The 226478-nt window shown below is 71.1% G+C and carries 209 protein-coding genes, 6 tRNA genes and 1 pseudogene (2 of these 216 cut by a window edge); 105 read left to right on the forward strand and 111 right to left on the reverse strand.

Annotated elements, in window-relative coordinates:
* The 6 genes from ACGFNN_RS02370 to ACGFNN_RS02395 form a co-directional block, all read left to right on the forward strand.
* Window positions 1-1301: the 3' portion of an LCP family protein gene (locus tag ACGFNN_RS02370; protein ID WP_393552063.1), read on the forward strand. The gene continues 451 nt to the left of window position 1, outside the view; 1301 of the gene's 1752 nt are visible here — the last part of the coding sequence; the start codon falls outside the window, past its left edge; it ends in the stop codon at window positions 1299-1301.
* A gap of 61 nt (window positions 1302-1362) precedes the next feature.
* Window positions 1363-1794 carry a ribosome silencing factor gene (gene rsfS, locus ACGFNN_RS02375; protein WP_393552065.1) on the forward strand — a complete coding sequence of 144 codons (432 nt, stop codon included), beginning with the start codon at window positions 1363-1365 and terminating at the stop codon, window positions 1792-1794.
* Window positions 1791-2444, forward strand: a complete 654-nt coding sequence (locus tag ACGFNN_RS02380; protein WP_393552893.1) for a histidine phosphatase family protein — start codon at window positions 1791-1793, stop codon at window positions 2442-2444. The genes rsfS and ACGFNN_RS02380 overlap by 4 nt, the downstream gene beginning before the upstream one ends.
* Before the next feature lie 181 nt (window positions 2445-2625).
* A tRNA-Ala gene (locus tag ACGFNN_RS02385) sits at window positions 2626-2698 on the forward strand.
* Window positions 2699-3116: 418 nt separating this feature from the next.
* Entirely contained in the window at window positions 3117-3350 is a 234-nt protein-coding gene (locus tag ACGFNN_RS02390; RefSeq protein ID WP_033305681.1) for a hypothetical protein, read from the forward strand.
* 144 nt (window positions 3351-3494) lie between these two features.
* A tRNA-Ala gene (locus tag ACGFNN_RS02395) sits at window positions 3495-3567 on the forward strand.
* A gap of 88 nt (window positions 3568-3655) precedes the next feature.
* Here ACGFNN_RS02395 and ACGFNN_RS02400 read toward each other — a convergent pair.
* Together ACGFNN_RS02400 and ACGFNN_RS02405 are read right to left on the reverse strand one after the other, a co-directional pair.
* Window positions 3656-5230, reverse strand: coding sequence for an NADH-ubiquinone oxidoreductase-F iron-sulfur binding region domain-containing protein (locus tag ACGFNN_RS02400; RefSeq protein WP_393552067.1), 1575 nt, complete (start codon window positions 5228-5230; stop codon window positions 3656-3658).
* Window positions 5227-6459 (reverse strand): hypothetical protein, encoded by a 1233-nt coding sequence (locus ACGFNN_RS02405; RefSeq protein ID WP_393552069.1) that lies wholly within the window; start codon window positions 6457-6459, stop codon window positions 5227-5229. Before ACGFNN_RS02405 ends, ACGFNN_RS02400 begins: the two co-directional genes overlap by 4 nt.
* Window positions 6460-6941: 482 nt before the next feature.
* Between ACGFNN_RS02405 and leuS the strand changes: the two genes are divergently transcribed.
* From leuS to ACGFNN_RS02430, 5 genes are all read left to right on the forward strand, one after another.
* Window positions 6942-9815 carry a leucine--tRNA ligase gene (gene leuS / locus ACGFNN_RS02410; RefSeq protein WP_393552071.1) on the forward strand — a complete coding sequence of 958 codons (2874 nt, stop codon included), beginning with the start codon at window positions 6942-6944 and terminating at the stop codon, window positions 9813-9815.
* Between the two features lie 232 nt (window positions 9816-10047).
* Window positions 10048-10740, forward strand: a complete 693-nt coding sequence (locus tag ACGFNN_RS02415) for a hypothetical protein (RefSeq protein WP_393552073.1) — start codon at window positions 10048-10050, stop codon at window positions 10738-10740.
* A gap of 257 nt (window positions 10741-10997) precedes the next feature.
* Complete coding sequence (locus tag ACGFNN_RS02420; protein ID WP_393552075.1) at window positions 10998-11843, forward strand: DegV family protein; 846 nt, start codon at window positions 10998-11000, stop codon at window positions 11841-11843.
* Window positions 11844-12670: 827 nt separating this feature from the next.
* Entirely contained in the window at window positions 12671-13390 is a 720-nt protein-coding gene (locus ACGFNN_RS02425) for a helix-hairpin-helix domain-containing protein (protein WP_393552077.1), read from the forward strand.
* A complete protein-coding gene (locus ACGFNN_RS02430; RefSeq protein WP_393552078.1) occupies window positions 13387-15948 on the forward strand; it encodes a ComEC/Rec2 family competence protein in 2562 nt (853 codons plus the stop codon). Before ACGFNN_RS02425 ends, ACGFNN_RS02430 begins: the two co-directional genes overlap by 4 nt.
* Window positions 15949-16189: 241 nt before the next feature.
* Here ACGFNN_RS02430 and ACGFNN_RS02435 read toward each other — a convergent pair whose 3' ends face one another.
* Window positions 16190-16645 carry a pyridoxamine 5'-phosphate oxidase family protein gene (locus tag ACGFNN_RS02435; protein ID WP_393552080.1) on the reverse strand — a complete coding sequence of 152 codons (456 nt, stop codon included), beginning with the start codon at window positions 16643-16645 and terminating at the stop codon, window positions 16190-16192.
* Window positions 16646-16745: 100 nt separating this feature from the next.
* On the opposite strand from ACGFNN_RS02435, the gene ACGFNN_RS02440 reads away from it, so the two are divergent.
* Window positions 16746-17630, forward strand: coding sequence for an arylamine N-acetyltransferase (locus ACGFNN_RS02440; RefSeq protein WP_393552082.1), 885 nt, complete (start codon window positions 16746-16748; stop codon window positions 17628-17630).
* Between the two features lie 167 nt (window positions 17631-17797).
* Here the strand turns inward: ACGFNN_RS02440 and ACGFNN_RS02445 are convergent, their stop codons facing one another.
* Window positions 17798-18043, reverse strand: coding sequence for a hypothetical protein (locus ACGFNN_RS02445; RefSeq protein ID WP_362549347.1), 246 nt, complete (start codon window positions 18041-18043; stop codon window positions 17798-17800).
* 91 nt (window positions 18044-18134) lie between these two features.
* Here ACGFNN_RS02445 and holA point away from each other — a divergent pair, with 91 nt between their 5' ends.
* Window positions 18135-19124: a DNA polymerase III subunit delta gene (holA, locus tag ACGFNN_RS02450; protein WP_393552084.1), complete on the forward strand. Its 990-nt coding sequence runs from the start codon at window positions 18135-18137 to the stop codon at window positions 19122-19124.
* Window positions 19125-19497: 373 nt separating this feature from the next.
* Here holA and rpsT read toward each other — a convergent pair whose 3' ends face one another.
* Window positions 19498-19764, reverse strand: a complete 267-nt coding sequence (rpsT, locus tag ACGFNN_RS02455) for a 30S ribosomal protein S20 (RefSeq protein WP_362549353.1) — start codon at window positions 19762-19764, stop codon at window positions 19498-19500.
* A gap of 214 nt (window positions 19765-19978) precedes the next feature.
* Between rpsT and lepA the strand changes: the two genes are divergently transcribed.
* The 6 genes from lepA to ACGFNN_RS02485 all read left to right on the forward strand — a co-directional run bounded on the left by lepA (window position 19979) and on the right by ACGFNN_RS02485 (window position 29341).
* Window positions 19979-21853, forward strand: a complete 1875-nt coding sequence (gene lepA, locus ACGFNN_RS02460) for a translation elongation factor 4 (RefSeq protein WP_393552085.1) — start codon at window positions 19979-19981, stop codon at window positions 21851-21853.
* Between the two features lie 326 nt (window positions 21854-22179).
* Entirely contained in the window at window positions 22180-24069 is a 1890-nt protein-coding gene (locus ACGFNN_RS02465) for an AMP-dependent synthetase/ligase (protein WP_393552087.1), read from the forward strand.
* A gap of 239 nt (window positions 24070-24308) precedes the next feature.
* Window positions 24309-26276: a SpoIIE family protein phosphatase gene (locus tag ACGFNN_RS02470; RefSeq protein ID WP_393552088.1), complete on the forward strand. Its 1968-nt coding sequence runs from the start codon at window positions 24309-24311 to the stop codon at window positions 26274-26276.
* Window positions 26277-26278: 2 nt separating this feature from the next.
* Window positions 26279-27520 carry a radical SAM family heme chaperone HemW gene (hemW, locus tag ACGFNN_RS02475; protein ID WP_393552089.1) on the forward strand — a complete coding sequence of 414 codons (1242 nt, stop codon included), beginning with the start codon at window positions 26279-26281 and terminating at the stop codon, window positions 27518-27520.
* Window positions 27521-27624: 104 nt separating this feature from the next.
* A complete protein-coding gene (locus ACGFNN_RS02480; protein WP_393552090.1) occupies window positions 27625-28281 on the forward strand; it encodes a maleylpyruvate isomerase family mycothiol-dependent enzyme in 657 nt (218 codons plus the stop codon).
* A gap of 193 nt (window positions 28282-28474) precedes the next feature.
* Window positions 28475-29341 carry an alpha/beta fold hydrolase gene (locus tag ACGFNN_RS02485; protein ID WP_393552091.1) on the forward strand — a complete coding sequence of 289 codons (867 nt, stop codon included), beginning with the start codon at window positions 28475-28477 and terminating at the stop codon, window positions 29339-29341.
* Between the two features lie 66 nt (window positions 29342-29407).
* On the opposite strand, the gene ACGFNN_RS02490 is transcribed toward ACGFNN_RS02485, so the two are convergent.
* The 3 genes from ACGFNN_RS02490 to ACGFNN_RS02500 all read right to left on the reverse strand — a co-directional run bounded on the left by ACGFNN_RS02490 (window position 29408) and on the right by ACGFNN_RS02500 (window position 33977).
* Complete coding sequence (locus ACGFNN_RS02490; RefSeq protein WP_393552092.1) at window positions 29408-32293, reverse strand: ABC transporter substrate-binding protein; 2886 nt, start codon at window positions 32291-32293, stop codon at window positions 29408-29410.
* 117 nt (window positions 32294-32410) lie between these two features.
* Window positions 32411-33229 carry a DUF3097 domain-containing protein gene (locus ACGFNN_RS02495; RefSeq protein WP_362549374.1) on the reverse strand — a complete coding sequence of 273 codons (819 nt, stop codon included), beginning with the start codon at window positions 33227-33229 and terminating at the stop codon, window positions 32411-32413.
* A gap of 25 nt (window positions 33230-33254) precedes the next feature.
* Window positions 33255-33977 carry an MBL fold metallo-hydrolase gene (locus ACGFNN_RS02500; RefSeq protein ID WP_393552093.1) on the reverse strand — a complete coding sequence of 241 codons (723 nt, stop codon included), beginning with the start codon at window positions 33975-33977 and terminating at the stop codon, window positions 33255-33257.
* A 164-nt stretch (window positions 33978-34141) separates the two neighbouring features.
* Between ACGFNN_RS02500 and hrcA the strand changes: the two genes are divergently transcribed.
* The 8 genes from hrcA to ACGFNN_RS02540 all read left to right on the forward strand — a co-directional run bounded on the left by hrcA (window position 34142) and on the right by ACGFNN_RS02540 (window position 44060).
* Complete coding sequence (gene hrcA / locus ACGFNN_RS02505) at window positions 34142-35158, forward strand: heat-inducible transcriptional repressor HrcA (RefSeq protein WP_362549380.1); 1017 nt, start codon at window positions 34142-34144, stop codon at window positions 35156-35158.
* Window positions 35159-36298 carry a molecular chaperone DnaJ gene (gene dnaJ / locus ACGFNN_RS02510; protein ID WP_393552094.1) on the forward strand — a complete coding sequence of 380 codons (1140 nt, stop codon included), beginning with the start codon at window positions 35159-35161 and terminating at the stop codon, window positions 36296-36298.
* A gap of 156 nt (window positions 36299-36454) precedes the next feature.
* Window positions 36455-37528: a nitronate monooxygenase gene (locus tag ACGFNN_RS02515; RefSeq protein ID WP_393552095.1), complete on the forward strand. Its 1074-nt coding sequence runs from the start codon at window positions 36455-36457 to the stop codon at window positions 37526-37528.
* A complete protein-coding gene (locus tag ACGFNN_RS02520; protein ID WP_393552096.1) occupies window positions 37525-38268 on the forward strand; it encodes a 16S rRNA (uracil(1498)-N(3))-methyltransferase in 744 nt (247 codons plus the stop codon). Before ACGFNN_RS02515 ends, ACGFNN_RS02520 begins: the two co-directional genes overlap by 4 nt.
* 75 nt (window positions 38269-38343) lie before the next feature.
* A complete protein-coding gene (locus tag ACGFNN_RS02525; RefSeq protein WP_393552097.1) occupies window positions 38344-41577 on the forward strand; it encodes a S41 family peptidase in 3234 nt (1077 codons plus the stop codon).
* 190 nt (window positions 41578-41767) lie between these two features.
* The gene (locus tag ACGFNN_RS02530) at window positions 41768-42127 is read left to right on the forward strand and encodes a histidine triad nucleotide-binding protein (protein WP_393552098.1); all 360 of its coding nucleotides are present in this window, start codon (window positions 41768-41770) and stop codon (window positions 42125-42127) included.
* 13 nt (window positions 42128-42140) lie between these two features.
* Window positions 42141-43052: a ribonuclease Z gene (locus ACGFNN_RS02535; protein WP_393552099.1), complete on the forward strand. Its 912-nt coding sequence runs from the start codon at window positions 42141-42143 to the stop codon at window positions 43050-43052.
* Between the two features lie 15 nt (window positions 43053-43067).
* Window positions 43068-44060, forward strand: coding sequence for an adenosine deaminase (locus ACGFNN_RS02540; protein WP_393552101.1), 993 nt, complete (start codon window positions 43068-43070; stop codon window positions 44058-44060).
* On the opposite strand, the gene ACGFNN_RS02545 is transcribed toward ACGFNN_RS02540, so the two are convergent.
* A complete protein-coding gene (locus ACGFNN_RS02545; protein WP_393552102.1) occupies window positions 44024-45382 on the reverse strand; it encodes an MFS transporter in 1359 nt (452 codons plus the stop codon). The two genes, ACGFNN_RS02540 and ACGFNN_RS02545, sit on opposite strands and share 37 nt — an antisense overlap.
* A gap of 377 nt (window positions 45383-45759) precedes the next feature.
* On the opposite strand from ACGFNN_RS02545, the gene ACGFNN_RS02550 reads away from it, so the two are divergent.
* The 5 genes from ACGFNN_RS02550 (at window position 45760) to ACGFNN_RS02570 (ending at window position 50205) form a co-directional block, all read left to right on the forward strand.
* Window positions 45760-46863, forward strand: a complete 1104-nt coding sequence (locus ACGFNN_RS02550; RefSeq protein ID WP_393552103.1) for a carbohydrate kinase family protein — start codon at window positions 45760-45762, stop codon at window positions 46861-46863.
* 140 nt (window positions 46864-47003) lie between these two features.
* Entirely contained in the window at window positions 47004-48065 is a 1062-nt protein-coding gene (locus ACGFNN_RS02555; RefSeq protein WP_362549410.1) for a PhoH family protein, read from the forward strand.
* Between the two features lie 12 nt (window positions 48066-48077).
* On the forward strand, window positions 48078-48575 hold the full coding sequence (gene ybeY, locus ACGFNN_RS02560; protein ID WP_362549417.1) for an rRNA maturation RNase YbeY: 498 nt from the start codon (window positions 48078-48080) through the stop codon (window positions 48573-48575).
* Window positions 48572-49855 (forward strand): hemolysin family protein, encoded by a 1284-nt coding sequence (locus ACGFNN_RS02565; protein ID WP_362664646.1) that lies wholly within the window; start codon window positions 48572-48574, stop codon window positions 49853-49855. The genes ybeY and ACGFNN_RS02565 overlap by 4 nt, the downstream gene beginning before the upstream one ends.
* The gene (locus ACGFNN_RS02570; RefSeq protein ID WP_393552104.1) at window positions 49852-50205 is read left to right on the forward strand and encodes an MmcQ/YjbR family DNA-binding protein; all 354 of its coding nucleotides are present in this window, start codon (window positions 49852-49854) and stop codon (window positions 50203-50205) included. Before ACGFNN_RS02565 ends, ACGFNN_RS02570 begins: the two co-directional genes overlap by 4 nt.
* Before the next feature lie 43 nt (window positions 50206-50248).
* Here ACGFNN_RS02570 and ACGFNN_RS02575 read toward each other — a convergent pair whose 3' ends face one another.
* The gene (locus ACGFNN_RS02575; RefSeq protein WP_393552106.1) at window positions 50249-51691 is read right to left on the reverse strand and encodes an MFS transporter; all 1443 of its coding nucleotides are present in this window, start codon (window positions 51689-51691) and stop codon (window positions 50249-50251) included.
* Between the two features lie 101 nt (window positions 51692-51792).
* Between ACGFNN_RS02575 and ACGFNN_RS02580 the strand changes: the two genes are divergently transcribed.
* From ACGFNN_RS02580 to era, 3 genes are read left to right on the forward strand one after another with little or no spacing between them, the layout of a single operon-like run.
* Window positions 51793-52713 carry a helix-turn-helix transcriptional regulator gene (locus ACGFNN_RS02580; RefSeq protein WP_393552107.1) on the forward strand — a complete coding sequence of 307 codons (921 nt, stop codon included), beginning with the start codon at window positions 51793-51795 and terminating at the stop codon, window positions 52711-52713.
* Window positions 52714-52760: 47 nt separating this feature from the next.
* Complete coding sequence (locus tag ACGFNN_RS02585; RefSeq protein WP_393552108.1) at window positions 52761-53114, forward strand: cytidine deaminase; 354 nt, start codon at window positions 52761-52763, stop codon at window positions 53112-53114.
* A 51-nt stretch (window positions 53115-53165) separates the two neighbouring features.
* Window positions 53166-54140: a GTPase Era gene (gene era, locus ACGFNN_RS02590; RefSeq protein WP_393552109.1), complete on the forward strand. Its 975-nt coding sequence runs from the start codon at window positions 53166-53168 to the stop codon at window positions 54138-54140.
* 231 nt (window positions 54141-54371) lie between these two features.
* Here the strand turns inward: era and ACGFNN_RS02595 are convergent, their stop codons facing one another.
* Both ACGFNN_RS02595 and ACGFNN_RS02600 read right to left on the reverse strand, forming a co-directional pair.
* Window positions 54372-54638 carry a protealysin inhibitor emfourin gene (locus ACGFNN_RS02595; protein WP_393552110.1) on the reverse strand — a complete coding sequence of 89 codons (267 nt, stop codon included), beginning with the start codon at window positions 54636-54638 and terminating at the stop codon, window positions 54372-54374.
* 51 nt (window positions 54639-54689) lie between these two features.
* Window positions 54690-55766 (reverse strand): M4 family metallopeptidase, encoded by a 1077-nt coding sequence (locus ACGFNN_RS02600; RefSeq protein WP_393552111.1) that lies wholly within the window; start codon window positions 55764-55766, stop codon window positions 54690-54692.
* 292 nt (window positions 55767-56058) lie between these two features.
* Between ACGFNN_RS02600 and leuA the strand changes: the two genes are divergently transcribed.
* The 4 genes from leuA (at window position 56059) to ACGFNN_RS02620 (ending at window position 60472) form a co-directional block, all read left to right on the forward strand.
* A complete protein-coding gene (gene leuA / locus ACGFNN_RS02605) occupies window positions 56059-57849 on the forward strand; it encodes a 2-isopropylmalate synthase (protein WP_393552112.1) in 1791 nt (596 codons plus the stop codon).
* Between the two features lie 235 nt (window positions 57850-58084).
* A complete protein-coding gene (locus ACGFNN_RS02610; RefSeq protein WP_393552113.1) occupies window positions 58085-58786 on the forward strand; it encodes a TerB family tellurite resistance protein in 702 nt (233 codons plus the stop codon).
* Between the two features lie 104 nt (window positions 58787-58890).
* A complete protein-coding gene (gene recO, locus ACGFNN_RS02615) occupies window positions 58891-59637 on the forward strand; it encodes a DNA repair protein RecO (RefSeq protein WP_362549450.1) in 747 nt (248 codons plus the stop codon).
* Window positions 59638-59659: 22 nt separating this feature from the next.
* Window positions 59660-60472: an isoprenyl transferase gene (locus ACGFNN_RS02620; protein WP_393552114.1), complete on the forward strand. Its 813-nt coding sequence runs from the start codon at window positions 59660-59662 to the stop codon at window positions 60470-60472.
* A 58-nt stretch (window positions 60473-60530) separates the two neighbouring features.
* On the opposite strand, the gene ACGFNN_RS02625 is transcribed toward ACGFNN_RS02620, so the two are convergent.
* The 4 genes from ACGFNN_RS02625 to ACGFNN_RS02640 form a co-directional block, all read right to left on the reverse strand.
* Window positions 60531-60965: a transcriptional repressor gene (locus ACGFNN_RS02625; RefSeq protein WP_362549456.1), complete on the reverse strand. Its 435-nt coding sequence runs from the start codon at window positions 60963-60965 to the stop codon at window positions 60531-60533.
* 73 nt (window positions 60966-61038) lie between these two features.
* On the reverse strand, window positions 61039-61947 hold the full coding sequence (locus tag ACGFNN_RS02630) for a metal ABC transporter permease (RefSeq protein WP_393552116.1): 909 nt from the start codon (window positions 61945-61947) through the stop codon (window positions 61039-61041).
* Between the two features lies 1 nt (window position 61948).
* Window positions 61949-62725, reverse strand: a complete 777-nt coding sequence (locus tag ACGFNN_RS02635) for a metal ABC transporter ATP-binding protein (protein ID WP_393552117.1) — start codon at window positions 62723-62725, stop codon at window positions 61949-61951.
* Between the two features lie 44 nt (window positions 62726-62769).
* The gene (locus ACGFNN_RS02640) at window positions 62770-63756 is read right to left on the reverse strand and encodes a metal ABC transporter substrate-binding protein (protein ID WP_393552119.1); all 987 of its coding nucleotides are present in this window, start codon (window positions 63754-63756) and stop codon (window positions 62770-62772) included.
* Between the two features lie 217 nt (window positions 63757-63973).
* Here ACGFNN_RS02640 and ACGFNN_RS02645 point away from each other — a divergent pair, with 217 nt between their 5' ends.
* The 7 genes from ACGFNN_RS02645 to ACGFNN_RS02675 all read left to right on the forward strand — a co-directional run bounded on the left by ACGFNN_RS02645 (window position 63974) and on the right by ACGFNN_RS02675 (window position 72720).
* Window positions 63974-65356: a glycine--tRNA ligase gene (locus ACGFNN_RS02645; RefSeq protein ID WP_362549466.1), complete on the forward strand. Its 1383-nt coding sequence runs from the start codon at window positions 63974-63976 to the stop codon at window positions 65354-65356.
* Window positions 65357-65450: 94 nt separating this feature from the next.
* Window positions 65451-65654: a hypothetical protein gene (locus tag ACGFNN_RS02650; protein WP_362549469.1), complete on the forward strand. Its 204-nt coding sequence runs from the start codon at window positions 65451-65453 to the stop codon at window positions 65652-65654.
* Between the two features lie 179 nt (window positions 65655-65833).
* Window positions 65834-66034: a DUF6243 family protein gene (locus ACGFNN_RS02655; protein ID WP_393552121.1), complete on the forward strand. Its 201-nt coding sequence runs from the start codon at window positions 65834-65836 to the stop codon at window positions 66032-66034.
* A 153-nt stretch (window positions 66035-66187) separates the two neighbouring features.
* Window positions 66188-67336, forward strand: coding sequence for a tRNA dihydrouridine synthase DusB (gene dusB / locus ACGFNN_RS02660; protein WP_362664614.1), 1149 nt, complete (start codon window positions 66188-66190; stop codon window positions 67334-67336).
* Window positions 67337-67910: 574 nt separating this feature from the next.
* A complete protein-coding gene (gene ppdK, locus ACGFNN_RS02665; protein ID WP_393552122.1) occupies window positions 67911-70622 on the forward strand; it encodes a pyruvate, phosphate dikinase in 2712 nt (903 codons plus the stop codon).
* Between the two features lie 547 nt (window positions 70623-71169).
* A complete protein-coding gene (locus tag ACGFNN_RS02670) occupies window positions 71170-72171 on the forward strand; it encodes an ArsR/SmtB family transcription factor (protein WP_393552123.1) in 1002 nt (333 codons plus the stop codon).
* Between the two features lie 132 nt (window positions 72172-72303).
* Entirely contained in the window at window positions 72304-72720 is a 417-nt protein-coding gene (locus ACGFNN_RS02675) for a VOC family protein (protein ID WP_393552125.1), read from the forward strand.
* A gap of 252 nt (window positions 72721-72972) precedes the next feature.
* Here ACGFNN_RS02675 and ACGFNN_RS02680 read toward each other — a convergent pair whose 3' ends face one another.
* The 4 genes from ACGFNN_RS02680 to ACGFNN_RS02695 all read right to left on the reverse strand — a co-directional run bounded on the left by ACGFNN_RS02680 (window position 72973) and on the right by ACGFNN_RS02695 (window position 78462).
* A complete protein-coding gene (locus ACGFNN_RS02680) occupies window positions 72973-74139 on the reverse strand; it encodes an alkaline phosphatase PhoX (protein WP_393552127.1) in 1167 nt (388 codons plus the stop codon).
* A 116-nt stretch (window positions 74140-74255) separates the two neighbouring features.
* Entirely contained in the window at window positions 74256-74615 is a 360-nt protein-coding gene (nirD, locus tag ACGFNN_RS02685; protein ID WP_393552129.1) for a nitrite reductase small subunit NirD, read from the reverse strand.
* On the reverse strand, window positions 74615-77200 hold the full coding sequence (gene nirB / locus ACGFNN_RS02690) for a nitrite reductase large subunit NirB (protein WP_393552130.1): 2586 nt from the start codon (window positions 77198-77200) through the stop codon (window positions 74615-74617). The genes nirD and nirB overlap by 1 nt, the downstream gene beginning before the upstream one ends.
* Complete coding sequence (locus ACGFNN_RS02695; RefSeq protein WP_393552132.1) at window positions 77200-78462, reverse strand: NAD(P)/FAD-dependent oxidoreductase; 1263 nt, start codon at window positions 78460-78462, stop codon at window positions 77200-77202. Before ACGFNN_RS02695 ends, nirB begins: the two co-directional genes overlap by 1 nt.
* A 128-nt stretch (window positions 78463-78590) precedes the next feature.
* On the opposite strand from ACGFNN_RS02695, the gene ACGFNN_RS02700 reads away from it, so the two are divergent.
* Both ACGFNN_RS02700 and ACGFNN_RS02705 read left to right on the forward strand, forming a co-directional pair.
* Window positions 78591-79382 (forward strand): TSUP family transporter, encoded by a 792-nt coding sequence (locus ACGFNN_RS02700; RefSeq protein WP_362664599.1) that lies wholly within the window; start codon window positions 78591-78593, stop codon window positions 79380-79382.
* A 58-nt stretch (window positions 79383-79440) separates the two neighbouring features.
* Window positions 79441-79863, forward strand: coding sequence for a GNAT family N-acetyltransferase (locus ACGFNN_RS02705; protein WP_393552134.1), 423 nt, complete (start codon window positions 79441-79443; stop codon window positions 79861-79863).
* 26 nt (window positions 79864-79889) lie between these two features.
* On the opposite strand, the gene ACGFNN_RS02710 is transcribed toward ACGFNN_RS02705, so the two are convergent.
* The 4 genes from ACGFNN_RS02710 to ACGFNN_RS02725 form a co-directional block, all read right to left on the reverse strand.
* Window positions 79890-80522 carry a class F sortase gene (locus ACGFNN_RS02710; protein WP_393552136.1) on the reverse strand — a complete coding sequence of 211 codons (633 nt, stop codon included), beginning with the start codon at window positions 80520-80522 and terminating at the stop codon, window positions 79890-79892.
* A 19-nt stretch (window positions 80523-80541) separates the two neighbouring features.
* On the reverse strand, window positions 80542-81207 hold the full coding sequence (locus tag ACGFNN_RS02715; RefSeq protein WP_393552138.1) for a hypothetical protein: 666 nt from the start codon (window positions 81205-81207) through the stop codon (window positions 80542-80544).
* Window positions 81208-81583: 376 nt separating this feature from the next.
* Window positions 81584-82060, reverse strand: a complete 477-nt coding sequence (locus ACGFNN_RS02720; protein ID WP_393552140.1) for a DUF5990 family protein — start codon at window positions 82058-82060, stop codon at window positions 81584-81586.
* Between the two features lie 3 nt (window positions 82061-82063).
* Window positions 82064-82879 (reverse strand): aminotransferase class IV, encoded by an 816-nt coding sequence (locus ACGFNN_RS02725; RefSeq protein ID WP_393552141.1) that lies wholly within the window; start codon window positions 82877-82879, stop codon window positions 82064-82066.
* A gap of 68 nt (window positions 82880-82947) precedes the next feature.
* Between ACGFNN_RS02725 and ACGFNN_RS02730 the strand changes: the two genes are divergently transcribed.
* The 3 genes from ACGFNN_RS02730 to ACGFNN_RS02740 all read left to right on the forward strand — a co-directional run bounded on the left by ACGFNN_RS02730 (window position 82948) and on the right by ACGFNN_RS02740 (window position 84409).
* A complete protein-coding gene (locus tag ACGFNN_RS02730) occupies window positions 82948-83520 on the forward strand; it encodes an NADPH-dependent FMN reductase (protein WP_393552896.1) in 573 nt (190 codons plus the stop codon).
* 92 nt (window positions 83521-83612) lie between these two features.
* The gene (gene cutA, locus ACGFNN_RS02735; RefSeq protein ID WP_362664584.1) at window positions 83613-83951 is read left to right on the forward strand and encodes a divalent-cation tolerance protein CutA; all 339 of its coding nucleotides are present in this window, start codon (window positions 83613-83615) and stop codon (window positions 83949-83951) included.
* Window positions 83948-84409, forward strand: coding sequence for a gamma-glutamylcyclotransferase family protein (locus ACGFNN_RS02740; protein WP_393552143.1), 462 nt, complete (start codon window positions 83948-83950; stop codon window positions 84407-84409). The genes cutA and ACGFNN_RS02740 overlap by 4 nt, the downstream gene beginning before the upstream one ends.
* Here the strand turns inward: ACGFNN_RS02740 and ACGFNN_RS02745 are convergent.
* Together ACGFNN_RS02745 and ACGFNN_RS02750 are read right to left on the reverse strand one after the other, a co-directional pair.
* Window positions 84372-86447, reverse strand: coding sequence for a molybdopterin oxidoreductase family protein (locus ACGFNN_RS02745; RefSeq protein WP_393552145.1), 2076 nt, complete (start codon window positions 86445-86447; stop codon window positions 84372-84374). The two genes, ACGFNN_RS02740 and ACGFNN_RS02745, sit on opposite strands and share 38 nt — an antisense overlap.
* Window positions 86448-86514: 67 nt before the next feature.
* A complete protein-coding gene (locus ACGFNN_RS02750) occupies window positions 86515-87267 on the reverse strand; it encodes a vancomycin high temperature exclusion protein (protein WP_393552147.1) in 753 nt (250 codons plus the stop codon).
* 175 nt (window positions 87268-87442) lie between these two features.
* Between ACGFNN_RS02750 and ACGFNN_RS02755 the strand changes: the two genes are divergently transcribed.
* The 5 genes from ACGFNN_RS02755 to ACGFNN_RS02775 all read left to right on the forward strand — a co-directional run bounded on the left by ACGFNN_RS02755 (window position 87443) and on the right by ACGFNN_RS02775 (window position 94448).
* Window positions 87443-88351 carry a sirohydrochlorin chelatase gene (locus ACGFNN_RS02755; RefSeq protein ID WP_393552149.1) on the forward strand — a complete coding sequence of 303 codons (909 nt, stop codon included), beginning with the start codon at window positions 87443-87445 and terminating at the stop codon, window positions 88349-88351.
* Window positions 88352-88386: 35 nt separating this feature from the next.
* Complete coding sequence (locus ACGFNN_RS02760) at window positions 88387-89697, forward strand: deoxyguanosinetriphosphate triphosphohydrolase (RefSeq protein WP_393552150.1); 1311 nt, start codon at window positions 88387-88389, stop codon at window positions 89695-89697.
* A gap of 120 nt (window positions 89698-89817) precedes the next feature.
* A complete protein-coding gene (locus ACGFNN_RS02765) occupies window positions 89818-91077 on the forward strand; it encodes an FAD-dependent oxidoreductase (protein ID WP_362544393.1) in 1260 nt (419 codons plus the stop codon).
* Between the two features lie 95 nt (window positions 91078-91172).
* Window positions 91173-93083, forward strand: coding sequence for a DNA primase (gene dnaG / locus ACGFNN_RS02770; protein WP_393552152.1), 1911 nt, complete (start codon window positions 91173-91175; stop codon window positions 93081-93083).
* A gap of 288 nt (window positions 93084-93371) precedes the next feature.
* A complete protein-coding gene (locus ACGFNN_RS02775) occupies window positions 93372-94448 on the forward strand; it encodes an RNA polymerase sigma factor (protein WP_393552153.1) in 1077 nt (358 codons plus the stop codon).
* Between the two features lie 55 nt (window positions 94449-94503).
* Here the strand turns inward: ACGFNN_RS02775 and ACGFNN_RS02780 are convergent, their stop codons facing one another.
* The 4 genes from ACGFNN_RS02780 to ACGFNN_RS02795 all read right to left on the reverse strand — a co-directional run bounded on the left by ACGFNN_RS02780 (window position 94504) and on the right by ACGFNN_RS02795 (window position 100188).
* Window positions 94504-96426, reverse strand: a complete 1923-nt coding sequence (locus ACGFNN_RS02780; protein ID WP_393552155.1) for an ABC transporter ATP-binding protein — start codon at window positions 96424-96426, stop codon at window positions 94504-94506.
* Window positions 96426-98159, reverse strand: a complete 1734-nt coding sequence (locus ACGFNN_RS02785) for an ABC transporter ATP-binding protein (protein WP_393552157.1) — start codon at window positions 98157-98159, stop codon at window positions 96426-96428. Before ACGFNN_RS02785 ends, ACGFNN_RS02780 begins: the two co-directional genes overlap by 1 nt.
* A 135-nt stretch (window positions 98160-98294) precedes the next feature.
* Window positions 98295-99743 (reverse strand): FGGY family carbohydrate kinase, encoded by a 1449-nt coding sequence (locus ACGFNN_RS02790; protein ID WP_393552159.1) that lies wholly within the window; start codon window positions 99741-99743, stop codon window positions 98295-98297.
* A gap of 142 nt (window positions 99744-99885) precedes the next feature.
* The gene (locus tag ACGFNN_RS02795; protein ID WP_362544375.1) at window positions 99886-100188 is read right to left on the reverse strand and encodes a YtxH domain-containing protein; all 303 of its coding nucleotides are present in this window, start codon (window positions 100186-100188) and stop codon (window positions 99886-99888) included.
* 181 nt (window positions 100189-100369) lie between these two features.
* Here ACGFNN_RS02795 and ACGFNN_RS02800 point away from each other — a divergent pair.
* The 3 genes from ACGFNN_RS02800 to ACGFNN_RS02810 all read left to right on the forward strand — a co-directional run bounded on the left by ACGFNN_RS02800 (window position 100370) and on the right by ACGFNN_RS02810 (window position 100807).
* Window positions 100370-100442, forward strand: a tRNA-Asn gene (locus ACGFNN_RS02800).
* Between the two features lie 5 nt (window positions 100443-100447).
* A tRNA-Asn gene (locus tag ACGFNN_RS02805) sits at window positions 100448-100520 on the forward strand.
* 213 nt (window positions 100521-100733) lie between these two features.
* Window positions 100734-100807, forward strand: a tRNA-Ile gene (locus tag ACGFNN_RS02810).
* 864 nt (window positions 100808-101671) lie between these two features.
* Here ACGFNN_RS02810 and ACGFNN_RS02815 read toward each other — a convergent pair.
* Window positions 101672-102658, reverse strand: a complete 987-nt coding sequence (locus ACGFNN_RS02815; protein ID WP_393552161.1) for a glycosyltransferase — start codon at window positions 102656-102658, stop codon at window positions 101672-101674.
* A gap of 153 nt (window positions 102659-102811) precedes the next feature.
* On the opposite strand from ACGFNN_RS02815, the gene ACGFNN_RS02820 reads away from it, so the two are divergent.
* From ACGFNN_RS02820 to ACGFNN_RS02830, 3 genes are all read left to right on the forward strand, one after another.
* Entirely contained in the window at window positions 102812-103531 is a 720-nt protein-coding gene (locus tag ACGFNN_RS02820; protein ID WP_393552163.1) for a transposase family protein, read from the forward strand.
* A gap of 256 nt (window positions 103532-103787) precedes the next feature.
* A complete protein-coding gene (locus ACGFNN_RS02825) occupies window positions 103788-104546 on the forward strand; it encodes an ABC transporter ATP-binding protein (RefSeq protein WP_393552165.1) in 759 nt (252 codons plus the stop codon).
* The gene (locus ACGFNN_RS02830) at window positions 104543-107149 is read left to right on the forward strand and encodes an ABC transporter permease (RefSeq protein WP_393552167.1); all 2607 of its coding nucleotides are present in this window, start codon (window positions 104543-104545) and stop codon (window positions 107147-107149) included. The genes ACGFNN_RS02825 and ACGFNN_RS02830 overlap by 4 nt, the downstream gene beginning before the upstream one ends.
* A gap of 178 nt (window positions 107150-107327) precedes the next feature.
* On the opposite strand, the gene ACGFNN_RS02835 is transcribed toward ACGFNN_RS02830, so the two are convergent.
* From ACGFNN_RS02835 to ACGFNN_RS02855, 5 genes are all read right to left on the reverse strand, one after another.
* Complete coding sequence (locus ACGFNN_RS02835; protein WP_393552168.1) at window positions 107328-107888, reverse strand: hypothetical protein; 561 nt, start codon at window positions 107886-107888, stop codon at window positions 107328-107330.
* A gap of 183 nt (window positions 107889-108071) precedes the next feature.
* A complete protein-coding gene (locus ACGFNN_RS02840; RefSeq protein WP_393552170.1) occupies window positions 108072-108632 on the reverse strand; it encodes a transposase in 561 nt (186 codons plus the stop codon).
* A 1428-nt stretch (window positions 108633-110060) separates the two neighbouring features.
* Window positions 110061-110576 (reverse strand): hypothetical protein, encoded by a 516-nt coding sequence (locus ACGFNN_RS02845; RefSeq protein ID WP_393552172.1) that lies wholly within the window; start codon window positions 110574-110576, stop codon window positions 110061-110063.
* On the reverse strand, window positions 110573-110782 hold the full coding sequence (locus tag ACGFNN_RS02850; RefSeq protein WP_393552173.1) for a hypothetical protein: 210 nt from the start codon (window positions 110780-110782) through the stop codon (window positions 110573-110575). The genes ACGFNN_RS02845 and ACGFNN_RS02850 overlap by 4 nt, the downstream gene beginning before the upstream one ends.
* Window positions 110783-110797: 15 nt before the next feature.
* Complete coding sequence (locus ACGFNN_RS02855; protein ID WP_393552175.1) at window positions 110798-110983, reverse strand: hypothetical protein; 186 nt, start codon at window positions 110981-110983, stop codon at window positions 110798-110800.
* 178 nt (window positions 110984-111161) lie between these two features.
* On the opposite strand from ACGFNN_RS02855, the gene ACGFNN_RS02860 reads away from it, so the two are divergent.
* From ACGFNN_RS02860 to ACGFNN_RS02870, 3 genes are all read left to right on the forward strand, one after another.
* Window positions 111162-111923, forward strand: coding sequence for an IclR family transcriptional regulator (locus ACGFNN_RS02860; RefSeq protein ID WP_393552177.1), 762 nt, complete (start codon window positions 111162-111164; stop codon window positions 111921-111923).
* 203 nt (window positions 111924-112126) lie between these two features.
* Complete coding sequence (locus tag ACGFNN_RS02865; RefSeq protein WP_362544369.1) at window positions 112127-112642, forward strand: lytic polysaccharide monooxygenase auxiliary activity family 9 protein; 516 nt, start codon at window positions 112127-112129, stop codon at window positions 112640-112642.
* A gap of 142 nt (window positions 112643-112784) precedes the next feature.
* Window positions 112785-113558, forward strand: coding sequence for a calcium-binding protein (locus tag ACGFNN_RS02870; RefSeq protein WP_393552179.1), 774 nt, complete (start codon window positions 112785-112787; stop codon window positions 113556-113558).
* A 31-nt stretch (window positions 113559-113589) separates the two neighbouring features.
* Here ACGFNN_RS02870 and ACGFNN_RS02875 read toward each other — a convergent pair whose 3' ends face one another.
* The 9 genes from ACGFNN_RS02875 to ACGFNN_RS02915 form a co-directional block, all read right to left on the reverse strand.
* Window positions 113590-115152 carry a dipeptide ABC transporter ATP-binding protein gene (locus tag ACGFNN_RS02875; protein WP_393552181.1) on the reverse strand — a complete coding sequence of 521 codons (1563 nt, stop codon included), beginning with the start codon at window positions 115150-115152 and terminating at the stop codon, window positions 113590-113592.
* Window positions 115149-115958, reverse strand: a complete 810-nt coding sequence (locus ACGFNN_RS02880) for an ABC transporter permease (protein WP_393552183.1) — start codon at window positions 115956-115958, stop codon at window positions 115149-115151. The genes ACGFNN_RS02875 and ACGFNN_RS02880 overlap by 4 nt, the downstream gene beginning before the upstream one ends.
* Before the next feature lie 37 nt (window positions 115959-115995).
* Window positions 115996-116940: an ABC transporter permease gene (locus tag ACGFNN_RS02885; RefSeq protein WP_393552185.1), complete on the reverse strand. Its 945-nt coding sequence runs from the start codon at window positions 116938-116940 to the stop codon at window positions 115996-115998.
* Window positions 116940-118595, reverse strand: coding sequence for an ABC transporter substrate-binding protein (locus tag ACGFNN_RS02890; protein ID WP_393552186.1), 1656 nt, complete (start codon window positions 118593-118595; stop codon window positions 116940-116942). Before ACGFNN_RS02890 ends, ACGFNN_RS02885 begins: the two co-directional genes overlap by 1 nt.
* 66 nt (window positions 118596-118661) lie before the next feature.
* Window positions 118662-119474 carry a class I SAM-dependent methyltransferase gene (locus ACGFNN_RS02895; protein WP_393552188.1) on the reverse strand — a complete coding sequence of 271 codons (813 nt, stop codon included), beginning with the start codon at window positions 119472-119474 and terminating at the stop codon, window positions 118662-118664.
* A 15-nt stretch (window positions 119475-119489) separates the two neighbouring features.
* Window positions 119490-120956 (reverse strand): 4-hydroxyphenylacetate 3-hydroxylase family protein, encoded by a 1467-nt coding sequence (locus tag ACGFNN_RS02900; RefSeq protein ID WP_393552190.1) that lies wholly within the window; start codon window positions 120954-120956, stop codon window positions 119490-119492.
* Window positions 120953-121450, reverse strand: a complete 498-nt coding sequence (locus ACGFNN_RS02905; RefSeq protein WP_393552191.1) for a flavin reductase family protein — start codon at window positions 121448-121450, stop codon at window positions 120953-120955. Before ACGFNN_RS02905 ends, ACGFNN_RS02900 begins: the two co-directional genes overlap by 4 nt.
* Window positions 121447-123261, reverse strand: a complete 1815-nt coding sequence (gene asnB, locus ACGFNN_RS02910; RefSeq protein WP_393552193.1) for an asparagine synthase (glutamine-hydrolyzing) — start codon at window positions 123259-123261, stop codon at window positions 121447-121449. The genes ACGFNN_RS02905 and asnB overlap by 4 nt, the downstream gene beginning before the upstream one ends.
* Window positions 123249-123881: a hypothetical protein gene (locus tag ACGFNN_RS02915; protein ID WP_362673058.1), complete on the reverse strand. Its 633-nt coding sequence runs from the start codon at window positions 123879-123881 to the stop codon at window positions 123249-123251. The genes asnB and ACGFNN_RS02915 overlap by 13 nt, the downstream gene beginning before the upstream one ends.
* Before the next feature lie 181 nt (window positions 123882-124062).
* Between ACGFNN_RS02915 and ACGFNN_RS02920 the strand changes: the two genes are divergently transcribed.
* Complete coding sequence (locus tag ACGFNN_RS02920; RefSeq protein WP_393552195.1) at window positions 124063-124938, forward strand: alpha/beta fold hydrolase; 876 nt, start codon at window positions 124063-124065, stop codon at window positions 124936-124938.
* Here the strand turns inward: ACGFNN_RS02920 and ACGFNN_RS02925 are convergent.
* The 7 genes from ACGFNN_RS02925 to ACGFNN_RS02955 all read right to left on the reverse strand — a co-directional run bounded on the left by ACGFNN_RS02925 (window position 124896) and on the right by ACGFNN_RS02955 (window position 131533).
* Window positions 124896-125831: a helix-turn-helix domain-containing protein gene (locus ACGFNN_RS02925; protein WP_393552197.1), complete on the reverse strand. Its 936-nt coding sequence runs from the start codon at window positions 125829-125831 to the stop codon at window positions 124896-124898. The two genes, ACGFNN_RS02920 and ACGFNN_RS02925, sit on opposite strands and share 43 nt — an antisense overlap.
* Before the next feature lie 96 nt (window positions 125832-125927).
* Window positions 125928-126635 (reverse strand): alpha/beta hydrolase fold domain-containing protein, encoded by a 708-nt coding sequence (locus ACGFNN_RS02930; protein WP_393552198.1) that lies wholly within the window; start codon window positions 126633-126635, stop codon window positions 125928-125930.
* Window positions 126632-127621, reverse strand: coding sequence for an LLM class F420-dependent oxidoreductase (locus ACGFNN_RS02935; protein ID WP_393552200.1), 990 nt, complete (start codon window positions 127619-127621; stop codon window positions 126632-126634). Before ACGFNN_RS02935 ends, ACGFNN_RS02930 begins: the two co-directional genes overlap by 4 nt.
* Window positions 127618-128808 carry an acyltransferase family protein gene (locus ACGFNN_RS02940; protein ID WP_393552202.1) on the reverse strand — a complete coding sequence of 397 codons (1191 nt, stop codon included), beginning with the start codon at window positions 128806-128808 and terminating at the stop codon, window positions 127618-127620. The genes ACGFNN_RS02935 and ACGFNN_RS02940 overlap by 4 nt, the downstream gene beginning before the upstream one ends.
* Entirely contained in the window at window positions 128795-130102 is a 1308-nt protein-coding gene (locus tag ACGFNN_RS02945; protein ID WP_393552204.1) for an MFS transporter, read from the reverse strand. The genes ACGFNN_RS02940 and ACGFNN_RS02945 overlap by 14 nt, the downstream gene beginning before the upstream one ends.
* A gap of 77 nt (window positions 130103-130179) precedes the next feature.
* Entirely contained in the window at window positions 130180-131232 is a 1053-nt protein-coding gene (locus ACGFNN_RS02950) for a GDSL-type esterase/lipase family protein (protein WP_393552207.1), read from the reverse strand.
* A 118-nt stretch (window positions 131233-131350) separates the two neighbouring features.
* The gene (locus tag ACGFNN_RS02955) at window positions 131351-131533 is read right to left on the reverse strand and encodes a hypothetical protein (RefSeq protein ID WP_393552210.1); all 183 of its coding nucleotides are present in this window, start codon (window positions 131531-131533) and stop codon (window positions 131351-131353) included.
* Between the two features lie 497 nt (window positions 131534-132030).
* Here ACGFNN_RS02955 and ACGFNN_RS02960 point away from each other — a divergent pair, with 497 nt between their 5' ends.
* Both ACGFNN_RS02960 and ACGFNN_RS02965 read left to right on the forward strand, forming a co-directional pair.
* Window positions 132031-133170, forward strand: coding sequence for a cellulose binding domain-containing protein (locus ACGFNN_RS02960; RefSeq protein WP_393552213.1), 1140 nt, complete (start codon window positions 132031-132033; stop codon window positions 133168-133170).
* A 228-nt stretch (window positions 133171-133398) separates the two neighbouring features.
* The gene (locus ACGFNN_RS02965) at window positions 133399-134544 is read left to right on the forward strand and encodes a lytic polysaccharide monooxygenase (RefSeq protein WP_393552216.1); all 1146 of its coding nucleotides are present in this window, start codon (window positions 133399-133401) and stop codon (window positions 134542-134544) included.
* 503 nt (window positions 134545-135047) lie between these two features.
* On the opposite strand, the gene ACGFNN_RS02970 is transcribed toward ACGFNN_RS02965, so the two are convergent.
* Complete coding sequence (locus ACGFNN_RS02970) at window positions 135048-137174, reverse strand: glycoside hydrolase family 6 protein (protein ID WP_393552219.1); 2127 nt, start codon at window positions 137172-137174, stop codon at window positions 135048-135050.
* A 184-nt stretch (window positions 137175-137358) separates the two neighbouring features.
* On the reverse strand, window positions 137359-138903 hold the full coding sequence (locus ACGFNN_RS02975; RefSeq protein ID WP_393552222.1) for an endo-1,4-beta-xylanase: 1545 nt from the start codon (window positions 138901-138903) through the stop codon (window positions 137359-137361).
* Window positions 138904-139306: 403 nt separating this feature from the next.
* Between ACGFNN_RS02975 and ACGFNN_RS02980 the strand changes: the two genes are divergently transcribed.
* Window positions 139307-140572 (forward strand): MFS transporter, encoded by a 1266-nt coding sequence (locus tag ACGFNN_RS02980; RefSeq protein WP_393552225.1) that lies wholly within the window; start codon window positions 139307-139309, stop codon window positions 140570-140572.
* Window positions 140573-140688: 116 nt separating this feature from the next.
* Here ACGFNN_RS02980 and ACGFNN_RS02985 read toward each other — a convergent pair whose 3' ends face one another.
* Together ACGFNN_RS02985 and ACGFNN_RS02990 are read right to left on the reverse strand one after the other, a co-directional pair.
* Complete coding sequence (locus ACGFNN_RS02985) at window positions 140689-141486, reverse strand: VOC family protein (protein WP_393552228.1); 798 nt, start codon at window positions 141484-141486, stop codon at window positions 140689-140691.
* Window positions 141487-141608: 122 nt separating this feature from the next.
* Window positions 141609-142820: a nitrate/nitrite transporter gene (locus tag ACGFNN_RS02990; protein WP_393552231.1), complete on the reverse strand. Its 1212-nt coding sequence runs from the start codon at window positions 142818-142820 to the stop codon at window positions 141609-141611.
* Between the two features lie 160 nt (window positions 142821-142980).
* Here ACGFNN_RS02990 and ACGFNN_RS02995 point away from each other — a divergent pair, with 160 nt between their 5' ends.
* Window positions 142981-143412 carry an Lrp/AsnC family transcriptional regulator gene (locus ACGFNN_RS02995; RefSeq protein ID WP_014156425.1) on the forward strand — a complete coding sequence of 144 codons (432 nt, stop codon included), beginning with the start codon at window positions 142981-142983 and terminating at the stop codon, window positions 143410-143412.
* On the opposite strand, the gene ACGFNN_RS03000 is transcribed toward ACGFNN_RS02995, so the two are convergent.
* The 3 genes from ACGFNN_RS03000 to ACGFNN_RS03010 all read right to left on the reverse strand — a co-directional run bounded on the left by ACGFNN_RS03000 (window position 143390) and on the right by ACGFNN_RS03010 (window position 146649).
* Entirely contained in the window at window positions 143390-144892 is a 1503-nt protein-coding gene (locus tag ACGFNN_RS03000; protein WP_393552234.1) for a GAF domain-containing protein, read from the reverse strand. The two genes, ACGFNN_RS02995 and ACGFNN_RS03000, sit on opposite strands and share 23 nt — an antisense overlap.
* 14 nt (window positions 144893-144906) lie before the next feature.
* Complete coding sequence (locus tag ACGFNN_RS03005) at window positions 144907-145944, reverse strand: rod shape-determining protein (RefSeq protein WP_362544290.1); 1038 nt, start codon at window positions 145942-145944, stop codon at window positions 144907-144909.
* 141 nt (window positions 145945-146085) lie between these two features.
* Window positions 146086-146649 (reverse strand): hypothetical protein, encoded by a 564-nt coding sequence (locus tag ACGFNN_RS03010; protein ID WP_393552237.1) that lies wholly within the window; start codon window positions 146647-146649, stop codon window positions 146086-146088.
* 123 nt (window positions 146650-146772) lie between these two features.
* Here ACGFNN_RS03010 and ACGFNN_RS03015 point away from each other — a divergent pair, with 123 nt between their 5' ends.
* Entirely contained in the window at window positions 146773-147474 is a 702-nt protein-coding gene (locus ACGFNN_RS03015) for a hypothetical protein (RefSeq protein ID WP_393552240.1), read from the forward strand.
* A 3-nt stretch (window positions 147475-147477) separates the two neighbouring features.
* Here ACGFNN_RS03015 and ACGFNN_RS03020 read toward each other — a convergent pair whose 3' ends face one another.
* Window positions 147478-147912, reverse strand: coding sequence for a MarR family winged helix-turn-helix transcriptional regulator (locus ACGFNN_RS03020; protein WP_393552242.1), 435 nt, complete (start codon window positions 147910-147912; stop codon window positions 147478-147480).
* 129 nt (window positions 147913-148041) lie between these two features.
* Here ACGFNN_RS03020 and ACGFNN_RS03025 point away from each other — a divergent pair, with 129 nt between their 5' ends.
* The 4 genes from ACGFNN_RS03025 (at window position 148042) to ACGFNN_RS03040 (ending at window position 151924) form a co-directional block, all read left to right on the forward strand.
* Window positions 148042-149064: an NADP-dependent oxidoreductase gene (locus ACGFNN_RS03025; protein ID WP_393552244.1), complete on the forward strand. Its 1023-nt coding sequence runs from the start codon at window positions 148042-148044 to the stop codon at window positions 149062-149064.
* A 177-nt stretch (window positions 149065-149241) separates the two neighbouring features.
* Window positions 149242-149670 (forward strand): organic hydroperoxide resistance protein, encoded by a 429-nt coding sequence (locus ACGFNN_RS03030; protein ID WP_362544272.1) that lies wholly within the window; start codon window positions 149242-149244, stop codon window positions 149668-149670.
* Between the two features lie 181 nt (window positions 149671-149851).
* Window positions 149852-151369, forward strand: a complete 1518-nt coding sequence (locus tag ACGFNN_RS03035) for an alpha-N-arabinofuranosidase (RefSeq protein ID WP_393552247.1) — start codon at window positions 149852-149854, stop codon at window positions 151367-151369.
* A 78-nt stretch (window positions 151370-151447) separates the two neighbouring features.
* Window positions 151448-151924 (forward strand): hypothetical protein, encoded by a 477-nt coding sequence (locus ACGFNN_RS03040; RefSeq protein ID WP_393552249.1) that lies wholly within the window; start codon window positions 151448-151450, stop codon window positions 151922-151924.
* 111 nt (window positions 151925-152035) lie between these two features.
* Here the strand turns inward: ACGFNN_RS03040 and mmsB are convergent, their stop codons facing one another.
* The 6 genes from mmsB to ACGFNN_RS03070 all read right to left on the reverse strand — a co-directional run bounded on the left by mmsB (window position 152036) and on the right by ACGFNN_RS03070 (window position 159365).
* Window positions 152036-153280 (reverse strand): multiple monosaccharide ABC transporter permease, encoded by a 1245-nt coding sequence (gene mmsB, locus ACGFNN_RS03045; protein WP_365521533.1) that lies wholly within the window; start codon window positions 153278-153280, stop codon window positions 152036-152038.
* Window positions 153277-154827 (reverse strand): multiple monosaccharide ABC transporter ATP-binding protein, encoded by a 1551-nt coding sequence (gene mmsA / locus ACGFNN_RS03050; RefSeq protein WP_393552252.1) that lies wholly within the window; start codon window positions 154825-154827, stop codon window positions 153277-153279. The genes mmsB and mmsA overlap by 4 nt, the downstream gene beginning before the upstream one ends.
* A gap of 32 nt (window positions 154828-154859) precedes the next feature.
* A complete protein-coding gene (gene chvE, locus ACGFNN_RS03055; RefSeq protein ID WP_393552255.1) occupies window positions 154860-155969 on the reverse strand; it encodes a multiple monosaccharide ABC transporter substrate-binding protein in 1110 nt (369 codons plus the stop codon).
* Between the two features lie 129 nt (window positions 155970-156098).
* Entirely contained in the window at window positions 156099-157082 is a 984-nt protein-coding gene (locus ACGFNN_RS03060) for a hypothetical protein (RefSeq protein ID WP_393552257.1), read from the reverse strand.
* Between the two features lie 112 nt (window positions 157083-157194).
* On the reverse strand, window positions 157195-158214 hold the full coding sequence (locus ACGFNN_RS03065) for a zinc-binding dehydrogenase (protein WP_393552259.1): 1020 nt from the start codon (window positions 158212-158214) through the stop codon (window positions 157195-157197).
* Complete coding sequence (locus ACGFNN_RS03070; RefSeq protein ID WP_393552262.1) at window positions 158211-159365, reverse strand: mandelate racemase/muconate lactonizing enzyme family protein; 1155 nt, start codon at window positions 159363-159365, stop codon at window positions 158211-158213. Before ACGFNN_RS03070 ends, ACGFNN_RS03065 begins: the two co-directional genes overlap by 4 nt.
* A gap of 110 nt (window positions 159366-159475) precedes the next feature.
* On the opposite strand from ACGFNN_RS03070, the gene ACGFNN_RS03075 reads away from it, so the two are divergent.
* Window positions 159476-160264: an EI24 domain-containing protein gene (locus ACGFNN_RS03075; protein ID WP_393552265.1), complete on the forward strand. Its 789-nt coding sequence runs from the start codon at window positions 159476-159478 to the stop codon at window positions 160262-160264.
* 18 nt (window positions 160265-160282) lie between these two features.
* On the opposite strand, the gene ACGFNN_RS03080 is transcribed toward ACGFNN_RS03075, so the two are convergent.
* Both ACGFNN_RS03080 and ACGFNN_RS03085 read right to left on the reverse strand, forming a co-directional pair.
* Complete coding sequence (locus tag ACGFNN_RS03080; RefSeq protein ID WP_393552899.1) at window positions 160283-161281, reverse strand: aldose epimerase family protein; 999 nt, start codon at window positions 161279-161281, stop codon at window positions 160283-160285.
* A 5-nt stretch (window positions 161282-161286) separates the two neighbouring features.
* A complete protein-coding gene (locus ACGFNN_RS03085) occupies window positions 161287-162198 on the reverse strand; it encodes an SGNH/GDSL hydrolase family protein (protein WP_393552267.1) in 912 nt (303 codons plus the stop codon).
* 361 nt (window positions 162199-162559) lie between these two features.
* On the opposite strand from ACGFNN_RS03085, the gene ACGFNN_RS03090 reads away from it, so the two are divergent.
* A complete protein-coding gene (locus tag ACGFNN_RS03090) occupies window positions 162560-163054 on the forward strand; it encodes a DUF3145 domain-containing protein (protein WP_362544239.1) in 495 nt (164 codons plus the stop codon).
* A gap of 159 nt (window positions 163055-163213) precedes the next feature.
* On the opposite strand, the gene fabF is transcribed toward ACGFNN_RS03090, so the two are convergent.
* From fabF to ACGFNN_RS03115, 5 genes are all read right to left on the reverse strand, one after another.
* Complete coding sequence (fabF, locus tag ACGFNN_RS03095) at window positions 163214-164476, reverse strand: beta-ketoacyl-ACP synthase II (RefSeq protein ID WP_393552270.1); 1263 nt, start codon at window positions 164474-164476, stop codon at window positions 163214-163216.
* Window positions 164477-164555: 79 nt separating this feature from the next.
* The gene (locus tag ACGFNN_RS03100) at window positions 164556-164804 is read right to left on the reverse strand and encodes an acyl carrier protein (RefSeq protein ID WP_362544233.1); all 249 of its coding nucleotides are present in this window, start codon (window positions 164802-164804) and stop codon (window positions 164556-164558) included.
* Window positions 164805-164867: 63 nt separating this feature from the next.
* Window positions 164868-165899, reverse strand: a complete 1032-nt coding sequence (locus tag ACGFNN_RS03105; protein ID WP_393552273.1) for a ketoacyl-ACP synthase III — start codon at window positions 165897-165899, stop codon at window positions 164868-164870.
* A 13-nt stretch (window positions 165900-165912) separates the two neighbouring features.
* A complete protein-coding gene (locus ACGFNN_RS03110; protein WP_362544459.1) occupies window positions 165913-166827 on the reverse strand; it encodes an ACP S-malonyltransferase in 915 nt (304 codons plus the stop codon).
* Between the two features lie 89 nt (window positions 166828-166916).
* Complete coding sequence (locus ACGFNN_RS03115) at window positions 166917-168116, reverse strand: helix-turn-helix domain-containing protein (RefSeq protein WP_362544227.1); 1200 nt, start codon at window positions 168114-168116, stop codon at window positions 166917-166919.
* A gap of 81 nt (window positions 168117-168197) precedes the next feature.
* Between ACGFNN_RS03115 and ACGFNN_RS03120 the strand changes: the two genes are divergently transcribed.
* The gene (locus ACGFNN_RS03120) at window positions 168198-168866 is read left to right on the forward strand and encodes a pirin family protein (RefSeq protein ID WP_393552902.1); all 669 of its coding nucleotides are present in this window, start codon (window positions 168198-168200) and stop codon (window positions 168864-168866) included.
* A 160-nt stretch (window positions 168867-169026) separates the two neighbouring features.
* Here ACGFNN_RS03120 and ACGFNN_RS03125 read toward each other — a convergent pair whose 3' ends face one another.
* The 3 genes from ACGFNN_RS03125 to ACGFNN_RS03135 form a co-directional block, all read right to left on the reverse strand.
* A complete protein-coding gene (locus ACGFNN_RS03125; RefSeq protein WP_393552276.1) occupies window positions 169027-169698 on the reverse strand; it encodes an ABC transporter ATP-binding protein in 672 nt (223 codons plus the stop codon).
* Entirely contained in the window at window positions 169695-171773 is a 2079-nt protein-coding gene (locus ACGFNN_RS03130; RefSeq protein WP_393552279.1) for a hypothetical protein, read from the reverse strand. The genes ACGFNN_RS03125 and ACGFNN_RS03130 overlap by 4 nt, the downstream gene beginning before the upstream one ends.
* Before the next feature lie 102 nt (window positions 171774-171875).
* Window positions 171876-172163 (reverse strand): lactococcin 972 family bacteriocin, encoded by a 288-nt coding sequence (locus ACGFNN_RS03135; RefSeq protein WP_393552282.1) that lies wholly within the window; start codon window positions 172161-172163, stop codon window positions 171876-171878.
* 333 nt (window positions 172164-172496) lie between these two features.
* Between ACGFNN_RS03135 and ACGFNN_RS03140 the strand changes: the two genes are divergently transcribed.
* A complete protein-coding gene (locus tag ACGFNN_RS03140) occupies window positions 172497-173330 on the forward strand; it encodes an endonuclease/exonuclease/phosphatase family protein (RefSeq protein WP_393552285.1) in 834 nt (277 codons plus the stop codon).
* Between the two features lie 57 nt (window positions 173331-173387).
* Here the strand turns inward: ACGFNN_RS03140 and ACGFNN_RS03145 are convergent, their stop codons facing one another.
* Window positions 173388-173798: a hypothetical protein gene (locus ACGFNN_RS03145; protein ID WP_393552288.1), complete on the reverse strand. Its 411-nt coding sequence runs from the start codon at window positions 173796-173798 to the stop codon at window positions 173388-173390.
* 9 nt (window positions 173799-173807) lie between these two features.
* Window positions 173808-174227 (reverse strand): hypothetical protein, encoded by a 420-nt coding sequence (locus tag ACGFNN_RS03150; RefSeq protein ID WP_393552291.1) that lies wholly within the window; start codon window positions 174225-174227, stop codon window positions 173808-173810.
* Between the two features lie 60 nt (window positions 174228-174287).
* On the opposite strand from ACGFNN_RS03150, the gene ACGFNN_RS03155 reads away from it, so the two are divergent.
* On the forward strand, window positions 174288-174725 hold the full coding sequence (locus ACGFNN_RS03155) for a hypothetical protein (protein WP_393552294.1): 438 nt from the start codon (window positions 174288-174290) through the stop codon (window positions 174723-174725).
* A gap of 96 nt (window positions 174726-174821) precedes the next feature.
* Here ACGFNN_RS03155 and ACGFNN_RS03160 read toward each other — a convergent pair whose 3' ends face one another.
* Window positions 174822-175292: a hypothetical protein gene (locus tag ACGFNN_RS03160; RefSeq protein ID WP_393552297.1), complete on the reverse strand. Its 471-nt coding sequence runs from the start codon at window positions 175290-175292 to the stop codon at window positions 174822-174824.
* A gap of 76 nt (window positions 175293-175368) precedes the next feature.
* Here ACGFNN_RS03160 and ACGFNN_RS03165 point away from each other — a divergent pair, with 76 nt between their 5' ends.
* A complete protein-coding gene (locus ACGFNN_RS03165; RefSeq protein WP_393552300.1) occupies window positions 175369-175887 on the forward strand; it encodes a GNAT family N-acetyltransferase in 519 nt (172 codons plus the stop codon).
* 32 nt (window positions 175888-175919) lie between these two features.
* Here ACGFNN_RS03165 and ACGFNN_RS03170 read toward each other — a convergent pair whose 3' ends face one another.
* The 3 genes from ACGFNN_RS03170 to ACGFNN_RS03180 form a co-directional block, all read right to left on the reverse strand.
* On the reverse strand, window positions 175920-176444 hold the full coding sequence (locus ACGFNN_RS03170) for a hypothetical protein (protein WP_393552303.1): 525 nt from the start codon (window positions 176442-176444) through the stop codon (window positions 175920-175922).
* A gap of 77 nt (window positions 176445-176521) precedes the next feature.
* Window positions 176522-176788, reverse strand: coding sequence for a DUF397 domain-containing protein (locus ACGFNN_RS03175; RefSeq protein WP_393552306.1), 267 nt, complete (start codon window positions 176786-176788; stop codon window positions 176522-176524).
* Window positions 176772-177596: a helix-turn-helix domain-containing protein gene (locus ACGFNN_RS03180; protein ID WP_393552308.1), complete on the reverse strand. Its 825-nt coding sequence runs from the start codon at window positions 177594-177596 to the stop codon at window positions 176772-176774. Before ACGFNN_RS03180 ends, ACGFNN_RS03175 begins: the two co-directional genes overlap by 17 nt.
* Before the next feature lie 82 nt (window positions 177597-177678).
* On the opposite strand from ACGFNN_RS03180, the pseudogene ACGFNN_RS03185 reads away from it, so the two are divergent.
* Window positions 177679-178086 (forward strand): annotated as a pseudogene (locus tag ACGFNN_RS03185) (ATP-binding protein); the annotation flags it as partial.
* A 2-nt stretch (window positions 178087-178088) separates the two neighbouring features.
* Here the strand turns inward: ACGFNN_RS03185 and ACGFNN_RS03190 are convergent.
* Window positions 178089-178907 carry a serine hydrolase domain-containing protein gene (locus ACGFNN_RS03190; RefSeq protein ID WP_393552311.1) on the reverse strand — a complete coding sequence of 273 codons (819 nt, stop codon included), beginning with the start codon at window positions 178905-178907 and terminating at the stop codon, window positions 178089-178091.
* Between the two features lie 140 nt (window positions 178908-179047).
* Between ACGFNN_RS03190 and ACGFNN_RS03195 the strand changes: the two genes are divergently transcribed.
* Together ACGFNN_RS03195 and ACGFNN_RS03200 are read left to right on the forward strand one after the other, a co-directional pair.
* Entirely contained in the window at window positions 179048-179512 is a 465-nt protein-coding gene (locus tag ACGFNN_RS03195) for a MerR family transcriptional regulator (RefSeq protein ID WP_393552314.1), read from the forward strand.
* A gap of 4 nt (window positions 179513-179516) precedes the next feature.
* Window positions 179517-180533: an aldo/keto reductase gene (locus ACGFNN_RS03200; RefSeq protein WP_393552317.1), complete on the forward strand. Its 1017-nt coding sequence runs from the start codon at window positions 179517-179519 to the stop codon at window positions 180531-180533.
* Between the two features lie 10 nt (window positions 180534-180543).
* On the opposite strand, the gene ACGFNN_RS03205 is transcribed toward ACGFNN_RS03200, so the two are convergent.
* The 7 genes from ACGFNN_RS03205 to ACGFNN_RS03235 form a co-directional block, all read right to left on the reverse strand.
* Window positions 180544-181752 carry an acyltransferase gene (locus ACGFNN_RS03205; protein WP_393552320.1) on the reverse strand — a complete coding sequence of 403 codons (1209 nt, stop codon included), beginning with the start codon at window positions 181750-181752 and terminating at the stop codon, window positions 180544-180546.
* The gene (locus tag ACGFNN_RS03210; RefSeq protein ID WP_393552323.1) at window positions 181749-182792 is read right to left on the reverse strand and encodes an alpha/beta hydrolase; all 1044 of its coding nucleotides are present in this window, start codon (window positions 182790-182792) and stop codon (window positions 181749-181751) included. Before ACGFNN_RS03210 ends, ACGFNN_RS03205 begins: the two co-directional genes overlap by 4 nt.
* 258 nt (window positions 182793-183050) lie before the next feature.
* The gene (locus ACGFNN_RS03215; protein ID WP_393552326.1) at window positions 183051-183731 is read right to left on the reverse strand and encodes a response regulator; all 681 of its coding nucleotides are present in this window, start codon (window positions 183729-183731) and stop codon (window positions 183051-183053) included.
* The gene (locus ACGFNN_RS03220) at window positions 183728-185077 is read right to left on the reverse strand and encodes a sensor histidine kinase (RefSeq protein WP_393552329.1); all 1350 of its coding nucleotides are present in this window, start codon (window positions 185075-185077) and stop codon (window positions 183728-183730) included. The genes ACGFNN_RS03215 and ACGFNN_RS03220 overlap by 4 nt, the downstream gene beginning before the upstream one ends.
* A gap of 93 nt (window positions 185078-185170) precedes the next feature.
* A complete protein-coding gene (locus ACGFNN_RS03225) occupies window positions 185171-186067 on the reverse strand; it encodes a DUF4429 domain-containing protein (RefSeq protein WP_393552332.1) in 897 nt (298 codons plus the stop codon).
* 96 nt (window positions 186068-186163) lie between these two features.
* Window positions 186164-187375: an alpha/beta hydrolase gene (locus ACGFNN_RS03230; protein ID WP_393552335.1), complete on the reverse strand. Its 1212-nt coding sequence runs from the start codon at window positions 187373-187375 to the stop codon at window positions 186164-186166.
* A gap of 236 nt (window positions 187376-187611) precedes the next feature.
* A complete protein-coding gene (locus ACGFNN_RS03235) occupies window positions 187612-188280 on the reverse strand; it encodes a TetR family transcriptional regulator (RefSeq protein ID WP_393552338.1) in 669 nt (222 codons plus the stop codon).
* A 238-nt stretch (window positions 188281-188518) separates the two neighbouring features.
* On the opposite strand from ACGFNN_RS03235, the gene ACGFNN_RS03240 reads away from it, so the two are divergent.
* Window positions 188519-190006: an MFS transporter gene (locus ACGFNN_RS03240; protein WP_393552905.1), complete on the forward strand. Its 1488-nt coding sequence runs from the start codon at window positions 188519-188521 to the stop codon at window positions 190004-190006.
* A 220-nt stretch (window positions 190007-190226) separates the two neighbouring features.
* Window positions 190227-190655, forward strand: a complete 429-nt coding sequence (locus ACGFNN_RS03245; RefSeq protein ID WP_393552340.1) for a peptidase inhibitor family I36 protein — start codon at window positions 190227-190229, stop codon at window positions 190653-190655.
* Between the two features lie 103 nt (window positions 190656-190758).
* Here ACGFNN_RS03245 and aceE read toward each other — a convergent pair whose 3' ends face one another.
* The gene (gene aceE, locus ACGFNN_RS03250) at window positions 190759-193491 is read right to left on the reverse strand and encodes a pyruvate dehydrogenase (acetyl-transferring), homodimeric type (RefSeq protein ID WP_365094991.1); all 2733 of its coding nucleotides are present in this window, start codon (window positions 193489-193491) and stop codon (window positions 190759-190761) included.
* 480 nt (window positions 193492-193971) lie between these two features.
* Here aceE and ACGFNN_RS03255 point away from each other — a divergent pair, with 480 nt between their 5' ends.
* From ACGFNN_RS03255 to ACGFNN_RS03280, 6 genes are all read left to right on the forward strand, one after another.
* On the forward strand, window positions 193972-194409 hold the full coding sequence (locus ACGFNN_RS03255) for a DUF3052 domain-containing protein (protein WP_362544157.1): 438 nt from the start codon (window positions 193972-193974) through the stop codon (window positions 194407-194409).
* Window positions 194410-194576: 167 nt separating this feature from the next.
* Window positions 194577-195035, forward strand: coding sequence for a peroxiredoxin (locus ACGFNN_RS03260; protein ID WP_362664941.1), 459 nt, complete (start codon window positions 194577-194579; stop codon window positions 195033-195035).
* Between the two features lie 163 nt (window positions 195036-195198).
* The gene (locus ACGFNN_RS03265) at window positions 195199-195774 is read left to right on the forward strand and encodes a TerD family protein (RefSeq protein ID WP_362544151.1); all 576 of its coding nucleotides are present in this window, start codon (window positions 195199-195201) and stop codon (window positions 195772-195774) included.
* Between the two features lie 147 nt (window positions 195775-195921).
* Window positions 195922-196497, forward strand: a complete 576-nt coding sequence (locus ACGFNN_RS03270; protein ID WP_362544148.1) for a TerD family protein — start codon at window positions 195922-195924, stop codon at window positions 196495-196497.
* Between the two features lie 69 nt (window positions 196498-196566).
* Complete coding sequence (locus tag ACGFNN_RS03275; RefSeq protein WP_393552345.1) at window positions 196567-197715, forward strand: DUF475 domain-containing protein; 1149 nt, start codon at window positions 196567-196569, stop codon at window positions 197713-197715.
* A gap of 167 nt (window positions 197716-197882) precedes the next feature.
* Window positions 197883-198617 (forward strand): Tellurium resistance, encoded by a 735-nt coding sequence (locus tag ACGFNN_RS03280; RefSeq protein WP_362664935.1) that lies wholly within the window; start codon window positions 197883-197885, stop codon window positions 198615-198617.
* A 33-nt stretch (window positions 198618-198650) separates the two neighbouring features.
* On the opposite strand, the gene ACGFNN_RS03285 is transcribed toward ACGFNN_RS03280, so the two are convergent.
* On the reverse strand, window positions 198651-199565 hold the full coding sequence (locus ACGFNN_RS03285; RefSeq protein WP_393552348.1) for a TerD family protein: 915 nt from the start codon (window positions 199563-199565) through the stop codon (window positions 198651-198653).
* 212 nt (window positions 199566-199777) lie between these two features.
* Here ACGFNN_RS03285 and ACGFNN_RS03290 point away from each other — a divergent pair, with 212 nt between their 5' ends.
* The 4 genes from ACGFNN_RS03290 (at window position 199778) to ACGFNN_RS03305 (ending at window position 205218) form a co-directional block, all read left to right on the forward strand.
* Window positions 199778-200938, forward strand: coding sequence for an HpcH/HpaI aldolase/citrate lyase family protein (locus ACGFNN_RS03290; RefSeq protein ID WP_393552351.1), 1161 nt, complete (start codon window positions 199778-199780; stop codon window positions 200936-200938).
* A gap of 164 nt (window positions 200939-201102) precedes the next feature.
* Window positions 201103-203634 (forward strand): phosphoribosyltransferase, encoded by a 2532-nt coding sequence (locus tag ACGFNN_RS03295; protein ID WP_393552354.1) that lies wholly within the window; start codon window positions 201103-201105, stop codon window positions 203632-203634.
* Between the two features lie 8 nt (window positions 203635-203642).
* Window positions 203643-204497: an HAD family hydrolase gene (locus tag ACGFNN_RS03300; protein WP_365095133.1), complete on the forward strand. Its 855-nt coding sequence runs from the start codon at window positions 203643-203645 to the stop codon at window positions 204495-204497.
* 58 nt (window positions 204498-204555) lie between these two features.
* On the forward strand, window positions 204556-205218 hold the full coding sequence (locus ACGFNN_RS03305) for an O-methyltransferase (protein ID WP_393552357.1): 663 nt from the start codon (window positions 204556-204558) through the stop codon (window positions 205216-205218).
* A gap of 34 nt (window positions 205219-205252) precedes the next feature.
* Here the strand turns inward: ACGFNN_RS03305 and ACGFNN_RS03310 are convergent, their stop codons facing one another.
* The 4 genes from ACGFNN_RS03310 to ACGFNN_RS03325 all read right to left on the reverse strand — a co-directional run bounded on the left by ACGFNN_RS03310 (window position 205253) and on the right by ACGFNN_RS03325 (window position 208605).
* On the reverse strand, window positions 205253-205465 hold the full coding sequence (locus tag ACGFNN_RS03310; protein ID WP_393552359.1) for a zinc ribbon domain-containing protein: 213 nt from the start codon (window positions 205463-205465) through the stop codon (window positions 205253-205255).
* Window positions 205466-205474: 9 nt separating this feature from the next.
* Complete coding sequence (locus ACGFNN_RS03315) at window positions 205475-206101, reverse strand: DUF4383 domain-containing protein (RefSeq protein WP_393552362.1); 627 nt, start codon at window positions 206099-206101, stop codon at window positions 205475-205477.
* 287 nt (window positions 206102-206388) lie between these two features.
* Window positions 206389-207756 (reverse strand): hypothetical protein, encoded by a 1368-nt coding sequence (locus ACGFNN_RS03320; RefSeq protein ID WP_393552365.1) that lies wholly within the window; start codon window positions 207754-207756, stop codon window positions 206389-206391.
* A gap of 69 nt (window positions 207757-207825) precedes the next feature.
* Window positions 207826-208605 carry a DUF4097 family beta strand repeat-containing protein gene (locus ACGFNN_RS03325; protein WP_393552368.1) on the reverse strand — a complete coding sequence of 260 codons (780 nt, stop codon included), beginning with the start codon at window positions 208603-208605 and terminating at the stop codon, window positions 207826-207828.
* Window positions 208606-208835: 230 nt separating this feature from the next.
* On the opposite strand from ACGFNN_RS03325, the gene ACGFNN_RS03330 reads away from it, so the two are divergent.
* Window positions 208836-208910 (forward strand) — tRNA-Val (locus ACGFNN_RS03330).
* Window positions 208911-209320: 410 nt separating this feature from the next.
* On the opposite strand, the gene ACGFNN_RS03335 is transcribed toward ACGFNN_RS03330, so the two are convergent.
* Both ACGFNN_RS03335 and ACGFNN_RS03340 read right to left on the reverse strand, forming a co-directional pair.
* Window positions 209321-209692: an SMI1/KNR4 family protein gene (locus ACGFNN_RS03335; RefSeq protein ID WP_393552371.1), complete on the reverse strand. Its 372-nt coding sequence runs from the start codon at window positions 209690-209692 to the stop codon at window positions 209321-209323.
* Between the two features lie 466 nt (window positions 209693-210158).
* The gene (locus ACGFNN_RS03340) at window positions 210159-210590 is read right to left on the reverse strand and encodes a winged helix-turn-helix transcriptional regulator (protein WP_393552374.1); all 432 of its coding nucleotides are present in this window, start codon (window positions 210588-210590) and stop codon (window positions 210159-210161) included.
* Between the two features lie 96 nt (window positions 210591-210686).
* Between ACGFNN_RS03340 and ACGFNN_RS03345 the strand changes: the two genes are divergently transcribed.
* Entirely contained in the window at window positions 210687-211037 is a 351-nt protein-coding gene (locus ACGFNN_RS03345) for a DoxX family protein (RefSeq protein WP_393552377.1), read from the forward strand.
* A gap of 137 nt (window positions 211038-211174) precedes the next feature.
* Here the strand turns inward: ACGFNN_RS03345 and ACGFNN_RS03350 are convergent, their stop codons facing one another.
* The 3 genes from ACGFNN_RS03350 to ACGFNN_RS03360 all read right to left on the reverse strand — a co-directional run bounded on the left by ACGFNN_RS03350 (window position 211175) and on the right by ACGFNN_RS03360 (window position 212917).
* A complete protein-coding gene (locus ACGFNN_RS03350) occupies window positions 211175-211834 on the reverse strand; it encodes an IS630 family transposase (RefSeq protein WP_393552908.1) in 660 nt (219 codons plus the stop codon).
* A 69-nt stretch (window positions 211835-211903) separates the two neighbouring features.
* A complete protein-coding gene (locus tag ACGFNN_RS03355) occupies window positions 211904-212395 on the reverse strand; it encodes a helix-turn-helix domain-containing protein (protein ID WP_393552379.1) in 492 nt (163 codons plus the stop codon).
* Between the two features lie 153 nt (window positions 212396-212548).
* Window positions 212549-212917, reverse strand: a complete 369-nt coding sequence (locus ACGFNN_RS03360; RefSeq protein ID WP_393552382.1) for a VOC family protein — start codon at window positions 212915-212917, stop codon at window positions 212549-212551.
* A gap of 394 nt (window positions 212918-213311) precedes the next feature.
* Here ACGFNN_RS03360 and ACGFNN_RS03365 point away from each other — a divergent pair, with 394 nt between their 5' ends.
* On the forward strand, window positions 213312-213434 hold the full coding sequence (locus ACGFNN_RS03365; RefSeq protein ID WP_393552385.1) for a hypothetical protein: 123 nt from the start codon (window positions 213312-213314) through the stop codon (window positions 213432-213434).
* 77 nt (window positions 213435-213511) lie between these two features.
* On the opposite strand, the gene ACGFNN_RS03370 is transcribed toward ACGFNN_RS03365, so the two are convergent.
* From ACGFNN_RS03370 to ACGFNN_RS03385, 4 genes are all read right to left on the reverse strand, one after another.
* Entirely contained in the window at window positions 213512-214090 is a 579-nt protein-coding gene (locus tag ACGFNN_RS03370) for a dihydrofolate reductase family protein (protein ID WP_393552388.1), read from the reverse strand.
* A 161-nt stretch (window positions 214091-214251) separates the two neighbouring features.
* On the reverse strand, window positions 214252-214797 hold the full coding sequence (locus tag ACGFNN_RS03375) for an MOSC domain-containing protein (protein ID WP_393552391.1): 546 nt from the start codon (window positions 214795-214797) through the stop codon (window positions 214252-214254).
* A gap of 31 nt (window positions 214798-214828) precedes the next feature.
* A complete protein-coding gene (locus ACGFNN_RS03380) occupies window positions 214829-215395 on the reverse strand; it encodes a flavoprotein (RefSeq protein WP_393552393.1) in 567 nt (188 codons plus the stop codon).
* A gap of 76 nt (window positions 215396-215471) precedes the next feature.
* Window positions 215472-215984 carry a hypothetical protein gene (locus tag ACGFNN_RS03385; protein ID WP_393552396.1) on the reverse strand — a complete coding sequence of 171 codons (513 nt, stop codon included), beginning with the start codon at window positions 215982-215984 and terminating at the stop codon, window positions 215472-215474.
* A gap of 144 nt (window positions 215985-216128) precedes the next feature.
* Between ACGFNN_RS03385 and ACGFNN_RS03390 the strand changes: the two genes are divergently transcribed.
* From ACGFNN_RS03390 to ACGFNN_RS03405, 4 genes are all read left to right on the forward strand, one after another.
* Window positions 216129-216344 (forward strand): hypothetical protein, encoded by a 216-nt coding sequence (locus tag ACGFNN_RS03390; RefSeq protein ID WP_362544028.1) that lies wholly within the window; start codon window positions 216129-216131, stop codon window positions 216342-216344.
* A gap of 201 nt (window positions 216345-216545) precedes the next feature.
* Window positions 216546-216980, forward strand: coding sequence for a hypothetical protein (locus ACGFNN_RS03395; RefSeq protein ID WP_393552399.1), 435 nt, complete (start codon window positions 216546-216548; stop codon window positions 216978-216980).
* A gap of 1 nt (window position 216981) precedes the next feature.
* Window positions 216982-218349 (forward strand): DUF1254 domain-containing protein, encoded by a 1368-nt coding sequence (locus tag ACGFNN_RS03400; protein ID WP_393552402.1) that lies wholly within the window; start codon window positions 216982-216984, stop codon window positions 218347-218349.
* A gap of 110 nt (window positions 218350-218459) precedes the next feature.
* Window positions 218460-218684, forward strand: coding sequence for a DUF2277 domain-containing protein (locus tag ACGFNN_RS03405; RefSeq protein WP_362544019.1), 225 nt, complete (start codon window positions 218460-218462; stop codon window positions 218682-218684).
* 50 nt (window positions 218685-218734) lie between these two features.
* On the opposite strand, the gene ACGFNN_RS03410 is transcribed toward ACGFNN_RS03405, so the two are convergent.
* The 4 genes from ACGFNN_RS03410 to ACGFNN_RS03425 form a co-directional block, all read right to left on the reverse strand.
* On the reverse strand, window positions 218735-219430 hold the full coding sequence (locus tag ACGFNN_RS03410) for a DedA family protein (protein ID WP_393552405.1): 696 nt from the start codon (window positions 219428-219430) through the stop codon (window positions 218735-218737).
* Between the two features lie 208 nt (window positions 219431-219638).
* On the reverse strand, window positions 219639-220103 hold the full coding sequence (locus tag ACGFNN_RS03415; RefSeq protein WP_393552408.1) for a DoxX family protein: 465 nt from the start codon (window positions 220101-220103) through the stop codon (window positions 219639-219641).
* Between the two features lie 112 nt (window positions 220104-220215).
* Window positions 220216-221928 (reverse strand): alkaline phosphatase D family protein, encoded by a 1713-nt coding sequence (locus ACGFNN_RS03420; RefSeq protein ID WP_393552411.1) that lies wholly within the window; start codon window positions 221926-221928, stop codon window positions 220216-220218.
* A gap of 100 nt (window positions 221929-222028) precedes the next feature.
* The gene (locus ACGFNN_RS03425; RefSeq protein ID WP_393552414.1) at window positions 222029-222673 is read right to left on the reverse strand and encodes an HNH endonuclease family protein; all 645 of its coding nucleotides are present in this window, start codon (window positions 222671-222673) and stop codon (window positions 222029-222031) included.
* A 231-nt stretch (window positions 222674-222904) separates the two neighbouring features.
* On the opposite strand from ACGFNN_RS03425, the gene ACGFNN_RS03430 reads away from it, so the two are divergent.
* Window positions 222905-223639, forward strand: a complete 735-nt coding sequence (locus ACGFNN_RS03430) for an ABC transporter permease (RefSeq protein ID WP_393552417.1) — start codon at window positions 222905-222907, stop codon at window positions 223637-223639.
* Window positions 223640-223797: 158 nt separating this feature from the next.
* Here ACGFNN_RS03430 and ACGFNN_RS03435 read toward each other — a convergent pair whose 3' ends face one another.
* Window positions 223798-224460 carry an HAD-IA family hydrolase gene (locus ACGFNN_RS03435; protein ID WP_393552420.1) on the reverse strand — a complete coding sequence of 221 codons (663 nt, stop codon included), beginning with the start codon at window positions 224458-224460 and terminating at the stop codon, window positions 223798-223800.
* 189 nt (window positions 224461-224649) lie between these two features.
* The gene (locus ACGFNN_RS03440) at window positions 224650-225603 is read right to left on the reverse strand and encodes a peptidoglycan-binding protein (protein WP_393552423.1); all 954 of its coding nucleotides are present in this window, start codon (window positions 225601-225603) and stop codon (window positions 224650-224652) included.
* Window positions 225604-225741: 138 nt separating this feature from the next.
* Here ACGFNN_RS03440 and ACGFNN_RS03445 point away from each other — a divergent pair, with 138 nt between their 5' ends.
* Window positions 225742-226478: the start of an MFS transporter gene (locus tag ACGFNN_RS03445; protein ID WP_393552426.1), read on the forward strand. 1309 nt of this gene lie beyond the right edge of the window; the window shows 737 of its 2046 coding nt (coding positions 1-737); the start codon lies at window positions 225742-225744; its stop codon lies beyond the right edge, outside the window.

Below are 226478 nucleotides of genomic sequence, written 5' to 3' on the forward strand. Positions count from 1 at the left end.
ACCCGGCCGTCCCCGGTCAGCGCCGCGCCGACCGCGACTACCGAACCGAGCAGTTCTCCTTCATCGAGGAGCCCGACGAGGACTCCGAAGACGTCATCGACTGGCTGAAGTTCACCGAGAGTCGCAGCGAGCGCCGCGAGGAGGCGCGCCGGCGTGGGCACAACCGGATGGTCGCGCTCATAGTCGTCGTCGTTCTGGTCGTCGTGGGTGGAGCGGGATACCTCTGGTTCGCCGGGAAGATCCCCGGAGTCTCGGGTCAGGACGAGCAGAGCGCCGCCGCGGTGGGGCCGCAGAAGCGGGACGTGATCGTCGTCCACCTGCACAACACCAAGAAGGGCGGCACCTCCACGGCGCTGCTCGTCGACAACGTCACCACCAAGCAGGGCACGACCGTCCTCCTCCCGAACTCGCTGGCGGTGGCCGCGGACGACGGATCCACCACCACCCTCGGCAAGTCGGTCGACGACGACGGGTCCGCCGGTACACGCGAGTCGATCGACACGCTGCTCGGCACCAGCATCAGCGGTACCTGGCGGCTGGACACGCCCTACCTCGAGAACCTCGTCGAGCTCGTGGGCAACATCGAGGTCGACACCGACACCGACGTACCCGACTCCAAGAAGGGCGCCGCGCCTCTCGTGAACAAGGGGGAGGCGCAGACCCTGAGCGGCCCGATGGCCGTCGCCTACGCCACCTACCAGGGCGCCGGCGAACCCCAGACCAAGCAGCTGATGCGCTTCGGCCAGGTCATGCGCGGCGTACTGCGCAAGCTCTCGGAGGACCCCAAGGGCGCAACCGTCACCATCGAGACCCTCGCGCAGATCCTGGACCCGTCCCTGCCGGAGCAGGACCTGGGGGCCTCGCTCGCGAAACTCGCCGGGCACGCCAAGGTGGGGGACTACAAGACGGAACTGCTCCCGGTGCAGAGCGACGGGACGCTGACCGACCAGGCGACCGAGAGCGTCGTGAAGGACGTCCTGGGAGGCAGGGTCAAGGCCCCGGACCAGGACGCGGCGGTGCGCGTCGGCATCAGGAACGCGACCGGGAACACGAAGGGCACGGAGTACGCCAGGGTCCAGCTGGTCAACGGCGGCTACGCCTTCGTCGACAGCGGCAAGGCGGACACCGTCGCGTCGTCCCAGGTGGTCTACGCGGCCGCGGAGGACAAGGCGAAGGCGGTCGAGGTCGCCAAGACGCTCGGCCTGCCGGAGAGTGCCGTGAAGAAGGGCGATCCAGCCGCCAACGCGGACATCTCCGTCGCGCTCGGGCAGGACTACAAGATCCCCGAGCCGACGTCGTGAGGGCTGTCGGCGGTCCGTGAGACCCTAGAGGTCGAATCCGACCGCCGACGAAAGCCTGCATGTGACCGCCACCGACCGCTCCATCGAGCTCATCAGCGCCGCCGCCCAGGCGGCGGCCGACCGGCTCGCGCACGACATCATCGCCTACGACGTCAGCGAAGTGCTGTCGATCACCGACGCCTTCCTGCTGGCCTCGGCTCCCAACGACCGCCAGGTCAAGTCGATCGTCGACGAGATCGAGGAGCGGCTGCTGAAGGAGCTCGGCGCCAAGCCGGTGCGCCGTGAGGGCGACCGTGACGCCCGCTGGATCCTCCTCGACTACGTCGACATCGTCATCCACGTCCAGCACAGCGAGGAGCGTGTGTTCTACGCGCTCGAGCGCCTGTGGAAGGACTGCCCCGAGATCGCCCTCCCCGAGGACGCCGTCAGGACCCGGGGCAAGGCCGAGGAGCACGCCCAGCTCAACGGCGGTACGGAAGGTGAGCAGAGCTGAACGGCAGCAGCCGCGGCAGGGGCCGCAGGATCGTCCTCTGGCGCCACGGTCAGACGGCGTGGAATCTCGAACGCCGCTTCCAGGGCTCCACGGACATCGACCTGACGGAGACCGGTGTCGGTCAGGCGCGCCGTGCGGCACGGCTGCTCGCCTCGCTGCAGCCGGACGCCATCGTGGCGTCCGACCTGCGGCGGGCAACGGCCACGGCCGCCGAGCTCGCCTCGGTCACCGGCCTTGCCGTCTCCCACGACTCCGCACTGCGTGAGACGTACGCGGGCGCCTGGCAGGGCCTCACGCACGAGGAGATCGTCGAGCAGTACGGCGAGCAGTACGCCGCGTGGAAGCGTGGCGAACCCGTCCGACGGGGAGGTGGCGAGCTGGAGACCGAGGTCGCCGACCGTGCCGCCCCGGTCGTACTGGAGCACGCGGGGAAGCTCCCCGACGCCGGCACGCTCGTCGTCGTGAGCCACGGCGGCACCATCCGTACGACCATCGGCCGCCTGCTCGGACTCGAAGCGCACCACTGGGAGGGCCTCGGCGGCCTCTCCAACTGCTGCTGGTCCGTACTGGGCGAAGGCGCGCGTGGCTGGCGCCTTCTCGAGCACAACGCGGGGACGCTGCCCGAACCCGTGCTCGGCGACGACGACTGAGAGCTGCTCCGCTGCGGCGCGGCGGACAGCGCGGGCGCGGTGCTCCGACCGGAGGGCGCTCCCGCGAAGTCGCTGCCCAGCGGCCTGGTGAGGGCGCTGGGGGCCGGATTTCACTTTCCGGCTCGTCGCAGGCTAAAGTTCTTCTTGTTCGCAGCGCGGAAACGCGGTGAAAGTGAACAGCGGGGCTATAGCTCAGTTGGTAGAGCGCCTGCATGGCATGCAGGAGGTCAGGAGTTCAATTCTCCTTAGCTCCACAGTGAAGATCCCGTCCCCAGTAGGGGGCGGGATCTTTTTTCGGCCGATGTGGCACGCTCGTGCGCCGGCTCGCGCCGTGCGCGCCCCAACTGCCCCGGACTGCCTGGGACAAGGGCCGACAGGGCGTTCCCAGGGCTCCGTCGCAGGTCCGGCGGTCGGCCGCGCCCCCTTCATTCAGGACGGCGGCGGGCGCTGCGACGCTGATCGGGCTGACCCCCTTGCGGGCTCATGGCAGAATCGGAGCGCCGGAGGGGGCGACGGACCGATCGGGAGGGAGCGCGATGCCTGCGAGCCGCGTCAGGGCCCCGGGCCCGCCTCTTGACCCCGCCGCATCCCCTTGCCTCCGCGTCCCCCACCCTTCCGCCGCGTCTCCCTGCCCCCACGCCGCCGCCTGCCGCTGCCCGCGGAGCTGACCGGATGGGTGCACACAGGCGGAAATGCGACTGGTGCGGCAGCGGTACGCCCATCGTCCGGGACATGGACCCCGTCAACGCCGAGTTCCAGTACTGGTGCGAGGAATGCGCACGGGCGCTGATCATAAAAGGCGACCCCATCGAGACCTACCGGGAACTCGAGGGGGAGCCGATCTACGGCCGGCTCCTGGAGGAGCACTGCACCCTCAAGAGGTTCTATTCGTTCGCCACCGCGTGAGCGGCCTTCCCGGGGCCGCGGCAACCGCTGGTCAAGAGCCCGAGAAACGGACATAGCGGTGCAAAGTGGAATCGATTTTTGATGGGCCCCGGAGACCGTGTAATGTTCTCGATGTCGCCAGGGAAACCGGGCGGCAAACAGCACGGGGCTATAGCTCAGTTGGTAGAGCGCCTGCATGGCATGCAGGAGGTCAGGAGTTCAATTCTCCTTAGCTCCACAGTGAGGAAGCGGGTCATCCGAATCGGATGACCCGCTTCTTCGTGTTCCCGCCCCGTCAGGCGTGAGGTGCCGGAGTGCGGTGGGGATCAGCCGCGCCCGCTGCCGAGTGCCCGGCGTCCGGCGTCGGGCAGGGCGGGGCGCTCCGCAGGGGTCGCTTCCATGCGCAGGGCGAGAGCGGGACACCGGCGTACGGCCCGTTGGGCGCGCCCGCGCAGATGCGTCGGAACGGCGGCGTCGGCGAGCACCGGGTAGCCGTCGGGGCCGAGTCCGATCAGCTCGGGCGCGATGTCGGCGCAGAGACCGTGCCCGCGGCACAGCGTCCAGTCCACCGCCAGCCTCTCGCCGCTCGGGACGGACTCCTCCCGGTGATCGTGCCCGGGAGCGGGCAGGGGGAGGACGCCCAGCGTCTCCCGCCCGCACCCTCCGCCCAGGACGTGCGCCGCGAGGTCGTCGGTGAACGCCGAAAGGGTCGATGCGAGGAAGCGGGCGGATCCGTCCGGGTGCTTGCAGGCTCCCCGTCCTTTCACGGCCCGGGTCACTTCGCGTAGGGCTTCCAAGGCGGCGGGACCACCTCCGTGCATCACGTCCGAGAGGCCGCCGGCGGCGGCCGGCAGACCGAGTCTGCACGGCCCGCACTGGCCCGCGGTCTCCGCGGCCAGCCAGTTCGCGATCCTCAGCGACTCGCCGATCGCACAGGTCTCGGGCCCGATCGGCAGGATCGCGCCGGCACCCAGCGCGCCGCCCACCGCCGCCAGGGACGCTCTGGAGACCATGGCGTCGTGCGCGGCGTCGGAGTCGATCCAGTTGCCGTGATAGCCGCCGGTGAGCACCCCCTGGGGTGCGGGTGGGGCGCCGGCCAGCTGCAGGACGTACCGCAGCGGCACCCCTGTGGGCACCTCGATGACCATCGGACGTGCCACCGATCCCGAGACGGTCAGCAGGACCGTGCCAGGCTCGTCGGACAGCCCGCTGTGGCCGTAGCGCCCGGGGCCGAGCCGCGCCGCGACGGCGAGCTGTGCGAACGTCTCCGCGTTCGACAGCAGGGTGGGGGCGCCCGCGACGCCCGACTCCGCGGCGCGTTCGCGGCGTCCCGGAGGCAGAGCGGGCCCGCCGTTCGCCGCCCTGATGACCGCGGAGGCCTCTCCGGAGACCATGCGCTCCGGTGTGCGTACCACCCGGACGCGCAGATGCTGCCCGCGACGCTCGGAGAGCCCGCGCTCCCCGAGGGCCTCGCGGACGGAGATCTCCGTCGAATTGCGGGTGACGGCCACGACCAGCGTCCGTGCGCCGAGGGCCTCGGCGGCGAGCAGGGCGCCGTCGAGGACGAGATGGGGGGCGCGGTTGAGCAGCACGGTGTCCTTGCGGCACGCCGGTTCGCCCTCGCTGCCGTTGATCACCACCACGGGACGCACGCCGCGCCGCATCGCAGCCGTCGCGACGGCTCGCAGCTTCCTGCCGAAGGGGAAACCCGCGCCTCCCCGGCCGCGCAGCGAGACGGCCTCCGCCACTTCGGCGAGCCGCTCGCCGCTCATCGGGTCCAGCGGCCCGTGCACCTTCAGGTGCATGGCCAGGTCGAGGCGTTCCACCAGGTCGAAACCGCTGGTCAGCTGGGGGAGCCCGACGACGCGGACCTCGGGTACGTCGGGGAGGGGGACGTTCATGGCCGCTCTCCTGCCGGTGCGTTCCAGGGTTCGCCCGCCAGAGGCGGGTAGAGCGGCCCAGGAGGCCGTGAGCCCTGCCGGCCGGGGCTCCGGGAGGGCTGTGTGTGCGGGGCCCGGGCGGGGTCGAGCACCGGCGAGGGCGGTGCGGGGGCTGGGCTGGGCCGTTGTTCTCCGGTGTCCGGGGGGCGGACGGGCGGACCGGCGTGGGTGACGGCCCGGTAGGCGGCCGAGAAGCCTGTCCGCAGGTCCGTGGACGGTGGCGGGCCGGGAGGACGGGCCGGAGGGTCGAATCGGTGCGACGGCGGGCCGGGAGCTCGGGACGGCAGGTCGAATCCCTGGGGTGGCGAACCGTACGGAGGGGATCCGTTTCCCTGGGGTTCGTACGCGGCTTCCCGGGGTTCGTACGCGACGGCGGCCGGTTGTCCGGGCGCGGCCAGCGTCCGCGGCCGGACCGGGGTGCCGACGCGTACGCCGTGGTCGTCGCCCCAGCCGGGCGCCTCGGCCGGCAGGCCCTGGCGCGGCTGCGGGGCGTAGGCAGGCTCGGGGGGCACCGAGGAGCGTATGACCGGGTCGGGGGTCGCCGGGCCCGCCCGGCCACCGGCCAGGTCCGTGACGAGGCGCTTCGCCGGACCTGGGAGCAGACGTAGTACGAGCGCGGCGGCGACCGCCGCCAGGCAGAGCATGTACATCACGACGACCCAGGTCGCGGGCTGTCTGCCCGCGTACAGTCCGTGCACCAGCGCCGCGCACCACGCCGGATAGGCAAGGGCGTGCAGCGCGCGCCAGCGCCCGGCGATCCTGCCGGGCGCCGCGAAGGCGCTGCGCAGGGCGCCCGTCGCCGCTGTGACGATCATCAGGAGCCCGGCGAGCGAGCCGAAGCCGATCAGACCCGCCGCACCGCTCACGCCCGTGCCGAACGGTACGAGCGCGCCGAGCACACCGATGTGCCCCAGGGCCACCTTGACCGTGCCGTGCAGGAGGAGGAAGCCGAGCGAGGTGACGGCGGCGGCGCGGTGCACGCCCTGGCAGACCAGCCGCTGACGGGTCGAGAGGAACATCCGGTCGGTGGCCAGCAGGCCCCAGGCGACCGACGCGGTGAGCGAGACCAGGGTCAGTACACCGGTGGTGAAGTCGAGCGCGTCGCGCAGACCGTCGCTCCCGGCCACTGCGAGCAGGGGGAGGAGGATCAGCGCCGCCACGGTCAGCCCGCCTTGTGCGGAACGGCTCATTCTCTGACCGTGGTTCAGGGCGGGGGAAGAACGGATCCTGCGGTGAGGGTTCATGGGGGCGACTCCGAATGGCTCGGCAAAGCGGTCCCGTTGCCGCATGCTAGGTCGCGCTCTACCGGCCGGTACGGGGTTTGAACGGTTGCCCCGGTAGGGGCCGGTACGCGGAGTAACCTCCGGAGCGTGTGGGTCCTGTGGAACATTCGCGCGGCCCGTGTGCCCGCGGAGCCCGCGGCGGCCGGACTCGTCGGCGTCGCCCGTCGCACATCTGCCGGGCCGGGCGCCGAGGCCGTGCGGTACCCTGACGCCATGCGTGCCGTACGCCTTCTGCTTAGCGAGCCGCGCTGATCATTCCCGACCGGTGAGAATGCCTGGTCGGACTCGGCGCGGCGTCCCCTCCTGTGCGAGGGGATTTTTCGTTTCCGTGGACGTGTGTCCGTGGACGTGGGTGCCGGCAGATGACGATCGATGGAGCTTTGAGGATCATGAGCGAGACGAACACCGCGGCCGAGGTGGCCGCGCCGCACCGCTATACGGCAGCGATGGCCGCCGACATCGAGGCACGCTGGCAGGACTTCTGGGACGCCGAGGGGACCTACGAGGCGCCCAACCCGAGCGGAGACCTGGCGGACGGCACGGAGTCGGCCGCCAGGCCCAAGAAGTTCATCATGGACATGTTCCCGTACCCCTCGGGTGCCGGTCTGCACGTCGGGCACCCGCTGGGTTACATCGCCACCGACGTCTACGCCCGCCACCAGCGGATGACAGGGCACAACGTCCTGCACACCCTGGGCTTCGACGCCTTCGGCCTGCCGGCCGAGCAGTACGCCGTGCAGACGGGCACCCACCCGCGCGCCTCCACCGAGGCGAACATGGAGAACATGAAGGCCCAGCTGCGCCGCCTGGGTCTGGGGCATGACAAGCGCCGCTCCTTCGCGACGATCGACGCGGACTACTACCGGTGGACCCAGTGGATCTTCCTGCAGATCTTCAACTCCTGGTACGACTCCGAGGCCGACCGCGCCCGGCCGATCGCCGAGCTGGTGGACCAGTTCGAGAGTGGTGAGCGCCGCCTGCCCGACGGCCGCGAGTGGAGCGGGCTGAGCGCCGCGGACCGCGCCGACGTCCTGGGGGAGTACCGCCTGGCGTACGCCTCGGACGCGCCCGTCAACTGGTCGCCCGGGCTGGGCACCGTACTGGCCAACGAGGAGGTGACGGCGGACGGCCGCTCCGAGCGCGGCAACTTCCCCGTCTTCAAGGCCAAGCTGCGCCAGTGGAACATGCGGATCACCGCCTACGCGGACCGGCTGCTGAACGACCTGGACGGGCTGGACTGGCCCGAGGCGATCAAGCTGCAGCAGCGCAACTGGATCGGTCGCTCCGAAGGCGCGCGCGTCGACTTCCCCGTCGACGGAGCCGGGGACGTCACCGTCTTCACCACCCGCCAGGACACGCTGTTCGGTGCCACCTACATGGTGCTGGCGCCCGAGCACGAGCTGGTCGAGCGGATCATCCCCGCCGCCTGGCCCGACGGCACCCACCCGGTGTGGACCGGGGGCCACTCGAACCCGGCGGAAGCGGTCACCGCCTACCGCAAGCAGGCGGCCGCCAAGTCCGACGTGGAGCGCCAGGCGGAGGCCAAGGACAAGACCGGCGTCTTCACCGGCGCGTACGCGACCAACCCCGTCAGCGGCGAGAAGGTCCCCGTCTTCATCGCCGACTACGTCCTGATGGGCTACGGCACCGGCGCGATCATGGCCGTACCGGCGCATGACGCGCGCGACTTCGCCTTCGCGCGCGCCTTCGAGCTGCCGATGCGCTGTGTCGTCGAGCCGTCGGACGAGCGCGGCCTGGACCCGTCGGCGTGGGAGGACGCGTTCGCCTCGTACGAGGCGAAGCTGGTCAACTCCGCCAACGACGCGATCTCGCTGGACGGCCTGGGCGTCGTCGAGGCCAAGGCGCGGATCACCGAGTGGCTGCAGGAGCGCGGCGTCGGTGAGGGAACCGTCAACTTCCGGCTGCGCGACTGGCTGTTCAGCCGCCAGCGGTACTGGGGCGAGCCCTTCCCGATCGTGTACGACGAGGAGGGCATCGCCCACGCGCTGCCCGAGTCGATGCTGCCGCTGGAACTGCCGGAGGTCGACGACTACTCGCCGCGCACCTTCGACCCGGACGACGCCGACACCCAGCCGGAGACCCCGCTGTCCCGGAACGCCGACTGGGTGAACGTCACCCTGGACCTGGGAGACGGCTCCGGCCCGCGCAAGTACCGCCGTGAGACCAACACCATGCCCAACTGGGCCGGTTCCTGCTGGTACGAGCTGCGTTACCTGGACCCGAACAACGACCAGCGTCTGGTCGACCCGGCGGTCGAGCAGTACTGGATGGGACCGCGTGAGGGGCAGCCCACCGGCGGTGTCGACCTGTACGTCGGCGGCGCCGAGCACGCGGTGCTGCACCTGCTGTACGCCCGCTTCTGGTCGAAGGTGCTGCACGACCTGGGGCACATCTCGTCGTCGGAGCCGTTCCACAAGCTGTACAACCAGGGCATGATCCAGGCCTTCGTCTACCGGGACAGCCGCGGTATCGCGGTCCCGGCCGCCGAGGTCGAGGAGCGCGACGGTGCCTTCTACCACGGTGACGAGAAGGTCAGCCGTGTCCTGGGCAAGATGGGCAAGTCGCTGAAGAACGCGGTGACGCCCGACGAGATCTGCGGCGAGTACGGTGCGGACACCCTGCGGCTGTACGAGATGGCCATGGGGCCGCTGGACGTGTCCCGGCCGTGGGACACACGCGCGGTGGTCGGCCAGTACCGGCTGCTGCAGAGGCTGTGGCGCAACATCGTCGACGAGGAGACCGGTGAGGTCACCGTCGTGGACACGGAGCCCGGCGAGGACACGCTGAGGGCCCTGCACAAGGCCATCGACGGGGTCGGCCAGGACATGGCGGGCATGCGGTTCAACACGGCCATCGCCAAGGTCACCGAGCTGAACAACCACCTGACCAAGGCCGGCGGCCCGCTGCCGCGCTCCGTGGCCGAGCGACTGGTGCTCCTGATCGCCCCTCTGGCGCCGCACGTGGCCGAGGAGCTGTGGCGCCGGCTGGGCCACACCGAGTCCGTGGTCCACCAGGACTTCCCGGTCGCCGACCCGGCCTTCGTCGTGGACGAGACCGTGACCTGCGTGGTCCAGGTCAAGGGCAAGGTGCGGGCGCGCCTGGAGATCTCCCCGTCGATCTCGGACGAGGAACTGGAAGCACTGGCACTGGCCGACGAGAACGTCGTCGCCGCGCTGGGCGGGGCCGGAATCCGCAAGGTGATCGTGCGGGCGCCGAAGCTCGTCAACATCGTCCCGGCCTGACGCAGGCTCCCGGGGCGCCCCGAGCGGGCGCCCCGGGGATCTTCCCCCTGATCCAGGCTTCCCCCTGGTCCTGGGGCTTCCCTCCCTGATCGCAGGGCTTTCCCTCTGATCCCAGGGCTTTCCCCTACGGGCAGGTTGGGGGTTCTGATGGAACCCCCGGCCTGCCCGTTCCGTTTACGGTAGTAGGGGACGGCTGCACACCGGCCGCCGATCCGACGACCGAGGGGCGTTCATGGAAGCCGTGATCCTGATCCTGACGCTGCTGTTCGTCGCGTTCATCGCGCTCGGGGTGTACGCGGGGGTGAGGACGGTGCGCGCGGCCAAGCGCGGCGTGGACCGGACGATCACACAGGCCCGCCGTTCGGTGGAGGACACCGCCCTGCGGGCCAAGAGCTACGGCCAGCCCGGCGTCCCGGGCGAGCTCGCACATCTGAGGCTCGCACTGCGTACCTCGATGCGCGCCACCCAGGAGGCGTTGCACGCCGGGGCGGCGGAGGACGCCTCGCTCTCGGAGTCCCTGGGGCTCTTCCAGCGGCTGAGCGCCCACGCCCGGGAGCTGGACGACGACCTCAAGCGGCTGGAGCGCGAACCGGACCGCGCGACGGTGGCGACCTTGCTGCCCGGTCTCAAGGAGCGTACGGAGCGCATCACGCACTCGGCGGAATCGCTGCGCTGGGCGGCGCGTGACCGTGCCAGGCAGTTCGCCGACGACGACCTGGCCGCACTGAACGCGCAGATCGACGTGGAGGCCGGGGCTCTGCGCCACTGGACGACCGACGAGACGACGCCCTCGCGCGGCGAGCCTGCCGGGCAGCGCCGGAGCGGAGCGGACGCCGAACAGCCGCCGTCGCTCACCCCTCCCGACCCGCGACTCCACTCGGGATACCCCTGGCAGAAGTCGGCACGGCCGGAGACGACGAACTGACGACAGCGGCCAGGGCGGACGGATCCTCGCGAGGCGTGTGCGGTCCGATCCGATTCCGGAGTCCCGGTCCCGGTCCCGGTCCCGGCGTGACGAAGCAATCCGGATCCACCGGAAAGCAGGGGTGTCTGTTCGTGGATGTCCGGACAGGCTGAGGGTGTGCCCAAGTGTTTCGGCTCCGCGTCGCTGACGGACCGGAAATGATCAGTAGACCGGTCCCGGGCTGCCGTGTCCCCGCCCCGGGAGGTAACCTCCGGCTCATGTCCCGCCATGTCGCTATCGTCACCGATTCAACGGCCTACCTGCCGCCCCAGACGATGGAACGGCATGGCATCACCGCGGTGCCGTTGACCGTCGTCCTGGGGGACCAGGCCCTGGAGGAGGGCACGGAGATCTCGGCGCGGTCGCTGGCGCTCGCCCTGCAGAAGCGCCGGTCGGTGACTACTTCGCGGCCGAGCCCGGAGACCTTCGCGGCCACCTACCGGGCCGTGGCCGAGGCGGGTGCCGACGCGATCGTGTCGCTCCATCTGTCGGCCGAGATTTCCGGGACCTATGACGCCGCGGTGCTCGCCGCGAAGGACGCGCCTGTCCCGGTGAGGGTGGTCGACACCGGAATGGTCGCCATGGCCCTGGGGTTCTGCGCGCTCTCGGCGGCCGGGGCCGCCGAGGCCGGCGGAGGCATGGACGAGGCAGTGGCGGCGGCGGAGAAGCGAGCGGCGGGTACTGCCGCGTACTTCTACGTCGACACGCTGGACTATCTGCGCAGGGGAGGCCGTATCGGCGCCGCCCAGGCGCTTCTGGGTTCTGCGCTGGCGGTCAAACCGCTGCTCCAACTCGACGGCGGGCGGATCGAGATGCTGGAGAAGGTGCGCACTGCCTCGAAGGCGATCGCGCGTCTCGAGGAGATCGTCGCCGCTCGCGCGGGCACCGGCGCGGTGGACATCGCGGTTCATCACCTGGCGGCCCCGGACGGGGCCGAGCGGCTGGCGGAGCGGCTGCGGGGGCGTGTCCCGGGACTCGGCGAGCTGCACGTGAGCGAGGTGGGCGCGGTGATCGGTGCACACACCGGGCCGGGGCTGCTGGGAGCGGTGGTCTCGCCGCGCTGAATCACCCCTGAGGGTGACGAGGTTGTCCACAACTGGCCTGGTGTCCACAGAAATCGGAGCTGCTCAACGGGTTCGCGCAGATGTGTCTAGCGTCCTGAGGCATGACCTTCCCCTCGCTCCCCACATCGGGCCTCGTAGTCGTCAGGCGCGGCAGGACACCGGCTGACCGGCCGGGCGTGACAGGGCCTGCTGTGCCCTCGCAGCCCCGCCCGGTCGCTGACCCCGCCCACGGACCGGCCCGGCCCCGGTACGGTTCCGCCGGTCGCCCCGCGCACGCTGCCATGGACCCACCCGAGCCGGGGCCTGCGCACGGTGCCTCGCAGCGTGTGCGCCGCGGCAGTCCTGGTGGCGCCGCCCACTCCCGCCGACGACCGGGTGTAAGGCCCCAGGGGGCGGCCGGGACCGCGCCGGGGTCCGTCTCCAGCGCACGCCACAGGCGCGGGAGGGATGCGGGGCGCGGCGCCGCTGCCGGGATCGCGGCGGCTCAGCGGCTCCGGGCAGAGGCGCTGATGGGCGGTGAGCGGCCGGCGGCGCCCACGAAGGCCGCCACGGAGGCCGTCACGGGGGGCGCGGATGGCCGAACGGCGCCGGCTGCCCTGGCGGGTGGTTCCGCGGGCCCGGTGGCCGGGACCAGGCTCGGCCGTCCGGTGCCTTCCTGGGCCGCGTCCACAGAGACTCCGGCTCGACCGGCGACGCCCACGCTCCCTGGTGCTGGTGCTGGTGCTGGTGCGGGAGCCGTGGCTGCTCCGGCGGCTGCATCCGGGCTTCTTCCGCAAGACGACCTGCCCGATGGCGGCGCCGGACGGACGGGATGGTGGCGCGAGGCCATGTCCGCCCTCGGGGACCGCCTCCCGCTGTGGGTCCGGTTGCGGTGCGGTCTGGAGCCACGGGCGCTCGCGGCGCTCGGTGTCGTCCTGGCCGGGGGCGCGGTGCTGGCGACGGCCCATTTCTGGTCCGCCCGCCCGGAAGCCGTCCGCCCGCCGGACCGGGTCGCGGAGGCCGCTGTCGTACAGCCGGCGGATCCCGGAGCCCCGAGCGCCCAGCAGTACGGCCTCACGAACGGGCCGGGAGCGGGGCCTCGGAGCGGCACGTCTCCCGGTGGGCAGATCGTCGTGGACGTCAGCGGCAAGGTACGCCGGCCGGGTGTCCGGTATCTCCCGGCCGGGTCCCGGGTGGCCGACGCCTTGCGGGCCGCGGGAGGTGTCCGGGAGGGAACGGACGTGAGCACGCTCAACCGCGCGCGTGTGCTGACGGACGGCGAGCAGGTCGCGGTGGGGCTGCCCGCCGCACCTCCGCCCGGGGGCGGAGCGGTGCTGGCCGGCGGATCTTCGACAGGAGCGGGAGCCGGCCCGGCGGCGCCGCTGAGCCTGGGCACGGCGACGCTGGAGCAGCTGGAGACTTTGCCGGGCGTCGGGCCGGTGCTGGCCCAGCACATCATCGACTACCGCACGGAGCACGGCGGTTATCGATCGGTCGACGAGCTCCGCGAGGTCAACGGCATCGGTGACCGCAGATTCGCCGACCTGAGGCCACTGGTCCGGCTGTGAACGCTCCTGACGTACACGCGGATTCGGGCAGGCGCCTCGGGTTGGCCGAGCCTCGCCAGGATGGCCCGGCCGACCTGCGACTGGTCCCGCCGGCCCTCGCGGCGTGGGCCGCGGCCGCAGTGGCGCTGGATGCCCCCGGCAGGTGGGTGGCGACCGCGGTGGGGCTCTGTGTGTGCGCGGCGCTGTGCCTCCTCGCCCGTAGGGGCGCGGGCCGGATGGGGCGCGGACACAGGACAGCACACGGACGACGAATCGCCCGGGCGGAGCGGACGCCCACGGGGCGGGCGGACCGCCTCCCCGGCCCGGGAGCGCGCGCGACGGCTGTTGCCGGGGTGCTGCTCTGCGCTGCGGCGGGAGGGGCGGCAGCAGGGCTTCACGGCGCGGAGGTCCGCTCCGGCCCTCTCCCCGCGCTGGCCGAGACGTACGCGCGGGTCGAGGCGGATGTGACGGTCACATCCGACCCGCGTCGGACGCGGCCGGGAGTCCAGGGCGACCACAGCACGCCCGTGTCCCTGCTCGTCGGAGCCGAGGTGGACCGGTTGATCTCACCCGACGGCACGGTCACCCGGCTCCGGACCCCCGTCCTGATCATGGTCGCTCCGGGGGACGAGGCGCAGCGGTGGCAGCGGTTGCTGCCCTCGACGCGCCTGCGCGTCAGCGGCAGGCTCGCGCCACCGCGCCACGAGGGTGAGCGCAGCGCCGCCGTACTCCGTACCGGCGCGAGCGACGCCCCGTACCTCCTCGAGGGGCCCACGCCGACGCAGCGCTTCGCGGGGAGTCTGCGGTCCGGCCTGCGGGAGGCCACCGACGGGCTCGACGCGGATGCGCGGGCGCTGCTGCCGGGGCTGGTCGTGGGCGACACCTCACGGGTCCCACCCGACCTGGAGGACGCCTTCAAGGCCACCGACCTCACCCATCTGCTGGCGGTTTCGGGCGCCAACCTGTCGATCCTTCTCTTCCTCCTCATCGGGCCCCCGGGCACGGCCGGGCGCAGCGAACGCCGCGGCCTCGCGCCTCGACTGGGAATCTCCCTGCGCGCCACCGCCCTGACCGGTGGCGGGATCGCACTCGCCTTCGTGATCGTCTGCCGCCCCGAGCCGAGCGTCCTGCGCGCCGCGGCCTGCGGTCTGATCACCCTGTTGGCCATCGGGACCGGACGGCGACGGTCCCTCATCCCCGCTCTGGCCGCCGCCGTTCTACTGCTCGTGCTGTACGACCCGTGGCTGGCCCGTAGTTACGGGTTCCTGCTGTCCGTGCTCGCCACGGGGGCGCTTCTGACCCTCGCACCCAGGTGGGGCGCGGCACTCCAGAGGCACGGCGTCCCGGCCAGGCCCGCCGAGGTGCTGGCCGCGGCGGCGGCCGCCCAGGCGGTATGCGCGCCGGTGGTCGTCGTCCTCGCGTCGAGGGTGAGCCTGGTGGCGATCCCCTGCAACCTGTTCGCGGAGTTCGCGGTGGCCCCGGCCACAGTGCTGGGCTTCGCCGCGCTCGCCGTGGCGCCGGCGTCCATGCCGGTCGCGAGAGCAGTGGCCGAGGTCGCCGGAGTGCCTGTCGGGTGGATCGCCTCGGTGGCCCGTACCGGTGCAGCCCTTCCAGGAGCGGAATTGGACTGGCCGGGCGGATGGCGGGGTGCAGCGCTACTGGCCGTCCTCACGGCGGCACTGGTGCTGTCGGCCCGCCGCCTGGCCCGTCACCCCTGGATCTGCTGCGCCGCGGTCCTCCTCCTGGTCCTGGCCGTGCTGAGACCCGTGCCGCTCACCCGATTCATGTCCGGGTGGCCGCCGCCGGGTTGGACCTTCGCGCTGTGCGACGTGGGGCAGGGGGACGCCATGGTGCTGGCCGCGGGCAAGGGCACCGGGGTGGTCGTGGACACCGGGCCCGAGCCCCGTCGGGTGGACCGTTGCCTGCGTGATCTCGGCATCACCCGTGTGCCGCTTCTGCTGCTGACCCATTTCCACGCGGACCACGTGCGCGGTCTGCCGGGTGTGTTGCGTGGCCGCGAGATCGGGGTCGTGCAGACCACCAGCCTCGACGAACCGCCGGAGCAGGCCGCCTTCGTGCGGCGCACGGCCGCAGGCGCGGGCGTTCCGATGGTGCGGGCGGCGGCGGGGGAGCGGCGCAGGGCGGGGCCGCTCGACTGGGAGGTGCTGTGGCCCGTCGGTGACGCGCGAGGAGTGGCACCGGCCGGCACGACAGAGGAGCCCAACGACTCCAGCGTCACCCTGCTCGTCCGGTCCGGAGGCCTGAGCCTGCTCCTCCTCGGGGATCTCGAACCTCCGGCGCAGCAGGGGTTGCTACGCAGCCATCCCGTCCTGGCCCGGGTGGACGTACTCAAGGTGGCGCACCACGGTTCGGCCCATCAGGACGTCGCGCTCCTCAGCAGAGTCCGGCCGAGGCTCGCGCTGATCAGCTGCGGCGCGGACAACCCCTACGGGCATCCGTCGGCCCGCACGGTCGCGGCGCTCGAAGCGACGGGCGCGAAGGTTCTGCGTACAGACCTCCACGGGGCGATCGCGGTGACGGGCTCCGGTGCAGGTCTGCGTGCGACGGGCCGCTCATGATGACCGCCTGACGAGCCTCCCTGACAGCCCTTCCGGGATCCACCGGCCAGGGTGGCCGGGCAGGGCGGCCGGGCAGGGCGGCAGGGTGGAGTGCCAGGGACGCCCAGCCGCTCACTGCCCACGGGAGCCGGGAGCCGGGATCCGGGAGACAACGGGGCGAGTGGGCGTAGGGGGAGACGAGGAGCGGGGGCGTGGGGCGGGCACAGGGCAGGGGGCGGCGGCGCGCACGGCACCCTTGTCGTCAGACCAGCCAGGTGCCGTCGAGCATGAGGTCCCGCCCCGCTTGTTCGTTCACCTCGCGCCATGCCCGGACGGTTTGCGGCGTGATGCGCAGGTACACCCAGGCGGGCTGCCCGCGCGGATCCCAGGCGAGCGCCTCGAAGAACGCGTCACCTGAGTCGGCGGGAAGAGCGGCCCCTTCCACGACCTCGGCCGTGCCCTCGATCAGCACCACATCGCGGGTGTGGCCCAGCGTGATCCTCACCTGTCCGGCGGGAGTCACGTTGACCGCGGTGGGGTTGCCGCGACGGGTCGCCATCAGCAGCGTGCCCCGGTCCCACACGAACGACAACGGCACCAGACACGGCACACCGTCGGGTGAGGCGGTCGCCACCCAGGCGTCCTTGTCCTCCGCCAGACGGCGGAGGACATCCCGCTTGCGCTGTTCCGGGCCTCGCGCCGGCTCTCGATGTGTCACGGCCGTGACGCTAGCCGCCCGCACCGGACCGCACATCCGTCGGCGGTCCTAGAACCAAAGCCGCATGCCGCCGTCACCTCCGCCGGGACACACTGGCGCCATGGCCGAGAAACCTACGCCGCCACAGCCGAGGGGTGCCCTGGACACCGCACGGGTGGAGGCCTACCTCAAGCGGATCGGTGCCGCCAAGCCCCTCCCGCCTGACGTGGACACCCTGCACGAGCTGCAGCTCCGTCACCTGACGACCGTCCCCTTCGAGAACCTCTCCGTCCATCTCGGTGAGGACATCGTCCTGGAGGAACGGAGGCTCGTGGACAAGATCGTGACCGAGCACCGAGGCGGCTTCTGCTACGAGCTCAACGGTGCGTTCGCCGCCCTCCTGCGCGCACTCGGCTTCCGCGTCGCGCTCCTTCAGGCGAGGGTCTTCGGCGACGGTGGCCGACTCGGGATCCCGTACGACCATGTCGCCCTGAGCGTGGAAACCGTGGACGGTGCAGGTCCCTGGATCGTCGACGTCGGATTCGGCGACCACGCGCTGAGCCCGCTCCGTCCGGATCTGCGCACCGACCAGGACGACCCGTGCGGCACCTTCCGCTTCCGTGAGGCGCCGCAAGGGGATCTCGATCTGCTGCGTGACGGATCCAGGCAGTACCGCCTGGATCTACGACCGCGTGCGCTGACGGACTTCCGGGCCGGGGCCTGGTACCACCGGACCTCACCGGATTCTCCGTTCACCCGGTCCCTCATCTGCTCCCGGCGCACCGAGGAGGGCCGGGTGACGCTGAGCGGCCGCACCCTCATCACCACGGTGCGGGGAGAGCGGCGGGAGAAGGAACTTGCAGAGGACGCCGAAGTGCTCGCGGCCTACCGCGACCACTTCGGGTTGGCACTCGAAAGCCTGCCAGTGGCACGCCCTCCGATGCCATGGCCGAAGCCCGGCGGCACGGACACCAGGCGAGACACCAGGCGAGTCCCCGAGAACTGACCCCCCCGGCCGGAGCAGCGGCAGGCACCAGCCCCGTACGGAGTCGCAGCGGCGACCATGGGCTGCCCGCCCTGCCCCGGAGGCCGGTACACGGGGTGGAAGGCCTTACGCAGGCCCCCGGCCTGGGGCCCCTACGCCACCAGGCCCCAGGCCCGGGGCCCGGGGCCCTACGGAGCCTCCAGCCACCCCTCGTACTCGGCCGCGAACGCGTCCAGAGCCGCGGAGTCCAGGCGCGCCGCCGGGTCCTCCACCACGACGAGCCACTGGGCGTCCTCGGCGTCGTCCTCCCCCGCCAGGGCGTCCCGGACCAACTGCGGTTCCTCGACGACACCGAACCGGTCGTGGAGCTCCCCGGCGACCTCCTCGGCCGAGTCCCGGTCTGGCAGCACCAGCACATGTCTCACATCGCTCACCCGGTCATTCTCCGGCACCCGTGCACCCCGGAGGTACGGCGGGGCGGCTGCCGGGCGGCGTTGTCACAGCGGCGTGGGATGCTGGACCGCGATGGCCACCAGACGCAATCCCACCGACGACCCGCTCGCCCCCGTCACGCTCGCCGTGGGCCAGGAGGACCTGCTCCTGGACCGTGCCGTGCAGCAGGTCGTGGCCGCCGCCCGCGCCTCGGACGCCGACACGGACGTCCGCGACCTCACCGCGGACCAGTTGCAGCCCGGTACCCTCGCGGAGCTCACCAGCCCTTCGCTCTTCGCCGAGCGCAAGGTGGTGATCGTGCGCAACGCGCAGGATCTCTCCGCCGACACGATCAAGGACGTCAAGGGGTACCTCTCAGCCCCCGCCGAAGAGATCACCCTGGTGCTCCTCCACCCCGGTGGTGCGAAGGGCAAGGGGCTGCTCGACGCGGTGCGCAAGGCCGGAGCACGTGAGGTGGCCTGCCCGAAGACCACCAAGCCCGCCGAGCGGTTGTCCTTCGTACGGGCGGAATTCCGCACCCTGGGACGCTCGGCCACACCGGAAGCCTGCCAGGCGCTGGTGGACGCCATCGGAAGCGATCTGCGGGAGCTGGCCTCCGCGGTCTCGCAGCTGGCCGCCGATGTCGAAGGCACCATCGACGAAGCGGTGGTCGGCCGCTACTACACGGGCCGGGCGGAGGCTTCCTCCTTCACCGTCGCCGACCGGGCGGTCGAGGGCAGGGCGGCGGAGGCGCTGGAGGCGCTCCGCTGGTCCTTGTCCACCGGCGTCGCACCCGTCCTGATCACGAGCGCGCTCGCGCAGGGCGTCCGGGCCATCGGCAAGCTCTCGTCGGCCCGGGGCGGGCGGCCCGCGGACCTGGCCCGTGAGCTCGGGATGCCGCCCTGGAAGATCGACCGGGTCCGCCAGCAGATGCGCGGATGGACCCCCGACGGGGTGTCGGCCGCGCTCACCGCCGTGGCGGCGGCGGACGCGGGCGTCAAAGGCGGCGGGGACGACCCCGAGTACGCCCTGGAGAAGGCCGTCGTGGCCGTTGCCCGCGCGGCGCGCAGCGGCAGGCACTGAAGCCGGCAGGCACTGAAGCCCGGTCCCGGCACGAGCCGGTACGGGCCGACACGGTCCCGGCACGAGCCGGTACGGGTCGGGCACGGCCGGAGGCCCTGCGCGAGCGCGTTCGTGATCAGGACGTCCGCCCCGTGGTGTACCCGTCCGGCCTGCGGCGGACCGACTCGCTCGCCCCCGTCCCACCCCCGAGGTCGGCGTAACACGCGACGAAGGCCCCGGCCGAGTCCTGGGGAGGACGTCGGCCGGGGCCTTCGGTTCACGCTTTGTGCGCCGCACCCGCGTGGCGAACGCAGGTTCGGTGTGCGGCGCGGGGTGCCGGTCAGGAGCGGGAGAGAGGGCCCGCTGAGTCCCTTCCGGCGATCACATCAGTAGCTCAGCCCTGGAGGGCGGCAACCTTGAGCGCCAGCGCCGACTTCTTGTTGGCGGCGGCGTTCTTGTGGATGACACCCTTCGAGACAGCCTTGTCGAGCTGACGCGACGCGTCGCGGACGGCCTGGGTGGCCTTCTCGACGTCACCGGCAGCGGCAGCCTCACGGGCCTTGCGGATCGAGGTCTTGAGCGAGGACTTGACGGCCTTGTTGCGCAGGCGCGCCTTCTCGTTCGTCTTGTTCCGCTTGATCTGGGACTTGATGTTCGCCACGAAAGAGCCTTTTCAGGTTCGTTGGATCTTCTTTGTGCGCCACGCCGCCTCAGAGGCCACGAGGCACAGCTGTCCACGGTAGCAGTCACCCTCGCACCGGCCCAAACCGGTCCCGGCCCCCCAGGCGTGGGACCATGGAGGCTACGTATCGATCCGTCCGACCCGACATCGACCCGAGACACGGCGTCCGGCGTCTCAAGAATCAGGACCCTGCGTGCCCGCGACTCCTACCAACGTGCCCGAGCCGAGCCGTACCGACCCGGCGCTGATCCGCAATTTCTGCATCATCGCGCACATCGACCACGGCAAGTCGACCCTTGCCGACCGGATGCTCCAGCTGACGGGAGTGGTCGACCAGCGGCAGATGCGCGCCCAGTATCTCGACCGGATGGACATCGAGCGCGAGCGCGGCATCACCATCAAGTCCCAGGCGGTCCGTCTGCCGTGGGCACCCACCGAGGGTGAGACCAAGGGCTCGACCCACATCCTCAACATGATCGACACCCCCGGCCACGTGGACTTCACCTACGAGGTCTCCCGCTCCCTGGCCGCCTGCGAGGGCACCGTCCTCCTGGTCGACGCCGCGCAGGGCATCGAGGCGCAGACGCTGGCCAACCTCTACCTGGCGATGGAGAACGACCTCACCATCGTCCCCGTGCTCAACAAGATCGACCTGCCGGCCGCGCAGCCCGAGAAGTTCTCCGAGGAGCTGGCCAACCTCATCGGCTGCCAGCCCGAGGACGTGCTCAAGGTCTCCGCGAAGACCGGCGTCGGTGTGGACGCCCTGCTCGACAGGGTCGTACGCGACGTCCCCGCCCCCGTCGGCCAGGCCGACGCCCCGGCGCGCGCGATGATCTTCGACTCCGTCTACGACGCGTACCGCGGTGTCGTCACGTACGTCAGGGTGGTCGACGGCCAGCTCAACAAGCGTGAGCGCATCAAGATGATGTCGACCGGCGCTACCCACGAGCTGCTGGAGATCGGTGTCTCCTCCCCGGAGATGACGCCGGCCGACGGCATCGGTGTGGGTGAGGTCGGCTACATCATCACCGGCGTGAAGGACGTCCGGCAGTCCAAGGTGGGTGACACCATCACCTCCCTGAACAAGGGCGCCACCGAGCCGCTGGGCGGCTACAAGGACCCCAAGCCGATGGTGTTCTCGGGGCTCTACCCCCTGGACGGATCCGACTACCCGGACCTGCGTGAGGCCCTGGACAAGCTCCAGCTCAACGACGCGGCCCTGGTGTACGAGCCGGAGACCTCCGCCGCGCTCGGCTTCGGCTTCCGGGTGGGCTTCCTCGGCCTGCTCCACCTCGACGTGATCCGTGAGCGCCTCGAGCGGGAGTTCGGCCTCGAACTCATCGCCACCGCCCCCAACGTGGTCTACCGCGTCGAGATGGAGGACGGCTCGGAGCACACGGTCACCAACCCGAGCGAGTTCCCCGAAGGCAAGATCGACAAGGTGCACGAGCCGGTCGTCAGGGCCACCGTCCTGGCGCCCAGCGAGTTCATCGGCGCGATCATGGAGCTCTGCCAGAACCGGCGCGGCACGCTGATCGGCATGGACTACCTCTCCGAGGACCGTGTCGAGATCCGCTACACCCTGCCGCTCGCGGAGATCGTCTTCGACTTCTTCGACCAGCTGAAGTCCAAGACCCGCGGCTACGCCTCGCTCGACTACGAACCCACCGGTGAGCAGTCCGCCCAGCTCGTCAAGGTCGACATCCTGCTGCACGGCGACAAGGTCGACGCCTTCTCCGCCGTCACGCACAAGGACAAGGCGTACGCGTACGGCGTCCGGCTCGTCGCCAAGCTGCAGAAGCTCATCCCGCGGCAGAACTTCGAGGTGCCGATCCAGGCGGCCATCGGCTCCCGGGTCATCGCCCGCGAGACCGTCCGCGCCATCCGCAAGGACGTCCTCGCCAAGTGCTACGGCGGTGACATCTCCCGTAAGCGGAAGCTGCTGGAGAAGCAGAAGGAAGGCAAGAAGCGGATGAAGATGGTCGGCAACGTGGAGGTGCCGCAGGACGCGTTCATCTCCGTCCTGTCGACCGACGAGTCGGCCGGCGAGGGCAAGGCGAAGAAGTAGCGCCGCGTGGCCGGGCCGGTCCGGTCCGGTCACCGCGTCGTCCGTGCCCGACCCGCTCGGACGGTGCCGTGAGTACGTTTTCCGGCGTACCCCGGAGTAGCCCAACTGGCCCCTGTGCCGCGGACATCCGCGACGCAGGGGCCGGCTTCGTTATCAAGCGGCGGCCGGTTGCCCCTTACGTCTCGGACGCACGCGCTCTACTCTGATCACCACCCGTAGTTACTCGCCAGTTAAACAAGCAGGCCGAGCGGGAACGAGAAGCAGGACATCAAGCAGCAGCACCCCCATGAACCGGTCGTAGCAATGCCGCAGGCCCGGAGGACGTCGTGAGCGACACACAGACCCTGATCGATAGCCGACCGCCCTCCGTGGCGACCCTCTTCATCGAACGCGTGGCGGCCACCCCGGACGGTGAGGCCTACCGCTATCCCGTGCCGGCCGCCTCGGGCCAGGGGCCGGACGAATGGAAGTCGCTGACCTGGGCCCAGGCCGCCGACCGGGTCAACGCCATCGCGGCAGGTCTGATCAGCCTCGGGGTGCTCCCGGAGGAGCGTGTGGCGCTGGCCTCCGCCACCCGTGTCGAATGGATCCTCGCCGACCTCGGCGTGATGTGCGCGGGCGCGGCGACGACGACGGTCTACCCGTCGACGAACACCGAGGAGTCCGCCTTCATCCTGGCCGACTCCGACAGCCGGGTCCTCATCGCGGAGGACGCCGCGCAGCTCGCCAAGGCCAGGAAGAGCAGGGACTCGCTGCCCGCGCTCGCCCATGTCGTGGTCATCGACCCGGCGGGTGCCGGGCCGGCCGAGGGCGACCCGGAGGGCTGGGTGCTCACCCTGGCCGAGCTCGAGGCGCGAGGGGCCGAGCACCTGGCCCAGAACCCGGCCGCGATCACCGACCGGGTCGCCGCCATCACGGCCGACCAGCTGGCCACGCTGATCTACACCTCCGGCACCACGGGCCGACCCAAGGGCGTGCGGCTGCCGCACGACAACTGGTCGTACATGGCCAAGGCGACCGTCTCCACCGGGATGATCAACTCCGACGACGTCCAGTACCTCTGGCTGCCGCTCGCGCACGTCTTCGGCAAGGTGCTCACCTCCGGCCAGATCGAGGTCGGTCACGTCACGGCGGTCGACGGCCGCGTCGACAAGATCATCGAGAACCTGCCGGTGGTCCGGCCGACCTACATGGCGGCCGTCCCCCGCATCTTCGAGAAGGTCTACAACGGCGTCGCCGCCAAGGCACGCGCGGGCGGCGGAGCCAAGTACAAGATCTTCCAGTGGGCCGCAGGGGTCGGGCGCGAGTACGCGAAGGTGTCGCAGGACAACTTCCGCCGGACCGGCAAGGCCTCCGTCCCCTTCGGGCTCGCGGCCAAGCACAAGGTCGCCGATACCCTGGTCTTCGCGAAGATCCGCGAGGCCTTCGGCGGCCGTCTCCGCGCCTGCATCTCCGGCTCCGCCGCCCTCGCACCCGACATCGGGCTGTTCTTCTCCGGCGCCGGGATCCACATCCTCGAGGGCTACGGCCTCACCGAGTCCAGCGCCGCCTCCTTCGTCAACCCGGGCGAGGCCTACCGCACCGGCACCGTCGGCAAGCCGCTCCCCGGCACCGAGGTCCGGATCGCGGACGACGGCGAGATCCTGCTGCGCGGTCCCGGCCTCATGGAGGGCTACCACCAGCTGCCCGAGAAGACCGCCGAGGTGCTGGAGTCCGACGGCTGGTTCCACACCGGCGACATCGGCGAGCTCTCGCAGGACGGGTACCTGAGGATCACCGACCGCAAGAAGGACCTGATCAAGACGTCGGGCGGCAAGTACATCGCCCCGGCGGAGGTCGAGGGCCAGTTCAAGGCGGTGTGCCCGTTCGTCTCCAACATCCTGGTGCACGGAGCGGACCGTAACTTCTGCACCGCCCTGATCGCGCTGGACGAGCCGACCATCCTCGGCTGGGCCGAGGAGAACGGCCTGGGAGGCAGGCCGTACGCCGAGGTGGTCGCGTCGCCGCAGACCGTGGAGCTCGTCGAGGGCTATGTGAACCGGCTCAACGAGGGCCTCCAGCGCTGGCAGACCATCAAGAAGTTCCGGCTGCTGCCTCGCGACCTGGACATCGAGCACGGTGAGCTGACACCCAGCCTCAAGCTGAAGCGCCCGGTCGTCGAGCGCGAGTACAAGGACCTCATCGAGGACATGTACGCGGGCTCCCGCGAGGCCTGACGGCAAGGGGCACGGACGGCGGGGCCGCGAGACGCGCAAGTATCTCGCGGCCCCGCCGCCGTTCCCGGCCCGCCGGGTGCCCCGTCCCCGCCGCCCGCTCGCTCGCGCCCGTCCGCCCCGGTGCCGTTTTCCAGCCCTCCCGTCGCGACTTCCGTCACTCGCCGCTTATGGACGCGCCCGGTCTGTCACTCTGTCCGGGTACGTCAGCGGTGTTCAGTGAGACCGTCAGGAGCCGCACCGTGGGGTCCATTCCCTTGCAGCGGGACATCCTTCAGCGTCCCGGCAGTGTCGTCGCAGGTCAGGGCGGGGACGTTCGTCCCGTCGCGTGTACGAGCCTGCCCGGGATCCCCCAGGCCTCGGCCGCCGCGCGCCGATTCGTCCGGGCGGCGCTCGGCGACTGGTCGGACCTGGGACTCCCCTCCGACGGTGAGTTCGGCGACCGGCTCACGGACGACGCGCTGACCGTGGCCAGCGAGCTGGTGACCAACGCCGTGGTGCACGCCGGCACGGCGGTCGACCTGCTGCTGAGGCTGGAGGACTCTGTCGGGCCCGAGCCCGCCGCCTTGGTGCTGGAGATCACCGACCACCACCCCGCCCGGTCGGTGCGTGACACCGGGGCCGAGCGACCCGACCCCGCAGAGTACGGCCGTGGGCTGCAGCTCGTCGCGACCCTCGCCGAATCCTGGGGCATCACCTACCGAGCGGGCCTCAAGACCGTATGGGCCCGTCTCCTGGGCGACGACCGCTACGGACTGCCCGATGCCGCCGCGGACACGGACGGCCTCCGTGGGAGCGTCCCGCGCACCGCGGGCGCGCCCGCCCTCAGCTCCGGACGTACCGCGCGCGACGACGCGGGCTGGGCCGGACGCGGCGGCCTCTCCTTCCTCGCGGAGGCCTCGGGCCTGCTGGCCGGCCAGCTCGACGAGAACCTGGTGGCATCGACGGCGGGGTCGCTCCTGGTTCCGCGGCTCGCCGACTGGTGCGCGATCTGGCTGGAGAGCGAAGGCGCGGGGCCGGCGGCCGAACCCCGGCTCGCCGGCGTCTGGCACACCGACGAGGCCAGGGCGGGGATGCTGCGCGCCGCACTCGAGAAGGAGCCGCTCCGCCTCCCCGGAGGCGTCGGCGCCGGCCCCGTGCCCATCCCCTGGCGGGGAGGCACCGGCTCGGGCACCGACCGCGGTGAGGGCACGGGGGTCGCGCTCGCCCACCGCATCACCTCGGGCGGGCGGACCCTGGGCGCGGTCCTGGTGGGCCGCGAGGGAGCCGGCGACATCCCCGAGCAGGTCGTCGCCCTCCTCGCGGACTTCGTTCGCAGGGTGGGGCTCGCGGTGGGCGCCGCCCGCGCCTACACCCGCCAGGCCACGATCAGCCGCATCCTGCAGCGCGGACTGCTCCCCAGCAAGGTCGCCGAGATACCGGGCGTCACCAGCGCGCTGGTGTACGAGCCTGGGGACGACGGCGTGGTCGGCGGCGATTTCTACGACCTGTTCCCCTGCCCCGGCGGCCGCTGGTGCTTCGTGCTCGGGGATGTGCAGGGCAGCGGTCCCGAGGCCGCCGTCGTCACGGGCCTGGCCCGTCCCTGGCTGCGGCTGCTGTCCCGTGAGGGCTTCGGCGTGGGCGAGGTGCTCGACCGCCTCAACCGGCTCCTCCTGGACGACGCCATGGAGGCGGCGGAGGCCGCAGCCCTCATGGTGGCCGCGGCGGGAGGCCAGCAGATCCAGGACGGCGAGCAGATCCAGGACGGCTCCCAGTCCCGCTTCCTCTCGCTGCTCTACGGCGACCTCGTACCGCTTCCCGGCGGCGGTGTGCGCTGCACCGTGGCCAGCGCCGGCCATCCCCTCCCGCTGCTGCTGCGCCCCGACGGAACCGTCCTCCCGGCCGCCGAACCCCAGGTGCTGCTCGGCGTCGTCGAGGACGTCGCCTACGACAGCCGGAGCTTCGACCTGGAGCCCGGCGACAGCCTGCTCTGCGTCACCGACGGGGTCACCGAGCGGCGCTCGGGCCGGCGGATGTTCGACGACGGCGACGGTCTCGCCCGGGTCCTCGCCGAATGCGCGGGGCTCCCGGCCTCCGCCGTGGCCGACCGGATCAAACAGGCCGTCCACGCGTTCGCCGAGCGCCCGCCCGACGACGACCTCGCCCTGCTCGTGATCCAGGTCGACGAGGCCCGGCGCACGGATGTACGGAGCGGCTCCGCCGACGAGTGACAATGGACGGTATGCCTTCCGTACTGCCCGATGGTGAGCCCGTGCCCGACGACGGGGCACTGCCCCGCCACGCCCTGGAAGGCGCCGCCGACCGGCCGCTCGGCTTCTACCTGCACGTGCCCTACTGCGCCACCCGCTGCGGCTACTGCGACTTCAACACCTACACCGCCACCGAGCTGCGCGGCTCCGGCGGAGCCCTGGCGTCCAGGGACAACTACGCGGCCCACCTGGTCGAGGAGATCCGCCAGGCCCGCAAGGTGCTCGGTGACGACCCCCGCCCGGTCCGCACCGTCTTCGTCGGGGGCGGCACCCCGACCCTGCTGCCCGCGGCCGATCTCGTCCGGATGCTGGCGGCGGTCCGGGACGAGTTCGGGCTGGCCGAGGACGCCGAGATCACCACGGAGGCCAACCCGGAATCCGTCGATCCGGCCTATCTGGCGGCGCTCCGGGAGGGCGGTTTCAACCGGGTGTCCTTCGGTATGCAGAGCGCACGGCAGCATGTGCTGAAGGTCCTGGACCGCACCCACACCCCCGGCCGGCCCGAGGCGTGCGTCGCCGAGGCCCGTGAGGCCGGGTTCGAGCACGTCAACCTCGACCTGATCTACGGCACCCCCGGCGAGTCCGACGACGACTGGCGCGCCTCCCTCGACGCGGCGATCGGCGCCGGCCCCGACCACGTGTCCGCGTACGCGCTGATCGTCGAGGAGGGCACGGGGCTCGCCCGGCGCATCCGGCGCGGCGAGGTCCCGATGACCGACGACGACGTCCACGCGGACCGCTACCTGATCGCCGACGAGGCCATGTCGGCGGCCGGCTTCTCCTGGTACGAGGTGTCGAACTGGGCGCGCACCCCGGAGGGCCGTTGCCTGCACAACGAGCTGTACTGGCGCGGGGCCGACTGGTGGGGCGCGGGCCCCGGGGCGCACAGCCACGTCGGCGGAGTGCGCTGGTGGAACGTCAAGCACCCCGGGGCGTACGCGCAGGCCCTCGCCGAGGGCCGCTCACCCGGCGCCGGCCGGGAGGTGCTCGGCGACGAGGACCGGCGCGTCGAGCGCATCCTGCTGGAGCTCCGGCTCGTCGAGGGCTGCCCCCTGTCGCTGCTCGCCCCCCAGGGGCTCGCCGCCGCGGGACGCGCGGTCCGGGACGGGCTGCTGGAGCCGGCCCCCTACGAGGAGGGCCGCGCGGTACTCACCCTGCGCGGCCGCCTGCTCGCCGACGCCGTCGTCCGCGACCTGGTGGACTGAGGCTGCCCCGCGGGCCCGCGCACCGCAGGCCGCGCTCCCGGCCCGATGAGTTCGGACGGCTGCAGGAGTCTGATGCGGGACACCCGATTTCTGGAGGCTGCCCCATGGATGAACCACACGTCCCGGAGACTCGGAAAACCCTGGAGCGGGCGATTCACGTCGAGCGGTCGGCGCTCGCCCAAGACCTGGCCGAGCTCAGCCAGGCCCAATGGGCGCAAGCGTCACTGTGTGAACGCTGGACCGTGGAGCAGGTCGTAGCCCACCTGACGGCAGGTGCCGAAACGCGGATGTGGCGCTGGCTGCTGAGCATGCTGGCCGCACGGTTCGACCCCGATCTGCACAACGACCGACGGCTGGCACAGCACCGTGGTGCCACACCTGAAGAGACATTCCGACGCTTTCGCGCAGTTGTCGCCGGTCCCGCCGGGCCGACAGGACACACTGCGGCCTGGCTGGGCGAGATCGTCGTCCACAGCGAGGACATCCGTCGGCCGTTGGGTCTTGTGCGGACACCCCCGGTGGCCAGCACGACCGCCGTGGCCCGGTTCTTCGCCGGCCGTGATTTCACCGTGGCAAGCAGGACCGTGACCGCGGGCCTGCGGCTCGAGGCCACGGACGGGCCGTTCACCGCCGGCTCGGGGGATCTGCTCCGGGGGCCGACCCTCTCCCTGGTGATGGGGATGGCGGGCCGCGTAGCGGCGTGCGAGGACCTGGAAGGGGACGGTGTGGCAGTCCTGCGTGCCCGATTGCGCTCAGGCTGAAGACGAGCGAACGGCCCCGGGAGCGATTGGCATCGGGACGTGCCGGGCCGGCGGGTGATCAGCGGGGCGGCCTGCCGGACGGGTGAGGACAGGATGGGACCAGGCGCGCATGGCCCAGGTGAGCCTCACAACTCACCCAACCCGTGCGGTCGTTCAAACGTCATGGCCCGGGACGAAGCGCGATACTCGACCGGTGGACTCGATCTACCGCAGCGTGCCGGGCGAGGAGCTCATCCGACGTTGGTGCCTCGAGCAGCTGGCCGCATGGCCGGTGCCGCACGAACGGAGGACGGTGACGGCCAACGGCGCGCGGACCCACGTGGTGCTCGCCGGATCCGGCGCGACGACGGTCGTATTCGTCCCGGGCACCAACTTCAACGCTGCCGCATCGCTGCCGCTGGCCACGGCCCTGGTCGCTGCCGACTACAAGGTCGTGCTGGTGGACGTCCCCGGCCAGCCCGGTCTCAGCTCTGGCGAACGTGACCTCTCCGGCGGCCGGTTGTCCTGGTACGGGGCGTGGCTGAGCGAGGTGATCGAGACGCTCTCGACCGAGTCGGTGGCGGTGATGGGCCACTCCTTCGGTGCCGCCATCGCCATGTCCAGCGACTCTCCCCTGATCAACCGGCTCGTCCTGGTCTCCCCCGGCGGACTGACCAGGCTGAGGTTGACTCCCGCGGTGCTGGCAGCCTCGGCCGCCTGGTTCCTGCGGCCCGCGCCCTCCCACAGCGCCCGGCTCCTGCGCGCCATGCTCGCGCCCGGCCACCCACCGCGCGACGAACTGGTGGACTGGATGACACTGGTCGCCCGGCACTCGCGCTCCAGCGGGGCGCCCGGCGCCGCCACCTTGTCCGCGCGGTCGATTCCCCGTCTGGTCGTCACCGGGGAGCGCGACGTCTTCCTCCCTTCACGGAGGCTCGGCCAGGCAGTGCGCCGCACGCTCGGAACCGGGCTGGGTGTGATCTCCGAAGCCGGACACCTCGTGGTCGAGGAGTGCCCCGAACACGTGGCCGGCCTGCTGGACGGTCCGGGCCGGCCCGCCTCCGACATCCCCGTGGCGTAGTCGACCTCCCGGTGCCGTGTCTGCCGGCCGTCCAGGACCCGCCCCTTGTACAACGAGCACTCCTGGTCAGGGCACCTTGCAGTCCGCCGCGGTCAGAGGTGTGCGGTCACCGGCGGCCCGCCCGCACACGACACGGGTGCGCGCGTCCGGTCCGGGACGGGTGACCTCGACGATGTTCAGGCCGTGGACACGCTGGTCGGCGTACGGGATCGTCCCCCGGAAGGTGATGGTCCCCGTCGGCATCGAGTGCAGGGCCACGGAGTACAGCGTCGCCCAGGTCTCGGCCGCGCTCTGCTGGGTGTCGCCCCTGGACGCCGCTGCATAGAGGGCCGCCGTGGCCTGGTAGGACATGACCGTCTGACCGCTGGCGAACATCTTGTCCTCGTACGGGCGCTCCTTCGGCAGCGCGGGCAGCTGAGTCCCTTCGGGGAGCAGGGCCTGCAGGGATTTGCGCGAGTCCTCGTAGAACCCGCGCCCGCCGCCCTGGCTCATCGGAGCGAGCGCCCCGTAGTAGAGGGTGACCCGGTCCGCGAGCTTGGTCGAGTCGTCGAAGCGCGCCTTGGTCAGGTCGTCCCCGGTGAACACGGTGATGGCCTTGTCCGAGCATCCCGCGGACTGCCCCAGCCCGGACATCAGCGTGTTGACGTCCTCGACCCGGCCGGCGAAGTAGAAGGCGTCGGGCACCCGCTCCCGTCCGCAGATCGTGTGGAGAGGGCCGTCGAGATTGGCCGATCCGCCGTCCTCGGACAGGGAGTAGCGAGTGTCGGCGACCACCTCGAAGCCGGATCGCCTCAGCATCTCCAGACCCACCCGGCGCTGCTCGGTGGTGTACCGGTCCTTGTCCTCGTTGCCGACCTTCCGGGACAGGACGACGGCCTGCGGGGCCTTCAGCCGGCCGGCCAGGGCGCCGGCGACCAGCCCGAGGGCGTCCGCCTGCTCCTCGTCGGTGGCGGCGAGTCCGAAGTAGTTGGGGAACTCGCGGGCCAGGTCGCTGCCCGAGTTCGTGGTGTCCACCAGGGGCAGCCCCGCGCGCTGGAGGATCTCGGTTGCCTCCGCGCTCTCCGTGGTGTTGCGCCCCAGGCCCACGACCCCGACGACGGAGGGGTCCCGCCGCGCCACCTCGACGATCTTCCTGACGGCGGTGGTCTGCCGCAGCATGTCCTGGCCGCCGTTGGCCGTCAGGACCCTCAGCTTGACCGAGCGGTTCGCCGTGTCGTTGACGAACCGCTGGTGGAGATAGACACCGGTCAGCTCCTCCAGACCCTTGCGGGTGTCCTCCCTGTTCGCGTCGGTGCCGGTGAGCGGGCCCGCGTAGACGATCGTGACGTGCGGGGTGCCGACGCCGATGCCGGCGTTCTGATCCCGTATCGCCTCCTCGATCCGTTCGAAGGTGACCCCCTTCCCTGCACCGTTCAGCTGCAGCGTGTTGCCCTCGGCGAAGCGGACGGCCGGGACCGTCGCCACCCCTATGCACTCGACGGCGCCGCCGGGGCCGGCCAGCCTGACCGAGTCGGTACTGCGTCCGGTGAGCGGGCCGTGGCAGTAGGTCTCCTTCCACCGCTCGCTCCACAGGAACGTCCCGAGCAGGGCGCAGACCAGCAGGACGGCGACGGTCCTCCCCGACATCACCCACCACGTCCAGGTGCGCCGCACCTGGTGGGTGACGAGCTGCGCGTGGGCGTGTTCGTGGGTCAGCTGACCGGTGGACAGCGGCAGCCACAGCACCCAGGCCAGCGCCACGGCCGCCGCGGGCGCCTGGCCGACGCTCAGGGCGTCGACCCAGGTCTCGTAGCGTGCGCGGGCACCGGACCGGGAGGCGGCGTTGGCCGGCGGGTCCGGCGGGAGCGGCGGGGTGTGCCGCATGACCGCCCCGGCGGGCAGCGACGCGAGGAGCAGCAGCGGATCCACCTCGCTGCGGCGCGAACGCACGTTGTTGATGGCGTTGATGAGCAGCATGCCGCCGTTCGCCTCGGTGGCGCGCGGCAGGAACACCACCGGCGGGACGGTGCGCTTGCTGCGCCGCCAGTCCAGGGCGTGCGGCCGGTAGCTGTCCAGCAGGTCCTCCAGCAGCGCCTGGACCCGCAGCTCCAGATGGAACTGGCGCGCGTGCTGGTCGCCCGTCCCCGCGTCGGCCACCCGCTCGGCGACCGCGGCCGCCCGCGCCCGGATCACCTGCCACGAGCGGCCGGGGGAGAGGCGCGACCAGCCGTCGGACGGATACTCCGTGCTCGACGCGGCCAGCGACGACGTGGTCGCGAGCCATCGGCTCGCCGGGCGCAGCCAGAGCAGCGGCGGAGCCGCCCTGGTCAGCAGGCGCACGACCGTCAGACCGGCCACGGCCGCCGCCGCCACCAGCACCGTGAGCAGCCAGCCGATCTCGCCCAGCAGCACGCTGAGCACGGCGATGAAGACCGCCCCCAGGAAGGTCTCCGGCCGGACCGCGGCGCGCAGCGAGTCCCAGGCGTTGTCCCGCCCCGACCGGCTGGCCCGCCAGCGCAGGTCGCTCAGCTCCTCCAGGATGCGTTCGTCGCGTCCGAGGGCGGTGGGACGGTCCGGCTCCGCCACGACGGCGGCGGTGGCCTGCTCGATGGCGGCCAGCAGCCGGGAGCGCGGAAAGGCGAAGGGCTTGTACTGCGAGGAACCGCGGGTCTCCCAGGGCCGCTCGGTGAGCACGCGGACCGTGGAGAGCGCCGCCTCGTACGGGCTGTCGCCGCGGCCCTGGACCAGCTTCACGGGGACCCGGCGCCCCAGGTTCGCGCGGTGGACCTGGTGGACGATCTGCTCGACCCGGTGGTCGATCTCCGGGGCCGCGTCCGCGTCCTCGGCCTGCGCCACCACCAGGGGCATCACCGGCCGGTTGTCCCGGTACTGGTCGATCAGCTGCTGCATGAGGTGGAAGACCGCGGAGGCCGCCTCGTTCTCCGCGCTTTCCCGCCAGTTGTTCCGCGCCATCCCCCCGTGCCTTCCCTCCGGCCGGTCCTTCGATCACCTCTCAATAACGGATGACACGAGGGCAGCGCAGGTGTTCGAGGGGATCGGTACCGGATCCTCCCCGAACGCGACGGGACATCAGCCTGGAAGCGTGACGAAGTCGATCAATTCCTCCACGCGGCCGAGCAGTTGAGGCTCCAGGTCCTTGTACGAGCTGACCTTGGACAGAATGTGCTGCCAGGCGGCTCCGGTGTTCTCCGGCCAGCCCAGCGACCTGCACACCCCCGTCTTCCAGTCCTGGCCGCGCGGCACGGCCGGCCAGCCGGGGATGCCCACGGACGACGGCTTCACCGCCTCCCAGACGTCGATGAAGGGGTGGCCCACCACCAGGACGTTCCCGTCGGTGACCTGGGCGGCGATCCGGGACTCCTTCGAACCCGGCACCAAGTGGTCGACCAGCACACCCAGCCGGGCGTCCGGGCCCGGCGCGAACTCCCGGACGATCGCCGGCAGGTCGTCGATCCCCTCCAGGTACTCCACCACCACGCCCTCGATGCGCAGGTCGTCGCCCCAGACCCGCTCGACGAGCTCGGCGTCGTGCCGCCCCTCCACGTAGATCCGCCCCGCCCGGGCCACCCGCGCCCGCGCCCCGGGCACCGCCACCGAACCGGACGCGGTGCGGGAGGGCCGGACCGGACCCCCCGCCGACGGGCGGACGAGGGTGACGACCCTGCCCTCCAGCAGGAAGCCACGCGGCTCCATCGGGAACACCCGCAGCTTGCCGAACCGGTCCTCCAGTGTCACCGTCGGCCCCTGGGCCGTCTTCTCGCACCGGATCACCGCCCCGCAGAAGCCGGTGCCGGCCTCCTCCACGACCAGATCGGGTTCGGCGGGGACCTCGGGGACGGGGGCGGACCGCTTCCACGGCGGGGTCAGGTCCGGCTGGTAGCTGCGCATGGCACGACGATAAGCGGACGCCCTTTCACGACACGCCGAACCGGGCGGCCAGCCGGTCGCGCTGGGCCCGCACGAACGCCGCGTCGACCACCGCCCCGTGCCCCGGTACGTACAGCGCGTCCTCGCCGCCCAGCTCCAGCAGACGGTCCAGGGCGGCGGGCCAGTGCGAAGGCACCGCGTCCGGACCCGCCTGCGGCTCGCCGGACTCCTCCACCAGGTCGCCGCAGAGCACCACGACCGGGGAGCCCGGCACCAGCACCGCGAGATCGTGTCCGCTGTGGCCGGGGCCCACATTCGCGAGCAGCACCTGGAGTCCGCCGCCGAGATCCAGGGTCGACTCCCCGCTCACCTGGTGCCGGGGTGCCACCAGGGCGTCCGTGGCCGCCGTGGCGTCCGCCGCACTCATCCCGTGCCTCACCGCGTCCGCCCGCAGCTCCTCCGCGCTCCGCACCAGCAGGTCCGCGGTGCCGACGGCTCCGTGGACGGCCGCTCCGGAGAAGGCCGCGGTGCCGAGCACATGGTCGAAGTGCGGATGACTCAGTGCGATATGTGTCACCCTCCGGCCCAGCAGCGCCTCCGCCTGGGTCCTCAGCTCGACACCCTCCCGGAGCGTCGAACCGGTGTCGTAGAGCAGCGCTCCGTCCTGCCCCGCCACCAGCGCGACGGTGGCGTCCCAGACGGGAAGGCGCCGCCGGCCCGCACTGTGGCCCAACCGCTCCCAGCCGAACTCTTCCCAAGAGACATGCATACGGCGACGCTATCGGCAACGACCTGCACAGTCCCCCGACGGCATGGCCGGTCGCCCTTGCCCCGGGGCCACCCCGCCCCCGTACACTGACCGGGGGATTGCTGGCACTCGAACGCACAGAGTGCCAGGCAGAAGCCGAAGAACCACAGCTGGAGGTGTGCGCGGTGCTCAGTGAACGCAGACTCGAAGTGCTGCGCGCCATCGTCCAGGACTATGTCGGCACCGAGGAGCCCGTCGGCTCCAAGGCGCTCACCGAGCGGCACAGCCTCGGGGTCTCCCCTGCGACCGTGCGCAACGACATGGCCGTGCTGGAGGACGAGGGTTTCATCGCCCAGCCGCACACGAGTGCCGGGCGTATTCCGACGGACAAGGGCTACCGTCTCTTCGTCGACAAGCTCGCGGGCGTCAAGCCCCTGTCGTCGCCGGAGCGCCGGGCCATCCAGAACTTCCTCGACGGCGCGGTCGACCTCGACGACGTCGTGGGCCGCACGGTCAGGTTGCTCGCGCAGCTGACCCGGCAGGTCGCCGTCGTGCAGTACCCCTCGCTGACGCGCTCGACCGTCCGGCACGTGGAGCTGCTGTCGCTGGCCCCGGCCAGGCTGATGCTCGTGCTGATCACGGACACGGGCCGTGTCGAACAGCGTATGATCGACTGTCCCGCACCGTTCGGTGACACCTCGCTCGCCGATCTGAGGGCCCGGCTCAACAGCCGGGTCGTCGGACGACGTTTCGCGGACGTCCCGCGTCTGGTGCAGGATCTGCCGGAGTCCTTCGAGACCGAGGACCGGGGCACCGTGTCGACGGTGCTCTCCGTCCTCCTCGAGACCCTGGTCGAAGAGACGGAGGAGCGGCTGATCATCGGCGGCACCTCCAACCTCACCCGCTTCGGGCACGACTTCCCTGTGATGATCCGGCCGGTGCTGGAGGCACTGGAGGAGCAGGTCGTGCTTCTGAAGCTGCTCGGTGAGGCGACGGATTCAGGCATGACCGTACGGATCGGGCACGAGAACGCCCACGAGGGCCTCAACTCCACGTCCGTCGTCGCGGTCGGCTACGGTTCGGGCGACGAGGCAGTCGCCAAACTCGGCGTGGTCGGACCGACCCGCATGGACTACCCCGGAACGATGGGAGCGGTACGCGCAGTGGCACGTTACGTCGGACAGATCCTGGCGGAGTCGTAAGTGGCCACGGACTACTACGCCGTACTCGGCGTGCGCCGCGACGCATCTCAGGACGAGATCAAGAAGGCATTCCGTCGGCTCGCCCGCGAGCTGCACCCGGATGTCAACCCTGATCCGAAGACCCAGGAGCGGTTCAAGGAGATCAACGCCGCTTACGAGGTGCTCTCGGACCCGCAGAAGAAGCAGGTCTACGACCTCGGCGGCGACCCGCTGTCCGCCTCGGGCGGTGGCGGTGGCGCGGGAGGCTTCGGGGCCGGCGGCTTCGGGAACTTCAGCGACATCATGGACGCGTTCTTCGGCACGGCGTCGCAGCGGGGCCCCCGTTCGCGCACCCGGCGCGGCCAGGACGCGATGATCCGCCTGGAGATCGACCTCTCGGAAGCCGCCTTCGGCACGACCAAGGACATCCAGGTCGACACCGCCGTCGTCTGCAACACCTGCAGCGGCGAGGGCGCGGCCCCCGGCACCTCCGCGCAGACCTGTGACATGTGCCGCGGCCGCGGTGAGGTCTCCCAGGTCACCAGGTCGTTCCTCGGCCAGGTCATGACCTCGCGTCCCTGCCCGCAGTGCCAGGGCTTCGGCACGGTCGTGCCGACCCCGTGTCCCGAGTGCGCCGGCGACGGACGCATCCGCTCGCGGCGCACCCTCACCGTGAAGATCCCGGCCGGTGTCGACAACGGCACCCGGATCCAGCTCGCGGGCGAGGGCGAGGTCGGTCCCGGCGGCGGGCCCGCCGGTGATCTCTACGTGGAGATCCACGAGCTCCCGCACGCCGTGTTCCAGCGGCGCGGTGACGACCTGCACTGCACGGTCACCATCCCGATGACGGCGGCGGCGCTCGGCACCCAGGTGCCACTGGAGACACTCGACGGCCTCGAGGAGATCGACATCCGGCCGGGCACCCAGTCGGGGCAGTCGGTCCCGCTGCACGGGCGCGGCATCACGCACCTGCGCGGCAACGGACGCGGTGACCTCATCGTGCACGTCGAGGTCACGACCCCGACGAAGCTCGACCCCGAACAGGAGCGCCTTCTGCGGGAGCTGGCCCAGATGCGCGGGGAGGAGCGGCCCACCGGGCAGTTCCAGCCCGGTCAGCAGGGGCTGTTCTCCCGTCTGAAGGACGCCTTCAACGGCCGCTGAACCCCGTCACGACGCCGCCCGCCGGTCCCTTACCGGCGGGCGGCGCTCTGCGTCCACCGGTCCTCCCCGGCAGGTGGCGCGGGTGTGCGGGCGGGTCCGTCCACCGTGTGAAACGGCAGATTCGGCACGATCCGCCGGACGTGGCACGATGCGCTCATGTCCTTGGCGCTGACCGGTCTCTGCCGGTACCCGATCGTGCAGGCCCCCATGGCCGGCGGGGTCTCCGGGCCGGAGCTGGCCGCCGCCGTGACCGAGGCCGGCGGGATCGGCTTCCTCGCCGCCGGCTACAAGACGGCCGACGGGATGTACGACGAGGTGGAACGCCTCAGGAGGGCGACCGGCGGCCCCTTCGGCGTCAACCTGTTCATGCCGCAGCCCCTGGTCGCCGACCCGGGCGCCGTCGAGATCTACCGCGACCAGCTCGCCGGTGAGGCGGCCTGGTACGAGACCCCGCTCGGGGTACCGGACGAGCGGGGCGACGACGGCTACGAGGCCAAGGTCGCGATCCTGCTCGAAGAACCCGTACCCGTGGTGTCCTTCACCTTCGGCTGCCCCGCCCGTGAGGTCCTCGACGCCTTCGCCGCCGCCGGGACCCTCACCGTCGTCACCGTCACCACGCCCCAGGAGGCGCGGAACGCCAGCTGGGCCGGGGCCGGCGCGCTCTGCGTGCAGGGCACCGAGGCGGGCGGCCACCAGTCCACGCACCGCGACGACCCGCAGGGCGGGCTCGCCGGCACGGGGCTGCTCTCCCTGATCGCCGAGGTCCGCGCCTCGGTGGACCTCCCGCTGATCGCGGCCGGAGGGCTGATGCGCGGCTCGCAGATCACCGCGGTCCTGGCGTCCGGCGCCGACGCCGCGCAGCTCGGTACGGCGTTCCTGCCGTGCCCGGAGTCCGGCGCGCACCCGCTGCACAAGCGGGCGCTGACCGACCCGCTGTTCGTGACCACCGCGCTGACCCGGGCGTTCTCCGGCCGGCCCGCGCGCGGGCTCGTCAACCGCTTCGTCCGGGAGCACGGTCCGTACGCCCCCGCCGCCTACCCGCAGGTCCACCAGATCACCGGCGGACTGCGCAGGGCCGCCGCCGCGGCCGGTGACGCCCAGGGCATGGCGCTCTGGGCCGGTCAGGGGCACCGCCTGGCACGGGAGCTGCCCGCCGGTGAACTCGTCGGTCTGCTCGCCGCAGAGATGGAAGCCGCGCGCGCGGCCGTGAGCGTGAGGAGTGCCCAGTGACGGCACCGGTCTTCGTCGTCGAACAGCTGCCCGTCGGGCCGGAGTTCGTCCTGGAGGGTCCCGAGGGGCGGCACGCCGTGTCGGTGAAACGGCTGAACCCGGGAGAGGACGTCGTCCTCACCGACGGCCGGGGCCACTGGGCGGAAGCCGTCGTAAGGGCCGCCGAGGGCAAGGACCGGCTCGTCGTCGGTCTGGGGGAGCTCCGCGAGGAACCGGCGCCCGCCCCCTTCATCACCGTCCTCCAGGCGCTGCCCAAGGGCGACCGCGGTGAACTTGCCGTGGAGACCATGACCGAGACGGGCGTCGACGCGATCGTGCCCTGGCAGGCCTCGCGCTGCATCACCCAGTGGAAGGGCGATCGCGGCCTCAAGTCCCTGGCCAAGTGGCGGAACACGGCCCGTGAGGCGGGGAAGCAGTCGCGCCGGGTGCGCTTCCCCGAGGTGGCCGACGCGATGACGACCAAACAGGCCGCCAGGCTGCTGGCGACGGCCGACCTCGCCGTGGTCCTGCACGAGGACCGCGACCACGACAGCGAGCCACTGGCCACCGTGCCCCTGCCGGAGGCCGGCACCATCGTGCTCGTCGTCGGCCCGGAAGGCGGTGTGTCGCCGGATGAACTCGCCACCTTCGCCGCCGCCGGCGCCCGGACCTGCCGACTGGGGCCGACCGTACTGCGCACCTCCACCGCGGGCACGGCGGCGACGGCCCTGCTGCTGGGGCGCACCGGCCGCTGGTCCTGAGGGCAGGGCTTCTCCGTACGGCGAACTCCGGCCAACTCACGCCCCTGCCGCGGGGCGCGGGCCTAGGCTGATCACGTGACACAGCCTTCCTACCTCCGGTATCCCCATGTCCAGGGCGACTTGATCGCCTTCACCGCAGAGGACGATGTCTGGCTGGCGCCGCTCGACGGCGGCCGGGCATGGCGCGTGAGCGCCGACAACCGACCCGTCACCCAGCCACGGATATCGCCGGACGGCAGCCTCGTCGCCTGGACGTCCAGGCGGGACGGCGCCCCCGAGGTGCATCTCGCGCCCGTCGACGGCGGGCCTTCCAGGAAGCTGACCCACTGGGGGGACGCGCGCACCTCCGTACGCGGCTGGACACCCGAGGGCGAGGTGCTGGTGATCAGCACCCAGGGGCAGGTCTCGCTGCGGCGGAGCTGGGCCCGCGCCGTCCCCGTCGACGGCGGGCCCGCCCGCACCCTGCCCTACGGGCCCGTCGGCTCCCTCGCGTACGGACCAGGCCGGCGGGTGCTGCTGCTCTCGGCCGGCATGGGACGTGAGGCCGCGGCGTGGAAGCGCTACCGCGGCGGAACCGCGGGCAAGCTCTGGATCGCCGCGACGGACCGTCCGGACGGCGCCCCGGAGGAGTTCAGCCGCGTCCACGAGGATCTCGACGGCAACATCGAATGCCCCATGTGGGCCGGTGAGCGCATCGCCTTCCTCAGCGACCACGAAGGCGTCGGCGCCGTCTACTCCTCCCTCCCCGACGGCACGGACCTGCGCCGCCACACCGGCACCGACGGCTTCTACGCCCGGCACGCCACCACCGACGGAACACGGATCTGCTACGCCCAGGCAGGCGAACTGTGGGTCCTGGACAGCCTGGAGAGCGACCGGCCCCGGCGGCTGGACGTCCGCCTCGGAGGCCAGCGCACCGACCTGCAGCCGTACTCCGTGCACGCGAGCGGTCACTCCTGCAGCGCCTCGCCCGACCGCACCGGCCGCGGCAGCGCGATCGGGTCCCGGGGCGCCGTCCACTGGGTCACCCACCGCGAGGGACCCGCGCGGACGCTCGCCGCCGAACCCGGCGTACGGGCCAGGCTCCCGCGGGCCTTCCAGGCCGGCGGTGACCAGCACGTCGTCTGGGTCACCGACGCCGAGGGCGAGGACGCCCTGGAGTGCGCCCCCGCCACCGGCACCGCGCCCGGCGCCGTGCCCCGGCGCCTCGCGGCCGGCAGGATCGGCCGGGTCCTCGATCTGGCCCCCGCCCCCGACGGCAGCCGCTTCGCCGTCGCCGCCCACGACGGGCGGGTACTCGTCGTCGAGCGGGAGAGCGGAGAGGTGCACGAGCTGGACCGCAGCGAGGACGGCGACGCCTCCGGGCTGGTCTTCTCGCCCGACTCCGCCTGGCTCGCCTGGTCCCACCCCGGGCCCGCCTCGCTCAGCCAGATCAAGCTGGCCCACCTGGCGGACCTGGGGGTCACCGAGGCGACCCCGCTGCGCTTCCGGGACTTCGCCCCCGCGTTCACCACCGACGGCAAGCACCTGGCCTTCCTCTCCGAGCGCGCCTTCGACCCGGTCTACGACTCGCACGTCTTCGACCTGGCGTTCGTCGGGACCTGCCGGCCTCATCTGCTGACCCTCGCCGCCACCACCCCCTCCCCGTTCGGGCCGCAGCTCCACGGCCGTCCCGCCGAGAAGGAGAAGGACGGCGACTCCGACGACAACCCCACCGCGCTCCCCGTCACCCGCGTCGACCTCGACTCGCTCGCCGACCGGATCGTGCCGGTGCCCGTCGAGGCCGCCCGCTACTCCTCGCTGCGGGCCGCGAAGGGCGTACTGCTGTGGCTGCGGCATCCGGTGAGCGGTGTGCTCGGCACCGGCGCGGCCACGCCCGGGGCCCGCAATCCCGGGCCCGTCCTGGAGCGGTACGACCTGGAGAAGCCGCACCGCGACGAAGTGGCACACGACATCAGCCGGTTCGCGGTCAGCGGCGACGGCAAGCGGCTGGTCCTGCACAGCGACGGCGATCTGAAGGTGATCCCCTCCGACGGCCGCCTCTCCGGGGACTCCGGCGACGACGGCGACAACCAGCTCACCGTCGATCTCTCCCGAGTCCGGCGCACCCTCGACCCGGGTGCCGAGTGGCGCCAGATGTACGAGGAGACCGGCCGTGTCATGCGGGACAACTTCTGGCGCCCGGACATGGGCGGCGTCGACTGGGACGGCGTCCTGGACCGCTACCGGCCCGTCCTCGGGCGGGTCGCCACCTACGACGACCTCATGGACCTCCTCTGGGAGGTGCAGGGCGAACTCGGCACCTCCCACGCCTACGTGAACCCGCCCGCCTGGGGCGGCGGCGCCGCACAGGGACTGCTGGGCGCCGACCTCTCCCGGGCGGAGGACGGCAGCTGGCGCATCGACCGGATCCTGCCCACGGAGTCCTCGGACCCCGACGCCTGGTCCCCGCTCACCGCGCCGGGCGTCGCCGTTCGCCCGGGGGACACCGTCCTGGCGGTCGACGGCCTTCCCGTCGACAGCCTCACCGGACCCGCCCCGCTGCTCGACGGCGCCGCCGGCAAACCCGTCGAGCTGACGGTCCAGCCGGTCGACGGCGGCGACCCCCGCCATGTCGTCGTCGTACCCGTCGCCGACGAGGAGGCCCTGCGCTACCACGCGTGGGTCGCCGACCGGCGCGCGTACGTGCACGAGAGGTCGGGGGGCCGCCTCGGCTACCTCCACGTCCCCGACATGGTCGGCTCAGGCTGGGCCCAGATCCACCGGGACCTGCGGGTCGAGGTGGCCCGGGAGGGACTGGTGGTGGACGTACGGGAGAACCGCGGCGGCCACACCTCGCAGCTGGTGGTCGAGAAGCTGGCCCGGCGCATCGTCGGATGGGACCTGCCGCGCGGTATGCGGCCGGTCAGCTATCCGGGGGACGCACCGCGCGGACCGGTCGTGCTCGTGGCCAACGAGTTCTCCGGCTCCGACGGCGACATCGTCAACGCGGCGGTCAAGGCGCTCGGCATCGGGCCGGTGATCGGGACACGCACCTGGGGCGGGGTCATCGGCATCGACAGCCGCTACCGCCTCGTCGACGGCACGCTCGTCACCCAGCCGAAGTACGCCTTCTGGCTCGAGGGGTACGGCTGGGGCGTCGAGAACCACGGCGTCGACCCGGACGTCGAGGTCGTGACGACCCCGCAGGACCACGCCGCGGGCAGGGACCCCCAGCTGGACGAGGCGATCCGGACCGCGCTGGAGTCGCTCACGCGGACGCCGGCGAAGACGGCCCCGCCGCTTCCCCCGCCGGCCCCGGCGGAGTAGGACCCCACCGGGCGGGAACGCGGGAACGCGGGACCCAGGGGGCTGCGCTCCCGCCCAGGTGATCGCCGAGGAGCCGAGTCGGCCGCTTCCCGCCGGGTGACGCCCGCTAGGCTGCCCTTTCGGGCACGCCCCGGGCCCTACGGCCCATTCCAGGCACGCCCCGGCCGATCACCACGACCCAGGAGCACCCATGGCGGGAGAGCCGCAGACCGACTGTCTGTTCTGCAAGATCGTCACCGGGGACATCCCGGCGACCATCGTCCGCGAGAGCCCGACGACCGTCGCCTTCCGCGACATAAACCCCCAGGCCCCGACCCACGTCCTGGTCATCCCCAAGGCGCACTACCCGGACGCCGCCTCCCTCGCCGCCGCCGAACCGGAGACCGCCGCCGACGTGCTGCGCGAGGCCGGTCTCGTCGCCGCAGACGAGAAGCTCACCGAGACCGGGTACCGGATCGTCCTGAACACGGGTGCGGGCGCCGGGCAGACCGTCTTCCACGCGCACGCCCACGTCCTGGGCGGCCGTGGCATGCAGTGGCCCCCCGGCTAGGCGGACCCCACCCGTGTCCGTACGCGAACTCGTGGTCCTCGGCACCGCCAGCCAGGTGCCGACCCGGCACCGCAACCACAACGGCTACCTCCTGCGCTGGGACGGCGAGGGCATCCTCTTCGATCCCGGCGAGGGGACCCAGCGCCAGATGCTGCGGGCGGGGGTCGCCGCCCACGACATCGACCGCATCTGCGTCACCCACTTCCACGGCGACCACTCGCTGGGCCTCGCGGGCGTGATCCAGCGGATCAACCTGGACCAGGTCCCGCACCCGGTCACCGCCCACTTCCCGGCGAGCGGGCAGCACTTCTTCGACCGGCTGCGCCACGCGACCGCCTACCGCGAGTCCGTCGAACTGACCGAGGCCCCGGTCACCGGGAACGGCGGCGTCCTCGCCGCCACCGGCTCGTACACCCTCGACAGCCACCGGCTCTCCCATCCGGTCGAGTCCTACGGCTACCGCCTGACCGAACCCGACCGGTCACGCATGCTGCCCGCGGAACTCGCCCGGCACGGCATCACGGGACCCGACGTCGGCCGGATCCAGCGGGAAGGATCGCTGCGCGGCGTCACCCTCGAAGAGGTCTCCGAACCCCGCCGCGGCCAGCGTTTCGCGTTCGTCATGGACACCAGGCTCTGCGACGGCGCGTTCGCCCTCGCCGAAGGATGCGACATGCTGGTCATCGAGTCGACCTTCCTCGACGAGGACGGCCGGCTCGCCGCCGACCACGGCCACCTCACCGCCGGCCAGGCGGCCCGGGTGGCGAAGGAGTCGGGCGTACGGCACCTCGTGCTGACGCACTTCTCCCAGCGCTACTCCGACCCCGGAGCCTTCGAGGAGCAGGCCAGGGCCGCCGGCTTCGAAGGCGAACTGACCATCGCCCAGGACCTCATCACGGTCCCCGTACCCACCCGCCACACGTAACGTAACGAGAACCCCGTGCACCTCCCCAAAGCCGAACTCCACCTCCACATCGAGGGGACCCTCGAACCCGAGCTGGCCTTCGCCCTCGCCGCGCGCAACGGCGTGGAACTCACCTACGCGGACACCGAAGCACTGCGCGAGGCCTACCTCTTCGAGGACCTCCAGAGCTTCCTCGACCTGTACTACGCGCTGATGGCCGTGCTGCGTACCGAGGAGGACTTCGCCGAACTGGCCGACGCCTACCTCGCCCGCGCCGCCGCCCAGGGCGTCCGGCACGCGGAGATCTTCTTCGACCCGCAGGCACACACCGACCGCGGTGTCCCGATCGGCACGGTCATCGAGGGGCTCGGCCGGGCGCTGGACCGCAGCGAGGAGACCCACGGCATCTCCACCCAGCTGATCATGTGCTTCCTGCGCGACAAGTCCGCGGAGTCGGCCCTGGAGACGCTGGAGGCCGCGAAGCCGTACATCGGGCGCATCAGCGCCGTCGGCCTGGACTCCGCCGAGGTCGGCAACCCGCCCGCGAAGTTCCGCGAGGTGTACGCGGCGGCCACCGCCCTCGGCCTGCGCAAGGTCGCCCACGCCGGCGAGGAGGGACCGCCGGAGTACATCCGCGAGGCCCTGGACGTCCTCGGCGTCGAACGGATCGACCACGGCCTGCGCTGCATGGAGGACGGCGAGCTGGTGGACCGACTGGTCTCCGAGCGGATCCCGCTGACGCTGTGTCCGCTGTCCAACGTACGGCTGCGCGCCGTCGACATCCTGGAGGAGCACCCGCTGCGCGCCATGATGGACGCGGGCCTGCTCTGCACGGTGAACTCCGACGACCCGGCCTACTTCGGCGGATACGTCGGAGACACCTTCCACGCGGTCCACGAGGCGCTCGGCCTGGACCGTGAGCAGCTGCGGACACTGGCCCGCAACTCCTTCGAGGCGGCCTTCCTCGACCACGACGAGGAGCGCCGGGCGCGCTACCTCTCCGAGGTCGAGGCGTACGCGTTCGACTGACCGGCCCCACCGGACGGCCCCGCCGTCCGGAAGGCGCTGCGCACCAGACGCCTGCGCCGCAGCGCGGGCACGCTGATCTCCGCCACCGCCTGCTCCGGCGCGCCCAGCTTGGGCACGGCGCCGGACAGGCTGTTGGTGGTGGCGGCGAGCAGGGCGGCGGGGGCGCCACCCCTGCGACGGACGGAACCGGGCACCAGCGGACGTCCACCGGCGTGCAGGGCCACGGCCGTCACGGGTGCCACGACCAGCAGGGTGGCCGTGCCGAGGATCAGGCCCATCACCGCGTAACCGGCCTGCTCGGAGAGCACGCTGCCGAGCAGGGGGCCGCAGGCCGTGCCGACGGACGAAGCCGAGCCGGCGAGGACGGCCCAGCGGCCGCGCACGTCCAGCGAGGCCGCCAGACCGATCAGGTAGGACAGGACCACCGGGTAGAAGGTGTTCCACGCGATCTCACCGGTGGCGAACGACCCCAGGTCCTCGGCCGAGGAGCTGAGCACGATGCTTCCGGCGATGATCATCGTCCCGACGCCGATCGGCACGGCCCGTCCGAGGCGGGACCCCAGCATCCCGGCGCCCATGACGCCGATCAGTCCCGCACCCAGGGCGACGGCGAACACCGCGCCGATCGTCACCTCGGAGAGGCCGACCTGGACGGCGCCGATGCGGCTGCTCACCCCCCACAGGGCGTTCTGCGCCATGGACCAGACGAGCATCCCGCCCGCCAGCACCAGCCCCGACCGCCGGTGCGGCAGCCGCGACCGGACCGACGAGGTCCCGCCGGCGGCGGTGGGGCCGCCCAGCCGGGCGGTGGCGGGCCAGACCAGCAGGGCGACCAGTGCGATGGACGCGAAGGGCAGCCGGTGCCCGCCGCCCAGGTGAGGAACCGTCAGGTAGAGGGCGCCCGCGGTGGCCGAGACACTCAGCAGCCCGAGCGACGAGGTCCGGTGCGGGTCACTCTGCTCCGCGATGCCGGAGGCCGCCACGGCGGTCGCGGTGCCGGAGCCGAAGCCGCCGATCACGACACCGGCGACGACCAGCGGGATCGAGCTGGTCAGCGCCGCGCAGCCGTAACCGGCCACGGCGAGCAGCAGCCCCATGCGGGCAGGTCTGCGCGCACCCAGTCTGTCGACGCGTCCCGCCAGGGTGAAGCCGGCCGATGCCGAGCTGAGCAGGAGGGCACTCCCGACCAGACCGGCCTGGGCCGAACTCAGGCCCAGGTAGGTGCTGAGACGGCCGACGATGGTGGGGAGCAGATACGCGGCGAGGTAACCGGCGGTGAACACGGCGACCAGGGGCCACGCGGCGCGCGGGCGCGAGGACATGGGCGTTCCTGAAGACATGCCAGAGGAGGCAGAAGAAGGCAGGGGAGGGCGGAGCGGGGTAAAGCTGTGGAGCCCTGGACCAGGGCAGAGGAGGGTAAGGCGAGGAACTGCGGGAGAAGCGGCACTCGTCGTCAACCGTCCCGATCGGTGCTCGCGGGCAATTTGTATCAAGCGTGCCCAGCCCTCGGAAAGTCGGCTCGATGTGATCCGGCTCACAATGAGGTTTATGCACTCCGGAGCCGGGTATTCGCGCATGTTTATGCAGGTGAGGGACGGGCTGCGCGCCACGGCGAGAACCCTGGGGATACGGCGGCCGATCCGGCACACTGGCCGGTAACCCGCATTGATCCAGAACCGCCACGGCCGGGGAGCGCACGGTGAGCACAGCAGATCCAGGCATCGACCCGCTGCTGGGGCTGCGTGCCCCGCAGGACCCGGCCTGCGACGTCTTCCTGACCGGCACGGTCTTCCTGGACATCATCTTCACCGGCCTGGACAGCGCGCCGGTGCGCGGGACGGAGTCCTGGGCCCGGGGCATGGGCTCCAGCCCCGGCGGCGTCGCCAACATGGCCACCGCGCTCGCCCGCCTCGGCCTGCGCACCTCCCTCGCCGCCGCGTTCGGTGACGACCACTACGGGGAGTACTGCTGGGACGCTCTCGAACAGGGTGAGGGCATCGACCTGTCCATGTCCCGCACGGTCCCGGGCTGGCACTCGCCGGTCACCGTCTCGATGGCGTACGAGGGGGAGCGCACCATGGTCTCCCACGGCCACGAGGCGCCCGCCCCCACCGCGTCCCCCGTGCCCGGCCGCACCCTGCCGCACTGCCCGCCGCGCGCCCGCGCCGCAGTGGCCTCGCTGGTCCCCGGCCGCGGCGAGCCCTGGGTGGCCGGAGCCGCCCGGAACGGCGCGACGGTCTTCGCCGACGTCGGCTGGGACGAGACCGGCCGGTGGGACCTGGACGCCCTGCCCGACCTGGAGCACTGCGCGGCCTTCCTCCCCAACGCCGAGGAGGCCATGCGGTACACCCGCACCGACTGCCCGCGCGCGGCGGCCCACGCCCTCGCCGAACGGGTGCCGCTGGCCGTCGTCACCCTGGGCGCGGAAGGCGCCTACGCGGTGGAACGCGAGACCGGGACCGCGGCGGACGTGCCCGCCATCGAGGTGGAGGCCCTCGACCCCACCGGCGCCGGCGACGTCTTCGTCGCCGGGTTCGTCACCGGGACCCTGGCCGGCTGGCCGCTCGCCGACCGCCTCGCCTTCGCCGGGCTGACGGCCGCCCTGTCCGTGCAGGAGTTCGGCGGATCGCTGTCCGCGCCGGGATGGGCGGAGGTCGCGGGCTGGTGGCAGCAGGTCCGCACCACTCCCGGTCAGGACCCGGCGGCCCTGGAGCGCTACGCCTTCCTCGAGGAGCTGCTGCCCGCGACGGACAGGCCATGGCCGCTGCGCAGGGCCGTGCCGACCATCGGTTTCCGGAGCTGAGGTACCGGCGGTGAAGTGCTGATGATCACCGGGGAAAACCCCTCGGTGTTGTCGGTGGGGAGTCGTAGGCTGGTAGTCCAGAGGCCGTCGAGCAGCGACGACCCTGAACGGGAGGTATGCGCAGGCCCGAGGGCCGGCCCATGACGCAGTCACCTACACAGCCGCAGGCGACGGCCCGGATCAGGATTCCGGCCGCACACCCCATGGTGATGCTCCTGGGGTCGGGCGATTCGCTGCTGCGCGTGATCGAAACGGCGTTCCCGGCCGTCGACATCCATGTCCGGGGCAATGAGATCAACGCGACTGGAATCGCGGCGGACGTCGCCCTGGTCCAGCGCCTTTTCGACGAGATGGTGCTGGTGCTCCGCACCGGGCTGCCGATGACGGAGGACGCCGTGGAACGCTCGATCGCGATGCTCAAGGCGAGCGGGAATGGCGAGGCGGACGGCCAGGAGACCCCCGCCGAGGTCCTCACCCAGAACATCCTCTCCAGCCGCGGCCGCACGATCCGTCCCAAGACGCTCAACCAGAAGCGGTACGTCGACGCGATCGACAAGCACACCATCGTCTTCGGCATCGGCCCCGCGGGTACCGGCAAGACCTACCTCGCCATGGCCAAGGCGGTCCAGGCCCTGCAGTCCAAGCAGGTCAGCCGGATCATCCTGACCAGGCCCGCCGTCGAGGCGGGGGAGCGGCTCGGCTTCCTGCCCGGCACGCTCTTCGACAAGATCGACCCGTATCTGCGCCCGCTCTACGACGCCCTGCACGACATGCTCGACCCGGACTCGATCCCCCGGCTCATGGCCGCGGGCACGATCGAGGTCGCGCCGCTGGCGTATATGAGGGGCCGGACCTTGAATGATGCTTTCATCATCCTGGACGAGGCGCAGAACACCAGCACCGAGCAGATGAAGATGTTCCTCACCCGCCTCGGCTTCGACTCCAAGATCGTCATCACCGGTGACGTCACCCAGGTCGACCTCCCCGGCGGCACGAAGAGCGGGCTGCGCCAGGTCCAGGACATCCTCGACGGCGTCGAGGACGTCCACTTCTCCCGGCTCACCTCCCAGGATGTCGTCCGGCACAAGCTCGTCGGCCGTATCGTCGACGCGTACGAGAAGTACGACAACCGAGCCGGTCAGCGAGACGGACACCCGGAAGGCCGCGAAGACGGCCGACGTGACCGCCGAAAAGGGAAGTAGTCGCAGCGCACCATGTCGATCGACGTCAACAACGAGTCCGGAACCGAGGTCGACGAGCAGGCGATCCTCGACATCGCCCGCTACGCGCTCGCCCGGATGCGGATCCACCCGCTGTCCGAACTCTCGGTGATCGTGGTGGACACCGCCGCCATGGAGCAGCTCCACATCCAGTGGATGGACCTCCCGGGCCCGACCGATGTCATGTCCTTCCCGATGGACGAGCTGCGTCCGCCGGCCAAGGACGACGAGGAGCCCCCGCAGGGGCTCCTCGGCGACATCGTGCTCTGCCCGGAGGTCGCCGAGCAGCAGGGCAAGGACGCCGAGACGCAGCACTCGATGGACGAGGAGCTCCAGCTCCTCACCGTCCACGGGGTCCTGCACCTCCTGGGGTACGACCACGAGGAGCCGGACGAGAAGGCCGAGATGTTCGGGCTCCAGGCGGCCATCGTCGACGGCTGGCGCGGTGAGCGCGGCCTGACCGGACCGTCGCCCGCCCCCACGGTCTCGTGAGCGTCCCCCTCGTCTCCGGAGCCGTCCTGCTCATCGTCGTGGGATGGCTCGCGGCCTGCGCCGAGGCCGGTATCGCGCGTACGTCGAGCTTCCGCGCGGCGGAGGCGGTGCGGGCCGGGCGCCGTGGCAGCGCGAAACTGGAACAGGTCGCCGCCGACCCCACCCGCTACCTCAACGTCGCGCTGCTCGTCAGGGTGGCCTGCGAGATGTCGGCCGGGGTCCTCGTCACCTACGCCTGCCTCAAGGAGTTCCCGGAGACCTGGCAGGCCCTCGCCCTCGCCATGGGCGTCATGGTGCTCGTCAGCTACGTCGCCATCGGGGTCTCCCCGCGCACCATCGGCCGCCAGCACCCGCTGAACACCGCCACGGCCGCGGCGTACGTCCTGCTGCCGCTCGCCAGGATCATGGGCCCGATCCCCCAGTTGCTGATCCTCCTCGGGAACGCGCTCACCCCGGGCAAGGGCTTCCGTAAGGGCCCCTTCGCCAGCGAGGCCGAACTCCGCGCGATGGTCGACCTCGCAGAGCAGGAGTCGCTCATCGAGGACGACGAACGCCGCATGGTGCACTCGGTCTTCGAGCTCGGCGACACCCTGGTGCGCGAGGTCATGGTGCCCCGCACCGACCTGGTCTGCATCGAGCGCTACAAGACGGTCCGGCAGGCGCTGACCCTCGCGCTGCGCTCCGGGTTCTCCCGCATCCCGGTCACCGGGGAGAACGAGGACGACATCGTCGGGATCGTCTACCTCAAGGACCTGGTCCGCAAGACGCACATCAACCGGGAGGCGGAGTCCGACCTGGTCTCCACCGCGATGCGTCCCGCCGCCTTCGTGCCCGACACCAAGAACGCCGGGGACCTGCTGCGCGAGATGCAGCAGGACCGCAGCCATGTGGCCGTCGTCATCGACGAGTACGGCGGCACCGCCGGCATCGTCACCATCGAGGACATCCTCGAGGAGATCGTCGGCGAGATCACCGACGAGTACGACCGCGAGCTCCCTCCGGTCCAGGAGCTGGAAAACGGCAGCTTCCGGGTGACCGCCCGGCTCGACATCGGCGACCTCGGGGAGCTCTTCGGCCTCGACGCCTACGACGACGAGGACGTGGAGACCGTCGGAGGTCTGCTGGCGAAGGCGCTCGGGCGGGTCCCGATCTCCGGGGCCTCCTCGATCGTCGATCTTCCCGACGGGCGCAAGCTCCGGCTCACCGCGGAGTCCTCGGCGGGCCGCAGGAACAAGATCGTCACCGTGCTGGCCGAACCGGAGGGAAGCGAGGCGGCATGACCCCCGAGGAACTGCGTACGTTCTGCCTGGAGTTCAACGCCAGTGCGGAGGAGTTCCCGTTCGGACCGGAGGCATCGGTCTTCAAGGTCGTCGGGAAGATGTTCGCCCTGAGCGTCCTCGACGCCGAGCCTCTGAAGGTCAGCCTCAAGTGCGACCCGGACGAGGCGCTGCGGCTCCGCAAGGACCACCCCGCGATCGTCCCGGGCTGGCACCTCAACAAGCGCCACTGGAACACCGTGACGGTCTCCGAGCTCCCGGACCGGATGGTCCGGGAGCTCGTGGAGGACAGCTACGACCTGGTGGTCGCGGGGCTGCCGAAGGCGGAACGCCTCCGCCTCGACCGGCCGTAGTCCGGGCACCAGGGCCGGTCCGGCGGATCAGGGGCGGCCCCGGTCATGATCCGCCGGACGGGCTCTGGCCCTTCCCGGCGGCCCGTCGCAGGCCCACGCCCACCACGAGGCCGGTCGCGACCAGGATCACCGCCGCGGCCGTCACCACCAGCCGTACGCCGTCGAACAGCGAGCCCTGCGTGGTCGCCAGGACCCCCAGCAGCGGGATACCGACCGTGATGCCCACCTGCTGGGTCGTGGTGACCAGGCCGGTCGCCAGCCCCTGCTCCTCGTCCGGGACACCGGATGTCACCGTCAGGCCGTACGCGATGATCGCGCCCAGGTGGAAGCCGCTCGCCAGCGACACCGCCACCACCGCCAGCAGGACACCCGAGTCCTCTCCCAGGCCCAGCAGCGCCCCGATGAACAGGCCCTGGCCGATCAGTGAGAGGACCAGCGTCCGGCGCGCGCCGAACCGGCCGATCACCTTCGGGGCCCAGACGCCGGCCCCGACCGAGACGAGGCCCTGGATCCCGAAGACGAGCCCTGTGCCGAAGGCCGAGAGGCCCAGCAGGTCCTGAAGGTAGAGGGTCAGGACGAAGACGATGGTGCTCATCATCGAGAAGGTGACCAGGCCGCCCAGATTGCCGAACGCGACGGTACGGCGCCGCAGCATGGGCAGCGAGACCAGCGGGGCCGCCGACCGGGACTCCACGACGGCGAACGCGGCCAGCAGGACCACCCCCAGGACCAGCGCGACCCGCACGTCCGTACCGCCGAAGCCGTGCTCGGCAGCCGTCGACAGCGAGTAGATCAGCGCGAGCAGACCGCCGGTCACCGTGACCGCGCCCGGCACGTCCAGCTTCGGCCTGTCCGGCGTACGCGACTCGGACAGCAGCTTCGGCGCCAGGAACAGGACGACCACCGCGGCAGCGCTCAGCAGCCCCATCGTGGACCGCCAGCCCAGCGTGTCGGTGAGCACGCCGCCCGCCACCATCCCGGTGGTGAAGCCCAGCGAGAGCAGCGTCCCGCTGATGCCGAGCGCCCGGTCCCGCAACGGGCCCTCGGGGAAGGTCGTGGTCAGCAGCGACATACCGGTCGGCACGATCACCGCCGCCCCGAGCCCCTGGAGCGCCCGCCCGGCAAGGAAGGACGCGGGGTCCCACGCCATCGTGGCCAGCAGCGAGGACGCCCCGAACACCACGAGCCCGGCGAGGAACATCCGCCGCCTGCCGTAGAGATCGGCGATCCGGCCGAACAGCAGCAGGAAGCCTCCGGACGGCAGAGCGAACGCGGTCACGGCCCACTGGAGCCCGGACCTGCTCAGGCCCAGGTCCTCACCGAGGGCCGGCAGGGCGACGTTCAGCACGGAGAAGTCGAGCGCCACCATGAACTGGGCGGCGCAGAGCACGAAGAGGACCAGCCGGGCACGGCCGGAGAGGACGGGCGGAGCGGGGACGGCACCGGCGGTGCCGGCGGACACGGGATTCGGGGTTTCGATCGCCATGTCGCACAGCCTGGGCGCGCCGGAATATCCGTGGGGAGCGGGTACTTATCCTGTTGGCCGCACCACCAGGCAGGCGCGCGCACGGACACCAGGGGGAGTACGTGGCTTCACCGGCCCAGCACACCGACCCGGACCGGACCACGGTCCCGGGCGGCACCGACGAGAAGTCCCACCGACTCGCGGAGCTGCGGGAGTTCCTGATGAGCCGCAGGGCCAGGGTCAGCCCGGCCGATGCCGGCCTGCCGGACGGCGGGGCGCGCCGTCGCACACCCGGGCTGCGCCGCGAGGAGGTCGCCGTCCTCGCCGGGGTGGGCGTCTCCTGGTACCAGTGGCTGGAACAGGGCCGTGACATCACCGTCTCGCCCCAGGTCCTGGACTCGGTGGCCCGCGTGCTGCGCCTCAGCAGCGCGGAACGCCGCCACCTCTACGTCCTGGCCGGGCTCAATCCACCGGCCCTGGAGGTCGATCCGGCGCACCGCGACATGTGCGAGGGGCTGACCAGGCTCATCGACGCCTGGATGCCCTTTCCGGCCCACATCATGGACCGTTACTGGAACACGGTGCTCTACAACGACGCGGCCTCGGCCGTGCTCGGCATGCGTCCGGGCATCGTCCAGAACTGCATGATCGCCTTCTTCACCGACCCGGTCTACCGGGCGAGGTCGAAGCACTGGGAGACCATCGCCTCCCAGGTCGTCGCCCAGTACCGGGCCGCCTGCTCGGAGTCCCCCGAGGACGAGGGATTCCGCGCCGTGGTCGCCGAGGCCAGGGAGCTCAGCCCCGAGTTCGCGGACCTCTGGGACCGTCGGGACGTCGTCCCCGGAGGGCAGGTCCGCAAGGAACTCCAGCACCCCCTCGTCGGCACCCTCATGGTGGAGTCCACCCAGCTGCGCGTCCCCGCCCGCCCGGACCTGGTGATCGTGCTGCACACCCCGCTGCCCGACACCGGCACCGAGGCGAAGCTCCAGTGGCTCGACTCGCCCGAGGGCAGACGCGGCTCGATGTACCCGGTCGCGGGGTGAGACCCCCGTCGTGGGGAGCGAACCCCCTCACTCCGTATGCTCGGGCCATGACTGAGAGCACCGACCTCGGCCCCGAGGACCGCAAGATCGTCACCCTGGCGCGCAGCGTCCGCGCCCGTAACTCAGTGCCCGAGGGCGCGGCGGTACGGGACGAGACCGGACGCACCTACGCAGCCGGGACGGTGGCCCTGGAGTCGCTGAAGCTCAGCGCGCTGCAGACCGCCGTCGCGATGGCCGTCGCCAGCGGCGCCACCTCCCTGGAGGCGGCCGCCGTCGTCACCGAGTCCGGGAGCGCCTCGGACGCCGACCGGGCGGCCGTACGCGACCTGGGCGGGCCGGACACTCCCGTGCTGCTCGCCGGCCCCGACGGGACCCTCCGGTCCTCGGTCACCGCCGGCTGATTCGGGGCGGTGGCGCCCTGCTGTGCACCGCCACCGCCCGGATCGGGGAGAATGGGCGCCATGAGCGCTCGACCGAACACAGAAGCCGCTGCGCGGCAGGCTGAGAACACCGCCGCCCACCGGGCCGGCTTCGCCTGCTTCGTGGGCCGCCCCAACGCGGGCAAGTCCACCCTCACGAACGCTCTGGTCGGTCAGAAGGTGGCGATCACCTCCAACCGCCCCCAGACCACCCGGCACACCGTGCGGGGCATCGTGCACCGTGACGACGCCCAGCTGATCCTGGTGGACACGCCCGGCCTCCACAAGCCGCGCACCCTGCTCGGGGAGCGGCTGAACGACGTCGTGCGCACCACCTGGGCGGAGGTCGACGTCATCGGGTTCTGCCTGCCCGCCGACCAGAAGCTCGGCCCCGGTGACAAGTTCATCGTCAAGGAGCTCGCGGGGATCAAGAAGACCCCGAAGATCGCGATCATCACCAAGACCGACCTGGTCGAGTCCAAGGCCCTGGCCGAGCAGCTGCTCGCCGTCTCCGCGCTGGCGGACGAACTGGGCTTCGAGTGGGCCGAGATCGTGCCGGTCTCGGCGGTCAAGGACCAGCAGGTGAGCCTGCTCTCGGACCTGATCGCCCCGCTCCTGCCCGAGAGCCCGCCGCTCTACCCGGAGGGTGACCTCACCGACGAGCCCGAGATGGTCATGGTCGCCGAGCTCATCCGCGAGGCCGCGCTGGAAGGCGTACGCGACGAGCTTCCGCACTCCATCGCGGTCGTCGTCGAGGAGATGCTGCCGCGCGAGGACCGGCCGGCGGACAAGCCGCTGCTGGACATCCACGCGAACGTCTACATCGAGAGGCCCAGCCAGAAGGGCATCATCATCGGCCCGAAGGGCAAGCGCCTCAAGGACGTCGGCACGAAGTCGCGCAAGCACATCGAGGCCCTGCTGGGCACGCCGGTCTTCCTCGACCTGCACGTGAAGGTCGCCAAGGACTGGCAGCGCGACCCGAAGCAGCTGCGCAAGCTGGGGTTCTGAACGGGTCCCCGAGCAGGCGGCCGGAGGCCGGCGCAGCCGTGCGAAGCCGCTGAGGCCCTTGGGCCGAGGGGTGCGAGTGCGGCGTGGGGAGTGGGTCCCGAAGCAGCTGCGCAAGCTGGGGTTCTGAACGCTGCGCAAGCTGGGGTTCTGAACGCTGCGCAAGCTGGGGTTCCGAGAGCACGCCGGGGCAGCGGTATCACCGGGCGGACCGGCGGCGTACTCGCCGCCGGTCTACGCGCCCTCCTGGAGGACCCGGGAGATCAGCGTCCGCTGGGCCGGGGTCAGCCGGGGGTCCGCGCACTCGACCGTCCGCCCGCCCACCGTGATCCGGTAACGGAAGCCGTCCGGTACCGGAGCGGACGGGCCGCCGGGGCCGGCCGAGATCACCGAGTCGGCCAGGGCCTCCCACTCGGCCGCGTCGGACCGCCCCGAGGTCTCGATCTCACCCTCGCGTGCGATACCCGCGAACCCGCCGGTCCGGCTGACCCGAATGCGCATCCTGGCTCCTGACTGCCCCGCCCCACGGTGGTCCCGCGTCTTCCTACCCGGTCACCTGGTCGGCACGCCCACCTCCGACCAGGCCTTCAGCACCGCCTCCGCCTCGTCGCCCTCCCCGAACCTGTGCCGCGCGGCGGCGACGGTCAGCTTCGCGAACTCGGTGAACGACGCGTCCTGGGTCAGCTCGCCGCCGGTCAGCACGTCGAACCAGATCTGTCCGGCCCGCTCCCAGGCGTTGCCCCCCAGGGCGGTGGCGAGCAGGTAGAAGGCGCGGTTGGGGATGCCCGAGTTGATGTGGACCCCGCCGTTGTCCTCGTCCGTCTCGACGTAGTCGTCCATCGAGGCGGGCTGCGGGTCCTTTCCGAGTACGTCGTCGTCGTACGCCGTGCCCGGCGCCTTCATCGAGCGCAGGGCGACACCGCTGACCCGGGGGGCGAGCAGCCCCGCTCCGATCAGCCAGTCGCCCTGGTCCGCGCTCTGGCCCAGGGAGTACTGCTTGACGAGGGAGCCGAAGACGTCGGAGACGGACTCGTTGAGCGCGCCCGACTGGCCCTCGTACGCGAGGTTCGCCGTGTACTGGGTCAGCCCGTGCGCGAGTTCGTGGGCGATCACGTCGATGGCGACCGTGAAGTCGAGGAAGATCTCCCCGTCCCCGTCCCCGAAGACCATCTGCTCGCCGTCGAAGAAGGCGTTGTTGTACTTCTCGTCGTAGTGCACGGAGCCGACGAGGGGGAGCCCCTTGCCGTCGATCGAGCTGCGGCCGTACTCGCTGAGCAGCAGTTCGAAGGTGGCGCCGAGGCCCGCGTAGGCGCGGTTCACGCTCGCGTCGTCGGTGGGGTCGTCGCCCTCGTCACGGACCTTCACACCCGGCAGGTCAGTGCCGTTGCGGCAGTCGTACAGGGTGCGGTGCGGCTTGGCCGGGACCGGGGCCGAGGTGCTCGCTGGAAGGGGCGAGCGGGCGAGTGCGGTGACCTGGCGGTGGCGCCGCCGGGCCCCGTCGGCCTCCAGGGTGCGGCGGGCCGGTTCGGCCAGTCGCGGGTCGTCGGCCTGGGACAGCTTGTCGAGGACGTGGGGCGGCACGATGGTGCAGAAGACGGGCTGGAACCCGTTGTTCGGTCGAGGCTGCATGCAAATGACTGTGGCACTCCGTCACCGCTCTGTCACTGGTTGCGATCGCGATTGACGAAATAGAGTGATGTATCACTGTTCAGCCTTTACATGGCCCGGATCCCGCATACTGATACGGACCGACGCACCAGGCGCCCCTCGGTTAGTGTTGCCGCATCATGCGTTTCGGGCTGCTCCTTCTTAGCTGCCGCGGCGAGGGCCTGTAGTCGTAGGCCGGCTCCCTCCCCGCGGAGTTCGCTGGTGCAGTGACACAGTCGGCCGCCCCTGCTGGACCTCAGAGGAGCCGTACGCCATGAACGCAGTGAATTCCCCCGTGCACACCGATGCCGCCACCCCCGTCGGTGGGCCTACGCCGGTGACCAACGCCGGGCAGCTGCAGAAGCCTTCCGGGATGCCGGTCCACAAGTACCGCGGCTACGAGGCCGTGGACATCGCCGACCGCACCTGGCCGGACAACCGCATCACGGTGGCGCCCCGCTGGCTCTCCACCGACCTGCGCGACGGCAACCAGGCCCTGATCGACCCGATGTCGCCCGCGCGCAAGCGCGAGATGTTCGACCTGCTGGTACGCATGGGCTACAAGGAGATCGAGGTCGGCTTCCCGTCGTCCGGCGAGACCGACTTCGCCTTCGTGCGCTCCATCATCGAAGAGGGCGCGATCCCCGAGGACGTGACGATCTCCGTCCTGACGCAGGCCCGCGAGGAACTGATCGAGCGCACCGTCGAGTCCCTGCGCGGGGCCCACCGCGCCACCGTCCACCTGTACAACGCCACCGCCCCCACCTTCCGCCGCGTGGTCTTCCGCGGCACGAAGGAGCAGGTAAAGCAGATCGCGGTGGACGGCACCCGTCTGGTGATGGAGTACGCCGACAAGATCCTGGGCGACGAGACGATCTTCGGCTACCAGTACAGCCCCGAGATCTTCACCGACACCGAGCTGGACTTCGCCCTGGAGGTCTGCGAGGCCGTCTGTGACGTCTGGCAGCCGGAGGAGGGGCGCGAGATCATCCTCAACCTGCCCGCCACGGTGGAGCGTTCGACCCCGTCCACCCACGCGGACCGGTTCGAGTGGATGTCACGCAACCTGAGCCGCCGCGAGCACGTCTGCCTGTCGGTCCACCCGCACAACGACCGCGGAACCGCCGTCGCCGCCGCCGAGCTGGCGATCATGGCCGGCGCCGACCGCATCGAGGGCTGCCTGTTCGGCCAGGGCGAGCGGACCGGCAACGTCGACCTGGTCACTCTGGGCATGAACCTCTTCTCCCAGGGCGTCGACCCGCAGATCGACTTCTCGCAGATCGACGAGATCCGCCGCACCAGCGAGTACTGCAACCAGATGGAGGTCCACCCGCGCCACCCCTACGCGGGCGACCTGGTCTACACCGCCTTCTCCGGCTCCCACCAGGACGCCATCAAGAAGGGCTTCGACGCGATGGAGGCCGACGCCGCCGCGCAGGGCAGGACCGTCGACGAGATCGAGTGGGCGGTGCCCTACCTGCCCATCGACCCGAAGGACGTCGGACGCTCCTACGAGGCCGTCATCCGGGTCAACTCGCAGTCCGGCAAGGGCGGGATCTCCTACGTCCTGAAGAACGACCACAAGCTGGACCTGCCGCGCCGGATGCAGATCGAGTTCTCCCGGATCATTCAGGCCAAGACCGACGCCGAGGGCGGCGAGGTCACCCCGGCCCAGATCTGGTCCACCTTCCGGGACGAGTACCTGCCGAACCCCGAGAACGCCTGGGGGCGCGTACAGATCCGGACCGGCCAGACGACGACCGGGACCGACGGACAGGACACGATCACCGTCGAGGCCACCGTCGACGGCTCGGACACGGTGCTGAGCGGCACGGGCAACGGACCGATCTCCGCGTTCTTCGAGGCGCTGCAGGGCATCGGCATCGACGCCCGTCTGCTGGACTACACCGAGCACACCATGAGCGAGGGCGCGAGCGCGCAGGCGGCCTCCTACATCGAGTGCGCGATCGACGGCAAGGTCCTGTGGGGCATCGGTATCGACGCCAACACCACGCGCGCCTCGCTCAAGGCCGTCGTCTCGGCGGTCAACCGCGCCGCACGCTGACCCGGTCGGCCCGCGCGCCGGAGACGAGTCCGGAACGCCGCCGAACTGTCCGGCGCGAGAGCCCCGTTCACCCTTTCCGGGTGGGCGGGGTTCGGCCATCTCCGGCGGTTGTGACGTCCGGGATGCTGACGCCACCTCATGTGTGTGGCTAACATCACGTCCAACGCGGCAATGTTGCCGCGGGGGTACCCCCCGACGTCCGAAGGGCCACGGGGGAGTTACGGAGGTGTGCGACGTGCGGGCAGCCAAAGGACGACGCGCCGTGAGACTGCGCATCTACGGGATCCGCACCGCCTGGGACACCGTCGGGGACGGCGAGTTCTTCTGCCCCCGCTGCGGAGGAGACCGCAACTACCGGCGTCTGACGGGCCGCGAGCGCCTCACCGTCCTCGGAGTGCCGCTGCTGACCCGCGGCAGCGCCGGTCCCGTCGTCGAATGCGCCGCCTGCTCGACGCACTTCGCCCCGGACGCGCTGGACCGTCCCACCACGACGCGCTTCTCCGCGATGCTGCGGGAGGCCGTGCACACCGTCACCCTCGCCGTGCTCGCCGCCGGCGGCACCACCTCCCGCTCGGTGCTGGAGACCGCCGCGGCGGTCGTCCGGGACGCCGGGCTCGACGACTGCTCCCAGGAACAGCTCTTCACCATCGTCGAGGTGCTCGCCGCGGAGACCGGCGCGGCCCGTGGGGGCGAGGCGGCGGCCGAGGCGTGCGGCGCCGCACTCGCCATCGAGCTCCACGAGGTCCTGGAACCGCTCGCGCCGCACCTGGCGGTCGCGGGCCGCGAGGCGGTGCTGCTGCGAGGGGCCAGGATCGCCCTCGCCGACGGCCCGTACACCCAGGCGGAGCGCGAGGTGCTCACGACGGTGGGCAGCGCGCTCCAGCTCTGCCCCTCCGACACCGCGAAGCTGCTCGAGGCCGCCCGTACGCCCTCGTAGCCGCCCTGGAACCCTCGCGGCACGCTCCAGAGGGCGCACGGGGCGGTACGGGACTTCAAGCGGCCCCTGCCCGGCCCCGGGCCGCGGTGGGCGACAATGGGGCCATGAGCTTGTTCCGGGACGACGGCGTCGTGCTGCGTACGCAGAAGCTGGGCGAGGCCGACCGGATCATCACGATCCTGACCCGCGGCCACGGGCGGGTGCGTGCCGTGGCGCGCGGGGTGCGCCGCACCAAGTCGAAGTTCGGGGCGCGGCTGGAGCCCTTCTCCCACGTGGACGTGCAGTTCTTCGCCCGGGGCAGCGAGCTCGTCGGCCGCGGGCTCCCGCTCTGCACCCAGAGCGAGACGATCGCCCCGTACGGCGGCGGCATCGTCTCCGACTACGCCCGCTACACCGCCGGCACCGCGATGCTGGAGACCGCCGAGCGCTTCACCGACCACGAGGGCGAGCCCGCGGTCCAGCAGTACCTGTTGCTCGTCGGCGGGCTCCGCACGCTGGCCCGCGCCGAGCACGCGCCGAACCTCATCCTGGACGCGTTCCTGCTGCGCTCCCTCGCCGTCAACGGCTACGCGCCGAGCTTCGACGACTGCGCCAAGTGCGGGATGCCGGGACCGAACCGGTTCTTCTCCGTGGCGGCCGGCGGGAGCATATGCGGCGACTGCCGGGTACCGGGCAGCGTCGTACCCTCGGCGGAGGCCGTCGAACTGCTGAGCGCCTTGCTCACCGGTGACTGGGAGACGGCCGACGCGTCCGAGGCGCGTCATGTCAGGGAGGGCAGCGGACTCGTGTCCGCCTATCTGCACTGGCATCTGGAGCGCGGCCTGCGCTCGCTGCGGTACGTAGAGAAGTGACACAGGGAGACGATCTAAACCGATGGCAGTACGCGGGATGCTCGGCGGCCGTAACCGGCGTGAGTACAAGACCCCCGAGCCGCACCCCTCCGGCGCCACCCCGCCGAAGATCCCCGGCGAGCTGGTGCCCAAGCACGTCGCCGTGGTGATGGACGGCAACGGCCGGTGGGCCAAGGAGCGGGGTCTTCCGCGCACCGAGGGCCACAAGGTCGGCGAGGGCGTCGTCATGGACGTCCTCAAGGGCTGCATCGAGATGGGCGTCAAGAACCTCTCGCTGTACGCCTTCTCCACCGAGAACTGGAAGCGTTCTCCGGAGGAGGTGAAGTTCCTGATGAACTTCAACCGGGACGTCATCCGCCGCCGGCGCGACGAGATGGACGAGCTCGGCATCCGCATCCGCTGGGTCGGCCGTATGCCGAAGCTGTGGAAGTCCGTCGTCCAGGAGCTCCAGGTCGCCCAGGAGCAGACCAAGGACAACGACAGGATGACGCTGTACTTCTGCGTCAACTACGGCGGACGGGCCGAGATCGCCGACGCCGCCCAGCGCATCGCCGAGGACGTCGCCGCCGGGAAGCTCGACCCCGCGAAGGTCAACGAGAAGACCTTCGCGAAGTACATCTACTACCCGGACATGCCGGACGTGGACCTCTTCGTGCGTCCCAGCGGTGAGCAGCGCACGTCCAACTACCTGATCTGGCAGAGCGCGTACGCGGAGATGGTCTTCCAGGACGTCCTGTGGCCGGACTTCGACCGCCGCGACCTGTGGAACGCGTGCCTGGAGTTCGCCCGGCGCGACCGGCGCTTCGGTGGCGCCGAGGACATCACCAAGGCCTGACACGCGACGGAGGGGGCCCTTCGCGGGCCCCCTCCGTGCGTATACGCTCCCGGGCCGGTCAGCCCTTGGCGCCCGCGCAGTCCGCGCAGGTGCCGAAGATCTCCACCGTGTGGGCGACGTTCACATAGCCGTGCTGCGCGGCGATGGACTCGGCCCACTGTTCCACCGCGGGGCCCTCCACCTCGACGGCCTTGCCGCACGTCCGGCAGACCAGGTGGTGGTGGTGGTCGTCGGTCGAGCACCGCCGGTAGACGGCCTCGCCGTCGCCGGTGCGCAGGACGTCGACCTCACCGGCGTCGGCGAGCGACTGGAGGGTGCGGTAGACGGTGGTCAGCCCCACGGAGTCACCGCGATGCTTCAGCACGTCGTGCAGCTCCTGGGCACTGCGGAACTCGTCGACCTCGTCGAGGGCCGCCGCGACCGCCGCCCGCTGCCGGGTGGACCGCCCGCGTACCGTAGCCGCGCCCGTGCCACTGCTCGGCGCCGTCGTCACAGCTGCCTCCTTGTGTCGCTGTCGCCCGTACGTCTGTCGGGGCCCATTGTGCCAGCCGGCACCGGCCCCGAGGTCACACCCGTACGTCGTCCGAGGCGCTCCGGGCACTCGGTACCTCCAGGGTGCACCCGTCCGCGTCGGTCCCGGCCCCGGGCTCCCGGCGCCCGGCCCGTACACGGGCCAGCGGCGCGGCCAGCGCAGTCAGCAGGACGAACGCGGCGATGGCCAGCAGCACGATCGTCGCCCCGGGCGGCACGTCCTGGTAGTACGAGGTCACGGTGCCGGTCAGGGTCACGACCGTGCCGATCGCCACGGCGAGGACGAAGGTCACCTTGAAGGACTTCGCGATCTGCTGCGCGGCGGCCACCGGTACCACCATGAGCGCGCTGACCAGCAGCAGGCCGACCACGCGCATCGCCACGGTCACGGTGACCGCCGCGGTGACCGCGACCAGCAGGTTGAGCAGGCGTACCGGCAGTCCGGTGACGCGTGCGAACTCCTCGTCCTGGCTGACCGCGAACAGCTGCCGTCGCAGGCCGACCGTGACCAGCACCACGAAGGCGGCCAGTACGGAGATGGTGGTGATGTCCTCCTCGGAGACCGTCGAGAGGGAGCCGAAGAGGAACGAGGTCAGATTGGCGTTGGAGCCGGTGTCGGAGAGGTTGATCAGCATCACACCGCCCGCCATGCCCCCGTAGAACAGCATGGCGAGGGCGACGTCGCCGCGGGTGCGGCCGTACCAGCGGATCAGCTCCATCACGACGGAACCCGCCACCGCGACCAGCGTGGCCATCCAGACGGGGTTGGTGGAGAGCAGGAAGCCCAGGCCGACGCCGGTCATCGCCACATGCCCGATGCCGTCGCCCATCAGGGCCTGACGGCGCTGGACCAGATAGATACCGATGGCGGGAGCGGTGATCCCGACCAGGACGGCCGCGATCAGGGCCCGCTGCATGAATGCGGGGTTCAGGAATTCGAACATGTCAGGTCAGCAGTCCCGTCCGGACGGGCTCGGAGGCCGCGTGGGGGTGTACGTGGTCGTGGCCGGGCAGGGCGTGCTGGCCCACGGCCTCGGGCGGCGGCCCGTCGTGCAGGACACAGCCGTCACGCAGGACGACCGCCCGGTCGATCAGCGGCTCCAGCGGGCCGAGCTCGTGCAGGACGAGCAGCACCGTCGCCCCGTCGGCGACCTGCCAGCGCAGGGTGGAGGCGAGGACGTCCTGGCTCGCCAGGTCGACGCCGGCCATCGGTTCGTCCATGATCAGCACCTCGGGCTCGGCGGCGAGCGCGCGGGCGATCAGGACCCGCTGGTGCTGGCCGCCGGAGAGGGCGTTCACCGAGTCCTTGGCGCGGTCCGCGAGGCCGACGAGCTCGATGGCCCGGTCCACGGCCGCCCGGTCGGCCTTACGTGGCAGCCTGAGCCCGCTGCGGGAGAGCCGGCCGGATTCGACGATCTCACGGACCGTGGCGGGCACACCGGCCGCCGCCGTGGTGCGCTGGGGCACGTACCCGACGCGGGACCACCTGCGGAACCGCCGCAGCGGGGTGCCGAACAGTTCGACGGTTCCGCCGGTCAGCGGCACCTGGCCGATGACCGAGCGCACCGCGGTGGACTTGCCGGAGCCGTTGGCTCCGAGCAGAGCCACGACCTCGCCGCGGCGCACGGTCAGGTCGACGCCTCGCAGCACCGGCCGTGAGCCGAGGGTCGCCGTGGCCCCGCGCATGTCGATCACGGGTTCCGGCGTACTGGACTCGGGCATGGTCGCCTCCGGTGCTGGGGTGCGTGTAGCGGGTACTGCCTCGGTCACTTGGAGCCGAGCGCCTTCTGCAAGGCGGTGAGGTTGGACTTCATGACCTCGATGTAGTCATCGCCCGCGGACTTGTCGGTGATTCCCTCCAGCGGGTCCAGGACGGCCGTCTTCAGGCCGAGGTCCTTCGCCAGGGTCCTGGCGGTCCGGTCGCTGGCCAGGGTCTCGAAGAAGACGGTGGTGGCGCCGCTCTCCTCGGCCGCGTGGTGGATCTCCTCGATCCGGGCGGGGCTGGGCTCGGCCTCGGGGTCGATGCCCGCGATGGCCTGCTGGGTCAGGCCGTAGCGCTCGGCCAGGTAGCCGAAGGCGGAGTGCGTGGTGATGAAGGTCTTGGTCCCGGTGTCCTTCAGACCGCTCTCGTACGCGGTGTTCAGGTCGTTCAGCTCGCCGACCAGGGTGTCGGTGTTCTTGCGGTAGTCGGCGGCGTGATCGGGGTCGGCCTTCTCCAGGGACTTGCCCACGCCCTCGGCGACCTCCGCGTACTTCACCGGGTCCAGCCAGATGTGCGGGTCGAGTCCGGCCTCTTCGTCGCCGTGCTCCTCACCCTCCTCCTCGTGGCCGTGCTCCTCGCCCTCGCCGTGGTCGTGGCCGACCTCTGAGCCGTGGTTCTCGAGCGTGGTGAGCTTCGCCGCGTCAACGGTGTTCTTCACGCCCGACTGCGCGACGGCGTCGTCCACGGCGGGCTGGATGCCCTTGAGGTAGAGGATGTAGTCGGCGTCGCTCAGGCCGCCGATCTGCTTGGGGGAGAGCTCCAGGTCGTGCGGCTCCACGCCGGGCTTGGTGAGGTTGGTGACGGAAACGTGCGACCCGCCGATCCGCTCGGCGAGGAACTCCATCGGGTAGAAGGACGCCACCACGTCGAGCTTGTCGCCGTTCGATCCCTCCGCCGCGTCGGACGAGGAGCAGGCGGAGAGCGAGGTGATGCCGAGAGTCACCGCTCCGGCGAGGGCGGCGGGGGCTATCAGCCGACGACGTATGTTCATGAATCCCATTTTCAGCAAATCTGGAAACGGTTGTCAACAAGGGTGCCTGAGGGAGCTTGATCCACTCGCCGTGGACGCGATGGGCCCACCGATTTGATCCAGGGGGTGCGCCCGCCGGTAATCTGAGGTATTCGCCCGCCCGTCTTCTGTCCAGAGCCCCACAGAGGCGCCGCGCGCCGTCCCTGTCCAGTTCCGCCGTCGTAATGAAGAGAGCACCGTGGCCGCCGACAAGATCGACACCATCGTCAGCCTGAGCAAGCGCCGTGGCTTCGTCTACCCCTGCAGCGAGATCTACGGTGGCCAGCGCGCCGCCTGGGACTACGGACCGCTGGGTGTCGAGCTGAAGGAGAACCTCAAGCGCCAGTGGTGGCGTTACATGGTCACCGCCCGCGAGGACGTGGTCGGCATCGACTCGTCGGTCATCCTCGCCCCCGAGGTCTGGGTCGCCTCCGGTCACGTCGCCACCTTCACCGACCCGCTCACCGAGTGCACCTCCTGCCACAAGCGCTACCGCGCCGACCACCTGGAGGAGGCGTACGAGGAGAAGCACGGCAAGGCCCCGGCGAACGGCCTGGCCGACCTCAACTGCCCCAACTGCGGCAACAAGGGCACCTTCACCGAGCCCAAGGCGTTCTCCGGGCTCCTCTCCACCCACCTCGGCCCGACCCAGGACAGCGGCTCGGTCGCCTACCTGCGCCCCGAGACCGCCCAGGGCATCTTCACCAACTTCGGCCAGGTGCTGCAGACCTCGCGCAGGAAGCCGCCGTTCGGCATCGCGCAGATGGGCAAGTCCTTCCGGAACGAGATCACTCCGGGCAACTTCATCTTCCGCACCCGCGAGTTCGAGCAGATGGAGATGGAGTTCTTCGTCAAGCCGGGCGAGGACGAGCAGTGGCAGGAGTACTGGATGGAGCAGCGCTGGAACTGGTACACCGGTCTCGGCCTGCGCGAGGAGAACATGCGGTGGTTCGAGCACCCGAAGGAGAAGCTCTCCCACTACTCCAAGCGCACCGCTGACATCGAGTACCGCTTCCGCTTCGGCGGCAGCGAGTGGGGCGAGCTGGAGGGCGTCGCCAACCGCACCGACTACGACCTCAAGGCGCACTCCGAGGCCTCCGGTACGGACCTCCACTACTTCGACCAGGAGAAGGGCGAGCGCTACACGCCCTACGTCATCGAGCCGGCGGCCGGTGTCGGCCGCTCGATGCTGGCGTTCCTCCTCGACGCGTACAGCGAGGACGAGGCGCCCAACGCCAAGGGCGTCATGGAGAAGCGCGCCGTGATGCGCCTCGACCCGCGCCTGGCCCCGGTCAAGGTCGCCGTCCTGCCGCTGTCCCGCAACGCGCAGCTCTCGCCGAAGGCCAAGGGTCTCGCCGCCGACCTCCGGCAGAACTGGAACATCGAGTTCGACGACGCCGGCGCCATCGGCCGCCGCTACCGCCGCCAGGACGAGATCGGCACCCCGTTCTGCGTCACCGTCGACTTCGACACCCTCGACGACAACGCGGTGACCGTGCGCGAGCGCGACACCATGAAGCAGGAGCGCGTCTCCCTGGACCAGATCCAGGGCTACCTCGGCTCCCGCCTGCTGGGCTGCTGACGCCCCTCGGCCTCGTAACGATGCCCCCGGTTCCGTACTGCGGAGCCGGGGCCATCGTGCACACTGGGCCCACTCGTCCACAGGGGAGGCCGGCATGCCGTCCATGACCACGAGCAAGGTCAGCAGATGGGACCAGCACGGACGTGAACACACCGTCCACGTGCGGAAGTCGGGGATGCAGCGGCAGCTGACCTGCGGCACCTGCGGCTGGCGCAAGGGGGCTCAGTTCCTCCCCTGGCTGAAGGCCGAGGAGCACCTCACCGAGGCGCACCAGGCGACGGTCGACCCGACAGCCTGAGAGCCCGCGCGGCACACCCGGAAAACGGGGTGAGACTCCCGCCCCGCCGGGGTACTTTGGGGCCATGTCTTCCTTCCTCCAGATCTACGAGTGAGTGCGCGACGGGCCCCGCGCCCGTCGCCCATCGGATCGATACACCGAACGTCATCCTCACTTCGCACCCGGAACGGGAGAACCACATGGCCAAGGGCCGCAACAACCTCCTCGGCGTGGGCGGACAGCGCAAGAAGCTGTCCCGCGCCGACCAGCAGGGCGCGGGCACCGCGCGCAACGAGGACCGAAAGGCCGCAGAGGACAAGAAGCAGGAGCTGGTCCGCAAGATGCGTGAGCGCGCCGCCGGACAGGCCGCTCCGGCCCAGGACGAACCGGCCGCGAGCTGACGCTCCCGCACCATCAGCGGTGACACGGGCCCGGACCGCCACCTCGGCGGTCCGGGCCCGTGTACGTGCGTCCCGGCCCCCCGGCGGGGGCCGGGGCAGGGCGATGACCGGGTGCCGGCCGGGCCGCCCGCCGGGTGCGGGACAATGGGGCACATGACCACGCTCGCCCCCGCCCTCCCGCTGCTCCGGATCGGCCCGCACACCGTGCAGCCGCCGGTCGTGCTCGCCCCGATGGCCGGCATCACCAACGCGCCCTTCCGCACCCTGTGCCGAGAGTTCTCCGGCGGCAAGGGGCTGTTCGTCAGCGAGATGATCACGACCCGGGCGCTGGTCGAGCGCAACGAGAAGACCATGCAGCTCATCCACTTCGACGCGAGCGAGACCCCGCGCTCGATCCAGCTCTACGGAGTGGACCCGGTCACCGTCGGCAAGGCGGTCCGCATGATCGTGGACGAGGACCTCGCCGACCACATCGACCTGAACTTCGGCTGCCCCGTACCCAAGGTGACCCGCAAGGGCGGCGGCTCCGCACTGCCGTACAAGCGCCCCCTGCTGCGGGCGATCCTCCGTGAGGCCGTGGCGCAGGCCGGCGAGCTCCCGGTCACCATCAAGATGCGCAAGGGCATCGACGACGACCACACCACCTACCTCGACGCGGGCCGCATCGCCGTCGAGGAGGGCGTCACCGCCGTCGCGCTGCACGGCAGGACCACCGCCCAGCACTACGGCGGTACGGCCGACTGGGACGCCATCGCGCGCCTCAAGGAGCACGTCCCCGAGATCCCGGTCCTCGGCAACGGCGACATCTGGTGCGCCGACGACGCGCTGCGGATGATGCGGGAGACGGGCTGCGACGGTGTCGTCGTCGGCCGTGGCTGTCTCGGGCGGCCCTGGCTCTTCGGTGACCTCGTGAGCGCCTTCGAGGGGACGGGGACCAGGCAGGCGCCCGCCCTGCGTCAGGTCGCGGACGTGATGCTGCGGCACGCGACCCTGCTGGGGGAGTGGATCGGCGACGAGAGCCGGGGCGTGATCGACTTCCGCAAGCACGTGGCCTGGTACCTCAAGGGTTTCGCGGTCGGCTCGGACATGCGCCGGAAGCTCGCGGTCACCTCGTCGCTGGAGGAGCTGGGCGGCCAGCTCCAGGAGCTGGACCTCGACCAGCCCTGGCCGGACGGCGCGGACGGCCCCCGCGGCCGCACCTCGGGCAACAACCGGGTGGCGCTGCCGGACGGCTGGCTCAAGGACCCGTACGACTGCGCGGGTGTGGGCGCCGAGGCCGAGCTGGACACCTCGGGCGGCTGAACGCCACGCCCCACTCAAGGGCACCCGGTGCCCCACGACATGCCCGCTCGGATGAGCGGGCATTTTCGTCGGGATCGGAGATGATCCCACGCGTTTTCCCGAATGTGGCGCGAAGTGGCCGCACGGACGACCGGTCCTCATCACCCTGGGTAAGGCAATGGTGGACCAGGTGTGACCAGGTGGCGCCCCGCAGGCATCCGCATGGTGACATCTGAGCGCGACCAGGGGCGTGATTCTCGCCACCCTTGAGATCGGTTTTGCTCAGATGAGCGCTCTTATGGGTGCTGCACTTCTCAAATGGCGGCACTGGGTGCCAGATGTGTTTACTTTGATCGATCAAAGTCTCCGCTACTCCATGTGGTCGTGATTCGCCGAATCAGGAACCCTGAGTCATCTTGACTTCAAGGAGTGAACGAATTCCTCCGTCCGGGCTCACCGGCCCGCTACTTTCGATCTGCTGGCGGACGGGTGGTTCAGCCCTCATGACGCGCAAGTGGCCGTACCGAGACACCTTCGATCTGGGTATGTTCCTCGCCGTCAGGGCAGCCACCGCGTCCTCGAGGAGTCGAGACCCGTGTCGGAAAACAAAGATCAGCAGAAGTTCGTCTACGACTTCACCGAGGGCAACAAGGATCTGAAGGACCTGCTGGGCGGCAAGGGTGCCAACCTCGCCGAGATGACCAACCTCGGGCTCCCCGTCCCTCCGGGCTTCACCATCACCACCGAGGCCTGCAAGGTCTACCTGGACAGCGGCGACGAGCCGGCCGAACTGCGTGACGAGGTCAGCGCGCACCTCACGGCGCTCGAGCAGCGGATGGGCAAGAACCTCGGCCAGGCCGACGACCCGCTGCTGGTCTCCGTCCGCTCCGGCGCCAAGTTCTCGATGCCCGGGATGATGGACACGGTCCTCAACATCGGCCTCTCCGACGCCTCCGTCGCGGGGCTCGCCCAGCAGGCCGGTGACGAGCGTTTCGCCTGGGACTCCTACCGCCGTCTCATCCAGATGTTCGGCAAGACCGTCCTCGGGGTCGACGGCGACCTCTTCGAGGAGGCGCTGGAGGCCGCGAAGCAGGCCAAGGGTGTCACGGTCGACGTGGACCTCGACGCGGACGACCTGAAGAAGCTCGTCAAGCAGTTCAAGAAGATCGTCACCAGGGACGCCGGGCGGGACTTCCCGCAGGACCCCCGTGAGCAGATGGACCTGGCCATAAAGGCCGTCTTCGACTCGTGGAACACCGACCGGGCCAAGCTCTACCGCCGTCAGGAGCGCATCCCCGGAGACCTCGGCACGGCCGTCAACATCTGCTCGATGGTCTTCGGCAACCTCGGACCCGACTCGGGTACGGGCGTCGCCTTCACCCGTGACCCGGCCAGCGGCCACCAGGGCGTCTACGGCGACTACCTCCAGAACGCGCAGGGCGAGGACGTCGTCGCGGGCATCCGCAACACCGTGCCGCTCGCCGAGCTGGAGTCCATCGACAAGACGTCGTACGACCAGCTCATGAAGATCATGGAGACGCTGGAGACCCACTACAAGGATCTCTGCGACATCGAGTTCACCATCGAGCGCGGTCAGCTCTGGATGCTCCAGACCCGGGTCGGGAAGCGCACTGCGGGCGCCGCGTTCCGTATCGCCACCCAGCTCGTCGACCAGGGCCTCATCGACGAGGCCGAGGCGCTCCAGCGTGTCAACGGCGCGCAGCTGGCCCAGCTGATGTTCCCGCGCTTCGACGACGAGGCCTCCACCGTCCTGCTCGGCCGGGGCATCGCGGCGTCGCCGGGTGCGGCCGTGGGCAAGGCGGTCTTCGACTCGTACACCGCCGTCAAGTGGTCGCGCTCGGGGGAGAAGGTCATCCTGATCCGCCGGGAGACCAACCCCGACGACCTCGACGGCATGATCGCGGCCGAGGGCATCCTGACCTCGCGCGGCGGCAAGACCTCGCACGCGGCCGTCGTCGCCCGCGGCATGGGCAAGACCTGTGTCTGCGGCGCCGAGGAGATCGAGGTCGACACCAAGCGCCGCCGGCTCACCGTCGGGTCCACGGTCGTCGAGGAGGGCGACCTGGTCTCCGTCGACGGCTCCACCGGCAAGGTGTACCTCGGTGAGGTGCCCGTCGTACCGTCCCCGGTCGTCGAGTACTTCGAGGGCCGGATGCACGCGGGGGCCGACGACGCCGACGAGCTCGTCGCCGCCGTGCACCGGATCATGGCCTACGCCGACCGGGTGCGCCGGCTGCGCGTCCGCGCGAACGCGGACAACGCCGAGGACGCCCTGAGGGCCCGCCGCTTCGGCGCCCAGGGCATCGGCCTGTGCCGCACCGAGCACATGTTCCTCGGTGAGCGCCGCGGGATGGTGGAGAAGCTGATCCTCGCCGACACCGACGACGAGCGCGAGGAGGCGCTGGCCGCGCTGCTGCCCCTCCAGAAGAGCGACTTCATCGAGCTGTTCGAGTCGATGGACGGACTGCCCGTCACCGTACGGCTGCTCGACCCGCCGCTCCACGAGTTCCTGCCGGACATCACCGAGCTCTCCGTCCGGGTCGCGCTCGCCGAGTCCCGCAAGGACGCCAACGAGAACGACCTCCGGCTGCTCCAGGCCGTCCACAAGCTCCACGAGCAGAACCCGATGCTCGGCCTGCGCGGTGTCCGTCTGGGCCTGGTCATTCCGGGGCTGTTCGCCATGCAGGTCCGGGCGATCGCGGAGGCCGCGGCGCAGCGCAAGAAGGCCAAGGGCGACCCGCGCGCGGAGATCATGATCCCGCTCGTCGGCACGGTCCAGGAGCTGGAGATCGTCCGCGAGGAGGCCGACCGGGTCATCGCGGAGGTGGAGGAGGCCACCGGTACCCGGCTGAAGCTGAGCATCGGCACGATGATCGAGCTGCCGCGCGCCGCCCTGACCGCCGCTCAGATCGCCGAGGCCGCACAGTTCTTCTCCTTCGGCACGAACGACCTCACCCAGACGGTGTGGGGCTTCTCCCGCGACGACGTGGAGGCCTCCTTCTTCACCGCCTACCTGGAGAAGGGCATCTTCGGGGTGTCGCCCTTCGAGACGATCGACAAGGACGGCGTCGGCTCCCTCGTGCGCAGCGCGGTCGAGGCCGGCCGGGCCACTCGCCCGGACCTCAAGCTCGGTGTCTGCGGAGAGCACGGCGGTGACCCCGAGTCCGTCCACTTCTTCCACGAGGTCGGCCTCGACTACGTCTCCTGCTCGCCGTTCCGCATTCCGGTCGCCCGGCTGGAAGCGGGCCGCGCCGCGGCCGCGTCGCACGGCAGCGACAGCCGCTGAGACCAGGGCCGTCCCGCCGGGCATTGCGGGACAGCCCTCGGGCGGGCGGCGCCCGCCACACGTCCGGAGACCGCCGGCGGACAGGAGACCCTCATTCGCCCGGCGGCGGAGAACCGGATTACCGGAAGCGGCGGCACCCTGTGCGGGGGTGCCGCCGCTTCGCTCCGCCGGTTTCATCGTCCCGGCGTCAATTGAATCGCGAACGATTCAATGGCTCAGGTTGTTCGCTTTTCACCGTTCGGTGCGCAAAGCGAGGCCGTCCCGCCCGGGCGCGGCCAGGGGATCCCCACCCCCGGACCGCGCCCGCTTACCCCTGCCGGGTACGGAGCCGCACCGTCGACCACCGCCGCCGGACGAGAGAGGCCCCCCACGGCCCTCACCCGCCCATTCGGTGACGCCGGATGCGTACCCGACGTCGTACAGCCTTTCGGGTGGCGTGGATTCGGGCGAGACATTTCAACTCTGGCCGAAACCCCGTGGTGACCTCCTGTGACCCTCCGCATACGCTTCGGCGGGGGCAATTGCGGGTGCAACAGGTGGGGGTTCGGTGCTGCGTATCCATGTGTCCGGGACGGACCTTTCGCGCGTGCGGATGGCCACCCGGCCGGACGCCATGTGGGAGACGGTTCTCAGCTTTCACCGGCTTCGGGACCGGCGGGGTTCCACGGTCTTCGGGAAATGGCGGAAGGAATCCCGAAACCGGTTGAACGGTGAAGCGCGTCTGCTGTCCGCTGTCGTTCCTCCCCGCGGATACTTCCCCGACTTCCTGACACCCTCCGGGGGCGGGAGTGAACCGCTCGGCCTGGACGCGGGGATGGAGGCGCTGCGTGACACGCCAGAGGGACGCATCGAGGCCGAGCTGGGGCTGCTGTCCGCCGGCCGGGCCCCGGGGCGGAGCCCTTCGGGAGGTCCCCCGCCGGAGTGGCTGGGCGACGGCCGTGCGGAGCCCCTGGGACGTCTGATCACCACCCTGCGCGCCTACCACCGGGCGGCGGTCGAGCCCTACTGGCCGCACATCCGCGCGTCCGTCGAGGCGGACCGGGCGGTCCGGGGCAGGGCACTCCTGGACGGCGGGGCGGACGAACTGCTGGCCACCCTGCCGCCGATGATCCGCTGGCGCGCCCCCGTGCTGGAGGCGGACTACCCCGTCGACCGCGAACTGCGGCTCGACGGGAGGGGGCTGCTCCTGCAGCCGTCCTTCTTCTGCCGGGGCACCCCCGTGGTCTACCGCGATCCCGGCCTCCCGCCGGTCCTCGTCTACCCCGTCACCCACCCCGAGGCCCCGGCCTTCACCGATCCGGGTCCATGGCTGGGGCGGCTCGTGGGCAACACCCGCTCCACGGTCCTGAGGTCCATAGGCCACGGATGTACGACGAGCGAGCTGGCCCGGAGGACCGGGGTGTCCCTCGCCTCGGCCAGCCAGCACGCCTGCGTACTCCGGGAGGCCGGACTCGTCCGGACCCTGCGCCACGGCAGCTCCGTCCTGCACACGCTCACCCCGCTGGGCGCGGCCCTGCTGCGTGGCGGGGCCCCGCAGCCCGTCTCCTGAGGCCGTACCGGTGGCCGGGCGGGAACATCCGGCGGGACCGATGAGTTCCGGGCCGCCCGGCCGTCTACCCCTCGTAAGCGCGCACAGCGCCCAGCAGCACCTCGAAGTGCCGGACGAAAGAGTGGGAACACCATGCCTCAGCCTCAGATGATCTTCGTGAACCTGCCGGTCAAGGACCTGGAGACGACGAAGAACTTCTTCGGGAAGCTCGGCTTCGGCTTCAACCCGCAGTTCAGCGACGACTCGACCGCCTGTCTGGTCATCAGCGACACCATCTTCGCCATGCTCATCAGCGAGCCGCGCTTCAAGGACTTCACCAAGAAGGAGATCGCCGACTCCTCCAGAACGACCGAGGTCCTCATCGCCCTCAGCGCCGAGAGCCGCGAGAAGGTCGACGAGCTGGCCGACGCCGCCCTCGCCAACGGCGGGTCGCCCGCCAACGACCCCATGGACGAGGGCTTCATGTACGGCCGCTCCTTCCAGGACCCCGACCACCACATCTGGGAGGTCGTCTGGATGGACCCGGCCGCCGCCGAGGGCCAGGGCTGATCTAGGGCCTCTCGTTTGGATCATGCCGGGCTCGCGAGGCCTGGTGCCGCACCTCGCGGCGTTGTCGTCGGTCTCCGACGCTCCTTCCCCCAGCTCTCAACTCCGTTCGAGCAGGGGAGACCCCATCCGACTCCCTCCTCCGCCTTGCGATGCACGGCACCAGGCCCCGCTCCCTGATCCGGCCTGATCCAAACGAAAGACCCTAGGGGCGCGGAGGTCGCGGAGCCGGCTCCGCGACCTCCGCCACGGGCGTCAGGAGCGGAACGGTCCGGTGACCTCGTATGTGATGCCGCCGGACGAGCTGCCGCTGGTCCCTCGCTGGGACGAGAAGTACAGCCGTCGCCCGTCGGGGGAGAAGGCGGGGCCGGTGATCTCCGAACCGGACTGCCCGCTGATCCGCAGGAACGGGGCGACGGTGTCGTCCGGGGTGATCAGGCAGATCTCCATGTTCCCGCCGTCCTCGGCGACGTACAGATCGCCCGAGGCGGAGCGGGTGACGTTGTCGACACCGGTCAGCGGGGCGCCGCCGCCCGAGACGAGGGAGTCGTCGTACGCGAGCGAGATCGACGAGGCGTCCGCGTCGTACGCCCACACCCGGTTGTCGCCCTTGGTGGTGAACCAGCAGGTGCCCGCCGCGTAGAAGCAGCCCTCACCGCCGTTGAAGACCTTGGCGCCCGAGACCTGGTAGCGGGTCTGGGTGGGCGAGCCGTCCGGGTCGGGGACGGTCGTCCAGGTCACCGGACCCGAGGTGGCGGTCCCCGCCACCATGACCTGGAGCGTCCCGGACGACAGGTTGCCCCAGGTGGTGGGGCGGAAGCGGTAGAAGCGGCCGTCCGTCTCGTCCTCGGTCAGGTAGATGTAGCCGTGGTCCGGGTCCGCGGCCGCGGCCTCGTGCTTGAACCGCCCCAGCGCGGGCCGCTGCACGGCCGCGTTCACGCCCCAGGGGTCCGTCTCGTAGACGAAGCCGCGGGTCACCTCCTCGCAGGAGAGCCAGGTGTTCCACGGGGTGCGGCCGCCCGCGCAGTTGTTGTTCGTGCCGGACAGGATCCGGTAGGCCGAGGTGACGGTCCCGGAAGAGTTGAAGCGGACCGCGCTCGCCCCGCCGCCGCTGCCCGAGGAGACCTCGGCGTTGGAGACGTAGATCCAGCCGCTGCCGTCGGTGAAGGTCGCGCCGCCGTCCGGCGCGCTGTGCCAGCGGTACGAGGTGCCGGCCACGGTCTGCCCCGAACGGGCGATGATCCGGCTCGTGAAGCCCGACGGCAGCAGGATGCCGTTGCCATCGGCCGCCTGCAGTGCGCCGTACGGGCCGGTGGCCGGCTGGGCCGGGTCGGCGAAGGCGGCACCCCTCCACAGGGTGCCGCCGAAGGCTGTGGCCGAGGTGCCGATGACAGCCGTACGCAAGAAGGTCCGACGTTCCACGATCACTCCACGGGTGACGTGCCGGCCCGCCGGTCCGGTCGGCCCGGCGGGTGGGACGTCAGGACAGTAGAGGCGCGTAGTTGACGGCGCGGCAACAGCCGGTGAAGCGGCGGGGATCAGTCCGCGCGGACCGGGTGGACCGCCACGCTGACGTCGTCGTCGTCCAGGCAGGCGCCCGTCTCCAGGTCGAAGCGCTGCTTCAGCAGTGGCGACGCCACGAACGGCCGCCCGTCGGCGGAGCCGATCAGGCCGCGGGAGAGGACGTACGCCCCGGTGAAGGGGTCCCGGTTGTCGATCGCGTACACGCGCCCCGCCCGGTCCGTGAACACCGCGACCTGCCGGCCGTCGGGGAGGAGGGCCGCGACCCCGCGGCCGGGGGTGAGCAGCGAGCGGTCGCAGACCGTGAACCACCCGTCCCCGTCGGCGAGCTGGATCGTCCGGGTGTCCTGCGCCGTTTCCAGTGTCTGGGTCGTCATCAGGAGGCGGTCCCTTCAAGAGTACGGATGGCGAGCACCGGGCCCGCGAGGATGTCCAGGTCGGGCTTGACCTGGTCGCGCTCGGGGACGAACTTGACCGAGGGGTCCGGGGCGTCGGGGGCGTTGACGAAGGTCACGAAGCGCCGCAGCCGCTCGGGGTCGTCGATGGTCTCCGCCCACTCGTCGCGGTAGCCGGCGACGTGGTCGGCCATCAGCCGCTCCAGCTCGTCGCAGAGGCCCAGCGAGTCGTGGACGACGACGTCGCGTACGTGGTCGAGGCCGCCCTCGATCCGGTCCAGCCAGGTCGAGGTGCGCTCCAGGCGGTCGGCCGTGCGGATGTAGAACATCAGGAACCGGTCGATCAGCCGCACCAGTTCGGCGTCGGAGAGGTCCTGGGCGAGCAGGTCCGCGTGGCGCGGGGTGGCTCCGCCGTTGCCGCCGACGTAGAGGTTCCAGCCCTGGGCGGTGGCGATGATCCCGAAGTCCTTGCCGCGGGCCTCCGCGCACTCACGGGCGCAGCCGGACACCGCCGACTTCAGCTTGTGCGGGGAGCGCAGGCCCCGGTAGCGCAGTTCCAGGTCGATGGCCATCTTCACGGAGTCCTGGACGCCGTAGCGGCACCAGGTCTGCCCCACACAGGACTTCACGGTGCGCAGCGACTTCCCGTAGGCGTGGCCGGACTCGAAGCCCGCGTCCACCAGTCGGGTCCAGATCAGCGGCAGCTGGTCGACGCGGGCGCCGAACAGGTCGATCCGCTGCCCGCCGGTGATCTTCGTGTAGAGGCCGAAGTCCCGGGCCACCTCGCCGATCACGATCAGCTTCTCCGGGGTGATCTCACCGCCCGGGATGCGGGGCACGACGGAGTACGAGCCGTTGCGCTGGAGGTTGGCCAGGAAGTGGTCGTTGGTGTCCTGCAGCGCCGCCTGCTCGCCGTCCAGGACGTAACCGCTCGCGCCGACGGTCGGGGCCAGCGAGGCGATGATCGAACCGACGGTGGGCTTGCAGACCTCGCAGCCGTCACCGCCACGGGCCGCCTCGCGGCCGTGCGAGTCGAGCAGCGCGGCGTACGTGGTGATCCCCAGGGTGCGGACGATCTCGTACAGCTCGCTGCGGGTGTACTCGAAGCAGCCGCACAGCCCCTGGTCCTCGGGCTGGGGCAGCAGCTGGCCGATGACCTTGACACAACTGCCGCACCCGGTACCGGCCTTGGTGCACTTCTTCACCTCGGGCAGCGTGGTGTGCTCGCAGATCGCGCCCTTGGTGACGTTGTGGCAGGAGCAGATGACGGCCTCGTCGGGCAGCGAGGACGGGCCGAGGGTGACCGGGCCGCCCGCGCCCGCCGGCAGCACCAGCTGCTCGGGGGAGACCGGCAGGACCGTGCCCGTCATGGGCCGCAGCGTGCCGTACTGTTCGGCGTCGCCCACCAGGACACCGCCGAGCAGGGTGCCGTCCTGGCCGATCACCAGCTTCTTGTAGACGCCCGAGCGGGAGTCCGCGTACACCACGTCGAGGCATCCCTCGGCCGCGCCGTGCGCGTCACCGAAGGACGCGACGTCCACGCCGAGCAGCTTCAGCTTGGTGGAGAGGTCGGCCCCGGTGAAGGAGGCGGCGTTGCCCGCGATCACCTCGGCGACCGCGAGAGCCATCTCGTAACCGGGCGCCACCAGTCCGTAGACCCGGCCGTCCGAGGCCAGCGCGCACTCGCCGATCGCGAACACGTCGCTGTCGGAGGTGCGGCACTCCTCGTCGACGATGATGCCGCCGCGCGGCCCGACCGCCAGGCCGCAGTCACGGGCCAGCTGGTCCCGGGGACGGACGCCGGCGGAGAACACGACGAGATCGGTCTCCAGCGTCGAACCGTCCGAGAGGGACATGCCGGTGACCCGGCCGTCCTCGCCCGCGGTGACCTCCTGGGTGCCGACGCCCGTGTGGACGGTGAGGCCCATGTTCTCGATGGTGCGCAGCAGCGCGGCGCCACCGCCCTCGTCGACCTGGACCGGCATCAGCCGGGGGGCGAACTCGACGACGTGCGTGTCGAGTCCGAGGCCCTTCAGCGCGCCCGCGGCCTCCAGGCCGAGGAGCCCGCCGCCGACGACCGCGCCGCTCGTCGACGTCTTCGCGTACTCCTCGATCGCGAGGAGGTCCTCGATGGTGCGGTAGACGAAGCAGCCCTCGGCGTCCTTGCCCGGGACAGGCGGCACGAAGGGGTACGAGCCGGTGGCCAGCACCAGGGTGTCGTAGGAGAAGGTCTCGCCGGAGCGCGCGGTGACGGTGCGCGCCTCGCGGTCGACGCCGGTCGCCGGGTCACCGACGCGCAGGTCGATGCCGTGCCGCTCCATGAAGCCCGCCTCGACCAGCGAGAGGTCCTCCGGCGTCTTCCCGGAGAAGTAGGAGGTCAGCTGCACGCGGTCGTACGCCGGGCGGGGCTCCTCGCAGAGCACGACGACCTTCGCGGTCCCCGCCGCGGGGGTCAGGCCCCGGTCGGCGAGCGCTTCCAGGAACCGCTGTCCGACCATGCCGTGCCCGACGACCACGATCGTCGGCACGCCTGCGGTGGGGCGGGTCGGGGGAGTGGACACCGGCATCAGAAGCCTCCGTCGTTGGTGAGCAGGTGGAGCAGGGACATGTCGGCGGGGATGGGGTCGTCGTCCTGCCAGGTCCGGGCCAGGCTGCCGACCGCGGCGAGGTCGCCGAAGAGCACCCCGCCGGCGAGCCGGTCGCCCCGGACGACGACCGTGCGGTACGCGCCCCGGGTGGCGTCGGCCAGCCGGATCACGTCGTCGCCGGGCATCGGGCGGGAGTCGCCGAAGGCTGCCAGGTCGAGACCCCCGGACCTCTCGGGGACGACGGCGGCCCCGGTCGTTCCGGCGGCGACCGGTGTGGCGGGCGAGCGCAGGGTGAGCCGGGTCAGTGCCCGGGTGCCCCGGTAGCGCGCCGGGCGTCCGGCCAGCACCTCGGCCAGGACGTCGGCCTGTTCGAGCGCCGCCCCCGCGAGGCCGTAGACGGTCCCGTCGTGTTCGGCGCAGTCACCGACCGCGTGGACGTACGGATCCGAGGTGCGCAGCTCGTCGTCCACGACGACGCCCTTGCGGACCTCCAGCCCGGCGGCCTGCGCCAGACCCGTCCGGGGACGGACCCCGCAGGCCAGCACCGTGATCTCGGCCTCCAGCTCGTAGCCGTCGGCCAGCTCCACGGCCCGCACCGCCGGGGTGTGCCCGCCGGTGCAGCGAAGCCCGCGCACCCGGCACTCCGTGTGCACCTCGACCCCGAGCGCCTCCAGGTGGCCGCGCAGCATCCCCGCGGCCTCCGCGTCGAGCTGACGTTCCATGAGGTGCTCGCCCTGCTGGGCCAGCACCACCTGGGCGCCGCACTCGGCCAGGGCACGCGCGGCCGACACCCCGAGGAGCCCGCCGCCGATGACGACCGCGCGCACTCCGGGCCGCACCGCGGCACGCAGGGCCAGGCAGTCGTCGAGGGTGCGGAACGGATGCACCCCGTCCGGCAGCGTGTGCCCGAGGCCGCGCAGCGGCGGCAGCACCGGGTTGGAGCCGGTGGCCAGCACCAGGTGCTCGTAGCCGACGACGCTCCCGTCGTCGCAGAGCACCCTGCGCTCCGCCCGGTCGATCCGTACGGCCCGCACCCCGCGCCGCACCTCGGCGGGCGGCAGGGCGATCACGTCCGGCTCGTACCGTCCGGCGAGCACCTCGGCCAGCAGCACCCTGTTGTACGGTGCGTGGGCCTCCTCGCCGATGACGGTCACACCGGGGACCCGGGCGGCGAGCCGGGCGCCCGCCATCCCGGCACCGATCACCACCACCCGCGCCGTGTTCTCCGTCCGTGTCCTCATACCGACGAGAGTGCGCGGTGGGTGTTACCCGACCGCATCCCTCCTGTTTCCCGGGAGGAACCTTGCGCTCAGCGCACCCGCGGGCCCTCTGTGAGGGCGCCCGCACGGGTCCGTCTAAGGTCGTGGACATGCCCGAGATAACCCTCACCACCCTGGTCTTCCTCTGCCTGGCCGCAGGAGCGGCCGGCTGGATCGACGCGGTGGTGGGAGGCGGAGGGCTGCTCCTCCTGCCCGCCCTGCTGCTCGGTCTTCCGCACGTCCCGGCCGCCCATGTCCTCGGCACCAACAAGGCCGTGGCCATCGTCGGCACGTCCGGAGCCGCCGTGACCTATGTGCGCAAGGCCCCGGTCCAGGTGGGCACGGCCGTCCGGATCGGGCTCATGGCGCTCGCCGGATCGATGACCGGCGCCTTCTTCGCCGCGGGGATCAGCAGCGACGTGCTGCGCCCGGTGATCATGGTGGTGCTGCTCGCGGTCGCGGCCTTCGTGATGCTGAGGCCCTCCTTCGGTACCGCGGCGGCGGGGGACGGCACGGGCGCGCGGGTCACCCGGGCCCGGACGGTCACCGCGATCGTGCTGGTCGGCGGCGGCATCGGCTTCTACGACGGGCTGTTCGGGCCGGGCACCGGCACCTTCCTGGTGCTTGCGCTGACCGCGGTGCTCCATCTCGACCTGGTCACCGCCTCCGCCACCGCCAAGATCGTGAACGTGTGCACCAACGCCGGTGCGCTGGCGATGTTCGCCTACCAGGGGACGGTCCTGTGGCAGCTGGCCGCGCTGATGGCCGTATTCAATCTGGCCGGAGGCATGATCGGCGCGCGGATGGCGCTCAGCAGGGGCAGCGGCTTCGTCCGCGGGGTCCTGCTCGTCGTGGTGTTCTCGCTGGTCGCGAAGCTGGGCTTCGACCAGTGGACGGCCTGAGCGGTCGCCACGCGGCGCGGATTTGCACCGACGGGTCCGCCGTCTGATGATCAGCGACGTGTCCCCGTCATTCGTGCTCACCGGCCGCCTGCCCACCCCGGCCGAACACCGCCGCCTCGCCGAAGCGGTCGGCTGGAGCCACGCCTTCGACGTGTCCACCGTGCCCGCGTCCCTGGCCGGGTCCGTCGCGGGTGTCGTCGCCTCCGCCGGCGGACAGGTCGTGGGGATGGGCCGTCTGGTCGGGGACGGAGTCAAGTACTTCTACGTCCAGGACGTCGCGGTGCTTCCCGCCCACCAGGGGACGGGCATCGGGAAGGCTCTCGTGCGGCACCTGCTGGACCATGTGGCGCGCGTCGCGCCGTCCACCGCGTTCGTCGGGCTGTTCGCCACCGACGAGGCGCTGCCCCTGTACGAGCGGGAAGGCTTCACCCGCGGCGACATGACGGGCATGTTCCGCCTGGTCGAACCGCTCGGCGGCTGAGGCCGGCGGGACGCGCGGGAGCGCCGTCAGCGCACGTCGGTGAGGTGGGCGTACGCCACCACGTTCCCGAGGTATCCCGTCTCGCTGCTGAAGCCGCCGCCGCATGTGATCAGCCGGAGCGAGGGGTGCGGGGTCGCTCCGTAGACCCGCTCGTCGGGGAACTCGTCCTTCTCGTACACCTCCACCGCGTCGACCGAGAAGACGGCGGTGCGGCCGTCCCGGCGGTCGATCTCGACGGCGGCGCCCTTCTTCAGCGACCCGAGGGAGTAGAAGACCGACGGGCCCTCGGCGTTGTCCACATGGCCGGCGACGATCGCCGTGCCCGCGGCGCCCGGCGCCGTGCCGCCCTCGAACCAGCCCGCGAGATTGCGGTCCGCCGCGGGCGGCGCCGCGAGGCTGCCGTCCTCGCCCAGCCGCAGACCGGTCATGGGCGCGTCCACACCGATCGCGGGGATGCGGACCCTGACGGGCGGGGATGACCGCAGCGGTCCGGTGGCCGACGACCCCGGCCGCACCCCGGGGCCCGAGGCGAAGGCCTGGGCGGCCGACGGCTGAGGGGCGGCGGTCCGCAGGTCGGAACCCGTCTGTACCAGCCATACGCCGCACAGTGCGACGACGCCCGCCAGCCAGGCCCTCGACCTCAGCGCGCTCCTGTCCACGACCGCTCCCCGTCCGGCGTCAGTGGCGGGGGCCGTCCGCGCGGCGCCGGCGAAGGAGCAGCGCTCCACCGAGCACGGCCGCCGCTACCAGCCCCGCGCCGGTGGCGAGCTGCGCGGTGTCGGGGGCGGCGCTGCCGCCGACGCCCGTACCGACGTGCCCGGAGGGCCTGCTCGGGCTGGGCGCGGTGGTCGGGCGGTGCCCGGGGGGAACGGGCGGCCGTGCGGTCCCCGGCTCGGAACCCGGCGGCACGGGTTCGGGGCGGGCCCCCGGGTCCGTGCCGGTACCGCTGCCGGGCCGCTGGAGGGTCTCGGCCGCGGTCCCGGTGTCCGCCTCGTCCGCAGCAGGGTCCTCCGTCCCCGGCCAGAGGGCATCCGGGGCCGCCGGTTCGTCCGCCTGCTCCGTGCCGCCGAGCGGCTCCAGGCCGTCGAGGGGCGCCGGCTCACCGGACTCGAGCCCGGCGGAGGGATCAGTACCGTCGGCGTTCTCCGGGGCGGAGGGCTCGCACACCTGCGCCCCCGCCGGGTCGCACTCCTCCTCCCCGGCCGGCTGCTGACCGGCCGCCGGCACGGCGGTGAGCCCCGGTCTGCCGAGACCGTCCGCGTGGGCGGACGGGACGGCGAGGCCGAGCGCCGCTGCGGCGAGGGCTGCGGCGGTACCGGTCACGAGACGGGCGGGGCTGCGCATGGGAATCCTCCGGGCAGACGGATGTGTCCTGCCTCCGAGGTAACGGGCCGCACCGGCCGGCCGCACGCCGGCGCGGAATCAGCGTTCACCCGTACAGCCCCGGGCGAGGCGCCCGACGGTGCGGTACGGCGCGGGTCGCGGGGGTGCTGAGGCGCTCCGGGCCGCCCGGTGCCGATCGGGTGACCCCACCCGGATCTTCGCGTGTGACGCAGGTCACAGGAATGGAGTCCGAAGGCCCGGGCACACGCCCTCTATCCCCCCACGGGACCGCACCAATCCCCCCAAGGGGCGGCACCCCCCCGCCGCCCCCACGGCAACCGCCCTCACCGGGCTCGTCCCCCCTGGTACCGGTGAGGGTGGTGTCGTCTCCCCGGCCTCAGGCCGGGTCCGCGTCACCCGTGTCCGTCGCGGACCAGACGATGTCCGGCGGGCGCACCCGTGCGCACCGCGGCCGCCCCTTTCCGTCGGTGAGGCCCAGCCGCGCGGTCAGGTGCCCCGTCCCGGCCGCCGCCTCCAGGACCTCCGGGGGGACGTCGCTCATCATCAGCTTGGCCCTCCGGAACATCGTGAAGGTGCCGGCCTCGTCCACGGTCCCCCAGGACAGATAGAGGAACCGGCCTCCGAGCCGGTTCTGGACGTACGGCCCCGACACCTCGACGCCCTCCGCCGTGACCGCGGCGCTGCACTCCAGGGTCCAGCGCGCGCGGGGCGCGTCGCCCGGATGCAGGCCCAGCAGCTCGTCCGGCCGGTCCTTGCGCTGCACGCCGACATGGATGCCCTCGTAGCCGTCGAAGTCCGTGCCAGGGGCGCAGGTGAGCCCCGGGAGCCCGGTGGCCTCGATGTGGATCAGCACGGCTCACGCCTCCGTACGGGGTGCGGGGAGGGCCTCGCGCGGAGCGTCCTCGTAGACCTGGCCGAGCAGGCCCATCAGCGCGCCGTCGACCTCGAAGGCCGTGTCGTCGATCCGGTGGACCGGTGCGATGCCCTGAGAGTTGCTGATGAACGCCGCCCGGTACGCGCTCAGCCCTTCGAGCGTCACCCCGCGCCTGCGGGAGGGCCGCCCGGCCCGGGCGAGCCCGGTCTCCAGCAGGGCCATCGTGATCCCCGTCAGCGCCGGCGCGTCCGGCCAGACCACCGATGTGCCGTCCCAGAAGCCGATGTTGGTGATCGCGCCTTCCGTGACCATGCCCCCGGGTGAGGTGAGCAGGGCCTCGTCGAACCCGGCCCGCCGCGCCTGCTGCCCGTAGAAGACCTGGGCGAACTCGCCGGGGCGCTTGATGTGGGGGACCGCCCGGGCGTACGGCACCGACATGAGGCTCCGCGGAGTGCCGTCCACCCGGGCGGGTTCCCTCACCGTCACCATCGTCACCGTCGCCGTGCGGTCCGGCGGCAGGTAGGCGTGCACACGGACCGACGCGTCCGTCGCCCCCGCGCCGTCGAGCGCGTGCCCGACGAGCTCACGGACCCGCCCGCCGTCCAGGGGCGATCCGAAGAGCTCCCGGTTCGCGGAGTCCAGACGCTCCAGGTGCAGCGCGAGACCTCGCACCGTACGGTCCCTGACCTGCATCGCGGTGAAGTGGCCGTAACCCGCGAAGGCCGGGATCCGCAGATCCTCCCCGGTGGCGGGGTGGCCGTCGAACTCGACGTACAGGTCCGTCGTGGAAGTCGTCATGGCCCTCAGCGTAGGCGCCGCGCATCACGCTTGACCTCAAGTGCGGTTGAGGTGTGAGTCTGCTGCCCATGGACCTCAACACACCTGCTCCCGCCTCGCCCGACGCCCCGCTGAAGGTGGCCGTCATCCTCGGCAGCAACCGCGAGGGCCGCTTCGGGCCCGTCGTCGCCGAGTGGTTCCTGCGACGCGCCGCCGCCCACCCGGGCGTCGAGACCGAGCTGATCGACGTGGCCGAGACCGAGGTGCCCACGGCCGCTCCGGTGGCCCCACGGCTCGCGCGCGCCGACGCCTTCGTCGTCCTGACCCCCGAGTACAACCACTCCTATCCGGCCCCGCTGAAGAGCCTCGTCGACCGGCACTTCTCCGAATGGCAGGCCAAACCCGTCGCGTTCGTCTCCTACGGCGGAATCTCCGGGGGCCTGCGGGCCGTCGAGCACCTGCGGCAGGTCTTCGCCGAGCTCCACGCCGTCTCCGTACGCGACACCGTCTCCTTCCACAACGCCGGTGCCCTCTTCGACGACCTGGGCGAACCCAGGGACCCGGGACCCGTCGACGGGGCGGCCAAGAGGATGCTCGACCAGCTCGTCTGGTGGGGCCGGGCCCTGCGCGAGGCCAGGATCCGCCATCCGTACGGCGGCTGAATCCGCCGGGGCCGACAATCGAGGGGGCACGGCACCGGGGACGACCTCCGGACATGCCGTGCACGGACCCCCGAGAGACGAGGAGACCCGCGATGGCCGAGCCCGTATGCCTGACGGTGCTGACCACGACGGACAGCGAGGAGAAGGCGCGCGACCTGGCCCGCGGCGCGGTCGAGGCGAGGCTCGCCGCCTGCGGCCAGGTCTCCGCGCCCGTAACCTCCGTCTACCGGTGGAACGACGCCATCGAGACCACCGAGGAGTGGCAGGTGCTCCTCAAGACCACGGCCGAGCGCTACGACGAGCTGGAGGCCCACCTGCTCGCGGCCCACGACTACGCGACGCCGGAGATCATCGCCCTCCCGGTGGTGCGGGGCAGCGAGCGCTACCTCGACTGGGTGGCCGCGGAGACCGCGCCCCCGGCGGACCTGTGACCGAGCTGCCCTTCTTCGTCTACGGCACCCTGCTGCCGGGGGAACACAACCACGACCGGTTCCTCAAGGGCCGTACGAGCGACGAGCGCCCGGCCGTCCTGCCGGACGCCCTCCTCTACGAGGGCCCCGGCTACCCGTACGCGACCGGGGGAGACGGGACCGTGCGCGGAGCGCTGGTCACCGCCACACCCGGCGCGTACCCGGAACTGCTCGCGCTCCTGGACGGCCTGGAGCAGTACCTGGGGCCGGGCCACCCGCGCAATCTGTACGAGCGGGTGGCCCGGCCCGCCCTGCCCGCGTCCCCCGACTCCGCCCGGACGGGCCCCGCCGGGCCCGTCCGGGCCTGGGTCTATCTCGCCGCCCCCGCGATCGTCCGCTCCCTGGCGGCAGGCGGCACCCGCATACCGACCGGTGACTGGCTCACCCGGCGGCCTCCACCCGCACGGCGCACACCTTGAACTCCGGCATCCGCGACACCGGGTCCAGCGCGGGGTTCGTCAGGGTGTTGGCCCGGCCCTCGCCCGGCCAGTGGAACGGCATGAACACCGTGTCCTGCCGGATCGCCCCCGTGATCCGGGCCGGGGCCACCGCCCGCCCGCGCCGTGAGGTGACCGCGACCCGCTCGCCCTCGGCGACCCCGATCCGCTCGGCGAGACGCGGATGCAGCTCCACGAACGGCCCCGGCGCGGCGGCGTTCAGCTCGGCCACCCTGCGAGTCTGAGCGCCCGACTGGTACTGGGACACCACCCGCCCCGTCGTCAGCACCACCGGGTACTCCGCGTCGGTCTCCTCGGCGGAGGCACGGTGCGTGACCGGCACGAACCGGGCCCGGCCGTCGTCGGTGGCGAACCGCTCCAGGAAGAGCCGGGGCGTCCCCGCGTGCTCCTCGTCCGGGCAGGGCCAGAACACCCCGTCCTCGGCCGCGATCCGGGCGTAGGTGATGCCCGCGTAGTCGGCGGCCCCACCGGCCGAGGCCCGGCGCAGCTCGTCGAAGACCTGCTCCGGAACAGCCGGGAACCCCTTGCCGTGCCCCAGGAGTCCGGCCAGCCCCTCCAGCACCTCCAGGTCGCTGCGGACGCCCTCCGGAGGGGTGACCGCGCGCCGCCGCAGCAGCACCCGCCCCTCCAGATTGGTCGTCGTCCCGTCCTCCTCCGCCCACTGCGTCACCGGCAGCACCACATCGGCCAGCGCTGCCGTCTCGGACAGCACCACATCCGCGACCGCCAGGAAGTCCAGCGACCTCAGCCGCTCCTCCACATGACCCGCACGGGGCGCCGACACCACCGGGTTGGACCCCATGACCAGCAACGACCGCACATCCCGCCCCAGCGCGTCCAGCAGCTCGTAGGCACTGCGCCCCGGCCCCGGGAGGGAGTCGGGGTCGACGCCCCACACCCCGGCCACATGGCGGCGCGCCGCCGGATCGGTGAGCTTGCGGTAGCCGGGCAGCTGGTCGGCCTTCTGGCCGTGCTCCCTGCCGCCCTGGCCGTTGCCCTGGCCGGTCAGGCAGCCGTAGCCGGACAGCGGTCGGCCCGCCCGGCCCGTGGCCAGGCAGAAGTTGATCCACGCCCCCACCGTGTCGGTGCCCTTGGCCTGCTGCTCGGGTCCGCGCGCGGTCAGCACCATCCCGCTTCCCGCGCCGCAGAACATCTCCACGGCCGCGCGCAGCTGGGGCACGGCGACTCCGGTGAGGCGCTCCACGAGTTCCGGCCAGTGCGCCATCGCGCCAGCCCTGGCCTCGTCCCAGCCGCTCGTCCGGGTGCGCACGAAGTCCTCGTCCACCCGCCCGTCGGCCACCACCAGGTGCAGCATGCCGAGCGCGAGGGCGAGATCCGTGCCCGGACGGGGCGCCAGGTGCAGATCCGCCTGCTCGGCGGTCCTGGTCCGGCGCGGATCGATGACGATCAGCCGGCCGCCGTTCTCCTTCAGCTCGGTGAGGTAGCGCAGCGCGGGCGGCATGGTCTCGGCGAGGTTCGAGCCGACCAGGATCACGCACCCCGTCCGGGGGATGTCCTCCAGCGGGAACGGCAGCCCGCGGTCGAGGCCGAACGCCCGCTGGTGCGCGGCCGCCGCCGACGACATGCAGAAACGGCCGTTGTAGTCGATCTGCGAGGTGCCCAGCACCACCCGGGCGAACTTCCCGAGGGCGTAGGCCTTCTCGTTGGTGAGCCCGCCCCCTCCGAACACGCCCACGGCGTCCGGGCCGTGCTCGGCCCGGGTCCGGCGCAGCCCGTCCGCGATCCGCCCGAGCGCCTCGTCCCAGCTCGCCTGGGCCAGTTCGCCGGCGGCGTCACGCACCAGGGGCGAGGTCAGCCGCGCACCGGCCATGAGCACGGCGGGCGCGGTGCGCCCCTTCCCGCACAGGGCTCCCCGGTTGACCGGGAAGTCGGTACGCTCGACGACCTCGGCGACGCTGCCGTCGTCGACCGGTCGCAGCTTCATCCCGCACTGCAGGGCGCAGTACGGGCAGTGGGTGGACGTCTCGGTGCGGGCCATGCACTCAGCGTGCGAGGCCGGTATTACGAGGACCGGTGCGTCCGGTTACGCCACCGGTACGCGCACCTCAGCCCGCCCCGGGGCCCGCCGTGAGGTCGTGCTCCAGCGCGTCCGCCACCCCGGTCTCGCGGGGGCCCAGGAAGTGCGGATCCGGCCTGAACACCACGTCGAGAAGCGCCTTGCCCGCCGCGAACACCTCGCGGGCGCCGCCGTAGTACCAGGTCACGTCGTGCACGTCGTCGACCCCCACCCCGTACGCGTCGATCCCGGCGGACCGGCAGAGCGCGATCGCCCGCCGGATGTGGAAGCCCTGGCTCACCAGGACCGCCCGCTCCACCCCGAACACCCTCCTGGCCCGTACGCAGGAGTCCCAGGTGTCGAAGCCCGCGTAGTCGCTGACGATCCGCCCGTCCGGCACCCCGCGCGCGGTGAGGTAGGCACGCATGGCGTCCGGTTCGTCGTACTCCACCCGGCTGTTGTCCCCGGTGACCAGGACGACCCGCACCTTGCCCGCCCGGTACAGCTCCGCCGCCGCGTCCAGCCGGTGGGCCAGGTAGGGCGAGGGGCGGCCGTCCCACAGGCCCGCCCCGAAGACCACGGCGACCGGCCGGACCGGGGCGGCGGCGGTCGTCCGTACCCGGGCGTCGGCCGTGGTGTGCAGCCATGCCGCGGGCAGCAGCGCCAGGGTGCAGGCGGCCATCAGCGTCCGTACCAGCCGCCGCCGCCCCCTGCGGGTACTCGGCAGCCGCGGCCTCGCGCGCGCCGCCCACCGCGGGGGCCGCCAGGTCCGTGCCGCCGCCCACCGTGTTCCCGGCCTCATGTGACCCCCGCGCTCGTACCGGATCTCCCACAGGGGTGACGTACTTCGGGCGCGGACGGTTCGCGCCCGGTGTGAACGAACCCTGACGGCACCCGACCCCGCGGCGTGAGGGCGAGGCAAAACCCCGTGACCGCTGCGAAACGGCCCGGCAACGTCCACCCGGCACCATCGGTGCATGACGGAGACGGCACCGGAAGACCCCCGCGAGCCCCTGCCCCTCGACAGCACGGCGCAGCTCCTGACCCGCATCACCGCCCAGCTGGGAAGCCAGCTCGGCCTCGTCTCCCTGAACGGAACCCGCAGGCCCATGCACCGTACCCGCGTCTCCGCAGCCCCCGTCCTGGTCGCCGTCGCGCACGGCAGCCGGGACCCGCAGGCCCTGCGCACGGTCCTCGAACTGCTGGACCGTGTACGGGAGCTGAGGCCCGGGCTCGACGTACGGCTCGGCCACATCGAGCTGAACGAGCCCCTGCTCCCGGACACCCTGGACGGCATCGGGCAGGGCGAGGCCGTGCTCGTACCTCTGCTGCTCGGCCGCGGCCACCACGTACGGCACGACCTGCCGCGCGCGGCGGCCGCCGCGACCCGGCTGCGGACCCGCGTCGCGGCCCCGCTCGGGCCGCACCCGCTGCTCGTCGAGGCCCTGTACGAGCGCCTCCTGGAGGCCGGCTGGCGTGACGAGGACGGCATGCGCCGGGACACCGCGGTGGTACTTGCCGCCGCCGGATCGCGCGACCCCGACTCGGACACCGACGCGCGCCGGACGGCAGCCCTGCTGAGCGACCGCCTCGGTGGCGTACCCGTCGTACCCGCCTACGCCTCGGCCGCCGCGCCCACCGTGCCGGCCGCCCTGCGGGCGCTGGCCGCCCGGGGCCGTCACCGCACCGCCGTCGCCTCGTACTTCACCGCGCCGGGCCGCTTCGCCACCGTCACGGCCGCCGCCGCACCGGGTGTCGCCGCCGCACCGCTCGGGGCGCACCCGGCGATGGCACGCCTCCTGCTGCACCGCTACGACCAGGCAGTCGCCGCGCCCACGGCCGCCCACGAGGCCCTGACGCACCCGCACCTCCTGGCCACCGCCTGACCCTTGACGTCAGTCCACCGGGCTAATGTCGGGGTATGGACGGTACGTACGATCCCCGGGACACGGCCTACGGCACCGCTGACGCCGAGCGCTGGGACACCGAGCCCGACAAACGGCCCGGCCGGTCCGCGTTCCAGCGCGACCGCGCGCGGGTACTCCACTCCGCCGCCCTGCGCAGGCTCGCCGGCAAGACCCAGGTCGTCACGCCGGGCACCCGTGGCCACGCCTGGGACGCCAGCCCCCGCACCCGACTCACCCACTCACTCGAGTGCGCCCAGGTCGGCCGGGAGCTCGGCGCCGCGCTCGGCTGCGACCCCGACCTCGTGGAAGCGGCCTGCCTCTCCCACGACATGGGACACCCGCCCTTCGGACACAACGGCGAACAGGCCCTCAACGACTTCGCGTCGGACTGCGGCGGCTTCGAGGGCAACGCCCAGTCGCTGCGCCTGCTCACCCGGCTGGAACCCAAGCGCTTCGTCCGCGACCCACGGAGCGGCGAGCTCGTCAGCGTCGGGCTCAACCTGACCCGGGCCGCCCTGGACGCCGCCACCAAGTACCCGTGGCCCCGCGGGGAACACCCCACGGACCCTGGATCCCCGAAGTTCGGGGTGTACGAGGACGACGTGCCGGTCTTCGCCTGGGTCCGCGAGGGCGCGCCCCAGGGGCGTACGTGCTTCGAGGCCCAGGTCATGGACTGGTCGGACGACGTCGCCTACTCCGTGCACGACTTCGAGGACGGCCTGCACGCCGGGCACATCGACCCCGGCTGCCTCTTCTCCGAAACGGAACGCGCCGAGATCTGGAAGGTCGCGATCGGGCGGTACGTCCCGGCGGACACCGACCCCCGGGAGCTCGCCGAAGCCCTCGACCGCCTCACCGCCCAGGAGTGGTGGCCGCACGGCTACGACGGGACCGCGGTCGCCCAGGCCCGGCTCAAGGACGCGACGAGCCAGCTCATCGGCAGGTTCTGCCTCGCCGCCGAGGCCGCGACCCGCGAGGCGTACGGCCCGGGGCGCCTCCGCAGGTACACCGCGGAGCTGATCGTGCCACGCGAGGCGCGCAACGAGTGCGCCGTGCTCAAGGCCGTCGCGGTCCGTTACGTCATGCAGCGCGCCGAACAGGAGACCATCCGCGCCGGCCAGCGGATCGTCATCGCCGAGCTGGCCGCCGCGCTCACCGCCCGGGCACCCGAGGGGCTTGAGCCGCAGTTCCACACCCTGTACGCCACGGCGCCCGACGACAGGGCCCGCAAGAGGGTCCTCGTCGACCAGATCGCCGCGCTCACCGACGCCTCCGCGCGTTCCCTTCACCGAACACTCACGGGGGCCCGGCAGACTGGACCTTGACCGGGCCACATGCCAGTGGCGGTGACCGGATCGGGGCACACCCTCTTTCGCCATCACGCTGCGTGCGGGACGCTCGCAGGGTGGTGGCGCAGCGCAGCACCAGTACCGAGGAGGCATCAAGTGGTCGACGCACATCGGACGTTCGTCATCGTCGGTGGAGGACTCACCGGAGCGAAGGCGGCCGAGACACTCCGGGCGGAGGGCTTCAGCGGCCGGGTGATCCTCATCGGCGACGAGCGCGACCATCCGTACGAGCGGCCTCCCCTGTCCAAGGGGTACCTGCTGGGCAAGGACGGGCGGGAATCCACCGCGGTCCACGAGACCGCCTGGTACGCGGCCGAGGACATCGAGCTCCACCTCGGCCAGACGGTCACCTCCATCGACCGGGCGGGGCGCTCCGTGCAGCTCGGCGACAACACGGTCGTGCACTACGACAAGCTTCTCCTGGCCACCGGCGCCGAACCGCGCCGCCTGGACATCCCGGGCACCGACCTGGTCGGCGTCCACCATCTGCGCCGCCTCGCCCACTCCGACCGGCTGCGGGGCGTCCTCACCGCCCTCGGCCGGGACAACGGCCACCTGGTGATCGCCGGCGCCGGGTGGATCGGCCTGGAGGTCGCCGCGGCGGCCCGGGAGTACGGCGCCGAGGTCACCGTCGTCGCCCCCTCGGCCACCCCGCTGGAGCACGTCGTCGGCCCGGAGATCGGCCAGATCTTCACCGAGCTGCACGCCGATCACGGCGTCCGCTTCCACTTCGGTGCCCGGCTGACCGAGATCACCGGGACGGACGGCCTGGTCCTCGCCGCCCGCACGGACGACGGGGAGGAGCACCCCGCCCACGACGTGCTCGCCGCGATCGGCGCGGCCCCGCGCACCTCGCTCGCCGAGGCCGCCGGGCTGGAGATGGCGGACCGGTCCCAGGGCGGCGGTGTGATCGTCGACGCCTCCCTGCGCACCAGCGACCCGGACATCTACGCCGCCGGGGACATCGCCTCCGTGGACCACCCGCTCTTCGGCGGCAGGCTGCGGGTGGAGCACTGGGCCAACGCCCTCAACAGCGGACCCGCGGCCGCGAAGGCGATGCTCGGCCAGGACGTGACGTACGACCGGGTGCCGTACTTCTTCTCCGACCAGTACGACCTCGGCCTCGAGTACTCCGGCTGGGCGCCGCCCGGCTCGTACGACCAGGTCGTCATCAGGGGAGACGCCGGGAAGCGCGAGTTCATCGCCTTCTGGCTGAAGGACCGCAGGGTGCTCGCGGGGATGAACGTGAATGTGTGGGACGTCACCGAGGCCATCCAGAAGCTGGTCACGGCGGCCCGGCCGGTCGATCCCGAAGCCCTGGGCGACCCCTCGGTGCCGCTGGAATCGCTGCTCTGAGCGGTGGCACGGACCCCCGGGGCCCGTCGGTGCGCCGGGGCGGGCCCCCGCCGCCTGCCGGTCCCGGAGGTCCGCGCCACCCGTAGACTTCACACGTGGCAGGCAGGATCAATGACGACGACGTGAAGGCGGTCCGGGACGCGGTCCCGATCGACGCCGTCGTGTCCGAGTACCTCCAGCTGCGCAACGCCGGCGGCGGCAACCTCAAGGGCCTCTGCCCCTTCCACGACGAGAAGTCCCCCTCCTTCCAGGTCAGCCCCGGCAAGGGCCTGTTCCACTGCTTCGGCTGCCAGGAGGGCGGGGACACGATCGCCTTCGTGATGAAGATCGATCACCTCACCTTCTCCGAGACGGTCGAGCGCCTCGCCGCCAAGGCGGGCATCACGCTGCGCTACGAGGAGGGCGGCTACAACCCCTCCCATCAGCGCGGTGAGCGCATCCGGCTGGTCGAGGCGCACAAGATCGCCGCCGACTTCTACCGGGAGCAGCTGAACGGCCCCGAGGCCGAGATCGGCCGCAGGTTCCTCGCCGAACGCGGCTTCGACCAGGAGGCCGCGGCCCACTTCGGTGTCGGCTACAGCCCCGCGGGCTGGGACCACCTCACCCGGTTCCTCCGCGGCAAGGGCTTCAGCGACAAGGAACTCGTCAGTTCCGGGCTCTCCCAGGACGGCCGCAGGGGCCCCATCGACCGTTTCCGCGGCCGGCTGATGTGGCCGATCAGCGACACCTCCGGCGATGTGGTCGGCTTCGGCGCCCGCAAGCTGCGCGACGACGACAACGGCCCGAAGTACCTCAACACCCCCGAGACGTCGATCTACAAGAAGTCCCAGGTGCTGTACGGCATCGACCTGGCCAAGAAGGACATCGCCAAGGCGAGCCGCGCCGTCGTCGTCGAGGGCTACACCGACGTCATGGCCTGCCACCTCGCCGGGGTCACCACCGCCATCGCCACCTGCGGCACGGCCTTCGGCAACGACCACATCAAGATCCTGCGAAGGCTCCTGATGGACAACGGCAGCGCCCGGGTGATCTTCACCTTCGACGGCGACGCCGCCGGGCAGAAGGCCGCCCTGCGCGCCTTCGAGGACGACCAGAAGTTCGCCGCCGAGACGTACATCGCGATCGCGCCCGACGGCATGGACCCGTGCGACCTGCGGCTCGCCAAGGGCGACGACTCCGTCCGAGACCTCGTCGAACCCCGCACCCCGCTCTTCGAGTTCGCACTCCGCCAGATCGTCGCCCGCTACGACCTGGAGACCCCCGCGGGCCGCGCCGCGGCGCTCGACGAGGCCGCCCAGGTCGTCGCCAAGATCAAGACCAGCAGCGTGCAGCGTGAGGTGGCGGTCCAGCTCGCCGGATTCATCGGCATCCTGGACCAGGAGTTCGTCGTCCACCGGGTCAACCAGCTCGCCCGCTGGGCCCGCGACCGCGGTGACCGGGGCCCCGCCCCCGGCGGGCCCTCCCGCGGCGGCCCCCCGCAGCAGCCGCAGGTCCAGGCCCCGAAGGCGCCCACCGGGCCCGCGCTCAACCTCCGCAGCCCCGCCCACCGCACCGAGCGCGAGCTGCTCAAGCTGGCCCTGCAGAAGCCGTCCCTGGTCTCGCCGGCCTTCGACGCCTACGGGGACGACGAGTTCACCGCCCCGCCCTACGCGGCCGTACGCCGGTGCATCGCCGAGGCGGGCGGCGCCGAGCAGGGGCTGGCCGAGACCCGCGACTACCTGGTCAACGTGCTGGACGCGGCTCCCGACGACACCGTGCGGGCCCTCGTGACCGAGCTCGCGGTCGAGGTCTTCCACGGCAAGACCATCGACGAGACCTACGCGGGCATGCAGCTCGTCCAGGTCCGCCTGCGTGCCGTCGACCGCAGGATCGCCGACGTCCAGGGCAGCCTCGCCCGCCTGGGCAGCAACGTCGCCCCCGACCACCTGGCCGCCGCGCAGAACGAGGTCTGGATCCTCCAGCAGTACGCCCAGTCGCTGCGCGGCCACGGCGCCGCCGCGCTGTAGGCCCCGTCCGGCGGATCCCGTCGCGGGCGTCGTCGCAGCGCGCCCGCCCGCACATCGCGCCGTGGCCACCCGACGCGGCACGATCCGCCCGGCAGGCATCGAAGCCCCGACGGCATGATCAGCGCCCCGTCACGGACCGGACGCAAAAAGTCACCGCACGCCCCTCGTGGCGGCGATGTGTCGTACCCCACACTGGATGGCGGTGCCTGAGTCATCGGAGCGCGGCGGTCCGCCGAGGGCGGACCTCGATCCCCGCGATCCGGCAGCGATCACCTGGAGGTCGCCCCCGTGCAGACCCGGACCGTGCCGACCACGACCGAGCTCGTCCCCGCGATCCCCGCGCAGAACCGGGTCGCACATCACCCGGAGACGGCCGACGCGCCCGAACCGGTGCTGGAGGAACCGGTGGAGCCCTCCGAGCCCGCCGCGCCGCGGAGCCACCCGGACTCCGGCGGCCCCTCGTCCGACCTCTTCCGCCAGTACTTACGCGAGATCGGACGGATACCGCTGCTCAGCGCGGCCGAGGAGGTGGAGCTCGCCCGCCGTGTCGAGGCGGGACTCTTCGCCGAGGACCGGCTCGCCCGTACCCCCGACCCGGACTCCCGGCTCGCCTTCGACCTGGACCGCCTCGTGGTCATGGGACGGATGGCCAAGCGCCGGCTCATCGAGGCCAACCTCCGCCTCGTCGTCTCCGTCGCCAAACGTTACGTCGGCCGCGGCCTGACCATGCTCGACCTGGTCCAGGAGGGAAACCTCGGCCTGATCAGGGCGGTCGAGAAGTTCGACTACGCCCGCGGCTACAAGTTCTCCACGTACGCGACCTGGTGGATCCGGCAGGCGATGTCCCGGGCGCTGGCCGACCAGGCCAGGACCATCAGGGTGCCGGTGCACGTCGTCGAGCTGATCAACCGGGTGGTGCGCGTCCAGCGCCGCCTGCTCCAGGAGCGCGGCTACGAGCCCACCCCCGAGGAGGTCGCCGCGCAGCTCGACCTGACGCCCGAACGGGTCGGGGAGGTCCTGCGCCTCGCCCAGGAACCCGTCTCCCTGCACGCCCCCGTGGGCGAGGAGGACGACGTCGCCTTCGGTGACCTCATCGAGGACGGCGACGCCGCCTCCCCCGTGGAGACCGCGGCCTTCCTCCTGCTGCGGGAGCACCTGGAAGCGGTGCTCTCCACCCTGGGGGAACGGGAGAGGAAGGTCGTCCAGCTGCGGTACGGCCTGGAGGACGGGCGGCCCCGCACGCTCGAGGAGATCGGAAGGATCTTCGGCGTCACGCGCGAACGCATACGCCAGATCGAGTCCAAGACGCTCGACAAGCTGCGGGACCACGCCTACGCGGACCAGCTCCGCGGCTACCTCGACTGAGGGCCGCCCGCGGTCGGTCGACCTACGCGCGGTCGGCCTCCGCCGGCACCTCGGCTCAGTCGACCTCCGCCAGCGCCTCGGCGAACTGCGCCGCGTACAGCCGGGCGTAGGCGCCCTTCGCCGCGAGCAGCTCGTCATGGGTGCCCTGCTCGACGATCGACCCGTTCTCCATGACCAGGATCACGTCGGCGTCGCGGATGGTGGAGAGCCGGTGCGCGATCACGAAGCTCGTACGCCCGTGGGCGAGCCTCGCCATCGCCTTCTGGATCAGCACCTCGGTGCGGGTGTCCACCGAGCTGGTGGCCTCGTCCAGCACGAGGATCACCGGGTCGGACAGGAACGCCCGGGCGATGGTGATCAGCTGCTTCTCACCGGCGCTGACCCCGGTGCCCTCGTCGTCGATCACCGTGTCGTAGCCGTCGGGCAGGGTGCGGACGAAACGGTCGGCGTGGGCCGCCCGCGCCGCCTCCTCGATCTCCTCCCGGCTCACCTCGCGCGAGGCGCCGTAGGCGATGTTCTCCGCGATCGTGCCGCCGAAGAGCCAGGTGTCCTGCAGCACCATGCCTATGCCGGAACGCAGTTCGTCGCGCGACATCCGCGCCACGTCGATCCCGTCGAGGGTGATACGGCCGCCTGTCACCTCGTAGAACCGCATCAGCAGATTGACCAGGGTCGTCTTGCCGGCCCCGGTCGGTCCCACGATCGCGACCGTGTGACCCGGTTCGACGCTCAGCGAGAGGTCCTCGATCAGCGGCTTCTCCGGGTCGTAGCGGAACGACACGTTCTCCAGCGCGACGCTTCCGCGCAGTTCCTCGGGACGCTCGGCCGGAACCGGATCCGGACCCTGCTCCTCGGCGTCCAGCAGGCCGAAGACCCGCTCGGCCGAGGCGATGCCCGACTGCACCAGGTTCGCCATGGAGGCGACCTGGGTCAGCGGCATCGAGAACTGACGCGAGTACTGGATGAACGCCTGCACATCACCGATCGACAGCGAGCCCGAGGCGACCCGGAGCCCGCCGACGACCGCGACCAGCACGTAGTTCAGGTTCGACACGAACATCATCAGCGGCTGCATGATCCCGCTGTTGAACTGCGCCTTGAAGCCGGCCTCGTACAGTGCCTCGTTCTGCTCGGCGAAGTCCTTCGCGGACTCCTCCTGGCGCCCGAAGACCTTCACCAGGGTGTGCCCGGTGTACATCTCCTCGATGTGGGCGTTGAGCTTGCCCGTCACCTTCCACTGCGCCACGAAGTGCGGCTGGGAACGCTTGCCGACCTTCGTCGCGACGAACACCGACAGCGGGATCGTCACCAGGGCGACCAGGGCGAGGAGCGGAGAGATCCAGAACATCATGATCAGCACGCCGACGATGGTCAGCAGCGAGTTGATGAGCTGACCCATCGTCTGCTGCATCGTCTGCGAGATGTTGTCGATGTCGTTGGTCGCCCGGCTCAGCACCTCGCCGCGCTGCTGCCGGTCGAAGTAGGACAGCGGGAGCCGCGACAGCTTCGTCTGCAGGTCCTCGCGCAGCTGGAAGACGACCCGGTTGATCACCCGGATCGACAGCCGCGTCGAGACCAGCATCAGCAGGCCCGCACCCACGTACACGATCAGCGCCGCCAGCAGGACGGTGCCCACCGCCCCGAAGTCGATGCCCTGGCCCGGGGTGAAGTCCACCCCGCTCAGCATGTCGGCGAGCCCGCCGTTGCCCTGCTCACGCAGCCCGTCGATGGCCTGCTGCTTCGTCGCACCGTCCGGCATCTCGCGCCCGACGACACCGGCGAAGATCAGGTCGGTGGCCCCGCCGAGGATCTTCGGCCCCACCACGGAGAGCGCCACACTCAGCGTCCCCGCGCCCAGCATCAGGTACAGCGAGGACTTCTCCTTGCTGAACCTCCTCAGCAGCCGCTTGCCCGACCCCTTGAAGTCCATGGACCGCTCGGTGGGCCCCGCCATCATCCGTCCGCCCGGCCCGGCCATCAGGCGGCCTCCGCTTCCGTCAGCTGGGAGAGCACGATCTCCCGGTAGGTTTCGTTGCCGTCCATCAGCTCGTGATGGGTCCCCGTCCCGACGACCTGGCCCTCGTCGAGCACCAGGATCCGGTCGGCGTCACGGATCGTGGACACCCGCTGGGCGACGATCACCACGGTCGCCCCCGCGGTCTCACGGGACAGCGCACCGCGCAGCGCCGCGTCCGTCGCGTAGTCCAGGGCCGAGAAGGAGTCGTCGAAGAGGTAGATCTCCGGGCGCTGCACCAGTGTCCGCGCGATCGCCAGACGCTGCCGCTGACCGCCGGAGACATTGGTGCCGCCCTGCGCGATCGGCGCGTCCAGCCCGTGTTCCAGCCGCTCCACGAAGTCCTTGGCCTGCGCCACCTCCAGCGCGTGCCAGAGCTCCTCGTCGGTCGCGTCCGGATTGCCGTAGCGCAGGTTCGTCGCCACCGTGCCGGAGAAGAGGTACGGCTTCTGCGGGACCAGGCCCACGGTCTTCGCCAGCAGCACCGGGTCCAGCGTCCGTACGTCGGTGCCGTCGACGAGCACCTCGCCGGCCGTGGCGTCGAACAGCCGCGGCACGAGACCGAGCATCGTCGACTTCCCGCTGCCCGTCGACCCGATGATCGCGGTCGTCTCACCCGGCCGCGCCACCAGCCCCACCGAGCGCAGCACCGGCTCCTCGGCACCCGGGTAGCGGAACTCCGCGTCCCGGATCTCCAGATGCCCGTGCCTGAGCAGCTCGGTGACCGGTGCGGTGGGCGGTACCACGCTCGAATCGGTCTCCAGGACCTCCTGGATGCGCTCGGCGCACACCTCGGCGCGCGGCACCATGATGAACATGAAGGTGGCCATCATCACCGACATGACGATCTGCATCAGATACGCCAGGAACGCGGTCAGAGCCCCGATCTGCATCCCGCCGCTGTCGATGCGGTGCGCCCCGAACCAGACCACCGCGATGGACGACAGGTTCACCACCGTCATCACGGTCGGGAACATCAGTGCCATCAGCCGGCCGGTCGACACCGCGACATCGGTCAGCTCCGTGTTGGCGCCGCGGAAGCGCTCCTCCTCGTAACCGTCACGGTTGAACGCGCGGATCACCCGGTTGCCGGTGATCTGCTCACGCAGCACCCGGTTCACCGTGTCCAGCCGCACCTGCATCATGCGGAACAACGGCCGCATCCGGCGGACGATCAGGCTCACCGAGATGCCGAGGACCGGCAGCACCGCCAGCAGCACCGCGGAGAGCGGGACGTCCTGGCCGAGCGCCATGATGACGCCGCCGACACACATGATCGGCGCCGAGACCATCAGGGTGAACGCCATCAGGACCAGCATCTGGATCTGCTGCACGTCGTTGGTCGTCCGGGTGATCAGCGAAGGGGCGCCGAACCGGCCCACCTCGCGCGCGGAGAACGACTGCACCTTGCCGAACACCGACGCCCGCACGTCACGCCCGAGCGCCGAGGCCGTCCGGGCGCCGTAGTACACCGCGCCGATGTTGCAGACGATCTGCATGACGCTCACCGCGATCATCACGGCGCCGTACTGCAGGATGTAGCCCGTATCCCCCTGCACGACACCGTTGTCGATGATGTCCGCGTTGAGGCTGGGCAGGTAGAGGCTGGCGCAGGTCTGCAGCAGCTGGAGCGCCACCAGCAGCACGATGGACTGTCTGTACGGACCCAGATAGGTCCGCAGGATTTTTATGAGCACGCGTGTCTCTCGGGTCGGCGAAGGCAAAAGGGGCCGGTCCATACTCCGGCACGCCCCGCCCCGGCGGCCAACGCTTTTGCCCAAACCCCGGTCAAAATTCCGGGCACGCGACTCAGCAGGCGCGAGCGTGTCCGCTCAGACGCCCGTACCGAACGCCCCGGGGTGGATCTGGTCCCGGGTCGCGCCGTACTGCTGACGCACCGCGCGGCCTACGGGGAGCTCCTCGCCCGGCTCCAGCACCTGCGCCGCCGCGCCCCGCCAGGCCGGGGGAGTACGCGGATCCAGCGTCCCCTCGGAGACCCCGAGCGCCCACGCGGCCTGCCGGGCCGCGCCCAGCGCCGCGTACTCGGCGGGCTGCGGGACGACGACCTGGCTGCCCAGGACCGAAGGCGCCATCGCCTGCACGGCGGGCAACTCGGCCGCCGCGCCCAGCAGGAAGACCCGCCGGACCTCCACACCCCGGCCGCGCAGCACGTCGAGCGCGTCGGCCAGCGAGCAGAGCATCCCCTCGAAGGCGGCGCGCGCCAGGTGCTCCGGCTTCATCGACTCGCGCCGCAGCCCGCTCAGCGTGCCCGCGGTGTGCGGCAGGTGCGGGGTCCGCTCACCCTCGAGGTACGGCAGCAGGACGAGCCCGGAGGCCCCGGGGGTCGACTTGAGGGCCAGCGCGGAGAGTTCCTCCAGACCACCCTCCAGGTCCAGCATCTCGGCCGTCCCGCGCAACGCGCGCACGGCGTTCGACGTGTGGACCACCGGCAGGTGCATCCCGGTCGCGTCGGCGAACGAGGTGATCATCCCGGTCGGGTCTGCCAGCGCCTCGTGGTGCACGGCCATCACCGAACCCGAGGCCCCCAGCGACACGACCGCGTCGCCCACCGCGACTCCCAGCCCGAAGGCCGCGGCCATCGTCTCGCCCGTACCGGCCGAGATCAGCAGCCCCTCCGGAGTGGTTCCCGCGGCGTCGGCCGGGCCGAGCACCTCGGGCAGCGCGGCCTGATGGCCGAGCGCCAGCTCCACGAGATCGGGGCGGTAGGAGGCCGAGCCCGCCGACCAGTAACCGGTGCCGGACGCGGCACCCCGGTCGGTCGTACGGCGGGCGGGCCGGCCCAGCAGCTGCCACACCAGCCAGTCGTGGGGCTGGAGGACCGCGGCGACCCGCTGCGCGTTCTCCGGCTCGGTACGCGCGAGCCAGCGCAGCTTCGCCACCGGCTGCGCGGCCTGCGGAACGGCCCCGACGGCCTCGGCCCAGGGCTGCCGCCCGCCGAGACCGTCGATCAGGTCGGCCGCGGCGGCCTGTGCGCGCCGGTCGTTGCCGAGCAGCGCCGGCCGTACGAGATTGCCCTGGTGGTCCAGCGGCACCAGACCGTGCTGCTGCGCGGACACGCCGATGGCCTGGACGCCTTCGAGCAGCCCTCCGGAGGCCGCCTCACCGAGTGAGAGCAGCCACGCCTGCGGATCCACCTCGGAGGCCTTGGCCTCGACGGGGTGCGCGGCGTATCCCTGCCGCAAGACCTCACCGGTGTCGGTGTCGCAGACGACGATCTGTGTGAAGGCGGATGAACTGTCCAAGCCGGCCACTATGCCCATGCACACGATTCTGCCGCACTCGGGGACCGGTCCCGTACCGCCGCCGTCCCGGTCCTGTACCGCTCTCGTCCCACCGTGCCCGGCACCCGCCAGGCACCCGCGCCGTTCCCGTACCGGGCGGTACCCGGCACGGGAACGGGGATCAGGTGTTGGTCGTGCCCCAGTCGTCGCTGCCGTTCTGACCGCTGCGCTCACGCAGCGAGCGCACCCGGTCGGAGACGGAGACGGGCACCTTGTCCCCGACCTTCTCGCTCACCGAGTGGTACGCCTTGCCGGCGAAGTCCCGGCTGCCGTGCGCGGCGGACTCCGCCGCGTTCCGGACGGCGGGATTCTCCGAGAACCGCTGCGCGGCCTTCTTCATCTGCTCGTAGCGCTCCCGCCCGGCGCGCGTGCCGAGCACGAATCCGAGGGCCACTCCGGCGATGAACGTGAGTCGGTACCGCATGGCTGCCAGCCTTCCTTCGCTCCGTGCGACGTGTGCTGCCCGCCTACCCGCGGACACCCGAGATCACCCCGGGGGATACCGATTGGCGGAGCACCCCCCTGCTTGCGCTAATGTATGTGTCGCAGCGAACGCGCGCCGCTCGGCTTCAGCCAGGCAGGTGCGAATCGAGGCACCGCAGCAATCCCCTGTAGCTCAATTGGCAGAGCAGCCGGCTGTTAACCGGCAGGTTACTGGTTCGAGTCCAGTCGGGGGAGCGCGATCCCCTGTAGCTCAATTGGCAGAGCATTCGGCTGTTAACCGGAGGGTTACTGGTTCGAGTCCAGTCGGGGGAGCGATACGGAAGAGGGCCCCTCGGGGCCCTCTTCTCGTGTGTCCCGAGGGGGTCGGCCCGTGACTCTTTCGGGGAGATCGCGCCGCACCCGGAACCGGGCAGCACGCTGCAGTGTCTTCATGGTCATGCGAAGCCGACCATCCGCAGCAGGAGATCGTATGACCGGCTATGCTGCGGCAGACGGCGCGTACAGGTGTACGCGCCACGCCGTGGAGGGGCGGTAGCTCAGCCGGTTAGAGCAGCGGACTCATAATCCGTCGGCCGTGGGTTCGAGTCCCACCCGCCCCACCCAGTATCCCCAGGCAGAATCGTTCTGACCTGGGGAAACACGATTCTCGCGGCGGTTTTCCGTGCGGTACTAGCCGCACGCCGTGCGGTACTGACTCGCTGTTGCAGCATGTCAGCGCACTTCAGACGCGTCTGACCTGGCCTTTTGTGGCGGCTGCCTGGGAGAGCGTCGTGACGCGGTCCCACCCGCGGGCGCCGGCCCCCGCATCGTCGGCAGCGACTCTCCGGTCGAGCGGCTGTGGGGACCGGACAGCGGCTCGGCGTTTCCACACGTCTCGGATGTGGGCGAGGAAGACTTTCGCGGATCCGGCCGACGCGAATGAGTAGGTCGGGTCCGTGTCGGTGGGGGTCGTGGATCTGCGCGAGCGCCTGGTTGAACACCGCGAAGTGGTCGGCAGTGGTGTTGGCTCCGGCGTGACCGGGCCCAGATGTCCCAGCACGGCCGCGCCGGTGTTCGCGAGGAAACACAGCAAAAGACGGAAGCCGAGTCCCCCTGTAGGTCGGGACGGCCTGTTCCTTTTCCGAGTGGCGGGCGGTCGGCGTGGCGTCGCGGTCCAGGATCAGGCCGGGACCAGCTCGCCACACGGAACTCGGTCGCGGCAGGCTCATGAACCATAGCTCGTTGCCGCGCTCGCGGTCCGGCGCAGGAGGCGGGCCTCGCCCGCTGGGCCACGGTGGCTGACTGCGCCTACTCCGCCGGTGAGCCGCACCCCCGATTGGCCCGCCCACGTCCTGGCCGGGATCGACTCCGACCATCCGGGCGACTGGACACCAGTTTGAACGTCACTTCCGCGACGGGCACGCCGAGACCTGCTGGGCCGCCTACGCGCGCCTCGTGGCCCAAGGACCGTGCGATAGCTGGCGTTACCGGTACAGGAAGCGGTCGACGCAGAGGAAGCGCAGGACGAAGACGAGGGTCATGGCTGTCGCCGTGGCCAGCAGGGGCGTGAGGCCGAGGCCGGACACGAGCAGCAGTATGAGGGGAATTCGGGCCACGAGATCGGCGTTGGCGAGCGCGATGAAGCTCAGCAGCCGTGCGCGAGGGCCCACGTGCTTGCGTCCGCGGTAGAGCACCCTGTCGATGAGCACGAAGTTCCAGAGCACACCGACCTGGTTGGCTATGACCTCGGCGGCCGCGTAGTGAAGGCCGGTTCTGTGGGTCAGCGCCCACAGAACCGCGAGGTTCGGCAGAAATCCGGACAGGCCGATCGCTCCGACGGCGAGCGCGCGGGTGGGCATACCGCTGGTGCGCAGTCGCAGCAGATGACGCAGGAACCGTAGCCCCTCGCGCACGGTCGACTTGGACTCGCCCGCGTAGCGGACGCCGAAGTCGTACGCCACTTCGGTGACGGAGCGAGGACGGCTGCGGACGATCAGCTCCAAGAGGATCTTGTACCCCAAGGGTCGTACAGCACCCGTGCCTTGTGCCCGCCTGACTACATCGCGGCGAATGGCGAAGTAGCCGCTCATGGGATCGGTGACGTCCCGCAGCGCTTTCGGGAAGAGCGCCTTGGCCACCGATGTGGAAATGCCAGACACCAGAACGCGGTAGCGGGTGCCGAGCCCACTGTGGTCCCCACCGCCGACGTAGCGGCTCGCGATGACGTAATCGGCTCCCGTCTCCTCGCCCTTGGCGATCAGTTCGGGCAGCAGTGTGGGCGGGTGCTGGAGGTCCGCGTCCATGACGACGATCCACCGGGAGACGCTGCGGGCGATGCCCTCCATCACAGCACCTCCGAGACCGCCCACTGGGTCTGCCCGATGATGCACGCAGACCTCGATCGGCAGTCGCCCGGCCTCCTTCTCGATCGCCTCGCGGGTGTCGTCCGTCGAATCGTCGACGAAGAGCACCGAGAACTCCTGACCGGGTGGCACTCAGGGCTTGTGCAAGTTCCCGGGATCGCCCAACTGGTGCGAGGGAGCCGCGGTTTGGGGCGGACGACAGAGCGGACACGGGATCCGTGATCATTCAGGTGTCTAAGCCAAGTGATCAAGAGGGTTCCCGTGTCCGCTGTCTCATCTTCCCCGATCCCTGCCGTGTTGGCCAAGTTGGGGCCGCTCAATCCGGCCGACACGTCTGACCTGCGCATCTTCCTGGAGGCGGTGCCCGATCCCCGCTCTCGGCGGGGCCGCTGGTACTCGTTGGCCTCGATCCTGCTGGTCTGCGCGGCCGCCGTGGTCTCGGGAGCCCGGACCATCGACGAACTCGCCGAGTGGGGCGCCCGCGCCGACGCCGGGCTCCTCGCCGCGCTCGGCGTGCGCCGTCACCTGCTGCGGTGGCGGCACGCGCCGTCCAGGTCGGCGATCGGGAGAGTCCTCGAGCGTCTCGACACCGACGCACTCGACGCGGCCGTGGGTGCCTGGTTGGCTCACCGCCACAGCGCCGCAGCCCCGGGCAGGCGACGGGTGATCGCCGTGGACGGCAAGGCACTGCGCGGCTCCGCCCGCACGAGTTACGCCGCGGCCGAATGGAATGATCAGGGTTCGTTGGTCCGGACCATCAAGAACGGCGCCATCTCGGCAAAGGCGATCGGTGGTGCGGGAACCGTGGGCGGCCTGGGGTTCGTCAACTCGACCCCACGGGCTGCCTTGTGGCGAGACGGCGTGGTCGCCGACCCGTTGTCCGGGGTCTCGGACTACTTCACACTCACGGCTATCAGCAACGACGAAAAGACTCTCATAGGGAGCGATACCCTGACGCCAGCGCAGTACAACTGCGTCTGACGCCCGACGCCGGCGGCTCCTCGCCGAGGAGGGCTGCCGGTTCTCCGCCCGGAGGCGTCGGCAGGATTCCGGAGTTCGGAAGGCGGTTCGAACGGTTCGAATAGTGGCCTGTCTCCGGATGTCCTTCGAACTCTCATGAGATTCGTGTGGGGATTCCGCGATCCCTGAATTGTCGATGTCTTGTTCTGGCGGTTTCGACTGCCCCCATGACGGGGGAGGTTGGCAGGTGGCGGCGCTGCCTGGGTAGGCTCCTGCCATGTTTCGAACTGCGCGTAGCGCCATACCAGTTGACTGGTCGATTCGATTAGATTCGGTATCCAAGGTGTATGGATCGGCCAAGAGCCCGGTGCAGGCGCTGGATGCCGTGAGCATCGAACTGCGGCGCGGCACCTTCACCGCCGTAATGGGACCGTCCGGTTCGGGTAAGAGCACATTTCTCAATTGCGCGGCAGGCTTGGACCGGCCAACTTCCGGAAGGGTCTGGCTGGGTGACGTCGAGTTGTCGAACCTCGACGAGATCCAGCTCACCGAGGTGCGCCGGGAGCGGATCGGCTTCATCTTCCAGGCCTACAATTTGCTGTCATCACTGACCGTCGAGGAGAACGTCTCGCTTCCGCTGCGCCTCGCGGACCGGAAGACCGACCGTGCGTTCCTGCGCGAGGTACTCACCGCGGTCGGCCTCGGTGAGCACCTCAAGCGGCATCCGAGCGAGCTCTCCGGCGGTCAGCAGCAGCGAGTCGCGGTCGCCCGCGCGCTGATCACCCGGCCCGACGTCGTGGTCGCGGACGAGCCGACCGGAGCGCTGGACTCCCGGTCCAGCAAACAGGTCCTGGAACTGTTGCGACACGTCGTGGACAACATGGGGCAGACGGTGCTGATGGTCACCCACGACCCGGTCGCCGCCTCGTACGCCGACTCGGTGGTGTTCCTGGCCGACGGCAGGCTTGCCGGCGAGATGCGAAGCCCCACATCGGAGCAGGTCGCGTCGCGCATGACGCACCTGGGCGAGTGGTGATCCGCCTCATTCGACGACTGGTCCGCCTCGTGGTGCCGTACCGCAAGGACCTGTCGCTCGCGTGGAGCACGATCAAGGGGCGCAAGGGGGGGTTCATCGGCTCCTTCGTCGCGATCGCCGCGGGCTCGGCGGTGATCACCGCCTGCGGGATCCTGCTGATGTCCGGGCTCAACACCGGTGTGGTGCCTGAGCGGTACTCGGGCACGGCGGTCGCCATCGGCGGGGAGCAGTCGTACTGGCTGGACGAGAGCGCCGAGGTCCGCTACAGCGAGCGTGTCACCCTGCCCGCCGAGAAGGTCGACGCCGTGGCCGCCGTGCCCGGTGTCAAGTCCGCCCTCGGCGATGTCGACATCGACGTCAGCGTGCTGAACCCGGACGGCGAGGAGACGGGCGGCCCGGACGGGTTCCCGGTGTTCGGGCACGGCTGGTCCGGCGCGTCGCTCGGGCCATTCTCGGTCCGTGAGGGAAGTGCGCCCTCCGCGCCCGACGAAGTCGTACTCGACGAGGACCTCGCCGGGCGCGCGGACCTGTCGGTCGGCTCGAAGGTACGGATCGTGGTCGGCTCGATCCCCTCGGCCTACCGTGTGGTGGGCATCGCCGGCCCGCCGAAGGGCGGGCTGGACCGGCAGTCCGCGGTGTTCTTCACCGATGACCGGGCGACCGAACTGTCGGGCCGTCCGGGCCGGGTGGACGCCATCGGTGTGCGCGCCGAACCCGGTGTCACCCCGGAGGCGCTGGCCGAGCGGATCTCGGCCGCCGTACCGCATGTGGTGGCACGCACCGGCACCGAACGCGGCGACGTGGAGTTCCTGGACGTGGGCGATGCCCGCAGCCTAGTGGTCGAGTCGTCGGCGTCGTTCGGCGGAACCATGGTGCTGATCGTGGTGTTCGTGGTGGCGACCACTCTCGGGCTGTCGGTGCAGCAGCGCAGGCGTGAACTGGCCCTGCTGCGCGCCATCGGCGCGACGCCCAAGCAGATCCACTGGATGATCGGCGCCGAGATGACCCTGGTGTCGTTGGCGGGTGCCCTGGTCGGTGCGATCCCCGGCATCCTGCTCGCCTTCGTGATGCGCGGCGTGTTTATCTTCGCCGACGCGATGCCGCCGGACTTCCAGATGGAAGTCGGGTGGCTGCCCTTCCTCGCCTCGCTGGTGCTCTGTATGGTCAGTGCCCGCCTCGGCGGGTGGCTGGTTGCACGCCGGGTGGCCAAGACCAGCCCGGTCGAGGCGCTCGGGGACGCCGCCATCGAGCCCAAGAAGCTCGGCTGGGTCCGGTTGACCATCGGGTTCCTGCTCATCCCGCTCGGCCTGCTGCTGACCGTGAGCGATGTCGCGGTCTCGGGCGACTCGGTGGCCGACACCGCGGCGGCCGCGGTCCTGTTGTTCGTCGTGGCGCTCGGGTGCGTCGGGCCCTTGCTGCTCAGAGGCGCCATCCTGCTGTTCGGCTCGGTCCTGAACCGGCAGTCCAAGGCGCACGGTTTCCTCGCCCAAGCCAACGCGCGGGCCAGTGTACGGCGGCTCAGTACGGCCGCCACGCCGCTGGCCATGGGAGTGACGCTGGCCGCCGTGCAGGTGTTCGGAGCTTCCACGACGATCGCGGCGTCGCAGGAGCAGTTCGAGGATGGCCTCCGGGCCGACCGCGTGCTGACCGCGTCGTCCGGCGCCGGAGTGTCCCCGCAGGCCGTGGACGCCGTGCGCGGCGCGCCCGGGGTCGCCGTGGTGACGCCGGTCGCGCGGATGCGGGTGCTGTTGACGTTTCCGTCCGAGGACAGCACCGCGACCAAGGTCTTCGCCGCCCAGGGTGTCGTGCCCGAACGGCTCTCCGACACCATGGACCTCGAGGTGATCGAGGGTGACATCGCGAAGCTGAGGGACGGGACGGTGGCGCTGAGCAGGGTTGTCGCGGAGACCGTCCGGGCGCACCGCGGGGAGACGGTCGACCTGCGGCTCGGCGACGGCACGGTGATCGAGCCACGGGTGGTGGCGATCTACGAGAGGGGCCTGGGCTTCGGGGACGTCACCCTCCCCAACGACCTCGTCGTCGCGCACACGACATCGCAGGTCAACAGCGCGGTACTGATCAGGGCCGAGGACGGAACCGATGCACAGTCGCTCGAGGGCGCGCTGCGGAAGACCGTCGAGCGCTACCCGACGGTCGAGGTGGGCGACCGGGAGGCATTCCAGAACGCGCCCGGGTCCGGCAGTTCGGGCGACTGGGCGCTCAACCTCCTGTTCCAGACCCTGCTTCTCGGCTACATCGCCATCGCCGTCGTGAACACTCTGGTGATGGCGACGGCGGCGCGGGTGCGTGAGTTCGCCATGCTGCAACTCATCGGCGCCGGCCGTCAGCAGGTCCGCGCGATGATGAACGGCGAGGCCAGGATCGTGATCTTCTCGGCGCTGCTGTTCGGTCTGCTGGCGACGATCCCGCCGCTCGTCGGCATCAGCAACTCGCTGGCGAAGTCGCCCGTTCCCAGTATTTCCCCCTTCGGCCTCATCGCGATCGTGGCGCTCACCGTCGCGCTCTCCTGGGGTTCGATCGCGATGGCCACCAAGTACGCCATGCGGCCCGCTCCGGTCGACGCGATCGGCGGGCGTGAGTGATCCGGCCGACGGGACGCTGATACCGCGGGAGCAAGCGATGGCGCCGCCGGGAATCCGGCGGCGCCATCGCCTCCCCGGGACCGAGCTGTGACCGGATCCGGGCTGGTCCCGGCATGATCGGCGCTGCTGCGGTCCCCGGACTCACCTCGCCTGCTGACCGCCCTGTTTCGCCCTTCGCTCAAGTGCGTAGCTGGGACGTGTCCCGTTGGCAAGACTTGGCGGCCGGCACGGCTTCCGCTGTGGAAGTGACGCCCAGACCGTAGAGGGAGGCCACGTGACACACGAGGGGGTTCCGGGAGCAGGACCGGTATCGGACCCGGTCGTCGACCAGGCGTTGACCCGCTTTCCCACGGACCGTCCACGGGCGGTGGCGCTCGCCGAGGCCACGGCGACGCACCGGTTCACGCTCGACAGCGCGCTCACGTCGGGTCTGCGGCGACTCGCGGAAGCAGCCGACGGCACGCTGTTCGGTGCGCTGGCCGCCGTCGGCCAGGTGCTGTCCGCAGTCTACGCGGGTCAGGACGAGGTGACCGCGACCGTCCGCGGGCGGTCCACCAATGACGACGGCGCGCCGGTCGTCCTGCGCGCGACCGTCGACGGCAGGCTCCCGATCGACAGCCTCCTCGACGGGGTCTGTGACGTGGTGGGTGCCACGACGCTGCCCGGTGAGTTCGCCGTCGCCGACGTGGTGCTCCGGTTCGCCGAAGTGGACGGCGGCCTCGAGGTGTGCGTCGACCACGACCCCGCCGCGTTCGACGCGGCGGCCGTCGAGCGGATAGCCGAGGCGTTCCGCACTCTGGTGGAGGACGTGGTCGACAGACCGGGGCGGCCGCTGTCCGAGATGCGGCTGGTGCCCGGCGACGAGCTGCGCCGCATGCTCATCGACTGGAACGACGGTGGTCGTGGACGAACTCGAAGCGGCTCACCAGTTCGTCTCGCCGGCGAAATACTTGGCCGCCTTGCGGAGTATGTCCCGCTCGGTCGCCAGTTTCCGCTCGCTGGCCTCGAGCTCGGCGACCCGGGCCTCCAGCTGCCGGATCCGCTCGTCAGGCTCCGCGGCCGTCATCGCCTGCGTGGCCCGGACCGCTGCCCTTGCGTTCCGGGCCACGCCCGGGCCGAATCCTCGGCGTTCGCGATCCCGCAGCACCCAGGTCCGCAGGGTGTTCCTGTTAATTCCCAGGTCGGCGGCGATGCTCTTGTACGTCGCCCTGGGTGTGGACTCGAACAAGGCCACGGCATCGGCCCTGAACTCGTCCGAGTAGTCCTTCATCGCCATCGGCGGTCTTCTCGCTTCCTCCAGATCAAGCAGATCCAATATCAGCGTGTCCACCACGCAGGGGGAGGCTCCGCCTGCGTCTCGCTGTGAGACCGGCCAGCTCTGCTTGTGGTTGTCGACCACCTGCTTGAGCCGTGAGTCCTTCCATCCGAAGGCGTCGGGCACGACCGAATACGCTACGGTCATGAGCGAACGCCTCAAGGACATTGGCTACACGGGAAGTTGACAAGATTCCAGTGCCCAGCCAACGCGACATGTTGCCGGACAGGAAGATGCGCCGCATCTCCCTGTCCGGCGGATGCCTCATCGCTCTCGTCGGAGCGCTCTGCCTGCTCGGCGCCCTTGTAGGGGGACTCGTCCACCAGCGTGCAAGCGCAGAGCAGAGAGCTCTCGATCAACTCAACACGTCCGTCGCTGACGCGCGAGACCGACTACGCGCCGCCGCATGGGACGGGGACCTGACGGACGAAGAGATACGTCAGGCGCTCCGGATATCTCAGGCCGGTGTCCGTGACACGGTGCGTGCCCCGAACACTGTGACCATCCGGGCGCTGATCCACGGAACCCACTCGTCTGCGGTCGGTGGCGGCGAAGTCTCCGACTGCCGAGCCTTCCGTGTCACATTCTCCGCAGAGGGTGTGGCTGTGAGTGATACGGCAGCGGAGGGATGCTGACGACCTCGTGCACGGTTAGCGGTGGGACGTCGAAGGGGCGGTGAGGTCCTGGTGCTTACGTCTGCCGAGTCAGGATCCGGTCTGCGGTCTGCTGCTGGGATTGCGGCCGCGCTGTGTGGAGTGGCCCGGGGGAAAGCGTGCCCAAGCCTGATCCGGAAGAGCGCCACCATGACGTCGAGCGAGACGCGAGGGGCCGCGGCGGACAGCTGCGACGCACAAGGACCGGGTCGACCATCAGGAGACCGCGGAACTATGTGTGGGCCTGGTCTCCTGCTCTCTGGCACGACACCTCGGCCGACTCTGCTCGTAGCAGAGCGTGACCGTGCCGAGCAAGGGGAAGGCTGTATCGAAGTCGGCAGCATGCACAACGGGGAGCCGTGGGGTTGGCGGTCTCGCAGCGCGTGTGCCGGGTGGGCCGCCTCCTGCTGTGGGCAGTGTGGGGCCCCGTAGCCGTGCGGTACGTACCGCACGACACCGTGGTTGACGGGGATCGAGGAGGACGGAGCGGGACGCACCAGGATATGAATGTCCCCTCTGTGACGTTTCCGCAGGTGAGACGCGTCACCACTATGGGTTCGAGTCCCACCCGCCCCACCGAGCTTCCCCAGGCAGAATCGTTCTTGCCTGGGGAAACGTGTCTTTCGGTCTTTCGGGGACGTTCTCTGTGCGGCGAACGTGAGGCTTCGATCCTTCAAGATGGATCTTGCACGGCTGTGAGCTGGTCTTTTGTGGCCCTGGCGCATGTGGGACCGTTGAGGACGTTCCCACGGCTGCTGGTCGATCTGAGAATGCTCATCGCGGCACGCTTTCCGGCGGTCGACGGGGTCCGAACAGCACTGGATGCTTGTGGTCAGCATGTGCAGTAGGGGCTGCTTGTCCCCGCTTGCGAAGACCAGGAAGCTCCACGTGAGCCGGCCGCCAAGTCCCAGGCTCTGAGGCGGCGCAGGCCTCGCGCGGGCGGTCAGAACGCCTGCACGTACACCCGGGTCCTGTCGGCGTCCAGTTCGAGTACGTGGATCTCGATCCACTGGACCTCGCTCCGACGGCCATCCCCGACGCAGGGCGGGCAGACCCCGGCCCAGCGGACGCCCTTCTCGCTCTGGGGCTCGGCGAGGCCGAGGTGTCCGAAGAGTTCTGTGGGGGACGGAAGATCCTGGTTCCTGGCGCGCAAGGGCTTCTCGGGACGCAGGTCCTCCGCTACCCGCACCGCGGTCCTCTCGTCGGTCACGAAGGAGAGCAGGTAGATGTCCTCCTGCGGATTGATCTGCACGGCGCCCTTCACCTCCGTCGCGCTCTCGGGCACCGCCACCTTCATGAACGCCGATGCCTCCGGGGCGCCCATGCCCTTTCCCCAGTGCGAGGCGCGCCCGTCCGTCGTCCGGTGATCATCCCCGCCTGCACTCGAACAGGAGGTGAGCAGCAGGGCGGCCCCGAGGGCTGCGAGCAGCCGTGGCCGCAGGGCAGGTCCGTTGTTCACCGGTTCTCCTCGTTGCCGCGCGAGACGTCCCCGCGTGACCCTTCGCGCCCAGGGTCCGCCGGTGTCACTCCGGGGGCTGAGCCTCTGTTCAGATCCTGGGTGTAGGTGCTGCTGCTACCGCGCATGTCGAATTCCTGGGCGAAGCCCACCTTGTGCAGCCGCCCCATGTCGTCGTCGGGAATGGCACGATCGTTCCCGATAGACATACGGAATGTTATTGCTCAGGCGACAGTTGGTGCCTGGCCCGTTAGAGCCTGGTCGAGGTCGTACACCGCCATGCGGATCAGGTCGACCAGCCGGGACGGCTTGGCGGCGAGAGGAGCGCGCGTGATGTCTTCGGCGGAGTCGTGGCGGGCGAGGTGGTTCCGGAAGAGGTCGAGGTTGCGCTGGACGACAAGAAGGGGCATGCCGCCGCGCCTCCCGTGAGGAGCGGTCGCAGGGGCCGACGCGACGGCCCGAGCCCCCGGCTCCGGGCTCGTGGCCGTTCGCGGTACCGCCGGGGTGCGGTTCGGGGATCATGGCGGCGGACGGGGTTCAGCGTGTCGGGCGTCCGGATCCGTCAGCCTCGACCCCCGGGAGGACACCGTGAGCGCCGGCAAGAGCTACGTCATCGAGTCGCTGGACACCGGGCTTCGCCTGATGAGCCTCTTCCTCGCCCACGACACCCTGTCGGTCACCGATGCCGCCAGGGAGCTGAAGGTGGCCCGCTCCACCGCCCACCGGGTGCTCAGCACCCTGGAGGCGCGTGGTTTCGCCTCCCGGGACGCGTCGGGGCGCGGCTACTGCGCCGGGCCGGAGCTGGTCACCCTGGGCAGGCCGGCCGGGTACGACCCCGGCACCGCGATCCGCCTCCGGCCGGTCCTCGCCGCGGCGGCGGAGGCCACGGGGGAGACGATCAGTACCGCCGCCCTCATCGGCGACCGGATCATCGTCACGGACGGCCGCGAGTCGCCCCACCCGGTACGCGCGGTGCTGGACGTCGGCCGCGCCCACCCCGCGCACGCCACCGCGGCCGGCAAGGTGCTGCTCTCCCGGCTGACCGACGAACAGGTCTGCGCCCTCTACCCGCAGGAGGAGCTGGAGGGCGTCACCGGGCAGACCCTGCGGACCCGGACCGGGCTGCTCGTCGAACTCGAGCGCGTACGACGTCACGGCCGCGCGGTGAGTGCCGGTGAGTCGGTGCGCGGGATGAACGCGGTGGCGGTGCCGCTGACCGGCGACAGCTGGCGGGACCGGCTGGCGCTGATGGCGTCGATGCCGTCCGATCGCGGTGGGGCGCCCGACCTCGAACAGCACGCGAAAGCACTGGGCCGCGCTGCCGGACTCCTGCCGCCGGCGGGCATCTGACGTCCTGGAGGCGGCAGTTGTGACCGGTCGTGCACGTGAGTGTGACGATCCGGTGGAGGCCCTGGCCTGGTCTAGACCAAGAGGGCTACGCTTCAAGCGCCTTCCGTGGCAACCCCACGCTGCCATGCGAAGTGCTTCTTGACATGCTCACGCCTGCTCGTCGTTCGCGGCGGGCAGGTGCCGACCCCCACGAAGGAGTTGTCATGAAGAGCAGGAAGACGCTGGCCGTAGCCATCGGTGCGGGAATCGCCCCGCTCCTGGCCGTGTGCCTGCCCGCAGGGAGCGCGAGCGCGCACGGCTACATCTCCTCACCGCCCAGTCGCCAGGCCCAGTGCGCCTCCGGCGAGGTCTCGTGCGGTGCCATCACCTACGAGCCGCAGAGCGTGGAAGGCCCCAAGGGGCTGACCAGCTGCAGCGGAGGGAACGCGGGCTTCGCCGAGCTCGACGACGACAGCAAGGGCTGGAAGGTCACCCCGGTCGGCCGGACGACCAGCTTCAACTGGAAGCTGACGGCGCAGCACGCCACCAGCACCTGGCAGTACTACGCGAACGGCCAGAAGATCGCGGAGTTCGACGACGGAGGTGCCAAGCCCGGCGCGACCGTCACCCACCAGGTGGACTTCGGCGGTCTGTCAGGCAAGCAGAAGGTCCTGGCCGTGTGGAACATCGCGGACACCGCCAACGCCTTCTACGCCTGTGTGGACGTCGATGTGAGCTGACGTCGTATCGGCCCGCCCCCGCCCGGTACTCGCGGGCGGGGGCGGGCCGCGCCGGACATCCGCTCCTCCGCGCGCCGCCGAACACACCACCCTGCCGGACCCGGTCGCCCCCATCGGGCCGCCCCGTCGAGACGAGGTCCCCATGAACCGACACCAGGCCGCTGCCCGCGCGGCCGCCGTGACCCTGCTCGTCACCGGTCTCGCCGCCGCCCCGGCGGCCGCGGCCCCCGCCGCGGACGCCGCGAAGGCACGCGTCGGAGCCGACTGGGCGACGCGGTCGATCACCTTCACCGCCGCCGAAGGGCAGGCCAACGACCTGCACGTGGTGCCCATGGACGAGGGCGACGGGGTACGGCGGATCGGCTTCCGCGACTCCGTCCCGCTCGAACCCGGGGAGCACTGCGCGTACCTCGAACCCGGATCCGACACCTACGTCGTCTGCGAACTGCCCACCGGCGGCTCGGCCGCGGACCGGATCGACCTCTTCCTCGGCGACGGCGACGACGAGATCGCCACCAGCGACCCCGGGGTGGCCACCGTCAGCGGCGGCCCCGGCGACGACACCCTGCACGCCCACACCGCGCACACCGTGCGAGGGGACGCGGGGGACGACATGGTCATGGGACGTGTGGTCCTGGACGGCGGTGACGGCATGGACCACCTGATGGGTGACGACGGCGACCAGCGGCTGTGGGGCGGCCGGGGCGACGACATGATCGAGGCGTACGGCGGTGCGGACCTCGTGTACGCCGGGCAGGACGACGACCACGTCATGGGCGGTGACGGCGGCGACGTCCTGCTCGGCGGTCCCGGCGCGGACACCCTGCACGGCGAGGGCGGCGACGACCTGATCGGCGGCGGCCCCGGGCAGGACACCGCCGAGGGCGGCCCGGGCCGGGACGTCGTCCTTCCGTGAGGGGCCCCGGCCGGCGCAGGTCCGGGCGGGGTCACGGTGCCGCCTCGTGCGCCGCCGCCACCGGCCCGGGCAGGTGCGGAACAGCGGCCAGCAGCGCCCTGGTGTAGGGGTGCCGGGGAGCGGACAGCACACTCGACGCCGCTCCTTCCTCCACCACCCGGGCGTCCTTCATCACCAGCACCCGGTCGCTGATCCGCCGGATCACCCCCAGGTCGTGGGAGATGAAGAGGATCGCGAGGCCCAGGCGTTCCCGCAGGTCCTCCAGCAGGCGGAGGATCTGGTCCTGGACGGAGGCGTCCAGGGCGGACACCGGTTCGTCGCAGACCAGGACGTCCGGCTCGGGAGCCAGGGCGCGCGCGATGGCGACGCGCTGACGCTGCCCGCCGGAGAGCTGGTGCGGGTAGCGGGTCAGGTGGCCGTCGTCCAGTCCCACCAGGCCGAGGAGTTCCCGCGCCCGCTCCTGCCGGCCGGGGTGCCGGGGCAGCGCCTCGGCGAGGACCCGGGCCACGGTGAAGCGCGGGTCGAGGGTGCCGTACGGGTTCTGGTGGACGAGCTGGACGCGGTGCCGCAGCGGCCGGCGGCGGCGCTCGGGGAGCTCCGACCAGGGACCGCCGCCCAGGGTCACCGTGCCGGAGTCCGGGGACAGCAGTCCCATGGCGATCCGGGCGACCGTGGACTTCCCGGAGCCGGACTCGCCGACCAGCCCCACCGTCTCCCCGGCGTGGAGGCTGAACGAGACCTCCTGGACGGCGGCGCGGGAGCCGTAGGCCCTGGAGACGGCCTTCACCTGGAGGAGCTGCCCGCCCACAGGTCCCGGCCGGCGGGGCGGCCGGACCGCCGACGCCTCAAGAAGCGTACGGGTGAAGGGGTGCCGGGGCGCCGACAGCAGACCTGCCGTCGCCCCGGTCTCCACGACCCGCCCGTCGCGCAACACCGCCGTCCGGTCCGCCACCCCGGCCACCACGCCGAGGTCGTGGCTGATGAGGAGCAGCCCCATGCCCTCCTCCCGCGCCCGGGCGAGCAGGTCCAGGATCTGGGCCTGCACGGTCACGTCCAGGGCGGTGGTGGGCTCGTCCGCGATCAGCAGCCGCGGCCTGGCCGCCAACGCCGATGCGATCAGCGCCCGTTGCCGCAGACCCCCGGACAACTCATGGGGATACTGGGCGGCTCGGGCCTCGGGTTCGGGGACACCGGCCTCACGCAGCAGCTCCACGACCCGTCCGCGTACCCGGTTTGGCTCGACGGTCCGGTGCAGTCGCAGGGACTCGGCCACCTCCGCGCCCACCCGGCGCAGCGGGTCCAGGGAGACCAGGGCGTCCTGCGCGACCAGTCCGACCGTGCCGCCGCGGACCGTACGCCAGTCCCGTTCCGCGAAGCCGGTGGCATCCCGGCCCGCGATACGCAGGGTGCGCGCGCCCACCCGGGAACCGGGTCCGGCCAGCCCCAGCAGGGCGCGGGCCGCGGTGGACTTGCCCGACCCCGACTCCCCGACCAGGGCCAGGCACTCACCGGGCTCCAGCGTGAACGACACGTCCCGCACGGCGTGCACGTCACCGAAGCGGACGTCGAGTCCTTCGACCGTCAGCAGGCTCATGACCGCTCCCTCCGGCTGCCCGGCAGCGAGCGCCCCAGAACGGTCACCGACAGCACCACCGACACGATCGCCAGCCCCGGGAACGTCGCCGTCCACCACGCGGTCGCGAGGAACTCCCGCCCGTCGGAGAGCATCGCCCCCCATTCCGCGGCGGGCGGCGCGGCGCCCAGCCCGAGAAAGCTGAGCGCCGAGCCGGAGATCACCGCCGTGCCCGTGCCGACCGTGGCCAGCACCAGGAGCGGCCCCGCGACGTTGGGCAGCACATGCCGCAGGACGATCACCGGCCGCCGCACCCCGAGGGCCGCGGCCGCCTCGACGTACCCCGAGCGCATCACGGCGAGGGCCTGCCCGCGGACCAGCCGGGCGTACGTCGGCACCGCGGCGATCCCGATGGCCACCAGCACATTGGCCGTGCCGGAGCCGACGACCGTCACCACCAGCAGTGCGAGGAGCAGCTCCGGGAAGGCCAGCAGCACGTCCTGGGCACGCATGAGCGGCTGGTCCCAGCGCTTTCCGCCCGCTGCGGCGAGCAGCCCCACCATCAGTCCGGCGGCCACCGCCAGCGCGGTCGCCCCGAGCCCGATGGCGAGCGAGAGCCGCGCTCCGTGCACCACCCGGGACAGGACGTCCCTGCCGAGCTCGTCGGTGCCGAACGGGTGTGGCCCACTGGGGGGCTGGAGCGCCACCAGGACATCCGTGGCATCGGGGCCGGCGGAGACGAGCAGCCCCGGGGCGGCGGCCGCCACCGCCCAGACGGCCAGCACCAGCCCGGCGGCGACCGGAGCGGGCCGGGCGATCGCGCTCATACGTCACCTCCGCCGGCCGGTCCTCCACGGACGGCACTCATACAGCGGCCCCTTCCACCCGCAGTCGCGGGTCGATCACCAGATACGCCAGATCCACCAGCAGGTTCACCACCACGAAGGCCGCCGCCGAGAGCAGCACCAGCGCCGTCACCACCGGCACGTCCTTCGAGGTCACGGCGGTCACCAGCACCCGCCCCAGGCCCGGCCTGGCGAACACCGTCTCCGTCAGCACCGCCCCGCCCAGCAGGCTGCCGACGATCCAGCCGGACAGCGTGGCCACCGGCAGGGCCGCGTGCCGGAGGGTGTGGCGGAGCAGCAGACGCCGCTCACCGGCCCCGCGCGCCCGCACGGTCAGCGCGAACGGCCTGCCGGACGCCTCGTCGAGTTCCTGGCGAACGACCCGGGCGAGCACGCCCCCGATGGGCAGGGCCAGGGTCAGTGCGGGCAGCAGCAGCGCGAGAGCTCCGTCGTCGCCCGCCGCGGGCAGCAGGCCGAACCGGTAGGACAGGAAGGTGAGGCCCAGGATGCCCAGCCAGTACGACGGCACGGACACCGCGAGCAGCTCGATGCCCGAGACGAGCGACCGTACGAACCGGCCGCGGCCGGCGCTCAGCACGGCCGCCGCGAACGCGACGAGCAGGGCGAACGCGGTCGCGGTGAGGGCCAGTTCCGCGGTCGGGGCGAGCTGTCCGTCCAGCACGCGGGTGACCGGCAGACCCAGCTGGTAGGAGTGGCCCAGGTCGCCGGTGGCCAGCTGTCCCATCTGGCGCAGGTACTGCACGATCAGCGGGTCGTCCAGGCCGTGGTCCTGCCGGATGCGTTCCCGTAGTTCGGGGGTGGCGGCGGTGCCCGGTCCGAGCAGGGTGTCGACCACGTCCCCGGGTACCAGGTGCAGGGCGGCGAAGGCCAGGGTGGCCGCGCCCCACAGCACGAACACCCCGGCCGCCGTCCTCCTGAGGGCGAGCCGGAGGGTGCCGGGCATCAGGCGTCCACCCAGGCGCCCTGGAACAACGGCCACGCCGACGCGTCGAAGGCCACGCCGTGGGCCCGCCGCCGCACACCGAGCTGCCGGGTGCCGACGAAGGCCGGCACGGTGTACGCCTGCTCGACGATCCGCTCCTGCACCTTGCCGTACAGCTCCGCGCGCCGGTCCGCGTCGGGGGTGGTGCCCGCCTCGTCGAGCCAGCCGTCGACCGTGGCGTCGCGCAGGCGCGAGCCGTTGGCCCCGCCGTCGGCCAGCTGACTCCCCGAGTGGAAGACGGTGCGCAGCAGATCGGGGTCGGAGCCTCCCCAGGCGAAGGCGATGATGTCGTAGTCGCCGCGGTCGCGGACGGGTGTGTAGCTGCCGGCGTCCAGAGGCTTGAGCTTCAGCTCGATCCCCGCCTTCTTCAGGGCGTCCTGGACGGCCGTGTCGAAGGTGCGCCGCTCCGGCCTGGTGAAGGCGGGCACGTAGAGCAGTGTCAGGGAGAACCGCTTGCCGTCCTTTACGCGGTAGCCGGCGGCGTCCCGGGCGCTCCAGCCGAGTCCGTCCAGCAGTTCGGCCGCCTTGTCCGGGTCGTGGCCCCAGCTGTCCTCGGTGGACTTCGCGTACGAGGGGGTCGACGGCGACAGGGGCCCCCAGGCCCGCCGGTACTGCCCGGCGAACACCGCCCGGGTGATCGCCCCGGTGTCCACGGCCGCCCGTACGGCCAGCCGGGCGTCGAGCTGGTCGAGGGGCGCCCGGTCGGTGTTGAGGAAGTACTGGTAGACGACGCCCGGCGAGTCATGGCTCAGGACGCCGAGCCCCTGCTGCTTCTTCAGGGCGGCGATCCGGTTGGCGGGCAGGAAGTCGGCGACATCGGTCCGGCCGGAGGTGACCGAGCCGACGCGGGTGGCGTTCTCCGGCAGGAAGGTGACCACCAGCTGCTTCAGATGGGCGGGGCCCTGGTTCTTCGCGGAGTCCGGCGCCCAGCCGTAGGCCGCGTTCCGGGTGAACACCAGCTTCTGGCCCTTGACCCGGGAGGTGAAGGTGAAGGGACCGGTGCCCACGCTGTGGCGGCCGCCCGCTCCGAGCTCACCCGGATGTTCCCGCAGCGCCCTGGGGGAGTGGAAGCCGAGGTAGGTGGTGGACAGGGCGTGCAGGAAGGAGGCGTACGGCTTCTTCAGGTGCACGGTGAGGCTGTGGCTGCCGGTGACCTCCGTGCGGTCGTACGGGCCGATGAGCGTCGCCGCGTACTGCGACTTCGTCGCCGGGGCCACCACGTGCTCGAAGTTGGCCTTCACCGCCTCGGCGTCGAAGGGCGTGCCGTCGGTGAAGGCCACGTCCTCACGCAGGAGGAAGGTGTAGGCCCTGCCGTCCTGCGACACCTTCCACTCCTTCGCCAGCCACGGCTCGAAGGTGCCGTCGGGCCGCTGGGACACCAGCGAGTCGAAGACGTTGCGCAGCAGGACCCCCACGATGTCCGCCGGGCTGACGTGCGGGTCGTAGACGTCGGGTTCGACGTCGGTGGAGAAGGTGAGGGTGCCGCCGTCACGCGGTGTGCCCCCGTCGAGTGGTGCGCCGCCGGAGGAGGCGCCGGGGGCCGTGGAGCAGGCGGCCAGTCCGGCGGCGGCCAGGGAGCCGGCGGACAGCATCAGGAAGGACCGGCGGGTGGGCACGGGGTGTCTCCGTTCTCGGGGCATGTCAGGGGTGCGTCCAGGTCGTGTCGGTGCGGTGCGGGGAGGTCATGCCGGTGAGGTGGCACGCCAGGCGCGCACGGTGATGCCGTAGACCTCGCCGTGCTCGGCCGTACGGCGGGCGGCTGCCCGGCCGACCTCCGTGAAGAAGTCCTCCTGACGGCCGTCGGGGACGAGCCGGCTGAAGTAGGTTCCGAAGGTCGAGGCGTGGAAGTCCCGGTACTGTCCGGCGGACCGGGCGCGCACCGGGACATGCCGTTCCTCGACCGCCGCGACGGTGAAGTGGCGTGCCAGCAGCGCGCGGACCGTCGGGGCCGGCCGGGCGCGGACACCCATCGGGACGATGCCGGTGAGGCTGTCGTCGTATCCGAGGGCCACGAGCGCCTCGCGGGCGACGAGGTCCTCGGCGCCGTACCCCTGGGCGTCCGTGACGGGGTGATGGGTCGTCAGTACGAAGGTGCCGCCGGGGGCCAGATGGGCGGAGGTCCAGGCGAAGGCGCGGTTCTCGTCGGGGTGCAGCCAGTGCAGCACCGACGTCATGAACACCGCGTCGAACCGGTCGTCCAGGGGCGGGAGTTCGAGCAGGTCCGCGGTGAGCAGCTCGGCGCGCCCGGCGAGACGGCCGCCCGCCCTCCGTACCCGGCCGGCGTTGCCGTCGATGCCGACCGTACGCACGACGCCCGGCCATCGGGACAGGGCGGCGTCGAGCAGGGCGCCGGTCCCGCAGCCCAGGTCGGCCACCGTGGAAGGGGCCCGCGGCACCTGGTCGAGCACCCACTCGTGGTCCTGGGCCTGACGTATCCGGCTGACGTCGTCGTAGCCGGAGAGTGTGCGGGCGCGGGTGAGGATGTCCTCGGTCATCAAAATCCCTCCGGGTCAGAGCGGCTGGGAGATCAGGTCGGTGATGCGCGCCCGGACCTCCGTCTGGTCGTGGCGTCGCAGCAGGTTGATGCGGTTGCGGGCGAGGTCGCCGCGGTGGACGTGCTCGTAGAGGTCCTGGCGCTGTCCGTAGCTGTCCGCGGTCAGTTCCCAGGCCAGCCGGAAGAGGCGGGACTTGTGGTCGGCGTCGATGTCCTTGCCGCGCATGTACCGCTCCAGGAGCGGTCCGAGCTCGGGGGAGCGCAGGTCCTTCTCGGTGGGCTGCATGAGGATCCCGGACTGCCCGACGCCACGCACGATTTCCACCGCCCGGCCGGAGACCTGGGCCGCCCACACGGCCGCCGCCGGGGTCGGGCCCGGTGCGTGCAACCCGCCGTCCGTGGTGTGGGCGGTCGCCTCACCGGCCGCGAGGAAGTAGTCCAGAAGCTCCGCGTAACCGGCGAGCTCGCCCAGGTCCTCCTGGATGTTGCGGAACCCGTCCACGCCGATCGCCTCGGCCGTCAGGGTGCCCACCGCGAGCAGGGCGCGCAGCCTCTCCCGGTAGCGGACCTGCCCGATGTACTGGCTCCAGGCGTTGATGCGGGTCAGCCCCTCGCGGGCGAGCGCCCCGTCGCGCAGCAGGAAGACCCTGTCCCACGGCACCCGCACGTCGTCGAAGAAGAGCATCGCGTCCTGCTCGTCGAACCGGGACGCCAGCGGATGGGCGTGCCCGTGCGGGGCCCCGCCGAACGGCTCCCGGCACAGGATCCTCAGCCCCGGGGCGTTCAGCGGCAGCGCGAACCACACCACGAACTCCTCGCCGCCGCGCTGCGCGAACGAGGCCGACAGATACACCAGCACCTCGTGCGCGAACGGAGCGAGCGTGGTGAGCTGCTTCGCACCGCGTACGACGATGCCGTCGTCGTCCTCGCGCAGGACCCGCAGCGCGTGGTCGGGGTGATCGACGGGGCTCGCCGAGCGGTCGATCTGAGGGTCGCCGAGGGCATGGGTGAGGAGCAGGTCGCGGGAGGCCGCGTACCGGTGGTAGGCGGCGGCGTTCGCGCCGAAGCCCGGCCGGTTCGTCTCCAGCCGGTGCCGGAAGTCGAACAGGCCGACCGCGATCGACGCCATGAACGCCGGCGAACGGCCGTGCTGGCCCAGCGACTCCCGCAGCCACACCTCGGCGGATGCCCGCGCGGCCCGCAACTCCCCGGCCGTGCGCGGCGGGTGATAACCGCGGCCGATGCGCAGCCCGGTGTCGGGCTGACGCACGGTCAGCACCTCGCGGTGCTCGGGCCTGTGCTGGAGGTCGAGCAGCCTGGCCAGCTCGGCCACCGGTGCGGCGAACGCCGGGTGTTCGGCGACGTTGCCGATCTCCTCGCCGTCGAGCCACACGCTGCGCCCGTCGTCGAGGCTCTTGCGGTAGCGGTCGCCGTCCAGGGCGCCGAGGGGTGCGACGGACGAGGCGAGTGACAGGGTGGTCATGAGCGGAGCTCCTGTTCCTGGGAGAGGGCGTGGTACGCGCCGCCCTGGTGCACGAGAGGCCGGCCCCCGCCGGCGCGCACGGCGACGACCCGGCCGAGGATCAGCGCGTGGTCGCCGCCCCGTACGACACCGGTGACCCGGCAGTCGAACCAGCTCAGGCAGTCGCCGAGGACGGGAGCGCCGGTGCCCTCCCGGGACAGCGCGACTGGCGCCGGAAGCGCACGGCGGTCCGAGGGCGTGGCGAAGTACTCCGCGACCCGACGCTGGTCGTGCCGCAGCACGTTCACCGACAGCACCCCCGAGGCCCGGGTCGCCCACACCATCGGGCTGTCCTTGCCGATGGCCACCCCGATCAGCAGCGGGTCCAGCGACAGCGAGGTGAAGGCGGAGACGGTCTTGGCGTGGAATCCGCCGCGGTAGCGGGTGGCGACCACGGTCACCCCGGTCGGAAAGGTCCGGGCGGCGGCCAGGTAGTCCTGCGTGGACACGGTCACCGGATGCTCACCCCGTAGGTGTCGAGCCAGCTGTCCAGCGCCAGCAGGTGGTCCAGCCCCCCGGTGGGGTGCGGCGCGGCGCGAGGCCCGGGCAGCACGGTCCCCTCGGCGAGGTGCCGGCGGACCTTCTCCCGGTCCACGAGGTCGAAGACCGGCCTGTCCTGCCGTACGAGCTCCTCGGCCCGCCGCCGCAGGGCCGCCGCGTAGCCGGGCGCCGAGCTCGCCGGATACCCGCTCTTGGGGCGGTGCAGCACCCGTGGCGGCAGCAGGTCGCCGACCGCCCGCCGCAGCAGCCCCTTCGGTTCGCCGCCCGCGTTCTTGAACGCCCACGGCACGTTCCACAGGTACTCGACGAGCCGGTGGTCGGCGAACGGCACCCGGACCTCCAGGCTCGCCGCCATGCTCATCCGGTCCTTGCGGTCCAGCAGTGCGGGGAGCCAGCGGGTCAGCGCCAGGTGCGAGATCTGCCGGGCCCGCCGGTCCTCCTCCGACTCCCCGCTCAGGTGCGGTACTTCGGCCAGCGCCTCGCTCAGCCGCTGCGCCGCGTACTCCTCGGGACGCACGGTCGCCGCGACCTCGGGACGGAGCAGGCTCGCCGGGGACGTCCTGCCCCGCAGCCACGGGAAGGCGTCCGGCGGGCCGTCGTCCTGGAAGTAGGGGTAGCCGCCGAAGACCTCGTCGGCGACCTCCCCGGACAACGCGACGGTGACGTGGCGTCGTACGCCCTGGAAGAGCAGGTGCAGCGAGACGTCGGGTTCGCCCCAGCCCGGCCGGTCCCGTGCCGTAAGGCCGGTGTCGCGGTGCGCGAGCAGTTCCTCCCCGGGGACCGTGACCGAGGTGTGCGCGGTTCCGAGGGCGTCGACCAGCTCCCGGATGTACGGGGCGTCCGCGTCGCGGTTCCAGTCGCCGAGCCGCTCGGGCTGCTCGCCGGGCGGGAAGTCCACCGAGAAGGTGGCGGCCTTGTCCGGTGAGCCGGCCGCCGCCAGTGCGGTCAGCGTGCTGGAGTCCAGGCCGCCCGACAGCAGGAGCCCGAGCGGGACGTCGCTGACCAGCTGACGGCGCACGATGTCGGTCAGCAGTTCCCGCACATGACCGGCGGTCGCGTCGAGGGAGTCACCGTGGGGGCGCGACTCCAGCGCCCAGTAGCGGCGTTCACGCACACCGCCGCGGCCGAACCGGACGGTGTGCCCCGGCCGTACGGTCCGCAGCCCCCGGAACACGGTCAGCCCCGGGGTCGGCGCGGACGGGAGCACGAACAGTTCGGCCAGCCCCTCCGCGTCGGCCTCGGCCCGGAAGAGCGGGTTCGCCAGAACGGCCTTCGGCTCGGAGCCGAAGAGCAGCCGCTCGCCCTGGACCGTCCAGTACAGCGGCTTCACGCCCAGCCGGTCGCGTACCAGCAGGAGTTCCTGCCGCACGACGTCCCACACGGCGTAGGCGAACATCCCGTTGAGCCTGGTGACCGCCTCCTCGCCCCACTCCATGTGGGCCCTCAGGACCACCTCGGTGTCCGAGCGGGTGCGGAACGCGTGTCCCAGTGACCGGAGTTCGGAGCGCAGCTCGGGGAAGTTGTAGACCTCCCCGCTGTAACTGACGACCACGTGCCGGTGGCCCTCGCGGATCTCCATGGGCTGCGCGCCGCCCGCTACGTCGATCACCGCGAGCCGGCGATGGCCGAGCGCCGCGTTCTCGGAGAGCCACACCGCGCCGGCGTCCGGCCCGCGCAGGACCAGGCTGTCGGTCATCGCGCGTACGGTCGCCTCCTCGGCCCGCAGATCGTGGCCGAAGTCGATCCAGCCCGCTATGCCGCACATTCCGCCTCCCAGTGGCAGCCGTGTCCCTCGGGGCCCTCGGTCAGTTCGTGACGGGGCCTGAAGCCCTTGGCGGCGACGTTGGCGCCCATGGCGTGCACGCAGTACTCGCAGGGGGAGTCGAGGGTGAGACCCACCCCGCGGGCCCGGGCCCGCTCCCGGTAGTCCCAGATCGCGCAGTGCGTGATCCGCAGGGCAGCCCGGTCGGCGCCGTCCTCGGTGACCTCGTAGCGCGATCCGTACAGCTCGGCCTGGCGGGCGATCCGCAGTACCGGGTCCAGGGCGCCGCGCCCGTGATCGGGCTCCACATGGCGGTGCACCTCGCCGCCGGCCCGTGCCCAGGCGGCGAGTTCACCGTGGCCGTAGCGGGAGACGAGGAAGCGTTCCATCAGCGCCTGGGCCCGGAAGAACACCCGCTGCCACTCCTCGGGGGCGGCGGCACCGGACGGCCCTGGCAGCCCTTCGTAGATCTCCGCACGTACGGCGATCCAGTCGTCGATGTCATGCCCGCCGCGCGTCTCGGTGAGGTACCGGGTCAGGCCGGCCTCCGCCTCGAAGAGGCGCTGCCGCCACAGTGCGGCGCGCTCCGCCGGGCTCATGTCCGTCGAGTACTTCTGCTTCATGAGCAGCTCTTTCGGCCGGGAAGGAAACCGTTGGATTCGAAATTCCTTGCGCAGCCTAGGAATGTGTTTTCGGTCGCGTCAATGGGACTCGAATAGGCGGTGCACGGGGCATCCTGTGAGTTCTTGTAACAGCATCCGCAGTGGAATTCCTGGATTCCTCCGGGCGAATTAACCTCGCCGCATGGGGATGTTCGAGGGGTTCCGTACGCTGACCGTCGAGACGGACGGCGTGCCCGTGCACGTCCGCACCGCGGGGGACGGCCCGCCGCTGCTGCTCCTGCACGGCTTCCCGCAGACCCACGCGATGTGGCACGCCGTCGCACCCCGGCTCGCCGAGGAGTTCACCGTGGTCGCGACCGATCTGCGCGGCTACGGCGCGAGCGGGCGTCCGGCCACGACCGGCGACCACAGCCCTTACAGCAAGCGCGCCATGGCCGCCGAACAGGTGCGTGTCATGCGGCGGCTCGGGCACGACCGGTTCCATGTCGCCGGCCACGACCGCGGTGCGCGCTGCGCCTACCGGATGGCGCTGGACCATCCCGGGAGCGTGGCCCGCCTGGCCGTCCTGGACGTCGTGCCCACGGCGGACGCACTGGCAGCCGTCGACGCCCCCACGGCCCGGCAGCTGTGGCGCTGGTTCCTGCTGGCTCAGCCGCATCCGGTGCCGGAGACGATGATCGCCGCCGATCCGGAGGCCTTCTACTTCGGTTCGACGGCCGGTCTCTTCGTGCCCGAGGCACTCGACGCCTACCGGGCGGCGGTGGGCGATCCGGCCGTCCGGCACACCATGTGCGAGGACTACCGGGCCATGTTCGGGCCCGACCTGGACCACGACCTGGAGGACCGGCGGGCCGGCCGCCGCATCACCGCCCCGGTCCTCGCGCTGTGGGGCAGGCGCTCGCACACCGAACGCCGCCACGACGTGCTCGAGGTGTGGCGGCGCTGGGCGGACGACGTACGCGGGCAGGGCCTGGACTGCGGGCACTTCCTCCCCGAGGAGGCGCCCGGGCGGACCTACGCGGAACTGCGGGCGTTCTTCAGCAGCGGTTCCCCGTGAGCGTGGATGCGGACCACCTCGGCGGTGCGCCCGTGGTGCTCACGGACCAGCCGGGCCACCAGGTCGTGGCCGGCCGGGTTCACCGGGGCCTGCACCAGCATCAGCGCCTCCGGATCATCCACCGGCCGGAAAGCCGTGTACCGCAGCTGCAGTTCGCCGTGGCAGGGCAGCAGCACATCGACCTGCCGGGCCGTCAGATCGCCCACGCCCTGGCACTCCCACCACCCCGAGAGCTCCGGGAAGTCGTCGCGCAGGATGCGGTAGATCTCCCGGGTCCGGACGTCCGCCGTGGCGAGCCGCGCCGTCTGCCCGCGGAACTGGGCGAGCACGGCCCGGCCGAGCGGCTCCCAGTCGGCCAGCGTGGTGCGGATCGCCGGATCGCCCGCCACGCACCACATCAGATTGCGGCGCTCGCGGGGGATCTCCGCCGGGTCCGACCAGAGCGCGGCGTACGCCGTGTTCCAGGCGGTGATGTCGAAACGGGCGTCCAGCAGGACGGCGGGCGAGGTCGCCAGGGAGTCCAGCAGCGCCCGGGTGTGCGCGGCCACCTCGTCGTGCCCGGTGGCATGGGCCGTGGGCGGCAACAGGCCCGACAGGGAGAGGACATGCCGGTACGACACGGCGTCCAGGCCCAGTGTCCTGGCCACCGCCTCCAGTACCTTCCGGGACGGGATGACCCGGCCCTGCTCCAGCCAGGTGTACCAGGCGAGCCCCACCCCGGAGAGCGCGGCGACCTCCTCGCGTCTCAGTCCCGGGGTGCGGCGCCGGCCGGTCTCGGGCAGCCCCATGTCGCGCGGGCTGCGGCGTTCGCGGTGGGCTCGGAGAAAGGCTCCTAATTCCTTGGCGTTGACCGTTTCACGGACGCTCTCCTCGAATTCGTTGTCCGAATGCACCGTCGTTTCCCCCTCCGTCGTCCGGCATTCGACAAGATCGGGTCACAGCATATCCGCGTTTCGAAGGGCCCTGTCCGCTTCCGCCCCACTTGTCCTTCAGTCGAGGTATTCCCTTAAGAAAGCTGCAACACTGTCGGCGGCCCGCACCGCCTCCGGCAGCCGGTCCACGAACAGCTGCCAGCAGTGCGTCGTGCCCTCCCACAGCTCCACCCGGCACCTGCCGCCGCTCGCCTCCATCCGCTCCCCGAACCGCACCGCGTCGTCGGCCAGTACCTCCTCGCGACTCGACTGCACCAGCACCGGCGGCAGCGCCGCCAGCGCCGGGGCCGGGGCGAACAGCGGTGAGGCGGTGGGGGTTCGCGGATCGGCGCCGGCCAGGTAGAGGCCGGCGGAATGCCTGAGCGCCTCCCTCCCGAGCACCGGATCGGTCGCGGCGCACCGGGTGTACGACTCCGCCTCGACGGTCAGGTCGAGCCACGGCGAGAGGACCGCGGCGGCCGCCGGCATCGGAAGTCCCTCACGGTGCGCGGCCAGCAGCACCGCCAGTGCGAGACCTCCGCCCGCCGACTCGCCCACCAGGGCCACCCGCTCGGGCGCGGTGCCCGCGCGCAGCACCGCCTCGTAGGCGGCGAGACCGTCCTCGACGGCGGCGGGGTGAGGATGCTCCGGTGCCAGGCGGTACGAGGGCGCGACGACGGCGGCGCCGGTCCGCCGGGCGAGGTGCCCGGCGAGCGGCCGGCTCACCTCCGGTGAACCGGCCCGGTATCCGCCGCCGTGGAAGTGCAGCACGACCCGCCCGGTCACCCGTGGAGCTCCGCCAGCAGACCCGTCAGTGAATCGGGGGAACGGTGCAGTTCCGGAGTGTTCGCCACGTACAGCAGCACGGTCGTGACCCCGGGCCGCAGATACGCCCGGATCCGCTCCCGCACGGCGGCCGGGTCCCCGTGCAGCCAGAGGGCGTCCACCAGTTCGTCGGGGAGCGCGGCGGCGGCGCCCGCACGGTCGCCCAGCGTATGACGCTCGTACGACTCCTTCAGCTGGTCCCCGCGGCCGAGCCACTCGTGGAAGGCGTGGTACGGCTTCTGGTTGAGGATCCAGCCGAGGAAGTTCCGGCCCGCCCGCCTGGCGTGGGAGGCGTCGCGCGTCGGGCAGACGAAGAGTTTCACCACCGTCTCCTTGCCCGGGCGCGGTCCGCCGCCCGCGGCGATCACCCGCGGTACGTCCTCGGCGGTCAGCAGGTTGAGCACCGCCCCGTCACCGTGGTCGTACGCGACACCGAGCATCTTCGGCCGCAAGGCTCCCACCAGCACCTTCGGCTGCCTCTCGGGGACGAATCCGAGGTGGAAGCCGGGCGCGGAGAGCGTGTCGTAGTCGTCGCCCACCGGGTGCCCCGCGAGGGCCCGCTTCAGGAAGCGGACGGTGTCCCGGACCCGCGCCAGCGGCCGTTCGTGGGCACCGCCGTTGAGCGCGGTGGTGTGCGCGGGGACCGAGGCACCGACCCCCAGGAGGACGTCACCGGTGGTGAGTTCGGCGAGGCCCGCCGCGGTCTGCGCCAGGATGCCGGGGCCGCGGGTGAACACGGGCACGACACCGGTGCCCAGGCGCAGCCGGGGCTGCCAGGCGGCTGCCGCGGCCAGCGGGGTGAAGGCGTCGACGCCGCCGCCCTCGCCGGTCCACACATCGGAGTAGCCCAGGTCGGGAAGGGCCTCGACGGTGGCCCGGTGCGCGATGAGCTCGCCGGCGGGCAGGGGGAGATTGACGCCCCAGCGGACGGGACCGTGACCGGTCATGGTGTTTCCGTTCTTTCGCGGGTCGCGGCGGACCGTGTACGCAGGCGCCGCGTGGGGAGTTCGACCAAGTGGTGGGTGAGGGCGGCGAGTGCGGTCGTGAGCACCACGGTCACCGGGAACAGGACCCAGAATTCCGCCGTTCCCGCCCGCTGTCCCGTGACCCGCAGCCAGCCCTCGACGACGACCATGTGCCACAGGAACAGCCCGTACGAGACCCGCCCCAGCCAGGCCGGGAGCGGCCTGCGCAGCACCGCCGCCGGGCCGTTGGCGCTGTCGGAGAGGGCGAGCGGTGCCACCAGCGCCACCGCGACAACCAGGTACAGCGCGTGCTCCCACAGCGCCTCGGTGACGGTCGGGTAGCGGGCCGTGGTCCCGGTCAGCGGCGTCGAGACCAGCGCGTAGGCGGCGAGTGCGACACCCCAGCACAGCCAAGGGCTCCGTACGAGCGCGGGCGGCCGCCGCTTCCCGGAGGCGACGACCGCGAGCGCGATCCCGGCCGCGAAGTAGCCGGCGTACTCGGGGAGCCACAGCTGGGCGAGCGGGTACGGCCCCGCCGACGCGGTGTGCGTGGCCACGACAGTCGCCAGGGTCACGGCCTCCACCACCGCGAGGACACCGAGGACCGCCCCAGTGCGGCCACGCCGCAGCAGCGGGTGGAGTCCCCACGCCAGCAAGGGGAGTACGGCGTAGAAGGACACCTCCGTGGCCAGGCTCCAGGTCTGCGGGATGCCGGTGGGTATCGGGTCGTGCTGATAGATGTGCAGCAGCAGGAAGGTGCGCAGGGCCGGCCACGCCTCGGTGAGCGTGTCCCGGCCGAACCACAGCAGGGCGGCCAGCGCGACCGCCCAGTACGCGGGAAGTATGCGCAGCGCCCGGTGCCACAGGTAGCGCGCCGTGGAGGGGCGGGGGAGCCCGGCACGGGCCGCGTTCGCCCAAGGGCGGTAGAGCAGCAGGCCGGACAGTACGAAGAAGATCGGAACCCCCACCGTGAAGCGGGAGATGACCGGCCCGAGCGGTCCGCCCTCCCCGACGCCCAGCCAGCTGGACGCCACCTGCCCGCTGTAGATGCCGACGTGCAGGGCGATCACCAGCAGCGCGGCGAAGGCGCGCAGACCGTCGAGGGCGGGTGCCCGCCGGCGGCCCGTGTCGGGTACGGACCGGTCCGGGGCTGCCTCAAGCGTGGTCATCGGCGGACACCTCCTTCCGGGAATCCCGGGACTCGCGGATCACGGGCTCGGGGGATTTCGGGGACACCTCGGCCGCCTGGGGCGGCCCGGACGTCCGCAGCCGCCCCACCAGCGGCACCGCGACCAGTCCGGCCACCAGCGCGAGCCCGCCGCCCACCACCGCCGTACCGGTGTCGGCGTGCGCGAAGGAGCCCGCCGCGGTGACGCCGACCGCCGTGCCGGCGTAGAGCGTCGCGCTGTTCCAGGAACTCGACGTCGCGCCGAGCTCCGGCCGGGCGCTGATCAGCAGGGTCTGGATCACCGTGCCGAAGGCGCCGCTCGCGAAGAACCAGACCAGTACCCCCGCGTAGACCACGGCCTGCGGGCTTCCCAGCGCGGCGAGCGCCGCCGCCGCGCCCAGCAGCAGCGCCCACACCGGGATCCACACCGCGTCCCCGGCGCCCCGCTCGCGGGCCCGGTCGCCGATGCGTCCGGCGGCCAGCGAACCGAGCGCGCTTCCCGCGCCGACCAGGATGCCGAGCAGCCCCAACGCGTCGACGGACAGCCCGAAACGGTCGTGCAGGGCGGTGCCCAGGAAGGTGTACGCGCCCAGGTTGGCGGCCTGGAGCAGGAACACGACGATCAGCGTGTGCCGCAGGACCCCGTCCCGCCACACCGAGAACACCGAGCCGAACCCCACGGAGGGGGCGTCGCTCCGGCTCCGCGCGCCCCGGATCTGGGTGAGCAGCAGCGGGACCGAGGCGACCGACAGCACGGTCAGGGCCCAGAACGAGGCACGCCAGCCGCCCCAACCGGCCAGGAAGCTGCCCGCCGGGACGCCGAGCACCTGACCGGCCGAGAACAGGGCCATCCCCAGGCCGACCGCCCGTCCGCGCACCGACTCGGGGGCCGTCTCGGCGATGTGCGCCCAGATCGACGGACCTGCCAGGGCCGCTCCCAGCGCCCCCGCCACCCGGGCGACCACCAGCACCGTGAGGTCCCCCGCGATCGCGGCCAGCGCGTTGCCGAGCAGGAACAGCACCGTCCCCGCGAGGATCGTCGGCCGCCGCCCGAAGCGGTCGGAGACCGCCCCGAGGAACGGTGCCGTGAGGGCGTACACCAGGGTGTACGCGGTGACGGTGACCGCCGCCGCGGCCTCCGTGACCCCGACGTCCCCGGCGATCGTCGGCAGCAGCGGGGAGACCAGGAAGGTCTCCGTACCGATCAGGAACAGGAGCAGGTACACACCCGTGTACGAGGACCAGGGCACCCTCGGGGCGCTCTTCGAGCTGCCGGGCGGAGCGGTTGCGGACACGGGGGGTTCCTCTCGGAGGTACGGGGGACCGACCAGGCGATCGTCGCGTCACGCCGCGAGGGCAACCAGTTCCCGGTTCATGCTGGTACTGGCACACACAGGCTGCGCCGCAGCGCCGCCAGGAACCGCTCCGCGAACACCGGGTGCCCCTCGGGGCCGGGGTGCAGCCGGTCCATCCCCTCGGGCTCCAGCAGCAGGTGGGCCTGGTCCGGCCCGAAGACCTCCAGGCCGTCGACGCAGTGGACGTTCGGATCACCGTGCGCGCGGAGCAACTCGACTGCCGCGCGGATCCGTTCGCGGCATTCCCTGACGGTCAGACCCGAGGGGCCGGGAACGTCCTCGCGGTCCGGCGCGATGATCGTCGACATCACGGCGAAGGGGGTGTCGGGATGTCCGTCGCGCACGGTGCGTACGAACCCGACGAGTGCGGCGGTGAGGGCGTCCGGGCCATGACTGCCCAGTGCCTGGATGTTGATACCGACGCAGGCGGTCAGGAGATCGGCGGGGAGGTCCCGCATCAGCCGCGCGGTCATCGGCTGGAGGCAGCAGGCCGCGCCGAGGGCGACCGAGGTCAGGTCGAGCGAGGCCCGCTCCGCGACGAGTGCGGGCCAGGCGCGGCTCGGTGAACTCGCCCCCCTTCCCTGGGATATGGAGCTTCCGTAGTGGACCCAGCGCGGCCGGCGCCGGTCGTCGCGGGTGACCGCCGCCCCCTCGTCGACCACCAGGGAACGCAGCCGGAACTGGTGGTACGTCGGCAGCCACAGCTCGACCAGCGCGGCCCGGCCCGGCAGTTCCACCTCGAAGGAGGCGTCACCGCCGTCCGCCCGCAGCAGCACGGAGCGGGTGCGCAGGCCGTCGAGGACCACGTCCAGGAACGGCTGCTCCTGGGGGCCGTTCAGCCGCGGCGCGGGGTCCGCCCGGTAGTGGCACGTCAGGGCCCGGCTGTCGGTCCGCAAGGCCACCCGGACACCGGCGGGCATCGCGGCCCGCCCGATCCCGCCCTCGGGCAGATGCAGCCGCGCCTCCTCGTGGGGCAGCCGCCAGGGGGCTGTCCCGTGCGGACCGTGCTGCAGGGAGACGGCTCCCCGGTAGCGCAGCACCGGATCGGACCCGGTCACGACACGGCCCATACCGCGAAGCCTCCTCCCGCGCGCCGCACGGCGCCCCGGCTCATCGTGGAGCGCGGCCGGGACCGTAACCAGTCGGTGCGGATGCTGTGAGCCGGAGTCACAGGCAGCCGACGAGGCCTCAGGGGCGGTACACGAGCTCCAGGAGGAAGGCCGCGATGAGCAGCCAGACGCCCGCACCGAGGAGCCACATGCTGCCGATGGCCGCTCCAGGGGCACCGAGGAGGACGGCCCCGCCACCGAGCGTCAGTGAGCGGCGGCGCATGACGCGGTCGGCGGGCATCCGCCCGTCAGGTCGGCGCATGAGGCAACCGTAGGGCGGTCCTGCCGCGCGCCGGTGCTCGCGCCCGCAGTCTTCACGCACTCCTGACGGGTGGTCGTGGGGCCTGCCGGAGCTCCCGACGGCCGGAGCGGTGTGGGGAGCCCTCTGCCCTGGCGGGCCTTCCGGCCGACTCCCCCGCGCGCGGTCCATCCATGGCCGGGCGCGCGCGGGGCGGGGCCGGACGCTTCGGATCCGGTGCTGTCGACCGCGGCGCGGCGGCCGGGCCGCTCCGCCGGGTGCGGGGGAGCGCTCCCGCCGGCTCGTCCCGGTGGTGCGCGGGTGAATCGCGCGCTTCGCCGACCTGCGCCTTTCGAATCTCTTCGACGGATCCTTGTTCAGAGTGTTGTCATGCGCATTGCCGAACCCTACAGTCGCGGGAACCGGTGAGGTGGGAGCGCTCCCATCGGTGGGGGAGGGAGCGCTCCCGAAACGGCACCTCACGGCCCGTCGGATCCGGTTCCCTCGGAGAGAGGCCCCGCATGCGCTCGTCACCGCACCGCTTCCGCCCCACCCGCGCCCTCGTGGGCGCACTGCTCACCGCCCTGGCCACCGTCGCGGCGCTCCTCGCCGCCACCGCGCCCGCCCAGGCCGACACCACGATCTGCGAACCCTACGGTTCGACCGTGATCCAGGGGCGTTACGTCGTCCAGAACAACCGCTGGGGCACCAGCGCCACCCAGTGCGTCACCGCCACCGACTCCGGCTTCCGGGTCACCCAGGCCGACGGGTCGGTCCCGACCAACGGCGCACCCAAGTCGTATCCCTCGGTCTTCAACGGCTGCCACTACACGAACTGCTCGCCGGGCACCGCGCTGCCCGCGCGCGTCAGCGGCATCTCCTCCGCGCCCAGCAGCATCTCCTACGGCTTCGTGAGCGGTGCCGCGTACAACGCGTCGTACGACATCTGGCTCGACCCGACGCCGCGTACCGACGGCGTCAACCGCACCGAGATCATGATCTGGTTCAACCGTGTGGGGTCGGTGCAGCCCATCGGTTCCCCCGTCGGCACGGCGACCGTCGGCGGGCGGACCTGGGAGGTGTGGACCGGCAGCAACGGTGCCAACGACGTGATCTCCTTCCTCGCCCCGTCGGCCATCGCGAGCTGGAGCTTCGACGTCATGGACTTCGTCGACCAGACGGTGGCCAGGGGCATGGCCGGGAACGACTGGTATCTGACCAGCGTCCAGGCCGGTTTCGAGCCCTGGCAGAACGGTGCCGGACTGTCGGTGAACTCCTTCTCCTCGACGGTGAACACCGGAGGAACGAGCCCCGAGGGCCCCGCCGAACCGGGTGGCCCGGCGGCAGGATGCCAGGTCAGGTACGCCACCAACGTCTGGCAGGACGGCTTCACCGCCGATGTGACGGTGAAGAACGCCGGAACGAGCACCCTCGACGGATGGAAGCTCGGCTTCACCCTTCCGTCCGGCCAGCGGATCACCAACGCCTGGGGCACGACCCTGTCCGGGACCTCCGGTGCCGTGACCGCGGGTCCGGTCGCGCACAACGCACGCATCACGGCCGGCGGGACCCAGACCTTCGGATTCCAGGGCTCCTACGGGGGCACCTTCGCCAGGCCCGCCGGTTTCACCCTCAACGGCACCGCCTGCTCCGTCGGCTGAGTCCCTCCGCCGGTCCCCGTACGGCCGGCGTGCCCGGCCGCTTCCCCCGGGGCCGGCGCCCGTGCCGGTCCCGCCTCGGGGCCCGTCCGCCCCTCCGGGCGTGACGGGCCCGGAGGTGCACCACGGCTCCTTCCCCCGCCGGTACACCCTCCCGCCTGACCGCACCGGTCACGCGGGCCCGATGACTGTCGAGAGACAGAACCGAACCGCATCCGAAACCGGAGACCCATGATGCGAAGCAAGAGACGCCCCCTGTCCTTAATCGCGGTGCTGGCCACCCTGCTCAGCGGGATCGGCCTGGCGCTGATCGGCCAGAACACCGCGCAGGCGCACGGTGTGACGATGACGCCCGGGTCGCGCACCTACCTCTGCTACCTGGACGCCAAGACCAGCACCGGATCCCTCGACCCGACCAACGCGGCCTGCAAGGCGGCACTCGCGGAGAGCGGCGCCAACTCGCTCTACAACTGGTTCGCCGTGCTCGACTCCAACGCCGGTGGACGTAACGTGGGTTACGTCCCCGACGGCAAGCTGTGCAGCGCGGGCGACCGATCCCCGTACAACTTCACCGGATACAACGCCGCCCGCGGCGACTGGCCGCGCACCCACCTCACATCGGGTTCCGCGATCACCGTGAAACACAGCAACTGGGCTGCTCACCCTGGTGACTTCAGGGTGTACATCTCCAAGCCCGGCTACTCACCCACCCAGCCGCTCGGCTGGGGCGACCTGGAGCTCGTCAAGACGGTCACCAACCCGCCGCAGTCCGGCTCGGTGGGGACCGACGCGGGCCACTACTACTGGGACCTGACGCTGCCCTCGGGCCGCTCCGGTGACGCCGTCATGTTCATCCAGTGGGTGCGCTCGGACAGCCAGGAGAACTTCTTCTCCTGCTCCGACATCGTCTTCGACGGCGGAAAGGGCGAGGTCACCGGCATCCGTGGCTCGGGCACCACCCCGACGCCCACCCCGACACCGACCGACCCGACCCCCACTCCCACACCGACTCCCACCCCGACCGACCCGACGCCGACCCCCACCCCCACGCCGACGGACGACCCGCACACCGGGTGCATGGCCACCTACAAGGTGGAGAGTCAGTGGAGCGGCGGCTTCCAGGCCTCCGTGCAGGTCATGAACCACAACACCACCGCGCGCGACGGATGGGCGGTGCGCTGGCAGCCGGGAGCCGGCACCAAGATCAACCAGACCTGGAGCGGCACCCTCACCACCGGCTCGGACGGCGCGGTCACGGTCAGGAACGTCGACTACAACCGGGTCATCCCACCGGACGGCACCACCACCTTCGGCTTCACCGCCACCTCCACCGGGAACAACCTGCCGGTCGGCTCGATCGGCTGCGTCACCCCGTAACACCGTCCTGAAGCGGCGCCGGCTCCCGTACGGGGGCCGGCGCCGTCGCGTGCGGGCGACTCCTGGACACCCGGATCAGCGGAGGTCCCTCCATGGGCGTGCACCGGCGCATGCACACCGTGGCGACCCGGCGGCAGTGTGGGCGCCGAACAGCGCGGCCCACGTGGCTGTTCGACGAGGCTCTTCCGGCTTCACGTCTTCAGTCGCGAGGAGCACCTCCGGTCTGCACCCGCCGTCAGGTCCAGGCTTCCCCACCGCGGCAGCCGCGTGGCTCCCTCGCGTCGCGGTCGCCGCTGCCCCGCCTGATCCGCGCGGGGTGGTGGGGGACAGACGGCCGATCCACCTCGGCCTCGACGAGGGACACGGCCGAGGATCCCGGACCGGAGTCGTCTCGTCGACCGGACGCCACGCGACAGGTCCCGCCCCACCACACGACGAGACCCGGCCCCGCCACAGGGGTGGCGGGGCCGGGTCGTGGTCATCGGCCGATCAGGTCATGCCGGTCAGGGAGCGGTGCCCCAGGAGAGGGTGCCGGCCTGGTAGACGCCGATCTTCGGAGCGTCGGTGAAGCTGGTGCCGGTGGAGCGGCTGTAGTCGTCCGCCTCGGAGAAGTTGGACCAGTCGCCCTTGTGCAGCCGCAGCTGGATGTCGCCGGTCGCCGCGCCCGCCGCGAGGCTGCCGCTGCTGAAGCCGACCTCCAGGTAGTGGCTGGCCCCGGCGGCCGAACCGCCGGACTTCACGGACTGGGTGACGGTGCCGCAGCCGACCATCGCCCAGTCGCAGAAGGTGCCGAAGGAGGAGACGGTGGAGTCCGGGGTGAACCAGTAGCGGAGCTTGACCGTGGAGAGGTCCACGGCGCTGCTGCCGGTGTTCACGAGCTGCAGCGACATCCGGATCGAGTTGTCGGTGAGAGAGGTGTCGGTGGACTTGTACTGGACCTTCAGGGAGCCCGTACCCGTGCCGCCGCCGGCCTCGGTGGTCGCGGAGACCGCGGCCGAGGCCGCCGAGACGTTGCCCGCGGCGTCCTTCGCCCGGACGGTGTAGCTGTACGCGGTCGAGGCGCTCAGGCCCGAGTCGGTGTACGTCGTCGCGGTGGTCGAACCGACCTTGGTGGAGCCGCGGTAGACGTCGTACCCGGTCACCGCGGTGTCGTCGGTGGAGGCGGTCCAGGAGAGCGAGACGCTGCCGCTGCTCTTGGCGGTGACCTTCAGACCGGCCGGCACGCTCGGAGCGGTGGTGTCGTCGTCGCCGCCCGGGTCGCCGCCGCCGTTGATGGGCGGGTAGGCGTTGGCGAGGAGCTCACGGAACTGTGCGGAGAACCAGTGCCCGGCGACAGGGGAGTTGGGCAGCGCGCCGCTCATGCTGTTGCCGTTGCGGCCGTTACCGGTGTACGTGGGGTCGCACATCCGGTCGAAGCCCTTGCCCTCGTCGTTGTCGATGGCCTGGCTGCTGCCGTCCGACTCCCCCGGGGGCTTGGCCCACACGTAGGCGTCGATCCCGGTCTCCGGAGCGATGGTCGGGCGCTCACCGATACCGGCACCGCTCTGGTTGCACCAGTTGCCGGCGTGGATACGGCGGTCCACACGGCCGCCGTTGACGAAGGCGTCGACGCTGGTCGTCGGGCCGGGGCCGGCCGGCCGGTCGTCGCCGCCCCAGCCGTTGCGGGCCGTGTCGATCAGCATGCCGATGTTCGAGTTGAAGCCCTGGCTGACCAGTTCGTTGCGCAGGCCCTGGGCGAAGGTCAGCTCATCGACGTAGTAGTTCCAGTCGACCCACTTCGACTGGCGCACGGTGGTGCCGTTCACGCTGTCGGTGACCTTGAAGTTCGGCTCCTTGAGAGCCGAGTAGTTGGCCGTGTTCACGATGAAGCCCGCGACGTCGTTCACCGTCGCGCCCTCCGACGTGGCCGCCTTCTTGAACATCTGCGCGGCGGGCGTGAAGTTGGAGTCCCAGCCGAGCCAGCCGTGGTGGGCCGCGTCGATGTAGTTGTAGACGTTGGGAATCGCGCCCAGGGTGTGCAGGGCGTACCCGACACCCTTCTCGTAGTTGCCGTTCGCCTTCATCACGGCGCACTCGGGCGTCGAGCCGGCCGTACCACCCGCGTTGGTGACGAGGTTGGGCAGCGAGTCGGGCTCGATGATGGTGACGATCCGCAGTGAGGCGTACGCGGGGTCGGCGAGGATGTCCGCGATCGGATCGATGTACTCGTTCTTGTAGCGGTCGATCTCGGTGGGGCCGAGCTCACCGTTGGAGGCGAGTGCAGCACAGTCACGGCCCGGCAGGTCGTAGATGACGACCTGGAACAGGTTGGCGCCCTGGTCCAGCGCGGTGTCGAGGTGCTCGCGCAGGCTCATGGCCGTCGCGGAGCCCTCGATGGCGGCGATCCGGTCCATCCAGACGAAGGACGGCTCGTCCGCGATCGCGCTGCCGCCCGGCTCGGCAGCCGCCTTGGCGGACCAGTCGGGGTTCACATAGGCGGTCGAACCCACGTAGGGGTTGTCGACGCGCGCGGTGGCTGCTGCCGAGGCGGGTGCGGGAACGGCGACTGCCAGCGCCGCGCCCATGGCGAGGGCGGACAGGGCGGCCACTCTTCCACGCAGCCCACGCAAGGTGCTGCTTCTGCTTCTCATCTGCGGCTCCGTCATTCTTCGGTACGCCTGCGGTGAATGCCCGCAGACGGGTCGGGGGGTGGTGCTGCCGGCCGGGCAGGGGAGGCTCTGTCCGGTGCCGGGTGGTGCTCCCGATGGCGGGTCCGGCGGGGTATGGTGACCCGCCATCGGAAGTGGGTGGGGCCGGGTCCGTCCGGCCCGTCGGTCAGGGCTCGATGCCCCAGATCAGCTCGCCGCCGACGTACACCGCGACCTTCGCCGCGTCGGCGTAGGAGGTGGCGCCGGAGTGGCTGTAGTCGTCCGACTCGTCGAACCTCGACCAGTCCGTCTTGTTGAGGCGCAGCTGGATCTCACCGGTGGATGCGCCCGGGGCCAGGCTGCCGCTGCGGAAGCCCACCTCCAGGTAGTGGTCGGCGCCGGCCGCGGCGGGGTTCCACGCGGCGACCCGGGAGGTGACCGTGGAGCAGCCGAGGGGGGACCAGTCGCACCAAGTGCTGTACGTGGAAGCCCCGTTCTCGCCGGTGAACCAGTACCGCACCGTCACGTCCTGAAGGCTGACCGCGGTGGAGCCCGTGTTCACGAGTTGGAGGCCCGGCTTGATCTGGTTGTCCCCGGTCGCGGAGTCGTTGGTGCGGTACCGCGCCTTGAGCGTCGCACCGTCACCTTCGCCTTCGCCGTCGTCGTCGTCCTCGGCGCCGAGCGCCGTGCGTACGGCGGCGAGGGCGGGCTTGGGGAGGAGGTTCTCGTCGTACAGGTTGGCCGCTCCCTGGCCGGGGAACGTGCTCGGCACCCAGGAGTACTTGTCGGTCCAGTCCCACACGGTGACACCGACGCAGCGCTCCACCGCGAGGCATGCCTCCACCACACGCTGGTAGTAGCTGGACTGAGTGGCCAGCTTCGTCGCGTCCGCGGGCAGTTGCATGCGTACGTCGAGCTCGGTGACGGCCACGTCCAGGCCGAGGTCCGCGAAGCGCTGCATGTTCGCCCGCATCTCGTACGGGAAGCCGTACTGCACGGCCAGGTGCGCCTGCATCCCGACGCCGTCGAGCGGCACGCCCTCCGCGAGGAGTTCGGTGACCAGGGCGTACATGGCGTCGCTCTTCGCGCCGAGCCCCTCGATGTTGTAGTCGTTGAGGTAGAGCTTCGCCTCGGGGTCCGCCGCGTGGGCGGCGCGCAGCGCGGTGGCGATGTAGTCGCTGCCCATGGCGGTGTGGAACGGGCTCGTGCGGTAGGTGCCGTCCTCGTTGAAGGGCTCGTTCACCACGTCCCAGGCCGTCACCGCGCCGCGGTAGTGCGTGGCCACCTCGGTGATGTGGTTGACCATGGCGGGCTCGACCTGCTCCGGTGGGAGCGCTCCTACCCAGCTGGGCAGCTGGCTGTGCCAGACGAGGGTGTGGCCGCGCACGCTCTGGCCGTGCTGCCGGCCGAAGTCGGTGATGACGTCGCCCTTGGCGAACTTGAACTGCCCCTGGACCGGCTCGGTGGTGTCCCACTTCATCGAGTTGCCCGGGGTGATCTGCCCGAACTCCGAGCCGAGGACGGCCGTGTAGGCGGTGTCGGTCAGTTCGGAGTTGTCGGTGGCGGAGCCGAAGTACCTGCCCTGCGCGGAAGCCAGTTCGTGCAGCGTCGCCTCCGGTGACGCCGCGACGGCCGGTCCGCTTAGCAGGGTGGTGCCGAGCGCGAGGGCGCCGACCAGCAGGGCGCTGGGTCCTGCGAGCCGCCCGCCCGAGCGGCGTTTGACCAAGTACATGACGGACGCCTTCCTCTTCCGGGCAGAGCGGAGCCGCGTGGTGAGCGCGGCACCGAGCCCGCAATGCCGTTCCCGTCACCCTGTGTCGGGGTGAGGGTGGTGCTGGGGGATGGTGCGTGCAAGTCTTGTTGTGGGAGCGCTCCCAAGGTGGCCTGGTGATGAGCACCTGTCAATAGTTGCTTCACAGTTCTTTTACGGGTGCGTTACGGAGGCGGGCCGGCGAGTGGCGCGAATGACCCCCCGCGCGGCCAGGAACGCGACCTTCCGGTCTGGTCTCCGGGAGCCGGGACGAACGCTGCCGCCGGGTCGGCCGCCCGCCGCGCCGCCCGGCCGACGGGGGAGGGCGCCGGCCGGCTCGACCGGCCGCCCGGCCCGCTCCTCGACGAGGTCGATACCATCCTCTGTGACCGAAACCGCCAAACAAGATGTACCTCGCACGCGCATACTCGCCGACCTGGCCCCGTTGCGTATCTCCCCCGACTACCGGCGGCTCTGGTTCGGCAACACAGTTTCCTGGATCGGGCAGGGCATGACGGCGCTGGCCGTATCCCTCCAGGTCTACGACCTCACGGGGTCCGCGTTCTCCGTCGGCCTGATAGGTCTCTGCTCGTTCGTCCCGCTGGTGCTTCTCGGCCTCTACAGCGGTGCCGTCGCGGACACCGTCGACCGCCGCAAGCTGGGGCTGATCAGCGCCGGCGGGTCGTTCGTCCTCTCCCTGACCCTGGCGGCGGTGACCTTCGCGGGTGTCCAGCACGTCGGGCTGCTGTACGCGGTCGTCGCCCTCCAGGCCGTCTGCTTCGCGCTGAACTCCCCGGCCCGCAGCTCGATGATCGCCAGGCTCCTTCCGGCCGGCCAACTGCCCGCCGCGAACGCCCTCAACGCCATGACGTCCACCACCGGCGGCCTGGCCGGGCCGATGCTCGGCGGTCTCATCGTCGGCTGGTGGGGCTACAAGGCGGCCTACACCGTCGACGCCGTCACCTTCACGGCCTCCCTGTACGCGATGTGGCGTCTGCCGTCGATGCTGCCCGACCGCGGGGCCGCGAAGGACGCGAAGCGGGCATCCGTCCTGGACGGTCTGCGCTTCCTCGGCACCAGGCCGAATCTGCGGATGACCTTCTTCAGCGACCTCGCCGCCATGGTCCTCGCCCAGCCGCGCGCCCTCTTCCCCGTGGTCGCGGTCCTCTGGTTCGGCGGCGACGCGAAGACCACCGGACTGCTCGTCGCCGCACCCGCCCTCGGGGCCCTGCTCGGCAGCGTGTTCTCGGGATGGCTGGGCCGCGTCCGGCGGCACGGCCTGGCGGTCCTGATCGCCGTCAGCTGCTGGGGCTGCGCCATCGCACTGTTCGGGCTCACCCGACAGCTCTGGCCCGGACTCATCATGCTCGCGCTCGCCGGCTGCGCGGACTCGGTCTCGATGGTCTTCCGCAGCACGATGCTCCAAGCCGCGGTGCCTGACGCCATGCGCGGCCGGTTGCAGGGCGTCTTCATCGTGGTCGTGGCAGGTGGACCGAGGCTCGGGGACCTGCTGGCGGGCTCCGTCGCCGACCTGACCTCACCGGCCGTGGCGGTGACCGGCGGCGGCCTCGCCTGCGTACTGGTGGTCTGCCTGCTGGGCCTGCGCGGGCGCGGCTTCGTCCGGTACGACGCGCGCGACCCGCAGCCCTGACGGCCGCCCCGTCCAGGCCCACCGGTCAGTCCCTGACCGGCCACGCGGCCTTCCGGTAGACGCGGCCGCCCGTCCGCCGGTCGGGCGGCCCCCGGCGGGGGACTCAGGCTGGGGACTCAGGCGATCTCGGTGACCTTCGGGATCTCGCCCCCGGTCGTCGTCCCGTCGATCACCGAGAACGCCGCTCCCTGCGGATCCGTCAGGGAAGCGAACCGACCGTACGGGATGGTCATAGGGCCGAACCTGAGCTCCGCCCCGAGCGAGGTCGCCTTCTCCACCGCCGCGTCGCAGTCCGCCACGGAGAAGTACACGTTCATATGGGCCGGCACCTGGGCGGGGAACTCCGCCCCCATCCTCATCCTGCCGAGCACCGGGTCCGCGCCGAGGTCGTAGAGCGCGAAGTCGACCGCGTCGTCCTCCAGCTGCTTCACCCCGTACCCGAAGACAGCCCCGAAGAAGGCGTCGGCCCGCTCCGGCTCCCGCGTGTAGACCTCGGCCCAGGCGTAGGCGCCGGGCGCCATGCGCTCCTCGAAGCCCTCGTGGCTGCCCGCCTCCCACACCCCGAACGCCGTTCCCCCGGGGTCGGAGGCCAGCACCATCGTCCCGAAGTCCCCGACCCGCATCGGCTCCACCGCCACCTCGCCCCCGCAGGCGTGGATCTTCGCCGCGGTGGCGGCGGCGTCCGGTGACGCGAGGTACAGACACCACGCGTTCGGCGCGTCCTGACCGGGCATGGCCGGGGACAGCGCGGCGACCGCCTTGCCGTCCAGAAGGGCCTGGGTGTAGCCGCCGTACTCGGGCTGCGAGGCGCCGTACGTCCAGCCGAAGAGCTCACCGTAGAAGCGCTTCGCCCCTTCGAGGTCGGCGAACGTACCGTCCGCCCAGCAGGGGGTGCCCTCGGATGCTGCGGCCATGGCGCGGTCCTCTCTTCACTCGGCGGATGGGTCCTGCGGCCACGCTAGCCAGGCAGGGGCCGGGCTGCGTACCGGACACGGCGGGAGTCCTCCCGGATCTCCTGCCCTCGCGTGCGACGGGTTCAGCTGTCCCGCCGGAGGTTCCGCATCCGGCCGTAGGAGTACACGGCGCCCGCCAGGGCCAGGTCGGACAGGAGCATGAACCCGATCGAGTACGAGTCCTTGGCGCTGTAGATCGCGCCCATCACCAGCGGGGGCACGAATCCGCCGAGCCCGCCCATCGCGCCCACGATGCCCGTCACGCTGCCCACCTTGGCCTGCGGGGTCACCTGCGAGACGAGGGCGAAGACACTGCCGCTCGCGGTGCCGAGACCGGCGGCCATGCAGAGCAGCGCGATCGTGCCGACCGGGTCCAGCGACGGGTCGAAGGCCTGGAGGATCGCCATCAGCGCCGCCAGCAGCAGCGCGCCCGCCGTGACCAGAGCAGGGTGGACACGGTCCGACAGCCAGCCGCCGATCGGCCGGAAGACCACCGTGACCAGCGCGAACCCCGCCGCCTTGGTGCCCGCCTCGGTCGGCGACATCTCGTACCAGGTCTTCAGATACGTCGGCAGGTACACGCCGAAGGCGACGATGCCGCCGAAGCCGATCGCGTACAGCGCGGAGAGTTCCCAGGTCACCCGCAGCCGGCCGGCCTGCCCCAGGCGGTGGCCGAGCGAGTCCGTCGGGACGGTGCGCCCGGGATGATCGGTGATCATGACAGCCGCGATCACCGAGTAGACCAGCAGCGCGCCGGCGACGATCCAGAAGGGCAGGGTCTCGCCGTGCTTGGCGATCCGGGGCGTGAAGTAGCCGGACAGCGCGACACCGCCCATGCCCATGCCGAAGACGCCCAGCGCCAGACCGCGCTTCGCCGGCGGGAACCAGGAGTTGACCAGCGGGATGCCGATGGCGAACGTCGTGCCGCCGAGACCGAGCAGGAAGCCGACGGCGAGCATCGCCCCGTAGGAGTTCCTCGCCGGGATCAGCAGCAGCACCGGCAGGATCGTGAGGGCCGAGACGGCCGGGAACATCAGCTTGGCGCCGAACTTGTCGGTCAGTGCGCCCGCCGGGATGCGTCCCAGGGAGCCGACGAGGACCGGCACCGCCACCAGCAGCGACTGCTGGAAGTCGCTCAGGCCGAGCCGCTCCTTGAAGTCGCCGGACAAGGGGGAGATCAGGTTCCACGCCCAGAACGTCAGCGTGAAGCCGATGGTCGCCACGATCAGGTTCCGGTACGCGGCGGCGGACTGCTTCCGGTCCGGGGCCGAGGTGTGCTGCGAGGTAGTCTCCACCCCGCAAGTCAAGAACCCCGCACCGGTCGGGGCACGACGGGCTGGGCCATCCGGGTAGCCCTCCGGACGCCAGATGCCCCATGGCGTGGCGGGGTCCGCGCGGTCCCGAGGGCAGCCGCTCACCCGCCGTTTCCGTCGCCGGGCTGCGACAATCACCGTTATGGACCGGTTGGACCGAGAGATCCTCGGCATTCTCCAGGAGGACGCCCGGATCTCGTACCGCGATCTGGGCGTACGCGTGGGACTCAGCGCCAACGCCGCGGGCGACCGCGTGCGCCGGATGCGCCGGGACGGGGTGATCCGGGGGTTCACGGTGATCGTCGACCCGGCCGCCGACACCCGTTCGGGCCTCGTCGTCTTCATCGACGTCTCGCTGCGCCTGGACACGACGAACGAGGAGTTCGAACGCTCCGTGCTCACCCTGCCCGGCATCACCGAGGTGGTGCATGTGACGGGCGGCCACGACTACCTCGTACGCGCCACCGCCGCGGACCCCGGGTCGCTGGACACCCTGCTGCGCAGGCTCAAGAAGGACGCGGGCGTCGCCCACTCCAACACCCGTATCGCGCTCAGAGCGGCGCCTGCCAGGTGACCGTGGCGGACCGGGAGCCGTCCTCGGCGCGCCCGTCGTCCGCGACCACCAGCCGCACGGCGGTACGCCCGTCCGGCAGCGACACCGTCGCGTCGATCTCGACCTCCACGGCCGAGACCCCGCGGCGCCGGTGTGCGGCCGCCAGCGCCGCACGCAGCGCGTCGAGTAGCTCACCGGCCACGGACGACCGCACCAGCGAGTCCACGGCACCGGTGAACCGCACGGACGGCTGGAAGCCGAGCACCGCCGCCGCGCCCCCGGTCTCGCGCAGGACCCTGCCGCGGAAGGTCGTGGGGGCCTCCGCGGGAGGCTGCCGCAGTGCGAAGATCGCGGTCCTGACCTCCTGGATCGTGGAGTCCAGCTCGTCGACCGCCCTCGTCAGCAGCTCGGCCGTCCGGGCGTCGCCCGCCGGATCCTTGCGGCGGGTCGACTCCAGCATCATCTCCGTCGCGAACAACCGCTGGACGACGAGGTCGTGCAGGTCGCGGGCGATGCGGTCGCGGTCCTCGTAGACCGCGAGCTGCTCCCGGTAGTGCTGGGTGTCGGCCATCACCAGCGCCAGCGCGGCCTGGGAGGCGAACTGGGAGGCGAGCAGCCTGTCGGTCTCGGTGTAGAGGGGCTCACCCCGCCCGCGGGGGAGCGCGAGCGTCCCGATGAGCCGGCCGCCGCTCTTCAGGGGCAGCATCATGCTGGGCCCGAAGCGGGACCGCACGGGGGTCGTCATCCGGGGGTCCGTCGCGGAGTCCTCGATGACCACGTCCTCACCGCCCAGCAGTTGGACCAGGACGGCCGCATCCGGGGCGATGGCCGTACCGACGAGGCCGGCCGGGTCGTCGGGGGTGGACGCCGCGACGATCTCCATCCCGCCCTCGGCCGTGGGCTGGAGGATCACTCCCGCCGCCGCTCCGGCGAGCACCCTGGCCCGCTCGGCGACGGTCGTCAGGGCGTCCGTCGTGCCGGCTCCCGTCAGCAGCGCCCGGGTGATGGCGGACGCGCCCTCGATCCACTGCTCCCGCTGGCGCGCCGCTTCGTAGAGGTGAGCCCCGCCGATCGCGGCGGCCGCCTGCGAGGCGAGCAGCCGCAGCAGCGCCAGATCGGTGTCGGTGAAGCCGCCCGGCTCCCCGGACAGGAGACAGAGGCTGCCGAGCACCTCGGTACGCACCAGGACCGGTGCGCCGAGGAACGAGCGCGCCGCGAGGTCTGCCGGGATCCCGTCGGCGCGCGGACCCGCCGTCAGATCGTCGGCCCGGACGGCACGTCCGCCGTCGACCATGGCACCCAGAACGCCCGTACGTCCGTCCAGGAGCGGGGCGACGGCGCGTCGCTCACCGTCGGTCATGCCGGTGGTGAACAGGTCGGCCACCCGGCGGTCCTCCCCCTGGAGGAGGGCCAGTGCGCCGTGCGGTGCCCCGGCCAGCGCCGCGGCGGTGTCCAGGATGTGCTGGAGGGTGATGCGCAGGTCGGGACCTGTCGCGGACACCGGGGGAGCCGGGGTCAGCCGGCCAGCGGGTCGAGCACCAGGGGCTGGACCTTGCCGTCCAGCATCGCGCCGAGCCCGAGTACGGAGCAGACGTCCGGCCGCTCGGCGATGGTCACCGGCACACCCGTCGCGTCCCGCAGCATCTGGTCGAGCCCCGGAAGCAGGGCGCTGCCGCCGACCATCATGATCCCGGAGTCCGCGATGTCGGCGACCAGGTCGGGCGGGCAGTCCCGCAGTACCTTGCCGAGCCCGTCGAGCACCGCGGTGAGCGGGGTGTGGATGGCCTGGCGTACGGCGGCGGTGTCCACCTGCACGGACCGGGCCAGGCCGGTCGCGACGTCACGGCCGTGGATCTCGGTGACCGCGGGGCCGCTGAGCGTGAGCCCGTTGCCCCGGAGTGCCAGTTGCAGGGGGCGTACCGACTGGCTGGGCAGCATCAGTTCGTGGTGCTGGCGCAGGTGCTGGATGACGGCCTGGTCGATGGCCTCGCCGCCGATCGGGATGCGTACGGCCGTCACGATCGAGCCCAGGGAGAGCACGGCGATCTGGGTGGTGGCGGCCCCGCAGACCATGATCATGGTGGCGGTCGGCTCCTCCACCGGCAGTCCGCAGCCGACCGCCGCCGCGATCAGGGTGTCGACGAGCTCCACCCGCCGGGCGCCGAGCCCCACGAGGGTCTCGACCGCGGCCCGCTGGGCCAGGGGGTCGGCGTCGTGCGGGACACAGGCGGCGGCCCGCAGCCGGGGCTTGCGGCGCAGCTGGCGGCGGAGCTTCTCGCCCAGCAGGTGGCGCAGCATGCGCTGTGCCATGTCGATGTCCACGACGGTCCCGCCGGAGACCGGACGCGCCACCCGGATGTAGCCGGGCGTACGGCCGGTCATCTGCTCGGCGAGGGCGCCGACGGCGATGAGCGAGCCGGTACGCGTGTTCACCGCGGCGACGCTCGGCTCGTCGACGACGAGCCCCACTCCCTTGATGTACACACGGGTCCTCGCGGCCCCGAGATCGACGGCGACATGGCAACGGCGCAACTGTTCGAGACTGACGGTCACGGCAGGTTCTCCCGAGAGGCGCTGACGGGGGGCACCGGCGGCAGCCGGTCTCCTGGCATCGTCCCGCCGTGGCCGGGGCGGCGCGCGCTGGGTGAGCCACCGGGGGGACCCTCAGCTGACGGCGCGACAGATCTCGGGTGGCTACGGCAGCATGCGCTGGAAGAGGCCCCAGGTGAACTCGGCCGCGCACGGCCGGCCGGTGCCCGGGTCGGTGAAGGTGAGTCCCCAGCGGGTCGGCGCGCTGCCCTCCATGGGCCGGGCCGGGGCGAAGGCCCTGGCCACCTCGTCCACCGTGCAGGACCACGGGAGCAGATCGGCCGCCGTGCCCAGTTCCGGGCCCGCCGTCCCGGGGGCGCGGACCAGCCACTCGTTCCACACGGCACCGCCGGGCCCGGCCATCACCTCGAACCGCAGGTCCGGCCAGAGCGGCAGCGGCCACAGCAGCGCGTCGCACTCCAGGTCGCCGACCTTCCGGCGTACGGAGGACTCGGGCTCGCCCAGGACCGAGCGGTAGCGGCGCAGCGCGCCCCGGCCGCCGGGCCCGCGCAGCATGGCCTGCCAGCGGCGGTTCGCCTCCCTCATCTCGGCCAGGGACGCGCTCAGTTCATGGCGGGCCTCCTCGACGAGGTCCGGCTGGTGGTCTGCCATCCGGCGCAGCAGGACGAGCTGGAACTGGAGCGGGCCGAACGGGGCGGGAGGGGTCATGGGGCCCATCCTGCCGCGTGTCACGCGTATCGGGCGGCGCGCCCCGGAGTCCTCGATTCCACACAGGATCCTCACCTGTGCGACTTCCTGTGTCGTTCTCCGCGCGTCTACTCTGCGGGCGCCATGGATTACTGCCACCCGTGCCGACGGCACCTGAACGGGGCGCTGGCCTGCGCCGGCTGCGGGACCCCCGCCGACGCGCTGGTCCCCTATGCCGTCGTCGGATCGACGGGGCTCGACACCGGGTCGGGGAGCGAGACCGTGGAGGTCTCAGGGGGTGCGGGGCACCGCCGCCGCACCCGGGGCTCCACCACCGGGCGGAGCCGTGGCCGCAGGAGGAACGGCCACCGGCGGCGTGGCCGCGCGCTGCTGCTGACCGCTGTCGGTGTGGTGCTGGCGCTGGGGGCGCTGAGCCTCGCGGAGCTCGCCATGGAGCCGGAGGGCGGGAGCGGGGCCGCGGACTACGTGAGCGAGGCCGTGGGGGCCCGGTCCACCCCGCCGGTCCCGCCGAGCCCCGAGTCCGAGCCGCCCGCACCGGTGGAGGCCCCCACGGTCGTCCCGGTCACCGAGGCCCGTCCGTCGGCCACGAAGGCCCCGGCCCGCACCACGGCGCCCGCGCCGCCCCCGCAGTCCTCGGCTCCGGAGGAGGCCGCGCCGCCCGCGCCCACCTCCGCGCCCCCGGAGTCCGCCGCTACCGGCGCTCCGGACGGGCCGAACGGCTCGGGGGAGCCGAGTGAGGAGCCGACGGCACCGGGGCCTTCGGCCGATCCGGAACCCACCCCGTCGCCCTCGCCGACCTGCACATGGTGGATCTTCTGCTTCTGACCGTCAGGAGTCGTCCTCGCCGAGCATCCGGCGCAGCAGGTCCCGCAGTACCGTCCGCTCGGCCTCGGACAGCTCGGCCAGCGGCTCACGGGCGAAGTCCAGGGCGTCCCGGAGCTCCCGGGCCGTCCGTATCCCCTCGTCGGTGGGGGCGGCCAGCTTGACGCGGCGGTCCGCCGGATCGGGGCGGCGCTCCACCAGGCCGCGGAGTTCCAGCCGGTCGACGATTCCGGTGATGTTGGACGGTTCGCACTTGAGTTTCCGGGCAACCTTGCGCATGGGCATCGGTTCCAGCGAGAGCAGCCCCAGCACCCTGGCCTGCGCGCCGGTCAGGGCGTGGGTGGCCGCGGCCCGGTCGTACTCCTCGTGGTAGCGCGCCACGACCCCGCCGATGAGCTGGATGACGTCGAGCGTGAGCGGGTCGGTGCGCGAGGTGGCCATGACGCCCAGACTACCGAATTACTTGACAAGGTGAAATATGTCGACGCATGGTTGTTTCATGTGCTGAAGCTTTTCGGCTTCACGCCACCCGCGACGCCACACCGCACGACATCGAGGAGAACCCGAGCCATGTCTGCAGCTCTTCCCACCACCGGCCGCGAATGGCACCTCGTCGCCAGGCCGCACGGCTGGCCCGAGGCCACGGATTTCGCGCTGCGCGAGGCGCCGGTGACCGCCCCGGGCGAGGGGCGCGTTCTCGTCCGCAACCTCCACTTCTCGGTCGACCCCTACATGCGGGGCCGGATGAACGACGTCAAGTCGTACACCCCGCCCTTCAAGCTCGACGAGCCCATGGCGGGCGGCGCGGTCGGCGAGGTCATCGCCTCGGAGGCGGAGGGCTTCGCCGTGGGCGACCACGTGCTGCACGGCCTCGGATGGCGTGAGTACGCCTCCGTCCCCGCCCAGCACGCGGTCAAGGTCGACGCCTCGCTCGCCCCGCTCTCCGCCTACCTCGGCGTGCTCGGAATGACCGGGCTCACCGCCTACGCGGGCCTGTTCGAGGTCGCCTCCTTCAAGGAGGGCGACGCGGTCTTCGTCTCCGGCGCGGCCGGCGCGGTCGGCAGCCAGGTCGGCCAGATGGCGCGCATCAAGGGCGCCTCCAGGGTCATCGGTTCGGCGGGGTCCGACGAGAAGGTGAAGCTCCTCGTCGAGAAGTACGGCTTCGACGCCGCCTTCAACTACAAGAACGGCCCCGTCCGGGAGCAGCTCGCCGAAGCCGCGCCCGACGGCATCGACGTCTACTTCGACAACGTCGGCGGTGAGCACCTGGAGGCCGCGATCTCCGCGCTCAACGTGCACGGCCGCGCCACCATCTGCGGAATGATCGCCCAGTACAACGCCACGGAGCCCACCCCCGGCCCGCGCAACCTCGCGCTCGTCATCGGCAAGCGGCTGCGTCTGCAGGGCGTGCTCGTGGGCGACCACAACGACCTCCAGCCCCAGTTCGTCCAGGACGTCGCCGGATGGCTCGCCTCCGGTGAGCTCAGCTACGACGAGACGAAGGTCCAGGGCATCGAGCGCGCGTACGACGCGTTCGTCGGCATGCTGCGCGGCGAGAACACCGGCAAGATGATCGTCTCGCTGGACGCCTGAGCTCTGGACGCCTGAGCTTCCGCCGTGTGTGAGGGGCGGGCCCGTTCGCGGACCCGCCCCTCACCGCTGTTCGCGCAGGGCCCCGGGCGGGCCGGGCGCGGTCACCCGTTAGGCTCGGCGCAGGCCGTCGCGATCGTGGGCGCGAGTCGCGGCGCATCAGCAGGAGGAGTCACCCGTATGACCATTCAGCAGATCGACGTCGCCTACACCGCCGTCGCCACCGCGGAGAACGGCCGTGACGGCCGGGTCTCCTCCGACGACGGCAAGCTCGACGTCGTCGTCAACCCGCCGAAGGAGATGGGCGGCAGCGGCGAGGGCACCAACCCCGAGCAGCTCTTCGCGGCCGGCTACAGCGCCTGCTTCCAGGGCGCCCTGGGTGTCGTCGCCCGCAACGAGAAGGCTGACATCTCCGGCTCGACGGTCACCGCGTCGGTCTCCATCGGCAAGACCGAGGCCGGCGGCTTCGGCCTGGAGGTCGCGATCAGCGCCTCCATCCCGAACGTCGACGCCGCCACCGCGCAGGCGCTCGTCGAGAAGGCGCACCAGGTGTGCCCGTACTCGAACGCCACCCGCGGCAACATCAAGGTGGAGCTGTCGGCCGGCTGAGACCGGACCACCCGCGTACGACCGAGGGCCGCATCCCGTCACCACGGGGTGCGGCCCTCGGCCGTGTCCTGACCCGCCCGCGAATGGCGCGCAAGGGCATTGACGGCCGCGGAGGTTGAACCCTACGGTCCCGTTCGAGGTTACGAGCAGCATTCGAAATACCGAACGAGCGAAGGATGTCATGACCCGCACCGCGCGCTTCACCCTCGACCCGGCCTTCACCGTGGGGGACGTCGATCCCCGGCTCTTCGGCTCCTTCGTCGAGCACCTCGGCCGCTGCGTCTACGACGGCATATTCGAGCCCGGCCACCCGTCGGCCGACGAGGCCGGACTGCGCACCGACGTGCTGGACCTGGTCCGTGAACTCGGGGTCACCGCCATCCGCTACCCCGGCGGCAACTTCGTCTCCGGCTACCGCTGGGAGGACAGCGTCGGCCCGGTCGACGAGCGCCCCCGGCGTCTCGACCTCGCCTGGCGCTCCACCGAGACGAACCGCTTCGGCCTCTCCGAGTACATCGGCTTCCTCCGGAAGATCGGCCCGCAGGCCGAGCCCATGCTCGCGGTCAACCTCGGCACCCGCGGCGTCCAGGAGGCGATCCAGCTCCAGGAGTACGTCAACCACCCCTCCGGCACCGCCCTCTCCGACCTGCGGGCGGCGCACGGCGACAAGGACCCCTTCGGGATCAAGCTGTGGTGCCTGGGCAACGAGATGGACGGCCCCTGGCAGACCGGCCACAAGACCGCCGAGGAGTACGGGCGCCTCGCCGCGGAGACGGCCCGCGCGATGCGCCAGATCGACCCGTCCGTCCAGCTCGTCGCCTGCGGGTCCTCCAGCCGCGCCATGCCGACCTTCGCCGCCTGGGAGGCGACGGTCCTCGCCGAGACCTACGACCTCGTCGACCACATCTCGCTGCACGCCTACTACGAGGAGACCGACGGCGACCGCGACTCCTTCCTGGCCTCGGCCGTGGACATGGAGTCGTTCATCGAGAGCGTCGTCGCCACCTGCGACCACGTCGGGGCGCGCCTCAAGTCCACGAAGCGGATCAACCTCTCCTTCGACGAGTGGAACGTCTGGTACCAGCGGCGGTTCCAGCAGGAGACCCAGGAGAACCCGCTCGACTGGCCCGAGGCGCCCCGGCTCCTTGAGGACAACTACAGCGTCACCGACGCCGTGGTCTTCGGCAGCCTGATGATCGCGCTGCTGCGCCACGCGGACCGGGTGACCGTTGCCTGCCTCGCGCAGCTGGTCAACGTGATCGCGCCGATCATGACCGAGCCGGGCGGGCCCGCCTGGCGGCAGACCACCTTCTTCCCGTTCGCCCTCACCGCACGGTACGGGCAGGGCCAGGTCCTCGACGTACGGGTGGACTCGCCGGTCCACGCGACGGAGAAGTACGGCGAGACCGACCTGCTGCACGCCACCGCCGTGCGCGATCCGGAGACCGGCGCCGTCACGGTCTTCGCGGTGAACCGCTCCCAGGACGCCTCGCTGCCGCTCGAAGTCGCCCTGACCGGACTGGACCTGGAGCGCGTCGTGGAGCACCAGGTCGTCGCGGACGCCGACCCCGAGGCCCGCAACACGCTGGCCGACCCGGAACGCGTGCTCCCGCACACCGCCGAGGGAACCGAGCTGTCCGGGGGCACGCTCAAGGCGGTTCTGGAGCCGCTCTCCTGGAATATGATCCGGCTGGGCTGAGCCATCCGCTTTCGACGCGCCCCCGGTCCGTGGCGGGGGCGCGGCGCCGGGCGTGCGGCCCGGATCCGAGGGGGCGAAATGGCGGACCATGCCGGACGGGCGGACGGCGGTGTCCGGTACGCCGACGAGTTGACCACCGAACTGGTCTGGGAGGTCGGTGACTTCCTGCTGTCACGGTTGGAGAGGGCGACCCGGGCGCATCCGCCCGGCAGCGAGGAGCACATCACCGCCGCGGCACTCGAAGACACGGTGGCCGGCCTCGTCCTCACCCTGCGGTCGGCCATCACCGGCCGCCCGCTCGGCCGTGTCCGTGTCCCTGCAGGGACGCCACCCGCCCCGGCCCCCTGCGAGGAGGTGCGCCGGGCGCGGGCCGAGACACGGCTGGAGCGGATCCGGGAGGACTGGAACGACCTCCGCGACCTCGCGGCCCGCTGGGGCTCCGTGCCCGGATACCCGGGCGCCCACTGGCACAGGATCAGATTCCGTGACGCCGCGCACGAGCGGTGGTACGAGGAGTGGAGGAGGCACGCCGTCCCGGCGCCGGAGCACGGCTGAAGCCCTGCCCCGCACGGCTGAGGCGCCCACCCCGACCAGGGGTGGGCGCCTCAGCCGTGCGGGAGGGCGTGCTCAGCGGACCATGAACAACTCCGCGTGTGAGAACGGGTGTTACGAACCGACCTTTCGCTTGTTCCAGACGTCGAAGCCGACCGCTGCGAGCAGCACCGCGCCCTTGATGACCTGCTGCCAGTCGGTGCCGATGCCCACGAGGTTCATGCCGTTGTTCAGCACGCCGAGTACCAGGCCACCGATGATGGCGCCGAGGACGGTGCCGACACCGCCGCTCATCGAGGCGCCGCCGATGAACGACGCGGCGATGGCCTCCAGTTCGAAGTTGAGACCGGCCTTCGGGGAAGCGGCGTTGAAGCGGGCGGCGAAGACCAGACCGGCCAGGGCCGCGAGCATGCCCATGTTGAGGAAGACCAGGAAGGTGACCTTCTTGTCCTTCACCCCGGACAGCTTCGCCGCGGGCAGATTGCCTCCGATGGCGTAGATGTGGCGGCCGATGATCGCGTTGCGCATCAGATAGCCGAAGCCGACCACCAGGACGCCGAGGATGAGCAGCACGACCGGGGCACCCTTGTAGCTGGCCAGCAGCATGGTGACGACCAGGATCGCCGCGACCAGGGCGACCAGCTTCAGCAGGAACAGCTTGAGGGGCGGCACATCGAGGGCGAACTCCTGCTGGCGCCTGCGGTCGCGGAACTCCTGGAGCACCACGAAGACGATCAGCGCGATGCCCAGCAGCAGGGTGAGGTTGTGGTAGTTGGTGTTCGGGCCGACCTCGGGCAGAAAGCCGTTGGCGACCTTCTGCAGGCCCTTCGGGAAGGGGCCGAGGGTCTGGCCCTTCAGGAAGATCTCGGTGAGACCGCGGAAGAGCAGCATGCCCGCGAGGGTCACGATGAACGACGGTATGCCGAGGTAGGCGATGAAGAACCCCTGTACCGCCCCCGCCACGGCGCCGATGGCCAGGCACAGCACCACGGCGAGCGGCCACGACATCTGGTGCTCGACCATGAGCACGGCGGCCATCGCGCCGATGAACGCGGTCAGTGACCCGACCGACAGGTCGATGTGACCGGCGATGATGACCAGCATCATGCCGATCGCGAGGATCAGGATGTAGCTGTTCTGCAGTACCAGGTTGGAGACGTTGCGCGGGAGCAGCAGGTCACCGTCGGTCCAGACCGCGAACAGCACCACGATCAGACCGAGGGCCATCAGCATGCCGTACTGACGCATGTTGCTGCGCAGGCCGTCGAGCATCAGGCGCAACAGGCCGTCGCCGGAGGCCGCTCCGCCTCCCGGAGGCACCGCGGGTGCCGGGGTCCTGTCCTTCACGTCCGTGCTCATCGGGTTACCTCTTTGTCCTTCGTCATCTGGCGCATCAGTGCTTCCTGCGACGCCTCGGCCCGCGAGAACTCACCCGTCAGCCGTCCCGCGGCCATCGTGTAGATGCGGTCGCACATGCCGAGCAGCTCCGGCAGTTCGGAGGAGATGAAGACGACCGCCTTGCCCTGGGCGGCCAGCTGGTCGATGACCGTGTAGATCTCGTACTTGGCGCCCACGTCGATGCCGCGGGTGGGCTCGTCCAGGATCAGCACCTCGGGACCCGCGAAGATCCACTTGCTGAGGACGACCTTCTGCTGGTTGCCGCCGGACAGCTTGCCCACCGGCTCGAAGACGGTCGGCGCCTTGATGTTCATGGACCGGCGGAAGTCCTCGGCGACCTGCTGCTCACCGTGCTCGTCGACCACACCCCGCCTGGCGACCTTGCCCAGCGCGGTCAGCGAGATGTTCCGGTTGATGGTGTCGATGAGGTTGAGGCCGTAGTGCTTGCGGTCCTCGGTGGCGTAGGCGATGCCGTGCCCGACCGCCTCGGGGACGGTCTTCGTGCGCACCTCCTTGCCGTCCCTGAGGACGGTGCCGGCGACGTAGCGGCCGTAGGAGCGGCCGAAGACGCTCATCGCCAGCTCGGTGCGGCCGGCGCCCATGAGCCCGGCGATACCGACGATCTCGCCCCGTCGCACCTCGACCGAGACGTCGTCCACGACCTTGCGCTGCTGGTCGATGGGGTGGTGCACGGTCCAGTTGCGGATCTCCAGGGCGGGCGCGCTGCCCTCCTCCGGGTGGTGCGGGGTCCGGTCGGGGAAGCGGTTCTCCAGGTCGCGCCCCACCATCCCGCTGATGATCCGGTCCTCGGTCGTGCTCTCGGCCTTCACGTCCAGGGTCTCGATGGAGCGCCCGTCGCGGATGATCGTGACCGAGTCGGCGACCCGGCGGATCTCGTTCAGCTTGTGCGAGATGATGATCGAGGTGATGCCGTGTTCCTTCAACGACAGGATCAGGCCGAGGAGTTTGCCGCTGTCCTCGTCGTTGAGCGCCGCCGTCGGCTCGTCGAGGATGAGCAGCTTCACCTTCTTCGACAGCGCCTTGGCGATCTCCACCAGTTGCTGCTTGCCCACCCCGATGTCGGCGACCCGGGTCTCCGGGTGTTCGTCGAGACCGACGCGGCGCAGCAGTTCGCCGGCGTGCCTGAGGGTGTCCCTCCAGTTGATCAGTCCACGCTTGGCGTGCTCGTTGCCGAGGAAGATGTTCTCCGCGATGGAGAGGTACGGCACCAGCGCGAGCTCCTGGTGGATGATCACGATGCCGTGCTCTTCGCTCGCGCGGATGTCCTTGAACCGGCAGGTCCCGCCCTCGAAGAGGATGTCCCCTTCGTAACTGCCGTGCGGGTGGACGCCGGAGAGCACCTTCATGAGGGTGGACTTCCCGGCGCCGTTCTCCCCGCAGATGGCGTGGACCTCGCCCTGGCGGACGGTCAGTGAGACGTCCGACAGCGCTTTGACACCGGGAAAGGTCTTGACGATCGAGCGCATTTCCAGGACGGGTCCCGCCATGGTCGTGCCTTCCAATCCTTGAGGGGTCCCGGTTACTTGAGGTCGTTCTCGGTGTAGTAGCCGCCGTCGACGAGGACTTCCTTGTAGTTGTCCTTGTCCACGCTGACCGGCTGCAGCAGGAAGGCGGGGACGACCTTGGAGCCGTTGTCGTACGACTTGCTGTCGTTGACCTCGGGCTTCTTGTCGTTGAGGACCGCGTCGACCATGTTCGAGGCGACCTTGGCGAGCTCGCGGATGTCCTTGTAGACGGTCTGGGTCTGCTCACCCGTGATGATCGACTTCACCGAGGCGACCTCGGCGTCCTGGCCCGTGACGACAGGCATCGGCTTGGCCTTCGAGCCGTAGCCGTCCGACTTCAGGGCGGAGAGGATGCCGATGGAGATGCCGTCGTACGGCGAGAGCACGGCGTCCACCCGCGAGCTGCGGTAGCTGGAGGTGAGGAGGTCGTCCATGCGCTTCTGCGCGGTGCCGCCGTCCCAGCGCAGGGTGGTGACCTGGTTGAGCGCGGTCTGCTTCGACCTGACGACGAGGTCGCCCTTGTCCACGTACGGCTTGAGGACGTCCATCGCGCCCTGGAAGAAGTACTTGGTGTTGTTGTCGTCGTTGGACCCGGCGAACAGCTCGATGTTGAACGGGCCCTTCTTGCCGTCCTCCAGACCGAGCTTGTCCACGATGTACGTGCCCTGGAGCTCGCCGACCTTCTCGTTGTCGAAGGAGGCGTAGTAGTCGACGTTCTCCGTGCCGAGGATCAGCCGGTCGTAGGAGATCACCGGGATGTCGGCGTCCTTGGCCTGCTGGAGCACGTTGCCGAGGGACTTGTTGTCGATCGCGGCGACGATCAGGGCGTCCACGCCCTGCGTGATCATGTTCTCGATCTGGGAGACCTGCTGGTCCGGGTCGTCCTCGCCGTAGACGAGCTTGGTCTTGTAGCCCTTGCCCTTCAGTTCCTTCACGACGTTGGCGCCGTCGGCTATCCAGCGCTCGGAGGACTTGGTCGGCATCGCCACTCCGATGGTGGCGCCCTCCGAACCCCCCTTGTCCTCCTCGCTGCCGCCTTCGCTGTTCTGGCCGCAGGCGGTCAGGGCGAGGGCGAGGGTGGCGGCGGAGGCCACGGCGGCAAGTGCGGCTCTGCGGTTGCGCATGGTCATCATCCTTGATGTGGGGTCACGGCCCGGTCCGGTCGCTCCGGAAGCCGGTGCGGCTCGACCGAGAACAGGTGTGTGGGATTGTGCGCGGCTGTGTCGTCTTTTGGTGAGATAGTGTCCGAAGCGTTATGACGAGATCGTGAACCGGTTGAGCGGGCCCGGGAGTCGGCTGCCCAACTCCGCCATCCCGCCGTCCGCCCCGTGCCGGGCGAGCAGGTCCAGCGCCAGCCGTCCGCGCCGCACCCGCTCCTTGGCCGTGGACAGGGCCAGTTCCCGCAGGTGCTGCCCGTACGGGTAGATGCCGGGCGCCTTGGAGAGGCCGAACTTCAGGTAGAGCGGGGAGCCGCGCCGGATCAGCTCGGCGACCTCGTACATCCGCACATACCCGCCCAGGTCGTCCGGTGCCTCGATGTAGAGGTCCATCGGAGCCCTGGACACCCGGCGGATCTCGGTGAACTGAGCGAGCGTCAGGTCCGAGGGGACGTTGACCGAGTCGGCGCCCAGCTGCTCGAACACGGCGTACGAGGCCGGGTTGACCGGCCCGATGAGCGCCGACACCTTGAACGTGGTGTCCGCCGGCAGCGCGCCCTGTTCGCGCATCCGGTGCAGGGTCCACAGCACCCCCTCGTCGGCCACGAGCAGGCACTTCACACCCAGCGAGGTGGCCCGCAGGGCGTCCTCGACGCAGCCGGCCAGCGCGTCGTGGCCCCGGGAGCGCAGCCCCGCGCCGCCCGAGTCCGTACGGACGGAGGCGCCGGTGTCCCAGGTGCCGCGAGGGCCGGTGAAGAGGCAGAGTTCGATGTCGCGTTCGGCGCAGCTCTCCACCATCTCGGTGATCTCCGCGTCGGTCAGCATCCAGATGCCGCTGCCCTGGCTGATGCGGTGGACCGGCACATCGAGCCTGGCCGACTCCTTGAGCACGACCCCGAGGGCCTCGGGGCCCTCCACGGACGGCACCTCGGTGCGCCAGCTGCCCCCGCAGGGGAAGGAGTGCGGGGACGCGTCGGCCGGGGAGAGGGGCGCGGGGCCCAGACCGAGCGCGGCCAGTGCGGTGTCACCGGGACGGCGGGAGCCGCCGGTGCCGGGGGCGGTGGCAGGGGTGTCGTTCACGACTGGTCCTTCACGTTCGGTATATCGGACGGAGTTCGGATCGTTCGGGGTGCCCCGGCGCGGAGGCGGTCAGGACGCCGCCGCGCCGGAGCACGTCTCTCGGACGGGCCCCTCAGGGCCGCAGCAGCACCTTCCCGGTCTCCGGATCCCCGGCGCCCACCAGCGCCACGGCGTCGGCGAACCGCTCCAGCGGGAACTCGTGGGTGATGAGCGGAGCGGGGTCGAGCAGTCCGGCGGTGAAGGCCCGCACCGCGTAGGACCACGCCGACGAGGGCGCGCCGAAGACGCTGCGCACGGTGAGCTGACTCAGCGACAGGTGCACCGGGTCGATGCCCGTGGCGCCCGGGGTGAACATCCCGGTCAGCACCACCCGGCCGCCCCGGCGGGCCAGCAGGCAGGCGTCCGCCGCCGTCGAGGGCGCTCCCGCGGTCTCCACCACCAGGTCGTAACGGCCCCGCACCGCCTCGGCCTCCCCGGGGGTGAGGACCTCGCTCGCCCCGAAGTCCAGGGCCAGCAGGGCGCGGTCCTTCCTCGGGTCGATCACGGTGAGCTCCGCCGGGGACACCGCCGCGAGCAGCTGCACCGCCAGCAGGCCGAGCGTGCCCGCCCCGAGCACGGCGATCCGCTCGCCAGGCTCGGGCGACCCGGCCCGTACGGCGGCCGCGGTCACCGCCGCCGGCTCCAGCAGGGCCGCGGCCCTGAGGTCGGCGTCGTCGGCCAGCGGGTGCAGCAGCCGCGCGGGGACCACGAGATGGTCGGCGAAGGCGCCGGGACGGGTGAAGCCCGTCTCGTCGTACCCGGCCGAGCACAGCGAGGTCTCCCCGTACCTGCACCGCTCACAGCGTCCGCAGGCCCGGAAGCCCTCGGCGACCGTGCGCCGGCCGGTCAGCGCGGGATCGACCCCCTCGCCCACCGCGTCGACCGTGCCCGACCACTCGTGCCCGGGAACCACGGGGTAGCGCACGTACGCGGGGTCGCGCCGGCCGTCGTACAGCTCGCGGTCGCTCATGCAGATCCCGGCCGCGGCGACCCGCACCCTGACCTCACCGGGGCCGGGCTCCGGGAGCGGGCCCTCGGTGAGCCGGTGGACGCCGGGCCGCTCCACGGTCAGCGAGCGGGACAGCGGACTCACTTGGGCTGCCTCTTCTCCCAGCCTTCCGCCCACAGGTCGAACCTCGCCTGCTGCTGCGGGAACTCCGCCGCCGCGTCGACGTCCAGCTCCACGCCGAGCCCCGGTGCGTCGGAGAGCTCGAAGCAGCCGGTCTCCGGGTCGACCACGGGCGCGCCCTTGACGACCTTCTTGATGTCCGCGTCGGCGAAGTCGTTGAAGTGCTCGAGGATCTTGAAGTTCGGCGTGCAGCCGGCGACCTGGAGGCTGGCCGCCGTCAGCACCGATCCGCCCACGTTGTGCGGGGCGATCAGGGTGTAGTGCGTCTCCGCGGTCGCGGCGAGCTTACGGGTCTCCAGGATGCCGCCGATGTGACCGACGTCCGGCTGGATGATGTCGACGGCCTGCGACTCGAAGAGCTCCCGGAACTCGATCCGGTCGTGGATGCGCTCACCCGTCGCGATCGGCAGGTCGACCTTGTCGGCGACCTTGCTCAGCGCCTTGAGGTTCTCCGGCGGAACAGGCTCCTCCAGCCACGCCGGGCGGAACGGCGCCATCTCCCGCGCGATACGCACCGCCGTCGACGGGCTGAACCGCCCGTGCATCTCCAGCATCAGCTCGGCGTCGGGGCCGATGGCGTCCCGCACCGCCTCGATGAGCGAGACGGCGTACCGGGTCTCCTCCTGGCCCAGCTCGAAGTGACCCGTACCGAACGGGTCGATCTTCAGCGCCCGGTAACCGCGCTCGACGACCCCCTGCGCCGCCTTGTGGTACGCCTCCGGAGTGCGCTCGGTGGTGTACCAGCCGTTCGCGTACGCCTTGACGCGGTCGGTGACCTTCCCGCCGAGCAGCTGCCAGACGGGGACGCCGAGCGCCTTGCCCTTGATGTCCCAGCAGGCCATCTCGATGACCGCGATGCCGGACATCACGATCTCCCCGGCACGCCCGTAGTCGCCGTACTTCATGCGCTTGACGAGGTCCTCGACGGCGAACGGGTCGGATCCGGTGATGTGATTGGCCGACGCCTCCCGCAGGTAGCCGAGCAGCGCGTCCGTGCGCCCCAGCATCCGGGTCTCGCCGACTCCCGTGAGGCCCTCGTCGGTGTGCACCTGGACGTACGTGAGGTTGCGCCACGGCGTCCCGACGACGTGCGTGCTGATTCCGGTGATGCGCACGGGTGTTGCCTCTCCACGTGTTCGGTATTTCGTCACTCGTTCGAAATGCTGGCGTGACCGTAAAACGGGCCGGGAGAGGTGTCAATGGTTGGCGCAAGTACGCTGACGCCATGAGTGATCTCGGGGCGGGTTTCGGTTACTTGGTCAAGGGCCAGCGCTGGGCCTTCGGGCACGGCAGGTGGTTCGGACTCGGCCTGCTGCCCGCGCTGATCACCCTCGTCGTGTACGCGGGCGCGCTCGTCGGCCTCGGCTACGGAGCCGACGACCTCGTCGCCTGGGCCACCCCGTTCGCCGACGACTGGTCCTCGCCCTGGCTCGGACTGCTCCGCAACGGCCTGACCGTCCTGGTCTTCGTGATCGGGATATTCCTCGCCGTCATCACCTTCACCGCGATGACCCTGCTCGTCGGCCAGCCCTTCTACGAGTCGCTCTCCGAGGCGGTCGACCGCAGCGAGGGCGGCGAAGTCCCCGAGTCGGGACTGCCGTTCTGGCGCGAGCTGTGGATCTCCGCCCGCGACTCGCTGCGCATCCTGATGCGCGTCGCGGTCTACGGTGTGCTGCTCTTCGCCCTCGGCTTCATCCCCGTCGTCGGGCAGACCGTGATCCCCGCCCTCGGCTTCTGCGTCACCGGCTACTTCCTCACCCAGGAGCTCACCGCGGTCGCGCTCCAGCGCCGGGGCATGGTCCTCAAGGACCGCCTGGTGCTGCTGCGCGGCAGGCGCTGGGCGGCCCTGGGCTTCGGTGTCCCGCTCGCCCTGGCCTTCGTCGTCCCGTTCGTCGCCGTGTTGCTGATGCCGGGCGCCGTGGCAGGGGCCACCCTGATGGCCCGCGAGCTGACGGAGGAGCCCGGGCCCCGGCCCGAGCCGGCCCCCGAGCCGCACTCCCTGCGCAAGGACTGAGTGCGGGTCCGGACGCGTTCAGCGCACGGAGAACCCGTACACCGTCGTCGAGGTGAACTCCTCGCCCGGCCTCAGCACCGTGCTCGGGAACTCCGGACGGTTCGGCGAGTCCGGGAAGTGCTGCGTCTCCAGCGCGATCCCCGCGCACGGCTCGAAGGGGCTCCCGCCGAGATGGTCGGCGGTGTAGAGCTGGAGCCCCGGCTCCGTCGTGCGGACCGTCAGCACCCGCCCGGAGGAGGGGTCGTACAGCTCGGCGACCGGCTCCCCGCCGGTCTCCTCCAGTACGTAGTTCGTGTCGTAGCCGGGCTCCACCGGCCTCGCCTCACGGAAGTCGTAGCGGGTGCCCTCCACCGGCAGGAGGTCGCCGGTCGGGAGGGACTCCCCGTCCGCCGGCGTGATCCGCCCGGCCGCGAGCCGAAGCACCTGGCCCAGCGCGCTCCCGCCGGCGGCCCCGGCGAGATTCCAGTACGTGTGGTTCGTCAGGTTCACCACCGTCGGCGCGTCGGTCGTCGCCCGGTAGCCGATCCGCAGCGCGCCGTCCTCGTCCAGGGTGTACGTCACCGAGACCGGCAGGCGCCCGGGAAAGCCCTCGTCGCCGTCCTCGGAGACCAGGGAGAACCGCACGCCGTCCGGGACCTCCCGTGCCTCCCACACCCGCTTGTCGAAGCCGCGCGCACCGCCGTGCAGGGTGTTGCGTCCCTCGTTGGACGTCACCCGGTGGGTCACACCGTCGAGCACGAACGACCCGCCGGCGATCCGGTTCGCGTACCGGCCGACCGTGGCGCCGAAGTAGGGGCTCGGATACGTCTCGTACGCCTTGACGTCCGGCAGCCCCAGGGCCACCTCCGCCCGGACGCCGTCGCGGCCGGGCACCTCGACCGACTGCACCAGGGCGCCGTACGTCAGCACCCGCACCAGGGTGCCGGAACGCTCCAGGGTCCAGCGCCGGACCGGCGTACCGTCCGTGAGGGTGGAGAAGTCTTCGCTCTGTACCGCCGTACCCGTCGTCACGATCAGGGACTTTACGCCGGGGGCCCGGCGGCGGTGACATTGCGGTAGGCGATCTCCGCCAGCCTGGCCTGCCCGTCCCGCCCCGGGTGGAACCAGTCCCACTCGCTCAGCTGCTTCCCGGTGAACCGGTAGTCGAACGCCGCGCCGCCGTCGTAGCGGCACCGCTCGTCCCGCGCGCAGACCTCCCGCAGCACGTCGTTGTAGGCCACCACCCGCGCACGGACCGCCTCCCGCCGCGCCACGGCGGCGGAGCCCATGTCGTCGGCGTCCGCGAGCATCGACCGGCAGATCCCCAGCTTCCAGATCTGCTTGCCCAGCGGGTTCTCCCGCCCGGTGGACCAGAGCCGCTTGAGGTCCGGCACGCTCGACACGTAGATCTGCGTCTTCGGGGCCGCCGCGCGCAACTGCCGGACCGATGCCTCGAACGAGGTCCGGAAGTCCGCCACCGGGGTCATGAGCCGTACCGAGTCCCGGCAGGCGTCGTTGGCGCCGATCATGACCGTGACCAGCTCGGGCCGCTCCTTCGCCGCCTGGGCCATCTGCTCGGGCAACTGGGCCATCCGGGCGCCCGACACGGCGTGGTTCCAGCTGTGCGAGGCCACCTTCGACGCGCCCAGGAGGCGTACGGCGAGACTGCGCACCGCGCCGTCGGTGCCCGTGGCCCAGGACACCTCGGGACAGTCGGCCAACACCGAACAGGCGTCGAAGCCACGTGTGATCGAGTCGCCGACCGCGGCGATCGAGGCGGGACGCACGTCCCACGCCGGTGCCGGGGCGGGGGCGGGGCTCCGGGTGGCGGAGGCGCCGCGGGTCACTTCGCCGCCGTCGGTGCAGCCGGTGAGCACGGCGGCACCGGCTGCCACGACCGCCGTCAGAGTGACCGCGTACCGCCGGGCGCGACGGCATGACGAACGCTCAGGCATCCCTGATTCCCCTCAGGTCACACGGGTGATTGTGCCCCTGGCACAACCGGACAGCCCCAGGTGGCGGGCCCTCACGCCCTCGCGGGTGAATGCTGAGGAATCAGGGGCCCGGGACCGACGGTACGTCACCCAAGCGACCCCGGCGCACGGTAGCTTTTCCCCGTCGAACCAGTGGCGCCCCACCGGCCTGTGCGTTCATCGACGGGTCCGGTACGTTATCTCACGTCACATACTGTCCCTTTTCAGGAGATTCACTCCCGATGCTGTTTACTGATGACAACCTCGGGAGCCGGCCGGGAAGAGGCGGTACGGGCGCGAGGCCGCTGGGGAAGGCGAACCTCGTCCCACACTGGAGGTCCCGGTGACGACACGTGGAGTCCTGTACGTTCACTCCGCACCGCGCGCGCTGTGCCCGCATGTCGAATGGGCGGTGGCGGGCGTGCTCGGTGTGCGGGTCCAGCTGGACTGGATCAGACAGCCGGCCGCACCCGGCACCTGGCGTTCCGAATTCTCCTGGAAGGGCAGAGCCGGCACTGCCTCGGAGCTGGCGTCCTCGCTCCGAGGCTGGGACCTGCTGCGCTTCGAGGTGACGGCGGAGCCGTGCCCCACGGCCGAGGGGGAGCGCTACAGCTCCACGCCCGGGCTGGGCATCTTCCACGCCGTCACGGGGATGAACGGCGACATCCTCGTCCCCGAGGACCGGCTGAGGGCCGCCCTGGCCCGTTCCCTGCGCGGAGAGACGGACCTGGAGACCGAGGTCGCCGGGCTGCTCGGCAAGCCCTGGGACGACGAGCTGGAGTCCTTCCGGCACGCGGGCGAAGGCGCTCCCGTCCGCTGGCTCCACCAAGTGGTCTGACGCCCCACCAGCGCCGTTCCGTACGGCTTCCGGTCCCTGCGGAAACGTTCCCTCGCAGGGGCCTCCGCCGCGGGCCGCGACGAGCCCGGTACGCGAGAGGCCCGCTCCCCGGTACGGGAAGCGGGCCTCTGCCGAACAAGTGCCCTGACGGGCGACGGATCAGACCGAACGGAACGCCAGCACCACGTTGTGGCCGCCGAAGCCGAACGAGTTGTTGATCGCGGCGATCGAACCCTCGGGCAGCGCACGCGGCTCGCCGCGCACGATGTCCGCCTCGACCGCCTCGTCCAGGTCGTCGACGTTGATGGTCGGCGGGGCGATGCGGTGGTGCAGGGCCAGCACGGTCGCCACCGTCTCGATGCCGCCGGCGCCACCCAGCAGGTGACCGGTCATCGACTTCGTGGCCGAGATGGCGACGTGGTCCAGGTCGTCACCCAGCACCGCGCGCAGCGCCTTGATCTCGGCGATGTCGCCCTGCGGCGTGGAGGTGGCGTGCGCGTTCAGGTGCACGACCTCCGACGGCTTCAGGTCGGTGGAGTCCAGCAGGTTCTGCATCGCCGCGGCGATGCCGCGCCCGGTGGGCTCGGGCTGCGCGATGTGGTGGGCGTCGGCCGACAGGCCCTGGCCCAGCACCTCGCAGTAGACCTTGGCGCCACGCGCGGCGGCGTGCTCCGCGGACTCCAGGATCACGACGCCGGCGCCCTCGCCGAGGACGAAGCCGTCACGGGCGGTGTCGTAGGGGCGAGAAGCCTTCTCGGGCTCGTCGTTGCTCTTGGACATCGCCATCATGTTGGCGAACGCCGCGATCGGCAGCGGGTGGATCGCCGCCTCCGTACCACCGGCGACGACCACGTCGGCACGGCCGGTGCGGATCATCTCGACGGCGTACCCGATGGCCTCGGCGCCCGACGCGCAGGCGGAGACCGGAGTGTGGACACCGGCCTGGGCGTTGACCTCGAGGCCGACGTTGGCGGCCGGGCCGTTGGGCATGAGCATGGGAACGGTGTGCGGGGAGACGCGGCGTACGCCCTTCTCCTTCAGCACGTCGTACTGGTCGAGCAGGGTGATCACGCCGCCGATGCCGGAGGCGATGACCGAACCCAGACGCTCGGGCTGGATCTTCTCGTCCTCACCGGCCTTGCCGGTGAAGCCGGCGTCCGCCCACGCCTCGCGGGCCGCGATCAGCGCGAACTGCGCCGAACGGTCCAGCTTGCGGGCGAGGGGACGGGGCAGCACTTCGCCGGGGTCGACGGCCGCGAGGGCGGCGATGCGGACGGGCAGTTCGGCGAAACGTTCGCCCTCGAGAGGCTTGACGCCGGACCGGCCGGCCATCAGACCTTCCCAGGTCGATGCGGAGTCGCCACCCAGCGGAGTGGTTGCGCCGATACCGGTGACGACCACGGTGCGATTGGTCGGGCTCACTGGAAAATCTTCTCCACGTGTAGAGGGTCGTGAATCAGCGGCGCCACCGCCGGGTGGCGACACACGGGACGAACTGGGATCAGTTCTGGTGCTTCAGGATGTACTCGGCAGCATCGCCGACCGTCTTGAGGTTCTTGACGTCCTCGTCGGGGATCTTGACGTCGAAGCGCTCTTCGGCGGCGACGACGACCTCGACCATGGACAGCGAGTCGACGTCCAGGTCGTCGGTGAAGGACTTGTCCAGCTGGACGTCCTCGACCGGGATACCGGCGATCTCGTTGACGATCTCGGCGAGACCGTTGACGATCTCTTCCTGAGTGGCGGCCATGTTGGCGCTCCTTCTATATGTTTCTGCAGGGTTCGGGCATGCGGACCGAAAAGTCCGAGGTGCCTAGGGGAGGGTAACGACCGTCGCGGCGTAGACGAGACCCGCCCCGAAGCCGATGATGAGCGCCGTGTCGCCGCTCTTGGCCTGACCGGTCGCCAGAAGCCGCTCCATCGCGAGCGGAATCGAGGCGGCCGACGTGTTGCCGGTGGTTTCCACGTCACGGGCGACCGTGACGTGCTCCGGCAGCTTGAGCGTCTTCACCATCGAATCGATGATCCGCATGTTGGCCTGGTGCGGAATGAAGACATCCAGGTCTTCCGGGGAGATCCCGGCCGCCTCCAGCGCCTGCTGGGCGACCTTCGCCATCTCGAAGACGGCCCAGCGGAAGACCGCCTGGCCTTCCTGCGTGATGGCGGGGAACTTGACCTCGCCCTTGCTGTTGAGCGGCAGGTTCGACACGTCGCCGATCTGGAAGTGGTTCCAGGCCACGGTCTGCTTGATCGTCTCGGACTTGTCGCCCTCGGAACCCCAGACCGTGGGGCCTATGGCGGCCTCCTGGGAGGGTCCGACCACGACCGCGCCCGCGCCGTCACCGAACAGGAAGGCCGTCGCACGGTCCTCCAGGTCGGTGAGGTCGCTCAGCCGCTCGACACCGATGACGAGTACGTACTCCGCCGAGCCTTCGACGACCATGCCCTTGGCGAGCGTCAGGCCGTAGCCGAAGCCCGCGCAGCCGGCCGAGATGTCGAAGGCGGCGGGCTTGCCCGCGCCGACCCTGTGCGCGATCTCGGTCGCGACGGCAGGGGTCTGCTTGAAGTGCGAGACGGTGGAGACGATGACCGCGCCGATCTGCTCGGGCGCGATCCCTGCATCGGCGATCGCCTTGCCGGAGGCCTCCACGGACATCATCGCCACGGTCTCCTCGTCGGAGGCCCAGTGGCGGGTCGCGATACCGGAGCGGGAGCGGATCCACTCGTCGGACGAGTCGATCGTCTCGAGGATCACCTCGTTCGGCACGACACGGGTGGGGCGGTAGCCGCCGACACCGATGATCCGTGCGTACGGGGCGCCCTTGCTGGGCTTGATCTTCGACATGCTCTCGGGCTCCTTAGGCGCCCGCGTGCTCGGAGATGAGCGCGCGGGCAGCGTCGAGGTCGTCGGGGGTCTTGAGCGCGAGGGTCTTCACGCCGGGCAGAGCGCGCTTGGCGAGCCCGACGAGGGTCCCGCCCGGCGCCGCCTCGATCAGAGCCGTGACCCCGAGTTCGGCGAAGGTCTCCATGCACAGGTCCCAGCGGACCGGGTTGGCGACCTGGCCGACGAGCCGCGAGATGACCTCGGCGCCGTCGGCGACCGTCTTCCCGTCGGCGTTCGAGACGTAGGTGACCTTCGGGTCGGCGACCGTCAGGCCGGCGGCCGCGGCACGCAGCTTCTCCACGGCCGGAGCCATGTGGTGCGTGTGGAACGCACCGGCGACCTTGAGCGGCACCACGCGGCGCACGCCCTCGGGCATGTCCCCGGTCAGCGCGGCGATCTGGGCTGCGGTGCCCGCGGCGACGATCTGGCCGCCGCCGTTCACGTTGGCCGGGGTGAGCCCCAGCTTCTCCAGGTGCGGGACGGTGACCTCGGGGTCTCCGCCGAGGAGCGCGGCCATGCCGGTCTCGGTGACCGCGGCGGCCTCGGCCATGCCGAGCCCCCGGGTGCGTACGAAACGGAGCGCGGCCTCGTCCTTGATGACGCCGGCGAACGCGGCGGCGGTGATCTCACCGACGCTGTGTCCGGCGACGACGCCGGGCGAGGCGTCCAGCGCGCTCGCGGACAGCAGACCCGCGGCGACGAGCAGCGGCTGGGCCACGGCCGTGTCGCGGATCTCCTCCGCGTCGGCCTTCGTGCCGTAGTGGGCAAGGTCGAGCTCGATGGCGTCGGACCACGCCGCGATGCGGTCTGCGGCACCGGGGAGTTCGAGCCAGGGAGTCAGGAAGCCGGGCGTCTGAGCGCCTTGGCCGGGAGCGACGAGTACGAGCACACTCACACTCTCTCTTGTGGACGGCCCAGGACGCCCGTGGGGACAGGGACGAAGAACCGTCGGGGGAATTGTTGAACTTCGACAAAAGTCTAGGACTGGGTGTCACCGTCGGCCAAGCGCCCCAGGATGAGGGCGATCCGCAGCGTGAACGCGGAACGTACATCAGAGGGTGACCACCCGGTGACGTCGGTCACACGTCGCAGCCGGTAGCGCACGGTATTGGGGTGCACGAACAGCATCCGCGCCGCGCCCTCCAGGCTGCTCGCCTGCTCCAGATACACACTCAGCGTCTCCAGAAGTGCCGAACCCGCTTCTTCGAGCGGTCTGTAGATCTCCTCCACCAACTGATCGCGCGCGGCGGGGTCGCCCGCCATCGCACGCTCCGGAAGGAGATCGTCCGACAGGACGGGCCTCGGGGCGTCCTGCCACGCCGAACATGCCCGCAGACCGGCTGCGGCCGCCTGCGCGGACCGGGTCGCGGCGAGGAGGTCGGGGACCACCGGGCCGGCCACCACAGGACCGGCCGCATACGGTCCGATCAGGGACTTCGCCACGTTCAGCGGGTTGTCACTGCCACCGGCGATCACCACGAGACGGTGCCCGAGCACCCCCGTCAGCACCTGGAGCTTGGCGTGCCGCGCCGCTCTCCGGATCGCCTCCACGGTCAGCTCGCTGTCCCCTTCGGGGGCCGTACCGAGGATCACGCACACATGTTCGGGGGAGTTCCAGCCGAGTGCCGCCGCCCGGGACACCGCCCCCTCGTCGGCCTCGCCGGACAGCACCGCGTTCACCACCAGCGACTCCAGCCGGGCGTCCCACGCGCCCCGGGCCTCGGCCGCCTGCGCGTACACCTGGGCGGTCGCGAAGGCGATCTCGCGCGCGTAGACGAGCAGTGCCTCGCGCAGCACCGACTCGTCGCCGGGCGCCGCGACCTCCTCGATCGCGGCCTCCATGACCTCGATCGTCGTCCGGACCATCTCGACGGTCTGCCGCAGGGTGATCGCCCGCGTCAGCTCGCGGGGGGCCGTGCCGAACACGTCGGTGGAGATCGCCTGCGGAGTCTCCGGGTGCCGGAACCACTCGGTGAACGCGGCGATACCCGCCTGGGCGACCAGGCCGATCCAGGACCGGTTCTCCGGGGGCATCGCCCGGTACCACGGCAGCGCCTCGTCCATGCGGGCGATGGCGTTGGCGGCCAGCCGGCCGGAGGCCTGCTCCAGCCGTTTCAGGGTCGCGGCGTGCAGATGGGCGTCATGCGTTGCGGGCTGCTCAGGATCGGGTCGGGGCACGCACACAAGACTGCCTTATCGGGACAGGTGCACGGATGCCCGGGGCGGAACGCCGGCCGGCGGGGATACCTTGAGGGGGTGATGGACGTACGCCGCTCCGGCGACCGCTTCCGCGGAGGAGACCCGGCCACGGGTGGTTCCGCGGGCATCGAGACGCTGCACGCCTTCTCCTTCGGGCGGTTCTACGACCCGGACAACCTGCGCTTCGGGCCGATCCTGGCCTGCAACGAGGAGCGTCTCGCCCCCGGTGCCGGCTTCGACGAGCATCCGCACAGCCACACCGAGATCGTCACCTGGGTGGTGGAGGGCGAACTCACCCACCGCGACTCGGCATCGCACGCCACCGTCGTACGCGCCGGCGACGTCCAGCACCTGAGCTCGGCCGGCGGGGTGCGGCACGTGGAGCGCAACGACGGGGACGCGCCGCTGACCTTCGTCCAGATGTGGCTGGCCCCGCTGGAGGCGGGCGGGGAGCCCTCGTACACCCATGTCGCAGGGATAGCCGACTCCACCCCGTACGCCCTCCCCGATGCAGGCGCGATGCTCCACGTCCGCCGGATGTCCGAGGGCGAGCGCACGGCGGTGCCGGACGCGACGGGCGTGTACGTCCATGTCGTGCGGGGGCGGGTGGCCGTCGCCGGTGAGGAGCTGGGGCCGGGGGACTCCGCCCGGATCACGGAGTCCCGGGGCCTTGAGCTGGAGGCACTGGAGCCGGCCGAGACCCTGCTCTGGGAGCTCGCCGCGGTGTGAGGGCGACCGGTGCGCCCTCTGCGCGGGCCCGGCGCTCCCTCCGGTCAGAACACCCGGAGTGTGATGCGTTCGACGATGGTCAGGGTGTGGGCGCCGTAGACGAGGAAGACGGCGGCGGCCGCAACGGCGATCACTGCGAGAGGCCAGACGATTCGGGGGTTCATGCGGGGGTGATCTCCTTGACCGCGTGGGGGTGGGTGGTGGTTCCGACCGGGAGAACGCTGTCGCACAGGTCCCTGACGGTGGGGTCGTGGGTGGCGATGACCACCGCGCAGCCCGAGTCGGCCAGGGCACGGAGGGTGGCGATCACCATGCGGGTGTTGTCGAGGTCGAGGGCGCCGGTGGGTTCGTCGGCCAGGACCAGGGCGGGTTGTTTGACGATGAGCCGGGCGAGAGCGACGCGTTGCTGTTCGCCGCCCGAGAGACGGTGGACGACGTCGTCCCCGCGGCCCGCCAGTCCGACCTGCTCCAGTGCCTGGGCGACGGCCGGGCGGGATCCCCGGCCCGTGCGGAGCGGCTTGACGGCGACACTCAGGTTGTCGGCGATGGTGGCGTTGTCGATCAGGGCGTAGTTCTGGAACAGGTAGCCGAGGGTGTCGCGGCGGTAGGCGCGGGCCTTGCGGGGGCTGAGCTTCGTGAGGTCCTGGTCGTGGTGGCGCATGGTGCCGGTGGTGGGGGAGTCGAGCAGGCCGAGGCAGTTGAGGAGGGTGGACTTGCCGGATCCGCTGGGGCCGGTCAGGGCGAGCATCCTCCCGGCTTCGACGGTGAAGGTCAGGTCCTGCCAGAGGACGCGGGAGCCGAAAGACTTGGACAGTCCGGTCAGGTCGATCACGCTTCGGTGGATCCTTCTTTGACGATGCGGCGGTGGAAGAGGGCCAGAACCGAGAGGACGGTGACGATCTCGATCGTCACGAGGCCGACGATGACGGTCAGATCCCTGTCCGTGAGGGACAGCGGGTCACGGGGGGCCGGGATACCCATGGCCTTGTACCGGTCGAGGCCTTGGTTCCACTGGTGGACCTGGTACGGCAGCCAGGAGACGAGCAGCACGACGACCGCAGCTTCGGCGGCCAGAAGGGTGCGGTGGGTGGTGGTGAAGGCCCAGCCGTGGATGTGCCGGGCGAAGATCCGCTGGGCGTTCTTACGCGTGTGGACGATGACCACGCCGATTCCGGTGACGAGCAGAACCACCAGGGCGATGGCCAGGTTGAACAGGCGCAGACGGAAGTCGCCGGTGATGTCCCGGATCGCCTGGGCGGCGTCCGCGGCGACGGGGCTGATGCCGACGATCTCGTTGCGCATGCCACCGGCGGCGATGTCGGCCGGGTCCGGGAAGACGACGCTGCGCTGGGAGGCGTAGGCGGTGTAACCCTTGTCGCTGAGGTAGTCGTTGCCGTTGGGGAGGACGACGATGACGGGGTCGGTGAGGAACGAGTCGTCCGAGGGCCGGTCCTGCCCGGACTCGCGGGTACCGCGGGCGTTGTACGTGAAGATCTTCTGGTGGTCCGCCGTGGTCTTCACGTCGATCTTCCCGGACGTGATCCGTTCCGGATCGGAGGGGCTGACCAGGCTCGGTACCAGGTGTGCGATCTGCTGGGCATGGGCGGCGAGCCGCTGCGGAACCAGGACCAGGACACGCCCGTCGCCGCCGGTGGTGGCGGCGTAGGGCCCACCGTCGGGGGCGAGGACCTTCTGCCGTTCCAGGAACGTCTCGTTGGCCACCATCAGGTGGTCGGCTGGGATGCCCTGGGCCTTGCGTGAGCGCCCGAGATCCTTGCGGCCGGCGAGGACGATCTGCCCGTCGGCGTCGGCCCGGCGCAGCCAGGGGCCGACTTTCGCCTCCAGTTTCTTCAACGCGTCAGGTGCGCCGAGGTAGCCGTTGAGGCGGATGGTGGAGGCGTCGCCCGCCTTCCTGTACGCGCTGAGGGTGTCCTCGCGCCGGGCGAGGTCCTGTCCGGCCTGCATCACCGAGGTGGCGATGGTGAGGGCGAGCAGAAGGGCCGGTATGCGTACGAGATAGGTGGCGGCCGCGGTGGCACGGGCGGGTATCTCCCCCTTGAGGGCCGCCAGGATGCCGGTGCGGGCGGTCAGACCGAGCATCGCACCGTGAGCGACCACGACGAGTGCGGTGAGGACGGCCGCGGTCGCCGCTGCGATCAGCGCGAACAGGCCGAACCAGGCAAGGGAGTTGTACCAGGCCAGCAGCGCCGTCGCCCCGGCTGCCACAGCTGCGAGGGCCGCCGTCCAGAAGCGGAGGAGACGGCGCAGATCGCGACCGAGGATCGCGGGCAGCGACATGCCTTGCAGACGCAGAACCCCGTAGGCCTTGGCGTTGAGCAGAACACCCGCGCCGGTCATGGTGACGCTTGCCAGGGCGAGGACGACGAGGGAACCGACCAGGGCGCTCCCGCCGTAGGCATAGGAGAGCTCGGCCACGGAGGCCGGCCGGCCGTGCCATGCGGAGAGGCCGTGCCGCTCCAGCAGGCCGAGGAACGGCTCGACCGCCCTGGGATCGCCGAAGAGGTAGTACAGGCCGCGCGGGTCACGGTCGGAGACCTCGGCGAACGGCCGGGTCGTGGTGGCCTGACCAGGGCTGAATGCCGGATAGCCGTCCTCGAGCCAGTCGGCGCGGGGGCCGCTGGGGGTCAGATAGAGATCGCGGCTGCGATCCGGGTGTTCCAGGTCGACTTCCTGGCGGCCGACGGTGACACCGCGGTCGCGGGCGAATCCTTCGATCGCCCGCTCGATCGCGGCCCCGGTGCTGGTGTCTCGCGACTCCGTGACCTGGACGACCGCGTCGTAGCCCAGGGTCCACTGCTCCTCGAAGCTTCTGAGGAACAGGAAGGAGAACAGGGCGGAGAACGCCAGGATGACGGCGTGGGCGAATCTGACGCCACGGTGCAGCATGCGTGTCCTACGAACTGTGGGGGATCGGCCGGCCGGGTGGTGGAAATGCGTGCATGCCCCTGGACGACCCCGTCAGGGGCATGCCAAGCGACTACGGACCGGTCAGCAAGTGGTCTTGTAGTAGGTCTCGTTGCCGGAGAGGGCGGCGTCGGCCTGGGTCAGGGACCAGTCGCCGGCCGAAGCCTCGTCGCTGTCGATGAAGGAGCCGACCGAGGTCGAACCGTGGCACTTGCTCTTGTGGTAGTAGTCCGACCAGACGTAGGAGGTGCCGGCGCCGTAGTCCCAGGTCCCGCCACCGATCTCCTTGATGGTCGCCAGAGCGGGAACGGCGCCGCCCGCCACCAGGGTGCCGGTCACGACCGCGATCTGCACTGCGCGCTTGATTCTCATCAATGACTCACTTTCGGCAAAGGATGTGAAGAACTCCGAACGATCTTGAACAAGGAGAATGATCATCACTGGGTGGCCACGTGGGCAGCGGGAATCAAGCCGAACCGTGACGAGAAATGATCTTGATTGGTCGTATGGTGCATGCGGCGCAGGTGAACCGCGTGCACCCGTGCTGATTGTGTGGCCATGGTGTGGTGATCGGTCGGCATTCCTCTTCCAGGTCATCACCTCGACGGCATCCGGGGGAGGGGGGATCTTCATCTCGCGGCCACGAGGACGCCGACGGGCCCGGCCATGATCGGGCCGTCCGAGACCCCGTGCCAGGAGGCCCTCATGTTCCGCCGCACCCTGTCCGTCATTGCCACCGCCGTCACGCTCGCCGCCGCCGGATCCACTGCGCAGGCCTCGGCCGCCTCCCGTCCCGGGCCTCGCGTCCTGGACGTGATGTCCTTCAACATCCACCACGCCCAGGGCACCGACGACGTGCTCGACCTGGACCGGATCGCCCGTGTGGTCAAGCAGAACGGCGCGGACGTGGTGGGCCTCCAGGAGGTCGACAACCACTACTCGGCGCGCAGCGAGTGGGCCGACCAGGCCGCCGAGCTCGCCGAACGGCTGGACTACCACGTGGTGTTCGGCGCCAACATCGACAACGCCCCGCCGGCCGGAAGCGACCACCGGGTGCAGTACGGCACCGCGATCCTGTCCCGATACCCGATCACCGCCTCGGAGAACACCTGGCTGTTCAGGTCGCCCGACCAGGAGCAGCGCGGCCTGCTGCACGCCACGATCGACGTCCACGGCAGGAAGGTGGAGTTCTACAACACCCACCTGGCCGCCAGTTCGCAGACCGACCGCCTCAAGCAGTCCGCACAGGTCGTGGACCTGATCGGCGCGAACAAGCCCGGAATCCTGGTCGGCGACTTCAACGCCCTGCCGGACGCCCCGGAGTCGTTGCCGCTCCAGCAGGCCTACACCGACGCCTGGACCAGGTCCCTGCACCCCAAGGGCGACGGCGGCACGTACCCGGTCGAGGCGCCGACCAAGCGGATCGACGTCATCTACACCACCAGGGACGTCAAGCCGCTGATCACCCGCGTCGTGAGCGGCGAGCCGGCCGCCTCCGACCACCTGCCGGTGCTCGGCAAGGTCCTCGTCACCCGCTGAGCGCACCGGTGGCCCGATCTGCCGGGCACTGGTCGGCCACGGCCCGGCGCCCGCGCCTCAGGGTGAACGCACCCAGGGGGCGAAGCGCTGCCCGGGGGCAGCGTCCTCGCGCCAGTACCTCAGGACCGTCTCCCGGAGGATCTCGACCCGCTCGGCGGCGATGAGGCACGGGACCGGCTCCCGTCCGCCGGCGTCCGCCTCGAAGGCGACCAGGACGGGTGGTTCCTCGCCGAGGTGACTCGTGACCTCGGCGGTCTCGGCGGGGGAGGGGGCGCGGAACACCGGATTCAGGAAGCTCGACGGGCAGCTGACGAGGAGAGGGTCACCGAAGACAAGCTCCAGTCCGTGGGCGTAGGTCAGGTCGTGGGAGGCTGCGAGGCGCAGCTCCCCCGCGTTCCAGGTGACCACGTCCCAGTCCCACCAGGAGCCCTCGGGCAGCCGGATCGGGTGTTTTCCCGTACTGCTCATGCCGGAGCGTCAGTTGCCGCTCGTGGCCCGGCGTTCCGCCGCGTCCGCGAGTCCGTCCAGCTCACGCATGGCCTGGCCGTGGCCGCTCATCCGGCGTGAGACGGTGCCGATGGTGAACAGGGCGACCCCGGCCACGGACACGGGGATCGAGAGGCCGAGCACGGCCATCGCCTCCGGCCAGTCACGTTCGTCGGCGCAGTAACCACCGTGGCCACGGCCCTCGTTGGCGGTGCCGCGATCGGTGAGCAGCCGCGACTCGCACTCGGCCGGGTACTGGTCGTCGGGTTTGCGGTCCACCTCGTACGGCAGCAGGATCAGCACGGTGCACCAGGCCCACAGCAGGGTGGCCAGAGCGAGCAGGGCCAGGCCCCAGTTACGTGTCTTCCCGGCGCGGTGACGGAAGTCGAGGTCGAACTCACGGGATCGCATGGCGAATGAATCTATCGGAGTCCGGTGCGGACGGCTCTCGAGAATAGCTACGCTCCGGCCATGACGGCGCAGTGGTACGTCCTTATCGAGGAGGACACTCGTGAGTCCCGGAGTGCCGACGGCAATGATCTGAAGCTGCACCGCTGGACCCTGGTGGCCGGCCATCACATCGGTGGCGCGGAGGCGGACGCGCTCGCGGTGGCCGAGGACGCGGCCCTGCACTACGTGCCGGCGGTCCTCGCCCGCCATTCCCGCCCCGGTGACGCCCCGGCCCGCAGCGTGTTCCTCACCCCCGACGGCTCCTGGCTGGTCTGGCTCAAGCAGCAACACCGCGACTGCCACATCCGCGTGACCGTGGCGCGTCTCGTCCACCGGCAGGAGGAGGTGCAGGCGCCGCCGAGGAGCCTCAAGCAGAAGCTCCGCCACGCTCTGGACGGGCCGGACACTCCGCCCGAACCCTGGGCGCCCGCGCGGGAGAAGCCCTCGGCGGAGGCGTAGGGACCATCGGGGCGGCGGCGCGCACGGCCACCGCGCGGACGAGTGTCACTGCCCCGCAACCTGCGGCACGGTGCCACTTGTGGGAGTGCTCCGGGCTCAGCCGATCTGGTAGAACTCCACGTTCCCGTACTGGTAGGTGTTGGCGATTCCGCTGGTGGCTCCCACCACCAGCTCGACCGAACCGTTCTCGTGGCGCTCGGAGCGGACGTCGATGTTCACCGGCGTGTCCGTGCACCAGTAACTCTTGTACTTCCAGGTGCCGTTCCAGTTGCGGTAGCCCAGTGTCACGGACTGCCCCGTGATGGTGCCGTGGTGGCAGTAGGCGTCGAGGACGCCCTTGACCGTGTAGTTGCGCGGGCCGTCACTGCTGACCGTCCCGTTGAAGCGGACGTCGTACTGGGTGACCCCCCACCCGTCCGTCTTCTGGTAGTTGACGTGGGCGTCGAGGGTTGCTGCGTCTGCCGAGGAGGCGGGCAGGAGCGCGGCGCTCAACGCGGCGAGAGCGGTGGCGCACGCACGGGCCATGCGGCCCGTCGGCCGGGGACCGGCCGAGGTGTTCGTCGTCATGCCCTGGAAACGATCTTCGGCATGGGGCAGTCTTCGTCCGTTGGAGTGACTTCACGTTCTGTGACGAGGAGAGTTCATGACGGGTTACAGGACGATGCCGTTCCACCTGGAGACCGAGCGGCTCACCTTGCGCCCGTGGGCCGAGTCGGACGCTGTCGAGGTGAACGCGCTGATGGCCGAACGCGAGGACGGGAAGGCCAGGACGGTCGGGCACACCCGTGCGTCGATCGTCGAGATGATCGCCGCCATGGAGTCCACGGGTATCGCCCTGCTCCCGATCCAGCGCCGTGAGGAGGGCGACTTGATCGGGTACTGCGGGCTGATCATCGGTCGGTCCACCCTGGACGAGCCCGAGATCGCGTACGAGCTGTTCCGGCGTGCGCACGGGCAGGGTTACGCCACCGAGGCCGCCCGCGCGGTGCTCGACGCGGCGGCCGCCACGGGCCGGTCGAGGCTCTGGTCGACGGTGAGGGACTGGAACGCGCCGTCGTTCCGCGTGCTGGAGAAGCTGGGCTTCCAGCGGGACCACGTCGTGGCGGAGGAGGACGCCGAGGAGAAGGGCGAACTGGTCTGGCTCACGCGGTCACTTCCGTGAGCGGGTGAGTGGGCCGGCTGCCAAGGTGCGGATCAGCCTGCCGTCTGCCGGAGCCAGGTGTCCAGGGCGTCGAAGTCGGCGTCCGTGAGGCCCCGCCATGCCTCGACGTGGTGCAGCAGGGCAAGGCCCGGCGGGTGGTGCGCCGCCACCCAGGCGCGGTCGGTGTCCGTGATCTCGTCGTCGACCCAGGCGAAGGGCCGTCCGGCCGCCCATCCGACCAGCCCGGGCGTCTTCCAGTGCAGCCCCGGCGGCTCCTCGGGAGCGGGGTCGGGCCAGTCGACCAGGGGCAGTTCGGGCAGGCCGAGCCAGGGGGAGACGCAGTCGTTGGCATCGGACATCCAGGTGGTCGCCCACACGAGCTCGCACGGGAGAGTCAGCAGCCGGGGGCCGTAGGACGGGTCGATCCGGGTGACCAGCGGATTCGACTCCGCGCCGCCCGACGCGTGTGCCGCCTCGTAGACCGGATAGCCGTCCGGGCGCTGTTGCGGGCTCGCACCGAAGGGGAGGAGCGGCCCGTCGACATCGAGGAACAGGAGGGACGGCGGTGTCACGGTCACCTCTGCACGCTATCGGCCCCGTGCCCGGCCCGCGCGCAGGGCGGGGCCGGGCCACAGGCGTCCTGTGGGGTCGCGGCTCAGCGCAGCCCGTCGACGAAGGCCTGCCAGGCACCGGCGCTCACGACGACCACGGGCCCGGACGGGTTCTTGCTGTCCCGGACCGGGACGGATGCCGCGCAGCCGTCGGCCACCTCGACGCATTCGCCGCCGGTGCTGCCGCTGTAGGAGGACTTACGCCAGGTGGCGCCGCCGGTGACGGTGCACTCGACGCAGTCGCCGCCGTTGGTTCCGCTGTACGACGACTTACGCCACGCCGCGCCGACCAGGTCAGGGCTGGCATCCATACCGTTCCTCCATCACGCGAGCGATCAGTTCCGCCGAGGCCTCCGGGGAGAGGGCGGTGGCTTGCAATCGAGCGTAGCCGACCGAACGTTCCTTGATCACCTGCGGATTGGCGGTCATATGCCCCTGGCCGTAGCTCTCCACGTAGAAGAGGTCGGGGTCGTCGTCGAACCTGAGTAGGTTGAACGAACCCATCATTCCGGCGTGTTGGCCGGTGGAGAACGGAAGCACCTGGATCTGTACCCATGGCTTGTCGCGGCAATCCAACAAGCGCGTCAGTTGGCCCCGCATCACTTCACGCCCGCCCACTTCCTGGAGCAACGCCGCCTCGCTCAGGACGACCCACAGCACGGGCGGGTGATCACTGTGCAGGATCCGCTGGCGCTCCAGTCGGGCCGCGACGAACTCGTCCGTCCTGCCGGGATGATCGACGGAGAGCAGGGCCCGCGCGTACTCCTCCGTCTGCAGCAGTCCGTACACCAACTGCGCCTGGTACGTGGAGATGTACGTGGCCCGCGCCTCCATCTCCGCGTACGGCTGGAACCAGGTGGGCAGTTGGCTGCGCAGGACCAGGCCGACGAGGCGGGAGAAGACGCCGTCCGTGCCGAGGGCAGCGTCCAGGCGTTCGGAGAAGTCGCGGGTGGGGACCTTCTTCGTGGTCTCGATCTGGCCGATCAGCGAACCCGTGCAGAAGATGATCTCGCCCAACTGCCCCTGTCTCAGGCCGTGGGCCTCGCGCTGGCGGCGCAGCTCCCAGCCGTAGTAGTCCAGAGGGGACGCGCTGGGATCGAGGGACTGCACGTTGGCCACGGCGGGACCTCCGGCTCCAACGCCTCGCGGCGTTCGTTTCAGGTCGTAGCCGAGCGTAGCCGGGTCGCTGCACTCTGGTGCCATGGATCACGACATCGACACCCGGTCCGGTGACGCGGAGGCCGTCTACCGCGCCGACCTGGCGGTCGGGGAGCACTCCGCCCGCCACCTGCGCCGCATCCTGCGGCTCTACCTGAAGGGCTGGGGGATGCAGGAGCTGGCCGACGCGGCGGAGCTCGCTCTCGGGGAGCTGATCGCGAACGTCGTACGACACGTGCCCGGCGGTCGCTGCCAGACCCTGATCTACCGGCTGCCCGAGGACCGGGTACGGGTGGAGGTGACCGATGCCTGTCCCCGCCTGCCCGAACCGGGCGCCGGGGACGTCCTCGGCGAGGGCGGGCGGGGGCTGCTGCTGGTGGACGCCGTCACCGACGGCTGGGGCGTCGAGGCGCGCGGTGACGGGCGCGGGAAGACGGTGTGGTTCGAATGCGCTCAGCGGGAACGGAGCTCCGCCAGCACCGCGTCGGTGAACGGGGTCCACGCCTCGGACGCCCAGGGCCCGAAGTTCCGGTCGGTGAGGGCGACGCAGGCCGCGCCGGCCGCCGGATCGATCCACAGGAAGGTGCCGGACTGGCCGAAGTGGCCGAAGGTCGCGGGCGAGGAGGAATCCCCGGTCCAGTGCGGGGACTTGGAGTCGCGGATCTCGAAGCCGAGCCCCCAGTCGTTGGGGTTCTGATGCCCGTAGCCGGGAAGCACGCCCTTGAGGCCGGGGTGGACCACGCTCTGCGCCTCCAGGACCGTGCGCGGGTCGAGCAGACGCGGGGCCTGGACCTCGGCCGCGAAGCGCACCAGGTCGTCGACGGTCGAGACGCCGTCCTTGGCCGGTGAGCCCTCCAGGGTCGTCGACGTCATCCCCAGGGGCTCCAGGACGGCCTGGCGGGCGTACTCCGCGAAGGGGATGTCGGTGGCCTTGGCGATGTGGTCGCCGAGGACCTCGAAACCGGCGTTGGAGTACAGCCGGCGGTTGCCGGGAGGTGCCGTGACCCGGTGCTCGTCGAAGGCGAGACCGCTGGTGTGCGCCAGCAGGTGGCGGACCGTGGAACCCTCGGGGCCCGCCGGTTCGTCGAGCTCGACGGCGCCCTCCTCGTAGGCCACCAGCGCCGCGTAGGCCGCCAGCGGCTTGGTCACCGAGGCCAGCGGGAAGCGGTGCGCGGTAGGGCCATGAGACCCCAGGAGCGTGCCGTCCGAGGTGACGACGGCGGCTGCCGCGGTGGGGACGGGCCAGTTCTCGATCATCGCCAGGCTCTGCATGCGTACGAGCCTAACGGGGCACTCGCACGAGCAGATCCGAGGGCTGTGGGCGCACGGGCGCCCGCCCGGCGGCCGAAAACCGAGATCGCCTCCCGTATTCGCTTGCTTGGAGCGCACTCCAAGGTTCTAGCGTTGGAGTCATGACGGTGATGGAGAGCACGGAGAGCGTTACCGCACGGACGGACGCCTGCGCATCGGCTCCGAAGGCGCATCCGCGCCCGGAGGGGCAGGACCGCTACACCATCAGCGAGGTCGTCGCCTACACCGGGCTCACCGCCCACACGCTGCGCTGGTACGAGCGGATCGGGCTGCTGTCCCACGTCGACCGCTCCCACACCGGGCAGCGCCGGTTCACCAACCGCGACCTGGACTGGCTGGCCTTCGTGGGGAAGCTGAGGCTGACCGGGATGCCGGTCGCCGACATGGTCCGGTACGCCGAACTGGTCCGCGAGGGCGAGCACACCTTCGCCGAGCGGCAGGAACTGCTGGAGGCGACCCGGCGCGATGTGAAGGAGCGGATCGCGGAGCTCCAGGGCACTCTCGCCGTACTGGACTTCAAGATCGACTTTTACCACGGCGCCCGCGCGGCGTCGGAAAGGTTCTGACGACATGAGCGACACCACGAGGATCGCGGCAGTACAGCTCGGCACCGGGGGCCCGCAGGTCGGTGTGCAGGGGCTCGGCTGCATGGGGATGAGCGAGTTCTACGGGGAGACGGACGAGGCGGCCGCCCGGGACACCCTGGAGGCGGCACTGGAAGCGGGCGTCACCCTCTTCGACACCGCGGACATATACGGGCGGGGCGCCAACGAGACCTTCCTCGCGCCGTTCGTCGGCGCGCACCGCGACGAGATCACGCTGGCCACGAAGTTCGCGATAGAGCGGACCGACGACCCGCACTACCGGGGTGTGCGCAACGACGCCGCGTACATCCGCGAGGCGGTCGAGGCGAGCCTGCGCCGGCTGAACACCGATGTCATCGACCTGTACTACATGCACCGCCGTGACCCGCTCGTGCCGTTCGCCGAGTCGGTGGGCGCGATGGCGGAGCTCGTGCAGCAGGGCAAGGTGAAGCAGCTCGGCCTGAGCGAGGTGACCGGCGACGAGCTCCGTGAGGCGCACGCCGTGCACCCCGTCGCGGCCCTCCAGTCCGAGTGGTCCCTCTTCAGCCGGGACGTGGAGCGCAGCGCCGTGCCCGCGGCCGTGGAGCTCGGGGTGACCCTGGTGCCGTACTCCCCGCTGGGCCGCGGATTCCTCACCGGCGCGTTCACCGACGCGGGCAAGGACCTGGGGGCGGACGACTTCCGCAAGCACCAGCCGCGCTTCACCGGGGAGAACGCGAAGACCAACGCGGCGCTGCTGGAGCCCGTGCACAAGATCGCGGCGGCCCACGGGGCGACGGCCGCGCAGGTCGCCCTCGCCTGGGTGCAGCAGCGTGCCGAGGTGCACGGCCTGACCGTGGTGCCGATCCCCGGCACCCGTAAGCGGAGCCGGCTGCTGGAGAACGTCGGCGCGACCCGGCTCACGCTCTCCGAGCAGGAGCTTGGGCAGCTGGAGCCGATCGCGGCGCAGGTGGCGGGCGACCGCTACCCGGACATGAGCAACACGGCGACCGCCCGCGAGTAGCGCCCACACCTCACGCCAGCCGCAGTGCGAAGACCGCGAAGCCCGCCGCGAGCAGCCCCGCCGCTGCCCGGCGGGCGTTCCCGGTACGGCCGCCCGCCTCCCAGGGGGCCTCGAAACGGCGGGCGTGACGCGCGATCAGGACCAACAGCGCGGCGAACAGGGGCATCCAGGCGATCCGGGCCAGGATCCAGCCGACGGAGTCCGGGTCCGTCGTCAGTCCGGGCACCGCACCCGCGAACGACGCCGGGACTGCCGCGGTGAGCATCGCCGTCTGGTGCCAGCAGAGGATGGTCATCGCCGACAGGTTGATCACCACGACGGGTGCCCACAGCGCGGGCCGGCGCAGGGCCCGGCCGATCCGGCCGTGCAGCAGGACCGCCGCCCCGCTCTGTGCCGAGGCCAGGGCGAGGACCAGGAGCGACGGCGGGTGCGAGTTGGTCCGCGCCTCGCCCGGTACGCCGACCATGGACGCCGGGTAGTGGAAGACCAGCAGGAGTACGGCGAACAGGGCCGTGCCGCCCACGAGCAGGAGCCCCGCCCCGCGCCGGGAGAGACGTCCCAGCCCCCAGGAGACGCCGAGCTGATACGCGAAGAGCCACCCGGGCAGGATGTTCAGCACGCTCAGCCAGGACGGCACGGCGTCCGCGTACGGGCCGTAGCGCAGGACGTCGACCAGGGCGACCGAGCCGAGCAGCGGGGCGGCCGCCCAGCCGCCGAGCCGTCCGGCGACGCGCACGCACCAGGGAGTGAGAGCGGTGACCACCGCGTAGACGCCGACGAACCACAGTGGCTGGATCACCAGCTTCGCCCCCGTACGCAGGGTGGCCTCGGGGACCCCGGCGGCGTACAGCACCGGGATCATCAGCGCCCACACGGCGGTCACCCCGAGCACCGGCCTGCCCAGGCGCACCATCCGTCCGCGCAGCCAGGCCCTCGTGGTGGAGGGCCTGCGGCGGTAGGAGAGGACGGACGCGTAGCCTCCGACCAGGAAGAACACCCCCAGCATCTGGAGCACCCAGCTCACCGGTGAGAACACGGCGAACGCGGAGAGCGGGCTCGCGTTGTGGAGGGCGCCCTCCTCGTCCAGGGTGAATCCGCCGAGGAGCCAGTGCCCGGTGGGCACGGCCAGCAGGGCGAGGGCCCGCAGCCCGTCGACCGCGCGGTCGCGGTGGGCCGGGGTGTCCGCCTCGATCCGGGAGACCAGCCGCCGCACGCTCATCGGGTGACCCCCTCGGCGATGGCCGCGAACGCCCGGAGCGAGTCGGTGCCCGGGGCGAAGTACCCGGTGTGGCCCTCGGCGTCCTCGGCAGGCACCCGGCGCGCGCCGAACCCCTCGTCCGCCGGGTCGGGACCGTGCCCCAGCCCCGCAACCCGGACATGCGGGACGTCGTCGATCCAGTCGGTGTCGTCCTTCGCCGCCCAGACCCGCGCCCTCGTGTGCAGACCGGCGACGTCGTCGGCCCGCATCCCGGGGGAGCCGAGCACCACCAGGTCCGTGGCGCCGAGCCCCCGGGCCGCGATACCGCAGACCACCGAGCCGTAGCTGTGGCAGAACACGACCGGTGCGGGCAGCCCGTCGGCGGCGAGCCCGGCGGTCAGGCGCGTCAGCCGGACCGCCCCGGCCTCCGCCAGGCCTCCGGTCGCCGCGTCCAGCCCGAGACCGACCGGAGTGGTGTAACCGGCCCAGGCGATCACCGCGCTGCCCGCACCCGTCTCGCCGTACAGCGACCTCGCCATGCCGGCCGGGGTGCCGAACACGTCACTGCGCCGGTCGAAGGTCCCGGCGTCGATGTCCGACCCCGGTACGACGACGGACACATGGCGCGCGGTGCGCAGATCTCCGAACACCTCGGCGACCTGTCCGCGCCCTCTCGGGTCGAACGCCAGGATCTGCCGTCCCCGTTCGGCGAGCGAGGCGTACCGGGGGTCGTGAGAGGCTTGCAGAGAAAGGGAGTTGGCCCGGTAGCGCAGCTCCAGCGGAGCTCCGTCGAGGTTGCCGACCACCAACGGGTGGCGTTCCACGAGCTCCTGGCGCTCCGGCTCGGTCAACTCTCCGAAGAAACGGCTGACCTGTGCCGGGGTGGCATCGCGTGGGTCGGGGAGTGTCCTGCCCAGCGCGGTGTCGGCGCGCCATGCGGCGGTGCCGGGCGGCGGCCCCGTCACCGCTCGTTGGGTGCTGCCCGAGGCCCACCCCGCCGTACCCGCGACCACCGTCGCGGCCAGCGCGACGGCCGTCAGAGTCCTCGTGAACCGGCCCATGGTGTGTCCTCCCCGCACGGCGTGCGCACACCGGTCGGTGTGCTCGGGAGGAAGCTACGAGCGCGGTGGGTGACCGGGCGTCACACCGTGGAGCCAACCTCACGGTCGTACCGGGGTAGGGGAGGAACGAGGGGGAGGCGGTAGGCGCGGTACGGGGGAAACCCCCACCCCGCCCCGGTGCGGCGGTACGGCGGAAGCCCCATACCGCCCTGGTGGGCGCAGTACGGAGGGAAGCCCCACCCCGCCCCGGTGCGGCCGTCAGACGCCGCCCGGAGCCACCAGCCCCGACTCGTAGGCGAAGATCACCGCCTGTGCCCGGTCCCGGAGGCCGAGCTTGGCCAGCACCTTGCCGATGTGCGTCTTCACCGTCTGCTCCGCCACCACCAGCTCTGCCGCGATCTCCTGGTTCGACAGCCCTCGGGCGATCAGTTCCAGGACCTCGGTCTCACGCGGTGTCAGCCCCTTCAGGCGCAGCGCCGCACCGCCGGCCGGTGCCACCGGCCGCTGCCGGGCGAAGTCGGCGATCAGCCGCCGCGTCACCGACGGTGCGAGCAGCGCGTCCCCGGCCGCCACGACCCGCACCGCCGAGATCAGGTCCGCGGGCGGGGCGTCCTTCAGCAGGAACCCGGAGGCCCCGGCGCGCAGCGCCTCGTACACGTAGTCGTCGACGTCGAAGGTGGTGAGCATCAGGACCTTGGGCCGGTGGGACACCCCCACCGGCGGGCTCAACAGCTCGCGGGCCGCCGCCAGTCCGTCCATCTCCGGCATCCGGACATCCATCAGGACCACATCGGGACGAGCCGTCCGGCTGACGGCGATCCCCTGGCGTCCGTCGGGCGCCTCACCCACCACGTCGATGTCGCTCTGCGCGGCCAGCAGGGCGGCGAACCCGGCCCGCACCATGGCCTGGTCGTCGACGATGAGCACGCGGATGGTCACTGGTCCTCCGGGGTCAGGGGTGCCGACGGCCGCCGAGCGGGCGGCAGCGGGAGCCGCGCGGCCACCCGGAAGCCTCCGTCCGGCAACGGTCCGGTGTCGAGGGTGCCGCCGGTCAACCGTACGCGCTCCCGCATACCGACCAGCCCGTGTCCCGTCCCCGTCACCTCCAGCGGTGAAGCCGCTTTCGGGGGAGGGCCGTTGACGACCAGAACCGTGAGATGACCGTCCGACGCGGTGACCGACACCCGGGTCCGCGCCCCCGGCGCGTGCCGGACTGCGTTGGCCAGGGCCTCCTGCACGATGCGGTACGCGGACAGATCCACCGCCTGCGGTACGTCGCCCCGCTCCACCGCGTCCCGTACCTCCGTCGCCAGCGACAGCTCCGCCGGGAGCCCGGCCCGCACAGTCGCCTCGACCAGCTGCTGCAACCGGCCGAGCCCGGGCTGCGGGGCGAGCTCACCCTGGCCGCCGTCGCTGCGCAGCACAGACAGCAGACGGCGCATCTCGGAGAGCGACTCCCGGGCACTGCCCGCGATGGACGAGAACTCCGCCCTCGCCTCGTCGGACAGACCGCCGATCCGGTACGGAGCCGAATCGGCCTGCACGGTGATCACCGACATGTGGTGCGCGACCACGTCGTGGAGCTCCCGGGCGATCCGGGTGCGCTCCTCCAGCAGCGTCCGCCGCGCCCGCTCGGCCTCGCTGATCGTCTCCTGCTCCACCAGGCGCCGCTGGGCCTCGCTCCGCTCCCGGACAGCGCCGCCGATCACCAGGACCACGGCGGACAGGACCCACAGCAGGAGCGCGCCGCCGTCGCTGCGCCCGGGAGCGACGAGGTGCAGGACCAGCCCGGCCGCGCCCGTCGCCAGCCACACGCCGGTCAGCACCCGGCGGTTCTCCCGCAGCGCGAGGGCGAGCAGCACGAAGAGGTAGCCGACGACGACCGGCGGGGTCCACGGCCAGATGGTGCCCTCCCGCTCGGGCAGCCCCAGCAGGACGAGGGCTCCCGCGACGTCCGCGGCGAACACGATCCACCAGGCGTGCAGCGGCCGGTGGGCCAGCATCAGCATCGGCGCGGCCTGCCCGACCGCCAGTGCTCCGGCGATCCCCCCGGGAACCCCGTAGTCGTTGGCCAGCACCTGGATGGTGACGGGGACGAACACGGACGTGAGGGCGAGCACCACGGGATAGGGCAGCAGGCGCAGCCAGCGTCTCGGCGAACCGGCGAAGAGCGAGGTCAGGGGCTGGGGCGCTCGGAGCAGCCCGCGGGCGAACCCGCCGGGGCCGCGGCGCGCGGCGCCGGGAGAACCGCCGGTGTGCGGGGCCCCGGGAGGAGAGGTCTGCATGGTCGGGCCAGCGTAGGCGCGCGACACCCGGTGAGGCGTCATACCGGAGGACGGGACGCCGCGCCCTGGCCCCTACCCGGGTACGGGACCGCCCTACAGCTCGGCGAGCAGCTCCGCCTTCTTCGCGCTGTACTCGGCATCCGTCACCAGGCCGGCCTGGTGCAGATCGCCGAGGTGGCGTATCCGCTCGGCGATGTCCGCGGGATCACGCCGCGCGCCCACGGGGACCGGCGCGGTCGCGACGGGAACCGACTGGGTACGCCGCACCGACTCCAGGACCGCGGCCGCGAACGGCAGGGACTCGTGCACCGGGCCGTAGCCCAGCCCGAACACTACGGACGCCGGGTCCTGGTCGGGCTGTGCGCGGCCCGCGGCCACCGGGGCCGGGCCCTCCTCGGCGTCCGGTCCGACACCGCGCGGTACCAGCCGGAGGTACCCCTCGAAGGCCTCGGGTGACCGCCACTCGACTCCGCCCAGATCCGCGACGGGAAAGGCCTGGTCACCCGCCTTCCACTTGGCGCTCGACGCCCCCGTCCAGAACCAGCGGAAGGAGACCTGGGTGCCGTCGAAGCCCGCCCGGCCGTCGTACGCCTTGAAGTTCATCGGCGCCTGGGGAGCGGCCACGAGGAAGCGCTCGGCGGGCAGGCCCGCCTCGTCGTTGAGCGTGGCGCGCAGTTCGTCGGCGTAGTACTCGGCGAGCGTCTCGCTCTCGGCCGGCAGCACCAGCCGATAGGGGTCGCACCCCTCCTTGAGCTGCCCCGCAGCCGCTTCCAGCAGTGGATCGGCACCGGGTCTCGGCACCGCGTGCAGCACCACGGTGCCCCGCTTGCCAGGGGTCAGCGTCACCGACGACAGCGCCGCGTACGGAATGCGGCGCTCACGGAGACTCTGGAAGAGCCTCGGTGTGCGAATGCCCCGTTCGAAGCGGATGAGCACGGAGTCGGTGTCGAACTCCCAGGTGGCATGAATTCCGGCCAGCACATCACCCATGTGCCTCATCGTATGTGGCACAGGCCCGCACGTCCCCCTTCGGTACAGGCGGAATCGACCAGGACGGACAGGCCGTTTCGCCGCTCTCTACGCGCGTCAGACCTCTTCTCCGCCGGAAATCTCCCGGTGGCACGAGCCGTCGGCACGTGCGCAGCTGACCGAGTCGTACGCGCCCACGCCGATCGCGGCGAAGTTGCTGAGACTCTCCGTGCCCGGCTCGAAATAGCCACTGTGTCCCACCGCGCCGTTCGCGGAGACGATCCGCGCGCCGAACGCGGGATCGACCGGGTCCGCGCCGTGGCCGAGGCCGCCGACCGCCATGTTCGGCACGTCCGCGATCCAGTCGTCGCTGTCCCTCATGGCCCAGACCCGGGCACGGGTGTGCAGGGCGTCCGCGTTGTCGGCCCGCATCCCCGGACTCCCGGCGACCGCGATGTCCGACACCCTGTCCGGCAGGCCACGGGCGGCCACACCGCACAGCACGGAGCCGTAGCTGTGGCAGAAGAGCGAGACGTCGGACCTGCCCGGCAGGGCTTCCAGCAGGTGGTTCAGCCGTACCGCGCCCTGCTCGGCGAGCCCGCCCAGCACCGCGTCCATGCCGATACCGGCGGGCGCGGTGTAATCGGCCCACGCGATGACCGCCGTACGCGAACCGGGCCGCGCCGAGCGCTCGGCTCCGTAGAGCGACCGCGCCATCCCGACGGGCGCGGCGTTCTCCTTCACCCCGCTGCGTTCCAGCGTCAGCAGGTTCGTGTCGACCCCCGGCACGACGACCGAGACCCGGTCCGCCCGGTCGAGGTCACCGAAGACCTCCGCCGCCCGGCCGCGGCCCGACGGGTCGAAGGAGAGGATCTGCCGGTCACCCTTCAGCAGCGAGCCGAAGCGGTGCAGCCGCGACGCGGCCTCACGCCGGCCGTCCGGGGACAGCCGTGTGTCCAGGGTCCGCTGCTCCTCCACCGTCTTCGCCTGGGCCAGCGCGTGCCGGTTGGCCCGGTAGCGCAGCGTGACCGGGGCGCCGTTCAGATTCCCCACCACCAGCGGGTACTTGTCGGCCAGAGCCACCTGCTGCCCCGCCGTGAGCGTCGCGAAGAAGTGCGCGAGCCGGTAGGCCGGGGCGCCCACGTCCGGAAGGGAGTGGCCGCCTATCCGGTCCTTGGCCCAGGCGGTGAGGGCGGCCTCGCGCGGCGAGGAGGAGTGCTGTTGACGCACGGCGGTCCACCCGGTGGTCGCCAGCATCACGAACACCACCGCGACGGCGAGCAGCGCGCGCCATACGGTGAGCGTGGGGGAGGAGTCGAAGGAAGTCACTGCGCCCCACCCTAGGAGACGCTCACGGGGCCTCGGTGCAGGGGTGACACGGATCACCCGGACGCGGGGAATTGACGGCCCGTCTCTCACGCTCCGTGCGCACCGGCTCCACCCTCAGGCGCGCCAGGAGGGCGCCGGAACCGTGAACCAGGCCTCGCGACGGAGGTGTTGTGAGATCCGCCATGCCGCCGCGAAGAGGGATGCGGCACACCTGTGCGATCCGCGTAAGGACGTGCCTACGCCGAGCGCCAGCAACCGGAGAGCGCAGGTCGGAGCTGGTCCAGATGCAGCTCGGTCAACTCACGGAGCTCCCCCGCCCCGGCGCCCTCCCGCCGCCCCCAGAGCCCGGTGACCAGACGCATCACCCCGGAGAACGCGGCGACGGCCACCCGTGGACGCGGGTCCGTCTCAGGGTCGAGGCCCTCACGCTCCGCGATCAGACGGGCGGCCTGCTGCTCCAGGCCGAGGGTGCGCCGCACATGGGCCGCGTGCAGGGCGGGTGTCGACTCGATCATCCGGTGGGCGCAGGTACGGAGTTCGGCCGTGATGTCACCACCGTCCGTCCCGTCGACCGCGGCCCAGACGGCCAGGGTCGCCCCGCGCATCGCGTCGAACGGCGACTCCCCGGCCGGACGCCGGCGCAGTTCCGCGAGGAAGAGCGCGTCGACGGCGTCCTGGGTGGCGAAGGCGACCTCCTCCTTGCCGGCGAAGTACCGGAAGAAGGTGCGCTGCGAGACGTCGGCCGCGTCGACGATCTCGTCGACCGTCGTCCGGTCGTACCCCTGCGTGACGAAGAGGCGGAGGGCGGCCCGCTCCAATGCCTCGCGGGTACGCCGTTTCTTGCGTTCGCGCAGCCCGGCCGGAGCCCCGGACCGGGAGGCCCCGCACGTCTGCCCGCGTGTCACGAACCGGACCTCATTCCGCCGCTTCGGCCTCACCGGCCTGCCTGTGAGCTACGGGACAGTTACTGTCTCGTGAATTGGTTTGTCAACTGTCAGTGACTGCCATAATGTCCGGCGCATGACTAGTCAGACCACTGTCGAGAAGGCGCCGCGGGAGCCTGAAGACACCCTTGTTCCCGCACCGGCGAAAGGACTGCGCGGCCACCCCTGGCTGACGCTCTTCGCCGTCGCCATCGGCGTGATGATGGTGGCGCTCGACGGCACGATCGTCGCGATCGCCAACCCGGCCATCCAGCAGGACCTCGGCGCCTCGCTCGCCGACGTCCAGTGGATCACCAACGGCTACATGCTCGCCCTCGCGGTCTCCCTGATCACCGCGGGCAAGCTCGGCGACCGCTTCGGTCACCGGCAGACCTTCCTGATAGGCATCGCCGGATTCGCCGCCGCCTCGGCGGCCATCGGGCTCTCCGACAGCGTCACCCTCGTGATCCTGTTCCGGGTGCTCCAGGGCCTCTTCGGCGCCCTGCTGATGCCGGCGGCGCTCGGCCTGTTGCGCGCCACCTTCCCCGCCGAGAAGCTGAACATGGCGATCGGCATCTGGGGCATGGTCATCGGCGCCTCCACCGCGGGCGGTCCGATCCTCGGCGGCGTGCTCGTGGAGCACGTCAGCTGGCAGTCCGTCTTCTTCATCAACGTGCCGGTCGGCGTGATCGCCCTCCTGTTCGGCCTCGTGATCCTCAGGGACCACCGCGCCGAGAACGCGCCGAGGTCCTTCGACATCGGCGGCATCGTGCTGCTGTCGCAGGCGATGTTCTGTCTGATCTGGTCGCTGATCAAGGGCTCGGAGTGGGGCTGGGGCGACGCGAAGACGCTCGGCTTCCTCGGAGCGGCGGTCGTCCTGTTCGTCGTGTTCGCGCTCTCCCAGAAGAACGTCCGCGAGCCGCTCATCCCGCTGGCCATGTTCCGCTCCGTGCCGCTCTCGGCCGGTGTGGTCCTCATGGTGCTCATGGCGTTCGCCTTCATGGGCGGTCTGTTCTTCGTCACCTTCTACCTCCAGAACGTCCACGGCATGAGCCCGGTCGACAGCGGACTGCACCTGCTCCCGCTGACCGGGATGATGATCGTCGGCTCGCCGCTGGCCGGAGCGGCGATCACCAGGTTCGGACCGCGTGTCCCGCTGGTCGGCGGCATGGTGTCCGTGGCGATCGCCATGTTCGGCATGTCGCAGCTGACGATCGGCACTGGCACGCTGACCATGTCGCTCTGGTTCGCGCTTCTCGGATTCGGCCTCGCGCCGGTCATGGTCGGCGCGACCGAGGTCATCGTCGGCAACGCCCCGCTGGAGCTCTCCGGGGTCGCCGGCGGACTCCAGCAGGCCGCCATGCAGGTCGGAGGCAGCCTCGGTACGGCAGTCCTGGGCGCCGTCATGGCCTCCCAGGTCGACGCGAACCTCGGCGACAACTGGAAGGCCGCGGAGCTCCCGCCGGTCGGCCAGACGCAGCTGGACCAGGCGTCCGCCGCCATCGAGGTCGGCATGCCGCCCGTCGCCCCCGGCACCCCGCCGGAGATCGCGGCGAAGATCACGGACGTCGCACATGACACGTTCGTGTCGGGCATGAGCTCCGCGTTCATGGTCGCCGGGATCGTCGCCGTGGTCGCCGCCCTCGTCGCCACGCTCACCAAGCGCGGCACGAACGCCGAGGCCGGCATGGGCGCCGGCCACATCTGACCCCTGCCCCGCCCCCCGGCCGGAACGACTTCCGGCGACGTCGGGGGACGCCGGGGGACGTCAACACAGCGCATCCGACAGCCCCGCCGGTACGACTCCGGCGGGGCTGTCGCCTATCAGGGTGGTCCGTCGGCCCGGCCCTTCCCGAGCGGCGCCCGTGCGGGTCAGAGTGCGCTCATGCGGGCCACCCGGCCCGCTCGACCACGGGGGTTGATCCACCATGCGCACGACCGTTCTCGCCGCCACCCTGGCGGCCACCGCACTCGTCCCGGCCACCGCGCTCCAGTCCGGTGCCGCGCCCTCGGCACATCCCGGGCCCGCCGGGCAGGAGCACTCCCGCACCGCCCCGAAGGCGGCGCCCGCCGGCCTCGCGCCCTGCGGTGCCGGACAGCTCTGCCTCTGGGCCAAGCCCGACTTCAAGGGCAAGGCGCAGAGCCACGAACTGTCCACCGTCGGCATCGAGAGCTGCGTCCCGCTGCCGGGCGGCAGCTCCGCACAGGCCCTGGTGAACCGCACCGGGCGGCCCGTCACCACCTACCAGTCGGCCGAGTGCGCCGAGACCGGCGAGTTCGAGACCTACCCGGGCGGTGGCACCTGGGTGCCCCGGTCGCCGTACACGGTCCGGGCCTTCAAGATCTGGGAGAACTGAGCCGCGAACCGTTTCCCGTGCGAGGCGTGGACGCCCCGCACGGGAAAAGGAGGGGCGGCGGACCCGAAGGCCCGCCGCCCCTCCCGCCCTCGAGCAGGTGTCCCTACGCGTCACCGCCGGCCGGGCCGGGGCCCGCCGCGGCCACGTCGAGCAGCTCGTACCGGTCCAGCGCCGTCTTCAGCGCCGAACGGTCGATCCTGCCCTCCTTCGCCAGCTCCGTCAGCACCGCGAGCACGATGGACTGCGCGTCGATGTGGAAGTAACGGCGAGCGGCGCCGCGGGTGTCGGCGAACCCGAAGCCGTCCGCACCCAGCGACTGGTACGCTCCGGGCACCCAGCGGGCGATCTGGTCGGGCACCGACCGCATCCAGTCCGAGACAGCCACGAACGGGCCCTCGGAGCCGGAGAGCTTCCGCGTCACGTACGGGACGCGCTGCTCCTCCTCCGGGTGGAGCAGGTTGTGGCGCTCCACCTCGACGGCCTCACGGCGCAGCTCGTTCCAGGAAGTCGCCGACCAGACGTCCGCCTTGACGTTCCACTCGTCGGCGAGGATCCGCTGCGCCTCGACCGCCCACGGGACCGCCACACCGGAGGCCAGGATCTGGGCCGGGATCTGGCCCTTCTCGCCGGCACGGTAGCGGTGCACGCCCTTGAGGATGCCCTCGACATCGACGTCGGCGGGCTCGGCCGGGTGCTGGATCGGCTCGTTGTAGACGGTGAGGTAGTAGAAGACGTCCTCGCTCTCCTCTCCGTACATACGCCGCAGACCGTCCTGGACGATGTGCGCGATCTCGTACCCGAACGCCGGGTCGTAGGAGACGCAGGCGGGGTTCGTCGACGCGAGCAGCTGCGAGTGGCCGTCCGCGTGCTGCAGACCCTCACCGGTCAGGGTCGTACGACCGGCCGTGGCACCCAGTACGAAGCCGCGGGACAGCTGGTCGGCCATCTGCCAGAACTGGTCGCCGGTGCGCTGGAACCCGAACATCGAGTAGAAGACGTACACCGGGATCAGCGGCTCGCCGTGCGTGGCGTACGCGGAACCCGCGGCGATCAGCGACGCGGTGCAGCCCGCCTCGGAGATGCCGTCGTGCAGCATCTGCCCCGTCGGCGACTCCTTGTACGCGAGGAGCAGCTCACGGTCGACGGATTCGTACTGCTGACCGAGCGGGTTGTAGATCTTCGCACTCGGGAAGAAGGCGTCCATGCCGAAGGTGCGGTACTCGTCGGGTGCGATCAGCACGAAACGCTTGCCGATCTCCTTGTCCCGCATGAGGTCCTTGAGGACACGCACGAACGCCATGGTCGTGGCGATCGACTGCTGGCCCGAGCCCTTCTTCGCGGTCGCGTACGCCTTCTCGTCGGGAAGGGGCAGCGGCTTCGCGCGCACCACACGGGTCGGGACGTAACCGCCCAGGCCCTTGCGGCGGTCGTGCATGTACTGGATCTCTTCCGAGTCGCGGCCCGGGTGGTAGTACGGCGGGTTGCCGTCCTCCAGCTGCTTGTCCGCGATCGGGATGTGCAGGCGGTCGCGGAAGCGCTTGAGGTCGTCGGCCGTGAGCTTCTTCATCTGGTGGGTCGCGTTGCGGCCCTCGAAGTTCGGGCCGAGCGTCCACCCCTTGACCGTCTGCGCCAGGATCACCGTCGGCTGGCCCTTGTGCGCCTTGGCCGCCGCGTAGGCCGCGTACACCTTGCGGTGGTCGTGGCCGCCGCGGCCCAGGTGCAGGATCTGGTCGTCGGACATGTCCTTGACCATCTCGCGCAGCCGCGGGTCGTCACCGAAGAAGTGGTCGCGGATGTACGCCCCGGTCTCGGTCGCGTACGTCTGGAACTGGCCGTCCGGCGTGGTGTTCAGCTTGTTGACCAGGATGCCGGTGCGGTCCTGGGCGAGCAGCGGGTCCCAGGTGCGGTCCCAGACGAGTTTGATGACGTTCCAGCCGGCTCCCCGGAACTGGGACTCCAGCTCCTGGATGATCTTCCCGTTGCCGCGGACCGGGCCGTCGAGGCGCTGCAGGTTGCAGTTCACCACGAAGGTGAGGTTGTCCAGGCCCTCGCGCGCGGCGATGGACAGCTGGCCGAGGGACTCCGGCTCGTCCATCTCGCCGTCGCCGAGGTAGGCCCACACGTGCGAGTCGGAGGTGTCGGCGATGCCGCGCGCCTCCATGTAGCGGTTCATCCGGGCCTGGTAGATCGCCCCGAGCGGGCCGAGGCCCATCGAGACGGTCGGGAACTCCCAGAAGTCCGGCATCGACCGCGGGTGAGGGTAGCTGGACAGCGCGTGCCCGGCCTTCGACTGCTCCTGGCGGAAGCCGTCGAGCTGCGCCTCGCTCAGCCGGTCGAGCAGGAAGGCGCGGGCGTAGATGCCCGGCGACGCGTGTCCCTGGAAGAAGATCTGGTCGCCGCCCCGGCCGTCGTCCTTGCCGCGGAAGAAGTGGTTGAAGCCCACGTCGTACAGCGACGCCGAGGAGGCGAACGTGGCGATGTGCCCGCCGACGCCGATCCCGGGACGCTGTGCACGGGAGACCATCACCGCGGCGTTCCACCGGGTCGCGTTGAGGACCTTGCGCTCGATCTCCTCGTCGCCGGGGAAGAACGGCTCGTCCTTCGTGGCGATCGTGTTGATGTAGTCGGTGCTGCGCATCTCGGGCACGGCCACGCGCTTCTCGCGCGCGCGCTCGATCAGCCGCAGCATCAGGTAGCGGGCCCGCTCACGGCCTCGCTCGTCGACGGCGGCGTCGAGGGAGTCGAGCCATTCCTGGGTCTCTTCAGGATCGAAGTCCGGGACCTGGCTCGGAAGGCCGCCAATGATGATCGGGTTGCGATCGGATCCGGAAGCCACACTGTTCCTTCGCTGTTCGGTGGTGCTCTTCGGGGCCTGGCTGCGGGGAACCTACCCCCGGGGTGGCTGCTCCACGCCGCCTCCATCGTGTACCTCGGGGACCTAAACGTCACCTCTACTGTGGGGTAACACAAGGTTCCCGGACGCCGTGTCCGGGCACCAGTACCACCGGTGCGAGGCCGGTTCCGCTGAAATCGCAACCCTGTGCTCAACTCGGTCAAACGTTCCCAAAGCCCGTTCGAATCCGAATGGCGGAGGGAAACGGCATAAGCTGAGGAAGGACGTAAAGGGCCAGGACACCGTTCCGGGCCCCGCAGGAGACTGCCGGAAGTTGCGGCGACGTGGCAGGGAACGTCACCGTTTAGGCGGTCTCGGACGCCGGGTACTTGCGCGATTCGCCGAGCCCGTGTGGACTACGGCCAACGCCCCGCGCACGCGCGTGGCTGCAGCATTTTCCGAAACATGATCAGGAGGCAACCCGTGAGCGCGACCGCGGACCACGCGGAGGAACGGACCAACACGGCCGCGAGGCTTGGGTTCGAACCCGGACAGGTGGTCCAGGAGATCGGCTACGACGACGACGTCGAGCAGGAGCTCCGTGAGGGCATTGAGGCCACAATCGGCCAGGATCTCGTCGACGAGGACTACGACGACGTCGCTGACGTCGTCCTGCTCTGGTTCCGCGACGAGGACGGCGACCTTACGGACGCGCTGGTGGATGCCATTGGTCTGATCGAGGACGGCGGGGCGGTCTGGCTGATGACGCCCAAGACCGGCCGCGACGGCTACGTCGAGCCGAGCGACATCAACGAGGCTGCCCAGACAGCTGGTCTTGCCCAGACCAAGAGCATCAACGCGGGCAAGGACTGGACGGGCAGCCGTCTGGTCACCCCCAAGGGTGCCAAGACCAAGCGCTGAGCTCTTCCGGACACGATCGAGGGCCCCTGACGGCGACCACGCCGTCAGGGGCCCTCGTACGCGCCGGGCGGGCCTCCCCCTCCGGACGCACCGCCGCTGCGTAGGGTGGGAGTCACCCGGACGGCCCAGCCCGGGGAAGTACGACGTTCGCGAAGGGATGCGTTTACATGGCGATCGAGGCTGGCACGAAGGCTCCGGATTTCGAGCTGAAGGACAACCACGGGCGGACCGTGAAGCTCTCCGACTTCCGCGGCGAGAAGAACGTGGTCCTGCTCTTCTACCCCTTCGCCTTCACCGGTGTCTGCACGGGAGAGCTCTGCGCGCTCCGTGACGAGCTGCCGAAGTTCGAGAACGACGAGACGCAGCTGCTCGCCGTCTCCAACGACTCCATCCACACCCTGCGCGTCTTCGCCGAGCAGGAGGGCCTCGAGTACCCGCTGCTCTCGGACTTCTGGCCGCACGGCGAGACCTCGCGGGCTTACGGCGTCTTCGACGAGGACAAGGGCTGCGCGGTGCGCGGCACCTTCATCATCGACAAGGAGGGCGTGGTCCGCTGGACCGTCGTCAACGGTCTGCCGGACGCGCGTGACCTGAACGACTACGTCAAGGCGCTCGACTCGCTCTGATCCGCGCGGTCCCCGCCGCCCCGCGGACGGGGATCTGTCGCGGTTCCCGGCCGAAAGCCTGTTTCGGGCGGGAACCGGTCACTAGGATCCACTCGTTGATCCGATGCCACGCACGACGGGGGCGCTGGTGTCTGCCGGCCCTCTCAAGACTTTTGGAGGACTCGTGGGAGTCAGCCTCAGCAAGGGCGGCAACGTCTCGCTGACCAAGGCCGCGCCGAACCTGACCGCGGTCATCGTCGGTCTGGGCTGGGATGCCCGGACGACCACCGGCGGTGACTTCGACCTCGACGCCAGCGCGCTGCTGACCAACGCCGGGGGCAAGGTCGGGAGCGACGGAAATTTCGTCTTCTTCAACAACCTCAAGAGCCCCGACGGCTCGGTCGAGCACACCGGTGACAACCTCACTGGTGAGGGCGAGGGCGACGACGAGGTCATCAAGGTCAACCTGGCCGCCGTACCGGCCGACGTGGACAAGATCGTCTTCCCGGTCTCGATCTACGAGGCGGAGACCCGCCAGCAGAGCTTCGGCCAGGTGCGCAACGCGTACATCCGTGTGGTGAACCAGGCGGACAACAGCGAGCTCGCGCGCTACGACCTGAGCGAGGACGCCTCGACGGAGACCGCCATGGTCTTCGGCGAGCTGTACCGCAACGGCGCGGAGTGGAAGTTCCGTGCCATCGGCCAGGGGTACGCCTCGGGTCTGCGCGGCATCGCGCAGGACTTCGGCGTCAACGTCTGAGCCCGTCCGGAGGGGGCTCCGGACACCTTCAAGCACCACCACGTCCGGCGTCGCACCCTGTGCGGCGCCGGACGCGTCGGCCGGGCGCCCGGTGTCCCCCGGGGCCCGTGCCGGCGGGACCGTCCATCGACTCGGGGAGGACACACCATGGGCGTCACGCTCGCCAAGGGAGGCAATGTCTCCCTCTCCAAGGCCGCACCCAATCTGACGCAGGTGCTGGTCGGGCTCGGCTGGGACGCACGATCCACGACGGGGGCCGACTTCGACCTCGACGCCAGCGCGCTGCTGTGCCAGTCGGGCCGGGTTCTCGGAGACGAGTGGTTCGTGTTCTACAACAACCTCACCAGCCCCGACGGCTCCGTGGAGCACACCGGGGACAACCTCACGGGTGAGGGTGACGGCGACGACGAGTCCGTCATCGTGAACCTCACGCAGGTGCCCGCGCACTGCGACAAGATCATCTTCCCGGTCTCGATCCATGAGGCCGACAACCGTGGACAGACTTTCGGACAGGTCAGCAATGCCTTCATCCGTGTGGTGAACCAGGCGGACGGGCAGGAACTCGCTCGGTACGACCTCAGCGAGGACGCGTCCACGGAGACGGCGATGATCTTCGGTGAGCTCTACCGGTACGGCGGCGAGTGGAAATTCCGTGCAGTGGGACAGGGGTACGCGTCAGGGCTCCGGGGCATCGCTCTAGACTTCGGGGTCAACGTTTCGTAAAGCCGCGCACGGCGCGGGGGAGCCCCGACACCACGGGGGAGACCCGTTACTTACACGATGGGGTAGCCAGTGCTTCTGAAAACCTTCGGCTGGTCGTTCGCGGTAACCGCGCTCGGCCTGGTCGCAGCGGTGTTCTACGGGGGGTGGCAGGCATTCGGCATCGTCGCGATCCTGTCGGTCCTGGAGATCTCGCTGTCCTTCGACAATGCGGTGATCAACGCCGGGATCCTGAAGAAGATGAATGCCTTCTGGCAGAAGATCTTCCTCACCATCGGCGTGATCATCGCGGTCTTCGGTATGCGGCTGGTGTTCCCCGTCGTGATCGTGGCCATCAGCGCTCAACTGGGGCCGATCGAGGCGATCGACCTCTCGTTCAACGACCCGGACCGCTACAAGGAACTCGTGACGGACGCCCATCCGTCGATCGCCGCCTTCGGTGGCATGTTCCTTCTCATGATCTTCCTCGACTTCATCTTCGAGGACCGTGACATCCAGTGGCTGCGCTGGATCGAGCGCCCGCTCGCCAAGCTCGGCAAGGTCGACATGCTGTCGGTCTGCGTCGCGCTCATCGTCCTGATGATCGCGGCCATGACCGTCGCCACCCACGCCCATCAGCACGGGGGCGGGCACGCCGACAAGGCGTCGACCGTCATGCTCTCCGGCATCGCCGGTCTGATCACCTACCTCGTCGTCGGTGGTCTCTCCGGATTCTTCGAGAACAAGCTCGAAGAGGAGGAGGAGCGCGAGCAGGAGGCCGAGGAAGAGGCCAGGAAGGCCGGCAAGCCGGTCTCGGGTGTCCTCCTCGCGGGCAAGGCCGCGTTCTTCATGTTCCTCTACCTCGAGGTCCTCGACGCGTCCTTCTCGTTCGACGGTGTCATCGGCGCCTTCGCCATCACCAACGAGATCGTGCTGATGGCGCTCGGCCTCGGCATCGGCGCGATGTACGTACGTTCGCTCACGGTCTACCTGGTCCGTCAGGGCACGCTCGACGACTACGTCTACCTCGAGCACGGCGCCCACTACGCGATCGGCGCCCTGGCCGTCATCCTGATCGTCACCATCCAGTACGAGATCAACGAGATCATCACCGGTCTGGTCGGGGTCGTGCTGATCGGCTGGTCCTTCTGGTCCTCGGTCCGGCGCAACAAGCGGATCGAGGCGGCCGGCGGCGACGGCGGCGGCCCGGATTCCAAGGCGGAAGTCACCTCCGGGGTGTGACCCGGTAGGGATTGAGGAACGCTCTCTCTGCGGGGCGGCCCACGGCGGCGGTTCTCCGGGAAGACCCGGACCCGGCCCGGAGGCCGCCCCGCAGTGACGTACGGGGAGTGGAGGGGCCGTCGCGTGCCGAGGGCCGGACGGACACCGATGATGTGTGGGGGGTTGGGATGGCGTTCTGGGACGGGCTCTTTCCGCGGCGGGCGTCGCAGTTCGAGTCGGGCAACTCCGCCACGAACTCGATCGTGCTCTCCAGGCGCAACGCCACGGTCTCGCTGAACAAGCAGGGCGCCCTGTCCGGCAACCTGCGCGTCAACCTGTCGTGGCGGATGCGTACGTCGGACATCGGGGGCAGGTCACGGCAGAGCGGGCGGCTGCGGCGTCCGATGAAGCTCTTCCAGCCCGACGTGGTCCAGGCCCACACCCAGGGCATGGTCAACGTCGACCTGGACCTGGGCTGCATGTACGAGCTGCAGGACGGGACCAAGGGCGTGGTCCAGCCCCTGGGCAACCTCATCGGCGACCTGAACGCACCGCCCTACATCAGGCTCAGTGGGGACGACCGCTTCGGAGCCCCGTCGGGCGAGACCGTCTACGTGAACCTGGACAAGCGCGACGAGCTCAAGCGACTGCTGTTCTTCGTCTACATCTACGACCAGACCCCGGCCTTCGACCGCACGCACGCCATGGTCACGCTCTACCCGGGGAACGGCCCGCGCATCGAGATCGAGCTGGACGAACGCGCGCCGCAGGCCCGCTCCTGCGCCGTGTTCACGGTGGAGAACGTCAAGGGCGAGCTGATCGTGCGGCGCGAGGTGAAATTCGTCTACGGCTTCCAGTCGGAACTGGACCGGATGTACGGCTTCGGTATGCAGTGGGGACGCGGCTACAAGACGCGGGCCTGAGTGCGCACCGCGACGGGCTGCCGCGCCACCGGTTCACGACCGGATGAACTGCGGGCCCTGAGGGGGAAGCACGAAGTTCGGGTCCGCCGCGTGCGCGGCCGCCGGCGCCGGCTGCGGGTAGCCGTAGGAGGGCTGGGCGGCCGGCTGCGGGTAGCCGTACGCGGGCTGCGGCGCCGAGGAGGGCTGCGGGTAGCCGTACGCCGGCTGGGGCGCCGAGGAGGGCTGCGGATACCCGTACCCCGGCTGGGGCGCCACGGAAGGCTGCGGGTAGCCGTAGGAGGGCTGCTGGTGCTGGACCGTGGCCTGGGAGTCGGGGGCCGGCGCCTCCGGGGCAGGCGGAACGGACGCGGCGGCGGTGCCGGTCTCGGCCGGGGGCCCCGGCTCCGAGGCCGCCTCGGCCTCGTCCACGGAGATCCCGAAAGCGGTGGCCAGCCCCACGAGCCCCGTCGGGTAGCCCTGGGCCACGGCCCGGAACTTCCACCCGTCGCCGCGCCGGTAGAGCTCACCGCAGATGATGGCGGTCTCCTCGCCGGTCTCCGCCCGGACGTCGAACACGGCGATCGGCTCGCCGTCGGCGGCTGCCGCGTCGTACAGCGATATCCGCAGGTCCGTCACCCGCTCGAACGGCGCCTCGTCGCAGGACGCGGCGATGACGACCTGGTCCACGGAGGGGTCGAGCGCGGAGAGGTCCGCCTCGATGGTGTCCGTGAGCCCCTCGGGCGCGCTCCGCTTGGGCAGGCGCCGCACGAGACCGGAGGGGTGCCGGGGCTGGTTGTAGAAGACGAAGTCCTCGTCGTCACGCACCCGTCCGTCGGGCCCGACCAGCAGGGCGGAGGCGTCCACGTCAGGGACACCGGCGCCCGGGGTCCAGCGCAGCACGGCTCGTACCGCCGTGGCGTCCAGCGGGACGTTCGAGCCCTTCAGCATCGCGTGCGTCATGGCGGTCATCCTGCCTGTTGGAGGGGTGTCCGGACAACGCGGGGGTGCGGACCAGTAGGCCAGTCGTCACGAGCGCGGGGCACGCAGGCGCGCCGCGCGAGGTGGCGGATACACCGGGGACACCCGAAGTTCATATGGCAAGGGAACCGGCGACACCCGTCCGAACGTACTATTACCGGCCATACGTTTGTCCGGTCTCTATGGCAGTACGGGGGAATCACATGCGTCATTTCGGGCACATCCCGCCCGCTGTCCGGGAGAACCTCTTCTTCAGGGAGCCCTGCGAATTCGACGCAGGCTCCTCCGCCCAGGTGCTGTCCGCGGCCCTGGGAGCGACGCTCTACAGCCCCGCGACGAGGCCGAGGCTCGCGGACGACGTGATCAAACAGGCCCGGCTCGGAGTCGTCTCCATGGTGCTCTGCCTGGAGGATTCCATCGACGACGCCGAAGTCGTCGGCGCCGAGGCCAACCTGGTGAGGCAGTTCGCCGACCTCGACGAGCGCGCCGCCGACGTGCCGCTGCTCTTCATCAGGGTCCGCGAACCGGAGCAGATCTCCGATCTCACCCGGCGGCTCGGAACCTCCGTCCGATTGTTGTCCGGTTTCGTACTTCCGAAATTCACGGAAGAGCGCGGCGAGCTCTTCCTGGAGGCCCTCACCGCCGCCGAGGCGGTCAGCGGCCACCGCCTCTTCGCCATGCCCGTCCTGGAATCCCCCGAGCTGCTGCACCTGGAGACCAGGGGCGACACCCTCCGCGGGATCGCCCGCACCGTCGACAAGTACCGCGACCGGATCCTCGCGCTGCGGCTCGGGGTCACCGACTTCTGCTCGGCATACGGTCTGCGCCGGGCGCCGGACATGACCGCCTACGACGTCCAGATCGTCGGCGCGGTCATCGGCGACGTCGTGAACATGCTGGGACGGGCCGACGGCACCGGCTTCACCATCACCGGGCCGGTATGGGAGTACTTCCGTCTCCAGGAGCGGATGTTCAAGCCCCAGCTGCGCCGCAGCCCCTTCGCGGGGCAGGCGGAGGAACTGCGCACCACGCTCATCGAACACGACCTCGACGGGCTGCTGCGCGAGATCGAGCTCGACCGCGCGAACGGGCTGCTCGGCAAGACCTGCATCCACCCCTCCCACGTGCTGCCCGTGCACGCCCTTTCGGTCGTCAGCCACGAGGAGTACAGCGACGCCCAGGACATCCTGAGGCCGGAGCGGGGCGGTGGCGGAGTGCTGCGCTCCGCCTACACGAACAAGATGAACGAGGTGAAGCCGCACCGGGCCTGGGCCGAACGGACCCTCCAACGGGCCGAGGTCTTCGGGGTCGCCCGTGAGGACGTCGGCTTCGTGGAGCTCCTCGCCGCCGGTGTGACGGACTGAGCGGGCGCATGGGCGAGCACGGGCGGGAACACGGTCACCGGCGCACGGACGAGCACGGACGAGAACACGGCCACGAGCGCATACGGGCGCACGGTCACCAGCGCACAGCCGCTCACGAGCGCATACGGGCTCACGAGCGCATACGGGAAGAAGAGGCAGAGGACGTGGAGTGGTCGGGTGACTGGGTCGCCGCGCGGCTCGGGGTCGAGCTCGTCGGTGACGGTGAACTCCGGGAACTGCTGGGCCTGGCCCTGCGCCGGAACCCCAAGCGGGCTCACCTGCTCGTGTCGAACGTCCTGGGCAAGCACGTGCCCCAGCGGCCTTCGGTCGTCCACGGTGTGGGCTTCGAGCTGGGCGAGCGGGTAAGGAACCTGCTGGGCGAGGCGGACGCCCGCCGCGCGGTCGTCCTCGGCTACGCGGAGACGGCGACGGGCCTCGGTCACGCGGTCGCCGACGGGCTGGGGGTGGCCCCGTACCTCCACTCCACCCGGCGCCCGGTGGCCGGTGTCGCCCAGGCGGGCGGGTTCGAGGAGGCGCACTCGCACGCCACCTCCCATCTGCTGCTGCCCGAGGACCCCGGTCTGCTCGACGCGGGTCAGGGCGACGCGCCGCTGGTCCTGGTCGACGACGAGTTCTCCACCGGCAACACGGTCCTTAACACCATCCGGGCGCTCCACGCGCGCTACCCCCGCGGCCGGTACGTCATCGTCGCCCTGGTCGACATGCGGTCCGAGGCCGACCAGGGGCGTCTCGCCGACTTCGCGCGGGAGATCGGCGCCCGCGTCGACCTGGTGGCGAGGGCCCGCGGCACCGTGCGCCTGCCGGACGGCGTACTGGACAAGGGCCTGGAACTGGTCGCCGAGCACGACGCGGACACGGCGCCCGGCGTGGACCACCCGCGCGGCGGAACCGGCGCGCCCGCCGCCCCCCTCCGCGTCCCGCTCGACTGGCCGGCCGGCGTGCCCGACGGAGGGCGCCACGGCTTCACCCCCACCCACCGCGCGGCTCTGGAAGCGGCCCTCCCGGCCATGGCGGCCCGCGTCGCCGGCGTGCTGGACGACGACGCCCGCAAGGTGCTCGTACTCGGCTTCGAGGAGCTGATGTACGCGCCGCTGAGGCTGGCCACCGCACTGGAGGACGCCACCACCGCCGAGGTCCGCTACTCGACGACCACCCGCTCACCCGTGCTCGCCGTCGACGACCCCGGCTACGCGATACGGAGCCGTCTGGTCTTCCCCGCGCACGACACACCCGCGGACGGGCCGGGCGACCGCTTCGCCTACAACGTCGCCGGTGCGGGCTTCGACGCCGTCGTCGCCGTCGTCGACTCCACCGCCGACACCCCCGCACTGCACGCCCCCGACGGGCTGCTGGCACAACTCGCCCGGCACACCGGCCAGGTCCTGCTCGCGGTCGTCCCGTCGTACGTCCCGTCACCGGCCGCCCGCGGAACCGCCCCGGCCCCGGCCAAGGTCCCCGAGCCGGCCGCCACCGCGGCACCGTCCTTCGACAGGCAGGAAGAAGCCATGCTGCCCGAACCCCTCCGCGGCCCCGCCTTCTCCTCCTACGCGGCGGACGACGTCGGCTGGCTGCTCCAGGACCTCTCGGACACACCTCTGGAGGCGCCCACCGAGGAGCGCGAGGAGGCCATCCAGAGCGGCGGCGCGCACTACGCCGAGTCGCTGCCCGTCGAGTACCAGCCCAGCCCGCAGTACCAGGAGCTGTTCAAGGCGGCCCTGGAGGCCTCGGCGGCCCGCATCGCCCGCGCCGTCGGGACCGTCACCGAGACCGTCCTCGCCGAGCGGTCCCGGCCAGCCGGGGACGGGGGGAGCGTCCACCGCCCCGTCCTGGTCTCCCTCGCCAGGGCCGGCACCCCCGTCGGAGTCCTCATGCGCCGCTGGGCGCAGCACCGGCACGGCATCGACCTGCCCCACTACGCGGTCTCCATCGTCCGGGGCCGCGGTATCGACGCCAACGCCCTGCGCTGGCTCGCCGCGCACCACGACCCGGCGGACGTCGTCTTCGTCGACGGCTGGACCGGAAAGGGCGCCATCACCCGCGAACTCGCCGCCGCACTGGCGGAGTTCGACGGATTCGACCCGGAGATCGCCGTACTGGCCGACCCCGGAGGCTGCGTACGGACCTACGGCACCCGCGAGGACTTCCTCATCCCGTCCGCCTGCCTCAACTCCACGGTGTCCGGCCTGATCTCCCGTACCGTGTTGCGGGCGGACCTGGTCGGCCCGACCGACTTCCACGGCGCGAAGTTCTACCGTGAACTCGCCGGCACCGATGTCTCGGAGCTCTTTCTCGACACCGTCGCCGCCCGGTTCGACGAGGTCGCGGGCGCCGTGGACGCCGAGGTGAAGGAACTGCTCGCCGCGGACCGCGCCCCCACCTGGGAAGGCTGGGCCGCCGTCGAGCGCATCAGCGAGGAGTACGGCATCCACGACGTGAACCTGGTCAAGCCCGGAGTGGGCGAGACGACCAGGGTGCTGCTGCGCCGCGTCCCCTGGAAGATCCTCGCCAAGCGTGGCGCCGGGGCCGACCTCGACCACGTACGGCTGCTCGCCGAGCAGCGCGGCGTACCGGTCGAGGAGGTCGACGAACTCCCCTACACCTGCGTCGGGTTGATCCACCCGAAGTACACGCGCGGCGCCACCGGCGCCGACGGTACGGCGGTGACGGCGAAGTGAGCGACACCCTGAACACGCACACCGGCCCCGCAGCGGACGGCCCGGTGACGCTGGTGGCCAGCGACCTGGACCGCACGCTCATCTACTCGGCCGCGTCCCTCCAGCTGACGATGCCGGACGAACAGGCCCCGCGCCTGCTCTGCGTCGAGGTGTACGGCCGGGCACCCCTCAGCTACATGACCGAGACCGCCGCCTCGCTCCTCGACGAACTGGCCCGCACCACCGTCTTCGTCCCGACCACCACGCGGACCCGGGAGCAGTACGGCCGTATCCACCTGCCCGGCCCGGCGCCCAGGTACGCCATCTGCGCCAACGGCGGACACCTCCTCGTCGACGGAGTCTCCGACCCGGATTGGCACGCGCGGGTCACCGGCCGGATCGCCGACCAGTGCGCCTCGCTCGCCGAGGTGCGCGCACACCTCATGGCCGCGAGCCACCCCTCCTGGCTGCTCAAGGAGCGGGTCGCCGAGGACCTCTTCGCCTACCTCGTCGTCGACCGCGGCGCCCTCCCGGAAGGCTGGGTGAAGGAACTGACCGCCTGGGCGGACCCCCGGGGCTGGACCGTCTCACTCCAGGGCCGGAAGATCTACGCCGTGCCCAAGCCGCTCACCAAGAGCGCCGCGATGCGCGAGGTCGCCGACCGCTGCGGTGCCGGCCTGACGCTCGCCGCGGGGGATTCGCTCCTCGACGCCGACCTCCTGCTTGCCGCCGACAAGGCCTGGCGCCCCGGCCACGGCGAACTGGCCGACTGCGGATGGGGCGCGCCCGGCACGGAGCCCCTCAGGGAGAAGGGCGCCGCCGCGGGGGAGGAGATCCTCCGCCGCTTCCTGCGCGCCGCCGGAACCGGGCGGGCGGGTCGCTGAGCGTTCGCGCACGATCTTCGGCAAGCTGGACGCCCCGCCGACTCCCGGGAGGACCCGTATGACCAAGGGCAACACCACCAGGATCACCGACGAGCTGTACGCGTACACCCTGGCGCACAACCCGCCGCTCGACTCCGTGCAACGTGAGCTCGTGGAGACCACGTACGCGGAACTCCCCGGTCACGCGGGCATGCAGTCCGCCGAGGAACAGGGCCCGCTCCTCGCCTTCCTCGTCCGGTTGACCGGGGCGCGCCACATCGTCGAGGTCGGCACGTTCACCGGCTTCTCGGCGCTGTCCATGGCCCAGGCACTCCCCGAGGACGGGGTGCTGATCGCCTGCGACGTCTCCGAGGAGTGGACCGCGTACGGCCGCGCCGCATGGGAGAAGGCGGGCGTCGCCGACCGCATCGACCTGCGGATCGCACCCGCGCTGGACACCCTGCGCGCGATGCCTGCCGAACCGCACATCGACCTCGCCTACCTGGACGCGGACAAGGAGAACTACATCGCGTACTGGGAGCAACTGGTCCCCAGGATGCGCCCGGGCGGGCTCGTCGTCACCGACAACACCCTGTTCCACGGCACGGTCACCGACCCGCTGGGCACCGGGGCTACGGCGGCCATCAGGGGGTTCAACGACCATGTGGCCGCCGACCCCCGGATGGAGAGCGTGCTGCTCACCGTGTCGGACGGGCTGACGCTGTCACGCCGCCGGAGCTGAGGCCCCGGCACACCTGGGGCAGCCGAGCCTTCGGTCAGCCGCAGCAGCCGCCACCGCAGCACCCGCCTCCGGCAGGCGCAGGGGAGCCGCCGCCCGACGCCGAGCCGCCCACCGCCACGGCGGAGAGCAGCTTCACGGTGTCCTCGTGCCCGGCGGGGCAGGAGGCGGGGTCGGACGACTCGGCCATGGGCCGGCTGAGCTCGAACGTCTCGCCACAGGGGCGGCAGCGGTACTCGTAACGGGGCATGGCCCCAGATTAGAGCCTCTGCCCCCGCGTGACCCCGGGCATCGTCGGACGCTCGCCGCGCTCCTCCCGGGCGACCTCCTCGGGGTGGCGGGCACGCCAGTAGGGATTGTCGTGCGGGAGCCCGCCGCTGACCCGCCCGTACATCCCGAACAACATCAGCAGCAGTCCCGCCACGAAGCTGAACAGCACGTTCTGCATGTGGAAGGCGAGGAAGTTCAGGCCGGTGTCCAGCAGGGCCAGATTCACGAAGCCGCTGAGGATGAAGACGATTCCGAGGACCATGTTGAGGGTCGAGGCGAAGTTCCCGCCGATGACCATGCCGACGAAGAGCAGCCCTCCGACACAGATGGACAGGATGCTCAGGGCGCCGTTGGTGTTGAGGCCCGCCACCGTGTCACCGCCGGTGTCGAAGATCCCGATACGGTCGATGAGCCCCAGGATCCCGAAGGCGACGAGCATCAGGCCCATCAGGCCCGCCCCCACCCGGTAGACCTTGCTGAGCCGGTGGTCGACCGGAAGGTGCTCGTCCAGTTTGGTGGTCCCACGGCGTCTGGTGCCCCGCCGCGTGGTCTCGTCCGGAGCGGACTTCCGGTGCTTCTGGTGCCGGCCCGGGGAATGCAGGACATGTGTGGCCATGACGGCCTCCTTCGGCCGCGTACGGCCAGGGACGCCCCGGCGGCATCCGCCGGGGTAGTTCCAGCATCGGTCCGGTCGCGGCCAGGTACAACTCATGGCGGACGGGACCGGGGCGTGCGGGGCCGTGGCGTGCGGGAGGCGTGGCGGGACGGGCCGGACGGCCCCTGCGCGCCACCGGGGCGTGCGGGGCCGTGGCGGCCATGAGGCCCTGGCCGCGACGCCCCGGGCTCTATGCCTGCGCCCCGGGCTTCCATGAGCCGGGCTCCTACGCCCTGGGAGGGTCCGGCTCAGGCGCCGGCTCCCCGCTCCTCGCGGATGTCCGAGACGACCCGCGTCGCCGTCTCCCGGACGGCCGCCGTCTCCGTGAGGAAGTGCCAGTAGTCGGGGTGACGCCCGTCGAGCCCCGCGATCGCGCGGTCCAGCCTCGCCACGGCATCGTCCAGCGGACGGGCGTGGCGGGGATCCGGCGTGTTGCGGCCCGCCATCGCGAGACGCTGCGCGTCACGGATCGCGAAGCGTGTGCGGTCGATCTCCGTCTGCGGAGTCTTCGCCACCGCGTCGAGCTGCCGCAGCCGGTCACCGGCGGCGGACACCGCCTCATCGGTCGCGTTGAGCAGCGCCCGGACCGTACTCAGCCGGGACGTCGCATCGGGCCAGCGCTGCTCGGAGCGTGCCTCGGCGGCCTCGGCGAGCTTCGCCTCCGCCTGCCGGACGTTGACGACCGCCTGCTCGGGAACCGACTGCAGATCCTGCCAGCAGGCGGCCGAGAAACGCCGCCGCAGCTCGCTGAGCACCGGCTCCACCTGCCCGGAGCGTGTCGTCAGCGCCTGCGCCCTGGTACGCAGCGACACCAGCCTGCGGTCGATCTCCGCAGCCCGTTCCGGAAGCCGCTCGGCCTCCGAACGCACCGCCTCTGCCCCGCGAAGCACCTGGTCAGCGCGTTGCAGCGTCTCAGCCACACCGTGCTGACCAGCGCCCTGGTTGAGCTTGGTGAGCTCAGGGGCGAGCGCGGCGAGCCGTGCGGCCAGATCATCCGCCCGCAGCCCGGACGCGCGCACCGAGTCCAGAGCGTTGCTCGCGGCGAGCAAGGCCTGACGGGCCCGCTCCACGGCGGGAGCGAGCCGGGCGAGCTGGGTCTCCGCGCTGCTGAGCAGCGTGCCCAGCCCATGGGCGAACCGGTCGAGCTCACCCTTGACCCGCACCAGGTCGTCCTTGGCCCGGGTCAGCTGGGTCCGGGCCTCGGTCGCGGCCGAGGGCTCCAGATCGTCCCGGTCCAGGTCGTGTGCGTCCACCGCGGTGATGTACAGGTGGCTGACGTCGTCGATCCGCCGCCCGAGAACCTCGAAGTCCTCGGCGGCCTTGCGGGCGCGCGGCGAACTGTCCACGGCGGTGATCGTCTCGATCGAGATCCGCAGATCGCGCTGGGCGGTGTCCAACTCGTAGAACGCGGCGGCCGCGGCGTCCTTGGCCGCCTGGGCGTCGGCCCGATGGTTCTCCCCACGCCCTCCGAACCAGCGGCGCGTACCCCCGCCGGCGAAGGCACCCGGCAAGGCGGAGAGCGCCAGCGGGACAGGCAGCAGCATCAGCGCCAGGACGTCCTTGACAGCCGGACCAACACTCGCTTTCGCCTGCGGCCGCGTGTGTGTCGCCGTCACATCCCTCTCCCGTGCCGATTCGCCCTGCCCGGTCATTCTCCCACCAGTTAGGACGAACACACGGGCCCGTTAGTTCGCTCTTCGGACGGTGACTTCCCCGTTGTCGCTGCGAGCCTTCACCACGTGCCCGCTGCTCTCGCTACGTGGCACATCGACAGAGACGTCACCGTTGTCGGCCTGTGCGGAGACCGCGTACGCGGCGCTCCCCGCCGGCAGGTCCACGCGGACGCTCCCGTTGTCACTGATCGTGTCCACCAGGTCGGGCACCCGGGAGAAGCCGAGCGCGATCGATCCGTTGTCCGCACGGGCGACGACGGACGCCCCCGAGACCCGGTCGGCGTCGATCGTGCCGTTGTCCGCCTGAAGATTCAGAGATCCGGCGACGTCACGTACGTGGACGGCCCCGTTGTCGGCCTCGATCCTCAGCGCCGTGGTGAAGCCCGCCGCCGAGACGTCCCCGTCGCCCCCCTCCACGGTCAGCGAGATCCCGCGGGGGACCTTCACCTCGTGGCGGGCCTCGCAGTTGCTGATCATCGCCCGGCACTTCACCTCGAGCCGCAGCGTGTCCCCGTCCAGCCTCCAGACAGGGTCGGGCCCACTGCCCAGCACCACCCAGCCGTCGACCCGGCGCGTCACCTCGATCCGTTCCACGTCGGCGGGTACGAGATCCAGGGCCGAGTTCCTCGCGTCGATCGTCAGCGCCTTCCCACCGAACGCGAACGACCTGTGCTCGGCGGGGGCCCCCTCCGCGTCCGCGCTCCCGCATCCGCTGAGCGCGCCGGCGAGCAGGACCGTGCCGGCCGTCGCCACGAGAGCGGTGGTGCGTCGTGTGCGGATGGTCGTCGTCATGGTGTCGAGTCCCCCTGAGAGCGCTGCCGATGTGGCACCACCGTATTCACCCGCGTACCCCGGGGGGATCCGGACGGCTACCGTCCCGGGGTGGGGATATCCCCCGCAACCCGGAACCCCTGCCCGCTGTCGCCCGCCCGGTTCGGGCGCCACGCGCACAGGGCGACGCGGGGCCGACAACCGGATTGCGGTCAGGGGCCAGGGGCCATGTAACCTGTTGCCTCATCCACGGGTGCGTAGCTCAGGGGTAGAGCGCTGCTCTTACAAAGCAGATGTCGGCGGTTCGAAACCGTCCGCGCCCACCAGCAGGAAGTACGGCGAAGGCCCAGGCCACCGGTATTGAACCGGGAGCCTGGGCCTTGTTCGTTCCTCATCCGCAGGACGAGGGAGAGGCCTCGTGCCAGATGCGTCGCCGGAAGCTGCCCTCGGTGATCATCGGCGCGGTAGGTGGTGGCATCACCGATACCCTCGCGTCGTCACGGGCCGGCCCAGCGATGAGTTGCCGGACTTCTGGTCACCGGCTCCCAGATACGGCGAAGACGACTGAGGAAAGCCCGTGCCCTCGCATGCCCGATCGGACAGAGCACGCGTGGAACCATTGGGACCTGGGCGTACCGCCCACATCTGCCAGGGTCAGCAACCGTGCAGCTCAGGCGTAGTCCGTGTACGCGGTATTCCGAACCAGGGACGTAGAAATCGGCAGGTCTTCAGATGGCTACCGATACCAATCGCCCTCTCCCGCGAGAGAGCGGTGCAGGTAGTCTGCCAGTTCCCTCGCAGCCCACAGTCGACTGTCACTCTCGTGATCCCAGACAAAGATGTCCGGACGATCGGGCGTGAGCACGAAGGCGAACTGGTCGCCGCCGCCGTTGTCGCCAAAGAACAGCAGTGGATTGAAGGGCATGTACAGGCCCGGGAACGCACCAGGGGACCAGAAATGCAGATTCTGCTCCACGATCCGATCCAGTGACCAGACGATGTCGGTCCCGTACTCGTCGACTACCCCATTGGTCTCCGGCAGCAGTGCTGTCAATTGTCCCGGCAGGCTTCGGTCAAGGCGCCGCTCCGCCTCGTCTAGCGTCGCCACATCAACAGGTGTCTGGAACTCGACGTCGAGCGAGGCTCCAGCAGCAGCTTCCTTCCATATGGGCGCAGTCTAAGCGGGACGACCGGCGGCCCTGAACGCCGGTGCGGTACAGCAGCGCGGTACGACTGATGGAACTACCGATGGAGGACTCGATCGGACTGATGTCGCGAATCACCGACGATCCGCACGGCTACGGCGGTTGAGCATTTGGCGGCCGAGCCTGCCGCGTTCGCGGCAGATTGCTCGCCACGTGCCATAGTCGCGGTTGCTGCTGTACGTGCCGTGTCAGGCGTACGAACTCGCCACCGGGGAGGAGTGGGACCGCGCCCGACCCGTTACTGCTTCGCGAGCGCCGGACTGCGGCATACACCCGCGCCCCGGGCGACAGTCGCGGCCCAGGTAGGTCGTGAAGTGGCGCCCCAGGCCGGAGGCGTGTTTGTTCGAGAGCACGGCTCCAACCTATTGATCAGAAACGGCTCGGGTTCTCATCAATACGTGGGATCTTCACCGGGTTCGTCTGATGCGCCTCGATGGTCCTGGCCGCCTCGGCTGTTTCCCGGAAATTGACGATCGCCTCGCCGTTCTCCCGCGCCCATGCTGTGAGCATTCTGATGGGCTCCTCCAGGGTTCGCCCGAGATCGGTCAGTCCGTACTCCACGCGCGGCGGCGCTTCGGCGTACGCGTACCGCTCGATGAGCCCGTTGGCTTGGAGCCGGCGCAACGTCTGGGTCAGTACCTTGCGCGAAATGCCACCGCTCAGCTCGACCAGCTCGCCGTGGCGCAACGGGCCGTCGGTCAGCGCGAAGAGGGTGACCATGGACCACTTGCTGGCGATGATCTCCATGGCCAGGAGAGCGGGACAGTCGGCGAGGAAGGCAACTCCGGGTCGCAGGCTCATGCCCCGAAGGTTACCTGGAGGTACCTGACGGTTGCCTATCGTCGTCGAGGTGCGCACGCCCCCTTACTCGTATCTCGCACGATTGAGGTTTCACCCATGTTCGTCTCTCTTGTCGTCGTCACCGTGTTCATGTCGGCGCTTCTTCTGGTATCGGCTGGAGCCAAGTCTCTGCGGACGCGGCACATCACCGAGCAGATGTCCACCCTCGGAGTGCCGCAGAGCATGATGGCTTTCCTGATCGGCGCTCAGGTCGCGGGCGCGGCCGGTGCGATCGCCGGACTCTGGTGGGTACCCGTCGGAATCGCCGCCGCGATCGGGCTGACGCTCTATTTCGCTGGGGCGGTTGCCTTCCACCTGCGCGTCGGCGACCGCAAGGGCGCGTCTCCGGCGATGGTCCTCGCCATGGCCTCTGTCGTCCTGACCGTGCTGAGTGCTGCCACCCTCTGACAACGGACAGTCGGTCTGACGCTGGGCCTGATCGTGCTGAGTGAGGTCGGGCTCCGATGGGAACGGCCATCGTTGATCATCGTGAGTTGTTTCGACAAACGAAGATCAGGTGATGGCCGTGGGCCACAGCGTACTGATCAGAAGCTCATCGGGTTCTCGCCCAGGATGTAGCGGATGTGTGGACCGCCGAAGTAGCCGCGGACGGTGTGTGGCTGACGTTGTCGTCGGCAGAAGAAGCGGCGGGTTTCCGCGGAGAGTTCGTCCTGGTTCCGGGCTCGGTGCTGCCGGGGCAGGCTGTACTTGAGGTCGGCATTGACCAACTCGTCGAGGTTCAGCTCGGGCGAGAACGGGGGCAGGAAGTGCAGCTCTACGTCGTCGGGGTGGGCGGCGAGCCAGTCGCGGACCTTCTTGGACCGGTGGGCGGAGTGTCCGTCGACAACGAGGTGGACCTTGGTCTCGAAGTGGCCGGCGAGCCGGTCGATGAAGCGGCACATCACCTCGGTGGTGCAGCTCTCGGTGAAGACCATGAGGTGCATCCGGCCCTTGGTGCTGATCGCGGACATCGCGTTCACCGAGAACCGGTTGTCGGACCTGCGCACGATCGGAGTCTTCCCCTTCTCACCCCAGGTTCGGCCGGTGACCTGATCGGAGCGGATGCCGACCTGATCGGCAAAGAGGATCTCGCCGCCCTCGGCCTTCGCCTTCGCACGGATCCGCGGCCAGGTCTCAGCATGCCAGCGCGCGACTGCCTCCGGGTCCTGCTCGACGGCCCGCTTGTCCGGGCGCTGGAAAGACAGCCCCCATCGTCTGAGGTACTTGCCAGGCCCGGTTCGGTCATCCGTACCCGGTACAGCTTCGCGATCAGCTCACCCACCAGCCGTCGCGTTCACAACCGCCCACTCAAGCCCACGTCGCAGGGCTGGTGATCGAGGACCGCCTGCCGCACGGCAGCCTGCTCGGCCTCCCCGAGCACCTGGTGCACCCCGACCGGCTTGCCCCGCCTGCTGCATGACCAGCGCCTCCCGGCCACCGGCCTGCCACTTCGCCCACCACCCGTCGACTGCCTTCAGCGACACCCCGAACACCGCCGCCACATCCTCACGGGCCCGCCCCGCCACCAACGCGGCCACAGCCCGCAACCGCAGGGCCTCCCGCGCCGACGGCGACAGATGCCGCGCGTCCCCCACCAGATCGCGCACACACCACCAACGACCCAGAACCCAAACCGTTTCGGATCGATAGTGTGATCGTGTGCGCCACGAGAGACATGACGAGCCGCTGTCAGGAGAAGAACTGGAGCTCTTCCTCCAGTTCCTCCACAGATTCGCAAGACATGAGCTCGATCTCTTCGCTCTCATGGAAGTTGGCGATCCCGAACACCCCGCTTACGTGAGCATCGGGAGGAATCCGCAGCCAGGCGTTGCCCCGTCGGCGTACTGTCGGCCGTAGCAGGGTTGGACGAGAATCCGGCATCCGCCATTGCTGGATTCAACAGCGACACCGGCAGGGTGTCACCGAACCGGGATCGGCTGGGTGAGGTTCACCGGGTTGCCGTCGGGGTCCTTGATGTGTGCGACGCGCTGCCCCCACGGCATGTCATTGGGGCCGTCGCTGACCGAGCCGCCCAGCGCCGTCACCCGGCCCAGCGTCTCGTCGACGTCATCGACCCCGATGCTGAGCAGCATCCGCGGTGCCCCCACAGCCCCTGGGTTCTTCTTGGTCACCAGGCCGAGGTCGGTGTCGCCGATGCGGAGGCCGAAGTAGAACGGCGGTCCCTCCGCCGGCACCCGGAAGATCTCCTCGGCGCCGAACAGGTTTGTGTAGAAGGCCACCAGGGGGTTCTGGTCGGCTGTGATGATTACTGGCTGGATGGTGGACATGGCACTCCTGAGGTGGGAACGGTCGTCCCTGGGTGGACCGTCGAACGACGGTGAACTGATCGGTACGTCAGGGAGCGGTCAATGTCAGCGCCACCTTCTACGCTTCTCATCGTGATCAAAGGGGGGATCAGCCGGGATGGTGTCTTCGAGCCCCTTGCAGATGAAGACAAGTTGGGCCGAGCATCTTGAGCGACAGGATTCCCGCAGGTGCGCCCGCGGCAGGACCTTCGTGGTCGTTGATGCGGCAGGGCGTACACCTGGGCACCCTGGTGGTCGCGCAGGTGGACCAGCCCTGGTTCGTGTGCAGGTTCCGTGCGACTTCGGCCTGGGGAGCCTCGCGGCCCACCGTCGAGGCGTGGACCAAGGCGGTGGACGAGAGGGGGATGAGGACGAGATGATCAGCGCGCTGGAGGCCGTCGATGCTCTCAGCCTGTCTCTGGTATCGGTCACCGGCGCGGAGGTGATCGGAGACTTCCTGATCCATGTCGAGGGTCGCACCGCGAGGTTCCGTTACTGAGGGCTTCGAGGTGCGGAGCGCGTTCCTGAACGGCTGAGACCGGTCGGGCCGTGGGCGGCCGGGAGCCCGGCTCGGGCTCAGGCGTGCAGGGTGGGGCGGTAGACGAGTTCCTGGATGTGGTCGTCGAGCGTGCGGTGCTCGATGAGTTCCAGGTCGAAGTCGGCTGCTCCCTGGAATACCGGGTCCAGGCCGGACCTGCCGGTGATGACGGGGAAGAGGGTCACCTGGACGCGGTCGACGAGGCCGGCCGCCATCAGGGCGCGGTTCATGGCCAGGCTGCCGTGTGAGCGCAGCGGCACCTCGGAGTCCTTCTTCAGCCGCCTCACGACGTCGACGGCGTCGCCCTTCGCGATGGTCGCGTCCGGCCAGTCGAGGGGGCCTTCCAGGGTGGACGACACGACCGTCATGGGCAGGTTCCGCATCCGCGTGACCCAGGGGTCGCGCACATCAGAGTCCTCGGTGCTCTCGGCCAGCATCCGGGCGAACAGCCGGTAGGTGTTTGCGCCGAGGACCATCCGCTGCTCCTCGCCGTACAGCGCGAAACGGTGGTCGAGGAGTTCCGGGCCCTGCTTGCCCCAGTAGCCGGTCCAGTCGCCACCGGCCGCCCCGAAGCCGTCGAGGCTGGAGAAGATGTCGAAGGTGTAGGTGGCGGTCATGACGGCTCCTCGGTGCGGTGGCTCACGGTGCGATGTGTCACCGTTGTGGTGGTTCGTCCTCGGAGGTAAAGACTGCTGACAGCGGTGGAACTCATCGCCCCGCGACGTGCCGAGCCATGGCGCCGGAGACCTGCCACGTGCTGATCGCTCGCCGCGACCCGTCAGACGCGTTCCAGCGGGCGGTGCGGTCCCGGCGGGAGTTCGACGGCGACGGTGTCCTCCGGCCGCACCGGGCCGCCGGTGCGGACCACGGCCATGATGCCGGACTTGAAGGTGAAGTCGCCAGACGCCGGGTCGAGGGCGAACATCTCCGTGAGCAGGCCGGGCCGGAAATCGTTGATCTTGGAACAGGGGTTCCGCAGACCCGTCACCTCCACCACCGCCTGCTCGCCGAGGTGCAGCAGGGTCCCTGTGGGAAGGGAGAGGAGGTCGATGCCCCGGGTGGTGATGTTCTCGCCCAGCTCGCCCGGAGCGACCGAGTAGCCCTTGAGAGCGAGTTCGTCGAAGAGCTCCTCGTGCATCAGGTGCACCTGGCGCAGGTTGGGCAGGTCGGGCTCGTAGGTCATGCGGAACTGGTGGCGGATCGTCCGGCCCGCGTGGACGTCCCCTTCGACGCCGAGGCCGGCCAGCAGGGTCACGGACGCGCGGCGGGGCTTGCTGAATCCGTAAGCCGGGTCGCTGCTCACCGCTGTGACTCTGCCCGACATCCCCACTCCGCCCATCTGTCCGCGTCCCCGGTCAGCCTGCCGGGGTGCCCACGCGATCGAGGATCGTAGCCCACGGGAGCCGACGGGCGGCCGGCTCCTGGCGGGGTTCGTACAGGGGGAAGACGTCCGCCCCGTACACCAGCTCCACGCCCGCCCTTCGGAGCGCCTCGATGTGCCCTTCCCACGCCGGGTGCCGGGCGTGTGCCGCGTTGATGCGCGGGAAGAGCACGACGGGGACGCCGATCGTCCCCAGTGCCTCGCTCACCTGGGTGAGGGCCTGGTTGTCCGCGATGCCCGTGGCGAGCTTGGCCACGTAGTTCGCGCTCGCCGGTGCCACGATCCAGCGGTCGGCCACCGGGTGTGGGCGGGGCTCGGCAGGCAGCCGGGGGGTGTCGCGTACCGGCAGGCCGGTGAGTGACTCCAGCCGGTCGAGCTCGCCGTCGGCCCTCAGCCACCGGCCGGCGTTCGGAGTGAGGGTGACGGCGACCTGCCAGCCCAGGGCGACGGCCGGTTCGACCAGCCCGGTACGGAGTTCCTCGACCCCGTCGGCCGCTGTACCCACGACTCCCAGCACTCCGCGGCTGCTGCCTGCCTTCACCGGTTCCTCCGCTCCGGTCCGCCCGGACCGGGGTGGTCCGGACCGGGATGGTGACGTCCTGGGTAGCCGTGCCGGGTCAGTCGCGGATGCCCAGGTTCTCGCGCATCACACGGTGGAGCGCCGCGAGCTTCGGGTCGGCCGCCTTGATGTCCAGGAGCAGCCGCTCCGCGGTCTCGCCGTCCCGGGCCGGCCCGCGGTCGATGCGTTTGAGCGCGGCGTCCGTTCCAGCCAGGACGACGTTCAGCTCCCGGGAAGCGGCGAGAACGGTGCCGGGGACGATCATCTGGGCCTCCGCGTAGCGGTCCCGGTAGTCGCGCCGGGCCTCCTCGAGCGCGGTCCGGTCCTCGTCGGTGTAGACCCCGTCGCGTACGCGGTGCAGGGCGTCCTTGAGGAGGGTGTGGAAGTGGCCGGTCGCCCGGTTCATAGCGATGTACGACGCCCGTCGCTCGTCGAGGAACCGCCGGTGCTCCTCCGCCCGGAGCTCAGCCGTACGCTGCCGCCGGGCGGTACGGCCCGTGATCACCGGGGCGAACAGGGTGCCGAGCACTCCGAAGACCGCGGTGATCATGGCGGCTATGGCGGCACTCATGCGGGAGACCCTAGCGCGGGACGCGCGGGACGCGTGCGGCCCGTGGCGTTCCGCGTGAGGCGCCACGACCTCGGTGGACGGCGGCGTGCCTGGCGGGGCAGGTCCCGGGATGCGAGCGGGCGGGGCACGGGGGACCGTGGAGGCATGTCCGGACATCCTCCTGTGATCGTGTATCCGCCTTCGGCCAACGGCGGCCGGAGGGTGACCGTGCGGGGGCAGATCGTGGGGCTGGCGCACGGGCGCGGGGACGTGGCGTCCTTCCTGCGGCACGCGGGTCTCGACGGAGGTGCCGAGGAGATCGATCTGGACCAGCCGGAGCTGATCGAGTGGCGGGGCGGTGACCTCGACACCTGGGGGTGAGGGCCGACCGACCGGGTGCGCCGCAGCCTGCCCTGGCCCCGTCGCCGGTTCCGCCGCGGGCCGCGGGCGTATCGGGCGGTGACCGTCCACCGGCCTCCCGTCACCTGTTCGGGTGCGTCGGGGTCGTGGGCGGACCGGGTGTCGCGGAGGGTCGGATCTGCCCGCGGCAGTGCGGGCGGTCCGTCGAGCGGAGGAAGATCCATGACCCATTCAGCGCCCGCACCCGACTCCTCGCGGTCACCGGCCCGGGACCCCGGTGGTCCCTGGGCGGCCGGCGGTGTGATGTTCGCGGGGGTACTGCTGCTCGTGGACGGCATTCTCGCCGTCGTGAAGGGGATCGCGGGGATCGCGTCCGACGAGGTGTACACGCGCGTCAGCAACTACACCTTCGCCTTCGACGTCACTGCCTGGGGCTGGGTCCACCTGGTCCTCGGCGTGGTGCTGGTGTTCGTGGGGTGGGGCATCCTGCAGGGCGCGGCCTGGGCCTGGGGGGTCGGTGTCGGGCTTGCGGCCCTCAACATCGTCGTCAACTTCGTGTGGCTGCCGTACCAGCCGGTGTGGGCGGTCATCTCGATCGCGATCGACGCCTTCGTGATCTGGGCCCTGTGCGCCCACCGGGCGAAGCCGGTCGTCTGACGTGACCTTGGGACCGGGCGGCAGGGAACCGGACGCCGTGACGGCGCTGGCCGCCGACGCGTACGTCTACGGGTCGCCGCTCGTGCGCACGCTGCACTTCGTCCAGTCCTGCCTTCAGGAGGGGTACGGCTCGACGGCCCCCGCGCCGTTCAACGCCTTCGCCCACGCCGACGGGCCGGCCACGCCCGGTACACCCGTGCCGTACGCCCCGGCCGACCTGGTGGACGCGCTCGCCCAGCTCGACCTCTCCGGGGGGCCGGTCAGACTGCACGTCCCCGACACCGGCGGGGCGTACTACGTGCTCCGCTTCACGGACGCCTGGAGCAACTCGTTCGCCTATCTCGGTTCCCGGGCCACCGGCACCGGGAAGGGGGACTGGCTGATCGTGCCGCCGGGATGGTCCGGCACCGTGCCCGACGAGTTGTCGGGGGTGATCGACGCCCCCACCTCCGTCGTGTCCGTCGTCGGGCACCTCGCCTGCGACGGCCCGGGGGACATGCCCCGGGTGCGGGCGCTCCAGCAGGAGTTCACGCTCACGCACCTGGGGGACCGGGCACACCGGACGGGGCTCCCCGCGCCGGAGTCCGGTGTGCCGCGGGAGCTGCGGTTCTTCGAGGAACTCCGGGTGTGGATGGCCGACTTCCCGGCTTCGGCCGCCGACCGCGCCTATCAGGACCGTTTCCAGCCGCTGGGGCTCCTGGAGGAGGGTGTCTCCCCGTACGTGTCGGCCGGTCCCGGTCTGGTGCGCGCTCTCGGGCGGGGGCTCGCGCTCGGCCGGCTGCGGGTGGAGGAGGCGGCGAGACGGGTGGTCTCCATGCCTGCGGGTCCGTACGGCTCGTGGCGGACGATCGGGCACCTGCGGGACCACAACGTGGACCACCTGGGCGTCGGGACACTCGCCGCCCCGGAGTGGAAGATCGCCGACCGGGAGGCGTCCTACCTGGTCAGGGCGGTGGCGGCTCGACGAGGGCACCGACTGCCGCACGGGTACGAAGCGGTGTACGCGACCACCGCACGCGACTCGGGCGGCCAACCGCTGTCCGGCGCCCACGCCTACGTACTGCGCCTCGCGCCGCCGCCCCCGGTCCGGGCGTTCTGGTCGCTGACGGTGTACGACAGCCCCGGCGGCCGTCTCGTCGCCGACACGGCCGGGCGCTTCGCGGTCGGGAGCCGGACACCGGGGCTCGCGTACGGCGCCGACGGTTCGCTGACGCTGCACCTCTCCGTCTCCCCGCCCGGGGATCCCCGGGCGGCGGCGAACTGGCTGCCGGTGCCGCCCGGGGCCTTCCGTGCGGTGATGAGGCTGCATGTCCCGGGGCAGGCGGTGCTCGACGGAAGTTGCGTCCTCCCGGCGTTCGGGAGGGAGTGAGCTGCCGCGGGGGCGGCCGAGGGCGACCGGCTGCCACCACCGCCCTCGTTCCGACACGGGGACGCGGGGTTCTCGGGTGCGTTGTCAGTGGGACGCCTCACACTGGAGGCATGTGCCGCAGTATCAAGACGCTTCGTCCGCCCGCCATCCCCGAAGAGGCCACCGAGGAGGACATGAGAGCCGCCGCCCTGCAGTACGTGCGCAAGGTCTCCGGCTTCCGTGCGCCCGCGGCGCACAACCAGGAGGTCTTCGACCGTGCGGTCGAAGAGATCACCGAGGCCACCCAGCGACTGCTGGACGGACTCGAGGTGCGGGGTGCTTCCGCGCGGACCTGAGAGCTGCCCCCGGTCCGGCCACGAGTGGCCGGAGGTGGTGACCAGGGCCGTCAGGTTCCGGCCGTGACTCCGGCGGGCTGTGCCGACGCCGCGTCGGCGGGCCGGCGTACGACGACCGCCGCGAGGGCGCCCGCCAGGAAGAGCGCGAGTACGGAGATCGCCGTGCCCAGCCAGCCGGCGCCCAGGAACTGGCCGCCGAAGTAGCCGAGGCCCACGCTGTAGACGGCCCAGGCCAGACCCGCCACGGCCGACCACGGGACGAACTCCTTCGCCTTGCGGTGAGCCGCGCCCGCGCCCAGGGAGACGACGGAGCGGCCCGCCGGGGCGAACCGGGCGACGACGACGAGCGCGCCCCCGCCCCGGCTCAGTGCGGCGCCGAGACGTTCCTGCGCCGAGGTGAGCCTGCGGGACCGCGCGATCGCCCGGTCGAGGCGCTCACCGCCGCGCCAGGCGAGACGGTAGGCGACGAGGTCGCCGAGGACCGAGGCTGTCGCCGCGCAGAGTGTCAGGACCAGGAGCGACGGCACCTGCCTCGAGGCCTCGCCGGCCGCAGCGGTGACCGAGGCCGTGCTCGCGGCGGCCGCCGAGGCGGTGACGGAGGTCGTGCCGGCCGCGGCAGCCGTGGCGGCGGTGATCACGAGTACGCCGCTGGGCAGCACCGGCAGGAAGACGTCCAGGAGCACCGAGAGGGCGACCGCCGCGTAGATCCATGGGCTGCCTGTCAGCGCGCCCACACTCTCGAGCACTTCTACTCCCCGTCCCATCCGACGTGTCAGCGCCGCGACGACGCAGGGGAGCGGCAGGGGCGGCAGGTCCAGCTGTACAGCGTACGCCTGCGGCTGACGTCGTTCACCCGGTATTCGCCGGGCGTGGGGCCGATGTTGTGCAGCTCACGCGGAACGGCCCCGGTCACCCTCGGAGCGGAGGTGGCCGGGGCCGTCGGGAGCGCGCCGGTCAGGCCGAGACGGCCCGGGCCTTCTCGGGTGCGGGCTCGCGCTCGCCCCCGGGCACCGCGTCGCCGCGGGAGGAGAACAGCCGGTCCAGGGCCACGGCGCCGGAGCCGGTGAAGACGAGGAGCAGGAAGGCCCAGCAGAAGACCGCCGATGCCTCGCCGCCGTTCTGCAGGGGGAACAGGGACTCGGGCTGGTGCACCTTGAAGTACGCGTACGCCATGGACCCGGAGCAGACGAGCGCGGCGGCGCGGGTGCCGAGGCCGAGTGCGACCAGGGTGCCGCCGACGAGCTGGATGACGGCCGCGTACCAGCCAGGCCATGTGCCGGCCGGTACGGTGCCGCCGCCCATGGAGCCGCCGAGGACCCCGAAGAGGGAGGCGGCGCCGTGGCATGCGAAGAGGAAACCTATGACGACCCGGAAGAGTCCGAGTGCGTAGGGCTGTGCCCGATTCAGTTGCGTGGACATGGAGGTGGGGCTCCTTGGGTCTGGGGACGAGAACCACTCAGGAACGCCACAGGTTAGGTTCACCTCACTTGTGCTTGCAAGTTCAACAGTCTGTGGACTGGCCGAAAAGCGATCAGTCGTTGGGGGTGAGTCGGCGCTCCAGGATCGTCTCGAGCTGCGCTCCAGGCGTCCTTGCTTTGGCCTGAACCAATGTCAGCGCGGCTTTTCGGCCATGCAGCGTGAGGGTCATCAGCTGATTCCCGAACCAGGGGCCGCCCTCCTTGCGCCAGCGCATCCCGAGGCGCTCCGTGCGTCCGTGGAGCGCCAGCGCGCGCCCGAGCCGGCGGCCCGCCCGGCTCCAGCCGAAACGGAAGCCGACGCGCATGTATCCGGGGACGGAGTTGTGGACGGGGGAGCAGGTCAGTTGAAGGATGCGCGAGGACGGAGTGTCGTCAGGGGTGGAGCCGGGCCACTGTGGCTCGGCGATGTAGGCGTGGTGCACATCGCCCGAAAGGACGCATATCGTCGCAGGTGCGTCCGAAGCGGATCCCACTTCTCTCAGCAGCTCCGAGAGGCGGCGGAAGGATTCCGGGAAGGCGGCCCAATGCTCCAGGTCACCGGCCCGGCGCACCTTCTCCCCGACGCGCGCCCACCGCTCACCCCGCTCACCGCGACAGAGCGCGGCGTTCCAGCTCTCCGCCTCGTGTATCAGGGGCGGCAGGAGCCAGGGGAGGGACGTGCCGATCAGCAGATGGTCGTACGCGCCGGGGTCGGAGAGCGCGTCCTCGCTCAGCCACCGCTCCTCCTCCTCGCGGAGGATCGACCGCCGCTGCTCGTCCAGGACCCGGGCCGCCCGGCTGTCCACCATCAGGAGGCGGGTTCGGCCGAAAACACGCCGGTAGCTCCACCGGGCCCGCGACGGGTCGGCGTCCACCTCCGCCGCGTGGACGCGCAGCGCCTCGGTGCCGTCCGGGGTGGCGCGGACCGCCGCGTAGACGGGGTCGGTCTCCAGGGCGTCGGGGGAGAGGTTGCCGAGGTGCTGGTAGACCCAGTACGACATGAGCCCGCTGACGATCCGCTCGTGCCACCAGGGCGTGTTCCGCATGTCCCGGAGCCAGGCGGCGCTGGTGTTCCAATCATCGATCACGTCGTGATCGTCGAAGATCATGCAGCTCGGCACCGTGGAGAGCAGCCATCGCACCTCCGGGTCGCGCCAGGACTCGTCGTAGAGGTGGGTGTACTCCTCGTAGTCCGCGACCTCGGCGCCCGGCGCCTCCCTCAGGTCGCGGCGGGCGGCGAGCCGTTTCCGTGTGGCCTGCGAGGTCTCGTCCGCGTACACCTGGTCGCCGAGGAGCAGGAGGACGTCCGGGCGTACGGCCGAGGGGTCGGCGGCGAGGCCGGCCGCGAGGGTGTCGAGCGCGTCGGGGCCGATGGGGTCCGCGCCGCCGGGGTGCGGCCGGGACTCCGGCGAGGGGCCGTACCCGTGGCCGGGCGGGGCCGCCCAGCGGCACGAGCCGAAGGCGACCCGCACCGGATCCGCCCCGGCCCGCTCCGGCGCGGGGGCGGAGATGGTGCTCGGCGGGAAGCGGGAGTCCTCGGGCGGCCAGACGCGGCGGTCGTCGAGCAGCACCTCGTAGGCCGTGGTCGCGCCGGGGGTCAGGCCGGTCACCACCACGAGGGCGTAGTGGTGGCCCTCGACCGCGAAGGTGGGGGCGGTGCCGGCCGCCCCGTCCTCGCAGCGGACCTCCGCCGTGCAGGGTCTGGTCGCCTCCACCCAGACCGTCGCCCGGGAGCCGGATTCCCAGTCGACGTACCTCAGCAGTGGTCCCAGGCGTAGCCCGGCCATGTGTGCCCTCCTCGCGTCGCCGTGAACGATGGCTCCGTAGGGTACGGAACGGCGACGGAGGAGGGCGGGGCCGTCCGGCGGTGACCGGGAGGCGGGCGGGTCAGCAGCCGTTCAGCACGGACTGCAGCGCGCTCTTCTCGGCGGAGTCGACCTTCAGGCCGTAGTAGTGCTTCACGTGCACCCAGGCGCGCGCGTAGGTGCAGCGGTAGGCCGTGCGCGAGGGCAGCCACTCGGCGGGGTCCTGGTCGCTCTTGGACTGGTTGACGTTGTCGGTGACCGCGATGAGCTGAGGTCGCGTCAGGTCGTTGGCGAAGGCCTGGCGCTGGGCCGTGGTCCAGCTGCTGGCCCCGGAGCGCCATGCCTCGGCGAGCGGGACCATGTGGTCGATGTCGAGGTCGGAGGCGGTGGTCCAGGTGGCTCCGTCGTACTGCGAGTACCAGCTTCCGGAGGTGGCGGAGCAGGAGGAGTTCTGGACGACCCCGGTGCCGTCGCGCTTCAGCACGACCTCACGGGTGTCGCAGCTGCCCGACTGGGTGATCCAGTGCGGGAACTTGTCCCTGCTGTAGCCGGAGGAGGAGCCCTCGGTGGCGACGGTGAGCTGGCTCAGATACGTACGTGCGGTCGAGGCGGCGATCGGGGTGGGCATCGCGGCCTGGGCGGTGGGGGCCGTGAGCAGCCCCGTCGTGGCGGCGAGCGCGGCGGAGGCGGCGACGACGGCTATGCGACGCGCGTAGATACCGGACATGCGAGCTCCCTTGATGTGGGGGTGTCGAGCAGCGGCCTTCGGGGCCAGGCCAGCGTGACGGCGCCTGGTTTCGGTGGGGTGGTCGCCAGGTAACAGAGTGGCGACATGCGCACGTCACATCAAGAGGTAGGACAATAGCTCTGACGTCCCGTCCGAAGTCCGTTCGAGCAGGGTTCCTGACGGGCCGGTATCCCGGCCAGGCGTGACGCGTGGGCGTCCTAAGGTGTCGGAGTGCTGCTTCCCGTCGGTCCCACGCTCGGCGTCGTACTCGCCGTACTCCTGGTCATCGCCGTCGCCGTCGCCGCCTGGGCCTCGCTGGGAAGGTCCCGTGAGATCGCTGTCGCCGGGGTGCGCGCGGCGGTCCAACTGGCCGTCGTCTCCCTGCTCATCGGCTGGGTCGTGCACCACCTGGGGGCCCTGCTGGGCTTCCTGGGGCTGATGTTCGCGGTCGCGGTACGGACGGCGGGGCGCCGCGTCACCCCCAACGGCACCTGGTGGTGGGCCGCACTGCCGATCGGCGCGGGAGTGGCGCCGGTGATCGCGCTGCTGCTGCTCACGGGGCTGCTGCCGACGCGGGGCATCGCCCTCATCCCGGTCACCGGAATCCTCATCGGGGGCGCGCTCACCGCGACCGTGCTCGGCGGGCGGCGCGCCCTGGACGAACTCACCACGCGGCACGGGGAGGTGGAGGCCGGACTGGCTCTCGGGATGACGGACCGGGACGCCCGGCTGGAGATCGCCCGGCCCGCCGCCTCGGACGCGCTGCTGCCGGGGCTGGACCAGACCCGGACCGTGGGGCTGGTGACCTTGCCGGGGGCCTTCGTCGGGATGCTGCTGGGTGGCGCCTCGCCGGTCGAGGCGGGCGCCGTCCAGCTGTTCGTGCTGGTGGCTCTGATGGCGGTCCAGGCCGCCGCGGTCGCGCTCGTGCTGGAGCTGGTCGCGCGGGGGCGGATGCATCGGGGGTGAGTGCCGCTGTCGGGCCGCCCGGCGGGCGTTCCCGGTGCCGTGCGGTGGATGGCGGGACGCGGGACAGTACGGGCCGCTCGGGGCCGGGGTGGCCCTGCGGGCCTCGGGGCTGTCCCGTGATCTCTGGCGGGTCCGGGACGGCCCTTCGGCGGCAGGTCCTACCGGGCGTCGATGTGCAGGAGGATCGAGCCGTCGGCGCCGGCCTCCACGCGGAGCTGCGTCAGGTCGTACACGTGGGCGTCGGGGGAGAGCGCCGCCGCGCGCGGGCCGACGCCCACGACGCGCATGCCCGCCGCCCGGCCGGCCGCGATCCCGGCCTCCGAGTCCTCGAACACCACGCAGTCGGCGGGGGCGAAGCCCAGGTCCGCGGCGCCCTTGAGGAAGCCCTCGGGGTCGGGCTTGCTGGCGCCGACCATCTCGGCCGTGACGCGGGTCTGCGGCATGGGCAGATCCGCGGCCGTCATCCGAGCCCTGGCGAGCGCCGAGTCGGCCGAGGTCACGAGCGCGTGCGGGAGCGCGGCGATCGACGCCATGAAGGCCGGTGCGCCGCCGATGGGCACGACACCCTCGGTGTCGGCGGTCTCCTCGGCCAGCATGATCCGGTTCTCCGCGTAGTTCTGCTCCATCGGGCGGTCCGGGAGCAGCGCCGCCATCGTGGCGTAGCCCTGGCGGCCGTGGACGACCTTGAGTGCTTCCTCCGGGTCCAGTCCCTGCGCGAGCGCCCAGCGGCGCCAGCAGCGCTCCACCACGGCGTCGGAATTGACCAGGGTCCCGTCCATGTCCAACAGGAGGGCGCGGGCTTCGAGGACGGTGGCCGACATGGGCATGCTCCAGAACGCGGGGGGACGCAGCGGCGGCTGCGGGTGAAGACAAAAACAAGTAGCCCCGCCCGCCGGTCAGGGAGAACGAGCGGAGGCTACTTTGTTCCTCCACGATACAAAAAGGGATCGCGAAACGCCAATCCCGCTGGGCAGGGCGGGTCGGGCCCGCCGCGAGGCGCCTTTGCCGTGTCAGTCCCGGCGTCCCTGCCCGGTGGTCTGCGACTCCAGGGCCCGACGGGTCTCCGGGCCGTAGACGCCCGGCGGGTCACCGTGCAGCGACACCCACCGCTGGTACTCCGCGACGGACTGCTCCACCTGCTCCGAGTACGTACCGCTCTCCGGGCCGCGGTAGACCCAGATCTCCTGCAGTCTGCGCTGGAGCTCGGAGACCTCCGCCCCGCGGTCCCCGCGTCGCAGCGTCGCCCCGGTCAGTCCTTGGGCGGGCGGTGCGGCGGAAGGGGACACCGTGGAGGGCTCCGCGGTCACGGAGGCGGATGGGGACGCGGTCGCCGAGGCCGTGGGCGAGGCCGACGGGCTCCTCGAAGGAGTGGGGGAGGCGGACGGCGATGCCTCGGCCGTCTCCGACGGCGAGGCGGAGGCGGAAGCCGGCGCGGAGGGCGACACCGACGCGGCAGGCTCCTCGCTCGCGTCGGGCGCGCTCGTGGTGAACTCGGGCAGCGCCGTGCCGCCTTGGTCCTCGTCCTCGAACATGCCGCTCGCGAAGGCCGCCGTGCCCACCACCGCGGCCACGGCCACACCCACGGCGAGGACGGCGAACGGCCCGCGCCGCCGCGGGCGTACGGGGTCCGGTCCGCCGCCGGCGTACGCCGCCGCCGAGCGACGGCGGGTCTCGTCCGCGGCGGTGGCGGTGTCCGGCCGCGGACGCTCCTCCCGGACCCCGTCCAGGAAGAGCGGCATCGTCGTGGCCGCCGCCCCGGGGGCACCGCCGTCGTCCCGGCTCTCGCCGTCCAGCTTCACGTACGGCCGGATCCTCAACGGGTCGAAGTCCTCGGCGGCCGCCATCTCCGCGGTACGGGCGTCCCGTCCGGTGAGCGGCTCCGTGCCGGTGGCACCGCAGGCGCATCCCGCCCCGGGTCTCGCGGCCCGCTCGCCGCCGCACTCCGGGCATATATGTCCGGTCATCGTGGGTTCCCCTCCCCTTTGAACTGCCTGCGATTATGCAGCAGCCACCGAGCGGCCCCGCGCCCGTACCGCCGCTCGGCAGGCCATAACGGCACACAGCGGCCAGGATGGGGTTGAAGCGGACCCGAGGAGATGTCCATGGCCCAGCAGATGAGCCCGCCACCCCTGCCGGCAGCGACGGGGCGGTCCGGGCGGAACGTCCTGGTGCCCATCGGGGCACTGCTCCTCGGAATGCTGCTCGCCGCACTCGATCAGACCATCGTCTCCACCGCGCTGCCCACGATCGTCAGCGAGCTGGGCGGCCTGGACCATCTGTCGTGGGTGGTCACCGCCTACATGCTGGCCGCCACCGCGGCCACCCCGCTCTGGGGCAAGCTCGGCGACCAGTACGGGCGCAAGAAGCTCTTCCAGACGGCCATCGTCATCTTCCTCATCGGCTCCGCGCTCTGCGGGATGGCCCAGAACATGCCGCAGCTGATCGGCTTCCGCGCTCTCCAGGGGCTCGGCGGCGGAGGGCTGATGGTGCTGTCGATGGCCATCGTCGGAGACATCGTCACCCCGCGCGAGCGCGGCAAGTACCAGGGACTCTTCGGTGCGGTCTTCGGCGTGACCAGCGTCCTGGGCCCGCTGCTCGGCGGCTTCTTCACCGAGCACCTCAGCTGGCGCTGGGTCTTCTACATCAACCTGCCCATCGGGGTGGTGGCCCTGCTCGTCATCGCGGCGGCGCTGCACATCCCGGTCCGCCGCACCAAGCACACCATCGACTACCTGGGCACCTTCCTCATCGCCTCGGTCGCCACCTGCCTGGTCCTCATCGCCTCGCTCGGCGGCACCACCTGGTCCTGGAGCTCCCCGCAGGTCATCGTCCTGGCGGT

The organism is Streptomyces sp. NPDC048590 (assembly GCF_043199535.1).
Lineage (GTDB): Bacteria > Actinomycetota > Actinomycetes > Streptomycetales > Streptomycetaceae > Streptomyces.

Coding starts and splice junctions, on each gene's coding strand:
- ACGFNN_RS02390 (WP_033305681.1), top strand. CDS start 3,117: ATGGGTGCACACAGGCGGAAATGCGACTGGTGCGGCAGCGGTACGCCC.
- ACGFNN_RS02400 (WP_393552067.1), bottom strand. CDS start 5,230: ATGAACGTCCCCCTCCCCGACGTACCCGAGGTCCGCGTCGTCGGGCTC.
- ACGFNN_RS02405 (WP_393552069.1), bottom strand. CDS start 6,459: ATGAGCCGTTCCGCACAAGGCGGGCTGACCGTGGCGGCGCTGATCCTC.
- leuS (WP_393552071.1), top strand. CDS start 6,942: ATGAGCGAGACGAACACCGCGGCCGAGGTGGCCGCGCCGCACCGCTAT.
- ACGFNN_RS02415 (WP_393552073.1), top strand. CDS start 10,048: ATGGAAGCCGTGATCCTGATCCTGACGCTGCTGTTCGTCGCGTTCATC.
- ACGFNN_RS02420 (WP_393552075.1), top strand. CDS start 10,998: ATGTCCCGCCATGTCGCTATCGTCACCGATTCAACGGCCTACCTGCCG.
- ACGFNN_RS02425 (WP_393552077.1), top strand. CDS start 12,671: ATGTCCGCCCTCGGGGACCGCCTCCCGCTGTGGGTCCGGTTGCGGTGC.
- ACGFNN_RS02440 (WP_393552082.1), top strand. CDS start 16,746: ATGGCCGAGAAACCTACGCCGCCACAGCCGAGGGGTGCCCTGGACACC.
- holA (WP_393552084.1), top strand. CDS start 18,135: ATGGCCACCAGACGCAATCCCACCGACGACCCGCTCGCCCCCGTCACG.
- hemW (WP_393552089.1), top strand. CDS start 26,279: ATGGACGGTATGCCTTCCGTACTGCCCGATGGTGAGCCCGTGCCCGAC.
- ACGFNN_RS02480 (WP_393552090.1), top strand. CDS start 27,625: ATGGATGAACCACACGTCCCGGAGACTCGGAAAACCCTGGAGCGGGCG.
- ACGFNN_RS02490 (WP_393552092.1), bottom strand. CDS start 32,293: ATGGCGCGGAACAACTGGCGGGAAAGCGCGGAGAACGAGGCGGCCTCC.
- ACGFNN_RS02495 (WP_362549374.1), bottom strand. CDS start 33,229: ATGCGCAGCTACCAGCCGGACCTGACCCCGCCGTGGAAGCGGTCCGCC.
- ACGFNN_RS02500 (WP_393552093.1), bottom strand. CDS start 33,977: ATGCATGTCTCTTGGGAAGAGTTCGGCTGGGAGCGGTTGGGCCACAGT.
- ACGFNN_RS02515 (WP_393552095.1), top strand. CDS start 36,455: ATGTCCTTGGCGCTGACCGGTCTCTGCCGGTACCCGATCGTGCAGGCC.
- ACGFNN_RS02530 (WP_393552098.1), top strand. CDS start 41,768: ATGGCGGGAGAGCCGCAGACCGACTGTCTGTTCTGCAAGATCGTCACC.
- ACGFNN_RS02545 (WP_393552102.1), bottom strand. CDS start 45,382: ATGTCCTCGCGCCCGCGCGCCGCGTGGCCCCTGGTCGCCGTGTTCACC.
- ACGFNN_RS02555 (WP_362549410.1), top strand. CDS start 47,004: ATGACGCAGTCACCTACACAGCCGCAGGCGACGGCCCGGATCAGGATT.
- ybeY (WP_362549417.1), top strand. CDS start 48,078: ATGTCGATCGACGTCAACAACGAGTCCGGAACCGAGGTCGACGAGCAG.
- ACGFNN_RS02570 (WP_393552104.1), top strand. CDS start 49,852: ATGACCCCCGAGGAACTGCGTACGTTCTGCCTGGAGTTCAACGCCAGT.
- ACGFNN_RS02575 (WP_393552106.1), bottom strand. CDS start 51,691: ATGGCGATCGAAACCCCGAATCCCGTGTCCGCCGGCACCGCCGGTGCC.
- ACGFNN_RS02585 (WP_393552108.1), top strand. CDS start 52,761: ATGACTGAGAGCACCGACCTCGGCCCCGAGGACCGCAAGATCGTCACC.
- era (WP_393552109.1), top strand. CDS start 53,166: ATGGGCGCCATGAGCGCTCGACCGAACACAGAAGCCGCTGCGCGGCAG.
- ACGFNN_RS02595 (WP_393552110.1), bottom strand. CDS start 54,638: ATGCGCATTCGGGTCAGCCGGACCGGCGGGTTCGCGGGTATCGCACGC.
- ACGFNN_RS02600 (WP_393552111.1), bottom strand. CDS start 55,766: ATGCAGCCTCGACCGAACAACGGGTTCCAGCCCGTCTTCTGCACCATC.
- leuA (WP_393552112.1), top strand. CDS start 56,059: ATGAACGCAGTGAATTCCCCCGTGCACACCGATGCCGCCACCCCCGTC.
- recO (WP_362549450.1), top strand. CDS start 58,891: ATGAGCTTGTTCCGGGACGACGGCGTCGTGCTGCGTACGCAGAAGCTG.
- ACGFNN_RS02620 (WP_393552114.1), top strand. CDS start 59,660: ATGGCAGTACGCGGGATGCTCGGCGGCCGTAACCGGCGTGAGTACAAG.
- ACGFNN_RS02630 (WP_393552116.1), bottom strand. CDS start 61,947: ATGTTCGAATTCCTGAACCCCGCATTCATGCAGCGGGCCCTGATCGCG.
- ACGFNN_RS02635 (WP_393552117.1), bottom strand. CDS start 62,725: ATGCCCGAGTCCAGTACGCCGGAACCCGTGATCGACATGCGCGGGGCC.
- ACGFNN_RS02640 (WP_393552119.1), bottom strand. CDS start 63,756: ATGAACATACGTCGTCGGCTGATAGCCCCCGCCGCCCTCGCCGGAGCG.
- ACGFNN_RS02650 (WP_362549469.1), top strand. CDS start 65,451: ATGCCGTCCATGACCACGAGCAAGGTCAGCAGATGGGACCAGCACGGA.
- ACGFNN_RS02655 (WP_393552121.1), top strand. CDS start 65,834: ATGGCCAAGGGCCGCAACAACCTCCTCGGCGTGGGCGGACAGCGCAAG.
- dusB (WP_362664614.1), top strand. CDS start 66,188: ATGACCACGCTCGCCCCCGCCCTCCCGCTGCTCCGGATCGGCCCGCAC.
- ACGFNN_RS02675 (WP_393552125.1), top strand. CDS start 72,304: ATGCCTCAGCCTCAGATGATCTTCGTGAACCTGCCGGTCAAGGACCTG.
- nirD (WP_393552129.1), bottom strand. CDS start 74,615: ATGACGACCCAGACACTGGAAACGGCGCAGGACACCCGGACGATCCAG.
- nirB (WP_393552130.1), bottom strand. CDS start 77,200: ATGCCGGTGTCCACTCCCCCGACCCGCCCCACCGCAGGCGTGCCGACG.
- ACGFNN_RS02695 (WP_393552132.1), bottom strand. CDS start 78,462: ATGAGGACACGGACGGAGAACACGGCGCGGGTGGTGGTGATCGGTGCC.
- ACGFNN_RS02700 (WP_362664599.1), top strand. CDS start 78,591: ATGCCCGAGATAACCCTCACCACCCTGGTCTTCCTCTGCCTGGCCGCA.
- ACGFNN_RS02715 (WP_393552138.1), bottom strand. CDS start 81,207: ATGCGCAGCCCCGCCCGTCTCGTGACCGGTACCGCCGCAGCCCTCGCC.
- ACGFNN_RS02725 (WP_393552141.1), bottom strand. CDS start 82,879: ATGACGACTTCCACGACGGACCTGTACGTCGAGTTCGACGGCCACCCC.
- ACGFNN_RS02730 (WP_393552896.1), top strand. CDS start 82,948: ATGGACCTCAACACACCTGCTCCCGCCTCGCCCGACGCCCCGCTGAAG.
- cutA (WP_362664584.1), top strand. CDS start 83,613: ATGGCCGAGCCCGTATGCCTGACGGTGCTGACCACGACGGACAGCGAG.
- ACGFNN_RS02745 (WP_393552145.1), bottom strand. CDS start 86,447: ATGGCCCGCACCGAGACGTCCACCCACTGCCCGTACTGCGCCCTGCAG.
- ACGFNN_RS02750 (WP_393552147.1), bottom strand. CDS start 87,267: ATGAGGCCGGGAACACGGTGGGCGGCGGCACGGACCTGGCGGCCCCCG.
- ACGFNN_RS02755 (WP_393552149.1), top strand. CDS start 87,443: ATGACGGAGACGGCACCGGAAGACCCCCGCGAGCCCCTGCCCCTCGAC.
- ACGFNN_RS02760 (WP_393552150.1), top strand. CDS start 88,387: ATGGACGGTACGTACGATCCCCGGGACACGGCCTACGGCACCGCTGAC.
- ACGFNN_RS02780 (WP_393552155.1), bottom strand. CDS start 96,426: ATGGCCGGGCCGGGCGGACGGATGATGGCGGGGCCCACCGAGCGGTCC.
- ACGFNN_RS02790 (WP_393552159.1), bottom strand. CDS start 99,743: ATGGGCATAGTGGCCGGCTTGGACAGTTCATCCGCCTTCACACAGATC.
- ACGFNN_RS02795 (WP_362544375.1), bottom strand. CDS start 100,188: ATGCGGTACCGACTCACGTTCATCGCCGGAGTGGCCCTCGGATTCGTG.
- ACGFNN_RS02825 (WP_393552165.1), top strand. CDS start 103,788: ATGTTTCGAACTGCGCGTAGCGCCATACCAGTTGACTGGTCGATTCGA.
- ACGFNN_RS02840 (WP_393552170.1), bottom strand. CDS start 108,632: ATGTCCTTGAGGCGTTCGCTCATGACCGTAGCGTATTCGGTCGTGCCC.
- ACGFNN_RS02850 (WP_393552173.1), bottom strand. CDS start 110,782: ATGTCTATCGGGAACGATCGTGCCATTCCCGACGACGACATGGGGCGG.
- ACGFNN_RS02855 (WP_393552175.1), bottom strand. CDS start 110,983: ATGCCCCTTCTTGTCGTCCAGCGCAACCTCGACCTCTTCCGGAACCAC.
- ACGFNN_RS02865 (WP_362544369.1), top strand. CDS start 112,127: ATGAAGAGCAGGAAGACGCTGGCCGTAGCCATCGGTGCGGGAATCGCC.
- ACGFNN_RS02870 (WP_393552179.1), top strand. CDS start 112,785: ATGAACCGACACCAGGCCGCTGCCCGCGCGGCCGCCGTGACCCTGCTC.
- ACGFNN_RS02875 (WP_393552181.1), bottom strand. CDS start 115,152: ATGAGCCTGCTGACGGTCGAAGGACTCGACGTCCGCTTCGGTGACGTG.
- ACGFNN_RS02880 (WP_393552183.1), bottom strand. CDS start 115,958: ATGAGCGCGATCGCCCGGCCCGCTCCGGTCGCCGCCGGGCTGGTGCTG.
- ACGFNN_RS02885 (WP_393552185.1), bottom strand. CDS start 116,940: ATGCCCGGCACCCTCCGGCTCGCCCTCAGGAGGACGGCGGCCGGGGTG.
- ACGFNN_RS02895 (WP_393552188.1), bottom strand. CDS start 119,474: ATGACCGAGGACATCCTCACCCGCGCCCGCACACTCTCCGGCTACGAC.
- ACGFNN_RS02900 (WP_393552190.1), bottom strand. CDS start 120,956: ATGACCACCCTGTCACTCGCCTCGTCCGTCGCACCCCTCGGCGCCCTG.
- asnB (WP_393552193.1), bottom strand. CDS start 123,261: ATGTGCGGCATAGCGGGCTGGATCGACTTCGGCCACGATCTGCGGGCC.
- ACGFNN_RS02915 (WP_362673058.1), bottom strand. CDS start 123,881: ATGAAGCAGAAGTACTCGACGGACATGAGCCCGGCGGAGCGCGCCGCA.
- ACGFNN_RS02920 (WP_393552195.1), top strand. CDS start 124,063: ATGGGGATGTTCGAGGGGTTCCGTACGCTGACCGTCGAGACGGACGGC.
- ACGFNN_RS02935 (WP_393552200.1), bottom strand. CDS start 127,621: ATGACCGGTCACGGTCCCGTCCGCTGGGGCGTCAATCTCCCCCTGCCC.
- ACGFNN_RS02940 (WP_393552202.1), bottom strand. CDS start 128,808: ATGACCACGCTTGAGGCAGCCCCGGACCGGTCCGTACCCGACACGGGC.
- ACGFNN_RS02950 (WP_393552207.1), bottom strand. CDS start 131,232: ATGGGCCGTGTCGTGACCGGGTCCGATCCGGTGCTGCGCTACCGGGGA.
- ACGFNN_RS02955 (WP_393552210.1), bottom strand. CDS start 131,533: ATGCGCCGACCTGACGGGCGGATGCCCGCCGACCGCGTCATGCGCCGC.
- ACGFNN_RS02960 (WP_393552213.1), top strand. CDS start 132,031: ATGCGCTCGTCACCGCACCGCTTCCGCCCCACCCGCGCCCTCGTGGGC.
- ACGFNN_RS02965 (WP_393552216.1), top strand. CDS start 133,399: ATGATGCGAAGCAAGAGACGCCCCCTGTCCTTAATCGCGGTGCTGGCC.
- ACGFNN_RS02970 (WP_393552219.1), bottom strand. CDS start 137,174: ATGAGAAGCAGAAGCAGCACCTTGCGTGGGCTGCGTGGAAGAGTGGCC.
- ACGFNN_RS02975 (WP_393552222.1), bottom strand. CDS start 138,903: ATGTACTTGGTCAAACGCCGCTCGGGCGGGCGGCTCGCAGGACCCAGC.
- ACGFNN_RS02985 (WP_393552228.1), bottom strand. CDS start 141,486: ATGGCCGCAGCATCCGAGGGCACCCCCTGCTGGGCGGACGGTACGTTC.
- ACGFNN_RS02995 (WP_014156425.1), top strand. CDS start 142,981: ATGGACCGGTTGGACCGAGAGATCCTCGGCATTCTCCAGGAGGACGCC.
- ACGFNN_RS03010 (WP_393552237.1), bottom strand. CDS start 146,649: ATGACCCCTCCCGCCCCGTTCGGCCCGCTCCAGTTCCAGCTCGTCCTG.
- ACGFNN_RS03015 (WP_393552240.1), top strand. CDS start 146,773: ATGGATTACTGCCACCCGTGCCGACGGCACCTGAACGGGGCGCTGGCC.
- ACGFNN_RS03020 (WP_393552242.1), bottom strand. CDS start 147,912: ATGGCCACCTCGCGCACCGACCCGCTCACGCTCGACGTCATCCAGCTC.
- ACGFNN_RS03025 (WP_393552244.1), top strand. CDS start 148,042: ATGTCTGCAGCTCTTCCCACCACCGGCCGCGAATGGCACCTCGTCGCC.
- ACGFNN_RS03030 (WP_362544272.1), top strand. CDS start 149,242: ATGACCATTCAGCAGATCGACGTCGCCTACACCGCCGTCGCCACCGCG.
- ACGFNN_RS03035 (WP_393552247.1), top strand. CDS start 149,852: ATGACCCGCACCGCGCGCTTCACCCTCGACCCGGCCTTCACCGTGGGG.
- ACGFNN_RS03040 (WP_393552249.1), top strand. CDS start 151,448: ATGGCGGACCATGCCGGACGGGCGGACGGCGGTGTCCGGTACGCCGAC.
- mmsB (WP_365521533.1), bottom strand. CDS start 153,280: ATGAGCACGGACGTGAAGGACAGGACCCCGGCACCCGCGGTGCCTCCG.
- mmsA (WP_393552252.1), bottom strand. CDS start 154,827: ATGGCGGGACCCGTCCTGGAAATGCGCTCGATCGTCAAGACCTTTCCC.
- chvE (WP_393552255.1), bottom strand. CDS start 155,969: ATGCGCAACCGCAGAGCCGCACTTGCCGCCGTGGCCTCCGCCGCCACC.
- ACGFNN_RS03075 (WP_393552265.1), top strand. CDS start 159,476: ATGAGTGATCTCGGGGCGGGTTTCGGTTACTTGGTCAAGGGCCAGCGC.
- ACGFNN_RS03085 (WP_393552267.1), bottom strand. CDS start 162,198: ATGCCTGAGCGTTCGTCATGCCGTCGCGCCCGGCGGTACGCGGTCACT.
- ACGFNN_RS03100 (WP_362544233.1), bottom strand. CDS start 164,804: ATGGCCGCCACTCAGGAAGAGATCGTCAACGGTCTCGCCGAGATCGTC.
- ACGFNN_RS03105 (WP_393552273.1), bottom strand. CDS start 165,899: ATGTCGAAGATCAAGCCCAGCAAGGGCGCCCCGTACGCACGGATCATC.
- ACGFNN_RS03120 (WP_393552902.1), top strand. CDS start 168,198: ATGGACGTACGCCGCTCCGGCGACCGCTTCCGCGGAGGAGACCCGGCC.
- ACGFNN_RS03130 (WP_393552279.1), bottom strand. CDS start 171,773: ATGCTGCACCGTGGCGTCAGATTCGCCCACGCCGTCATCCTGGCGTTC.
- ACGFNN_RS03135 (WP_393552282.1), bottom strand. CDS start 172,163: ATGAGAATCAAGCGCGCAGTGCAGATCGCGGTCGTGACCGGCACCCTG.
- ACGFNN_RS03140 (WP_393552285.1), top strand. CDS start 172,497: ATGTTCCGCCGCACCCTGTCCGTCATTGCCACCGCCGTCACGCTCGCC.
- ACGFNN_RS03145 (WP_393552288.1), bottom strand. CDS start 173,798: ATGAGCAGTACGGGAAAACACCCGATCCGGCTGCCCGAGGGCTCCTGG.
- ACGFNN_RS03150 (WP_393552291.1), bottom strand. CDS start 174,227: ATGCGATCCCGTGAGTTCGACCTCGACTTCCGTCACCGCGCCGGGAAG.
- ACGFNN_RS03155 (WP_393552294.1), top strand. CDS start 174,288: ATGACGGCGCAGTGGTACGTCCTTATCGAGGAGGACACTCGTGAGTCC.
- ACGFNN_RS03160 (WP_393552297.1), bottom strand. CDS start 175,292: ATGACGACGAACACCTCGGCCGGTCCCCGGCCGACGGGCCGCATGGCC.
- ACGFNN_RS03165 (WP_393552300.1), top strand. CDS start 175,369: ATGACGGGTTACAGGACGATGCCGTTCCACCTGGAGACCGAGCGGCTC.
- ACGFNN_RS03175 (WP_393552306.1), bottom strand. CDS start 176,788: ATGGATGCCAGCCCTGACCTGGTCGGCGCGGCGTGGCGTAAGTCGTCG.
- ACGFNN_RS03190 (WP_393552311.1), bottom strand. CDS start 178,907: ATGCAGAGCCTGGCGATGATCGAGAACTGGCCCGTCCCCACCGCGGCA.
- ACGFNN_RS03195 (WP_393552314.1), top strand. CDS start 179,048: ATGACGGTGATGGAGAGCACGGAGAGCGTTACCGCACGGACGGACGCC.
- ACGFNN_RS03200 (WP_393552317.1), top strand. CDS start 179,517: ATGAGCGACACCACGAGGATCGCGGCAGTACAGCTCGGCACCGGGGGC.
- ACGFNN_RS03205 (WP_393552320.1), bottom strand. CDS start 181,752: ATGAGCGTGCGGCGGCTGGTCTCCCGGATCGAGGCGGACACCCCGGCC.
- ACGFNN_RS03210 (WP_393552323.1), bottom strand. CDS start 182,792: ATGGGCCGGTTCACGAGGACTCTGACGGCCGTCGCGCTGGCCGCGACG.
- ACGFNN_RS03220 (WP_393552329.1), bottom strand. CDS start 185,077: ATGCAGACCTCTCCTCCCGGGGCCCCGCACACCGGCGGTTCTCCCGGC.
- ACGFNN_RS03225 (WP_393552332.1), bottom strand. CDS start 186,067: ATGGGTGATGTGCTGGCCGGAATTCATGCCACCTGGGAGTTCGACACC.
- ACGFNN_RS03240 (WP_393552905.1), top strand. CDS start 188,519: ATGATGGTGGCGCTCGACGGCACGATCGTCGCGATCGCCAACCCGGCC.
- ACGFNN_RS03245 (WP_393552340.1), top strand. CDS start 190,227: ATGCGCACGACCGTTCTCGCCGCCACCCTGGCGGCCACCGCACTCGTC.
- ACGFNN_RS03260 (WP_362664941.1), top strand. CDS start 194,577: ATGGCGATCGAGGCTGGCACGAAGGCTCCGGATTTCGAGCTGAAGGAC.
- ACGFNN_RS03270 (WP_362544148.1), top strand. CDS start 195,922: ATGGGCGTCACGCTCGCCAAGGGAGGCAATGTCTCCCTCTCCAAGGCC.
- ACGFNN_RS03280 (WP_362664935.1), top strand. CDS start 197,883: ATGGCGTTCTGGGACGGGCTCTTTCCGCGGCGGGCGTCGCAGTTCGAG.
- ACGFNN_RS03285 (WP_393552348.1), bottom strand. CDS start 199,565: ATGACCGCCATGACGCACGCGATGCTGAAGGGCTCGAACGTCCCGCTG.
- ACGFNN_RS03290 (WP_393552351.1), top strand. CDS start 199,778: ATGCGTCATTTCGGGCACATCCCGCCCGCTGTCCGGGAGAACCTCTTC.
- ACGFNN_RS03305 (WP_393552357.1), top strand. CDS start 204,556: ATGACCAAGGGCAACACCACCAGGATCACCGACGAGCTGTACGCGTAC.
- ACGFNN_RS03310 (WP_393552359.1), bottom strand. CDS start 205,465: ATGCCCCGTTACGAGTACCGCTGCCGCCCCTGTGGCGAGACGTTCGAG.
- ACGFNN_RS03315 (WP_393552362.1), bottom strand. CDS start 206,101: ATGGCCACACATGTCCTGCATTCCCCGGGCCGGCACCAGAAGCACCGG.
- ACGFNN_RS03325 (WP_393552368.1), bottom strand. CDS start 208,605: ATGACGACGACCATCCGCACACGACGCACCACCGCTCTCGTGGCGACG.
- ACGFNN_RS03340 (WP_393552374.1), bottom strand. CDS start 210,590: ATGAGCCTGCGACCCGGAGTTGCCTTCCTCGCCGACTGTCCCGCTCTC.
- ACGFNN_RS03345 (WP_393552377.1), top strand. CDS start 210,687: ATGTTCGTCTCTCTTGTCGTCGTCACCGTGTTCATGTCGGCGCTTCTT.
- ACGFNN_RS03355 (WP_393552379.1), bottom strand. CDS start 212,395: ATGAGAGCGAAGAGATCGAGCTCATGTCTTGCGAATCTGTGGAGGAAC.
- ACGFNN_RS03360 (WP_393552382.1), bottom strand. CDS start 212,917: ATGTCCACCATCCAGCCAGTAATCATCACAGCCGACCAGAACCCCCTG.
- ACGFNN_RS03365 (WP_393552385.1), top strand. CDS start 213,312: ATGATCAGCGCGCTGGAGGCCGTCGATGCTCTCAGCCTGTCTCTGGTA.
- ACGFNN_RS03370 (WP_393552388.1), bottom strand. CDS start 214,090: ATGACCGCCACCTACACCTTCGACATCTTCTCCAGCCTCGACGGCTTC.
- ACGFNN_RS03375 (WP_393552391.1), bottom strand. CDS start 214,797: ATGTCGGGCAGAGTCACAGCGGTGAGCAGCGACCCGGCTTACGGATTC.
- ACGFNN_RS03385 (WP_393552396.1), bottom strand. CDS start 215,984: ATGAGTGCCGCCATAGCCGCCATGATCACCGCGGTCTTCGGAGTGCTC.
- ACGFNN_RS03390 (WP_362544028.1), top strand. CDS start 216,129: ATGTCCGGACATCCTCCTGTGATCGTGTATCCGCCTTCGGCCAACGGC.
- ACGFNN_RS03395 (WP_393552399.1), top strand. CDS start 216,546: ATGACCCATTCAGCGCCCGCACCCGACTCCTCGCGGTCACCGGCCCGG.
- ACGFNN_RS03405 (WP_362544019.1), top strand. CDS start 218,460: ATGTGCCGCAGTATCAAGACGCTTCGTCCGCCCGCCATCCCCGAAGAG.
- ACGFNN_RS03415 (WP_393552408.1), bottom strand. CDS start 220,103: ATGTCCACGCAACTGAATCGGGCACAGCCCTACGCACTCGGACTCTTC.
- ACGFNN_RS03420 (WP_393552411.1), bottom strand. CDS start 221,928: ATGGCCGGGCTACGCCTGGGACCACTGCTGAGGTACGTCGACTGGGAA.
- ACGFNN_RS03425 (WP_393552414.1), bottom strand. CDS start 222,673: ATGTCCGGTATCTACGCGCGTCGCATAGCCGTCGTCGCCGCCTCCGCC.
- ACGFNN_RS03435 (WP_393552420.1), bottom strand. CDS start 224,460: ATGTCGGCCACCGTCCTCGAAGCCCGCGCCCTCCTGTTGGACATGGAC.
- ACGFNN_RS03440 (WP_393552423.1), bottom strand. CDS start 225,603: ATGACCGGACATATATGCCCGGAGTGCGGCGGCGAGCGGGCCGCGAGA.